Origin of the sequence: Paenibacillus sp. GCM10027627 (genome assembly GCF_042675505.1) — a bacterium.
GTDB lineage: Bacteria > Bacillota > Bacilli > Paenibacillales > Paenibacillaceae > Pristimantibacillus.
This window is the reverse complement of the sequence record NZ_JBHTHB010000003.1, coordinates 287843-518528: the sequence shown is the minus strand read 5'-3', so window position 1 is coordinate 518528 and position 230686 is coordinate 287843. Positions and strand designations below refer to the sequence as shown.

Below are 230686 nucleotides of genomic sequence, written 5' to 3'. Positions count from 1 at the left end.
GTTACACCTGGATTTTGGCGGAGATTGTAGGGAACGCAGTTTTTTCTCACCACTCCTATTTGCATGATTTTTTAAGCCCAGAGCTGGAATCGGGGTATTTAAACCGGGCGCTGAAAGAAAAGGGCAAGGGTATTGAGGAGTATCACTCCGCAGTCGAGCGGTTCTTCCAGTATGTCATGGACAAAGATGAATTTGACCGATATGTGCAAAAAGCGGTCGAGGAGCTAGAGGCTTTCCTCTTAAAGCCTTTTGAAGGCTCCGATGAGAGCAAATGCCAATTTCTAAGCAAGTATGTATTCAGCGCTTTAATTGATGCGGATCGTACAAATACCCGGTTGTTTGAGGAAAATAAATCGGTTGAACCGGAGCTTGATCATGGGGCTCTTTTTCAAGACTATTACGACAAACTGATGCTCAAGCTTGACTCTCTCCAGTCCCAATCGAACAACGGCTCAGCTATTCCGGCTTTGCGCAAGGAGATGTCCGAGAGATGCGAGCAGTTTGCGGAGCTTTATCCTTCCGGCATTTACGCTTTGTCGATTCCGACCGGGGGCGGGAAGACGCTTGCCAGCTTTAGATATGCCCTGAAACACGCTATAAAGGATGGAAAAAAGCGCATTATTTACGTCATTCCGTTCACAACCATCATTGAGCAAAATGCTCAGGAAATTAGAAACATCGTTAAGGACGACGAGCATGTTTTGGAGCATCATTCTAATGTTGTGTGGAAAGAAGAGGATGACGACGAGGACGAAGACGGACTCATGACCATTGGGCAAAAGCTGAAACTTGCGAAGGATAATTGGGATTCGCCGGTTATTTTTACAACGATGGTGCAGTTTCTGAATGTGTTCTACGCCAAAGGGAGTCGGAATACTAGAAGGCTCCACAATTTGAGCGAGTCCGTTATTGTGTTCGATGAGGTTCAGAAGGTGCCTGTTTCTTGTGTATCCTTATTCAATCAAGCTCTTAACTTTCTTAAGGCTTATGGCCATTCCAGCCTGCTGCTGTGTACGGCGACGCAGCCCGAGCTCAGTTTTGTGGAATACAAATTGGACATAGCACCTCAGGCGGAAATAATCGAGAAGCTGGATCAAGTTATCGATGCTTTTAAACGGGTGGAACTGGTAGACAGGGCAACGGGGGAAACATTTGATACGGAGAAGCTGGCTCAATTCGTAGAGGATAAGCTGGAAGAGTCGGGCAGCGTTCTTGTGGTCTTGAATACGAAGGCGGTGGTCAAACGGCTCTATCGCCAGTTGTCCTCGTTGTCTATTCCGGTCTACCACTTAAGTACTTCCATGTGCGCCGCTCATCGGCAAACGATGTTGGACTTGATCCGGACACATTTGGACAAAGACGAAAAGGTCGTTTGTATTAGCACACAACTCATTGAGGCTGGTGTTGACGTCAGTTTCGGATGCGTGGTTCGGTCATTGGCGGGTTTAGATTCGGTAGCTCAAGCAGCCGGCAGATGCAATCGTCATGGGCGATGGGATATTCGGCAGGTCTATATGATTGATCACGAGGAGGAGAATCTGACTCATCTTAAGGAGATCCAGGTCGGCAAGAAGTTAACGGCCATGATGCTCCTCGATTTAAAAAGAGATGGATCTTGCCATGGCGGTCATCTTTTGTCCGTGGAGGCGATTCAGAACTATTTTAGAAAATATTATTCAGCGCTGAAGCTTAACTTGAATTATCATGTGCGGCAATACGGAACGGAGATGACCAAATGGCTGATGGGCAGCCGCGCCGACAACACGTATCTGGAGGCATATAAACAGGATAGTGGAAAAGAAGTGCCGCTCTTTTTAGTTCAGAGCTACCGGACTGCGGCGGAGCAGTTTCAAGTCATCGACAGTTTGGCCAAGCCCGTCATTGTGCCGTATGGCGACAAGGGAGCAGATATTATTGCCCGTCTCAGCGGGGAAAGCGGCATGAAAGAAATGTCGCAAGCCTTGCGTGAAGCGCAACAATACACGATCAATTTGTTTCCGCATGAATTGAATCAATTGGCGGGCAATAACGGTTTAGTTTCTTTGTTGGAGGGTCGGGTACTAGCGCTTACGGAGGGTGCGTACAACGACGAGTTTGGGCTGGATGTCGAGAATGAAAGTGAATTTGGTTTGAAATTGTACTAGAGTCGGTCCCATTTGAGAGGAGGTGAAGCTATGAGAAGGAATTCAATCGAATTTACGGTCGAGGGCGACTACGCCCTTTTCACCGATCCGTTGACGAAGCTAGGCGGTGAGAAGCTGTCCTACCAAGTGCCAACGTATCAAGCTTTGAAAGGGATAGCGGAATCGATCTACTGGAAGCCAACGCTCATTATTTATATCGATGCTGTCAGAGTGATGAAGCCGATTCGAATGGAATCCAAGGGAGTTCGACCGATCGATTACGGCGGCGGCAATACTCTAGCCAACTATACGTATTTGCGGGACGTGTCTTATCAAGTTAGAGCGTATTTCGAATTTAACGAAAATCGCCCGGACATGGCCTTTGATCGCAACGAGCACAAACACCACAATATTATGAAGCGCTCGCTGCTCGCAGGCGGACGAAGAGATATTTTTTTAGGAACGCGGGAATGTCAGGCATATGTGGAACCGTGCGTATTTGGCGAAGGTGAGGGGTTCTACGACAATTATGGCGATATCCATCTCGGAAATATGGTTCATGGCATAAATTATCCTGATGAGACAGGCAGAGACCAAATGGAAGTTCGTTTGTGCAACTATGTCATGAGTGATGGTTACATCACATTCCACAGGCCGGAAGATTGCTCTCAAGTTCGCGTCATTTCGGAAATGAAGCCTAAGCCGTTTGATCAATCCAACGTAGAGTCGGCAGAGCGGTTGGACGAGTACTTGGGAAGGGGGGACCATGGATGAGCTGGCTGTTTAATTTATATGAAACCTATCAGGCCAACTTAGGACAAGTTGGTGTCAACGAAAGAAAGTATAACGACCAAGAGTTTACGCTGCTTCCAGTGGCGCACACGACACAGAATGCGCATATCGAAGTAGATATAACCTTAGACGGCGAGTTTCATTATGCCGAAGTTATCGTCAACAAAGCCGATTCCAGCACGCTCATTCCTTGTACCGAAGATTCCTCCAGCCGAGCCGGTTCCAAAATCGCTCCGTATCCACTGCATGACAAATTAAGTTATGTTGCGGGAGATTTTGTCGCATATGGCGGAGAAATTAAAAAGGAAGAGCCTTTTTCTTACTATATTAAGCAGCTTGAAAGCTGGGCAAATTCGCCTTATGCCAACGATAAGGTAAGGAGCATTTACCGTTATTTAAGCAAAGGGAAACTTATTCAGGATTTGGTAGAGTTCAAAATTCTTTATGTCGATCAGGACAACCAGTTGATTCAAAAATGGGACAAGTCTCACGAAGAAAAATATGGAGTGAAGCCAGCTATTTATTCTGCCATAACGGGTGATCTGGACAGCGCTTTTATCCGGTTTAATGTCTATTCTCCCAGCCTTGTTTTGGAAAAAGTATGGAAAGACCCGAACATGTACGACTCATTTATTCGTTACTATAGCCAGCAGTTAGGGGAAGAGGACTATTGTTATGTAACGGGAGAGCTGCGTCCAAGTACGGACAAACATGCGAATAAAATTAGAAATGCGGCAGACAAGGCAAAGCTCATTTCCGCAAACGATACGAGCGGTTTTACGTTTAGGGGGCGTTTCACGGAAAGCGGCGATGCAGCAAGCATTAGCTATGAGGTTTCCCAAAAGGCTCATAATGCTTTGAAGTGGCTCATTAACCGCCAAGCGAAGATTATGGATCAACGGGTGTTTCTCGTGTGGGGCAACCGCGAGCCGGAAGTTCCGGAGCCGACGGAAGACCTTTTTTCGATCACGCCGAATGCGAAAGTGGACAAAAAGAGGGAAGCTTTCACCAACCGTGAGATCATGGAAGAGGTCAAAAAAGCTTTTAGCGGATATGCCAACAAGTTATCGGCGGAATCCAAATCGAACGTCAACATTATGGTGCTGGATTCCGCAACGACGGGCCGCATGGCGGTATTGTATTACCGCAATTTGGACAAGCATTTTTATTTTGACCGTTTGATCAAATGGCATTCTACATGCGCTTGGCTTCATCGTTATCGAAAAGATAGCGATGGTGAATTTGTGCAATTTTACGGGGCGCCTGCCACTAAAGACATTGCCTTTGCCGCCTATGGGCCAAAAGCTGGCGACAAAATCGTCAAAGGGCTGATGGAACGCATGCTGCCATGCATTATCGACAAACGACCAGTGCCGCTCGATATTGAAAGAAGCGTCATGCAGCGTGCCTCAAATCCGGTGTCTATGGACAGATGGGAATGGGAGAAGACGCTTAGTATAGCTTGTGCAGTCATTAACAAAAAGGAGGAGAAGGGTGTGGCTTTAGATACTGGAACGGATGATCGCAATTATCTCTTTGGACGTTTGCTGGCGGTGGCCGACGTGCTTGAGCGGCGTGCTCTTGGACCGGAAGAAAACCGGGCGACTAACGCGATTCGCTATATGAACGAGTTTTCCAAACATCCGGAAAGAACCTGGAACACCATTCAAAAGAGCTTGCAGCCTTATCAAGCCCGACTCGGCAGAAAAGCGCTTGATTTGAATAAAATCATCGATGAAATCGGTTCGCGTATGCCTATTGATAAATTCAATAATCAGTCTTTGACCGGCTTGTATTTGCTAGGTTTTTACAGCCAAAGACATGAGCTTTATCAAAAGAAAGAGAAGAACGAAGACGCAGTTGATTCCAATAACGAATAAGGAGCGATATCGATGACGACTTTAGATCATAAAATAGATTTTGCTGTAGTTATATCTGTTTCCAAGGCTAATCCGAACGGCGATCCTCTCAATGGCAATCGGCCTCGGCAAAATTTCGACGGCTACGGAGAGATTTCAGATGTGGCCATTAAGCGCAAAATTCGCAACCGGCTTCAGGATATGGGGGAGTCGATTTTCGTCCAGTCCAATGATCGCAAATCGGATTCGTATGGAAGCCTGAGAGAGCGGGCAGATGCAAACGCAGAGCTTGAGAAAATTTTAAAGTCAAAAACGGGTTCGAGCGATGAATTTGCTCGCATTGCTTGTCAAGAATGGCTGGATGTCAGAAGCTTCGGCCAAGTATTTGCTTTCAAAGCGGATAAAGGGGCAGGCGTATCTGTTGGAGTAAGAGGGCCCGTGTCGATTCATGCGGCTACAAGCCTTGATCCTATTGATATTACCAGCTTGCAAATAACGAAAAGCGTAAACTCCGAGCCCGGCAAAGATAGAGGCTCCGACACTATGGGGATGAAGCATCGCGTCGATTCCGGAGTCTATGTGTTCTATGGAAGTATTAATACGCAGCTTGCGGAAAAAACAGGATTTACGAACGATGATGCACAGAAGTTTAAGCAGGCTCTTGTCAGCTTGTTTGAAAATGACGCTTCTTCCGCAAGACCGGAAGGCAGCATGGAAGTTCATAAAGTATTTTGGTGGGAGCATAGCTCCAAATTGGGTCAATATTCTTCGGCTAAAGTTCACCGCTCGTTGCTGGTTGAGAGACTTGATGCCGAGCCTAAAGCGTTTGAGCATTACGAATTCAATGCTCTTCCTTTGGAAGGCTTGAAAGCTGAAGAGTTGGATGGACTATAAGGAAGAAGACTTTTTGATGCTGTCGGGCATTCAGCATTTTCAATTTTGCAAGCGGCAGTGGGCTATTATTCATATCGAACAGCAATGGGCGGAAAATGTAAAAACCATTGAAGGGGATTATTTGCATAAGAAAGCGGATAATCCCTTTGTAAGGGAGAAACGGGGCGATAAGCTTATTGCACGAGGAATGTCCATTTACTCCCGTACGCTCGGCATTTCGGGGAAATGCGATGTGGTCGAGTTTATTCGCAGCGATTTTGGCGTTTCTCTTCATGGGGCTGAAGGCAAGTATTTGGCTTACCCAGTAGAGTACAAGCGAGGCAAACCAAAGCAAGGCGACGAGGATTTGCTGCAATTAGCCGCACAGGCGATGTGTCTAGAAGAGATGCTGGCATGCGAAATTGAGGTCGGATATTTCTACTATAATGAAATTAAGCATAGAGTCGAGGTTCCGATTACTACAGCCTTAAGGGAGAAGGTAAAATCGACTTTTGCCGAAATGCGGGATTATTATAAGCGGGGACATACTCCTAAAGTAAAGACAGGGAAGTTCTGCGACAATTGCTCTCTTCAGTCCATATGTTTGCCCGAACTTATGAATAAGCGGACTGTCAAAAGTTATGTTGAAGGGAAAATAAAAGAATGAAGAAGCTGCTGAATACTCTGTACATTACTCAGCCGGATGTCTATTTGTCGCTTGATGGAGATAATATCGTTCTCTTGAAGGAGCAAGAAAAGTTTGCGAGAATGCCGCTGCATAATTTAGAGTCGATTGTCGCTTTTGGCTATAGAGGTGCCAGTCCAAAGTTAATGGGATATTGTGCGGAGCGCAATATCTCTTTGGTGTTCCTCACGATGAACGGCCGATTTAGTGCGCGGGTGATTGGCGAAAGCAATGGAAATGTTCTTTTGCGAAAAAGGCAATATCGCCTGTCAGACGACGAAGGACAATCGGCCAAAATGGCGCGGAATTTTATTGTAGGGAAAATATACAACCACAAATGGATGCTGGAGAGGATGACAAGAGATTATCCGCTTCGAATTGATGTAGAGCGGTTTAAGGAAGCTTCTGGACAATTGTCGGCCATTATGATCGAAGTGAGAGATTGCGAGGATTTGGAACGGCTGAGAGGTTTGGAAGGACAAGCTTCTGTTGTGTATAACAAAAAGTTTGATTCGATGATTTTGCAGCAGAAGGAAGACTTTTACTTCCGTGGGCGCTCCAGAAGACCGCCGCTTGATCCCGTCAATGCGCTGTTGTCTCTAGCGTATTCTCTATTAGCCAAAGACGTGGCGGCCGCGCTGGAGGGTGTGGGGCTAGATTCTTATGTCGGCTTTTTGCATAGGGATCGGCCCGGAAGGATTTCGCTTGCACTGGATGTGATGGAAGAGCTTCGTGGCGTTTTTGCGGATAGATTTGTTTTGTCCCTCATTAATAAAAAGGTGCTGGATCGGGATGATTTTTATAAGCAGGAGAACGGTGCTGTGCTTTTGAAGGAAGAAGGGCGAAAGAAGTTTCTGCATGCTTGGCAAACGAAGAAACAAGAACATATCACACATCCGTTTCTCGGGGAGAAAATAACCTGGGGGCTAGTTCCTCATGCACAGGCTTTGCTATTGGCACGATATTTGCGCGATGATCTGGATGAGTACCCTCCTTTTTTATGGAAGTAGGTGTAGTTAATGCTCGTATTAATTACTTATGATGTGAGTACAAAAAGCGATGGAGGGCAAAAGAGGCTTAGGCTGGTCTCTAAGGCTTGTCAAAACTATGGTCAGCGCGTCCAAAACTCGGTCTTTGAGTGCATTGTGGATGCGGCTCAGTTTGCTTCTTTGAAGCTGGAGCTAAAAGAGATTATCGATGTGAAGCAGGATAGCTTACGCTTTTATCAGTTAGGCAACAACTACAAAAGCAAGGTCGAACACATCGGCGTAAAAGAATCTCTTGATTTAGAGGGCCCTCTTATTTTATAGTGCGAATAGTTGGTGCGAATGTGAAGTGAACATGATTTCCCTAGGGGATTCGCACCAGATTTTTAAGGTGGATTTGTGTTTTGACGGAGCAAGGGGCCGTTTTTTTACAGTTTGGTCGTTGTTTGAGGCTATTTTTGGATAAATGGGCGCATATTTTGGCCCGATTTGGCCAAAATTGGCTGTCGCATCCCGTGAGGGATGTGTGGATTGAAATGCCAAAATCACACAGTCTATCAGTTTGAAAGTCGTCGCATCCCGTGAGGGATGTGTGGATTGAAATCGGAATTGATGTAATCAACGGGGCGCAAGCCCCTGTCGCATCCCGTGAGGGATGTGTGGATTGAAATTCAGCTCACCACTCACAAGCCATTATTTTATCTGTCGCATCCCGTGAGGGATGTGTGGATTGAAATACTTACTACTAGTCCGTAAGCGTCTACCCTTATTGTCGCATCCCGTGAGGGATGTGTGGATTGAAATCAAATGTACTTACCTTGCATGTCGAGTTTGTATGTCGCATCCCGTGAGGGATGTGTGGATTGAAATATTTTCGACGATATGCATATTTTAAAACTACAAGTCGCATCCCGTGAGGGATGTGTGGATTGAAATCGGGGCTCCGTATGTGGTTGGTCAAGTACGGCATGTCGCATCCCGTGAGGGATGTGTGGATTGAAATCAAAAGAAACAGCCTCGGCAGCTCGCCGCCATAGGTCGCATCCCGTGAGGGATGTGTGGATTGAAATTAAATTACAAACTCCAATTGTTGAACGAGAAGCGTCGCATCCCGTGAGGGATGTGTGGATTGAAATTTAGTCTTTGGGGGGCGCTCGCCATGCGCGTCCGTCGCATCCCGTGAGGGATGTGTGGATTGAAATTTGTCCATCTTGGAGGACAAATGCTACGGGAAGAGTCGCATCCCGTGAGGGATGTGTGGATTGAAATATTACTAAGTGGGTTACATGACTTTCTATAGCGGTCGCATCCCGTGAGGGATGTGTGGATTGAAATCCGCTATTTGTACTGAGGCCGGGGCAGCAGGCAAGTCGCATCCCGTGAGGGATGTGTGGATTGAAATACGGACATTGCCGGACACTGGGCGAAGGATGCCAGTCGCATCCCGTGAGGGATGTGTGGATTGAAATCTGTTGTAACAGGGGAAGAGTCGGCAGCTTTAAGTCGCATCCCGTGAGGGATGTGTGGATTGAAATTTACACAATATCACAGTTTCGAAGGCTCAAATGTGTCGCATCCCGTGAGGGATGTGTGGATTGAAATTGAGGGGTTGGATTTGATAGAGCAAGCGGCTCCGTCGCATCCCGTGAGGGATGTGTGGATTGAAATCCAAAATCCCATAGTCGCGCTACCTCCTAAACAAGGTCGCATCCCGTGAGGGATGTGTGGATTGAAATTAATCTCCGACACCGATAGGACGGTGTCGCCCTCGTCGCATCCCGTGAGGGATGTGTGGATTGAAATCTGATAATAGGCCAATAAAAGTTGTAAGCAAAAGTCGCATCCCGTGAGGGATGTGTGGATTGAAATAAGGTTTGGCGGAAGTATCGAAGGCGCTCGGACTGTCGCATCCCGTGAGGGATGTGTGGATTGAAATGATGAGCTCGACATCTCCGCTCTCGGATAAACTCGTCGCATCCCGTGAGGGATGTGTGGATTGAAATGTGCAGGTGACAAGATGTATTTTGGGGATGCCAGTCGCATCCCGTGAGGGATGTGTGGATTGAAATCATCATTACCGGGATTTCGATCCTCTGAGAAGTAGTCGCATCCCGTGAGGGATGTGTGGATTGAAATCATTTCAGCACGTGCCAGCTCAAGAGATTCACGTGTCGCATCCCGTGAGGGATGTGTGGATTGAAATTTCAACTGCCAAACGCAAAAAGTCAAATGGCGTGTCGCATCCCGTGAGGGATGTGTGGATTGAAATTCGATCCCGCCGAATCACACTCCCGATAGAACAACGTCGCATCCCGTGAGGGATGTGTGGATTGAAATTTTTGGTCTAAAAATCGTGAGTGAAGTAGGTTTGTCGCATCCCGTGAGGGATGTGTGGATTGAAATCGGCGCTGTGGCCCGTATCTTGCGTGGTCTGACTGTCGCATCCCGCGAGGGATGTGTGGATTGAAATAACCGTCGGAGGGGCATCGTATCTTGGTGACAGCGTCGCACTCCTTACGGTTTGTGTGGATTGAAATATCACCAACATTGGTGGATTAATTGAGGATATAGTTGCACTTCTACGGGATGTGTGGATTAAAATGCTATTGACTTTGCCGAACAGGAAAAATGCCGGATTGCACCCCAAGAGGGATGCATTGGCTGGTTGAAACAAACAGAATTGCCCCATTGGCAAGAAAGCCCTATTCGCATCGCATACGATGAGGGCATACATTGATATGTAAAATTGATCAGATCAAGAGAACCAGACAAACCTCACATCTGAAACAAAAACCTTCCCTCCCACTAGAGCCTCTACCTTCTTCCCACCTCCTTCAAAAAATACCTCATTGACAGTATTTTCAATCCTGTGCTACTATGTTCGTTAAACCAAGTAAACTCATGGGATAACAAAGAATATATTTTCTTCACCTCATCAAGTTAAATTGACCGGTCTACCGGAGATGTAGCTTCTACCCCTTGCACGGGATTAGAACTCTGCATCTCCTTTTTTATTCCCAAAAAACATGACCGAATAGGGGAGAGGCTGAATCAGCTATGACAAGCAGAGTACCTCTGAACGAAATCCTCGTCGAAAAGGATGTTCCCGTACCGATGCGCGACGGCATCCGATTACGCGCAGATATTTACCGCCCGGCGGGCTCGGGGCGCTGGCCTGTGCTGCTTATGCGCACACCCTACAACAAAGAGGATGCGCAAACGATGAACTATGGGCATCCAACTTGGTACGCCCAGCATGGTTATGTGGTCGTCGTTCAAGACACACGGGGACGATGGAAGTCCGAAGGCGAGTTTATTCCGCACCAATCTGAGAGAGATGACGGATACGATACGGTGGAATGGGCTGCCTCCCTTCCGTATGCTTTGCCCAAGGTAGGCATGTACGGCTTCTCTTATGTAGGAGCAGCTCAGTGGCAAGCGGCACTAAGCAAACCGCCGCATCTGGTTTGTATCGCACCTGCTATGACAGGCTCAGACACGTACCAAGGCGGGGTTTACCGGAATGGAGCATTCGCACTTGCATGTATGCAGTCTTGGGTTTTGTTTGTGGCTCAAGATGCGGCGCTTCGCAAAAGCCGGCCCGACCAAGCATCCGAACTGGCGGCCCATATGACGAATATTCATCGCGTATATCGCTCTTTGCCGCTAAAGGATAGCCCGGCCATTCCCGAGGAGCTTGCTCCTTATTACCGGGAATGGCTAGAGCATCCCGCAAGAGATTCGTATTGGACATCTACCTCTCTTAAAGATAGATACAACGCCATTGAAGTACCCGCTCTCCATATTGGCGGCTGGTACGACCTGTTTTTGGACGGGACGATTGAAAATTTCGTTTCGATCCGTGAGAGGGGAGCAACCAGCCAGGCGAGAGAGCACCAGTATCTCTATATCGAGCCTTGGCATCATATGCCGTGGTCTCGTTACGTCGGTGAACTGGACTTTGGCCCGCATGCGGCAAACCGAATAGACGAATTGCAGCTACAATGGTTCGGCAAATGGCTGAAGGGAGAGGTGGAGAAGTGGGAGGGGACGCCTCCTGTGCAATATTTTCTGATGGGAAGCGGGACTTGGAAAGAAGCAAATGAGTGGCCTCCGCCTGAGGCTGTGCCGACCCCCTTTTATTTGCACAGTGAAAGAAAAGCCAATTCCATTAATGGAGACGGGACAATAAGCGAGGAGAGGCCGGGCGATGAACATCCCGACTTGTTCGTCTATCATCCTTCGATCCCTGTTCCTGCCATTGGAGGACGATCCGGCGCCGTACCTGAGCTCACTCCCATGGGTCCCAAAAACCAGCTGCCCATTGAGGTCAGAAACGATGTGCTCGTCTACACTTCAGATCAACTTCAAGAGGAGATCGAGGTGGCGGGGGACATTCAAGCAATCCTGTATGCGTCTACTACAGCCGAAGATACCGACTTTGTCGTCAAGCTCGTCGATGTGCATCCGAACGGGAATGCCTACAATGTGGCGGAAGGGATCGTCAGAGCCAGCTACCGCCATTCGCTAGAGCATCCTAAGCCAATTTCTCCGGGTGAAGTGCTGGAGTACGTCATTTCTCTTGGCTCTACCGCTATCATTTTTCAAAAAGGGCACTCCATTCGCATAGATGTAACAAGCTCGCTGTTCCCTACCTACGACCGCCACCCCAATGTGTTCAAAAAGCCCGGCGAGGTGACGGAATCCGACTTTGTGACCGCGACCCAAACGATCTACCATGACGGACGATATCCTTCGGCGATTTGGCTGCCCATTGTACAAAAAGGTGACCGCTCATGAACAAATCCTACATCTGGTTTGATCTGGGGTACACGCTTGTTTATCAGCCAAGGGAAGAGGTCTACAGGCAGTTTCTTCAGGAAAATGGCGTATCCATGACGTTGGAACGGGTAGAGAGAGCTTATCATGCAATGGACAAAAAGTTCATGAGGGACTACCCCGGAGCGCTTGGCAAAGGGGTATCGGCTTTTATGCCATGGTACCTTGGCATGCTGAATTACGAGCTGGGTTTGCATTTTGATTTACAACGGCAATGGGCGCGTATGGGGGAGATTCAGCTTTCTCATAGGCAGAGATGGCTGCCATTTCCGTTCACTGGGGCGGTTCTGGAGCAGTTGAAGCGCAGGGCGATCGGTGTTGGCCTTATTAGCAATTGGGATGCGTCGGCGAGAAGCGTGCTTGCGGAGGGCGAGCTGCTGCACTATTTTGACCACATTGTCATTTCCTCCGAGATTGGGGCCGAGAAGCCGACCAAAGAAATTTTCCAGCGGGCGCTTCAGCTTGCGGGACGATCGGCCAAGGAGTGCCTGTATGTCGGAGACAATTACTACGACGATGTGCTCGGCAGCGCCGGGGTCGGAATGGAAGCCGTGCTGATCAACCGCTTCGGAACATACGGCATCGAGGAGCTGAGCTACAAACATGTCGTACCTTCTATAGAAGCAATACCGCACTTACTACAGGATGGACGAGGAGAATGAAGATGAAACAAAAACTTAATCGCAGCCGCTGGTTCAAAATGACCCTAATCGCCCTAATGGCACTAATCGTTGCGATAATATCCGCTTGCAGCAGCACGAACGAGCCGGCTAAGCCGGACGGTACTGAAGAAGGAGCGAATACCACCCCCCCCGCGCCGGGAAACCCGATTGAAGGAGGCAATATTGTCGTTATTGTTCCGCAGGACATTGATTTTCTAGACCCTCATTTGGCGGTGGCGGCGGGCACTTCTGAAATGCTGTTCAACGTATTTGAAGGGCTGCTTAAGCCAAATGACAAAGGAGAAGTGTATCCGGCAATTGCGGAATCCTACGTGGTTTCGGAAGACGGACTGACCTACACGTTTAAACTTCGCCAAGGCGTCAAGTTTCATAATGGTGCGAACCTCACGGCTGAGGATGTGAAATATTCCTATGACCGTCTCGCTGGCAAAGACAGCGGCAAGCCGCTTTCGCCCGCATTCGCAAGTGTGGATGCAGTTGAAACTCCTGATGCGGCGACGGTCGTCATTAAGCTGAAAGAGAACAATACGTCGTTCTTGACCTCGCTCACTTCCGCCATTATTCCAAAAGGCTACGAGGACAGCAACAAAACGCCAATCGGCACGGGGCCGTTCAAGTTTGTGGAATATGTGCCTGGCCAGAAGCTGGTCATTGCCAAGTTTGCGGACTACTACGTCCAAGATGTGCCTAAGCTCGATCAAGTCGAGTTCCGGATTATTACCGATGCGGAAGCGGCTTTGCTCGCCCTGAAGTCGGGGGAGGCGCATATTTATCCGAGAATTGGAACGGAAAGGCTGGAGCAGCTTGGTCCGGAGTTCCAAAGCATTAGCGCGCCGCAAAATCTCGTTCAGCTGCTGACCTTCAATATTGCGAGGGAGCCTTTCAACGATATTAAAGTTCGTCAGGCGATCAATTACGCGGTGAACAAGGACGAAATTATCGAAGCGGTCGCTTTTGGAAAAGGAACGAAACTGGGCTCGAACTTAAGCCCGATTTTCAAGCAATACTTCCAGGAAGGGCTGGAGAATACCTATGCCTACGACGTGGAGAAGGCGAAGAGCCTGCTTGCCGAAGCGGGGCTGAAGGACGGATTTTCCACTACGTTGTCCGTCCCTTCCAACTATCAGTTCCATGTCGATACGGCTCAAGTCATTGCCGCACAGCTTTCCAAAGTCGGCATTGAGGTGAAAATTGAGCCTGTGGAATGGGCGGTCTGGCTGGAGCGGATATACAAAGGCCGGGACTACGACACGACAATTATCGGTCTGGACGGTAAGCTGAATCCGCATGATATTTTAAGCAAATATATTTCCGATGCGTCGAACAACTTTTTTAATTACAACAATCCGCAGTTCGATGCCACTTTAAAAGAAGCGTTAACCGAGCTTGATCTAGCCAAACGGGTCGATCTGTACAAAAAGGCTCAAACCATTCTGACGCAGGATGCCGCGGCTCTCTATATTATGGACCCGAACCTGAACGTCGCACTGGACAAAAAGCTGGCCGGATACAAGCAATATCCGATCTACGTTCAAGATTTGTCGACGGTGTATTTTACGGAGTAGCGGGATGGATAGGCGGCCCCTCCTCGATTTGGCACCGTATCCAATAAGGAAGTGATCACATGTATGTCATACAGCGTTTGGGCACGCTTCTTCTGACGATGGTGTTTGTTGTCCTGCTTACCTTTTTCGCGTTTCGCGTCATTCCGGGCAATCCGGCGCTTGCCATATTAGGAACGGAAGCATCGGAGGAGCAAATCGCGACGCTGCTTGCCAAGCTGGGAGCGGATAAGCCGCTGCTGGAGCAGTTTTGGCATTGGCTTGGCGACCTGACGCGTTTTGAGCTGGGAGAATCGCTCCGTTATTCGCAGCCTGTACTCGGCTTGATCGTGGACCGCGTTCCCGTGACGGTGTCGCTTGCTTTCCTATCCTTCGCCATTACGATAGCGGTCGCCATACCGCTTGGCATCGCAGCCGCGAGAGGGAGAGGGAAGTTAGTCGATCTTATTGTTTCGATTGGCACACAGCTTGGGCTGGCGATTCCTTCTTTTTGGACCGGAATCATGTTCATACTTGTGTTCGGCCTTGCGCTGAAATGGGTTGCGGTGAGCCGGTTTGTGCCTTGGTCGGAGGACCCGTGGCAAGCTCTGGGCTCGCTCATATTGCCAGCAGTCGCTATTGCGATCCCGCAAATCGCGATTTTGGTTCGTTATTTGCGCACGACCCTTTTGGAGCAGTTGAATATGGACTATGTGCGTACCGCATACAGCAAAGGGCTTCCCGAATTCCACGTCTACACGAACCATGTGCTGAAAAATGCGCTCATCCCCGTCATTACGGTGGCTGGAATGAATTTTGGGGAGGTGCTGGCGGGAAGTCTCGTTATTGAGCAGGTGTTTACGCTGCCCGGACTTGGCAGTCTGCTCATTACAGCGATCGGCAATCGGGACTATCCGCTTGTGCAGGGGCTGGTGTTTTTTATCGCGTTAACGGTTATTACGGTTAACTTTCTGGTGGATTTGTCTTATCGATGGCTGGATCCGAAAATCAGACTAAAGTAAGGATGATCAAAAAGTGAGGAAAACAAGAGGGATTACCTTTTGGCTCGGCGGCGGTTTGGTTTCCTTTCTTTTGGCCATATGGCTGACCAGCTTGGTGTTTATACCCTACGATGTCAACGAGATGAATATTGCCAATCGGCTGAAAGGGCCGTCGCTGTTCAATTGGTTGGGGACGGACAATTTTGGGCGGGATATTTTGAGCCGGATTATGGAGGGGACGAAGACCGCTTTTGCGGTGGGAGCGGTGTCGGTCGCCATCGGCCTAGTTGGTGGAGTTGCAATTGGAGCGGTGGCGGGCTACTTGGGGAAATGGGCGGATGAGCTGCTGATGAGGGGAATCGATGCGCTGATGGCTTTTCCGGGTATATTGCTCGCTCTATTGCTGGTTACTCTGTTCCATCCCAGTTTGTTTCAAACGATGATCGCGATCGGCGTGCTGTCGATTCCGGCCTTTGCCCGCGTCAGCAGGAGCAGCTTTCTACAGCTAAAAGAGTCCGAGTTCGTCAAAGCGGCAAAAGGGCTTGGGGCAGGGCATTTGACAATCATCGCCCGACATATCGCTCCCAATGCGCTCTCTCCGATTATCGTGACGGCAACGCTCACGTTCTCCACTTCGATTTTGGTGGAAGCGGCGTTAAGCTATTTGGGGCTGGGCGTCCAGCCTCCCGATCCGAGCTGGGGAAGAATGCTGAACGAGTCGCAAAGCTATATGAGCAAAGCTCCCTGGTTTACGCTCGCTCCCGGCGTCATGATCACGATTACCGTGCTCGCTTTTAATTTGCTGGGCGATGGCATTCGCGACTGGAGAGAAAGCCGATGAAGCCGCTTCTAGAAATAAAGGATTTGCATGTTGGCGTAAAGTCGTCTCGCGGCCCGCTTCCTGTGCTGGAAGCAGTGTCGCTCTCGGTGTATCCTGGCGACGTTCTTGGCATAGTGGGGGAATCTGGCTGCGGGAAAAGCGTATTGTCCTTAGCGATTGCCGGCTTATTGCCTCCCGCTTTGCGAATAAGGGAAGGAGAAATCGTCTACAGGGAGAAGGCGCTGGGGCAAGCTTCCGGGGAGGAGTTACGCCGGCTTAGAGGGAAGGAGCTTGCCATGGTATTTCAAGATCCGATGACATCCCTTAACCCTTCTTTAACCATTGGGCGGCAACTGGTGGAAATGCTTAGGCTTCATATGCCATTGTCCCGGAAAGAGGCGACAGAGCGGGCGGCAGGGTTGCTGGAGAAAGTGGGCTTGCCTGATCCGGCCGCTTGTCTCAAGGCGTATCCGCATCAGCTGTCGGGCGGAATGCGGCAGCGCGTCATGATCGCGATGGCGGTATCCTGCTCGCCAGGACTGCTCATTGCCGACGAAGCGACGACGGCGCTTGATGCTACGATTCAACTGCAAATTTTAGATTTGTTGCAGCAGATCCAGAAGGAAACAGGAATGACGATCATCCTGATCTCGCATGATTTAGGCGTCGTTTCTGAGGTGTGCAACCGAGTTGCGGTGATGTATGCCGGACGAGTGGTCGAGGAAGGGCCCGCGGCGAGCATTTTTCGCCATCCGCGTCATCCCTATACCATCGCCCTGCTGGAATCAATTCCGACCCCAGCCAAAAAGAACAAGCGATTGTTTTCCATTCCGGGAACGGTGCCTGCGCTGGATGAGAGGGGTTCGGGCTGTTCTTACAGCTCCCGGTGCGCTCATGCCGTAGAACGCTGCTTCGCCGAAATCCCATTGCAGGTCAAAGTCAGTTCGAATCATACGGCGAGCTGTTTGGCCGTAGCAGAAGAAGGAGCCATCGCCCATGTCAGCCGTTGAAGCTATAGTTGTGATCGATCAACTTCGAAAGTTATATGCCCGCCAAGGAGAATGGCGAAGGAAAGAGACGATTCGCGCCGTCGACGGGGTTTCTCTTACTATTCGCAGAGGCGAGACGCTTGGGCTGGTAGGCGAGAGCGGCAGCGGGAAATCGACCACGGGGCAAATGGCGGCGGGACTCCTTCCCGCTACTTCGGGCACAATCAGATTCGGGGGAGAGGAGATAGGCGGACTACGGGGGAACAAAGCGAAGGAGATGCGCAAGCATATCCAGTATGTTTTTCAAGACCCGTATACGTCGCTTAATCCTCAGCATCGCGTTGCGGAGCTTATCGAAGAACCGCTGCGCATTCACCGTTTGGGCCGGGGAGCGGAAAGGCGCGAGCGGGTGGAAGCGATGATGAGCCGCGTCGGTCTTGGCCCTTCGTTCGCGAGAAGGTTTCCCCGCGAGCTGAGTGGAGGCCAGAGGCAGCGAATTGGCATCGCCCGCGCGTTAATGCTGAGCCCGCAATTTGTCGTGCTAGACGAACCTGTATCCGCACTCGACGTGTCCGTGCAATCACAAATTTTGAATTTGCTGAAGGAGCTTCAAGAGCATGACTCGCTCACCTATTTGTTTATTTCTCATGATTTGAATGTCGTTCACTATATGAGCGATAGAGTAGCGGTGATGTACAGCGGGAAAATTGTAGAGCTGGCCGAAGTCTCAAAGCTGTATGAACAGCCGCTTCATCCGTATACGCAGGCTCTAGTGTCGGCGGCCCCCGGCAATCTGCGAGGCGAGGGGCGGGAGCGAATCGTTTTACAAGGAGAAGCTTCTGTCAGTTCGCACGGTCTTATGGAGGGCTGCTCTTTTTATAGCCGATGCAGATCTGCTAAGCCGCGCTGCCGAGTGGAAAGCCCGGAATTGCGGCAGGTGGATAGCGAGCATGCGGTGAGCTGCCATTTTGCATAACAATTCGCGAAGTGCGGGTAGATGGAAAGAAGATGCGGGAGGGATCGAGATGCCGGCAGGAAGAGCATTTGTGGCAAGCAGTATAGAGGAGCTGATTGGAAATACGCCCGTGATTCGGATCAATCGGCTGACAGCGGCGGACGATGCTGAACTGTTTGTAAAGCTGGAGGCTTATAATCCCAGCGGAAGCGTAAAAGACCGGGCTGCGCGCAATATGATTGCCGAAGCGGAGCGCCGGGGCGACTTGCAGCCGGGCCATACCATTATTGAAGTGACGAGCGGAAATACGGGAATCGGCCTCGCGATGAATGCCGCTGTGAAGGGCTATCGCTCTATTCTCATTATGCCGGATTCCATGTCCCGGGAGCGGATCAGCTTGCTCAAAGCGTATGGCGCGGAAGTCATTTTGTTTCCGGCTGATGAAGGTGTTGAAGGCGGCGTTCGGATCGCTAATGAGTTAAAAGAGAAGATTCCAAACAGCTATATTCCCAATCAATTCGAAAATATAGCGAATCCGGGTATTCATCGGACAACAACGGCGATTGAAATATGGGAACAGATGGAGGGAGAGCTCGACGCGTTTGTGGCTACGGCAGGAACGGGCGGCACGATTACCGGTACGGGAGAGAAGCTGAAGGAGCTTCTGCCTGGGGTGCAGGTTTATGCCGTGGAGTCGAAAAACTCCCCTGTCCTCTTCTCCGGAGGAGAGCCGGGTCCGCATAAAATTCCGGGCACTAGTCCCGGATTTGTTCCTCCTATTTTGAATCAAGGGGTCATCGACGAAGTTTTGCAAATCGACGACGAAGCCGCATGGCAGACGGCCCGCGATTTGGCTCAGCTGGAAGGCATCTTGGCCGGTCCTTCCTCCGGCGCAGCCGTATGGGCGGGCATTCAAGTTGCTCGCAGGCTGGGAGCGGGAAAGCGTGTGCTTTGTATCGCCCCGGATACAGGGGAGAGATATTTAAGTTTAGGCTTGTTCGATGATCCGGAGGAAAGGAAGCTGGAGGAATTAGATCGCGCGGCAGCGCCGGCTGAAAGCCTGTAGGGAGCTTTTGAGCGTAGACTTAAAGGGAGTAGAATAGAAAGTAACCTAAAGCTTTGAGACGGTAGAGCTTCTCAAGCATGCCTTATGCGTTTTTGCACGCATGGGGCTTTTTATTTCATTAGAGGTAAAAGTGCAGCGCATCTATGGAAATGGGACTGGGTGAAAAGGGTAAACAGGCAGCGTTGTCGAATTACCGTTCTAACAAACTATCCAGGTGCGATAGAATCAGCGTTCTTTAAAATAGGAAGGAGACTCATTCATATGACGGATAAAGTAGTTCGCCTCTTTAATATTATGAATGCTATTCAAGCCAATCCGGGCATTTCGGCGGCTGAGCTTGCGCTTAAATATGATGCAAATGTCCGCGCTATATACCGGGATATTGATACGCTCGCACTTTTTGCGCCTATAACGAGCGATGGGAAAGGGACGGGGTATCGTTTTAACAGCAAGTTTTTTATGCATCCCCTTAATTTTACCGAACAAGAGTCGCTCGTCGTTTCCCTTCTCCCGTCTGTCATCGATAGGGACAAGCTGCCGCCCGGCTTCGATACCGCATACGATAAAATATTGGCGACGCACCGCCGCGAAAAATCCAAAAAACATAACCTAATAGCCGATATTACCGGAATTATTCAAGTGGGAACTCCCGCCTACCGGAAAGAGAGCCCCAATCTTTTGCATAAAGTAGTGAAAGCCATTCTTGAACAGAAATCCATTAATGCCGTTTACCATGCCCAGTCCAGTGAAGAAACGACAGAGCGCCGGATCGATCCGTACTATCTTGTTCCTGGGGAGCAGCGGTTCTCCTTAATTGGTTATTGCCACAGCACAGAAAAAGTTAGAACGTTTCGAATTAGCCGCTTTAACGAAGTGGAGCTGACGGACGACCTATTTGACAAAAGCGGCTTCAGCCTTAAAAAACATCTTAAACATACCTGGTCCGGCGAGCAAAGCGACAGCCATGTGACGTTTAAGGTTCGATTTAGCCCTGAAGTGGCTCGTTCCATAAAAGAGGAGGAGCTGTTTGTTCGTCCAAAAATGAAGGACAAAAAGGACGGCAGCTTAATATTCGAAGTGACCGTCAATAACGAAAACGAATTTCTACGCTGGCTGCGCCAGTACGGTCCTGCGGCGGAAATCGTGGAGCCTCAGTCTGCTCGCGAGTCATTTGTAATTGAGCTTCAGGAATGGGTAAAGCTTTATTCTTAAGGAAACTAAGTAAATATAGCTCGTGCTTTTTACACTTTAATTAACCTCTAAGAAAGAGCTGCTCTAGCGATTCTGAATCGCTAAGTTCAGCTTTTTTCTGTTTTCGGAGCGGCCCCAAAGGGGTGTAAAAATTTGAAAATTAGGTGAACAAACAGTTTATGCGCGAAATAAATGGTCAATTCTGTGAAAACGTTAATGCTGAAAGCGCTTAGAGCTGTGGTATAATCTCCGAAGAGCATGAATGACAGTGGAATCAATTGATTTACGAGATGACTGGGAGGTAATCATGATCAGAACAACCAAGCGAAGAGGGCAGAGGTTGCTGTTCGCGTTATGCGCGATGCTTTTGCTCTGCGCCATGCCGCTATCGGTTGCTGCAGCCAAGGAAGAGACGGCGGCAGTGGCTAAGGGCGTCATAATAGAGCTTGACGGGAAAGCTGTGAAGATGAACGAACCGGTGCGGAAGCTGGATGAGAAAGTTATAGTTACCGTTTCGAGCATGTCCAAGTTGTTTGGAGCCAAGTTGAAATGGGACAAAAAGACGGAAGAAGCTACCCTACATACAAAGCTTGGAGATACGATTGTGCTGAGCAACGAGGTGCCGGTCGTCTATTTTAACGAAGAGCGCTATGTGACGGATCAGACGCCCCTAGTAGTTGGCGGGCATTTGTATGTTAATCTGCGCGAGATGGCTGAAATGCTGCATGCGACCGTGAAGTGGAACGATAAAGAAGATACGGTTGAGTTAAAGACAGTAGCGCCTGCGGTTGTTACCGAGGAGTATGGCCTAGCTGAAATTAGCAAGGAGACGGGCAAAAGCAAAGCGAAGCTGCTCGATCGCAATGAGCGGGACGCGAAAGACGTTATTAAACCGGGCACTAAGCTAAGAGTTGTGATGCCGTCCATTTTTGACCACAAAGCGAAGCCGTTTACGAATGAAGATTTGACGCTGCTGGCTAAAATTACTCAAATCGAATCCGGCAACGAGTCATACGAGGGCCAATTGGGCGTAGCGAATGTCATTTTGAACCGCGTGAAAGACCCACGGTTCCCGGACACGATTAAAGGCGTTATCTACTCCGGTAGGCAGTTCCCTCCTGCGCATAACGGAATGCTGGACAAGAGCAAACCGAACGCCAGCGTCATGCGGGCTGCCAAAGATGCACTCAATGGCAAAAACAACGTGAAAAACGCCGTTTATTTCTTTAACCCGAAGGTGTCCAAAGGCGAGTTTTGGGATAACCTTGATGTCATTGTCACGATTGGACATCATAGTTTTGCTAAGTAAGGCTGAAGGATTGGTTTTAGAATAGATTTGTGAATAGAATTTTGAATAGATTTATGAATAGCTTGAATAGGCTTAGAAATAGATTTGGATGAAAAGGCTTTGCGAATGGGTTTGTTCGCAAAGTCTTTTTTTTGATGAATCAGCCGCTAGCAGAAGCTCAAAAAAACATTTCCTCTATAGGAAAATTGTGCTAGATTTGAAGAACATGGTTTAAAACTTACATCTAAAGACCTACCTACAACTGAACCGTGATCGAGGTTTCTGGGAGGTTTACACATGGCTAACATCTATGTGGATATTAGCCGCGTTCGGCAAGGGCAAGCGGGCTTGGATAGAAGTGTCCTCAAATCTTCATCGATTACAAGCGGGATAAGGTCCACTTATGTCGATTCTGCAATTGCTTCTCGTCGGAATATAGGATCGCGGTTATATCAAGCGACGAATAAAATGCATGAGCTGCATAGCAAGCTGCGGGAAGTGCAGTCTTTTGTGAAATATGGCATTGAGCAATACGAGCTTACAGAGGCAGCTATTGAAAGGCGGGCTCATTTTAGCAGCGGTAATCCTTTAGCTCCACCTAGTGACCGATGGAAAGCAACCCCAAGGCCCGGAGCTAAGCTAACCCCTCAACAGATAGCTGGATTTGGCGTGATGGGAAAAGTGACGTTTACCTCTTTGCAGTGGTATGCTGAACGAATAGGGCAGGTACAAGCGGTTCAAGCCGTTTCTGCTCAGCCGGGTAAAGGGGATAAAAGTAACGAAAAGCCTGGTTGGAAATATTTTAATGATATATTTTGGACAGAAGGCTGGAAAGCGATAAAAAATGAAGGGAAAGCAGCAGTAGATGGATTTGTAGAAACGATAGATAGCTTTAAGGGCATATTTGTGGATATGTTTGATGCTCATAGAGAGCGTGCAATCAAATCCGATGATTCGTTTGGGGATTTTCTGAATCATATGACACTAGGGATTCCGTACGGATTTTATCAAGGAATGGTAGAGCGGAATAACAAGAAAAATGAGTCGGTTTACCATTTTGCAAACTATTTATCCTCGGGTTTACTGGGTGTCATTGATGGAGCGCTCTTCCCGAAAGACCCTGGCTCCAAGGAGCATGTGGGCAATGTGATGGGATTTGCAGGGCTGTTTATTCCTGCTTTAAAGGTTCCGAAGGTAAATGCTCCTGATGTTCCTCCTCACAAGAAAGTTGGAGAAGTCACAATTACATCTCGAAAGTTAGAGGAAGTATCGGATGCGGCATTAATAAATAAAGTAAAGGAAATGAAAAAAAATCTGCCCAGTAAACTAAGAGGTAAATACAATTTTGGATATGCTGAGGTTAATATAGAAGGTTTAAATAAGAAAGATTATTATGCTCATAGCGGTATAAGTAAAATGGAAGATATTGAGGATTCAACTGCCAGGGGAAAAATACAAGATATTTCTATTGAGCCATTAATAAATGATAAGGTATTTACTACATTAAAGGTTAACAAAGAAAATATTGTTGACGGTGACGGGGCATGGGATAGAAGTAAGGACACCGAATTTAAAATTCTCAACGAGATAGCCACGTCCTTGGGCAATAAAAGAGATGCGGTTGGAAAAATAACATTGTATACTGATTTAGATTGTTGCCCAAGTTGTAATGAAGTTATTAGACAATTTAAAGAAACATATCAGAATATAGAAATAGAAGTTATCTACAAAACCAAAGGGGGAGGAAATTAAATGAGCATAAATTTTTTTGAACTACAATATTTAATAACGGATAGTTTTTATTTTGAGGTTACAGTGCACGAACATACTTATGAGCAGTCTGCTGGTATCTGTCATCAATCTTTCTATGAATATATAATTGCTGATAATACTAATAGTATTCTTTCCGTTTCATTAATAACCCAATTAATGATGAGACATAGTGTTCCATTTACTGAATTAGATATTAAAAATATAAAAAGAATTTTAGAACTATCAGACAAAATTAACTATCAAGATAGTTTAAATGAACATGAAGTTGAGTATTTAGAAGAATATATTGAACTGGTTAGAAATAAGTATAAGGAATTATCTCTTGAATCCGAATGATACTTTTAAGCCGTTTATTTTGTGATTGTTTTGCAGGAATCGGATAAATGATTGTTCTGAAAACGTCAAAAATTAAAAGTCCAGTTATATTGTAGCCGTGGCCTAGTTACAATTGGATATTATCGATGTTCTACTAGATAAGTTGAGTAATAGGTTTGAATACAGTGACTTTGCGAATGGTTTATTCGGAAAGTCTTTTTTTTTAATCATTAAACGGGTAGCCGAAGAGTGAAAAACAATCCTATTTTAAATAGTTCTATATGAGAACATAATCCTCGCGGAAAAGAATGGACAGACGTATGTTGTTCATCGTGTATAGACTGAAAGGGAACCTTGTATCCTTGGTGGACATAATTGTAAAGAACTACTTGCCTCACCATTTCCTGATGCTGAAGTAACCTACAGCGTTGAGTATGGGGACCCGAATTCAAGAAATCGAGGAAATGCTGAATTAGCTAAAGAGCTTGAAAAGTTAAAGGAGGAGTGAGAGTATGAAACTTGAATTTGATATTTACGAAATTCGAGAGTATTATGATTCTGAATTACGAGACTATGATTATAACGAATTGGTGAGACTTGGTATAAGTCATGACGATGCTGACTTTATGGTATCCATTGGAGTACCAGAGAATTATGATAATTTTGTATTCTATGGAAGGGATGCTTTTAAAAAAACATTAATTGAAGGTGAAGAATTTATTCATATTGGTCATTATTCATGTTACGGTATACTTGACCTGAACGGACTTTACTTAAAAAGGGGTAGTGATGGACTTTTTATTAATTCATCCCATCATAATCCACCAATTTATATGCTAAATAAAAACTTAAGAACATTTTTTTTGTTTGAATTAATAAGGCATGAATTAGCAATGGAAATGAAACAAAAAAGTGAATACAACGAAAAAGAATATGCGCGAGAGTTACGTAAGTTGTATGAGCAAATTGATCCCGTAGCAATAAAGGATCTTGATGGATACTGGTCACATCTAATAGAAGACTATGAAACTGGATTATAAAACTGGGTGGGGCAATTTCTTTGTCACAAACAACGTACATAACTATAGAAAAACAACACCATACATATTAAAGCTACTACTTCGTTAAAGTACTAGACTTAATAAAACGAGTAATGATATTTGAAAGAAGTGAGGATATTTTGAAGAAAAATAATGTTTATGCTGAAATATTATATATAGGGTTTGTAGCAGAAAAAGGTCGAGCATACAGTGAAATATGGAAATTTAATTATAGAAAAACATTAAAGATACATGTTGCTATGTGGCAAAGAATACTCATGAGAATGAGTGACACTGCATACACCAAGGATGATGAGCAATTACTAAGAGACTTCAGTGAATTATGCAAAAAAAGAAAGAATATAGGGAAATGGTATGACACTCGATTTGATTCATTTCTTGAAATTGAACAGCAAATTAATACTTATATTAAAAACGTCCATAATACCAAAGAGGGCATAGTGATTATAAGCTTGATGAATGATTTGGTTTTGGAATTAACACAGTTATTGAAGCCAAAATTATTAGTGGATAGAAACAAAATACATCTAACAATAAGAGCTCTACATAATCTTCCGAGATTTTTTTTGCAAAATCCACAAACATACGTTTATGAATTGAAAAGTGTCGCTTTAAATTTCCATGATGTCATTGAATACTCATTTGGAAATATGAATCATGAGATGAAAGATCGTTATGTTAAATACAAAAACACTTAAGTATTATTTGTAGAATTAATTGATTATGAAGCGGAGGCATGGAATAGATCCTATGCTAAATGTGTGAATGTCGGATGCACATATTTTTCAATACGTATTGATTTAGAGGATGAAGAAGACTATACAGAACGTGATCGGGAAGCGATTCTCGAGTCTTATGGTATAGATACGAATGTTTTTATTAGTATTCATTTTATAACGCGTACATTTGATTTAGAATGGTTAAAGTTACTGGAAGTAATTGAAAAAATACTGAATATGAACGACTTTGATTTGATTTTAGAGGATGATTCTTCTTATCCATTATTTAAAAGAATTAAAGGGTCTCTACTTATCAGCAATGATTTGGATGAATATCGATCATGGTACATGACAAAAGAAAATTTAGCATTATTGAACTATCCCTATGAGGAAGGGAATTTATAACTGTTTACTAAAGACTTATTCCAACTTGAATTGATGAAAAGGAACGAGCCTTTTTTTGCATGCCAAAAATTCATTTTTTATTATCCTATACCTAAACGTCAAGAACGGATCTATTGATATAAATCAACAGTTTATTAAAATGACGATTATCAATTAATAACTAGCCTTAGGGAGTGACTTTCAAGTCATCGGCAGCCCGCACCCCAGGAGGTATACAGACCCCCATATACTTTATCAGAGTTATCAGTTTGTGTTCCATATACGTAACTACTGGTAGGGGCAAAAATTATAGTTCGAGCATCAAGCCATTTAGGTGCATCTAAGCTTAGTTGAAGATTCATAGAGTATACCTCCCTTCGCATCTTTTAAGTTTAGAACTCCGGTTGCATGATATCAATAAAGTATTGCATTATTGCTCTATCACTATATTATCATCCCAATTGTTTGAAATTTTTTCGCAAACCATTTTAATAATTCTTAAGTTATCAGAAATCGTCTTTTCTAAATGCCTATTAATTTGTTCATAAGTCTTTAAGTCTAATTCAGATATATTATAGAGCCCCATGTTTCTGTCACTGAATTCATAAAATGCATAGATTCTTTTCCATTCAGCTACTTCCATCTGAACGATTCTAGCGACTTCTTTGGCCGCATTATTAGCTAACTGATAATTAATTTGTTGTTTACCAGTCAACATAGCAAAAACCTTTGAGGCAACCAATAGATTCCACGCTTCAGACTGGAGATGTGTGGAGCCTACTAATATGGGATCAAAAGCATTTTCAATTGCAGGATTTCTGGTTTGATACGATTTCATACTTTGCAAAAGTTTTTTATTATTTCTTATCTCATCATTTAATATGTGAAGATATGCTTTCTTGGTTTCTTGATCAGCTTTTAACTGCTCGGCTTCTTTTTGTTTATTAGCCATTTTTGTACCAAACCAAGCACCAAAATAAATACCTCCAATACTAACAATAATCGCCGCGGAATCTAATATCGCTCCCAAATGATTGTCTCCCCATTCTTTTGTTAAGAAAAAACAAAAAGTCCAAGTCGGTAATAGAAAACTATTGCTATTTTAAAACAGAATTACATTCTTAACAATAATATTTGATTACGCAAAAATAAGAGATGGATTCTATTTCTGGAAAACGATTATATAATTTTCTTATAAACCGGTTACTGATGAAATTATAATTTAGCTTGATTATCTAGACATCGTTACGCAGATCATACCGAAGGAGCCAATTACGATCGCTTACGATCATAGATGGCTCATTTTTATTTTCCAAGTGACTAATTGACCTTTAAACACAACATGAAAGATGTCAGTGTATATCTACCAATCGGCCTATGCACTTTTTTGGAAATCTAGTAAAAAAGTCTCTTAATATGTCGAAACGTGGTTTAATATAAAGTAAAAATGTGGTAATCTTTAAATTGGAAGCTTTATTCCATTTTGTAAATAGTTTCAATACATATATTGAGAGCCAAATCAAATAGATAAGAGGAGAGAATGAGATGATGGTCAAGAAAACAATAGTATCTCTTTTAGCAGTTGCAATGATGGCTGGCGGATCAATAGCTGGGGTGGCATCAGCCGTACCGGGGAAGGATTTGCGTATCATTCCAGTAGTCGTAAACGGTCAAAAAGTTAAGTTTCCAGATACGGAACCGTATATTAACACCGACGGCCGCACGATGGTTCCGGTACGCTTCGTTAGCGAAAAGCTTGGAGCCACAGTTAAATGGGATGAGAAAACAAACACAGCTATTCTTACCTTTGGCTCCAAACAAATTCGTATGTCCATCGGATCCAAAACCGTAACGGTAGACGGAGTGAAGCAAGAACTGGATACAGCTGCTGAAAAGTATGAAGGGCGTACGATGGTGCCTCTTCGTTTTGTGAGCGAAGTGCTAGGTTCTAAAGTGGAATGGGATGATCCTGCTCATTCAGTTAAGGTAACGGATGTTAAATATCAAGCAAAGATCGCTGCCGGAGGAGTTAAGCTTGATCCATGGGGACGTGAGTACAGCAAAACTTGGGATGCCAACTGGATGCGTTTGACGGACCTGGAGAAGACGAAGTTCTATTCTTTCTACGGTAAAAAAAGAAGCAGGTCTTTTGTTGAACCTAAGGATCTTGAAGTTTTTAAAGAGTATGCAGATGCTATTGGAGGAAAAGTCCGCAATTGGTACGAGGCTCAACTTAATGTTGATTACAGAACGGTTTCTAAAGAGGCTTTAACTAATGTATTTATGAAGAATGCTTCCGGGACGATCACTAAAAATTCTTATCGAAGAGATGGGCATAGAGCAGCGATTGATAGATATGTAGATTGGGTCAAGAAAAATAAAGTTATTGTTAAAGGTTACGCTGATCCTGAACTGACTACATTTTTTGAATCAGGAGACTTGTTGTGGGTTCCTACCCGGTTTAAGTTTAAGATCATTTCTGCGGAAGATACCTCGCAAACATTGTTAGACAACTGGGATGCAACCGGATCATCCGACTCCTATAAGATGCAGAAAAACGTTTGGTACGAAGGCTATGCTCTTGTATCTCTGGAGTCGGTAGTTGCTAGTGATACATTCAGTCCTGACTACGGTTTACGACAATTCGAGAATATGTTTTATCTAGATAGTTATTTTTATGAGATTTCAAAGTAAGCGATGTCCGGCCGGCAACTAATTAGTCTTCATATAGCTTATTTACGCACTAATGAAACTTGTTCAAGGAGGCGTGTATGTGAAGCAACTGAGGATGCTGTTATTAGTATTTTTAATTTTAATGACTAGCTTTCCATTTGGCCCTAAATTAGATGTAGAAGCTGCAACTGGAGATGAGGATGTTAATAAATCTAAAGACGGTAAACCCTACAGAACGGGCGCTTGGTTTGATGATGGTGAGCTTGTGTTTGTTACGCCTAATAAGAAAGCAAGCAGTAAAATAAGATATGGTACTAAAGCTTTTGTTTTTAGAGCGGATGAAACTTGCAACAAAGTGACCAATAATCCTAATCGAATAATATCAGACGGTTTGCAAAAAAAAGCTTCGAATCATCCGGACTATGCTCAATGCGCTCCTTTAATGGGGGAATCAGAAGATTATCTTAGAATTGATGTGTATGACAATAATGGAGATTTAAATAAATTGTGGAATGTGACAGATACCGTAGAATGTTCTTACCATTGGTGGAAGGGTTGTTCTAATGAGGTTTTGGTATCGAAGTTTACAATTTCTAAAGCTGAATTCGAAACGAAACTTTCAGGGCATAAGCAATTTATGAACTGGAAAGACGGACAAACCGTTTATATGAATACAATATTCCGTGTTATAAACGGAGACTACAGAGAATTCATAGATGAATTTACACAGCTGGTTAACAACGGAACTTCACGTGGTGATACTCCATATAATCAAAGAGGAATATACCGGGCACAGGATTGGGCTGATAAAAGTTATTTTCGTAACTATTATGATGTGACTGTAGATTTTTACGGATCTTACCCACTAAAGGTTAAATCAGTTTTTGAGGATGATCAAAGCAAAAATATCGTTTCGGAGAGAACTATAGTTGGGAAATACGGTCCCCCATATGATACTAGGTATGAGGCAGGGATGTGGCCTGCTTGGAGATATTCGGAGGATAAAACCAAGGATGGAAAAGGCATTAAACTAGATAAAACCATAGTTCAGAACGGCAAAACATACGTATTAAAGTGTTCTTATGTCGATAGAATCAGAGATCCAGTTGAAAGAAACTGTTCCAAAGAAACCGGAGCTCCTGGTTGGGTGAGAAATAGTGGCCCGGCTTTAACCGATCGTGACCCGCCAGTTTATGTAGGCGGTACTCAAATCGTTGCCGTCTATGGGTTTGCTACATGTAAATGCGATACAACAGCTACCATACCTAATAAAACCGATCTTGAAGGAGAAGTGCCGCCGGATAACGAGGTAATAGGGAAAAAGATAGGCATGCAAATCGACTTTCAACAAGGTGAAGAGGATCTAAAAGAGTGGGAAGAGTGGGTCAAGGGCAAAAGTAACTTTCAAATCCATGTTGAGCTGTGGAGACCAGATAATGAAGATTTGAAGGATATAGCCAATAACGGAACGGCTGCTAATTGGACTTCTAAAGATAGTAAATTTGTGTTAGACAAGACGAAAAACGAAGCTACAACGGCCATTATGGAAGGTGCTCAGTTAATCAAGTATATGAAGGGCGGGGCGGCGAGCAAACTCATCTTTGAAGATGATTTAACCAATTATCCTATCCCAGAGGGTAAAACCGTCAGTTTTAAATACAATGCTCGTGTACGAGTGCTAGCTACGGATGAGGCCAATCTACCCGTAGAAATCGTGTGTGTTTTCGATAAAAATTCTACTGTTCTAACATGGTTCAGACCGATGAAACCAAAAGTCGATGAAGGAATGTTCTTTAGTGTACCTAAATATTATTCGGAAATAAAAGAAGGTTCTCCTCAAACGGCCGGTACGAGTTCTAATGAAGCTTTTGACGCTATGTCAGGTACACCTACCACTCGCAGCTTATATTTTGCGGCGGGCGGTTCTGAATTTATCGTCGACGTACAGGTTGAATATGTGCCCAAATTTTCTCAAAAGCGTACTTATAAATCGGTATTTAATGCAGTGACAAATGGGCATGCATTGGACAGATTGGAAGGCGGCTGGCAAAATGATTCGCCTCCTCCTGCACCAGCGCCAAGAACCGTTGTTGATATGTGCGATGTACCATTTACCGAGTCTGTTACTCCGGAAACCGGTAGCTATACAAAAGGCTACGACAGCAGAGGCAACCCTATTCCTGGTGTAAAGTACAGATGGATACAAAACGGTCATTCCAAACATTCCGTAGGCCCTTACGAAGAGAATTGGGAGCAAACAGTCACATTTGACTATATGAAAATCGATAAGGCTATAGTGTGGAAGATTGAAAGATCCAAGGTGACCGGGATGGCCACTTTAGTAAATACGAGCGAAGTTACAGCTGGCATCAGGCAAGGTAATCCTAACTGGTTTTATAACCGTGCTGAAAACAACACAAGCGCTGACGGTCGACTCCGATATTCTGAACAGCCTACTCAGCATGATGCAGTCATCTATAAGGAGGGCGATGTAGATAATTGCATTTCTAATAGTATTACAAGCGGTGATGTGATTGAGCAGGATATATTTAATGAGAGAAAAAATGCACCGGTCAACGTAACGGCTATATCCGACTTTCTGATTCTCCAAACTTCTTCCGGAGATCAATCCGTCATGTACTTCCAGAAAACGTCCAATACAGCTAAGACAACGGAAAATTTAGAAGTAGAGAAAACCGATTTTGATACGATGTGGACTAACAATCCGTTGTCAGCGGCTAAATGGAATCAGCAGGATACGATTAAAGTCGGTTCTTACAATGGTTTATACGGCGTACCACAGTACAAATATTCCCCGACTGGCGGAAGTACTGTAACTACAATATTTGATACGGTCCCTGCCGGACGAAATAGGCCTGCTCGTCCGGCTGAATCGCTCAGAATAATGGAACCGGGACTTGATATTCCTAATACATTGCCAAACGGAGAGTATACGACAGGTTTCTCGAGTGTGTTCTATAGAAATGTGATAAACGACAATCCTGAAACTCTTCCTACAGCATATCCCGTACAGATGGACGGTATTTTCAATGAATACGGCTTATCCTACAATGCACCGTATTCTCCTATTCATTCAAAGGTAAACGATGTAGTCATTCATAATCCTGTGTCGGTGCAAAATGCTTTAGTAAAATCTTTGCCGGATCGATTGGATCAGCGTGTACCAGAGTCAAAAGCTATTGGAGGCAATAAGCGAGAAGGAGTAGCTGAGTATGAGCGAATCCTGAATCCTAATTACCGACAAAATATTATTCCAAATCCGGATGCCGAAATCGTTAATGTTAACGGGACGGTAGCCGGGTGGAACACATGGGCTAACCAAAGTACTGGAGTTAACTTTACGCACAGGGGGGAAGACGAGTGGCTTATTAACGGAAAGAAGTCATTCGAAATTAATACAACAAATAATCCTGGCGGTAGAGGCACCAATTATGTAGGTGTTTATTACAAAGATATTCAAGTGCGTCCTAATGCGGAATATGCTTTTGAAGGAAAAATAAGCTGTCATCGATGTAATGGTTACTTCTATATAGACTTATATGATAGCAATGGTAATGGAGTACAGAGTGGAATTAGTGGAGGCTCTGTCACTAGCACATCCTCCGCTCAAACTTTAAAAATGGACTTCAATACAACTGCTAATGTAACCAGAGCTAGAATTCATATTGTTAAGGGGAACTCTGCGAGCGATTCAGGAACTTGGAATGATCATATGTTCGCTGACGATTTAAAGTTAAGCAGGACGGATGTGCAAGAATTTGTTGCAGTAGATCCCGTTGCTGTAACGCAAGAAGTTGCGAACCCGGATTATCAGCCGGCAGCGCCTGTAACCGATAAAACCTTTGAATATACAAATGGGCCACAAACCTTTACCGCTCCCGGAACGGGAACTTACACATTCGAAGTATGGGGAGCTCAAGGCAGTACTCATGGGGCTGGCGGCAAAGGCGGTTATTCTAAAGGTACGGTTGCTCTTAATGCCGGAGAAATACTGCATATCTACGTCGGCGGAGCTACTGGATATAATGGCGGAGGCTCCGGTCATGGCAGAGAGAGCGAGTCTGGCGGCGGAGCATCAGATGTACGGCGCGGAGGAGATACTTTAAACCATAGGATCATTGTAGCCGGCGGAGGTGGAGGTCCTAGCAATGGCAGATTAGGTGGAGCTGGCGGTGGAGAAACGGGAGGTACTGGAGAAGACAGCTATGGAACTCCCGGCACTGGCGGCACACAGAGTGGTGGAGGAATGGGCGGATCCAACTACGGAGGTTCTGGCACATTTGGTCAAGGCGGAAGCAACCATGAAGGATCTAACTCTGGCGGCGGCGGCGGTGGCGGAGGTTGGTATGGCGGTGGAGCAGGAGGCAGCGACTACCCGTCCCATAACGATCCTGACGACTCCGGCGGCGGAGGTGGATCGGGCTACATTGGCGGCGTGCAAAATGGTTCTATGCAAAGCGGTGTGCAGTCGGGGAATGGTAAGATTTTAATTACAGCTCCCGCACTGGATCAGGTTGGTCAACCCACAAAGATCATTACGACGGTAGTTGGCGGTTCGGATACTTCTCCGCCTTCGGATGCTTACATCCTAAAGGCAATCACCGTTAACCCAAATGCTCCGGCAGGAGGATTTAGCCCTGGTAAATTTATATTGCTTGATTATGAATTCCAACTCTATTTCCCTAATACAGGCGACTTTTACGGTAACGGTCAATGGGGATGGTCTCAAACAACGGAGATCAGGGGCAAGGGATTTAAAAACGATATGGATACAACAGAATGGACGAAATCCAAACATGTGAAATTTGGGTTCAATGTCATTTACAATAACAAGTTGTATAAAGCAGATGAATGGATTCCGCTCGAGGTATCACAAATTAATTTTGACTTTTATGCGCCTCTAGCAAACCGAGAACAGATAAGCGCTACGGTTGAATGGAAGAGTGAGGCTATCAATTCTTTATTTGAAGATAACGATACGCCAACGAATAAAGTCAGGTACGATATTCCCAAAAAGTACGCGGCAAAACACAGCACGCTTAAAAAGTATGATATTGACGTTGTAGGCCGAATCGGGAATATGGCGATAGAGGATACGGGCGATTTCAGATTTTCGAATTTGTTCAAAAAGCCTTTGGAGCCTACGCAATGGCTCGTTCCTAATGTTGTAAAGCGCGTCAACCCTAATATTCAACTCAATATTGTTGGAGATACGGTAAATATACGGGGGGAGGGAGTATCCTCGGCAACCGACTATCTCAATACTTGGGGATTGATGGGGCACATGGATCGAAGTCCAATACCATTTCCGTTAACCCCTGATAAGAACAATATTAATGCGTTGAAGAGACAGCCGCTTCGTTTGGGCTATGGCGTCTTCTCAGATATTCAGACAATGGGCAACTACTATAGCAACCTACAGATCACGCCTTATTACTATCATTTAAATCTGCAAAATGGCGCTATCACCCCTGTAGACATTCATATGAAGGTCAACGGGACGTATAAGCCGATTAACAAGCATGGAGCTGTTCAGCCAGGATGGAATTCGTCATCTGTACACTCAAATCCGGTGACTTTGAATTGGGAAGAACAGCAAAAACGACGGAATGTAACCATTGCAGAAGCGGATTTAACGAACCGGATAGCAGCGCTCTTTGCAGAAAGCGGAGGAGATGGGGCGACGGGCAAAGCAGCTGAACCATATGGAAACTATATGTACGGCAGCTCTCAATTTATGAAGTTGACAGGTCGCAATAGAACCTATATTGGACAAGATGCGACTTATAGCGAGAGTAAAAACCCAGGGAATGTGTTGTCCAGTCTGGAGTATGCTATGCAGGCTCAGAGGTGGCACTATACTCTGTCTCTGCCGTCTTCCGCAGTAGCTGTCAAACATGGGCAGCCGGCTAGCCAAGCGAACATTGATGCTTTTAGAAAAAATACCGGAGTGCTTATTATGGCAGCGGATATTTTATCTGTTGGCGATACTTACACGCTGCAATATAAGGCACCGAATGGCAATGGGACTTTGAATTTGGCCGGAACCTCTTGGCCGCTTACGAGTATTCCATATCCGGTGATAGGGGTGTATTCCTCTAATAAGTCGTCATCGGATGACTTGGATATTTCAGGAACGCACTAAACATTGAGAAGTAGGGAGGAGCTGTTTAGCTCCTTTCTGCTTTTCTGCATGTGCACACTTTTAAGTAGGATAAATGACTAGAAGGGAATTGGAGTGCATGAAACGAACAAGATTTCTGGTTCTTATTTTATCTGCTGTTCTTTTGTTTTTTATGACAAGCAAATATGAATTGACTAGAGTTAATGGGGCTAATTTTTCTGACCAGCCTTCAACCTGGGCTGCTAGTGATGTAGCCTTTATGATCGAAGCGGGGTTAGTGCCAGAGGGTTTGCAAGGTAACTACAAAACGAAGATTACTAGATCAGAATATGCCTCTTTAGTTTACAGCGTATTAGTTGAGTTGGCTGGAGGTACGGGGCAGATTGATAAAGCGATGAATGAGCACCTCTTTAAGGATACAACTGAAGTGGATGTATACCATGTGTATAAGTTCGGTATAGTTAACGGCATAAGCGAGTTGGAGTTTAAACCTGATAGAAACATAGGTAGAAAAGAAGCGGTCGTCATGATGGGGAACCTAATGAGGTCTCTAAAGCTCGATGGGATATCCTATGAGAAAGCTCCATATATCGATTATTCGGTCATACCTAGTTGGGCCAAAGTATCCGCTGATATTACGTATAATGCCAAAATCTTTCAAGGCAATGCGGCTGGCATGGAGCCTGACAAGCCCTATACGAGAGAGCAGTCCATAGTGACAATGAAGCGCTTGTTGGATTTTGCTGCTGAAGCTAAAGGCATCTCTTACAGAGGGAAAATTTTTGTTAGCTTAGACTCCATTTATGATGTGCGTGTCGGCTCCAACTATGTAAAGATCGGTTCGAAAAAAAGTTCTAAGTCCGTTATGGAGCTATGGCAGTCCGTTTCCTCCAACTTCCCTGACGTAACTATTTATGGATCAGCCTCTGAAAACATCAAAAGTGGGGAGTTTGTTATTGAAACTTTAGGGGATGATTTTTTGATTAAAATAAGCTGGTAGAGTTAAAGCTGGGTAGAAAATAAAGATGTTTCGGGAAATTGTATATTGGAGTACCTAGACAATGAAGATGAAGTAGGTCTTTTAATAAAAATGGGCGGGGAGGAAGGGATAGGTTGTCACAATTTGAGATCAATCTGGCCATGTTGACCAAGATACTTGAAGGATTAAGCACGATCCGAAAGAGAATCGGCAACCATCTAGAAGCGCTAGGCCGCATGCAATCTTATGTGGATGAAGCTATTTTGGCGCGGCGAGGGCTAAGGCAGAGGCTAAGTCGTGCAGCCGGACGGCTTTATGATCTGGATCAGCGATTATTTCGGATAGAGCAGCTTTTGCGCATGGCTATTCAAAAGTATAGCGAAGCAGAGTCAACCGCAGTCGATCGTGCTGAGGACATAAAAGATGGCAAGGGAAAGAGTTTCTTCGATTATGTGGAAGATGGATTTAGTGCGCTAACTCTTTGGCTAAAAGAACAGAATATGCTAGATCCGCTGAATGAGCGAATTGAAAAAATAAAGGCAGAAAACGATGTTATTCGTGATTTGTTAGTTGAATATGGCGGAGGGTTTATTACCGATGAGGAAGCTCGGAAGCTGATTGAAAAGCTGCGAGGGGGCAATGGGGAAATTTCGGAAACGGATGTAGAAGAGATATTAGGGAAGGGCAAGATGCCCGATTTCAATCATTATTTAGATGGAATGGCCATAGACGATTGGATAGGGAGTATATACCGTGGTATCGTTAATCAAGAGCAATTAGAAGGTTTGACCATACGTGAGATGGAGTTTGTGGATCAGATTTTGCGGGAATGGCCCAGGGACATCGACATTAAGGACATTATAAAAATATTGGATATTCTACATGAGAACAATGGTGATATATCCAGAAAAGAACTGGAAGGCATTATAGGAAAAACGGATAAACATGATGCAGATTTGTTTGGTTTGTTATATCGATTATCGATGGAAGGACTCGATATCGTAGAGGCAGAATTTATATTTCAAGGTGAAAAAGGATCCCTGCCGATAAAAGGATTCAGGCAAGGAGGCGTTAAAGCTCCTGGTGCACCGAGAGCGAACGACAAGTCCCAAACCAATGCGATTCCTCCTAAACATGATCTGATGAACGAAGTCCAGGGGACGACGGAGAATAAACGGAAGAATCGGGATGGGGAGGAATTAGGGAAAACTCCAAGTCAAGCAGAAGGTGGTGGCCAATGGGGAAATCCTGGGGAGGTAACAAATCCAGAAAACGCTCCTAATCCAAGTGCCCAGCCGAGAGGTTACAAAACTACAATAAGAGAAAATATGGACAATGAAACTAAACGTTCATTATCTCGAGAGAACGAAGCAGCCGAGATTTTATCAAAAAACGGATACGATGTTGAACAGAATCCAAAAATATCGGACACTCATAAAGATCCTGATTATTTAATCAAGGGTACAATATTTGATTGTTATTCACCTAAAGGTGAGACAAGTCCACGTGCTATCGCTTCACAAATTGAGAAGAAAAAAATAAGAGAAGGCCAAACTAGAAGAGTTGTTCTCAATCTTGGAGACTGGGATGGAGATATAAATGAACTAAAAAAGCAATTTAATGATTGGCCTGTAAAGAATTTAGATGAAGTTATCGTGATAACTAAAGATAAAACGATAATTCACTTACTTCCATAACAATGAGGTGGTTATAAGTATGGCACTTGAGTATTCATTTATGTTAGAGGAAATCCAGCTATCTAATAATGATATTATTATTGAGATGGGGAAATTAGGTGTAACGCTGGATGTAAGCAAAGTAGAAAAGATATCAACAGGGATTCAAGTAACAGAAACATACGACAGGATTGGGTTTTCATTAGCATTAATGGATAATACTGATTCGCTTTATGGTTACGAGTCGGAGTACTTTAGGGATGAATTTAATGATAGACAAGGTTTAAACTTTAGACTTAATAAGTCCTTTGATTGGGAGAATGCCATGGTTAATATGTTAACTATCGTTTTTGAAATCATGGATAAGATTGATACTAACTGCGTTTTTGAATTTAATGGTGATACAGTCTATTTAATTAGATTAAACGATACTATCTATGTGAATAATAATACAGGTTTTTGGGACAATGAGGATTTTAAAAAGTTCATTAAGAATAGAGAAGCGGTGTTTTTAAAACCAAATGAGAAGCTTTAATAAAGGTCATGAAATTTTTTGTAATAGACCTGTAAGGGTTATAATTCCGCAAGCCAACAAGACTACAATGCAAATCAGTTGCCTGTATTGTGGTCTATTCAATAGAAGGCAGAGGTTTAATATTGAGGAGTAAGCGTCCTTGGGCGCAAACTTATCTACAGAGTAGTAACCTGGAATGTAGTGCCCTTAGAATTTCGGCTTATTGAAAGCCTGCCCGCAGCACCATTCAATACTTGAAGTCTGAATCGTTTTGGTTATAAACAAGAATACTTGATACAATTTTTAAAAGGAATAAAACAGCAGTTTAATTATGGTGAGTTACAGCCATAGTTAAGCTGTTTTTTATTTTTTCAATTTTTCCACTTTCGAGTCTACACACAATGGCGGACTATCAATACTCAATCTGAGATTTTTAATAAGTTATTAATCTAAAAATAACGCCCTCCCTATATGTAAAAAGAAGAACTTAGAACAATTTACTATCATTATCACAAAATATAGTTCTTTAGAATTGGAAAAAGCTTTGAAAAAATAGGTCTAATATGCTAGTGTTATTTAGGTATTATTTACAAATATTCTTTAAATGACAATCTATGACTCTACTAAACAGTGCTGGAGAGGTGTATGAAGTGAAGAAGCTTTTGGTTGTGCTACTAGTATTAAGCGCTTTTTTGACAGCATGTAAAAGTGGCAACGAAGCAGCCGTCACCAACGACGGTCAAAAGAAAGAGAAAACCGAATCGGTTGTTCTAGCATCCGATACAACGGTTTTGGAACTCAAAAAGAAGTACGGCAGTGAAAAAGAAAAATCGATTATGCCTCTTTACAATGTGGCTCAGGACCATGAATTTATTTTTGAGTTTAACTCCGATGTGAGAGGCGCTGCGGAATCCGTTAAAGATATTGTATCCGTGCACACCGACAGCAAAGCATTGCCAGAGAGCCGTATAATTGACAATACCTGGCCGGAACAACGTGATGGTAAAACCATATTGCCTATACAGCCGGGATTCGGTGTCATGCATACCAAAACAATGAGCGAAAGAAGTGGAGATGTGTGGGGCGGCGCGCCGATTTATTATATTCGCATTAACTATGATTTGGATGCGACGGTTCCAACTAAACTGGATAAGCCGTTAATTATTCCGTTTACGGTTAAATCAGATGTACCTGTTCCGAATCTGAACTATGAAATCAGTCCATCAGGGATGTTTAAACTGACCTGGGATAAAGTAGAGGGAGCGGAAAGCTACCGCGTTTATGAGCGCCGCATACCGAGCCTAGATGAGATCAACCATCCTTTGAGCGGCGCAGAGGAAGGATATGTCGGGCTTGATCCTACGCTAATAGCTGAGATAAAAGAAACGGAATTTAATGATTTTATGGATGATGGTGAAGGTGGACTAGGCATTTCCAGATTTGACGACGGTGTGGAACTAGTCAGTTACATGAACGGAAGTGTAGAAGGAGAGTACTACGTTACCGCAGTGGCCGGAGATAAGGAATCCGGGTTCAGTAAAGCGGTAGAGACGCTTCCAATTTCCAATAGAATTCCGACGGAAATGGCGGAAGACCTCCTCTACGAAAATCACCCGACCGTTCATGACCTGCCGAAAACAACTCCCATTAAATATCTCGACGGTTCTGTTGTGGACAGGAAAATCATCTACCATACGGAAGGCGTTACCCCTGCTGAAAATTATGAGACTTCGATTAAACTGACGATAGAGGGTACTGCGTTTATCAGCTATTTTGATGTAGGCAAAATTACAACAGAGGAACTCGCGTCGTTAGGAAAAAGCAGCGTGGAAGAAACCAATGGTTATGTACCACCGCAAAATACGACCGATTATGTTCCGGCTCCAACCGTTCCGACTATTATTGAAGCAGATGCGGTGCCGTCCGACTCAGGTGCAATTGTAGCGGATCAAAAAAATAATACACAGAAAAAAGTGGATGAAGGGAATGCGGCTGGAGTCCCCGTTCCTAAAGTCGTATCCGACGTTCCCGTTAATGCAGATTCCGCTTTGGAAGAATATTTGGCTTTGAATCTCATAGCCGGTGAGGAAGCCATTTCATTGAAGGCTTTTCCAGACGCGCAAAACTTCGAAACATTAACGGATGTGTTCAGAAAAGTTTTATATCAGAACGCATTAATTTTAGGAGTTAAAGAGTTTGGCTACGATTACGGCACGCTTACATTGTACGTTGGTTATGAATATGAACAGGATAAAATAGTAGACATGCAGCAGGAGATTGTGGAGGAAGCAGGCAGTCTGGTTACAACGATCTTCAAGTCAGATATGACGGATGAGGATAAGCATTTAGCTCTTTATCAATATTTAAACGACAATACGAAGTATGACGATGCGGCATTGGAAAGCGCGGAGAAAAACAACTTTGAGTCCGTTGGTCCCGAGTTCAACGATTCGTTTAACGTTTATGGCATTATGGTCAAAAAGGTAGGGGTATGCGCATCGTACGCAGCTACTTACAAAATGTTGAGCGACCTCGCCGGCTTGGAATCGATCGTCGTAACCGGAAATATGAGCGGTGTGCCTCATGCCTGGAACAAGGTCAAGCTGAGCAACGGCTGGGTTCATGTAGATGCCACAAACAATGAAACGAATTCCGGCATTCCGTTTTTACTCTATGGCTCTAGCGATGAGACGGCAGAATCCCTCAATTTCTATCTCGACAAGGATTATTGGGTAGATAGCGGGCTAGCGGAGTTTGAAGCTGCGGACGGCACTAAAGACTATTACACGGTCAACGATTTGGAAGTGGACTCTTCCGTAGAAATGACCGCGAAAGTAGCCAATCTTCTAAAAGCAGCGCCGGAAGAGCCAGTGGTTGTCAGAATGACAACGGAACTTAGCGATACCGAGCTTGGCGATTCTTTAGCGGCTGCCTTCAGTGAGGCGTCCATTACAGACCTGTCCAATGTTGAAGTTGGCAGCCTAGGCACTTATCTCTTTATTAGTCCTTAATCTTTCAAAAGAAAGGGTGGAAGCAGCAGCTTCCGCCCTTTTTTAGTGTAATCAACTAAACTTTGATTTAATAAATTCGAATTATTTATTCATTTTATTCAATTTTACAAAACAAACACGGGATTTTACAATAAGGTCAAGTGGTATCGTGGTGTAAGGATGCCACAGAGGGGAGATTTAGAATGACAAACTTAGTCATTACTCGCGGCAATCCAGAGGTTGCTCACTGTGCCTTTACGTTTGATGACGGTCCGATGAGAATTCCAATAGACGCATGGCTCGATGCCTTAGAGCAGGGCGGTGCGCGAGGGACGTTTTTTTTAACAGGCGAGTGGTTCGATCGGTACCCGCAGAAGGCAAGAGAAATGATAGCAAGAGGCCACGAGCTTACAACGCATACCTACCATCACCGCAGAATGGCAGATGTGACCAAAGATGTATTTTTTGAAGAGCTGAAGCTGGCTGAGCTGGCTTATCAAGAAGCAACGGGAAGATCGGTTCCTACCATGCTGCGTTTTCCTTACGCCTCTTATCGGGAGGATAATTTGGAATGGCTGCGGGAGTGGAACTATTTGCTCATTGAAGGGGTGGATACCGTCGATTGGTCGGGACCGCCAAGCGCGCAGCTTGTGGAGCGGGTGATCCCTGAGCTGGTCAATGGGGCGATTTTAATATTTCATGCCAATGAAATCGCCAAAGAGACGCCGCAGGCCGTTAAGTCGCTTGTACATCACACACATGCCAAAGGTCTTGCAGTAGTTACCGTATCTGAACTGCTTCATGCTGCAGGCATCAGAGCAGGGGAACGCACCTGGCAAGTCCGGTTCAAGCCTGTCCTCCAAGACTCTTCCCATAGCGAGCAGTGGAAGCCAGTAACTGGGGATGAGGAATGGCGGAAGTTGGCCGCCGATTCCCTGGAATGGGGGAACCCGAAAACTCCGACAGGGCCCGGCGCTTATAGCAAATGGCTGCAAGCTCTATCCACGCAGGATCAGTCGGATGACGGGACACGTTTTGTCGCCCGCAGCTTTGCCGACCAGCACTGGGCATACGTGCGTGCTTCAGTTCGCGGCGGGAATCTGGTGCTAGAGGATTTTGCCACGAAGGAACCCCATGCGGATGCCCTGGTCTATATTCTGCAATGGGCCGCTAACGAGGCATCATCCCTAGGTTGCGAGTGGATTACCAGCACACAAGACATGCGCCGTATTCACAAGCTTTGTGAACAGCTAGGCTATGAAGCGGAGATTGTTTTGCAAGAAGGATAAAGGCTGAGTAGAAAATAAACAAAAAATTAGCCCCTTAAAGTCCGCGAAAATCGCGGATTTTTTGGTTTCAGGGGATAACGTTAGTCAGTTCACATTTTAATAAGGCCGATGGCTAGAGCCCCTAATCATCCCACTGGCAGCATAAAATTCGGCACACGAAAGGCCGCCTCTAATGGCTTCCATTAACAATAAGGCTGCCCTGCCAAGAAGGTTTTTGTCTCTGTAAACAATGCCTATCTGGATGACGGGATTCAGGTCGGCTATAGGCTTTATGACCACGGAGCCTTCCTCCTCCAGGCCGCTGTACATCGGGACAATCCCGACACCGAACTCTGCCTTAACCATTTGTTGAATAACAAAAAAGCTTCCAACCTCCATAGAAGAGGATAGGTTTTGCCCAGCTTCATCTATCGTTGTTTCCCAAAGCTTTCGATACATGCAAGTCGGTTCTTTTACTAAAACGGTTAACCCCGCGAGATCGCTCGCTGTGATGTTATCTTGATCGGCTAAGGGGTGGTTCTTGTGTAGCAGAACCCCTAGTCTTTCCTCGATCAGCGGCTCAAATTCCAGCATGAGCTTAGAAGGGGGAGGAGAGCAAACGCCAAATTCCAGTTCGCCGGCCCGAACTCTCTCTGCGATTGACCTGCTGCCGCCTACTTCCATAGTTAACTCCACTTTCGGTCGAGTTTTGCAAAAGTCAGCGACAACGGTCGCTAGCCGTTGGCTTGCGGCGGGCTCAATAGCGGCGAAGCGGACCGAGCCGTTATCTCCGGCAGCAATATCCGAGACGGTCTGCCTCATGGCTCCAACCGATTTCAGTAAAGTCGAGGCCTCATGATGGAGCCATCGGCCGGCTTCGGTCACGATGACGCGTTTTCCATCGCGCACGAATAACGCAACGCCCAAATCCGCTTCGAGACGCTGAATCTGAAGCGTTACGGTAGAGGGAGCATATTGAAGCTCTTCAGCGGCTTTCAGAAAATGTCCAAGACGTACGCAAGCCTCAAAAGTTTTTAAAGCTCGAAGATCCATTTTCCCATCACCTTCATTCATTTTATTCGAATTATTTATTCATATTATTCAATTTTACAAAACAATACTGTGATTTTACAATAGGGTCAGCTTATTATTTTGGGGGTAGATGGGGATATGTTTACAAAACCCGCGTGGAATTGGATTACTTTATGGGCATCGTTATTGTTTGTCGTCATACTCGGATTTTCCCGGCTCTCTTACGGCATGTTTCTGCCTGGAATACAGAGGGCGATCGGGGGGAGCTATGGAGAGCTTGGTATACTCGGCACAGTCAACTTTATCGGTTATTTGGTGGGGACCTTGTGCCTGTCTCCTTTAATCTCGCGGTTTCCAGACCGCAAACCTTTCATTAACCGGATGACGTGCATGTTGCTCGGATTGACCTTAATCGGCTCGGCATTTAGTCATCATTTCATTCCACTTGGACTATGGCGGTTCGTTATCGGGTTGTTGTCAGCCTTTGCTACCGTTTTAGTCCTCTCCATTGCGATGGATGCTGTTAAACCGGAGGAACGGGGAGCGGCATCGGGACTTATCTGGCTGGGTGGATCTGCCGGCATCCTCGTGACGGGTCTATTTGCCCCACTTACGATTGATTCTTCGCATTTGCAGGGGTGGCGATATGCCTGGATGGCCATGGGCGTATTCGGGGTCATTGCCGCGATTGGTTTCGAGTTCGTTACTAGAAAAAGAGGCAGTGGGAAACGGCCTTCGGGGGCCGTGGGGACCGAATCGAAGAAGCCGCATGACAAAAAAAGCGAAACGGTATACCGTCTATTGCTGCATCCAAAGAGGATGTTGTTTCTAATCGCTTCTTATTTCTTCTTCGGCTCAGGGTACATCATCTATTTCACGTATTTGATTCCTTATCTGGTGAGCAAAGGAATTCCGTCCCTCTATGCCGGGTTGATCTGGTCCGGAATCGGATTTGCGGGTTTGTTTAACGGATGGATTGGAGGAAAAGCGATTGACCGCTGGCCGAGCGGGTATACGCTTGCGTCGGGCTTAACCTTGGGGACGATCGGTGTACTCGGAGTAACTACCAACCACATGCTATTTACGGTACTTGGAGCCGCCATCATTGGGCTGGTCTCCTTTATTACCCCGCCGCTGATGACAACCGCACTTCTTCGTCGTCATGTCCCGCACCACTTGTATGCGGCATGTTTGAGCCTGGCTACAGCCTTTTTTGCCGCGGGACAAATCATTGGTCCTATCGTTGGAGGTGTGGCCGTTGAACGGTACGGCTTGCAATTTGGAGTGGCATCCAGCACTATTTTTATGGCGATTGCCGCTGCGTTCGCTGGTTTGTATGGACGCCAGCAACGAAAGTTTGAGAGGAGCCATTTGACTAACAGTGGTTGAATGGAAGTAGCGTATATTGCCGTATCAGTGGTTGGGAAGTGGTGTATTGCCGTATTTGCGGCTTGAATCGAAGCGGCGTATGCCGTCTCTTATGATAGAGGTTGGCATACGCCACTCTTTTGAAAGGCGGTTCATTTTCGATAGACTCCAATTACTTCTACTTAAACCAGCCCTTTTTAATAAAATACATCAGCAAAATACTTCCGACCGTCACCATCACGCCGAGAACGCCGAAGTAGCCGTATTTCCACGACAGCTCCGGAATATTTTCAAAGTTCATGCCGTATATGCTCGCAATAAAGGTAAGCGGGATAAAAATAGCGGTCATCACCGTCAATGTTTTCATAATGGTATTCATCCGGTTTGAATTGACGGACAAATAGTTGTCGCGAAGATCAGAGGTCATCTCCCGGCTCGACTCGACCATCTCCGACAGTTTGAGCAGATGATCGTGGATATCCGTAAAATAAACCCGAAGCGAGTCCATCTCTTCCATACGCTCTGAATTCATAACGCGGTAAAGCAAGTCCCGCATCGGCATAATGGTGCGCCGCAATTTCAGCAGCTTGGAGCGAATGTCGAAAATATCGTCCATCATCTTTTGAATCGTATCCGAACTGACGTTGTTTTCAATATCGTTCAGCTCTTCCTCCATTTGATAGACGCATGGGAAATATTGATCCACGAGCTTGTCCATCACCAAATAAGCGGCGTAAAGGGGGCCCTTCTCCGCACATTTTTTCTGCTTCAGCACTTTGCTCCAGGCATCCTCAATTTCTCTGGAATAGTTGAAATGAAACGTGACGACCGAGTTGGCGCCTAGAAACAAGTCTACTTCTTCGGCTGCCAGCGTCATTGGATTAATGGCATGCAGCACGAAAAAATGCTCGTTCTCATAGTGATCCAGCTTCGGCCTTTGCAGCAAATGATAACAATCCTCTACAGCAAGCGGGTGAAAATGAAAATGAGTTTCCAACAGCTTAGCTTCCTCTTCAGTGGGCACGTTGAAGTCGACCCAATACCATCTAATATGGCTAGAGGTTAGCTCGTTTAGCGGAACATCCGCCAGCACTTCCATATCATGTGTAACAGCAAGCGTACGAATCAAAGAACGAACCTCCTTATGCGAGAGAACACATCTACAATATCGTCATGAATCACGGCGTCGAACAAGCCGTCCATATCAGTGGGCTCACGATTGATGATCGCTTTGCCGAGGCCGCCCTTTGCATAGCGGGGCAGTTCTTTAACAGGGTAAACATTTAACGAGGTGCCCAACGCCAAAAATAAATCCGCATGAGCGGCCGCGGCGAAAGCCTCCTCCAAATGTTTAACGCTGCCCTCGAACAACACGACATCCGGCTTCAAAATAAAGTCGTCCTGCTCGCAGCGAGGAATTTCCTCTTTTATTAAATGCTCGAATTCGTAGGTGCGGCGGCATTTTGGACAATGTGCCGTTTGCAGCGTACCGTGAACTTCCAGCACATGCCCGCTGCCCGCCCTCCGGTGCAAGCCGTCGACATTTTGCGTCACAATCGTTACCTGCTTCCCGGCCTGCTCTAGCTCCCGCAAAAAGATATGCCCGTCATTAGGCTTATAGTTTCCGATATTTTGAAAATGAAAAATCGATTTAAAATGCGTCCAGAACAGCTTGGGCTTTTGGTAGAAAAAAGATTCCGCCACAATTCGTTCGACCGGAAGCTCCAGATCATAGAGACCGCCCCGCGACCGGAAATCCGGAATGCCGCTTGCCGTACTGATTCCTGCTCCCGTAAAAACAGTTATAGACTGAGCTTCTTGCAGTTTGCGCGCTAACTCCACTTCGTTTGGCCTCAGTTCACTCATCCGAAAATCACCTCTTATGGATCATTATACCTGACGGGGAGGGGCAGGCAACACTAGCGGTTTGAGATGAAAAAGACCGTTAAAATTCCTTTCGTTGTTCGTTCTGGAATGAATGGGAGTCGCTCTTTTTTCTTTCGCGAAAGCGGCGAACTTTCATCAAATTGCCGCATAGCTTATCGTCGCAAAACTTTTTGGAACGGTTGCGCGTATCGTCGAGAAAAACCCAGTTGCAGTTGCTGTTGCCGCATATGCGTATGCGGCTTACTAAACCGTCTTGAAGTGTGACGGCAAAACTGGAAGCCACTTCAGACAATACATTTTCCCAAGAGACATTTACCGGTATAAGTTCCATTTGAACAGAGGCCTCATGAAGGATCATTTTCCGCACTACGGCGCTCCGCTGGAGTCGAGCGTTCATACACTCGATCATTGCTGCGGATACATCGCCTCCTTCGGCAAGCTCTTGAGCAAACCGTCGCAAATCGCTGCGAAAAAAAGTCATGTCTTCCAGTTCTTCTACTGTGGGGGGGATAGGCGGCGCGACAAGCTGTTGTCGTTGTAGGAAGGCAGCCCGCCACTCGCTCGATTGCAAGCGATCGTCCTGCTCTCCATCTCCCTTCCAGTCATGATGCAAGCTGTTTGCATAATCGATCCATAGCTCGGCCAATTTATATTCCTCCATATATGTAACTATCTAAACTAATTTAGGTGGTTGCTTTTTAAATTTGCTTATGCTACCTTTTGAATGTAATTGTAACTCTTAAAACCTTGATTAGCTAGTTACATATTAAAAGGAGCGATGATGATGGGAATGAGCCGGACGGAGATGCTTTTGCTGCAAAGAGAGTTTTGTTGGGATAAGGAAGAGTGGATTGTGCCGCTGTCCGCGACACTGGATGGTTTATCGGCGCAACAGGCCGCGTGGAAGCCTGCGGGAGGCGGGAACTCCATATGGGAGACGGTACGTCATATGAATTATTACAATAAGCGCGTTTTGCAGCGGTTGGCAGGAGAAGCGGTAGGCCAGGCGGACGAAAATGCCCAAACCTTTATTGCAGAGGAAGCTCAGGAGTCGGAGGATGAATGGAGGGCTGAATGCGAAGATGTTCATCGTCTGTCAGCAGAGCTGCATCAAGCTATAGCCGGGCTGTCCGAAAGCGATTTGGAGAAGCCATACGGTTCTTCAACGACCTGTTGGGAGCTAGCGGCTTGGGTGCTGCATGACGCGTATCATAGCGGACAAATTGTGCTTTTGCGGAAGCAGCAGGGGATTTGGCGAAATTAGAGCGAGGCTCCCTTATTTAGAGTTATTTTAGTGGATTTATTGTGGTTAATGAATGAACCGTTTTAAATGAACCGCTTTAAATGAAATGAATGCGATGAACCGCATTAGTGTGCTAGCAAGGGGGCTGTGGGGAGTAGTAAGCAACCTTTGATCTCCTTTTTCCGTCGATTGGGAGAGGAGTGTGGGAATAGATGCCAAAATGGACGGCGTTATTGATGATGGCTTTGTTTGTTTTAGGTTTGCTGCTGTCAACTGAGGCCGATGCCTTAAAATGTATGGAGCCTCCGCCGATTCAAAAAGCTTATGACGATTATGATGGGGTGGCTCTGGCGAGTGTCGACAAGATTAAAACCCGCCGCGATCACCGAATCGTCCAACTGACCATTTTAGAAAACTTTAAGGGATTGGAAAAGAAAACGATAAAGGTAAAAGAAAACGTGAGCTGGGGATTAAGTGTTGAGGGCAAGCGTTACGTTTATTTTTTAGAGAAAAATGAAGATGGAAGCTGGGAAAATCCGCTTTGTTCCTTAATGAAGGAAGAGGCGGCTGCAGGAGAGCAGCTTGAATTTTTGAGGGAACTTCATCAATCGGCAAAATCTCCGCCGATTTCTCTAAAGCAGGCGTCAGAAGCGGTTACGGATGAAGGAAGAGGCGGATTAGTGATTGAGAATGGAACATATGGAGCCGAGACCAACCTTCTGCCCCCTGAGAAAAAGGCTTCGTCGTTCCCGTGGGGATACATCGCCGTCCCAATTGGCGTAGTTGGATTTGCCGTGTTCGGTATAATCCATTTTCGCTCCTACAAGAGAAGGGACTGAACGGGTATTCTTTACCCGCTTTCTACTGTAGGCTAACGGAGGCCATCTGCGCAAAGAGCAGGCCCCGCAGATTAGTGGTTTGTGGCACAATTAAATGTGCCGGAAGGCGCTTTCCGCGCGGTCTAGTGGTTTCTGGCACAATTAAATGTGCCAAATGGTGCTTCCCGCGCGGTCTAGTGGTTTCTGGCACAGCTAAATGTGCCGAATGGTGCTTCCCGCGCGGTCTAGTGGTTTGTGGCACAATTAAATGTGCCGAAAGGCGCTTTCCGCGCGGTCTAGTGGTTTCTGGCACAACTAAATGTGCCAAATGGTGCTTCCCGTGCGGTCTAGTGGTTTCTGGCACAGCTAAATGTGCCGAAAGGCGCTCCCCGTGCGGTCTAGTGGTTTCTGGCACAGCTAAATGTGCCAAAGGGCGCTTCCCGCGCGGTCTAGTGGTTTCTGGCACAACTAAATGTGCCAAAGGGCGCTTCCCGTGCGGCCTAGTGGTTTGTGGCACAACTAAATGTGCCAAAGGGCGCTTCCCGCGCGGTCTAGTGGTTTTTGGCACAATTAAATGTGCCAAATGGTGCTTCCCGCGCGGTCTAGTGGTTTGTGGCACAGCTAAATGTGCCAAATGGTGCTTTCCGCGCGGCCTAGTGGTTTGTGGCACAACTAAATGTGCCAAAGGTGCCTCTTCCCACTCAATTTAGTGGTCTCTGGCGGTCTGCCCCTCATTTTGGGCACTATCGGCACTCGTAAACTCGCCCCTCACTTACAAAAGCTAGCCTATCCTAATCAAGTTGCTTCGATTGGAAAAGCAACGGACCAGCCTTACGCTTTTTTTTAGGAAAAAAGCCTGTTGCGAGAAACGCTGCATGCCAAGCAAGAGCGAGCAAAACAAGCGTATTTACGCCCATGTGCAAATTAATAATAGACCATACATAAGAGGCGTATACGAGCAGCAATCCGGTGATGATCAGACAGACGCTTCTTATGAGGAATTTGAAATATCCGGCCTCTTGATGACGGAACAAAAACTTTCTTGTACCGTTGCTGATCCGAATGCCTGCCACTAATACATATAGCCCTAGGCTTGCGCCGACGATCAAGTTTAGCGCGGAGTTCCACTTTCTTTTTTGGACAATATATTCGTAGTTTTCCGGCATTTGTCCCGTTTGATATTCTACCCATGCATGATAAACATCCTGCCTTAAATCAACTCCATAGTCGCTGTTGGTCAAAATGACAATACCGTCGCCCTCGCTCGGAATAAAGCCGTAATATGCATGCCATCCACGATTATCTCCCGAACGGTACATCAAAGTCCGCTGATCGGGCAGTTCAGTCGCAAACAGATCCTGCTCCACAACTAGAAATTGTTCTGTAAGCAAACCCCGCTCAGCACTATCCCGCAGTTCTCCCGTAAACAAGTCAGGTCTGTTGTCCGTCACCGACCCCATTGAGGCCAGCATAAAGGTCATCATATCGGAGGCCGTCGTTTGCAAACCGGCAGCGGCCGACTCCGTAAAGCGGTATCCCGGCAGCTCCTGCCCGAAAAAGCCATATGATTTGGATAATCTCGAATCAAGCGGCTCCTGCCAAAAGGTGCTGGATGACATGCCGAGAGGCTGCAGCACTTGCTCCGCCATGTATTGTTCAAATGGGACTCCCGTCACTTCCTCAATGACAAGCTGCAAAATCGTGTAGCCAGCCCCGGAATGAATCGCTTCAGTTCCCGGCTCGTCCGCAATTTCTACTTTTTGATTAAAGCTTCCTTCGCCAGACAAAGATTGTTCAATTGATTGCATAGGCCTGTGAAAAAGAGTACCGGGATAACCTCGGTGAGAGGGCAATCCGGCCATATGGCTAAGCAGCCTGCCAAGAGTGACTTCATTATGGTCAAACGGCGAACCGGGCAATTGCCAGCGAGACAAATAAGTCTCGACGGGATCGTCAAGCGACAGCAAACCTTGCTCCGCCAGCCGCAAAACTCCCCATGCGGTCAAGCTTTCAGATATGGAGCCGACTTGGAAAAGCGTGCCGTCCTCAATGGGCATTTTATTCTTTTTGTCCGAGTAGCCGTAATGCAGTGTTTCTGTGAACTGTCCATCCTGGATAAGGCCAATGGAAACGCCGGGAACTCCATAGAGCGCTTGCCATCTCGGCACGGATTCATCCAGCTTTTTCTTAAAAACAGATAGCTTTTTAATGGGCAATTGAGCTGAAGTTTGTTTGGCTTGTACAGTGCCTGCTGCTTGCCCGTCTTGTGTGCTGTCTGCTGTTGGCTCAGCTTGTCCACCGTCCGCTCCAGCAACTTGAACGCGGCCAAAAGGCGATTCAATCGCCATTGTGCAAATCAGAACGGTAAGCACCGCCGTTTTGTATAGCCATAACATGTTGGGACTGATGTTCAACGGTTCCGCACCTCTTTCAACCTGATAAAACCACTTTACCGGGGAACGGGGAGCAGCGCCATCGATCTGCCTTGCATTCACCTTACAGTATTGTCACTTGAAGGGATGGGAAATGAGTGGCCCAAATCGATATAATAAAAACAAGAGTTAGGCTATGGATGGAGGAGAGGGCAAATTGAATAAGCTCGTAGTGGTCGGCAGTTTAAATATGGATATGGTTAGCGGAGTTAAACGATTTCCTCTGCCGGGAGAGACGGTTGCGAGCAGCGGCACGGTTTTTGTGCCAGGCGGCAAAGGGGCGAATCAAGCGGTTGCCGCCGCGAGAGCGGGGGCGGAATGCGCAATGGTTGGGGCTGTAGGGCTGGACCCGTTTGGCGAGACGTTAGCGACTTCGCTTGCGGATTGCGGTGTCGACGTATCCTCTGTCATACGGAAAGAGGGATCGTCGGGAATCGCTTTTATTTCCGTCAACGAAGACGGGGAAAATACGATTGTGTTATCCGCGGGCGCCAATGGAGAGCTGACGGCAGCCGATGCGGCAACCGCCTTACAGGGAGAGGGCGTTTATGCCGTGCTTTTGCAAAATGAAATTCCATGGGACACCACGCTATCCGTGCTGCATCAAGCGAAGGCGGCTGGAGTCCGCAGCTTCTTGAATCCGGCTCCGGCGCGCGAGCTGCCGGATCATATTTTCCCGCTGCTGGATACGCTCATCGTGAACGAAACGGAAGCGTCCGTCGTGGCAGGCATGGAGGTGAACAGCGCGGACAGCGCCTCCAAAGCGGCAGATTGGATGCTTGGCAAAGGGGCAGACAACGTCATAGTAACACTGGGCGAGCAGGGATGCTTTTACGCTAGTTCTCAAGGGGATCGCATGTTTGTGCCCGCTTTTCCGATAAAACCGACCGATACGACGGCGGCAGGCGATACGTTTATTGGCGCTTATGCCGGAGTCCTCGCGGAAGGAACGGGGGCTAAGGATGCTCTCGTATTCGCCTCAGCGGCGGCAGCCATAGCGGTAACAAGAGCTGGAGCGCAATCTTCGATTCCAAGCAGGGCGGAAATAGATGCATTTTTAACGGAACGGGGGAAAGGCGAATGACGACGATTTTTGGTGCTATTGAAGGCGGGGTTTTGTCGCCTGAAATGATTATGTTTGGCGGAGGAGTGGATGAACGGGAACACCTCTTCCCGCCTGTAAGGGAAGAGGTGCGGAAGCTGCAGAACGGATATGTTCAACATGATGCTTTGACTGACGGTATCGAGCATTACATCGTAAAACCTGCGCTTAGTGAGTTCGCCGGATTAAAAGGAGCGCTTGCGCTCGCCGCGCGTGCTTCCCGTTCGGCTCCCTCAAAATAGGCGTTCTAGTCATTGCTGCTGGATGCTTCAGAAAGCAGTTCGAGGCTCCCGCGGCCGGACTACTTCCGAAGAAGCTCCCTCGTAATCTCGTTCGCCGCGGCTGCGGCCGACAGACCGTGCTTCTCCGCCTCTGCATAGACATGCTGCAAATTGCTGTAAATGCGCTCCACATCCCGTTTCGCTTTTGCAGCATCTGCACCCTCCAGCTCGGCGGCCGTCACAATGATTCCGCCCGCGTTGATGACGTAATCGGGCGCGTACCGAATGCCTCGTCTATGCAGCTTTTCCCCGATTCGCTCTTCCGCCAGCTGATTGTTAGCGGCGCCTGCGATGATCGAGCAGTCCAGCTTGGCAACCGCCGCATCGTCCAAAATGCCGCCCAGCGCGCAAGGAGCAAGCACGTCGCACGGGACATAGAGCAGATCGTCCGCCGCGCATATGGCGGCATTAAATTCTTTCTCCGCAAGTAAATTTCTCCCCGGATCGATATCCGCCACGATCAATTTTGCTCCATCCGCATGCAAATATCGGCATAGGCGATAACCTACTTTTCCTAAACCTTGGACGGCTACAACACGGTTTTGCAGCGATTCGGAGCCGGTCGTTTGTTTCAGCGACGCTTTGATGCCAAGGTAAACCCCATAAGCGGTCATTGTCGCCGTCAAATCGTTTACCGCCCCAAGCGAACCCGTCACATCCGTCACGTAAGACGTTTCTTCCTTCACAAAATTCATGTCTTGAACCGTCGATCCCAGATCGAGCCCCGTTATATACAGGCCGTTCAGCTTTTGCAGCTCTCGCCCTAATTCCCGGAACAACTGCTCTCTGGTTCCTTGCCCCGGCTGCTCCAAAATAACCGCCTTGCCCCCGCCGTAAGGAATGCCGGAGATAGCCGATTTGTACGTCATTCCTTGTGCCAGACGAATAGCATCGCAAACGGCATCGGCTTCGCTGGCGTACCGCTTCATGCGGCAGCCTCCAAGTGCAGGCCCAAGCTTCGTATTGTGTATGGCGATGATGGCTTTGAAGCCGATGGAACGATTTTGCAGAAAAATGAGCTCTTCATAGTCGTGCTTCCAGATGTCCAAGCGAGCTCCCCCCTTGCCCGAATCCAATTGCTGTTCTTACCAGCTTATTCGCATATACATGCCTCGGAAACCCCGGCCTAAGCGGAGCGGCAGAAGCCCGCAGCGAATGCCGGCCTGCGTTCTGTCATTACTTTTGTCATAAATGTCACGAAGGTTTGCTAGGCTCTATACGCTTTTGTGAGCGGGTGGTAAAATTTGATTGAATTTGTATATGAATTGCAGAAGAAATCCGCATTAGGCGGGAGTAAAGGATGGCGGCGGAATGATATCGATCATGATTGTGGACGACCAGAGGCTGCTGCGCGAGGGGCTGCAAACGATCCTCCAAACGGAGGAGGAGCTGGTCATCGCTTGCGTTTGCGACAATGGCATGGATGCATGGAAGCAGGCGAAGGAATACAAGCCGAATGTGGTGTTGATGGATATCAAAATGCCGGTGATGGACGGAATAGAATCAATGAAGCGGATTAAGCGCGATTTGCCGGATACCATTGTGCTCATGCTGACGACATTTGCGGATGAGCGATTTATTGTGGATGCGATGGCAGGCGGGGCGGACGGTTTTTTGCTTAAGGATATGCCAGCCAAACAAATCATTCAAACGATTCGGGAGGCGATAAACGGCGGCGTAATGCTTCCGGCGGCAATCGCTTCCAAGCTGGCGGCGAAGCTGTCGCTGCTTTCGACCGATAGGGCGGATCAGTTCGATGAAGCCAAGCTAAGGAAGCAAGGCTGCTCTTTTACCGAGCGCGAGCGGAAAATCATGCTTCTGATGATAGAAGGGTACTCCAACCGTCAAATCTCAAGCACTCTTTTTATGAGCGACGGGACCGTTCGCAACTATATCAGCGTCATTTACAACAAATTGGGCACGAGCGATAGAAGGGAAGCCGTTCTTCTCATGAAGGAATTTATGCTCGATGAGCCGCAATAGCGCGAAGGGGAGTGTGATGATGTCCCGTTCCATTAACCGCTTTTCTTTGCCTCTATGGCTGCTCACTTGTGCAATTGTGCTAGGCACCTTCCTGCCAGCGATGCTGGTGGAGCGTCCTAATTTTGTTGCTCCGGAGCGCAATCAGCTTACGGTATTCGTGAAATATTGGGAGGTCGCATTCGGATCGGAAGTTCCATCCCAAGGGGCTTGGACCCCTTTTGACAACGAGGTCAAAAGCAGCTTGGCTGGATACAAAGGCACGGTATGGCTGCGCCGGGATATGCCCGATATTAATTGGCACAGTCCCTATTTATTTTTTTCAGGAATGACTCAGTTCGAGGTACAGATTGGTGAAAAAATCGCATACAGCTTTAACAGCGAGTCTATGAAACGATTGAGCTTTAGAAATGTTTTGCACCCAGTAGCCATAAACCAGTCGGATGAAGGCAAGTCTATTCTTATTCGGTCGGAATGGGAAGGACAACCTTTTATCGGCAGCGATCTTATTATAGCGGGGGAACCCGATCAAGTTCTGTATGCCATTATGCAGGCGGAAATTGGCTATCTCCTGTTTGCCGCTCTTTATTTGGCGGCGGGCGTCGTCGCTCTGGCGATGTTTATCCGGCGCCGCATCAGGCTTTACGGCTGGTTTATGCTTATGGCGTTTATGGTGGGGCTGTCGCTCTTTTTTTCTTGCAGATTGCTGCAATGGTTTGTGGATGTAAGCGCAATTTATTATTGGAAGGAAATATTGATGCCTGTCGCGGCGTTTGCTTTTTTCGGCTTTTACGGCGAAGCGCTTGGCATGGCGGGGAAACCACTTATTCGAGCGGGCAGCTGGCTTTCCATCCTCCTTTTTGTTGCCGCTTTGATTGCCGGAGTGTGGGAGCCTTCCCTCTATTGGAAAATGATGACCGAATATATGGTAGTCGTAGCTGTTATAGGGGTTCTCATTATATCGTATGCCTTGTTTCGCTATCCCCGCCAGCCGGAACGAAGAGGGGAGCGGATATGGCTTCTTCGCGGCTTTTGGGTATTGGCGATTTGTTTTGTATCCGCCTTGTCGTTTGCGATGTTTCCGGTTGAGGTGAACAGCTGGCAAAGAATCAACAGATATTTGTTTAGAGTAGTGGAAGGCCTCATGGCTAACGGCCTGCTTCTATTTATGGTGAGTATGGCAATGGTTATCGTCAGCAGTGTAAGGAGGCTTCATGCGGAGTCGGACCTGAATGCGGCCCAGCTTGTGGAAAAAAACAAGGAGCTGGAGCAGTTTCATCGCAATTTGGAGCAGCTTGTGGAGACACGTACCTCGGAGCTTGCCCAGGCCAATCGGAGATTGTCGGTGACCATGCGCGAGAAAGCGGAATCGCTTGCGGAAATATCTGTGCTGGAGGAGCGCAGCCGGATCGCTTACGAGATGCATGATGTGGTGGGACATACGCTAACGGCCGCGATTGTTCAGCTTGAAGCGACCAAAACGGTGGCGGTAAGGGAAGGAGCCATTCCGGAGGAGAAGCTGGATTTGCTGAGCGGACTGGTGCGCAAAGGGCTGGACGACATTCGCCGCACCGTTCGGCTGCTTAAGGCGGAAGAACCTCCGACGCTGACGCTGGAGGAGTCCTTGAGAGAGCTGATCCAGTATGCGGAAGACACGATGGAGGTGCGCATTTATGCCGATCTTACGCTCTCGCCCGAGCTGCCTCTAGGCAAGCTGGCGGAGCATTCTATTTGCCATGCCTTGCAGGAAGGGCTGACCAATGGGATCAAGCACGGCCGATGCAGCCGGTTCTGGTTTTCGGTGCATTTGAGCGGGGAGACACTGCGGTTCCGGCTCATCAATGACGGGGAGCCGTTTGATACCGACAGCTCTCGCGGCTTCGGGTTAACCTCTATGGAAGAGCGGTTCGAACTGCTTGGCGGTTCCGTAACCATCAAGGCAGCGGAGGGGGAGAATGGCTCTCCAATGGGCTGCTTACTCACCATTGAGCTGCCGCTGTTGGCGCCTTCACAACCCTAACCCAACAGTTTCTTTTGCCCGGCGACCGCAGGTCCAGCCCTCAAAGTGACAGACATGACATTTAACCGGCAATTGCATGCAGGTCTAGCCCCAAAGTGACAGGCATGACAAAAACAATGACATCCGGTCACTACATGCCGCCTTTGTCCTCTATTACAATAAAAGGAAATGGATCCAAGGGGGCGTTACAATCATGAAGAAGCATTACGATGTCATCATAGTCGGGGCGAGAGTAGCTGGGTCGGCACTGGCGTATGAACTTTCCAAAGTGGGGTATGAGGTGCTGTTGCTTGACAAAAGCACGTTTCCGAGCGATACGCTGTCGACCCACAATTTCTTTAACAATTCACTAGCGATGCTAAGAGAAATGGGAGTGCTGGATCAGTTGCTGAAGACAGACACTCCGACGTACAAGCGGGCTTACATTCAATTCGAGGATGCCGTCATTGACGGCCATTTCCCGGAGTCGGCCGGGGAGACGGAATGTTTGTGCATTCGGCGGATTCATTTGGACGACATTTTGTTCAAACACGCTTCCGGGCAGCCGGGCGTGACTGCTTTGGAAGGATTCCGCGTAACGGATGTCGTCAAGGACGGGGAGAAGGTTATCGGAGTGACGGGCACGACCCGGGACGGAGAGAAAGAAACCTATTATGCTAGCCTTGTCGTCGGCGCTGACGGAAGAAATTCCAAAATTCGCAGTCTGGTGGGCAGCGCATGCAAAATGGCGGTACCGACCGACTTTGCATCCTACGTCGCCTATTTTTCAAATTACAAACAAAGCGGCGAAAGCCATGCGGAGCTTTACAAAATGGGCGACAAAATCAGCATTGTGTTCCCGACCAGCGACGGTCTCCATGTCATCGGAGTCATGTTTCCGCTCGCTGACGAGGAGTGGATGGCACGCTTCAAAGCTTCGCCAGAGGAGGCGATGCGGGCTGTCGTGGATGAGGGACTAGCCGATACGCCGCTGCCGGCAAGGCTCCAAGAAGCTAAGCTGGAAGGATCGGTGAGAGGGCTGCTCGGTTACGACAACGATTGGCATCAAGGAATGGGGCCGGGCTGGGCGCTTGTAGGCGACGCCGTTACGTTTAAAGATCCTGCGGTCGGGCAAGGGATGCAGGACGCTCTTTACGGCACTCGTATTTTGACCGGAGTATTAACTGGCACTCAGGATTGGAACGCGAGCTGGGGAGAAATGGCCGAGCGATACGATGGGCTGCTGGAGCATAAAATGACGTTTCATTTCCATATGGCCTGCGGCCTTACGAAAAACAATCCGTTTACTCCAGAGCAAAGATCAGGAAATCTGCTTATAGCTGCAAGCCCGGAGGCGACCTCAGCCTTTCTTGGCCTTTACAATCGGGCAAACGGCCCCGAAGAGCTGGAGCGAGCCGTTCTCCGCATCATGTCCTCGGGAAGGACTGCAAAAGGAGCTGCAGCCGAATAGTCGGTACAAGAGTCTCGTTTCTAAATCGAGGCTCTTTTATTTTTGAAAAGCGAAAACACCCCTTAAAAAATGGAGAAAACGGGCCGCTTTGGCGAATTCCTACTCTTTTTCGCTTATTTGTGTTATCCTTAGACGCTACGCGCTTTCAACTTAATGATTAACGTTATGAAATAGGAGAACTGTAATGACGACATTTCAAGACCTTCATCTTATACCTGAACTTTTAAAAGCTTTGGCAAAAGAAAATTACCAATCGCCAACGCCAATTCAAGAGCAAGCCATTCCTTCCGTGCTGAAGGGGCAGGACCTGCTGGGCTGCGCTCAGACGGGAACGGGCAAAACGGCTGCTTTTTCTTTGCCGATCATCCAGCTATTGAGCAAAAGAGGGGGCAGCTCCAGAGCGAAAGGCCCTATCCGCGCTTTGATTTTGTCCCCGACTCGCGAGCTGGCCCTGCAAATTTCGGACAACATTCAGGCGTACAGCCAGTTTACGTCGTTGAGCTGCCTCGCTATTGTGGGCGGTGTTTCGCAGCACGGGCAAGAGCGGGCGCTTGCGAAAGGCACCGATATTTTAATCGCCACGCCGGGCAGGCTGATGGACTTGATGAATCAGAAGCTCGTGGATTTGCGGGCGGTCGAGGTGCTCGTGCTCGATGAAGCCGACCGGATGCTGGATATGGGCTTTATTCACGATGTCAAACGGATTATTGCCAAACTGCCGGAGAAGAAGCAAACCTTGTTTTTCTCTGCGACGATGCCGCCTGAAATTGCGCAGCTCGCCAATTCGCTGCTCGTAAATCCGGTAAAAGTAGAAATTACGCCTGTTTCGTCGACCGTTGACCGGATCAGCCAGTCCGTTTATTTGGTAGATAAGGATAACAAGCCAGCTTTGCTGATCGATCTGCTGCAAGACCAAAAAATTACCTCCGCGCTGGTATTCACCCGAACCAAACATGGTGCGGACCGCGTCTCTCGCGTGCTGAACAAGCACAACATTGCCGCTCAGGCCATTCATGGAGACAAGTCGCAAAACTCCCGGCAAAATGCGCTGAATCAGTTCAAAAATGGAACGATTCGCGTCCTAGTCGCAACGGATATTGCGGCCAGAGGCATTGATGTGGAAGAGCTTTCGCATGTGTTCAACTTCAACCTTCCGAATATACCGGAGACGTATGTGCACCGAATCGGCCGGACGGGCCGGGCGGGCAACAGCGGAGAGGCTATATCCTTTTGCGAGAGCGATGAGCTGCCATATTTAAAAGATATTGAGAAGCTCATTAGGAAAAAGGTTCCCGTCGTTCAGGAGCATCCGTATCCCATGAAGGGCGTGAGCGCTGCAGAAGCTTCAAAGCCATCGTCGGAGGGAGCAAAATCATCGAGGCCGGCATCCGGCAACCGGAGGAGAAATCAACCGGCGGCAGGGAAACCGGTAAGCGGAGGAAAGCCGTCAAGCGGTGTCAAACCTCAAGCTGGGAATAAGTCGCGCCCATCGTCAAACTCTTACAAGCCAAACGGTGGAAGCAAGCCGGAAATGGGCGGCTCGGGCTCTCCTCGTCAAAATCGAAAGCCGCATCCAGATAGACAAAATGGCAGCAGCTCCAGCTCGCAAAATCAGGCTGCAAGAAACTCTATTTCTGTACTGCCTTCGCCTTGGGCGAATTCCACTTCAAAAAAATAAGGTAGACAACGCGTTTAAAAACGCGTACCAAGAAGCGTTTGGCATCCTGCCAAGCGCTTCTTTTACGATTATTTTATACAGAAGCCGCTATTTTCCGCCGTGAATTCGACATTTAATGATTGTCCATGCAACCTTTCCTATTGGGAGAGTCGTCTAGCGTGAAAAGGGGTGTTCAAATGAAAAAAGTGGTTTTGTTCATGGCGTTAACGATGCTTCTTTCCGTTCTTCTACAGCAGGGTAAAGCGGCGGCATTGAGCTGCGTGGAGCCGGGTACGATCGAAGAAAGCTACGCAAAGTACGAGGGAGTCGTACTGGCGAAGGTAACAAAGGCGACTATAAGCAATCAGAACAACATAATGGAAGTAAAGGTCATATCGAGCTATAAAGGGGTAACAGAGGAACGGCTGACCGTTACCGAAAATGCATCCTGGGGTAATTTAAACGGCCCTGGCGAGGCAGGCTCCGAATATTTGTTTTTTCTGAAATCTATGGGAGAAGTATGGGAAAACCCCTTATGTTCGCCTTCGGTTGAAAAGAATAATGCCACCGCTGAGCTCGCTTTTTTGAAAGGAAAAGAAATTGCCGTTTATCCAGTCGCTGACGATCAAAATCATACCAATCAGGGCTTGAGTCCCGTCGTCGTCCTCTCCATAACCTTAATTGTGATAGCGGCGCTTGGGTTTGCGATTTACTCTAGAGCCAGAAAGAAAAAGTAAGCGCATACTCTTCTTTCATCATGTCAGGAGGGGATGATTAGCGGTTTAATCGTGCTTGGATTGATATTGTCCGGCTATAGGGCGTCGGGTATAATGGGCATACGCTTCATGAGAGAAATGGAATAACAGTTTGATCCAGGGCTCAACAGGATTGGGCTGCAAGATGAATTTACTCCGTTTAAAGGAACCTTCCACCATAAAGGTTCTTTTTATATCCCAAAAAAGAGAATAGGAGTGGGGAAAGATGGATCACTATTTGTTCACGCATCTTGAATTTGTTCGAAAGCAAACGCTGGAGGCGGCGAGCGGTTTGACGGAAGGGGAGGCCGATCTCATTCCTGACGGATTCCGCAACTCGATCCGCTGGAATTTGGGCCATATTTATGTGGTGCTGGAGAGGTTCGCGTTTCAATACATCGGACTCCCGCAGCAGCTTCCCGACGGTTTTAAAGAAAGATTCGAATTTGGCACCTCCCCGCTCACAGCTGGAGAGTTGTCTTCCCCTACACCGACTTTGCCGGAATTGGAAGGGTTGCTCGCCGGACAAATCGGTAGAATAAAGGACGCCTTGTCCCTCCGGCTTCAGGAAAAGACTCCGCCGTATACGACGTCAAAGGGCGTCACGCTGGATAGCCCCGAGCAGTTTTTGAGCTTTGGCCTATATCACGAGGGAATGCACTTTAGTGTAATTAAACTTTATAAAAGGTTGTTAACCGAGTAAAAATTTAAGTAGAGAAACGTTTCATTTTTTGTGCACGGTTTACCCGACACACGGGTAACTTCATACTACCGTCATCGGGTTCCTGCATGCTAGTTTACAGCGAGAGAAAGAAGGGGTTCGATGATCAGTCGTTTTTTTGGTGATGTCCGGCAATTCCATCCCATTGTAAATGTGCTGCTGGCCGGCACTGTTTTTGCCCGTATTGCAAGTTCCATGAGCTTGCCGTTTCTCGCCATCTATTTGCTAGTCGCTACTGATATGAGCGCTACGATGATAGGCGTTACGGTTGGAATCGGGTCGCTGGCCGGCATGCTGGGGGGTTTTTTCGGAGGGCATTTGTCGGATCGATTCGGACGCCGGGTCGTTATGCTGACCGCCATCTATATGTGGGGATTTGTGTTTCTTGGCTTTGCTTTTACCGGCATTCCGATTTTGTTCGCTTTGCTTAATGCGGTGAACGGCTTATGCCGCTCCTTCTACGAGCCGGTATCTCAGGCGCTTATGGCGGATTTGACGGAGAAGGAGAAGCGGTATTCCGTTTATTCGCTCAGGTATATGGCGATCAATGTCGGTGTTTCCGTCGGTCCGTTGCTCGGCACTTTGTTTGCCAACATGAACGGACGCCTGCCGTGGATCATTACCGGCTGCATCTACTTATGTTATGGCGTAATCCTTCATCTGCTTCTGAAAAAATTCGGCATACACAAAATCGAAGGAGAGAAAAAAGAGCCGGTGACGATGCGGCAATCATGGAACGTCATCCGCAAGGACAGCGCATTTCGTTACTTTATTATTGGCGGGATCGTTAGCGCAATCGGTTATTCGCAGATGACATCTACCCTTTCTCAGTACATTGGCAGCGAGTTTGGCAATGGAGTCACCCTATTCGCTTGGATGATGAGCGCCAATGCGATTGTTGTTATCGTATTCCAAATTCCGTTTTCCAAATGGGCGGAGAGCCGCTCGCCAATGACTGCGATTATACTCGGAAGTGTGTTTTACGCGATAGGGAACGTTGGCTTTGCCTTTAGCGGAAACTGGTGGATGCTGCTGGTGTCCATGCTTGTTTTTACTTGGGGAGAAATTTTGACCTTCCCGGCCGGCTCGCTCATCGTCGATCGTTTGGCTCCGGATAAGATGAGAGGGACCTATTTTGGAGCGCAGACGTTTACGAATATGGGCCATTTTCTTGGTCCGTGGCTTGGCGGCATGCTGCTCCAACATTATGGCGGACAAGCCTTATTCGTTATCGTGGCAGCCATTACGCTGGGCTCGATCTGGTTTTACAGGTTGGGAGAGCGGCGTACCGCTCCGGTTCACTCGGCAGTGGGTGCAAAAGTTTAGTTTTATCGCTTTTTGATAGGGTGAACTATATTTCGAGATGATAGACATCTTAGCGGATATCGTTAAGATGTCTTTTTATTTGCGCTAAAGTCTCTCATTTATGAGAGGTGCCTGAATTCTTCAAGGGAGGATGGAACGTTCACCTTAAACCATTTTGTACCTGCATGGCGCCTATTACCCGCGTTATGATTAGAGAAAAGGAAGCAGGGGGATGCGGGATGGGCCACATCAAGGAGTGGGTAGCCGAAGTGGTGGTGAAAGCGGAAAGTTTGGGTATGGGGAAAGTGTCTCCGGTCGTACTTAGTCAAGGCGGCCATTTAATCGTCCATTTATTTCCTCATCCGGTTGTGGCACGTCTAGCAATTGGAGGGTCGGAGGAGAATGACGCGGAGATGTACCGGCTCGCTTCCCGCGAGCTGGAAGCAGCGAACTATTTACATGCAAAGGGAGTGCCGGTGCTGCTGCCTGCCAATCGGGAGTATGCAGTGCCCCATGAGGTGGGTGGCAGCTGGATGACGTTATGGACGTTTGTTCCTGTAGCGCCACTCTCCCCGCTTACTCCACAGGAAGCTGTGAATCTCGTCGATGCTTTGTCCACGGCGTTAAAGGGATTTCCCGGACAATTGCCGGAGCTGGGCATATGGGAGAAAACCGAAAGGTCGGCGAGCAGGTTGAGAGAGCAGAGCGATTTCCGTATTCGTCATTTACTGGATCGATTCGACAGAGTGAATGACAGGATGAGAGGGGGCGGGACGGAGCTTACTCCTTGTCATGGGGACGCTCATGCCCGCAATTTGCTGGCTGGTCCCGAAGGCTGGCTGTGGCTGGATTTTGAAGATGTTTGCAAAATGCCGGCCTATTGGGATCGAGCCTCTTTTGTCGCTAATTTAGCCTTGTTCGAGGGCCCCGGGCAGCCTGTTTTTCGTTATGCAAAAAATAAGGCACAGGCGGAAGGGAGAGCCGAAGCCTTTTCTTTTGCGATAGCCGCCCGTCTGCTGATGTCTACGCTCGGCAACCTGGATTACGCTTTAAGAGGTTACGGCGATTTGGATTATGCTGACAAGCAGCTCCGGCTCGCCAGTGATTTTATAGACCGTCTTCCCGTTTAGAAGACGAAACAAGACCCTCCGCTAAGGAAGCGGGGGGTCTCATTGTTTATGAGGTGGTCGCGGCCGATTGATGTCCTTCGATGTTGTTAATGCCGATAATGATCGCCACTAATTCAAAGCTGCCGAGTACATTGGAATGGTTTTGAAGGCGGAAGGCGCCGGCTTGGAGCCAGCCGTTCACCTTTTGGAAAGTGGCGGCTTCTCTTTCGCCGATGTCCTCGATCTTATAACTTTGCGAGAAGGCTGGCGATTCAATGGTGAACAATCCTCGGGTGCCCGCATCGTATTCAAACCGTTTGCTGAATAAGGAAAAGCGGGCACGCAGCAAGCCCAGCTCCTCTCCTTCCGGACCGAGCACCTCCCATTTGCCGCTAAGAAAGCGGAATTTTCCCGAGCATTGAAGAGTCGAATTGTTGCAATACACGGAAATAGAGGATGTCATTCTGCTGTCCAAATCTAGAATGCCTACTGTTTCTCCGCTTTCATTTAATATGTCCGTCTGCCCCTGATAGAAGATTCGATCTTTAAAATAGAGTTCCAAATCAATTCACCCCAAATGATCTATCTTTTATGACTACTACGCTTCCAGAAGAACCGATGTTGCAGGGGAAAACAAAATTTCACATTTGGGCGGGCACTGGAGAATGATGTCGAAAAGGATTATTGGGCAAATCCCATCAACGTTTTTACGTGATGCGCATTTTCGGGTGTGGTGAGCTTCTCAAGCAAAGTGAAAGCTACGTCAAAGCCGGTCGACGGGTTGTACGAGGTAATGATGTTGCGGTCGACGACAATCGGCTTATCGGGAATAACATGCGCTCCCATTTCGGCAAGTGTCTGCTGCCTTACTCGGCCGTTCAGGTTGTAGGTTGTCGCGTATCTTCCTGCAAGCACGCCGCTTTTGCCAATCGGCAGCGCCCCAACGCACACGGAAGCGATCCATTTCCCTTGTCTATCGAATTCTTTTATAAATGCTAAAACATCCTCATGATAAGCATCCTCGTAAAACCCGGCCGATTCAAAACCTCCCGGCAATGCCAATGCGTCGAATTCGTTGACGGTCACTTCGGACAGCTGCTTCTCCGGCAAAACCGTAAAATTCCATGTGCATTTCACTTGGCTGCGAATGCCTACTGTAATCAGCTCCGTCGTCCCGTCGCCCTCCTCTTGATTCCAACCCATTACATCGGTAAAAACGCTCGCTTCCACCGCTTCAAATCCATGAGGCAGCAGCAGGCAAATTTTTTTCATCGCGTCTCTCTCCTTTTTTTGTTTTGCATTATTGAACATGATAGGATAGAAACATCGATTAGTAAAATTGAAACATCTGAAATATAGATTCAGTATTTCTGATATCAAAGAGGGGAAAAACGATGGACATTCGCCATTTTCAAACGTTCAAAATGACGGCCGACTTGGGCAGCTTTACGAAAGCGGCTCAAGCGCTGCAATATTCACAGGCGACGATTACTTCCCATATTCAGCAATTGGAAGAAGGGATCGGCTATCCGCTGTTTGACCGCTTGGGCAAACGAATTGTGTTAACGGCTGGAGGGATAGAGCTGTATCCTTATGCGGCAGAGCTACTGAATACCTATGCGAAAATCAAGCAAATTTCCGAGGATGGAGGTGCGATTCGCGGGGAGCTTCGTGTCGGCGCTTCGGAGACCATGACCGTGTACAAGCTGGGGCCTATTTTATCACAGTACAAAAAAAGATACCCCGACGTCACGCTGTCGCTTCTTAACGACAACTGTATTCCGCTCAGGGAGAGGCTGCATAGCGGGGATTTGGATATTTCGATTACGATGGAGCCGCTTGTGAGCGATGCCCGGCTTTCGGTGCATGTGCTTTTCGAGGAACCCGTCTTTTTTGTCGGGGGAACTCATCTGGAAGGCAAACGGGTGGATGAACTGCGGGGGGAATGCCTGATTTTCAGCGAAAAAAACTGCTCGCTTCGCCGTTCCTTCCAAAGCTATTTGAACGAGATAGGGATGAACGATAGCAACTATATGGAATTTACAAGCATGGAAGCGATGAAACAATGCGTCGTTAGCGGACTGGGTATCAGCTTGATGCCGAGATTGAGCGTAGCGGGTCTGCTTCGAGAGGGGAAGATGACCGTTCTGGATGCTCCCGGAACGCCGCTTTCGTTTTATGCGCAAATCTGCTCTCACAGGAACAAATGGCAATCGAAAGCCCACAAAGCTTTTTTTGATCTGCTGCTGGAAGAGAGTGGGGACTCCCTCGTTTAACTGCTGCTATCGCCGTTATCGAATTTGGTCGGTGACGATGCCGTCCTTTACTCGGTACAACAGCAGCTGCTGACCGCGCCTCATTTGAAAAATGCCGTTGTCAAAATCGGTATTCGTTCGTTTGTAGAAGAGGCCCTCCAGTTGAATATCCGATTGTTTCTGAAAAGAGAGTACAAGCCGATTTTCCTTCTGAACCAGCCAAGCGGGCACACCCGTTTCAAATTCCGGCGACTGATCAAACGGTTCTTTTCGAATGGGCACAACATGAATTTCAACTGAGCTTAGCTGATGCAAAATGGCTTGAAGGAACGACCCCTTCGTCAGTTCCTCCCAGCGGCTTCGGGCGGACTCGCCGACAACGATTTGTGTCGCCCGCTTCTCGATGGCGATCCCAATGACCGCATGAGCGGCACGGGAGGCGGGGCCTCTTGCGATGAGAAATTCGGCGCCGTTGTCTTCGGCCAGCGATCGCCATAGAACATGGTCGAGCTGGCGGTAATCGTCGATTTGCCCGGCTCCTTCCGGCTCGACGGTGACAACCGTCAGCGGCGCGTTCCATACGGAGGCGAGCTTCGCCCCGCGCTGGATGAGCCGCGTTGCATTTGGTCCGTAGCTGACACAGACGAGTATGTGCTCCGTTGAATTAGGTTGCTCCACAGATAGACCCCCCTCGATGTTTAAGCAGCTCAAGTCATGACCTCATCTTACAAAGCCAAAAAGCGGTTTGTAAATAAACGGATTATCCTCAAAATTGCCTGTTACAACGGTTGAGAAGCGTTTAAACGCGATCTTGGCTGGGGAAGGCCATATTTTCTTCGAATTCCATATCGCAATGGTACCAATCAACGTGCAAATAGGAGCGTGGTGAAGCTTTTTCCAGAAAACCAATCATTGCTTCTGCAAAGTATGGTTTTACCGCTTCCGACGGCCGCTATTCGCCTTTAAATCAGGTTTACGGTTTATCTCCATAGCGTATATGATGTGGCAAATAATTATGACGCAAGCGCTTGGATAAAGCGCCGTGATCAGGAGGGGCCTAACCGTTGAATCAACCTAAACATGTCGTTCTGTCCGCTCCGGACGAGGCGGGAAGAACCTTTATGGAAGGTCTTTTGCAGGCGGGAATTCCCGTGCTTGGACTGGCTCATACGCTAGAGCAAATGGTTTATATGCAAGAGCAAGGAGTAGAGCAAATCGCGATGGTACGTCAACATGACGGCGAAGGCGATCTGGCGCCTGCCGTTCCGGTAGGACGTATATATTTGTTTGAAAAGTCGCTACCGATTTTATGCCAATACCTGCTCATTTGCCGCTCTTGGACCGCACAATCCGTGTTTGTCATTCAATCGGTTGAGCGCGACAAATCCGTGCCGGTACCGACGATATACCGCCAGCTTGGCGCCAATCATGTGATGTTTACATCGGGAGCGAGACATTCCTTTTTGCTAAGGGCAGAGTTGGAACAGCAGGAGAGGGAGGACGGCCTCGCATACAGTTCACTATAATTAAACTTTCCGTATCGGGCCTGTGAAGCGGTATGTTAAATTAATCCTATATGTAAACGTTTGGCTTAGGAGTTGGATATAGGAGTGAACGAGATGGTCGTTTCTTTAAAGGACTGGATATCGGAAGCGGATATAAGCAGCCTGCAATCGGCTATGGAAGACGGGTTATTTAGCTCGGAGCAGCTGGTGGAGGCTTATTTGGAGCGGATTGGGCTGATCAATCCGATCATTAACGCGGTATTGGAGATGAACCCGGACGCTCTGGCGGTTGCTCGGGAACTAGATGTGGAACGGAAGGAAACAGGAAGCCGTGGGCCTCTTCATGGCATCCCGATTCTTTTGAAAGACAATATCGATACGGGCGATTCTATGCATACAAGCGCCGGTTCGCTGGCGCTGGAACATTCTATTGCGGCACAAGATTCCTTTGTCGCGGCGAAGCTGCGGGAAGCGGGAGCTGTGCTGCTGGGGAAAACCAATATGACGGAATGGTCCAATTTTATGTCGAACCGGATGCCTTCCGGCTTCAGCTCGCGCGGGGGGCAGGTGCTTAATCCGTACGGGCCGGGGGAAGTGTTCGTGAGCGGTTCCAGCTCCGGTTCAGCTGCCGCTGCCGCCACCAGTTTGTGTGCGGCCGCAATTGGGACGGAAACGGCGGGGTCCATCGTTGGGCCTGCGAACCAGCATGCCCTTGTCGGCATTAAACCCACTGTCGGATTGGTGAGCCGCAGCGGTGTCATTCCCATTTCGTACAGTCAGGATACGCCGGGGCCGCTAGCGAGAACCGTAACGGATGCGGCTATTGTGCTCGGAGCATTGACGGGCGTCGATCCGGACGATGAAGTTACGGCTGCCAGTGAAAATAAAGCTTATCGCGATTATACGCCGTTTTTGGATGCCGACTATTTACAGCATGCCCGAATTGGCATTCCGCGCGATTTTTACGGTCATTTGGATGAAGAAAGGCTTGCCGTAATGGAGGGAGCGATCGCGGCTCTTCGTAACGAAGGCGTCACGATTGTGGATTCCATTCCAATGCCCTTGGACGAAAACAACTGGAATCAAGCCGCTATTTGCCACGAATTCAAACAGGGGTTGAACCGTTACTTATGTAAGCTGGGCCCGAGCGCATCCGTACACTCATTAGACGAGTTGATTGACTATAACGAAAAGCATAAGGAGCGGGCTTTGAAATATGGCCAAAACTTTTTTGTTCAATCCGAAGCTGACGGAATGACGGAAGAGGAATATACCTCTTTGCAGCACACGTATCGGGAAAAGGGGCGCAGGGAAGGAATCGACTTTCTGCTGGAGCATTACAGGCTGGATGCGCTTTTGCTGCCGGGAGATGTTCATGGCAATTATATGGCGGCACGAATGGGCTACCCGCTTGTCTGTGTTCCGGCTGGTTATGTGGAAATTGGAGTGCTGGATGCCGACGGAGATTCAACAAAAGGGCCAATGGGCGTTATTTTTTCAGGCGGCGCTTATAGCGAACCCATTCTTATTAAATTAGCCTACGGCTTTGAGCAGGCGACTCGTCATCGCATGCCGCCGGATTTGGACGTGATTAGAGGATGAGCTTAAGAGAACAGATTGAAACCATTGTGAACCGTTACGACGGTCAGTCCGGCTATCCCTTTACAGGAGCAGTGAGCGTACTGGATGGGACGGGAGAAGCCTTTGAAAAAGGGTATGGCTATGCCAATCGGAGCGACAAAATCGGAAATGGGCCGGACACGAGGTTTGGAATCGCCTCCGGCTGCAAAATCTTTACGGCGGTGGCCATTTGCCAGCTTGTGGAGCGAGGAGCTCTAACCTTCGATACGCTGCTGAAGGACTGTGTAGACGAGAAGTTTCCGCTGTTTGATCCATCGATTCGTATCCATCATCTGCTATGCCATACTTCGGGCGTTCCCGATTATTTTGACGAAGAAACGATGGATGATTTCAGCGCTTTATGGAAAGAGGTGCCGAATTATTCGATTCGTACCGTCCAAGATTTTCTCCCTTTATTTCAGCATAGGCCGATGACATTTGCCCCTGGAGAGAAGTTTAGTTATTGCAACTCCGGCTACATTTTGCTTGGTCTCGTTGTGGAGCAAGTATCGGGCATAAGCTTTCAGTCCTATGTGGAAAAGTATATTGTCGAGGTTTGCGGGATGAGGGATTCCGGCTATTTCCCGCTGGATCGGCTGCCGGAGAGAACAGCGCTTGGCTATATAGAGTCGGACGCTGGCTGGCGGGTCAATTGGTATGACCTTCCGATTGTAGGCGGCCCCGATGGAGGAGCTTATACAACTGTGCAGGATATGGATCTATTTTGGGAAGCTTTGTTGAATCATCGGCTGCTCTCCCGGGATATGACGGAAACGATGCTGGCCTCCAAGGCTCAAAGCGACGAATCGATACACTATGGTTATGGGGTATGGATCGTTGTGCGGGAGGGCGCCATTTTCAAATATTTTGTAATGGGCGGCGATCCCGGTGTCGCTATGCGCTCCTCCGTATATGTGAAGTCTAGGGCGAGAGCTCATGTCATAAGCAATAACGGCTCTGGCACTTGGGAAATCGCGATGGGGATTGAAAAGCAGTTAATAGGGTTAAACGATTAAACTCGCAACATAAGTAAAGTGCGGAAGCAGACAAGACACACAAGACAGACAAACAGACAGCTAAGCTGATTCAGCGAAAGAGGCAGCAGGAAGTCACCCTATACAATCAAAGAAAGCTGTCGCGGAGGAGCAATCCTTTTGCGGCAGCTTTTTTAAGTCTTTTAAGTTTCTAGTTGAACTTGATTAAGAAATAATCCCGCAAGCGATGCGGCTGCCCGAATTTCCGGAAGGATCGGTGACGTAATCGTCCGCCTTCTCGTGAATGACAATGGCAGCTCCGCCTTCTTTCAGCAGGGAGTTGGGCTTGCCGCGCTCCAGAGAGACGACGGCGCTTTCCAGCTTGGCTTGAACCGTTCCATCTTCCTTGACGACAATGTTAGGCAAGTCTCCGCTGTGAAAGCCCTTTGGATTTTTAAAACCATGCTGTTTGACAGTGGGGTTAAAATGATCACCCGCCGTTTTGAAATCGGGTGGATCGCATTTGCCGACATTGTGGAAGTGGATACCGTGTGTGCCCGGCGGTAATCCTTTTGCCTCCACGTCAAGCAGCACCTTTTTGCCTTGCTGAGTAAGGCGGGCGCTGCCGATTTCTTCCCCTTTGGCGTTGACAATCGGGACGAGAATGCCCCCAGGTTCTTTATTTTCTTCCCCCTTCGCAAAAGCAAGGATGAGAGACAGCGACAATAGAAGCAAGGCCGCAGTAATCATGTTCTTTTTCATAAAATCCTCCTGGATCGAGTTGCTCAAATATAGCCGTTTCAAACACGGCATTACCTTTAGCATGTTCATAAAATTGAAAATTATTCCAAAGGGATAGAGACAGTGCTTTGTCAGATTCGAGGAGGGAGCTTAGGCTTATGTTGAGAAGTTTTTTCTGAAGCTAGCTGTTTCATGCCTGAAGCTTCGGAGGAGATCATTGTTTTGGAAGCATTGGATAACCCGGCTGCTCAATAAATCAAATTGTTGCAAGTAGAGCAAAAAACCTCCTTCTCTGCCGTAAGCGGAGAGGGAGGTTTTTCCATGTTTTATTCCCAATAAGTAGCTTACTTAATCTCTTTCGGAGTAACAGCTACTTCAGGGAATCCATAAGTATACCCAGCAACTAAAGAGGCATAACCTGCCATCTTTTTAAATTTAAATTCAATAAGACTATCCTTATTATAAGTAGACATGACCATATAGCCATAATCTATTTTTACAGATTTACCTGCAAAAGTTTTCTCTAAAAGTGGTTTAGTGCTTCTACTTTCAGTAACTTGTTGAAATCCGTAAATAATTGCACCTTTGGGCGGACTAAACTCTTGATCTTTCGTTTCTTTGTAAGTTCTCCACTCGTCTCTAAAGTCCGAAACAATACTATTATTTGCACTGGATGACTCATCAAATTTAACCTTTACAGAATTTTTCGTTACAATAAAGGATAATTCATCAGAAGCAAAAAGACTAAGAATATTCCCGCGGAAAGCCACCTGACTAATAGACTGTCTATTATAAATCCTCTTTAAAGTAGTTATTGACTGTTCTCTTGTATATTTGCCACTATAGTCAAACTTTCCACCAGTACCTTCCATAATTTCAGCACTATGTACTAACATAACAGCAGGTTTAGCCCAAGAAGCTATTTTATCAAAGTCAGAATATCCGTACTCTTTAGTATTCTTTCTATAGGAGAAGCCTGTTTGCATGTGGATAGTATTAGCCAGCATTGTTGCAGCTTCTTGCCTAGTGATTAAATCATTTGGTTTAAATTTAGTTTCAGAAACTCCATTAATCGCTCCTAGAGCAAACGCTACTTTTACATAATCTTTATCCGTGTCTGTAAATCCCGTAACTACTTCTACCTTTTTGTTAAAGTCTTCTAAAGTCCAATATTTATAATGACTATTAATATTTTTGAAATTAGCAAACATGGATTGAACTAGAAGTTGTGCAAACTCGCCACGAGTAATAGGCTTCTGATAATCGGATTGAAGATTACTCGGTACTAATCCTGCCTTAATAGAGGCACTGACTTCAGCTTTTGCCCAGTCGGATGGTTGATTCTTAGCCGATGCCAAGACAGGAGAGGAGGCAAGTAACATAGAGATAACTGTAATACCTACGATAAACTTTTTCATCATTCAAATATATCTCCTTTAGGTTGATCTGTGGTTAATTTTACAAAATATTGACTTAGTTTATTGATTATGTTTAGTAAAATAGATCGAGGGTAGTCTAACTACCCTCAATCCGAAGGCTTAGTGCGTTCCAGAAATTTCAAGGTCATCAGCAGAAGATTTATTAGCAGAATAAACATTTATCACTGGGAATGGAATAGATGTGATAGGCCATTCTGTACCTGCTATTTTGATGGGAGTGTTTTGACTAAGTGATCCATATTGTAACGCATAGGTATCTCCAATAGACTTAATATCAGCAGCCATCAATATAACAGTGTTATTATTCCTAAAAGCATCTATATTGCCTTGAGATGGAGCTTTTCCTTTTTCAACTACAATTGCAGAAGAGGGCAAACTATACGTAATATGCCATCTCTGAGCTTGCATTTGATAGGTCTCTTCTTGTAACTTATTTCCTGGATTTTTGTCTTCTCCATATGTCCTGGTAGATCCCATAAAAGTTCTATTTCTTCCAGTCAGATATAAGATTTGAGCAGTACCAAAAGCATATTGATTACCATAAGGTTGGAGCATTGATTTAGGTTCCCCAGGGGCAGATGTGTTAGCGAAATTCATGACTTTATCCGTAATGCTTGCTTCCTGTGTGTGATAGTTTCTTCTACCGCTCTCATTATTCCAATCCAAGCTATAAACAAATTGATGAATAGTAGTAGGATCCCATCCGGGAACTGCATGTCCGTGTTTATTGATAGGCTTGTATTTACCATTAACGTCCATATAAACATCTACTTCTTTAATACTTCCATTCTTCAAGTTTAAAGCATAATAATAAGGAATAATTTGAACGCTGTTATAATAGTTTCCTATCGTTTGAAAATCAGAGAACACTTTATAACCCAGTCTCATTGGTTGTTTTCTCAAAGCGGCGATATTGTTCTTCTCTGGAGAAAGGGGTAGAGCCATAGGATTTTTATCTAGATGAGGTACAGTACCGTAAGTATTAAGATAGTTATGATCTGCTTTTACTGGTAATCCTCTAATATCTATTTTATCTCCTACGATTATATTTTGTTCTTTTGGATTTACTTTCTTTACAATGTTTGGAACAATCCACTGTGTAGGCACTAAAGGTTTCTTGAATAAATTAGAGAATCTAAAATCCCCAGTATCCTCGATTACAAAGTTACCAATTCTACCCACAACGTCAATATTGTACCCCTTTAAAGCACTATGCAAAGCACGCAAAGCGGAGTCTCTTATTTTGTTAGTCGGTTGGGCTGTAGGTTCTAAATAGCTACCATTTATCGCTATAGCTTTAAACTCGACTTTAGCACTTATTGCTTCTCTATTCCCTAAAGGTACATAAAAATCATAAGTACAGTTAAAAGCATTACAGCTTACCGGTAAATCTATCCATTCTCCCGCCGCATGCATTTGATTCTGGTAAATAACATTGAAATCAAATTTAACAGCTTTAGATTGAGTCCACTCCGTAGTATCCATATTATCTATAAAACCCTTACCTCTCGTAGCCGTTACCTGAGGAATACCCCAAGCACCATTACCATAGAAGTCTCCGTTATTAGGGAAATAGATTTGGAATCCGTAATCTAGATTGATAAAATTACCAGGGCTGTAAGAGCCTAACCCGGGAACGTTAACGGGATCTGAAGGATTATTTACTATAGGGTTAAGGATATAAGCACTCTCTGGTGGAGAAGATAATCCAGAATCGAGAACCGTTTCCTCTTCAATATACTGAGGACCAGTAGCTCCTGCCGGAGAAAATATTCTAACATAGCCATTTCCTGACTGACCAGTTTGATTTCCTCCTAGTGGGTTTGGCATTGATTGATCTCCATCTAATGTAGAGCCGTTTGCTACTCCACCGATGTAACCAGATCCACCACCGCCACCGCCGTCATCAACGTATGAATGGTCAGTACTAGCACCGCCACCACCGTAGTAACCGCCACCGCCGCCACCGCCAGAGTAACCGTCTGTTCCAGTTACACCGTTGCCTCCTTGACCTAGGGAGCCTTGACTTCCTCCAGTACCGCCAGCTGTTTGAGTTCCCCCAAATCCTTCAGTACCACAACACTGCTTTAATCCTTTTAATCCGGTTAAACCGCCGCCGGCACCACCTTTACCTGCTTGACCGCCGCCGCCGCCGCCAGCGACTATAATTCTCTTTTCAGATTGATTTGTCTTTAATAATCTTAAATATTCTATATCAACCGTACTAATGTTTGTACCGTTAGCCAAGTCAAATCTCAATTGACTTATAGTGCCAGTCCACGTGCTAATTTCCCCAATGGGTATTCTATATACCTTGTAATCTGAATCTTGAGTTGTCATGGCAAAATGCTTACTTAGTGCTTCTTGCCAACCAGTAGTAGTCGTAGAGAAAAATACTTGACCACTAGTATTTGTCGAATTATTTTTTACTTTTATTTCTATTACATCAGAAGGAGAGGCAGTATGATTGAATGAATCAGTGTAAAGCATATTATCGTAATTAGTGTTTACTGAAGTCGTATTCTTCCATTCAAAAACGATTGATTCTGTTTTATTTCCAGATAGCTTTCGAACGTCAGAAGCACCGCCACCGCCTTTAGCCTGACTTCCAGCAGATCCTCCGCCATTCCACCCGCCAGTACCGGTAGTTGTAGTTCCTCCTACGTAAACTTCTAATACCTCACCGGCTGTTAGGTTTATTGTACCGGTAGAGAATCCACCTTTACCTCCATTGTCACCGTTAGCGCTACCGCCTTGTGCCCCCCAAGCCTGTATTGTGTATGTTCCCGTTTTAGGTGCCGTAAAGGTTTGCATACTTCCAGTGTAGGCAAAGTTATTTTCCTTAGGTGCAGTACTATAGTCGGGATTAAGTACCATAGCCATGCCATAAATCGGGTCCATCGGAATAAATTCTTGTAAAGACATGTTCTGCAATGATAAATCATCAGCAAATACATGCTCGTTATTGGTTGTATCAGTACCTACTGTTTTACCTTTAACGATGTGCACTCTTAACTTAGATACGTTAGCAGGAGTGGTAATAGTTATAACTTTATTCGTTTTAGTTCCAGTATTAGATACTATAGTGCTAGCAGGAGAAGAAACTATTTTTCCCGCAGAGTCATAGATGTCTAAATAGAAATAACCCTCACAGCGATGGCAACTAATATCACCAGAAAATTTATAATTTGTATTTGGTTTCACGACTACATCTTTATAATAGACTCCGATGTGGTCTTTCTGAGGTTTTGTAGATATTTCGAAAGATTTATCCCCAGACATTACCCATTGAGTACCGGATTCATGAGTGAATGATACATCTTCTGCTGGAGACGAAGTCCACGTTTTCCACCCGGCTACAGATCCATTATTATTGATAAATTCTGCAGAACCATTAGAGAGTATATTTTGTCTATAGTTAGGATTTAATATTTTTTCATACTCAGTAGTAGGCTGTTGTAGATTGCCGCCAACCGCTTTTGATGCATTGGTTCTTTGATCTCTTGATGAATTTAAAGGTATTACGATAGATTTTTCTGTAGAGACCGGATTATGAAGGACGATATCATTTACTTTAGCATGAGAATCTGAATAAGTACTCATAAACGATTCCCCAGCTGCTCCATATTCCGAATCTACTGCAGTAGAGTATGCACTAACGCCAGTACCTTTGTTTATAACGTTCTTATAGAAGACTGTAGAAGTGCCTGTTACGTATAAACCGTTAGGATTAGTTACAATAGGATTAACATCAGTAGTATTTACTAATCGTAAAGACTTATTAGGACGGGCAGGCTTATCTATACCTGCCGGCAGAGTATCAAAAATAGTAACTAAATTGCTACTTTTGTAACCAGAATATTTGATGTTTGGATTGAGGTATTTACCATTATAAGATCCAATATTTATATGGTTTGCTGCCCATTCAGCAGCTGAGTTCTTGTTGTTTGTCCATTGAGTTTCAAATGGAGTCTTAGGTATATCTACTTTTAGTTGCGGCTTTTGCCCCTTAACAGTCTTTTCAAAATACATGACTGACTGATCTCCAGAAGATGTCTGTAGAACTATAAAATCAGAAATAGCTGTTACTTCTAATGGGAGCTTTCGTTTTGTTTCGAACATCGTATGTTCTACAGAATTTTTATCTTTGGCAGTAGAATTATTCATGTGATAGTCTGGAACATCGGAATAACTTCCATTCGTATATTGATTTCCCGTAGCCCATGAAGAACCTTGACCAAAATGACCTATTAAACCATTATGACCATTTCCATCATCTTTATTGGTTCTAGGTCCCATATTCCACAATACAGTATCATGTTGATCAGGCTCCACCGAATATCTCAGTCTGCCTTCCTCACTTGCATGATTTTCTAATCGATTAGGATCAGCTATATTATAAAAAACGGTGGGATCGCCTTGTACTATTTTAGCCGTAATTTTATCTGTTCCTACAAGTCGAGTCATTCCATCGACTTTAGATTGTTCTATTTTCCACACTTTAGCTTTTGTAATTTTTGTGTAGTCATAGGTGATCGTTTGCTTCCAAGTATCCTCTATTGGAGGAAGATCATAAGTGGAAGAAGGACCGTCTATAATTTTGGCCGGTAATTTACCCGTAACCGTTATAGTATAAGTCCCATCAGATCCGTTTGTGCCGCTCGCAGGTATATAGGCTTGACCTGAACTTGTTTTAGTAGGAGCTATATAAGGCTGTCCTGGATTTGCTGTACCACCAGGCTCGTTTTTTATATCATCTTCTATTTTTGCACCCCAACTGTTAAATCTCCTAGTAACTTTATCGCTGGCAGCTGTGTGAGTTATTGTAAATCCATTTACAGCGGCGGCCCATGCATTTGCTTGAGATTTAGCTGCATTATAAGCATTATAGCTCCATCTATTGTCTATTTTAACGGTATGATCGGACCACGTTACAGAGCCTATATACGGTAGAGGTCCGGTCCAAGTAGCGGTAACTTCTCCGCCACTATGTCCGTTAACAACTAAACGGGATGAAGATGCACCATTTGGAGAAGGAACGGTATAATTTTTAGCTTGATCCCCGATTTTAAACTCACTAGGTACTCCACCTTCATAAAGTACTCTATACTTCCTAGTGGATTTAACCTCTGGAACATATTCTACCGCCACATCTACAATAAATTCCGAACCGCCAGAAGCAAAGTATAAACTTCTATTTGTAGGAGTTCCTGACATAGCTTCAAACGATTCATTAGATCCTGTCCCAGTCATAGAAGGTGTACCTTGTTTAATCTCTGACCAAAATTCTGGAGACGAAGTATACTCACCTGTTTCTGGTTCTGGCTTGTCTCTTAAAAAAGTTATTTCAGGTGATTGCTTTAATAAACTTGCACAAGTAATTTGATCTCTTACTCCATTTTCTGTCCAGCTCACAATTATGCTGGCATTGTACGCAAAGGTTACCTTATCCGGTTCTTTCATTGGATAATTCATTAAATCATCCGTATAGATGGACTTAGTTCCTTTTAAATAATCTATAAGTACTTTAGTATCCTTTATATCGATTTCTTTACTATGTGCTGGTGCTGGAGATACAACTGACCATTTAGCAGGATCCCCATTCCCACCCTCCCTATAATTTCTATAAAGCACTACTTTTAACTTGAAATCTGATCTTCCAGTTGCAGAGTTTACGAATTTTTCCCAGTTTTTTATTACTTCATCTGTTTGATCAATTTCTATAGCCATATTTATTTTCTTATTTATTTTAGGAGTATCTACTTTATGGGTTTTAGGGGCAGCTAAATTATCCATTGTAAGAGATACTTTTTGGGAACACTCGCATTTTCCCTTATCTATAATAGTATCTATTTTATTTTGTGGGCCTCCTGTAATCATAAATCCATAGAATTTCCCAGCATCGTCAAACTTTAAGGCTTCCATAATACCGGAATCAACACTGCCTCTACCAGACCAAACACCTTTATTAGAAGCGGTACTGAAAGTATATCCTGTTACACCATTGTAACCATACGAATAAGCATTATTTTCATCATATCTCTTGGTAGTTCTGGACCTGCTCGGCAACTCGGCTATAGATCTATCCGCAGAGAGTTTGATAAGATCCTTTGTATTACTCTTAATAGATCCCGAATCAAAGGTAGGTTCCCTTAAATCGTTTTTTGGAGTTGCTCCATGTGCCCATAGAACAAAGTCTATGCTAGGGATAAACAAAAAATTAAATTTTTCCTTCGGTGTGTAAAATCTAGATACTGTATCTATAGCTAATAGTAGAGGATTAGTATCGAGATTAATATCACTTATATACCTGTCTATCTCGCCCGCTATATAGTCAGCTTCTTCTTTAGGTGCTAACACGTATAAAGAAATTAATAAATCCAAATAGCTCAAACGTGCTTCATACTTTTGTCGAGGATTACCGCTAGCTTGAGAGTCTTTCGTATATTCTCGTATTCTTTCTTCTATAAGATAATGATCTTTTAGAATGTAATTCCAAGTAGAGGATGCGAATTTAGCACATGAGTTCGTACAACTAGGAGACCAGTTGATAATATTTTTCCATACTTTATTTCCTAACTTTTTAAGATTACTTGCCTGACCATCATAAGGAGCTATTTTAATAAGCTCATTATAAAAATTAGGTTCTCTTCTAATATGATCGCTATCAATTTTCCTTATTTTTCCTGCCATGTAGTTGGCATCTTTTTCAGCGTAGTTCATTTCTCCAGAACTAGCTGAATACCAAGCTAATCCAGCATCAGATCTATAATTGGCTGCTGGAGCAAATATGACGGAATTGCTCATTTTAGGGAAGTGATTACTGTAATGCTCACGCAACTTAGCTTCGACAGCACGATTATCCATGCCTACTTCAAATTTATCTTTTTCAGATAGTGTTTCAGAAACTAATCCTACTCGGTAAGCAGCAGTTAGGTTAACACCCCCGCCTTTACCTGTCGTACCTCCAGATGGTATAGAACCTGAGCCGCCTACTACAGCAGCTTCTACCACATTAGTAATAGGTCGTTGAGGAAATAGTGAGAGAAGTATAACTATTACTAAGAATACAGATAAATACTTCTGAACTTTTTTCTTCTTGAGCATCTCCGTATCGTCTCCTTCGCTATCTATTAAATAGGGATGAACCTGTTGAGGGGGGCAACATCCCACTATGACCAAAATCGACAAATTATGCCATATAAATATAATTCCATAGAATCGATATAAAATCAATTATTTTTGCTATTTTTGGAACCCATACAACGCGGGCGATTTTCATTTTTGATCGTCAGGAAGGAATACCTAAATTTTAAGTAATGGAGGTAGTGAGGATTATATATTTACATAAAATGATAGGTTATTCGATCTATTAATTAATATTAAAATGAAATTCAATCGGGCCGAGTAGCTGTTGCCAGTGACTAATGGCTTGCCTTTAAGAAGGGGCAGGGGGGTTAATTTTAAGGAGAGGTTTAAACTAATAATTAATTATTACTTTTAATATTTAATATACTTTACATTATTATTTAAATAAAATTATTATTATAGATTACTCTTGAATCGCATTGCTCAAAGAGAGCAAGGCACTGTCACATTCTGAGCAATTTCTCATTTATCGGTCTGTTTCATGAAGGTAAGAGGGGGTTAAGAAGGGATAGGAGACGATCCTGCCAAGCCTTTTAAAAACCAAAATGTTCAGGAGGAACAATCGATGATGAAGCTAATGAAGAATAGACAAAAAACGACTAAGGTATTGTTGACGGCCACCTTATGTGCGGCTATGATATTCAGCGCGGCAGCTTGCAACAATGGAACGAACGGTGCCACCAATGGCAACAATTCGCCTGCCGTAACGTCGGAGCCTTCAGCACCGGCTGAGGATGCGATGGTGCCTGAGACAACCGAGGAGAGCCTCGTTCCAGAAACGTCGGATGACGCGGTTGCACAATAAAAAGGTGGTTGCACATAGATAAAAAAACCTCCCTCTCCGCGGCAAGCGGGGAGGGAGGTTTTGACGTTGTTAATTTCATTTCGCAACGATGGCTTGCTCTCTCGTGTAGTGATCGTAGAGTCTAAATCCCTTATACCTTCCTTTGAAACAATACTAAGTTGTTAATGATATGAACAGCGTCCCTCGCTCAGCACACACTAGCCTGCACCAATCCACATCAACCTGCACTAACCACCAACCCGCACAAAAAAAGAAGCTTCCCCGGCACTGCCGGAAAAAGCTCCTCCTGTTGCCGTCCCCTTTTTAGAAAATAGGGAACACATATCGTACTAGGAAATATAAAGCACCGAAAAAGATGACGAGATATGCGGTGTATTTGATTAGAGTAGATAGCACTTGGCTGGAGTCCGATTTTTTCTGCACATGGCGTTCTTCAATTTCAATATTGCGGTTAGGGGAATTGCTGTTCATTGTATTCCTCTCCTTCCAATTGTAGGTATCCTCTATTACCCTTGCGGTTCCGCTTTGAATCTCTTTAATCTGTACCTTATTTGCTGCAATAGACGCTCTTATAGAAGCTCTTAATAAAAGAAAGCTCTTTATGAAGAAGGCATCTTCTTTTGTCCTGCCTGTTTCATCCAGAAGCAAGACGGTTAAGTAGTAGCAAGACGGCGAGGCCGTTGGACAGGAGAAAGGTGGTGAGTCCTATGCTAGGATGGGCGTTTATGTTCTTCCTGCTCGCTATCGTGGCGGGAGTATTCGGATTCATGGGCATTGCTTCTGCTATGGCGGGAATAGCCAAAGTGTTGTTCGTTATTTTTATCATCTTGTTTTTGGCTTCTCTCATATTGGGAAGGAAAAAAGTGTGATCCGAGTCATTTAGGCAGATGAATGTTGGTTTGAGGATCTAACGAACCAAAATAACGGGAGGGAATATTTATGACAAACATCAATACGGAAGTGACCAAAGTGCATACGGTAAGAACGGCAGAGGAAGTGCAGCGCCAGTTCAGGCAGTTTAGAGACGAAGGGTATTTAGAGGATCGAATTTTCGTATTAACCCATGATAAAACAAGGACGAAGCGGCTCGCCGAGCGAACCGATGCGGAAGAAATCGGCGTGTTTGAGCAAGGGCTCGGCACCACGATTGCGAACTTGTTCCGTTCAACCGGCGACGAGCTGAGGGCGAAGATGAGGTCGCTAGGCATTTCAAAAACCGAGGCGGAGCGCCTTGAGGAAGAGATGGATCGCGACGCCATCGTTGTTATTGCTTGGGGAGGACGCGAATACGGGGACGAGGATTTTGATAGAGATATCTACTATCACCCATACATGTATTATCATACGAATAATCAGCCTCCGTACAAATAAGGTTGAAATAGCCTGCCCGCAAGGGTAGGCTATTGCTATAGACTCTAGCAACAAGTCATAGGAGGGCCATTCGGTGAGTATTATAATCGTAGACGATAATGTGACGAACCAGATGATTATAAAGACGATACTGAGCAAGGAAGGATATGCCGACTTGCGGATCGCCTCATCGGCCCGCGAGCTTTACGATATATTGCATCTCGACTCCGAATGCCGCGGGGAAGAGCCGGTTGATTTAATTTTGTTGGATATGATGATGCCGGGCATCGACGGTTTGGAAGCGTGCAGGCGCATTTTGGCGGAAAACAGATACCGCGATGTTCCTATTATTTTTGTAACGGCGGTAGGGGATTCTATGAAGCTTGCGGAAGCGCTCGATGCCGGCGCCACCGATTATGTCATGAAGCCCATTAACAAGCTGGAATTGCTGGCTCGTATTCGATCCGCTCTCAGGCTCAAATATGAGAAGGACTGGCACAAAGAGAGAGACAAGCGGATTCGGTACGAGCTGGAGTTGGCCAAGCAAGTTCAGCGAAGCGTGCTTAGCCAGCCGATCGAAAACGAACGTATTTCCATTGAGGCGGAATACCGTCCGTCCTTCGAGCTGGCAGGCGACTATTATGCATGGTTTCGCATCGACCGCAACCGTTATGGCGTTATTTTGCTCGATATGATGGGCCATGGCATTTCTTCTTCGCTTGTCTGCATGTTCATCTCTTCTGTTCTAAAAGACATGATTATGCGAATTACCGATCCGGAGGAAGTCATTCGGGAGCTAAACCGGTATATGGGCCAGCTGTACCGTCCGAATGAGCTTATTAATTATTATTTTACGGCTATTTTTGTGTTGATTGATACGGAGAGCCGGACGATTGAGTATGTCAATGCAGGCCATCCGCCGGGCATTGTCATCTCCAAGCAGCATACGGCGGAGCTGGTGCGCAGCGGACCGGCCATCGGCCTGTTTAACCAGATTAAAGTGAGCAAAGGCATTCTCCCATATGAACCCGGCACATCGATTGCCCTATATACCGACGGATTGCTTGATTCCATGGCAAACGGAGATGACGAGGAGAAGCATGGGCGGATTGCGGATGCCGTCAGAGGAACGCAAGGCACATCGTCCGCTACGGACATTGTGAACCGATTGCTGGCGCCGGAAGAACAATTTCAGCAGCGAGACGATATCTGTCTCGTTCGGATTGCCTTGAAGTAAAAAAAGAACATTTTCTAAGCAAAAGAAATGTTTCAAAAGATACAGAATGGTTTATACATGATCATAGGAACCTTGATAGCTTACACTAGGCAGGAGGGTGTTCGTATGAAGCTTATTCTCATCATCGCAATGCTGCTGAGCGGCGCGCTTAATCTCCATATGGCAGACGGGAGGCAGACGCCCGGGTTAACCGAGCTGCCGAATGCGGACAAGCAGAGGGCGGTCGTCGAAAGAGCCGTGCTACAGCAGGAGGAAGCCATCGTGCAGCCGGGATGGGAGCGGGAGGCCGCTGTTCTGGAGCCGGAAGTCGTCATAGTTGAGCATGAAACCGCAGCAGTTCCCGATGAAGCCGGGCTTCAACAAGTAGAGGCTCCAGGCGAGCCGGAGCATAAGGCGGAGACTGCTGGAGCTAGCGAGGTTGCGCCGTTAACGCTGGATAGTGTCGAAGGCATCACCTTGTACGATACGCCTGAGAGCGTCATAGAGCGTTTCGGCAAGCCGGATTCCATTGAACAAGACCCCATTTGGACGGAGATGAGCATCTATCGCTACTCTTCTTTCCAAATCAGCTTTTTGGAAGAGCAACTGCAATATGTCGATATTCCGCTAGCCAAAAGGCTGATTATTGACGGCGTGTCCCTGCCGATGACGGAAAAGGCGCTGAAAGAGCGGCTTGGGGAGCCAGACTTTATAGCAGACGACGGCATTGTGTTTCAGCGAGGAGAAGCGGTGCTCAAGCTGTTTTTGGATGAGGCGGGCAACCCTGTTTATGTTAGTTATTTTCATATGGCAACGGCTTAATAGAGGAAGTAGAAATCTTGTTTTATTCAAAATCTATTGATAGGATGGATAGAAATGATGGGGAGCGGAGTGACTGTGATGAGGAAGATTGAACCTTTTGGCATAGAACATTTGGAAAAGGACGACGAGCATACGTTGAAGCTGAGCGGCGAGCTCGATCTTTCGGTCGTGCCGCAGCTGCAAAGCGCGCTGGAGCCTGTACTCAGACGCGCCGATCTTGCGCTAGTGCTTGATCTGGCCGGTCTTTCTTACATTGACAGCACGGGGATCGGCATTATTGTATCGATTATCAAAACGAGAGACAGCTTAAACGCCCCCTTCTATGTGCGTCATATTCCGGCGTCCGTTCGTCGGTTGTTCGACCTGACAGGCCTGTCCGGCTATTTGAATGAAGGTGCCGGGTCCGAGGCATGAAGACGATCCATTTACAAATTCCCGCAGATGCGGATTATATCGATGTAGTAAGAATCTGTTTGCTTGGCGTGGCGACCAAGCTTGGCTTTTCGTTTGAGGAAATCGAAGATTTGAAAGTAGCGGCTTCGGAAGCTTGCAGCAACGCCGTTCTTCATAGAATGGAGAGCGGGGCGGACGTGATCGATATTGCTTTCGAGCCGTCCGAATCGGCGCTGACCGTTAGCGTCGTTAATTATGGGGCGTCTTTCGACCATGAAGCGGCCAGAGACTCCGCGGCTGCTATCGAGGGCGGGGATCGGTCGGAGCTGCGCGTCGGCGGCCTCGGCCTCTATTTAATGGAGGCGCTAATGGACAAAGTGGAAATGAGTTCCGGCGAAGGGAAGACAGAAGTACGCCTGACTAAATACCGCAGCTAGCGGCATTTCCTCAAAATAAAAAGACAGCGAATGCGATTCGCTGTCTTTTTTGCATGTTAGGCAAAAGGGTCAAAGTCGGGGCCTTGCGCCATTTTGCGAAAAATCCGCTCTTCCGCACAATAATCCTCTAGTCTCGCTTTATGGTCTGACAGCAGCGATTCCTTGCTTCCGAGTGCAAGGATTCCCCCTTGCGGAAGACTGTCCAGCAAGATGCCGTGAACCCGGCTTTGCAGCTCCGCACTGAAGTAGATCAGCACGTTGCGGCACAGAATGACGTGAAACTCGTTGAAAGAACCGTCCGTCGCCAAATTGTGCTGCGCAAACATCATACGGAGCTTCATATCGGGATGAAAATAGGCATGCGTATGATCTGTAGAATAATAAGCCGAAAACTCGCGCGTGCCGCCCGCTTGCAAATAATTGCGCGTATAAGCTTGCATCCGTTTAAGCGGGAATCGGCCCTCTTTGGCTTGCTCAATCGCTTCTTGGCTCATATCGGTGGCATACAGGATGGATCGGTCCAGCAAATCAACCTCCTGCAGCAAAATGGCCATAGAATAAACCTCTTCTCCCGTAGCGCAGCCCGCATGCCAAATCCGAATTTCAGAATGCTTTCGCAGCTCGGGAACCACTTTTTCACGGAAGGCAAGGAAAAAATCGGGGTCCCTAAACATTTCCGTCACTTTTATCGAAAAATCTTCAAGCAGCCTATCCATATAGCCTTCCTCATGCAAAACTTTTTCCAACAGCGCCGTTATCGTGGGCAGCTTATCCTGCACAATCCGGTTGCGGATGCGCCGGCGCAGGGAAGAGCGCAGGTAGTTTCGGAAATCGTATCCTCTTACCCGGAAGATCGCCTCCAACAGCAAATCGATTTCAAGCTCTTCCGTTTCCCCAAGCCTTTCGGTTCCGTCAATGGGATCCGTCAAAGGGCTCCCGTCGTTCGTTATCCAATCTTCGCTCATGAATGATCCACCTGCTTAGTGAGCCACACCCTCATCAGGGAGAAAAGCTGTTCCATTTGAATCGGCTTGCTGATGTAATCCGATGCTCCGGCCGCGAGGCAGCTCTCTTGATCGCTTTTCATCGCTTTGGCCGTGAGGGCGATAATCGGCTTGTCCTTCATCATCGGGTGCTGTCTGAGCGCGCGAGTCGTTTCGAAGCCGTCCATAATCGGCATCATAATGTCCATCAGCACGAGGTCAAAGTCGGTTTCCGTATGAACGATCTCCAAACATTGCTGGCCGTTATGCGCTACCGTCACATGAAGGCCTTTGGACTCCAAAGCATTGACCACAGCGAACACGTTGCGCGCGTCGTCTTCAACAAGCAGCACCTTTTTGCCGCGCAGCATGGTTTCTTCGCTTATAGCTGCCGCAACCTCTAGTGCAGCGAAAGACGTTGGAGCGGGAGGCACTTCTTCGCTAATTGACTCGTTGCTGTAAGCGGCTTTGTCCATCTGCGCCGCAACGGCAGCTTCCAGGGTAGCCTGACTTATCTCGCGCTGCGCTTCTTGAAGCTCCAGCGGCACATACAGCGTAAAGGTGCTGCCCTTGTGCAGCTCGCTGTCGACGACGATGCATCCGCCAAGAAGCTGAGCGAACTCGCTGCAAATCGAAAGGCCGAGTCCCGTTCCGCCGTAGACGCGGTTTGTTTTGCCGTCCACCTGCTGGAACGCCTCAAAAATGAGCTCCTGCTTGTCCTTCGGAATGCCGATGCCTGTATCAATGACGGAGAAGGCCAGCATACCCGCCGGATCAGCATTCGGCAGCCGCTTCGCAATGACCGCAGGGTCCGCTTTATGCAGCTTGAGCGTGACGGTTCCGCTGTCCGTAAATTTGAAAGCATTGGAAAGCAGATTTTTTAAAATTTGCTGGAGCCGCTGTCCATCGGTTTTTAAAATCGGGCGCAGTTCCGGCTGAATTTCCACCAGAAACGGAACGCCTTTTTTGTCCGCCACAGGGTTAAAGACGAGCGCCAAAATTTCCGGAATTTCCGAAACGCTAAGCTCGTCGATGACGATTTCGATTTTGCCCGCTTCGATTTTAGACAGGTCCAAAATATCGTCTATAAGCGTCAGCAAATCTTTGCCGGAGGAATGAATGACGCGTGCGTAGCTTTCTTCATCCTCGGAGAGCGATTTGTTTTCGTTTTCGTAGAGCATTTGCGACAGGATCAAAATGCTGTTCAGCGGCGTTCGAAGCTCATGCGACATATTGGCAAGAAAGTTCGTTTTGTACTCCGCGCTTTCCTTCAGCTTCTCGGCATAGTCTTCCAGCTCCGCTTTGGCTTGCTCAAGCTCTTTTGTTTTCTGCTCGGCGAACAGATTTTGTTCTTCCAGATGCTCTGTCGTCATGCGCATCTCTTCCTGCTGCATTTGAAGCTCCTCGGACTGAGCCTGCAATTCCTCCGTTTGGGCTTGCAGCTCTTCTGTAAGCGCCTGAGATTCGCCAAGCAGCCGCTCCACTTCCATGCGGCCTGCCGTATTGTCGAGCGTGACGCCGAAATATTCTTCGATAGCTTCGAGCAGCTTAAGATGCTGCGTTGTAAAAGGCTCCATTGACGCAAATTCCATAACCGCGACGACCTTCCCCTCAAACTCAACGGGCACGATCAGCACGCTGAGGGGCTTCATCTCGGCAAAGCCGGATGTAATATTTCCTTTATAGTCTTCCGGCTGATTGAGCAAAAAAGGACGCTTGTCCATTGCACATTGGCCGACAAGTCCTTCCCCGAAGCGGAAGCTGTCCTTTGCATTCACGCCTTCCATAGCTGCATAGGCGGCCAGCTTATTTAGCCGCAGCTTGTCTCCCGTACCCGCCCGGTAATAGAAAGCTCCGTAGGATGCGCCAATCATAGGGGCAACTCTGCTCAGAAACATAGAGGACAGCTTCGCCAGGCTGTTGATGCCTTGATTCATCGTGGCGACTTCCGCTACATTTTTTTGCACCCAGGATTGCGACTCCAAGCTTTCCAGAAGAACGTTGGTCGCATCCGCCAGCTCTTTAATTTCGTCGCGGGACTGCACCTGAATCCGTTTGGTCAAATCCCCTTTGGAATCGGCAATTTCGCTGATCGTTTCGGAAACTTGACGGATCGTCCTGACGATGGCATTGGAAACAAAAGCGACAATGAAAAAAGAAAAGATGGCGACAGCCACAAGCAATCCGATCAGTCCTACCAGCAGCCATTGGTTGCGTTTGTCGAGCTCTTCAATATAAGCGGTGCTGGCATTCAAATGTTTAACTCTTAGCGACTCTAACGTCGCCCTGAGCTGGTCGATATCCGCTTTCCCTGAATCCCGACCGAAAAAGTCGATTAATTCATCCGTTTTATTCAGCTTTTTCATTTCAATAGTCGGCTCGCCGGCCGTTTCAATCCAATGCTCGATCGTTTCCTTAATCGTTGCTAAATCTTGGTGCATGGAAGCATCGGCGGCTAGTATTCCAAACAAGTTGTCATAGTTGCTCCTCCATTCCGACTTTCCTAAGGCGTATGGTTCCAAGTAGGACTCGTTCCCTGTTATGACATAACCTCGCTGGCTTGATTCCATGCTCATGACGTTATAGCGGATGGAGGTGATGTAGGTCATAATTTTCAAATCTTTGGAGGTAATATTTTCAATTTCATTTTGCAGCGTTCCGATTCGCTCGGACACGATGACGACGGCCGCCCCAAGACTGCAAAGAATAAGAAGATAGCCAAGTGCGATCTTGAACCGGATGCTGAAGTTGCGCAGTGCAGGCATGGTTCCTTCCTTCCTTTCTATGAAACTATTTATGTGTCTGTCTATGATCCCTTCCTCTAGTATAACATGAGCCTGTTCATATCGCTCGGAGATAGGGGAAGGTATGCGGCGGGCGGGCTCCCTGTTTCAAAGCTTAAGGCCTGGGGTAATACCGATTTAAGAGATTCGCGAAGGAGGGAGCAGCGCAATGGAATGGTTGATTGGCATATGCATCGTTGCCGTGACGTTGGCGATTATTGTTCTATTTTATAAACTGTTCAAAATGCTTAAGCTGATGGGTACCGCAATCGAGGACGCGAAACGGACGATGTCCGAGCTAAGGTCGGAGATGAGGGAGATGACCTCGGAGGCGCGGAGGGTCGTGCAAAATACGAATGATATCGCTTTGGACGCACAGAAAAAAATGAAAGAACTCGATACTCTGTTCCATACGGTCAAAGAAATCGGGAGCGCCGCCCACACGCTTACACAATCGGTTAGGCAGGCTGCGGCAGGAGCTGCGGCCCGTATCAAAAGCGGCAGCTTGCAAGCTGCCCGCAAGGAAGAGGCGGGAGTCCCCGGAGCGGGGGTAGCTGGCGCCATTGCCGATGGCATTGCCTCTTCAATTCGGATATGGAACCGATTGAAGCAAAATTAAGCTATAATTTTAAGTGAAGGGAAGGAACGTGGAAGATGAGCCATACACCCGTCGTTTTAACGATTCCGGCAAGATCGGACCATCTGGACATTGTAAGGGCCGCTTTGTACGCCGTTGCGAGCAAGGCCGGTTTTTCTTTTGAGGAAATTGAGGATATGAAAGTAGCGGTTACCGAAGCCTGTACAAACGCTATTTTGCACGCGTATAGAGGATTTGCGGAAGGAGTGGTTCAATTGTCCTTTTTGTGGGATCAAAGGGAACTGCATATTTCCGTCAAAGATTTTGGAAGCAGCTTTGAGCATAAGGAAGAGGCTCGGGGGCCATTGCCGGTTATGGGGGAGACGCCATTGTCTGAGCTTGCCGTCGGAGGGCTTGGCATTTTTATGATGCAGGCTTTAATGGATGACGTCCTCGTGCGGACCGAAAACGGCACGGAGGTCGTACTCATCAAGCGCATGAGCAGAAACGAGGAAATGGTATGAGTGCGAATCCCTCGCAATTAAATCCGCAGCAGACGGCGGAGCTTATGGAGAAGTACAGAATGGAGCAATGCAACGACAGCGCAACGGCGCTTCTTCTGCATTATGAGCCTATCGTTCGAATGGCCGCCGCAAAGATGTCGAGAAGCAGGCCCGACCTCTATGAGGATCTGTTCCAGACCGGTCAGATGTCGATGCTTAGGCTGTTCAAGCAATTCGATGCCGATAAAGGAATCCCGTTCGAAGGATATGCGATGAAAAGCGTGGTCGGCCATCTCAAAAACTTTTTGCGGGACAAGTCCTGGTACATTCAAGTGCCAAGGCGGATCAAGGAGAAAGGGCTCCTTGTTCAAAAGACAATAGACGAGTTGACCGTGCGGCTTGGCCGATCTCCCAAAGTGGAGGACATTGCGGAGCGTCTGGAGCTTTCCGTAGAAGAGACGATAGAAGTGCTGACTTCGAGAGAGATGTATCAATACGTATCCCTCGACACGCCGCTGTCGGCGGAAGGAGAGAGCGCCGCGACCGTTGGCGATATGATTGCCGCCGAAGAGAGCGAGCTGCATTCGCTTGAGGGGCGTATGGATTTGCGGGACGCGTTCGGCCAACTGAAGGAGCAGGAGCGGACGGTGCTCGATTTGGTTTATACGATTGGGCTCCCGCAGAGGGATGTGGCGGAGCGGCTGGGCATTTCGCAGATGAGCGTCTCCCGCATCCAGCGCCGAGCCATCGAAAAGCTGAAAGCGCTGCTAGCCGAAGGAGAGCGGGACGGGTAGCGGCTTGAAGTTTGCCGTAGGCGACGGTTGCAGTGGGCGCGATTGCCGTAGGCTCGGGCTGCCGTAAGCCCCGGCTGCGGCTTTTCGGCTGTATTGGCCGGAGCGGCCGAATTTAGTGGTTCGTGGCACAACTTAATGCCCCGAATGGGGCGTTCCGCTGGATTAGTGGTTTGTGGCACAACTAAAAGCTCCGAAAGGGGCGTTTGCGCTGAATTAGTGGTTTGTGAAACAACTAAAAGTGCCGAAAGGGGAGCTTCCGCCAGATTAGTGGTTTGTAGCACAACTAAATGCCCCGAATGGGGCGTTTCCGCTGAATTAGTGGTTTGTGGCACAACTAAAAGCTCCGAAAGGGACGTTTCCCCCGGGTTAGTGGTTTGTGGAACAACTAAAAGCTCCTAAGGGGGCGTTTCCGCCATATTTGTGGTTTGTGAAACAACTAAATGCCCGAAAGCGGCGTTTCCACTGATTTAGTGGTTTGTGTAAAAACTCGAAGAGACGTCCCCCGTCTCTTTTTCTACTTCCAGAGAGCGGGTGGCGTGGATAGTAGTGGTATGGTTCGCAATTCCGATGCAATTTGCATAGAAGAGGGATTTAAGCGCAAGTCCTTCCTTAGCCGACGCAAAAGAAGGGCCGCTCCAATGGCCTGACGGCTATGGAAGAAGCCCTTCAATATTGCTTTTATTGAGCTGGATCAGGAACCTGGCCTTTTCCTTTGACCTCCGGAGCGGTAGGCATGGCCTCCATTTCTTTGCCCAGCTTGACCATGTCTTGTTCCGTTGGTGCCATAGAATTGACATCGGCCTTAATCCCTTCGACGGCTGCTTGCGTGCTGTCCTTTGTATGTTCGGACACGCTTTCCGCCCATTCTTTTGTATGCGTGCCAACGCTGCCGACCACTTGTTTGGTTTGGGAGCATACGTTTGTTGCAAAAGTTTTGGCATTGTCGCCGAGGACATGAAGCTGCCTTCCAATATCGGCTCTAAGCTGCTGTCCCGACTTGGGCGCAAGAAGCAGGGCTGCAATTGCCCCGACGGCTCCTCCCACTAAAGCTCCGACGACAACTCCTGTAGCTGAATGTTCTTTTGGCATAGCTATCTCTCCTTTGGCTATTGAAATCATAAAGGCTGTGCGCCTCTTAGAAAGCTATTAAACGTTTTGCGTTTCTTTTAAACCGATTAGAGCAAATTTGTTGGACAACCATGATTACTTTCGGCTTCTTCGGCGTATATATAGATATGAAAGAGAGAGGAGAGGGGCCGGCATGACATCGAATTGGAAAATAGCAGAAGGCGCCATTGAGCGCATTAAGGTAGAGGGCAACGAGGAAAATGAAGAGGTCAGCTTGTTCGGCTATGCGGAAGGCTTGCATTGTGTGGGGCTGGGAACGGACGCGGCTGTTTTCGTATACGATCCGGCACCTGAGTATGCTTATAAAATATATACGGAGCGAGCGCTTCATAAAATTGAAAGAGAGAGGGAAGTATACCGCAGACTTGAGGGTATTCCCTATTTTCCGGTCTGCTATGGCGAAGGCAGAAACTATTTGGTCATTAGCTATGAGCCGGGTCCTACGCTTCTGGATTGTCTGCTTCAAGGAATTCCGGTGCCGCGGCAGGTCATTGTCGATGTGGAGGAAGCACGGAGGATGGCTAGAGATAGAGGGCTTAACCCGCGCGACATTCATTTAAAAAATGTCATTGTCCAAAACGGACGAGGTAAAGTTCTGGACGTCTCCGAATATGCGCTGGAAGGGGACGACCGCAGGTGGGAGCATCTCATGTGGGCGTACGATATGTTTTATCCTAGTCTCGAGGGCAAAAGAATCCCTTCCTGGCTGCTTGACTTCATTAAAAGCGGGTATCGGAAGCTAGATCAGGCCAATCTTAACGTAGAGGAGTACGCTCAGCGAATTAGCGGCTTGTTTTCGAAGTTTATGAAGTAAAGAGATGGTCTGCATATGAGAAGTAACCATTCCGCTGTGAAATGCACCCCTTAGAATAGACATTGGAACCTTATGGGTTAAACCGATGAAATTTTGGGGGTGCATTTTTCATGAAACAATGCCAACACGAAGAGTTTCTTTTCTCACTTAAAGATAGAAACACTCTCCCCTTATAATATCCGTTCGATTAAAGAGGTCATAGATACGAATATATTCGATTCTACAATGAAGATCGAGTCTAGTTAGCTCTAAATAAGCTGATGCCGCAAGAGTTCCGACATCAGCTTACAGTCTTACACTTTTGTAACGGCCACACAGAAGGGAGTTTTCTTATGGGAGCATATGGTATAATATTACTATTGAACAGTGTAAATTGAACTATCCACTATCAATATTTAAGGGGATTTATATATGTCTATATTCAATAAGCTATTCGGTCAAAAGCGAACTATTCAAAGCCCAGTTTTTATAAAGGACTTTTCTAAAGTTAATAATCAACTGTCTTCCCTCAATGAACTTCTTGAGAGGATCGTTGACAGTGAAAAGAAGGATAACATTGAAAGAGATATAAAGTTTCTCAAGTATGGGATAGATGGAGAGAATAATGTTTATTTCGAACTAAAGAATTCGTTCCTACCGATAATATGTTTACATGACGTAAGGCTGGAATATGAAGGTTATGTCGCGCAATTGGATTTTGTTGTGATTTCCAATAAATTCACTTGCATTCTGGAAACGAAGAAATTGAGCGGGAATATTTCAATCGATCAAGACGGAAATTTTGTACGAATTATGAAAAATAGATACGGAAAAGAGTTTAAGGAAGGCATCTACAGTCCAATTACACAGAATAACCGACATGTCGATGTGCTTAAGCACGTACTTTCAAAAGAGTTGAATATTAATAATATGCCTATCATTTCTCTTGTTGTAATGGCAAATGCCAAGACAATAATCAAAAAATACAAATGTCCGGCGGCAATTGAGAGAATGCTCATTAAGTTTGACCAGATCAAGGCTACTCTTGAGAAGTACCAGAATGATAAGGCTAATTTGTATGATCTTGCTGAGAAAGAAATGTTTGAAATTGCGGAGTTGCTTGTCAAATTAGATAGTCCTTTAGAAATAGATATGGAAGCCAAGTATCAGCTTTCAAACGAAGAATACCAGCGGAAAGGTGAACAGCAGCTGCGTGAGGAACTGACGGCTTACAGACTTCAAACTTCAAGAGCGGAAAACATTAAGGCGTATTTCATTTTCAACAACGCGGAGATGGAAGAAATGATAACTAAGTATCCACGCACAGAAGGAGAACTGTTAAATGTAAAGGGCTTTGGTCCGGGCAAGTTTGAGAAGTATGGGAATGAAATTCTACATATCTTTAATGGATAATAGGGAAGTGGAGAATGATTCATATTGGAGAGCACTTGATTCCGAATGATGAATTTTTTTTAGCTGACATAGGTGGAATAAGAGAGTATTCATTAGAGAAAGGTTACGTTTGGTTTGGGGAAGATGATTTTTTAACCGAAGAAGGTATTAAAGAGGCTCAGAGGGCATTTCCAGAAAGTTCGGTAGGAATATCAATAACGATTACATTTTGTAAGCAGCACGGCGAATATGTATACCTTGAACGTCCGTATGTGGCTCCGACAGCTTTAGTAAAAAGGAATAGTCAAGTAGAGATTGCAGGATTTTATTTTTATGCAACATTAAATGATGATGGTGAAGTTACGGGGATAATTAGAAATTGTGTTTTTTTCACATTTTGGGATTCGAATTTAGAGTTTGCATGCCAATCTTCATCAGAAACAATAACGGATGGGTTTTTAGATATTTATAAACGGGGTATTTTCGGATCAGAAATTGAAAAGTTTAGTGTGAATCGTTGGAATTCTAACCACTCACATAAAGGAGCGTATATTTTTGTTGAGACAGAAGGGAGTTTATTGGCAAAGTTTATAAAACAGGGCAGGAAGTACGATGTGGAGTTAAGTGTTGTTGAAACGTGATGATGTTAAACACCCTGTAACATTGATTAAAGACCACTCCTTAAATGTAGTCGATACATTTAAGGAGTGGTCTTTTCTAGGTAAAACGTGTCTGTTGGTAAAACTATCGGAGTAACACGATTCGAACGTGCGACCTCACCCACCCCAAGGGTGCGCGCTACCAGGCTGCGCCATACCCCGACGCTAAAAAGCTTCAACTTACCGTTATTATAATGAGGGAAACAGGGGTTGTAAAGAGTTTCCATGCGGCTAACATTCATATAAAATATGCCCCGTAGACGAGAGATCGTACCCCGACAAAGCTCCTAGCTCCCGCGCAAACTGGTCCGACTTTAAAACATCCAGCATGGCTTCGATCCATGCGGCATTTTCCGGCTTTTTCAACACGACCAGATCATAATGCTCCTCTACAAGAGGGATATAATCGATCCGCTCAACGATAGCCGCCGCTCGGGCTGTGCCTACCCCAATATCGGCTTCTCCCGAAGCGACTTTGGCCGCCACGGACAAATGATTGCTATGTTCTGCGTCATAGCCGATCAAGCTTTCCCGGCGAATGCCGTGAAGGCGGAGCTGCTCGTCCAGCAGCACTCTTGCTCCGGCTCCACGTTCCCGATTGGCGAGGCGAAGCCCCTGCTTGTTCAAATCCGCCCATCCCGCGAGCCCCAAAGGATTGCCCTTCTGCACGTAAAGTCCCGCCGAACGAGTCAGCAAACGAACGACCAGATACGAAGAGCCGATCAGCAGCTTGCGGATATAAGGAAGATTGTATTCACCCGTGTCTCCGTCGAGCAGATGGGTGCTGACGATATCGGATTCGCCTCTATACATGCCAACCAAGCTGTCGAGACTGCCGTCATAGGAACGAAGGAAACGGACACCGGGCAGCCTGCTCTCCAAATGTCTGGCCAAAATATCGAGACTCATATCCTGCCCCGTGATGACAATGCTTCCGTTTCTTCTTAAATTCTGCCCCTGTGGCGCCGTAGATGCAGCATGCCCAACAGACGCCGCTGCAACCGAAGCGGAAGCGGGCATAACCTGCCCTCCGGGCGTCAAAGAAGCTGGAGCGGACACCGCCGCCTCCGCAGAAACAGTCGGAGCCTGACGCTCGGCTGCTGCCGCTGCTTTGTGCCGCTGCTTGTAAGCCTCCAAATCGGAAGCGTCCACCCTCATCTGCTTGCCTACCCGGTAGGATGGCAGCTCTCCCTTTTTTATTAAATCGTAAACCGTTAGCTTTGAAATTTTGAGCAGCTTTGCGATTTCTTCCGCTGTATAGGAAATATCCATTGAGATGACATACCCTCCAAAAAGCAATAATCCAAAATAAAACTAATGCTATTGTAGCATATCGAAGTAAGGCAAAGTCGGGCTTTGTTTCTATTTACAGATTCGCTTATCATTCGTATAATACAATTCTACTTATGTCTAGTTATATCTAAATATAATGAAAGAAGGAGACTTGAAATGAAGTTTGTTAAAAATGGTATGATTTCAATTCTGCTTGTGTGCATGCTGATGGTCATGAGCGCTTGCGGATCAAATGAAGCGGGCAAAGATGCGGCGAACGCAAATGACGTTGTCGCAGTAGAACTGACTGTATCGGCTGCCGCAAGTTTGACGGAGGCTCTGAACGAGCTGAAGGAGAAATACGAAGCGCAGAACGAAGGAGTGACGCTGCTGTTCAACTACGGCGCATCCGGCGCTTTGCAGCAGCAGATCGAGCAGGGAGCTCCTGCCGACTTGTTTATTTCTGCCGCTTTAAAAAATATGGATGCTTTAGTGGAAAAGGGGCTCGTGGAGAAAGACAACCGGGTCAACCTGCTGTCGAATGAACTGGTTGTTGTTTCTCCTAAGGATAGCGCGCTAAAAATCGCTTCCAATGAAGATTTGCTGCAAGATACGGTAGCCAAAATTGCGATCGGCATTCCGGAAAGCGTTCCTGCGGGCAAATATGCGGAGGAAGCGCTCAAGAAGGCAGGGCTGTGGGACAAGCTGCAGCCGAAATCTGTGCAGGCGAAAGACGTGAAGCAGGTGCTTCAATATGTAGAAACAGGCAACGTAGATGCCGGTTTTGTTTATAAAACGGACGCTTTGTCTTCCGATGCCGTACAAATTGCTTTTCAGGTAGATGCGGCGAGCTATTCTCCTATTCTTTACCCGATTGGCATTGTAAAAGCATCGAAGCATCAGACGGAAGCGAAGGCGCTATACGACTATCTTCAAGGCGAAGAAGCGCAGGGCGTATTTGCAAAATACGGCTTCGGAGCGCCGAAATAAGCGATGGATCTAGATTGGCAATCGTTCTGGCCTCCCGTCCTGCTGTCGCTTCAAATCGCCTTGCTGGCCAGCCTAATTGCCACAGTGCTTGGAGTTGCGGCGGCGCTTTGGATGTCCCGGCACACATTCCGGGGACAGGCGCTTGTGGAGACGCTGTTTATGCTTCCGCTTGTGCTGCCTCCTACTGTAGTCGGATTTCTTTTGCTGGTGGCATTGGGCAGAAGAAGCCCTTTGGGGAAGGCGGCGGAATGGCTGTTTTCCTCCCCCGTATTGTTTTCCCCGGCGGCGGCGGGCATCGCCGCCATCGTCGTGGCGTTTCCACTTGTGTATCAGACGATGAAAGTCGGCTTCGATTCCGTTGACAAAGAGCTGGAGGAGTCTGCCCGTTCGGCGGGTGCCGGAGCCTGGGCCGTCTTCCGGCTCATTACTCTTCCGCTTGCTTACCGCTCTCTGCTCACGGCGTTTATTTTGGGATTTGCCCGCGCTTTGGGCGAATTCGGCGCCACGCTTATGATTGCGGGCAATATCCCCGGCAAGACGCAGACGATTCCGACCGCCATTTACGTTGCCGTTGACGCTGGACACACTACAATGGCATGGGCTTGGACGATTGGAATGATTGTCATTTCATTCATGCTGCTGCTGTTTACAGGCCGGCTTAGAAGGGGATAGCGGCAAGAAAGAAAATGCTCCGGATGTGCAGAAGCATCAGCATCTAACAACGAATAAAGTAATGAAAGGACGATCCCTCCCAACAATGAGGGGCGTCCTTTTTTTTGATTACTTTTGAAATAAAGCTTGCGGGGATTTGAGCTTTTGATATGCTTATAACATAAAAGGATAAATTTAGAAAATGTAGTAAGGAGGATGACAACAGATGAAGCTGCAACGATTGCCGTGGGCTGGGATACGTTTGGAAAATGAACAGGGCGCTGTGCTGATTGATCCTGTATCCCGCATTTTGGAGCAATTCGGCGGCTCGAAGGAGCCTATGTACCCGCTAGATCATTTCGGAGGGGCGGATGCTGTGCTGATCACTCATTTGCATGAGGACCACTTTGACCCTGAAGCGATTGCGAGAGCATTCGGCGCGGATATCCCGGTTTATGTCCCGGAGGAAGCGGCTGAGACCGCCCGCAAGAGCGGCTTGTCGACCGTTACGGGAGTAAAGCTGGGAGCTTCTTTGGAGCTCGCTAACGGGATTACGGCGATTGCGGCACCTGCCGTGGACGGACTGGGTCACCCGCAAGTATCCTGGGTTGTGAAGAGCGGCGGGAAAACGGTATTCCATGGCGGGGATACGCTTTGGCATGGCCACTGGTGGAAGATTGCCTCCAAATATGGCCCGATTGACGCCGCTTGTCTGCCGGTTAACGGCGCCATTATGGAATATCCGGGTTTGACGCCTAGCGGAGAGCCCATTTGTCTGACGCCGGAGCAGGCGGTTTCGGCTGCCGTTGTGCTCGGAGCAGGAGTGCTGGTCCCGATTCACTACAAGGCTATCCACCATCCACCTTTATATAGCGAGACGCCGGATATCGATTCCCGTCTGGAGAAAGCGAGTATTGGCAAAATAAAGCTTAATGCAATTAAAGCAACGGAATCCATTATCCTGTAGCAACAGATCCCCTCTTAAAAACTAGCTAATGCCAGGCTGCTCGGGAAGCAGCCTTTTTTGTTTCCTCTGAGCCTCCAATACCCGCATCATCGATTTTTGAACCTTCATCGTCTCCGGCGAAGCATGAGCGCTATGTGCCAAATTGAAGACTTCCAAAGGATCTTCCGACAAATTGTACAATTCATATTCATCCGGTATCCCTTCTCCACCGTCATTTGAATCTCCGGCGAAGTATCGCGAATATTTCCAAAGCTGAGTTTTCCCATTGCGGGGAATTGGGGCTATGACGGTTTCAATTCGGTTCGGCTGCACGACAGAGGCGTATGGCACGCCGAACGGACTGACCTGATGCTGGCCCCTCGTCACATCATCGTCCGTCATAAAATAAATAGGCTCGTTCGGAATCGGCTGAGCACTCCTATCCAGCAGCCAAGGCGAAAGATCGCGGCCTACAAGCTTGCGGGCTTCGCTGAACGTCCCCTTTAGCCGTTCTCGAATAGACTCCGCGTCGATCCCCGCCAGCCCGAGCAGCGTAGGCACAAGATCGATGTGGCTCGTCAGCGAATCGACGAATGAGTGTCCAGGGAAAAGCCGCTTGTTGTGAAAAAGGATAGGCACATGCAAAAACTCCTCGTATGCGCAATAAAACTTTTGGAACAGATGACCATGCGCTCCTAGCAAATCTCCATGATCGGATGCAAATACAACAATCGTATCGTCGTAGAAAGAAGTGCGGGCGAGCGCGTCAATGACTTTCGCCATTTGCTGGTCTGCATTTTTTTGCAATTGATAATACAGCCGCCGGTAAAACGGCTGATTCCAAATCGGCTGCAGCGCCTTAGGATAGGTATCCCTGTAACTGGCCTGGCAGCGCGGTTTTGTTTGCAGCGATTCATATAGAGTGGGAGGAGGGGCAACGTCTGGAACATCCGGATCCACTTGGAAGCGGAACGCAGCCATCCGCTCCGTCAGCGAGCCATACAGCACAATATCATGCGGATTGACTAAAGAACAGACGACTAGCCATGGCTTAGCTGCTTGGTCCTGTTTCTTTTGCAAATCGAGCGCCGTTAAAAGCTCCACCGTCTCCGCCGCAAAAAACGGGTCTCTTCCGCTCACACCGAATCCGGCAGAAGAGGCCGAGTTCCGCGGATTTTTCCCATGCGGCTCGGGGCCGATCCAGCCGGAGAAGCCATAGCCGTCAAGGCGGTTTGCACTTTGGTAAAGCCGTTCCAACTTAGGATTGGGTACGCCTGAGAAGGTGTCGTAGCTTGGGATCGAGTCATGCGTGCCCGGATTGATAATGTCTGGATAGGAAATATGCCATTTTCCTCTGTAATGCGTTTGATAGCCGCCCTCGCGGAAGTAGTCTCCCATCGTCGGCACCGTGTTCCGATCAAGCCAAAACATGTCGGAGTCGAAAGGCTCCTTGGCGATGCCCGTCGTTTGGCTGACGCCATGCAGCGATGGATAATGTCCGGTAAATAGAGTAGCACGGCTGGGAGAGCAGGCGGAGCTTCCAATATAATGTCTGCGAAATTCGACCGCATGCTGTCTAAGACCGTTTTGTGCGGTCAAGTTGCGTCGGCGCCATTCTTTTATTTCTTCGTTTTCATACACGGGTGGATACCTTTCTTCATCTACAAGAAGCACAAGAATGTTCGGCCTGTCCGGTTCCCTACGGCTTGTTTCCACCATTTTCCCACTTCCCCGACTACAAAGTCTTTACCCCCAGCGTATGAAGAAAAGACGCCGATTAGTCGCAGCCGCTGGCATTGAGCCTGCATAGAGTGCACATACAACCCACATAGAGCACGTAAAGAGCACACACAGAACAAACAAAGAGTCCGCGTATGAAAGCGTCGGCCCATTCTTTGCGCAAAATGGGAAAAAACGAGATCGGCTGAGAAAAGAAGAGTATTTCTTAGAGAACGGCCATTGTAAACGCTAATTCCGATGACAGCATATGTAAAACGGTTCAAAGATGCTTTTTCGCCGCCTTTACACTTTCCAGCAGCAGGAGTAAGATTCGATTATGATTTATGAATGATTTACGTAAATGCAACTTTTGAATCGCTGAGTTTTCCAGAAAGGAAAAACGGGGGACCCAACAGCAAGCTTCTTTCCGGTGTGAGAGCCGCGATGGAGGCATGCAGGGGTGAATCGCTTGCGGCCGCTGCCATGGAAGGGCCTAAGCAAGCGTAGGGCGACTCTCACCGCCCGAATCCGACAGCTAACCTCGTAAGCGTTGTTTTGAGAGAGGGTGCGACTTGTGATCGTGAGCAGTTGACGGCCGCAGGGGCATTAGCCTCTGTGGTTTTTTGTTGTCTAAAATAGGAATATGCACGTAAAACGCTGAGTTTCTGCGTATGCAGAAAGCGGGGGAACCAATCGATTTCGAACTAGAAATCATGGGGTGAATCCGGATCTTTAGAAGATCCGGTAGGGCGACTCTCACGCCCGAATCCGACAGCTAACCTCGTAAGCGGAATCGAGAGAGGCCAATTGCAGCTCTTCGGCATGAACGAAGCTTTTTCGTTATGCCGCTAGAAGAAGCCGCGAAGGACCCTCCTTCGCAGGCTTCTTTTTTTATGCCCATTTGGCCTATATCACCCAAAAGGAGAATGAGATGAACGGCCCCCTGTTAACGCTTGTTTATGCGCCGAACGAACCGGCGCGCCAATTTGTGAAGCTGCTGCTCTCGCGAGGATTGCCCGTCGCGGCCGTTGTCAACAGCGCCAGGCAGAAGAGAATCCACGAAGGATTCGGCATTAACCGGTTCGTGAGGCTCGATACAAAAGCGGCCGACTGTCCATTGAAAATGGGATCGATCGGAAATGTATATTTATTTGACGACTCTGTCCCCCTCATTTGCAGATATTTAAAGCTGATTCGCCCTTTTGTATTGGGCCGGATTATCGTGGTGACGCAAAGCGCGAGCATACCGGGCTTGTACCGGCATCTCGGAGCGGATCAATTGCTGCACGAAACGTTAAAAGCGGAGGAACTGCTGGAGGAAGACGAGGAAAACCGGAAGGAGGAAGCGGAATGTTAGATTTAGCTATGGCTGCATTGCTGGTGGCGCTTGTGGCCGCCATGTGGGGTCTTGCCACTTGGTCCGCCAAAGAAACGGATAGCGGGAGGGACAAAAAATGATCGTGTTGTACTCCTTGCTTGCAGCGGTTTTTCTTTATTTGTTGTACGTGCTTCAAAATCCGGAGCAATTTTAACGAAACGAGGGAACGGAATTGACTATGCTGGGAATGGTTTCGATAGCCGTGCTGCTGCTCATCGTCGTGCTTTTGGCGAAGCCGGTCGGCTTATATATAGCGAGGGCGTTTGATTATGCGCCTTCCGGAGTAGACAAGGCCTTTGGTTGGCTGGAGAAGCCGATTATGGCCCTTAGCGGCATTAAAAATATCAATCAAAGCTGGAAGCAATACGTGTTCGCGCTGCTTTGCACTAATGTGTTTATGCTTATCATCGTTTATGCGCTTTTCAGATTTCAGCATTTGCTTCCGCTTAATCCGAGCGATATCGGACCGATGGAGCCGACGCTCGCTTTTAATACGGCCATAAGCTTTATTACAAATACGAACTTGCAGCATTACAGCGGCGAAAGCGGCTTATCCTATTTGGCTCAGATGATCGCTATCGTCTTCCTGATGTTTACGGCTCCGGCGACTACACTCGCTGCTGTCATCGCCTTTATTCGCGGTCTTGCGGGCAAGCCGCTCGGCAACTTTTTTGTCGATTTGGTTCGTGCGCTTACCCGGGTGCTGCTGCCAATCGCTTTTGTAACGGCGCTCATTTTCGTAACGCAAGGCGTGCCGCAAACGATGGAATCTTCGGCGACCGCAACGACGCTGGAAGGCGCGGAGCAAACGATCGCAAGGGGCCCGGTCGCCTCATTCCTCGCAATTAAGGAGCTTGGCAATAACGGCGGCGGATTTTTTGGCGTCAATTCGGCGCATCCGTTCGAAAACCCGACGAACATTTCTAACATGCTCCAAATGCTTCTGATGCTGCTCGTCACAACCGCCCTTCCTTTTACTTATGGAAAGATGGTTGGCAATAAGAAACAGGGCAGCGTATTGTTCTGGGCGATGGGCATCATGTTTGTGATCATGACGGCCCTATCGCTTATGGCGGAAAATGCGGGCAATCCAGCGCTCAACGCGCTTGGAGTAGATGTCTCGCAAGGCAGCATGGAGGGTAAGGAAGCCCGCTTTGGGGTGACAGGTTCCTCCATTTACAGCGTCGTCACTACGGCAGCCGAGACGGGCGCCGTCAATACGATGCACGACACGTTAACGCCGCTTGGCGGACTAGTACCACTGGCCAATATGATGCTCAATACCATTTACGGCGGCATCGGCGCCGGATTTATGAATGTGTTGATGTACGCCATTATCGCCGTATTTTTGGCAGGACTTATGGTAGGACGGACGCCGGAATTTTTGGGCAAAAAAATCGAAGGAAAAGAAATGAAGCTGATTGCGGCCACGCTGCTCGTTCAGCCGATTCTTATCCTTATCCCGACGGCGATTGCGCTCATGCTCTACCCGGATACGATTTCCAATCCCGGCTTCCACGGCTTGACGCAGGCGCTTTACGAATTTACTTCCTCGGCCGCGAATAACGGCTCCGGCTTTGAGGGGCTCGGCGACAATACGCCGTTCTGGAATATTTCAACGGGCATTGTGATGTTCGTCGGACGCTATTTTGCTCTTGTTACGCTGCTCGCGGTTGCGGGATCTCTGCTAGCCAAAAAGGCGGTGCCGGAATCGACCGGTACTTTCCGTACCGATAATGCGCTTTTTGCTACGTTGTTTGTTGGTACGGTTCTTATTGTCGGAGCGCTTACCTTCTTCCCGGCCATCGTGCTTGGCCCAATCGCGGAGTATCTGACGTTGAAGCCGTAACGCCATCGTTTAAAGAAAAGAGAGGAAGACTCGTTGATGAATAAAAAACAATCTATGCTGACAGGGCCTATCGCCAGAAAAGCGATTATAGAATCATTTGTGAAGCTCGATCCACGAGTTATGATCAAAAACCCTATCATGTTTGTGGTGGAAATCGGCTTTGTCATTACGCTGATCCTGTCGTTTGCTCCGAATGCGTTCGGACCGTCCACAGTCGAAGCCTGGTTTAACATCGTCGTGTCGATCATTTTGCTGCTGACGATACTGTTCGCCAACTTTGCGGAAGCACTGGCGGAAGGAAGAGGCAAAGCGCAGGCCGACTCGCTCAAAAGCGCCAAAAAGGAAATGCAGGCCCGCAAGCTGGTCGGCTCTCATATTGAAAAGGTTCCATCCCATACGCTCCGTAAAGGTGACATCGTTGCAGTCGATCAGGGTGAGCTGATTCCGGCGGACGGCGAAGTGATCGAAGGGCTCGCTTCGGTAGACGAATCGGCGATTACTGGGGAATCTGCTCCTGTTATTAAAGAAGCGGGCGGCGATTTCAGCTCCGTGACGGGCGGCACTAGAGTCGTCAGCGACCACATTAAAATTCGCGTCACTAGCGATCCCGGCGATTCCTTTTTGGATCGGATGATTTCGCTGGTCGAGGGCGCCAAGCGCCAAAAGACGCCTAACGAAATTGCGCTGACGACCGTACTGGTCAGCTTGACGATTATTTTTCTAATTGTAGTTGTGACACTGCCTTACTTAGCGAAATATTTGGGCATTACGATTGAAATACCCGTTCTAATCGCGCTGTTGGTCTGCTTGATTCCGACTACGATCGGCGGCCTGCTGTCCGCCATCGGTATTGCCGGTATGGACCGCGTCACTCAATTCAACGTGCTGGCGATGTCGGGCAAAGCTGTTGAAGCGGCGGGGGACATTAACACCATTATTTTGGACAAAACGGGTACAATTACGTTCGGCAACCGGATGGCGGCGGAGTTTATTCCCGTCGAAGGCGTGACCCCGAAGGAATTGGCAAGCTGGGCAGGCGTATGCTCGTTGAAAGACGAGACGCCGGAAGGCCGTTCCGTGCTGGAGCTGAACAAGAAGCTTGCCGTACAGGCCGACGAATCGCTTGCGGATGGTGCGGGTATCGTCGAATTTAAAGCGGAGACGCGGATGAGCGGTCTCGATCTTGCGGATGGACGCAAGGTGCGTAAAGGCGCCGTTGAAGCGGTGCGCGCTTGGGTCGAAGCTGCCGGTGGAAGCGTTCCGGCCAGTCTGAAGCAAAATGCGGATGCCGTTGCGACGCAAGGCGGTACGCCGCTGGCGGTTGCGGTCGACAACCGCGTTTATGGCATCATTTATTTGAAGGATACGGTAAAGCCCGGCATGCGGGAAAGATTCCAGCAAATGCGCGAGATGGGCATCAAGACGGTCATGTGTACAGGCGACAATCCGCTGACGGCGGCGACCATTGCGAAAGAAGCGGGCGTCGATGAGTTTATTGCGGAGAGCAAGCCGGAGGATAAAATCGCCGTTATCCGCAAGGAGCAGGCGGAAGGCAAGCTGGTTGCCATGACGGGGGACGGTACGAACGACGCTCCGGCGCTGGCGCAAGCCGACGTAGGCATCGCGATGAACAGCGGCACGGTTGCGGCGAAGGAAGCGGCCAACATGGTCGATTTGGATTCGGACCCGTCGAAAATTATCGAGGTGGTGTCGATCGGCAAGCAGCTGTTGATGACAAGGGGAGCGCTGACGACATTCAGTATCGCCAACGATATCGCGAAATATTTTGCGATTATTCCCGCCATGTTTATGATTGCCATTCCGGAAATGAACGCCATTAACATAATGAAGCTCGGTTCGCCGGAGTCCGCTATTTTGTCGGCGCTTATCTTTAACGCCGTTGTCATTCCGCTGCTCATTCCGCTTGCAATGAGAGGAGTCGCCTATAAGCCGATGTCTTCCTCCAAGCTGCTGAGCCGCAACTTGCTCATATACGGAGCGGGTGGAGTGGTTGTTCCTTTTGCCGGCATTAAAGCGATTGATTTGATCGTCCATTTGTGGGTGTAATTTGTGGGTGTAGCGTGAAGGTTGGCTGATTTGAACGCAGCCGCTAGAGACGGAAGCGGGAGTTAAGAAAGGGAGTTTTAATATATGATATCGATCACTATACGTCTAAGTCTTGTGCTGATGCTGGTTTGCGGGGTTTTGTACAACCTTGCGGTGACTGGCATTGCGCAAGTGGCGATGCCGCATAAAGCGGATGGCAGCTTAATTTATAACGAAAACGGCGACGTTATCGGCTCTGAGCTGATTGGTCAGTCGTTTGCGGGTCCAGGCTTGTTCCATGGACGGGTCTCCAGCATTGATTACGCGGCGAACGGTTCCGGCACGCCCAACTATGCACCATCCAATCCCGATATGCTGGCCCGCACGCAGGCGTCAATTGAAGCATGGAAACAAAATAATCCGGATGTGCCAATCGACCAGCTGCCAATCGACCTTATTACGAACTCCGGGTCTGGCCTCGACCCGCATATTAGCGTAAAGGCCGCCGAGGCGCAAATTTCGCGGATCAGTAAAGAAACAGGCGTATCCAAGGAAGAGCTGGAAAGTTTGGTCCGGGAACATACGAGGGGCAGAGAGCTGGGCTTGTTCGGCGAACCTGTTGTCAACGTGCTTTTGCTAAATAAAGACCTTCTGGCCCAAACAAACGCTTCATAAAAAAGGAAAGCAGCCCTGCCGGTCCGCTTAAACAGTGGAATCGTCAGGGCATCGCTGCTCTGAGAGGAGAGAAGGGTAATGAACGAATACCGTCGCCGAACGCCGGAGGAGCTGCTGCGCTCCATCCGCGATTTGCACCGTGGCAAACTTAGCGTTTATATCGGTGCGTTCAGCGGCTCCGGGAAAACGTACCATATGCTTCGCGAAGGCCATGCGCTCATGCGCCGGGGCGTGGATGTCGTTTATTGCGCGGTATCGACGTCGCGCAGGCCGGAAACGGTACAGCAGCTTCAAGGGTTGGAAAGAATCGCTAGCCTCAAGTGGAATAGCGGAAGCATCGAAAAAAAAGATTTGGATCTCGACGCGATCATCGCCCGCAACCCGGAAGTGGTGCTGACCGACGGTCTTGCCCATCGCAACCGGCCGGGAGCTGCTTGGGCCACCAGGCTTGAGGATATCGGCTATTTGCAGTCGCATGGAATAAGCGTGATCGTCACCGTCAATGTCTACGATTTGGAAGGCGCACGCCAACTGGTTAAGCAGAGGTTCGACCTTGACGCAGCGGAAACGGTGCCGGACGATGTGCTGGAGAAAGCGGATGAAGTGCGCCTCATCGACGTTTCGCCGGAAACGATGCTGAAGCGTCTCTCGGACGGCAGCATGGGGCAGAACTTTCACTCCTCGTTGTACCGGAGAGGGAATTTGGCGGTTCTTCGTGAAATAGCGCTGCGGCTTATGGCCGAAGGGGTTAACGAATCGCTGGAGCGGCATCGGGAGGAAGAGGGGCTGGAAGGTCCGTCCGGCGTCGCGGAACGTATATTGGTATCTGCTCAATTTCACTGGAACGGCTCGATTTATGTGCGCCGCGGTCAGCAAATTGCCAAGAGGCTGAACGGAGATTTGGTTGTGGCGGCTTTTGTGAAAAAAGGGGTCAAATTGTCCAAAGATGCAGAAGCGTTCCGCCAAGCGATGAAAAAGCTATGTCACAAGCTGGACGCTTCGTTCCAAGAGCTGCCGCTGATTTCACGTCGAAAGCTGCCGGAGCAGCTGCTTCGCCATGCGATGTCGCAGCAGGTAACCCGCATCGTGCTAGGCCATTCCAAACAAACCGTTTGGCAGGAGTTTTGGAAGGGATCGGTTATTCACGGGCTGCTGCGAAAGCTGAAAGGAATCGATCTGTTCGTGGTAGCGGATCGGGCGGAGCTGGAAGGAGAGAGGATTTTGCCCGCCAAATTTACTTCGGCCGAGGATAGAGGGAAGCCGTACCGGCGGCTAAGTCCAGTGGAAATTGAAAAGAAAACCGAAGCGATTCGCCGGGGAAGATTTAAAGTATATATCGGCGCCGCTCCGGGAGTCGGCAAAACGTATGCGATGCTTCGCGAAGGGAACAGCTTGCTTGCGCAAGGGGTCGATGTCGTCATCGGATTGCTGGAGACGCACGGGCGCAAAGAGACGGAGGAGCAGCTCGGCGGGCTGACCAAAATTCCTTTAAAGGAAACGGAATATCGGGGAACGATACTGCGCGAGATGGATCTGGATGCGATTATCCGCCAGCGGCCAGAGGTGGCGCTTGTAGACGAGCTGGCACATACAAATGTACCGGGCTCAAGCAACAAAAAGAGGTATGAGGATGTGCAGGAGCTGCTTGCCGCAGGCATTTCCGTCATCTCTACCATGAACGTTCAGCATTTGGAAAGTTTAAACGATGCGGTGGAAGGCGTGACGGGCGTGCGGGTACGGGAAACGGTGCCCGATAGCGTTTTGATCGGTGCGGATGAGGTGGAGCTGATCGACGTATCGCCGGGAGCGCTGCGCCAGCGGCTTCGGGACGGGAAGGTTTATGCCCTTAATAAAGTAGAACAGTCGTTGCAGCATTTTTTCCGTGAGGGGAATTTGATTGCACTGCGGGAGCTGGCGCTGCGGGAAATTGCAGACGACGTGGACGAAAGACTGGAGTCGTGGGAGCGGAAGGGCTCGTTGCGCGGACCTTGGCGCCGCAAGGAGACGATTGGCGTTTTCGTTTCGCTTAACGATCAAGCGGAACGGCTTATCCGGCGGGGCTTCCGCATTGCGCATCGGCTCAAGGCGTCCTGGTATGCGGTTTATATCGAGCCAGCCTCCGGAGGGCGCGACGAGCGGTCGGCTGCCCGAATCCAGGCGGTGAAATCGCTCGCGGAACGGCTCGGCGGCACTTTTATGGTGGAGGAATCTTCTGGTCCGCGGGATATTGGCCATGAAATTGTCGCTTCTGCGATGCGGCTGGGCTGCTCGCAGCTCGTGCTTGGCCAGCCGAAGCGCCAGAGTCTTCGCCCATGGGGAAGCGGTCCCGTGATGGGAGCTGTCATGGCGGGAGCAAGATCGATGGATGTGTTAGTCGTTGCGCGCAAAAGGTAAAGCCGGTGCCGGAGTTTGAAGGCGCCGGCTTTATTCATTTGGAAAATCCTTCTCCAAATATGGTACGATAACGGCATATGAAGAGGGCGGAGGTACATGCGTTGAACGAATCGATATTAATAGTAGAAGATGAAGCTAAAATTGCAAGACTGCTAGAAATCGAGCTGGAATGCGAAGGCTACAAGACAGCCGCTGCTGGAAACGGTATCGATGCGCTGGAGAAGTTTCGTGGAGGTTCTTGGGATCTTATTTTGCTTGATGTGATGCTGCCGGGAATGAGCGGATTTGAGCTGCTTCGCCGCATTCGGCAAACCGATACGGGAGTTCCGGTCATTTTGCTGACGGCAAAAGGATCGGTGGAAGATAAAGTGGCGGGGCTTGATCAAGGAGCGAACGATTATGTGACGAAGCCGTTTCAAATCGAGGAGCTGCTTGCGCGGGTTCGGGCTGCGCTTCGTCTGCGTCCTGCGGCAAGCTCCGTTCCGGCGGCAGTGGAGGAGGCGGAATGGCTGACGGCATCGGATCTTAAGTTGAACGAAAGCACGCGTGAAGTGTTGCGCGGGGATGCTTCCATTGAATTGACGCCAAGGGAATTCGATCTGCTTGTTTATTTGCTCAAAAATAAACGGCAGGTGCTAAACCGCGAACAAATTGTGCAGGCGGTGTGGGGGTACGATTATTTTGGAGATACGAATGTGGTGGATGTCTATATCCGTTATGTGCGCAAAAAAATCGACTGCGGTTCCGGGCCCGAATTGATTCATACGGTACGCGGAATCGGCTACGTGCTGAAAGAAACCGTATGAAGCTGACGAGCAAAATCCATCTTTATTCGTCCGTATTATTTGCTGTTTTGCTTATTGTTATGAACGCTTCGATTTATTATTTGTTCAGCACTTTATCGATTCGAAGCCAGCTTGAGGCTACAGAGGCGAAAGCGGAGGCAACGGCCAAAGGAATGCGGGATGCGGCGGGGAAAATCGCGACCGCTGATTTGCTGCGCGCTTATGTTCCGCTGGATGGGCTGATTCGGATTGTAGCCGCAAATGCAGGAGGGAAAGCCGAGGGAGGGGAGAAAGAGGACAGACGCATCATTTCAACCGTTACATCTCCGTCTTTCCAAGGTCAAAGCGGAATCAAAGCGGTCTATTCTCCTGAATTGCGAGTCGCGAAGCTTACGGTAGACAACATTAGCTTTGCGCATGTGTCCGTTCCTGTCATTTGGAACGACGGAGAAGTGTTGAACATTCAACTAACGGAAAGCTTGATGCCAACGATGGAGCATTTAAAAGTGCTGCGGAACGTGCTTATTTTGGTAACGGCTGCCGCTCTTGTCCCAGTCGTATTGTCCAGCAGATTGCTGGCCAATATCATTATGAAGCCGATTACGGCTATGACCGCCACAATGAGAGATATTCAGCGCAGCGGCCATTTCAAGAGGCTGGAGCATGAGCGGGAGTCGAAGGATGAACTGTATGAAATGGGCGAGACGTTCAACGGGATGATCGGACTGCTCGAAAGCAATTTTGATAAGCAAAAAAGATTTGTTTCCGATGCATCGCATGAGCTGAGAACGCCGCTTACCGTTATTGAAAGCTACGCCAAGCTTCTAATGAGACGGGGCAAGGAGAAGCCGGAAATTGTCGACGAATCGCTTCATGCGATCCATTCGGAAGCGGTACGGATGAAAGAGATGACGGAGCAATTGCTGCTTCTTGCCAAGCAGGGGGAGCAGTGGAACGTCGTGCTGAACGAGGTTGATCTCGGAGCGCTCGCCGCTGATTCAGCTAAAGCCATTACACGCGCTTATGGGCGAGAGGTTAGCGTTGCGGCGCAAGCGAAGCGGGTACTCGCGATTACGGATGAAAACAAGCTGAAGCAGCTGCTGTTTATCTTTTTGGACAATGCGCGCAAATATAGCGGGGAAGCGATAGCTGTAACGGTATCGTTGAAGGAAGAACAAGCTTTGCTTACGATCCAGGACAAGGGGATCGGTATGGCAAAGGAAGAGCTGGAGAAAGTGTTCGACCGCTTTTACCGGGTGGATGAAGCTCGAGGACGGCAGGAAGGTCCTGGCGGCGCCGGACTCGGACTTTCACTGGCGAAGGAAATTGCGGATGCCATCGGCGTTCAGATCAAGCTGGACAGTGAAGTCGGCGTAGGCACGACGGTCACGCTCGTTCTGCCTGCAGGAAAGGGGCAATGACGGAGCAATGAAGGTTACAGGGAGAGATTCTCACCCGATTCTAATCTTAGCCGGTTATACTAGCGACAACGAAATGAGGAAGTCGAGGTGGCCGGAATGACAATAGGAAAAAGAATTGCTCTTACCTTGTCCGTTATGGCAGCCAGCGCGCTGGTGGCGGCGGTCATCGTTTGGGAGCCATGGGATGCGGACACCGTTATGGCGGAGGAAAAGGTCGTGGACTCCGTGCTGGAGCAATATCCCGGAGATGTGCTCGGTGTCGTTTTGAAAGGGGAAAACTATTATATTGAATTAAAAACGTCATCCGGTTTGTATGCGATCGTAGCGGATGGCGAGGATGGAACGATTAAGTCGGTGAACCGGCTTGAGGCTTGGCCTTCCGGCAGTCCGGGGACACCGGGAGCAACGCCTTCGCCGGACTCCACCGCCACTGGGGAGCCGACTGCTACGCCAAAGCCGTCAGCCACGCCCAAGCCTTCAAGTGGAGCAAAACCAACGCCCGAAGGCAGCAAGAAACCGGGGGCTACGCCAAAAGGTTCGGAGAAGCCGTCGCTCTTAACCGCTCAGGAAGCCGGAAAACGAGCATCCCAGCATGTCAAAGGAGCGGTCGTCAAAGTCGAGCGGGGACAAGGCGACGATTATTTGGTCGAGATAGAGACGGCGGAAGGCAAAGAAGCCGTTGTGCAAGTCAATGCGATTTCCGGGGCGATCATGTCCGTTACATGGGATGAGGATCAAGACGACGACGCGGATAACGAAACGGATGATGCGGACGACGATTGATTTTTGAATGAATGTGATGGAACTCCAATCTTTCCAATCTTTTTATCATCAAATTCTAATCTTTCTCTCAAGCTGCTCTCATTTGAGACAGTTATATTTAGAACAAGCAAGACAATACATGGAGGAGGCAAAAGAAAATGAAGATGAAACGTATGGTTGGGGTTGGAGTTCTTTCGATAGCGGTGTTGGCTGGCGGGGTGCTGGGGGCGAGCGCAGTCAAAACCGTGTCCGCACAAAGCGGGGCAAAACAAACGGCATACATCGGAACGGAAAAAGCGAAAGCAGCAGCGCTTAAAGTAGTGGCAGGCAAAGTTGAGGATGTGGATTTGGAGAAGGCAACCGGCCGTGTATATTACGAGGTCGAAATTGAAACAAAAGACCGTGTGGACTATGACGTCTGGATCGACGCCGTTACGGGTGCGGTACTAGGTTCGCGGATCGATGACCGTGATGATCAAAGCGATGATGACGATGACCGCCCGGCTCTAACGGAATCGTCTTCCGCAGCGGTGGCGGCACAGCCTGGCAAAGCAGCAGAGGGCTCCGCTAATGGGACGACTAGCGGCCAAAGCAGCAGCAAAGCAAGCAATCAGGCAAGCGCTTCAAACAGTGGAGTAAGCAATAAAGCAAGTGGGCAAGCAACAATTACTGCTGATCTAGCCGGTAAAATTGCCGCCGCTCATGTCAACGGCACTGTTGTAAAAGTGAAGAGCGACCGTGATGACGGACGTCTGGTTTATGAAGTGAAGCTGACGATTGCCGGCGGCACGGCCGAGGTGGACGTGGACGCGTTGACAGGGAAAATCGTCGATACGGATAAAGACTTGGACGATCAAGACGATGACGACCAATATGACGACAACGATGACGATCAAGACGATGACGACGATCAAGATGACCAAGATGACGACGACGACAACGACAACGACAATGACGACTAATAGCATGTAGGTAAGAAGCAATAGCAGCTATAGTCAATAAGTTGCAAATTAAGTATGGTTAGGTGAGTAAGAAACTAGGATTGCTAGGTTTGGCAGGCTTGTGTATTTTAAAAAAGAAAGAACCTTAATCTTGCATAATTTGCGAGATAGGGTTCTTTTTTTGGCCTAAGTAGCATTAATAAAAGAAAGCGCTTTCTTGTTTCGTTAGAAATATATTATAATTATGAGAAAAATAAGAAACTATATTAATTATTTATGCGTTTAACTATATGGAAACACTATTACATAGCCGAAGGGATTGGTTAGAATGACAAAGGAAAGACGTAGTGCAAAAGTATGGATGAGTTTGATGTTGGCAATCGTTTTGATGATGGTACCGCAACTGGCAACGGCAGCAAATACGACGATTCCAAAAACTTCTCCTCCGCCTCTTGTCTTTAAACCGAAAGCAGTTTACACCGGGTATACTTATTTATATACTTCTGCCATTTCGACAGTTGACAACAAAGACCAAACCGTTACCATTACGGCAACAACAACGACAAAAGTGGTCGTATCTACGATTGGGGCAAGCGTACAGCTTCAAAAGTGGACGGGAAGCGCTTGGATCAATGTGGGTACAGTGAAGGATCTATTCGATTGGAACACCAGCGCTCTTGTAAAAACCTCAACCAAATATACGGAGAGCGGCTATTATTTCCGCGCAAAGGTGACTCATTACGCGACGCATAACGGCACGACGGAGTCGGTTATCGAATATTCGTCATCGTTCCTGGCTCAATAAGAAATATTCTAATAGTAGAAAAATGGCGGGGCTCCTATGAGTCTCCGCCATTTCTTTTATTTAAGCCCGCTGGCTGTTTCTACGATGTCTTTTCCGGAGAGAGTTCCGGTGATGGATACGTACAAGTTGTCTTTAATAAGCTCTAGACTGCTGTGTCCGTCTGCGGTCGTAAACATGTACGCTTCAATTCCGTTAACTAGCACGGTCTTAAATTGGGTTTTGCCGATATTGCCGCCGGACGTCAAAACTTCATTTCGATGAAGCAGCCGCATTATGACGTTATAAAACTTGTTATCCTCGCCTTTGTAGTGCAGAATGGCCGTGTTTGCTTTTTTGCTGTTTGCCGAATACAGGACCCGGACTTTATCCAGTTGGAAACCACTCGGCACATTTTGAAATTTTAATTTCGGATAACCAAGCTCTGCTGCCGCTTCCTCCCAAGTGCTGAATTTCGCTTCTACTAAGGGCGCGGAAGAAGCAGGGGCCACATCCGATCCAGGTGAATTGCCTGTAAGAGCAGCATCCGGCGGAGGCGAAGTTTTCGCTTTTGTTGCAGTACCCTCGTTTCCTACGCTGCTGCCGAATACAATCCGTACGACGCCATCTTTAATGGAAGTAACGGCCTTGAAAATAGGATTGAAAGCATCCGTTGCGGTAGGTGTTCCGAACAGCACAGCGCCCAGTACAAAAGACGCTGCTACATAAGGCAATACCTTCAACCGCTTTCTTCTTCTGGCCCTGTGCTGGAGAAGCTTCTGGACTTTGATCCATGAAGGACCGGAATCTGGGATGAAGCGATGATTTTTGACGCTTTCTTCGAAGGCTTGGTCAAACACTCGCTCAAAATCTTCCTTATCGATTGGAATCACCCCATCTCTTGGTAAAAATTTTTTTCATAGCTTCTCTCGCCCTATACAGCTTATATTTCACCCGATCTTCTGTCGTTTCCAGCTCTGTCGCGATCTCTCTGTAGCTAAGCTCCTTTTTCCATCGGAGCTCGATTAAAGCGCGGTATTCCGGTCTCAATTCGTCTAGACATTCACTGATGGTTTCCGTCATCAGCTTAATCTCGACTTCTTGCTCGAGAGAGGCGGATTCAGTGGAGAATTCCACGCTTTCATTTATATAGACACTGTCAGAGTCGACATCGTTGCGGCTTTTTTTCGTTTTTCTAAAATAATTATAGACCATATTTCGAACAACGACTTTAATCCATGCTTTTAATTGGGCTTCTGTACTTGCGCGAGGGTTGCTACGGATGATTTTCAAAAAGGAAATTTGAATGATGTCTTCGGTTGTGGCATGATCCTTCACCATAAAAATAATGGGAGAATAAACAAGCTGGTAAAACTCCTCGTAAATTTCTTTCTGCAGCTCGGGCGATAGTGTGTAAAAGTCAGCGCCGGACAGGAGGATAATCTTGCCTTGCATCGTTCTTGCAGCCCCCTTGATAGGACATGTGTCAGAATAGATTTGGTAGATCATGTATGGATATCCTATTGCCATTATAACCTATCTGGATCGCTTTGTATTACAGAATTGTTTAAGAGAGGAAGTGCTACCTTTTTGCAGGTAGGAGTGTTAATAGATTGAGAGACGACAGCCGTGCAACCGTATGCGCGAGATGGACAATCAAAGGCTGGAGGTGGGATATGAAAAGAGGGAAGGCCATAGCTCTGATCCTATTCGTTTGTGCATCGATTCTGCTATGGCAGGATAAAGACATGATGATCGTCGAAATGGCTGCGAAGGAGAAAGGGTACTTTAGCATTTATATTTTTTGGGACGAAAAAGAGGCGGGAGACCCGTCTTTTCCATACCAATTGCTAAAGTCGCTGGATTCTGCGGAAGCCCGGAGGGCCATGAACATTAATCAGTTTCATTTGGTGAGCCTGATGGAAAACAATCATAAATATGATTATGCGAAAATACTTAATATAACCGAAACGCCTGCGATCGTCGTGCTCGATCATCAAAAAATTATTTTGGAGACGACAAAGCCAGAAGAGGTCCAGCGTTATTTGATGGGCGGCGCGGATTCGGATGTGGTTTGGCTTAGCGCGGAGCAAGCGGCAATGGAAAAAAGCATTGCGGATGACGATACAAACAAGTAAAGAGGAAGAATAAAAAAGCCGATCATTCGGGAACAAACGCTCATTCCCGGCTGTCGGCTTTTTTGCTGTGCTGTTGATTAGACTTGGACTTCCGCCAAGTAGTTTTCCAGAACGCTCATCATGCCGGCGTAGCCTTGTTGCACGTTCGATTTGAAAGATTCGAAGAAAGCATTCTCTTCCTCCGTAGCGGAGTACGGAATTCCGGTCATCGTTAGTTCCGTTCCTCCATCCACCGTTTTAAAGCTGACCGTATTATAAATTTCTAGCGGCCATAAAGCGCTGAACGGAGCGCGTACGATATTGCCTTCCTCGTCAGAAAACGCGGAAATATAAACAATCTTCTCCTTCGGAACAATTTCTTTGTATTCGAATTTGCCCCACATCAGCCCACCGTCTGGTCCGCTCATGTTATAGAGGTATGTGCCGCCGGGCTCGAACTCATGCTTCACGATATGGAGGTCAGCTCCCTTAGGACCAAACCAGTTTTGCAAGTGCTCGCTTTTTGAAAAAATCTCGAATACGAGCGCAAGAGGGGCATTGAATACACGAGTAATAGCCAGACCTTGCCCTTCAGCGGAATTGACAGTCGACATCGTTCAAAAATCCTCCTTTAAAAGGATAGAGCCTACGTTTGGTTGTTGTTGTCTTGCAGTTTCTTTAAATATTCGTCGATACGATCGAAACGGTCCTCCCACATTTGACGGAAGGAGTCCAGCCAGTTGTCCATTTCTTGGAACGGTTCGGTGCGCAGCTTGTAAAACCTTTTGTTGGCAACTGGCTGCACCTCGACAAGCCCTGCTTCGCTAAGGTATTTTAAATGTTTGGACGCTTGCGGCTGGTTGAGTGCCAAACGTTCGGCAATGTCGCCTACAGTCAGGGGGCCGTTTCGAAGCAGCTCCACAATTTTGAGACGATTTGGCTCGGCTAAAGCGTTTAACGTTGTGTTCATGAATTTAATATACCCCACTAAGAATATTCCCGTCAAGGAATACTATAAAATATGTTATACTTCTATCATAGCAGTTACAGGACGGAAAGGATAAGAAAAAAGATGAGCAGCCAGTTGGACAGCTTTTTGAATCGCAAACGAACGGAGCTTGGCATCGAGCTGAACGAGGTGCAGGCGAGGGCGGCAGGCCATACAAAAGGGCCGCTGTTATTGCTGGCCTCTCCGGGGTCGGGGAAAACGACAACGATGATTATGCGGATCGGGTTTTTAATTGAAGAAATGGGAGTCGATCCTGCCCGGATCAAGGCAGTTACGTTCAGCAGAGCCTCTGCTAAAGATATGAAGGAGCGGTTCGGCCGTTTGTTCCCGCAGCTGCCGCCGGTTGATTTTTCCACCATTCACAGTTTAGCGTTTGAGGTGTCGAGGATTCATTTTCATAAGACGGGTACGCCGTACGAAATTATCGAGGGTCAGGTGGAAGCGGAGGAGCAGGAAGGGGAAGATGAACCGGGCGGAAAGGCGCTCCCTTTGCATAAACGGATCATTTTAAGAAATTTGGTTAAAGAGATTACCCGCGAAAATGCAACGGATGACGGTATGGACGAGCTGACTACTTATATTAGCTATATTAAAAATAAAATGATTCCGCCGGAGAGATGGTCCGAAGTGAAAACGGATGTTCCTCAGGCTGCGCAGATTTTGAGCGAATACGAGCGGTTCAAGCGGACAGGCACGGCGAAGCTGCTGATCGATTTTGACGATATGCTCACCGTGGCTAATGAGGTGCTGGAGAAGGATGAGGCAATGCTGCGAAGGTATCAGCGGCGCTACGATTATGTGCTGACCGACGAGAGCCAAGATACTTCCCTTGTGCAGCATGCGATCATTGAAAAGCTAGCGAAGGGCCACCGCAACTTGTGCGTCGTGGCGGATGACGATCAGTCTATCTACAGCTGGCGCGGGGCGGAGCCTTCATATTTGCTCAGCTTTAAAGAAACATATCCCGATGCCGTAACGTTGTTTATGGAGCAAAATTATCGATCTTCTCCGGAAATTGTGAAGACGGCAAACCTTTTTATTAAACGAAACTTGAACCGGTATCCGAAGAATATGTTTACGCGCAACAAGGCCGGAAAGCCGATCGCCTTCAAAACGCTCGCGGATTACCGGGAGCAGGCCAAATATACGGCGCGTCAAATCGCCAAATTGGAGGAATTGACCGAAGTTGCCGTTTTGTATAGGAACAATGCGTCATCAATTGCTCTGATGAACGAATTCGACCGGGCGGGCATTCCCTTTTATATGAAGGATGCGGACAACCGCTTTTTCTCTCACTGGGTGATTGAGGATATCTTAAATTTTATGCGCATGTCCTATACGGACAAAAGAGCGGATATTTTGGAAAACATTCATTTGAAGTTCAACGGCTATATTAGCAAGCATCAGATGGCTGCGCTGAAGAGCATCGACAACGGGGAGTCCGTTTTTGACAATTTGCTTCAGTTTGTTCAGTTGCAGGAGTATCAGAAAAAGCTATTGGCGGAGGCGAAAGAAACGTTCCGTGAAATGAACGGCATGCCGCCGCGCCATGCGATACGGGTAATACGCTCCCGGTTGGGGTATGAGAAATCGCTTGAAAAAATGTGCGAGCGGCTCGGCTTTCGCAGGGATTATTTGATCGGCATATTGAACACGCTGGAGGATATTGCGGAGGGGCTGGAAACGATGGCAGACTTTGCCGCTCGCCTCAAATATTTGGAGAAAGTGCTGAAAGGGGCCAAATCGCGCAAAGGGCAAAACGCCGTTACGTTTTCCACTTTTCACAGTGCGAAAGGGCTTGAGTTTGACCATGTATATATGGTGGACCTGATCGACGGCATCATACCGGCTTCGGAAGATGGCAAGCGCGGAGCGGATGGGGCGGCTCCGCTTATGGAGGAAGCGGTCCGGCTGTTTTACGTGGGGATGACGCGGGCGCGGAAAACGCTGGAGATGGTCACTTATCAGCAAAGAGACGGCGAGTCTACGACGGAGTCAGCCTTTATGACGGCGGTGCGCGATATTGTGGACCCGGAGGGGAAGGATCGGCGTCGGACGGGTGCGGGAGCTGCGGGCAACGGCGGCGCTAGCTCGGCGAGCATGAGCGGAAAAGGCTCGCGGGCAGCAGGTTCTGGAGCTAAAAGCTCGGGAGTAATCAGTGTAGATGGGCGAGGGAAATCGCGATTTCAATCGGCTTCAGGCTCGGATACGGCGAACGGGATAAAGGCTTCGCGCGAGGCGAAAGCGTGGATTAATCCGAATGCCGTGAAGAGCCGGGCTGAGCTGGCTGTTGGCGCGGCGGTTCAGCACAAGGTGTTTGGCGCGGGCGTTATTGAAACTTTGGACGCCGAGCGAATTGCGATTCGGTTCGGAACGAACAATGTGAAAACGTTAGCGGTGGCGATGTGTTTGGAGCTGGGGCTTTTGGAGCTGGGTTAGTTGGAGAAAAGAAGGAGTAGGAACATGTATGAAGTCGAGCCAACGAGTGTCATTGACTCGACTTTTTTATTTAAAGGGGCACCTTTTTATAATTACAAGCAAGATGATGTGTTTGAAACTGAAAAAAATGGTAAATTACTTACTGTTTCTATGTGGGGTAAAGATAAAAGCATGTTTGTGAATGGAACTGAAGTTCAAGTTAATGACATTTTTTACGAAATACCAAAGCAATTTCTACCTAAGGAAGCAGCCCGAGAATTTGAGGCATACATAAAGGATTAAAAATTTCGAGCAGTCTGAGCTGCCGTCAAAATCTTGATGGTAGCGAGTAAGGATGAGGTTAGAAAAGATGCTATTGAAAATGATTGGATGTATGTGATAAGGAGAAGTTTTAATTAATGTTCGATGAAATTGATTTTTCACCTGGGATTGTCACTTATGATGGAACGCAATTTTTGGATCAAGAAGATATTTTTCAAGTCGCATATTCTGATGACATGTATATTATTGACGTTGGCTGGTATTGGAAAGAATTTGCGGTGTTTGTCATTAAAAATTTAGACTGGGAAAATCCGTTGATAGAAAAACGGTGTGTAGAGTTAGATGAACTGCATGAGGCGGTTCGGGAATGTTCTGAATACGTAATCAGATTATTAAGTTAAGGTAGTTTTGGTAATAACACCGGGGGTCACGGAAGTTAGACGTAAAAGGCCGTTTCTCGGCAAGAGCGGAGAAACGGCCTTTATGACGTACTTGCGATACAAAAAATGATTTTATTGAACTAGAATTTAATACCCTTAAATGATCTTATAATTTAATCCAGCTTCTGAGCGTCGAGAAGACGGATCAGAATGACCGCCGCTTGGGCTTTGGTCACGTTGGCTTTAGGATCAAACTTGGAACCGGACTTGCCGTTCATGATGCCTTGATCTACAACAAGGGCAACCGCAGATTTAGCATAGGATGCGATCTTGTTGGAATCGGCGAACGCTTCTAGAGCAGCCGAGTCGGCATCTGTTTCTTCGCCTAGATGCGCAAGAACGTTGGTGAGAACGATAGCGATGTCTTGGCGGCTGATTGTGCCGTTAGGGTCAAAGGATGTGGCTGATTTGCCTTTGATTAGACCCAAAGCCTTGGCTGCGGCAATGTCGCCCGCGAAATCGGAGCCTGCTGCTACATCAGCGAATGGAGCCGAGCCGGCAAGCGGCAAGATGCCAAGACCTTTTACAATCGCTGATACGAACTCGGCGCGGCTAATGTCGTTGCTTGCGCCAAACGTTCCGTCAGCTTCGTCGGACAGCAGCAGCTTCGCCGTTGCTCTGGCAATCGCTTCTTTTGCCCATTCTGCTTTCACATCGATGTAGGTGACGTTAGATTGAACGATTGAATAGATGCTGTTGCCATTACGTTTCAATTCTGCCGTAACGGTACCGTCAGCGTTTTTCGTGAAGAGGGTCGGTACTGGGCGGAATTCTTTTGATCCCGGCAAATAGACGACACCTGTTGCTTTGGATGGATCGACGTTCTTACCGTCCAGCGTAAAGATACGAGTAAGCGTGTTATCGTCAAAGTCTACGACTTCTTCCCACTTGTTGTCCGCTGTACGCTGTGAAATTTTGAAGTCAAGCGGCTTGATCAGAGTCGTCAAACCGTTGTCCTTCGCCAGCTTCTCAAGCGCTTCCGCATCGGCGGAGCTAGGCGGCGCAAGCGTGATTTGAATATCGCCGTTTTTCGGAAGAGCGTGAACCGGTACGATATAGGTAACATTGTTCCAAATGATAGCGAGCTCCGCATTTTCGCCTTTGGAAGCAAGGGCTGCAATGACCTCTTTTGGAATAGTCACCTCAGTTTGTAGAGCTTCTTTAGCTACGGTTACTTTAAAGGTATCTTCTTTGGAAGCCGCAATCGTTTTGAGCGCAGCATCCTTCAAGATCGAAATCGCCCATTTGCCGCCAGCATTCGTGTAAGTGGAATCCAGCTCGTTTTGGCCTTGACCCGGATTAGCATATACAGGCGGTACATAGAGTAAGGCAGTTGTCGCATCAAGCAAAGCAGGGCTGGACGTGGAAACAACTGTAGCTCCATTTTTCTGCAAGGCGACCACTTTAATCGTATATCGAGTACCCTCCGATAGTCCGGTCCAGGAATAGGAAAGGTTTTCCGTATAACCGGCTAGCGTGTTATTGAGATAAACCTCGTATCCAGTGGCGCCAGGCGTAGCATTCCATTTCACCGAAAGTTGATCAATGCCGATATTCGACACTTTAAGGTCTCCTGGCGACGCCAATGCCGCAGTCCGTACGGTAACCGGATTGCTTGCCGGGGAAACCTCCGTTATCACGTCCCCGTCCTTTCTCACGGAAAGTACAGTAATGACACGGTCTGTTGCTGCGTAAAGTCCGCCAATGCTGTACTTCGTTTCGGTAGTCGTGCCCAGGTAGATATAGTCTGCAAACACTTCGTATTCCGAAGCGCCTTCCACTGCATTCCATGTAATCAAGACGGAGTCATGGTCCTCGGCAACTCCATTTGCGACTGGCGCCTTAAGAGCATTTTCATTATAGTCGCCATGGATTGGCAAATCTTTGATGAGCTGCGTCGTCAACGTTTTGTTGCGGTCGGCGCTAATTTCCCAGCTCATGACGCCGGCGAGATTTAGCGTTTTGGCTAGCGAGCTGGTGTACATCATTGTAGTTTCGTCGTTGTACGTGTAGAAGAAACCAGTTTCCTGATTGTAGAGATAAGATATTTTTGAATATGGATTCCAGTAACGAACGTGGCCGTCTTTGTTGATCTTGTTCTCTTGCAGATCAGTGAAGTCAAATAGGCCTTGATCTCCCTCCCATGTTCCTGGAGGAGTTACTGGATCACATGCTTGATACTGTCCGTTTGCATCGCAACCAACCCATCCTTTTCCGTAGTACGGAATGCCTAAGTTCAGCTTGTAAGGAGGGACTCCGCCATTCAGATGGCCAAGCAGGCCTCCTCTAACATTGGCGCGTTTCGCATTGCGTCTTGTATTGTTTGGATCTTGATAGAGCGGTGAGTTATGGTAGCCAAAAAACTCCCAGTGACCGCTAAGGTCATAGCTCATAATGTTGATCATGTCCAAATAATGCACGGAGTTTTTGAGGTCGGCATTGACAACAAAGTTGTCGCCTTGCCCAGAAGCGATGGTAAGCAAATAATATTTGCCGTCGGCAGAGCCTGCCGCATCCAACGTTTCACGCACCGTTTTCATTAGTTTTGTAAAGTTAACGGTATCGTCAGGAGAATGGTTCGTATCGTCTTCTCCGCCTTCAATCGGATACTCCCAGTCGATATCCAAACCGTCCAGTTTAAATTCGCGCAAATATTTGACGACGGAATTAGCAAACGCACGGCGGGTAACCTCCGACGCAGCCATATTAGAGAAGAAATTGGAATAAGTCCAGCCGCCTACAGAAGCCATTACTTTGAGATGCGGATTGTTTTCTTTAATGGTTTTAAACATAGCCAAGTTGTTTAAATCGACTTCTTGGTCTCCAAGAATCATTTCACCATCGTATACGTAGTCGGACATAATTGGAATTTCGGGATTTTGACAAGCGGCTCCTTTGGAACCGGCTTTACGCCAGCACAGATCGAAGAAGGCGTAGTTGATATGCGTGATTTGCGAGAAGTCAACATCCGTTGGGAGATATTCACGGCTGTAAACCATCCATGAGCCGTAATAAGTAAAGTTAGTGAAATCGGCGCCAGGAGTGGAGGTAGCAGCTGCGCTTTGCGGCGATTGCCACAAAACATTTTTCGCGGAGACGGTATAGCTGTACGTTTGTCCCTCAGTGAGTCCTTCTACCACAAAGCGATTGGAATCGCTTGTACCGATGAGCGTATCGTCCCTGTAAATATCATAGCTTGTTGCGCCCGGAGTTGGTGCCCAGCCGAGTGTAGCTGTCGTCCTGCTGGACGTAATGATTTGAAGGTCTTTAGGAGCGGCAAGCTGTCCCCATTTAATGGTTAGCGGCGCAGAGTTAACCGGATTTTTGCCGACCGCCTGCGAGCCTACCATAAACGAAAACGAGGTGCCTGCAGCTGGCGCAACTCCACCCGGGAAATTGTAGGTAAAGGTGTCTCTGCCCGAGCCGTCGTAAATACCGCCGCCATAACCGCCGTTAACATAGAAGTCATAACCGCCAGAGTCGGGGCTTCCCGTAAATTTTACCGTAACGCCGGTATTGGAAATCTCGGTAATTCGAATATTGAGAGGCGGAGTGAGAGGAGCCTCTTTATATTCGCTTGTATCCTCGGTAGTCGTAAATGTGAAAGTTTCACTTTTTTGTTCTGGGGTCAGGGCAGCATATTGTACTTGGTTCGGACCCAGAATGAAAGTATAAGTAGTGTTCTCTTTTAACCCTTCAATCGTATTCCCGCCATCCTGTGTGTAAAACACATAAGGATCTTTGCCCAAAGGGACATTAGAAGGATTCCACACCCAATAATTATCGAGTTTATGAGCAGGGTCAAAAGTAATCGTTGCTGTATTATGCGTGGCTGAAACGACTTGAATATTCGACGCTTTAGTATTGCCGATTGGCTGACCGGTAGCTGTACCGTCTAAAGTTGTAAACTCCGCATAATCGCTTTTGAAATCGCGGCTGCTTGTATACGGTCTTACATACCAAGTCGAATAGAGCTTATAGGTAGTGTTAGGCGCCAAATTTTCCAGCGTTACACTGCCGTTTGATCCGATTGCCAAATGATTTCCGGATTCGCCATCATACCAGATGTCAATTTTGGATTGATCGGGATGGGTAGCCCAATTAAGAGTTGCGCTTGTAGCTGTAATCGAAGATGGATCCACGGCGAAATTTTGTGGGGCAGCAGGGAGAACTGCACTCGCCGTATTGTCGGTTAGCTCAGTAGTTGCTGGGGGAGTTTCTGTTGAAGGCTCTTCTGTGTTTTCCGGAGCAGCAGAAGTTGCTTCTGTTTGAGCCGCAGCGTCGCCTTCATTGGCATAAATTTCGGTAGCGCTTACAAAAGGGCTTAGCAATAAAGTCAAAGTTAAAAAAAGTATAAACATCGTTTTAAGTTCTTTTTTACGAACAGAGAAATACACCTTATCACCTCAATTGTCAAAGTTGAAAGTAGCGACATGACGGGCATGCGCTTAGTGGTACAAGTAGTTCACTATAACGAACAGAACGTCAAAAGGAGATCGTTAAGCGATCATTTGGAACCTAAAGGCTGGAATAAAAGTTGAACCGAATAAGAAGCGTAAACAGTAAGGGGTCATTCAGGGAACGGCTTGGCTGCAAGGCTTGACACATGCCATCGATTGCATATGCCTCCGCGCGTTCCTATTGGACAGAAGATGAACGAATTGTCCGTTGTGTTGAGGAGAAAACAGAAATGACAGCGGTTACGAAAATACAATGACAAACTTGAAGCGTTTTAAAATAACAGGGTACCGGTCCCCTTCCGGTTTCGTATCATTTGCCCTCCTTTTCCGTCTAATAGTTGGTTTGGTGCAGCTACTTCGGTGTAGCTATTTCCATCATGAGTCGAACCTAGGGCGAGCGGAAGGGGGAGATTTATGTGATAATAGGGGTAATTTTTAACAATAATGTAAAAATGTCGATATCAGCTGTCGTTTATAGTTGATAATTGTCGATAATGATCGAATATAAATACATTGTGCGAATGCATGCAACGAGCCGACATGATAACATAAGGGGGATTATACGATTTTGAAACAAAAGGAGTGCATCACAATGTCTACAGCCTTGAAACCGAAGTTGAATCGCGAGTATATGGTGAGCCAATTGAAAGAGCTCCTTGGCATCCCAAGTCCAAGCGGCTATTGCATGGATATTATGAAACACCTGAATAAAGAGGTGGAAGCGTTAGGATTTACGATGGAGCAAACGCCAAAAGGGACAGGAATCATTACCATTCCCGGCGAGCGTGCCGATAAGGTCATAGGCATTTCCGCCCATGTGGACACTTTAGGGGCTATGGTACGTTCGATTAAACCAAACGGAATGATCCGGTTTACGTCCATTGGCGGATACGCCATGTTTACAGTAGAAGGCGAATATTGCGTCATTCATACGCGTGACGGAAAGAAATATGACGGAACGGTATTGACCACTAAGCCGTCGGTTCACGTGTATCGCAATATACAAGAGATGAAGTTGGAAGAGGCCGATATGCAAATTCGGATTGACGAGTCGGTGGAAAGCAAAGAAGAGACGGAAGCGCTGGGCATCTCAGTTGGCGACTTCATTTCATGGGATCCACGGACGCGCATTTTCTCAAACGGCTGGATTAAGTCCAGACATTTGGACGACAAAGCAAGCGTAGCATCGCTGATGGGCATACTGGAATGGTTTGCTCGCGAAGGGAAAAAACCGGCTTATACGATCAAGCTGCTTATTTCTACATATGAGGAAGTAGGCCATGGCTGCGCCTATGTTCCAAGCGACATCACCGAACTAGTGGCGGTCGATATGGGCGCGCTTGGGGACGACTTGTCCGGCTCGGAAAAGAAGGTGTCCATCTGTGCGAAGGATTCCTCGGGACCATACGATTACGGCATGACTTCCAAAATGATCGATTTGGCGAAGCGCGAGGAGTTGCCGCATGCGGTTGACATCTATCCGCAGTATGGCTCCGATGCATCGGCCGCTTTGCGCGGCGGCAACAATATTCGTGCGGCGTTGATTGGTCCGGGTGTAGATGCTTCTCATGGCATGGAGCGTACTCATGCGGATGCAGTAGAGAATACAGCTGCACTTCTGCTGGCTTATGTAATGGAAGCTTAGTTTAATAGCGAAAAAAGGCGTGGCGCCGAACGATGCTGCTTGTTTGCATGGTTCGGCGCCACGCCTTTTTTTATTGATGCTTTTGAATATATTCGTTAAGCAGGTCGAATGTTTCGGTGAAGCCTTTTTTCAAATGGTCGCTCATCGCTTCGAAAATGCGCACTTCGGCTTTTTTGGCGTCATGCGCCGTCCCGTGCAGTGTTAGTTTTGTTTTGCCCTCGTACTCATCAAACGTTACGGTATTCAATATTTCGAGAGGCCAATCCTTGCTGAAATAAGCACGTATAGGGCGTCCCGTTTCATCTGCAAAGGAGCTGGTATAGACGAGCTTGCCGGGGCTTTCAATTTCTTTATATGAAAATTTCCCATACGTGAGGAGACCGTCCGGCGATAGCTGCTTGTAATGAATAAAGCCTCCGGGCTCAAGCGTTTGGGAGAGGATGGTCATTTCGTAGCCTCTTGGGCCCCACCAGTGTTTCATATGTTCTCCTTGGGTGAACCATTGAAAGAGCTGTTCGGGTGAAACGTCGTATATACGTGTCATATAAAGTCCGCGTTTTCCAGTTGCTGGCGCGGTTTTTTTCTTTTTTAAAAACATGCCGTAGTCCTCCTGGTTTGCTGGTTGTTTATGAGGAAAATATGATTCCAAAAAGTTGCTTCTTCTATTATAGCAAAGCTTGCTCCCCTAGACGATTGGCTGGGGGAAGATGCCGCTGGGTAAAAAGCGCCCCGCTATGGTATAGTGGAGCTAATATGCGTGGAAACGGAGAGGGAATGACATGATGAAAAAGACAGAACGGACTGAGCGGAATGAGCAAAACCGGAGCGGTGAGCGGGTGAGTCAGCCGGAAGGGCGACGCGATGGGAAGGGACGCTCTTCTTTTGGCGGGGAGAAGAAGGGGCAAATGGAGAAGAAGCAGCCTTTTGCGAAGGCAAAAGCTGGCGGAGGTAGTCCGTCGAGCGAGCGTTCTTTTGCTGGGCAAAAGGGTGGAAAAGGGCGTTCCGCAGGCGAGAAGAATGCCGGGACGGGTCGTGTTGTTGCAGAGCGAAATGCAGGGAAGGGGCGCTCCGCTACAGGACAAAATGCGGAGGCGAGCCGTCCGGTTACCGAGCATAATGCAGGAAAAAGCCGCCCCGTTGCTGGACAAAATGCAGGGACAGGCCGTCCCGCTACGGAGCGGAATAAGCGCCAAGATGGAAGAGCCGGTGCTTGGAGCAAGGGCCCGGCGAAAGGGACTGCCGAGGATGTAAAGCAAGGCGACCGGATTATCGTGACGATTAAACGAATCGGCATTAATGGAGAGGGCGTTGGCTACTACAAGCGGAAGGCGGTCTTTGTAGAAGGGGCTTTGCCGGGAGAGGTAGTCAAAGCCAATGTGACAAAAGCAGAATCGGGCTATTTGAATGCATCTCTTGTAGAGATTGAGAAGAAATCGCCCGATCGGGCTGAACCTCCATGTCCGGTATATGAAGAGTGCGGCGGTTGTCAGCTTCAGCATATGAATTATGAAGCGCAGCTCGCCGCGAAGGAAGAGATCGTACGAGAGGCGTTCCAGCGCTATGCTGGAATTGAGGAGCTTCCCATGCGCCCTATTCTCGGAATGGAGAACCCTTGGGGCTACCGCAACAAGGCGCAGCTTCAAGCTGGGAAACAAGGCGACGACATCATTACGGGACTTTATTCGGCGGGGACACATAAGCTTGTTGATATAAGCGGATGCGAGGTGCAGCATCCTGTCGTGAATGAAGTGATGGAAGGCACAAAAGAGGTGCTTGCGGAACTGGACATTGCGATATACAACGAACGTACCCGTCAGGGGGCGGTTCGAACTGTAGTTGCTCGGGTTGCTCAAGCGACAGGCCATGTTCAGCTTACGCTTATTTTAGATATGGACAAGCTGCCGGATGCGAGACGGTTTGTTCAGCGAATCCGGGAGAAGCTGCCAATGGTGAAGACCATTGCGCAGAACGTGAATAAAGGCAAATCGCCGCTTATTTTCGGAGAGCGCACGACAGTGTTATGGGGAGACGAGCGGTTGAACGAGACGTTAGGCGATGTTCGATTTTCTTTGTCGCCAAGGGCGTTTTTTCAGCTTAATCCCGAGCAAACAGTGAAGTTGTACGATGCAGCGAAAGAAGCTGCGTCTTTGACGGGTAAAGAGCTTGTAGTCGATGCTTATTGCGGCACGGGTACAATTGGGATGTGGCTGGCACCGGAAGCTCGTGAGGTACGGGGCATTGAGCTGATTCCTGAAGCGGTGCGGGATGCTCGAAGCAATGCGGATACGAGCGGCATTACGAATACGCGCTTTTTCGAAGGACGAGCAGAGGAACTGCTTCCCCAGTGGGTTGAGCAAGGCGTACGCCCGGACGTCGTAGTCGTTGACCCGCCGCGTACGGGATGCGAGCTGCCGCTCTTGCAAGCGATCGCTCAAGCTAAGCCGAAGCGGCTCGTGTACGTTTCGTGCAATCCTTCGACACTTGCGAAGGACTGCAAAGTGCTTCTTGGAAACGGGTATCAACTGGAATGGGTTCAACCGGTGGATATGTTTCCTCAGACGAGTCATGTGGAGTCGGTCGTATTGATGGTTAGAAAATGAGGTGTGGTAGGCTCGCTTTAGATGGATTATGTATAGAGCTTGTAAAGTAATGTATGGCTGGCTAGGGAGTAGAGGAGATAAGTTTAGCTTTATTGAGGGGGGCTCAGGTGTAGATCACGCCTGGGCTCTTTATTTAATAATAAATTAAGTGCAAATGCATTTATTTTTACTTCTGCACTTTCTAAGGTTTACTATATTAGTTGGGTGAACTTGGTGTTATCGTATACACCACCAATGTCTAGTTGCAGCTTCAATGTCTGTTATTGTTTTTCTCTGTACCCCCGACAATTTACCCTTAAATTAACAAAATCGTTAGGTTCCACGTAGTTGCCTGGTCCCCATAGAATATTTCATGTTGCATTATTCTTACTTTGTACAGCTTTATGATCAGTATTAAGCCTATAAGGATATCATTTTTACGGAATAGGAACGAGGTGATCGTCTGTATGGAAAACACAATAGGGTTACTTGACAATAGCGGTGAAAAAAATGTTGAGTCACTCTCTATGTCCAATACAGCCACTAGCAGTGCTTCTGGAGATACTGGCACTAAGTGGGTCAGACTTAGCAGTAACAGATAGAGAGAAAGAGTTTATCGTTTGGTTGAATCAAACATACATCCAAGAGGCGTTCGAGCAATTGGCCCGCGACAAAACGGTCGTCATTATCGCGCATCGACTGCATACCGTGAGACGTGCCGACCACATCGTCGTCATTGACGACGGTAAGGCGGTGCAGAGCGGCACGCATATGGAGCTGCTCGCAAGCGGCGGCATTTACCGCCGTTCTGGGAGGAGCGCCGCCGGGCGCAAGGTTGGAAGCTGCGCAGAACGCCTGAAGAGGTTAAAATTTAATTTTGCCTAATCATTATAAGTATAAATTCGTAACGGGAGCGGCCTATCAAGGCCGCTCTTTTTTTGCTGACCATTGCTCTTTAAATAGTTAGAGTGCTCTCCGTCCCAGGACCGACACGAAAATACATCGCCTGCACGGTGTAACTCCATTTATTTTCTTTAGTATTTAATTTAACAATATGGAGGAAGTTACCAGTCAAACTAGAGGAGATGGAACGGTGATCAAGCTGATCGAATTCAAAAATGTCTCAAAACAATACAAGGTAGGAGAGGTACCGATTATGGCGCTTAATGGCGCCAGCTTTTCGATAGCGGAAGGCGAGTTTGTTGTCATTTTGGGGGCGAGCGGCGCCGGGAAAAGTACGATTCTACATCTGCTTGGCGGGATGGATACGGCCTCAGGCGGCGAGGTTTTCGTCGGCGATCAAGAAATTACCAAATGGAACGAAAAAGAGCTAACCCGCTATCGCGGCGAAAAGATTGGGTTTGTTTTTCAATTTTACAATCTCATCCCGAATTTAAACGCACTCGAAAATGTGGAATTTGCCGCCGAGGTATGCAAGGACCATTTAGATGCAAAAAACATTTTGCAGCAAGTCGGTCTGGCCGAACGAATTTATAACTTCCCGTCCCAGCTCTCAGGAGGAGAGCAGCAGCGAGTCGCTATCGCGAGAGCGGTGGCGAAAAATCCGCTTCTGTTGCTCTGCGATGAGCCGACTGGCGCTCTGGATTACGTGACAGGCAAGTCTGTCCTCAAGCTGCTCCAGGATTTGAATAGGGAGACAAAAAAATGCGTAGTGCTGGTCACCCACAATTCCGCCATCGCCCCTATGGCCGACAAAATTATTAAAGTCAAAAGCGGAAAAATCGAAAGCGTCACAATCAATAAACATAAACAAAGCGTTGAAGGGATCGAGTGGTGAAGATGAAGCTGCTTATTAAACTGCTGAGGGATATCAAACAGTCCGCCGGACAATTTTTAGCTTTTGTGCTCGTTATCGCAGTAGGCGCCTTTTTCTACACGGGACTTGTCACTTTGAGTGATAATTTGAGCGCTTACACAAAGGCCTATTTTAAAGAGCATAATTTGAGCGACCTACATGTTTACTACAGTCAAATTTCCAAACAGGAAGTGGCCGATTTAAGCGCAGCGGAAGGCATAACGGAAGGAGTACACAGAATAGAAGGACGCTACACCTTTGATGCCGCGCACTCTTTTGACAATGATAAAGCGACCCTCAAGGTTCATTCGATTCCTGAACAAAATGAAATTAATACAACCGCCATCCTGGAAGGCCGCCTTCCTTCGAACAAAGAAGAAATGCTGCTAGATTCCCGTTATGCCAATGAGCATGAGCTTACAATCGGCGATCAAATCCGCATAGGCGCGAACCAAAAGGAGTTAACCTTCACGATAAGCGGCCTCGGCGAAAACGTTGAACACGCTAAGAAGAACGATACGCAAGACCATCTAACCTACGGAATAGCCTACATAGCGGAAGGGGCCATCCCGGATATCGCCGGCGACTTCACTTACAATGAAATTATAGTTGATGCAAAAGAAGGCTACGATATCGGCCGACTAGGCGAAGCTATCGAGAAAAATTCAGAGCGGCTTGCATACTTAAGCCAAATAAGCAAAGAACGCACGTTCAGCTATTCGCAGCTAACCGCCACGATTCAAAACAACAAAGGGATGAGCTTCGTCATCCCGCTGCTGCTGTTTTTTATCGAAGCCATCATTTTATTCCTTACTCTGTCGCGGATGATAGACTCTCAAAGGAATCAAATCGGCATTATGAAGGCGTTGGGAGTAAACAATAGAAGCATCATGCTTCATTACATGGGATACCCTGTACTCGTTGGTATCATCGGCTCGATAGTAGGCTTTGCGATTGCCGCTTTTGTGTTTATTCCGTTGATCGTGGAGTCTAACGCTAATGCGTACTCGCTGCCGGGTATTCATTTTTCACTTTCGGCTTATTCTATCCTTCCCCCAATCATCATCTCTAGCGTCTTTGGAATGTTGTCCTGCTACCTAAGCGGCAGAGCGATTTTGAAGGAACGTGCGGCTCAAGCGCTCAGGCCCAAACCGCCTAAAGCGATGAAGAAAATACGGGTCGAAACCGTGCCGGGAGTATGGAACCGCCTACCCTACAGCTACAAGATTATTATGAGAAATATTTTTTTAAACAAACAAAAGGCTTTTGCAAGCTCGGTTGGGGTTGTCGTCAGCACGGTTTTGTTAATAACGGCGTTTGGCACCCAGACGGCTTTGCAAAAGGTAGCGAATCAAACAAAAGAGGTCTATACCTACGATTTGAGGGTGGATTATAAAATGGGTACGGGGCAGATTCCATCGCAGCTGCCGGCCGGTGTGCAAAACAGCTACTCGCTATCCTCTTACCCTATTGAATTTATAAAAGGTGACGAATCCGAAAAAGCGACCTTAATCGTGACGGAAAGAGAGAACAACCTGCTTCATTTTTTTGACACGCGGAAAGATAAAATCCCCTTAGAAAACAATGGGGCACTGGTTCCGAAGTCTTATGCCGATTCTTTTCACATTTCAGAAGGGGATATGATTGACGTCCGGTTTTCGGCGCCGGAGCTAAATCAAAAGACCGTCCAAATGAAGGTTCTCAAAATAACGACTCAATATTCCAAACCGTCCTTTTATATCACAACCGATTATTTAAAAAGCTTTGGTTTGGATTACAACCCAACCTCACTTTTGATGAAAGGGGACGACTCTATGGAACTGGCAAGCCTTCGCAGCTCTTTTGAACGGAATGCTTCAGTGGAGTCTATCTCGGATAAGAGCGATTTGGAGGAGTCGGCTCAGTATATTTTAAAGCAAAACAGCTTTATCTTTATCATGTTTATGATTAGCGCCGTTATCCTTTCCTTTGGGGCGATTTATACCATCTCTTCGATCAACATTTATGAAAGAAATCGCGAGCTTGCGACTCTTAAAGTGCTGGGCTTCCCGAAAAGTAAAATAAATAGGCTGATCTTTTTGGAAAATATTCTTTTAACCGTAGTTGCCGTTATCGTTGCTTTTCCTATCGGCAGTTTTATGTACGGGAATGTTGTGGAGGCGTTGTCCAGCACGCATCAGCAAATTCCGGACCAATTGACCGCATCCTCCATTCTGTTATCTATTGCCATGGCGCTGCTGCTCACTCTCTTGTCCAATCTGCCCCTTAGAAGAAAGGTGAGCCGGATCCATATGATTGAATCGTTAAAAAGCATCGAGTAGGCAAAAGGGAGCCGTGCTTTTTTTAAGCGCTTGGACTCCGATACAATTGGGGCCATTGCCGGAGGCCTTGCTGGAATCTATTATGGCTATTCTTCTATTCCTGCGGCCTATTCCGATGCCATTTTAATTAAGGAGCGTTTGGATGAAGTCACGCTTCGATTGTATGAGTTGAGGGTGGGAGAAGGAACGGCGGTTTAGCGAATCATTAACGATTGATCGTAACGTTTGGGTTAAAGCAAACAATCCCGTTCGCAGACCTTCGGGCGAGGTTATAATGAGGAAAATCATTACTCGGCAGAAGCTGCAAAGGAAGAGAAAATCGTGAAAAATAGATTAGATCATGACAGAGAAAAAAGCTTAAGCAAATTGATGACGAAGCTGCTTCGTCACACCCCCGAAGCCTTTGGCGTTGTTCTGGACTCTGCGGACGGATCGTGCCAGCTCAGTACGATGCTGAAAGCGATCCAGGCCCAGCCTAGATGGTCGTGGGTGCAACAGGAGCATATCGAACTGGTCGTCAGCAATTCGGATAAGCAGCGCTTTGAAATCGAGGGAGACCGAATAAGAGCGAAGTATGGTCATAGTCACGACAAAGTCCAGTATGCTCCCGCTCAGCCTCCGGCGACCCTCTATCACGGCACGAACAAAGACGCGCTGCCAGCGATATTAAAGGATGGACTGCGACCTATGAGCCGGAAGTATGTTCACTTGTCGGAGGGCACCCATTTCGCCACGCTTGCGGGCAGCCGCAGAGGGGAATTGGTTATGCTGGAGGTAGACACCGCAAATGCTGTGCAGCAGGGGGTTGTTTTTTATTATGCGGGCAATGAGGTGTGGTTAGCAGACCGTGTGCCGCCCACAAGCTGTTCGGTCGCGGGCTCGAAAGAAAGAGAATAAGGAGTATATGAACATGAAAGATTCAATTGTGGATATCGGCGTTAATTTGATGCATCGCTCCTTTCATTATGATCGTGAGCAGGTCGTGGAAAGAGCGTTGGCGAACGGCGTTTCGCCGCTTATTTTGACAGGAACAAGCCTCAGGAGCAGCACAGAAGCTGCCCATTATGCCGGACGTTACCCCGGAAAACTATATTCTACAGCGGGTATTCATCCTCATGATGCAAAAAATGGAAATGAGGACACGATTGCGAAGCTGGAGCAGCTCGCGGCTTTGCCGCAGGTGGCAGCCATCGGGGAGTGCGGTTTGGACTATAACCGTGATTTTTCCCCGCGGGACGTACAGCGCAAATGGTTTATCGAGCAAATTCAATTGGCGAATAAGCTGAATTTGCCGCTGTTTCTTCATGAGCGCGAAGCCTTTTCGGATTTTGTTGCCATTGTTAAGGAGCATGCGGTGCAAAAAGCGGTTGTCCATTGTTTTACGGGGACGTTGCATGAGCTTAAGACCTATCTCGAAATGGGCTTTTATATCGGCATTACCGGATGGATCTGCGATGAACGCAGGGGCAAACATTTGAGGGAGCTTGTTCGAATGATCCCCTCCGATAGGCTGATGATCGAGACCGATGCGCCGTTTTTAACTCCGCGAGACTTAAAGAACAAGCCGGCGGATGGACGGAACGAGCCTGCATTTCTGCGTCATATTGTTGAGACTGTTGCTCGTTGTACCGGCAAATCCGAAGTGGAGGTCGCTAAGGAAACGACGGCGACGGCAGTGGATTTTTTTGGCATCGGTTGACTAATCTCAGAACGGATATTGCAAGAGGTAAGTAAAGGGGCTCCGGATGATGTTTTGGAGCTTTTTTTATAGGAGAGCGAAGGGTGAAAGCATGCAACAAAGCGGAGATAGAAAGTGGAGGATAGAGCAGCTTTTGCACAAAATGAAGTCCAAACAAAAGCCCGCTTATTCCAGCTTACTTGAGGAGTGCGTGGAGGCTTTAGGAGAGGGCACTATCGTTTTGTCCGATCAAACAAGCGATAAGATGAGCGAAGAGTTGTCAGATGCCTACTGTTTCACAGCTTGGGGGAAATTCAATTGGTCTAAAATTCCGAACCAGTACCATGTAAACAATGCTGCTGAAGTAGTGACTGCTTTGAATGTTTTAAAAATGGATGTGGAGCTTCCTGTTTTTATCATTTGGGACGGTGATCATCCTGTTCTAGAAACAAAATGGTTAAACGTAATGGATGCCATCGATGATGTATTGGCAGTGGATTTTAACACTTATATTTATTGTCCTAATCATTACGTTGTTGAGTTTTACCGTGGCAGTGAAATTACGATTGGCTGGGTATGATGACATGATAATTGATCAGATTAATAATTAGCGTCCAACAGGGAAATCTGGAGTGGGACAACCGGAGAGAAGTGTGACATGCTGTTGTCATACTTCTTTTTTTATAATAAATGTAGTGACTATATGGTTTTGGGAAGGAGATTGCGTAACGCAATGGAAGTTGAAAATCTCATTGAAGCAAAAACGAGGGAAGAGCTGAGAGCTTGGCTGCGGGACAACAGCAAGACGGAAAAGTGTTGCTGGGTCGTCGTAAGCGTGAAGCCAAAACCGAATACGTTGCTTTATTTGGATGTGGTGGAAGAAGCTTTGTGCTTTGGATGGATCGACGGCGTGAAAAAGAAAATATCCGAAACAGAGCAAGGGCAAAGACTGTCTCCTAGAAGCAAAAAAAGCAACTGGACCGAATTGAACAAAGAACGTGTCCGCCGGCTCGAAAGAGTGGGGCTCATGACGGATGAAGGAAGAAAGCGGCTTCCCGATATGGACCCGGACGCTTTTCAAATCGATAAAGATATACTGCAAAGGCTGATGGAAGATATTGAAGTTTATGAAAACTTTGTAGCTTTCCCTGCCCTTTACAAAAGAATTCGGATCGACAATATCCAAAGCTTTAGGAACCAGCCGGAGCTCTATAACAGCCGATTAGATAAACTTATTGCTCATACTAAAGAAAATAAAATGTATGGGCAGTGGCATGATAACGGACGGCTGCTGGAAGGTTAGGATGAGCTTGTGATACAGTGGATGTCTTTTAGAAAAGGACTGTTTTGTCGTATCGGAATTCACTATAATGGAAATATTGGTACAAGCATGTTTTAGAAACGATTATATAAAAGGGAGTGCATTACGATGATTAACAAGGTTGGTCAGATTATGGTTTATGTCAATAATCAAGACGAAGCTGTGAAGTTTTGGACGGAGATTATGGGATTTGCGGTTGTTGCGGAAGAGGATAACGGCCAAGGCTTCAGATGGATTGAGGTTGCTCCTTCCAAAGACGCAGCTACCAGCATCATTTTGCACAGCAAGGAGTTTGTAGCGAAAATGAATCCGGGCATGAACCTAGGTACGCCTTCCCTCATGTTCTTCTCGGATAAGTTTGATGAGCTGCACAGCCATTTGACGGAGAAAAAGACGACAGTCGGCGACATCGTAGAACTGCCTGGCGGCCGAGTGTTCAATTTTGCGGACTTCGAAGAAAACTATTTTGCCGTAATGGAAAAAAAGTAATCGCATAAATTAACAAAGAGGGGGAGCATGCGCTTCCCCTCTTTGTTAATGCAGAAGTTTAGTTCTTGTTATTGTGACTTTCATTGCTGCCGCTGCCACTCCGAGCGAATGACTGCTAAATGCCAGACATCCTCAAACGTTCCCCATTTCAGCACTTCATGTTTTGCGAGCCCTTCTACGAGCAGTCCCGCTTTCTCCATTACTTTTTTGGAGCCGATGTTTCTGGCAAAGCACCTGCCCTTAATTCTTTCAAGGCCTAAAATGTTAAATCCAAATTCGACTATCGCTTGGCAAGCTTCGGTTGCGTAACCGGCATTCCAATAGTCGGAATGGATAAAATAGCCGAGCTCTCCGTTCCGGTGCTCCGCCGACACGCTGACAAACCCGCAGTTGCCGACATAGACGTTCGGCGATTCCTTTTTGAACAATCCCCATTCATAGGCTTTGCCTTGCTCAAAGTTCTCGTTCGCGAATGAAACCCACCAGTCGGCGGTTTCTCTCGGGTAAGGATGAGGGATCGAGACGGTCGTTTCGGCAATTTCGCGTCGTCCGGCAGCCTCGAATACCGCCTCCGCATCTTCCTTTTTGTAGCGCCTCAACAACAACCTATCGGTTTCTAAAGTATTTGGAATAACCTTCACGAGGATCAACCCTTTCGACGTAGAAACTGTTTTTATAGTTTACAGTTGTCGAAACATTCTGTCTAATGTTGATTCCGATAAACGGAATAGATGGAATGCAACCTGTCGAAAATAAAAGCTTGTTTCTCAAAAGTGAGACCGATCCTCTCGGCTACACGAATGGAAGCGGAATGCTCAGGGTCAATGATGCTGATCAATTTGGCCAGCCCCAATGTATAAAACCCATAATCGCGGCATGCCTTGGCCGCTTCCGTTGCCAACCCTTGCGACCAATATTTTTTATGGAGATGGTAGCCGATTTCCGTTTCTTCTTTGTCGTCTACTTGCTGTTTAATCAATCCGCAATCTCCAATGACTTCGCCCGTTTCTTTCAGGCACATCGCCCATAATCCGTAACCGTCATGGATATACCGGTTTTGATTTTTTTCAATCCAGTGCTCTGTCTTCTCCCAATCAAACGGGGCCGGGTAAAACGCCATCGTCTCGGCATCGGAGAAAATCGGATGCAAGGAAGCGGCATCCTCCTGCCTGAACTTTCTAAGCAGCAGCCTTGGCGTCTCTACGATTGTCACGAAATTTCCCCCTCTTATTGAAATGGTTCAACTTGCAGCAGCTATGATTATAAAGCTTATACACAATGATTTTCAAATATTGGTAACAAGGAAGGGTTTCAGGCATTAAAATTCGAACTAAATAAAGATGAAACGGAGGGATATTTACTTGAGCGGAGAGATAACAACCATTATACGTCCTTTCAGGCTGGGGGAAGAGCGATATGTAATAGAGTCTCATTATGACTTTTATCGGCGGGAGCATCAATATGATCTCTCTTTTAAAAGGTTTGTAGAAGAGGGGGTCCGGCAATTTGTTCTTTCATTCGAGCCAGGTAACGATCAGCTATGGGTTATTGAAAAAGGCGAACGCCTAAAAGGCTCTATCGCCATTCAGCGTATCGCGGCGGCGGAGGCTCGGTTGAGATGGTTTTTGATCGATCCGGAGTTGGCGGGACAAGGATATGGAAAAAGATTGTTGGAGCTTGCGACCCTCTTTTGCCGAGATAGCGGTTGCGAGACCATTGTGTTGGAAACCGGCAGCAAGCTAGTACGGGCGAGGGAACTCTACTCCAAAAGCGGCTTTGTTCTCTTAGAGTCCAAAGAGCAAATTTTGTCCAATCAGCTTTTAGTAACAGAGCACTGGCGCAAAGATTTAAAGCTCGGTTAGAAGGGTGACTTGTCATTCTATCGGCGATTGGAGTTCGAGCTGATCGTTTGTTATACTAGAAAAGACGCCGCTTTTACTAGTGCAGCGTGGAATTTTTACGGAAGGGAGGGAACAGAATTGAAAAAGAAGTCATTGAAGTCGTTATCCAAAGGCATTGGGCATGCGCAGGCTATTTTTTTCGCCTCCGCAAAAAGCGGGAGAGGTGTGCCCAAAATTGGATATTGGCGACGATGATTTCGTGAGCGGATTTTCCGTTCATGGATGTTGGTGACGGTTACTATCACCACGGGTCGCATGCCTGTGGTGGCATATATAATGATGTACACACCACAGGCGGCTTGGCTTGCGGTGTTTTTTGTGTTTTCAAAAATAAGGAGGAGATTCAAGATGAGAATGGACGGAGAGAGAATTGCAGTTAGAGCGGTACAACTAAAGGATGCTTCATCGCTTCTGGAGCTGGAGGCCGCAAACCGCGATTTTTTTCAATCGTTTACCGGGCTTAGGGACGATTCCTTTTATACTGTACAAGGGCAAGAGGAACGGATCAGGGAGTTGCATAAGTTGGCAGAAGATGACCGGGGCTATTTCTATCTCGTTTGTTTGAAACAAACGGATGCCGTCATCGGCGAGGTTATTCTATCAGAGGTTGTACGGGACAATCTTCAAGGATGCTGGATCGGCTACTTTTTGGATCGGGAGCATAATGGCAAAGGTTATATGACGGAAGCCGTAAAGCTGGTCGTCCGGCATGCGTTCGAGCAGCTTGGCCTGCACAGAATCGAGGCGGGAGTAATGCCGCATAACGGAGCATCCACTCAGGTGCTGCTGAAGGCCGGGTTTGCGAAGGAGGGCATATCCAGGAAAAACGTAAAGATTAACGGAAACTGGGAGGATCATCAGCTGCTGGCTATTATTGAGGATGATTTGAGAGAAAAATAGGCTTGTCCGTGAAAAAAACGAAGCTTTCCCAAAACCCGCAAAAGCGCGACGCTATGCGGGTTTTGCTCCTTCTCCGGCATAGTCTTTTATTTTTCTTTTATTGGAGGGGGCTAGAATGAAGGAGGAACAAACCGTTCGGGAGGCAGATAACGTGAAAATGAAAAACAGATTAGTCCACATCGGACTAGCCATTCTATTAATAGTAGGGGGTATGCCGGCAAGCTTACTCGGGTTCGGCGGCCATACGGCAGCGAATGGCGCAACCTTTTCGGGAAGCGGAACATCCGCTGACCCTTATTTAATTGAAACGGCTGAACAGTTTAACGCTATTCGCGGCTCGTATTTGGGACAAAATCTTTATTTTAAGCTCAATAGCTCTATCGATCTAAGCAGCTATGCAGAGGGTGCGGGCTGGGAGCCGATTGGAACTAATACAAATTTCTTTGAAGGCCATCTGGATGGCAACGGATTTGAAATTTCGGGCCTCAAAGTGGACCGGGGAAATCACACTGGATTGTTCGCCAGCATCGGAATGAGGGCGACAGTCCAAAACGTGAGGTTAACAGGGGTTCATGTAAAAGGCGACTATTACGTCGGAGCATTGACCGCTGTCAATTACGGGAACGTAATAAACAGCTCCGTTTCAGGAATAGTGTCCGGCAATTTTTCTGTGGGCGGCTTAATTGGGGCTCAGTATGGAGAAGTTCGCAACAGCTATTCTTTTGTAAAAGTGAGGGGAATTGAGTATATTGGCGTATTAGCTGGCAACAACTCCGGAAAAGTTTATAGCAGCTATGCATCCGGAGAGGCAGAGGGTAAAAATGCGGGTGGTCTCGTAGGCTACAATAGTTATGGAGACATTCACGATAGCCATTCTGCCAGCAAGGTGAGCGGAAGCACTCAAGTAGGAGGTCTCGTAGGTACCAACAATAATGGCATCATAAATGGCAGCTACTCATCCGGGGAAGTCAGAGCAAGCACCTACGTGGGCGGTCTGGCCGGCTTAAATAGCTATGCAACGATTCAAAACAGTTATTCCAGCGCCAAAGTGTTTGGAAACCATATAGTCGGCGGTTTGGTCGGTTTGCTTACCGACTCAAGCATAATTGAGAACAGCTATGCTTCGGGAAGCCTGCGAATGAAAGATTATGTCAGCATTTGGGGGGGCCTCATCGGAGACAACTATTCGCCTGGATCGGCAGTGGTGACAAATAGTTTTTACGATACGGAGGCAACGGAACAATCCGTCTCGGACGGGGGCACAGGCAAAACGACGGAGGAAATGCAAAACTTGGCAACCTATGATGACGGGGGCTTGGGAGCGTGGGACTTCACCACGATTTGGGGAATCGATCCGGCTTACAACGGCGGATATCCTTACTTGAGAGGCGCTCAGGCTTTCATCAGCTACGATGGCAATGGACATGCCGGGGGGAGCGTGCCGGGATTGCAATCTTTTGTACCGGGGACGGCAGCCGCTATTCATTCGGGAACGCATGGGTTTGTAAAAGCGGCCGCTCTGTTTGACGGATGGAATACGGCGGCGGACGGAAGCGGGAGCAGCTATAGACCGGGCGATTTTGCCGCCTTTCCGGCGCATGCCACTTTGTATGTGAAGTGGCTGCCGGCCAGCGCTGCGGCAACGATCGCTTCTTCGATTGGCGTAGTCAGCGCGGGAGGAACGGCAAACGAAAGCTTGACGAAAGTGACCATCGGTACGTCGGTGGCCGAGCTTAAAGCCGCGATTACCCCTGCTGCGGGTGCAACGTTCGACATTTATGAGGCAGACGGCGTAACAGCGGCTACTGAGGTTGAGAATGGGAAACTTGTGGTGGTAACCGCTCAAGATTTGATAGCCAAAACGACTTACACAGTGTCCGTGGCAAGCGGTGCAAAAGAGTTGATCGACTACAGCATTCCAGAACAGGTTCAGGCGGCGGTTATCGATAGGGCTGCGCGAACGGTAACGGTTACTGTTCCTTACGGCACTGAGCTGGGGCAACTAGTGGCGAGCTTTACCGTATCTCCGGATGCTGCGGCGAAGGTGGGGACTACCGCGCAAATTAGCGGTACAACGGCCAACGATTTTACAAATCCGATAGTCTGGACGGTGGAGGCCGCGGATGGCAGCGTGCAGAGCTGGACGGTTACGGTCACTGTGGCCCCTAACCAAGAGGCTACATTGCGTTCTTCGATTGGAACGGTCAGCACGGGCGGCACGGCGAACGAAACGATTGTTAGCATTCCAAGCGGAACAACGCTTGCTGCGTTGAAAGCGGCAATTACTCCAGCGGAAGAAGCGACGTTTGAAGTATACGATGCCGACGGAACTACAGTGGCAACCACTCTTGCGACAGGGAAAAAGGTTATTGTGACCGCGCAGGACGGCACGACAAAAGTGACCTACACGGTTACAGTGAACGCAGCTCCACCTGTTGTCATCCCGCCTCCCGGCGTTGTTAGATCGACGAATGGAAAATTATCCATTCCTGCCGGGTCTTCCGGGGAAGTGAGTCTTGACGACAGAATCTTCGTTTCTATTCCGGTTCAAACGGCAAAAGCGCCATTTCAACTGACGATTGAAAGGGTAACGGCTCCTGAGCGGCTTTTAGCCGAAGACGATGCGCTCTTAAGCGGAGTGTATGAGCTGTTAAAAAGCTTCCAAGCTAACTTCCAACCGGCGGTTTCGATTACGTTAACTTTTGATCCCGCTAAGCTGGAGAATACGGAAACAGCTGCCGTATTCTATTACGATGAAGCGGAGAAACGCTGGATCGAAGTAAAGGGCGGAATCATAAGCGGCAATCGGATTGCAATCAAAGTGGATCACTTCACGAAGTTTGCCGTATTTGCGGCAAGCAAGGATGAAACGGGCCAGCAGCCGGAATGGAGCGATATTGCCGGACATTGGGCGGAAGCGTCTATTCATCAAGCTGTAAAAGATGGCATTGCGAGCGGATATCCGGACGGCACGTTCAGGCCTGATCGCGATGTGACTCGCTCTGAATTTACCGTACTGCTGATGAATGCGCTGAACAAACATAATGGCGCTGCAGAGGCAGCGAATACTGAGCTTCCTTTTGCCGATTCCGCGAAAATAGGGGCATGGGCGAAGGGGGCAGTAGCGCAAGCTTTGCAGGCCGGCTATATTAGCGGGTACGGCGACGGCACCTTCCGTCCGAACGATGTCATCACACGGACCGAAATGGCGGTTATGGTGGCTAAAGCTTTTGGCCCCTCGCCGATTGCTTCGGCTTCCACCGGATTTTCCGATGATGGAGATATCCCGTCATGGGCGCGAGACGAGGTGGCGGCGATCCGCGAAGCGGGCATTTTGCAAGGCAAAGAAGGGAACCGGTTCCATCCTCATGCCTCTGCGACGAGAGCGGAAGCGGTTAGCATTTTGTTGAGAGCGGCAGTCGAAAAGTAAGACGATAGAAAGACGGGAAAGAGGGGCATCCACCTCTCTTTTTTTGCTGTCGGTTGCATTTACTTCGAAATCGTAATATTATGAGAGCAAGAAATCATTTCAAGTTTTGGAGGAAACAGCTCGTGATGGAACAAATGCTGGAGCTGTTTGTCAAAAACGGCTTGCGGCCCTTTCATGTATTCCCCGAGGCGAGAGAGCTGGAGAAGTCGATGAACAGCTCGGAAGTTTCGGCGCTTGTGCTGCTTCATTTTTACGGGGATTTGACGATGTCGGAATGGGCTGAGCTGCTTGGCGCTCCACTCAGTACGGTTACGAGTCTCTCGAAGCGGCTCGTGCGCAAAGGAATGATCGACCGGAGGCAGTCGGAGCAGGATCAGCGAATCATTAGGGTGCGTCTGACAGCGGAAGGGAAGGAGCTTGCGGCACAAGTAAAAGCCGTTATGGAATCCACCATCGCCAGAGTGCAGAAGGCGCTGACCGATGAGGAACTGGCCCAGTTTGTGACGCTCGCGGTCAAAGTGGGCAAAGCCATTCAACAAGACGGCAAAACGGAAAAGGGCAAGCCGAGTAAAGCGCTGCGAACGATTCAAATTGAGGATTAGAGCGATCGTACGCAGCCTGAGCTCTTTTTTTAACTAAATACTACGAAATCGTAGTATGTCCAAAATCGATTGTAAACCGGGGAGGAACAGGGAATGAGAATTGTGGTGTACACGGGAAAAGGCGGAGTGGGGAAAACAAGTGTGGCGGCAGCAACTGCCGTTCAGCTCGCTTCAGAGGGACTGCGTACGCTGGTGCTCAGTACGGATGCGGCGCATAGCTTGTCGGATTCTTTCGACTTTGCGCTTGGAAGCGAGCCTGTTCAAATTGCCGACCGGCTATGGGGGCTCGAAGTGGACAGCATGCGCGAGACCGAGAAGCATTGGGGAGCGGTTCAAAGCTGGCTGACGAGCATGATGAGCTGGGCTAAGCTGAACGATGTGTCGACGGAGGAAATGCTTGTATTTCCCGGAATGGAAGAGATGTTCAGCTTGTTGCAAATTAAGCGGTATGCTCATAGCGGCGAGTTTGACGCCATCGTCGTAGATTGCGCGCCGACGGGCGAGACGCTCCGGCTCCTTAGTTATCCCAATGTGCTGAGCTGGTGGGTGGAGAAAATTTTCCCATATGAGCGAAGGCTCGTTAAACTCGTTCGTCCCGTAGCAAAGTTCGTTACTGGCGGCATGGAATTGCCGGACGAAGGTGTGATGGACACGATAGAATCGTTTGTGAAGGAGCTTGAGGACCTGCAATTGCTTCTGCTGGATAAGGATATTACGTCGATCCGTTTAGTGACCATCCCTGAAAAAATGGTTGTGGCGGAGGCTCGCCGGGCGTTCACTTATTTGAACCTGTTTGGCTTCAATACCGACACTATTATCGTCAACCGTGTTTTGCCGCCGGAAGCGGGAAAGGGCTACTGGAGAGAATGGCGCGAGATTCAGGCCAAATATGAGCAGGAAATTCAGGAAAGCTTCAGCCCTTTGCCTATTATCCGAATCCCGATGCAGCCTTCGGAAGTGCTGGGACTGCCGATGTTGGCAAAAATGGGAGAAGCCGCTTTCGCCGAGCTCCCGGCGTCTGGCGTCCATTATGTAGGCCATGTGCAGGAAGTTCGCAAGGAGAGCGGCATCTATTTTCTTGACCTTGCACTGCCTTTTGTCCAGAAGGAAGAGCTTCAGCTCAGTCAGAAAGGCGATGAGCTTACGGTACAGGCAGGACGTTACAAGCGCAAGGTGCTGTTGCCGCGCGTTTTGTTCGGACGCCCGATCGAGGGGGCGCGGTTTAACGAGGCGAAGCTGTCGATCCGGTTTGGGGAACGCGAGTCCTTAAGCGCGGTGGAGGAAAAAAGATGAGGCGTGAGACGGTCGCCTCGCTGCTGGAGGTTTTGCTCGAATGGCATAGCGGAGAGCCGGAGCGGCGGACTCCGTCCAAAGCGAAGGCTCACTTTCGGGCGATGCGCCGAGAAGCTCTTTATGGCTTGCGCGCCGTCATCGATGCGGCGCTAGCCGAAGAAGGTGAGGAGGCCGGAGCGAAGCCGAATCGCTCAGCCGTTCGAAGGGCGAGAGCGAGCCATCGGGCGAAATCGTCCCCTCCAGCTAGCGGGAAAATCGATATTACTGATTGAGAAAGAGCGGTTATTTTTGCTTATGTATTACGATATCGTAGTAATTGGAGCTGAAGGAGAGATTTTATGCTGATGATCGATCGGTATATGCCGGAGTACCAGTTCGGCGAATATCACGAAATTGTCATTCGTGCGCCTCGCGAAGAAGTATTTCGCGCCGTATGCGAGCTGCGGGGCGAAGACATCCCGTTTATGCGGATTTTGTTTGCGATTCGATTGCTGCCTTCTTTTGTACTCGGCAAAAGAAAGTGGGAGGGCAGGAGACTTGCTCCTGCCGAATCGCCCGCTTTTTTGAAAAGCATGGTTCATTACGGGTTTTTGGTATTAGAGGAGCGGCCTGCGGAGGAGCTTGTCCTTGGCGTAGCCGGCGAGTTCTGGAAACTTGCGGGCAATGCACCGTTCAAGCTGGATTCCCCCGAACGTTTCCTGAACTTCCATAATCCGAAAGCGGTGAAGTCGGTGATGCAATTCCTTCTTCGCGATCAGCCAAGCGGAACTACGCTGCTTTGTACGGAAACGAGAGTAAGCGCCGTCGACTCCGCGGCCCGGCTGAAGTTCGGTTTGTATTGGGCATGCATATATCCGTTTAGTGCGCTCATCCGGCGCATGATGCTGAAATCCATTAAAAAGATCGCGGAGAGGAGAGTTCGGCATGATTAGGAAGCTGAACAGCGGAGCTATGCTGGCTTGGACGGCGGCGCTTCATACAGTAATTGGGGCGATTCTATTTTGGCAGCCGCTTGTGGATATTTGGAGGGACGGCTTGTTCGGGGCGGTCGGCGCTCATTTGGACCGGGGAAACGCCTTTTGGTTTTTAATGTTTGGGTTCGCCATATATATGTATGCCTGCCTGATCCGCTTTGTAGAGAGGACGAAAGGACGGCCCATTCCGCGATTTGTCGCTATTCACCTGCTGATGTTCAGCATCATCGGACTTGTTTTCGTCCCGCTCTCCGGCTTCTGGCTCGTCATTCCGCAAGCTCTCCTTCTTTTTCGCAAAAGCAGATTGTCACAACAATAGGGGCTATCTCGTTATAGGGGCAAACGAGATAGGGAGTGAAGGACATGAAGCAATGGACATGTGTCGTCATTGGCGGAGGTTATGCCGGAATTAACGCAGTTAAGGCCATTAAAAAAGCGTATAAGGATCAAGGGGGCAGCCGTCCGCTTCGGCTGGTGCTCATAGACAAAAATCCGTACCATTTCCGCAAAGTGCTGCTGTTTAAGCCCGCTGTCACAAACGATGAGATTCGGGTACCGCTGGCTAAGCTTTTCCCGGCGGGGGTTGAAATGGTAACGGGCGGCGTCACTTCGATAGAGTCGCAGGAAAAAAGGTTGTTTTATGAGGACGCGCAAGGGGGACGGCATTCCCTCAAGTATGACGCCGCCGTCGTGGCGGCGGGCAGCATCGTCCGTAAGCCCGAAGCTTCCGCCGGCGGTATCGCGCTGGCCAGTCTGGAGGCGGCTAAACAAATAAAGGAGACTTGGAAGGCCAACTTGCTAGAAGCCGTCCAACAGTCCGACCCGCAGGAGCGGCAGCGTTTGCTGACCATTGCGATAGGGGGAGCGGGCATTAGCGGTATTGAAACGGCGGCGGAGCTGGCTTATTATGTGCGGAAAGACGCGGAGGGAATGGGACTGGACCCGAATGCCGTCCGCATTCAATTGTATAATGCAGGCGAGCGGCTGTTTCCGGAAGGTCCCGCCAAGGTTGGGGTGAAGCTGGAGCGCGCTTTGGCTGCAAAAGGCATTGCCGTTGTTCACCGGACTAAAATTGTGCATGAAAAGAACGGGAGCTTGGCTTTGTCGAATGGCAACACAGCGCGAACCGGCTTATGCGTCTGGACGTTAGGTTTGCTGCCAAACCCGAAGCTTAAGGAAATGGGCCTGCCTCTAACGCCTGACGATCATATCCTTGTCGATGCCTGCTATCGAGTCCGGCATGCGGATGCCCTATACAGCATTGGGGACTGCGCGCGCATTATCGATCCGGTTAGCGGATTGGCCGATGGAAAAACATGCAAAGAAGCGACCGGACAGGCGGCAAGGCTCGCCAAGGTTATGATGGCCGATCTGACCGGCCAGCCGGCACCGGAGCATAAGCGGTTTATGGATTTTTTCTGCATAGGCCTGGGGCCAGGTCAAGGAATGGCGTGGACACGGCAATGGGGAGTCGATATGATTATGACAGGGCGATTAGGCGCGCGGCTGCGGACGTTTACATGGAACTCGGCCAGCTTGCAATAAGCTATCAAACAGGCTTTCAAGAATGGAAGTGGCGGCATGCGGGATTGGTATGAACAGTACAAAGGGCTTCTTTTTTCACTGGCTTATCAAATGACAGGTTCGGCTTCCGATGCGGAAGATGCCGTACAGGACGTATTGTGAAGGTGTTTGATGTAAATCCGGAGCGGCTGACGGAGCCCAAAGCGTATTTGTGCAAAATGACGGCCAACCGCTGCCGGGATATGCTGAAGTCCGCCCGGAACAAGAGAGAGCGCTATGTCGGGGAATGGCTTCCCGAGCCGATTTATACGGGGCAGGAGGATGCCTATGAGGCGGTCGAGCGCGGAGAGCTGCTGTCCTACGCCATGCTGGTGCTGCTGGAGAAGCTGTCCCCGGCCGAAAGAGCCGTGCTTGTGCTGCGCGAGGCGCTAAGCTTCGACTACACCGATATCGCGGAAATTGTGGGCAAAAGCGAAGCCAATTGCCGCAAGCTGCTCAGCCGCGCCAAAGGGAAAATGGGTTTCGCCGTGGAAGAGAAGATTCAGCCCGAAGCAGGCAATGCACAGTGGGTCGGCCGATTTTTGACGGCGCTGGAGCATAACCATGTGGATGAGGTCGTGTCTATGCTTGCCGAAGACGTGATGCTCGTCTCCGATGGCGGAGGGAAGGTTGTTGCCGCGATTCATCCTATTGTATCGAGAGACGCCATTTTGAAGTTTATTTTTGGACTTCTGCGCAAAGCGTCGCAGCAGGATGGGCAAATGCGATTCGAGCTTAAAAACGTGAACGGCCAGCCGGGAGTCGTGTTCTATACGGGCGCGGAAATCGAAACGGTAGTGCTTCTGCATGTGGAGGAAGGCTTGCTCCGCCGGATTTATTTTGTTCGCAACCCGGATAAGCTGAATCATTTATAATAGGGAAGCCGGTTCTCAAGTGAGAGCCGGCTTTTTTAGTTGAGCAAGATTCGAGAAGAGACGTGCCTCCCGGTCATTTACAATAAAAGAGCAAATAATGCCGGTTTCAACGTTGCATGTGTCCGGCGAGAGGATGGGGACCAGATGGACTTTTCTCTTAATGATTGGGATTGGAAAGCGAAGGGCAGCGGGTTTGATCGGGTCATCCGGCAGGAGCGGGAGCTGTCGGTCCATTCCATGAATCAAGGCTACGAAGCGGAAGTGGCGAAGGTGACAGGACCTGAAGAAAGTTATGTGATTAAAATATGGAATCGGCACTATAGGACGGATACCGGGTTTCAGTTTGCACTGTTGCAAGCCTTGCACGAGAGAGGATTGCCGGTTTCCGAGCCGCTGGCTTGGGGCGTGCGCGCAGACGGGACCGAAAGCTTGCTCGCTTCCTTTGACGGTCAGCCGGTTCTGCAACTGGACCCGGATAAAATGAATTTGCTCGCAAAGATATTATCCGATATTCATAGAACGGATGCAGAATCGTTGAGAGGCTGCGGTATTAATGTGCCTTCCTATGATTTTATGGCCTACTATTTTGAAGGAATTGAAAATCATCCCGATCTTCAAAAGCTGCTTGATCCGCTGATCGAAAAACATCCGTTCCTGCACAAATGTTTAATTCACGGCGATTTCCATCCACTTAATTTGGTAGAAAAAGAAGGCCGCGTAACTGTTATCGATTGGACAACCGTTCAATGGGGCGATTCCAGATACGACTTCGCGTGGTCGCTGTTTTTGAAAAAGGTCTATTTGCCGGAGCCCTTTGCCGAACTATTTTGCACCGCTTATCTGGAACAGAATCGTATCCCGCAGGAAGAGCTGAACGCTTTTGAAGCGATGGCCTTTTCAAGATGGATGCTGCTCTATCGAAAACAAGAGGTGCCGGAGGAGCCGGATACGATCTCGAATGTGCAGGCCGTTATGAGCCATAATCCTCATTTGAGGGCCCTTCAATTTCAAGAGTTTACTGAGGATGCCGATCTCAAAACGAAATAAACCAACCAAGTTCTTGAGAGAGGTATGGAGCATAATGAATCGCGTAATGACCTCATCGGCGTTGACAAATGGATACTGTTTTTATTAGTATTTAATTTAATATATACCTAATTAAATGAATATCTAATTAATTGGCGAGGTGTACCAAATGACGACGATTGGCATTTTGGGAGTGACGCACGATAATGAAAGAAGGAAACGAATTGGATTGACTCTGGAGTTTATAGAGGAACTCATATTGGAATTTAAACCGGATGTTTTGTGCGGCGAGATGCTGCCCGAAAGCTGGGAGCGGTACCAACAGGAGGGTTTGTTTAAAGGGTGCGTGGGCGAGCCTGCCAGCGAATACGGCGAATTAATTATTCCTTTATGCGAGAAACAAGGTATTGAATTTGTGCCGATTGATTGGTTGGAACTAGATGTTTGGATGGATTTTGATCCTTTCCTTGCAATTGAAGGGGAGCTAAGAAACAAGCTGGAGTTGGAGAGGACGGAGTGGGAGCAAAAGCAGCTATCCACATGCGGGATAGGTCCTATACCGCTCAATTCAGCGGAGTATGACAGCATAACTAAAGCGATGTATGAATGGATGGAGCGGATAAATCCTGAGGCGCATATCTTTCGGTGGGAATGCAGACATCTCATTATGATTCAAAGGATTAAAAACGCAGTCAAGCGTCATCCTGGCAAACGCATTCTATGTATCGTCGGAGCTGATCACAACTATAAGTTATACGAGAGTCTAGCCGCCGAGGAAGGAATTGAGCTGGTCTATCCGCTCAGAACATAAGAAATAGCCGTCCGGCTGCCGGGCGGCTATTTGCTTAATGGACCAATGATGCAACTGCGACGAGGGATGAAAGGCGGGCAATTGTGTTATGATGGATGAAAAAATGAAGAATGAACGGGAGTGCGTCATAATGAATGAGCAAATAAATGAAATTGCGGCTTGGATGTTCCAAGAGATGCGGCAAGCGGGCATATTGTACCAAGAGGCGGCTGTGGAGCATATTCGAGCTCATTACGGCGACGCGTTTCTTTATGTAAATGAAAAAGGGAACGTGTCCATTGACAAAGAGGTTAAAAAAGCGTTTAAAAAGCTGCATGGCGGCAAAGCGGCATGGGATCGGGACGCGTTCTTTTGGGGTTGGACCTCTGCTATACCGGCTCAGCCGTAAATGAGAGCCACGACTTAGCTTACAGTTCTGCGACCTTTTGCGGACTTAACACGGGGTGATCCGGCAGTACGGATGAGGCTTTGCTTTTGTCTCCCTTGTTTCTCATCAAGCGGGAGATGAGCCGGGGAACGCTGATCGTATGCGCTTTCTTTAAGTTCATGAGAATACCGAAAGCGCTTGTATACAGGGTCAGGCTAAGCAGGTTCATATTGCCCGACAATATAAAGTTGATGTGCATAAACATGGTGATCAGCACTAGCGGCAAAATCCATACGCCTAATATTAGTAAAATGCCGACGGTCATTTGGACGATAGGGATGATGTAATTAAAGGACATGACCCAGTCCAGACAGAAGTGCTCAATAAATATTTTGTAGAAATGCGGCACTTGAGGTTTCATTAAGGAAGCGCTTAAATATTGGGTCAAAAACTCTCCGGGATGTTGGAACCATGAGGTTTCTCCCGCTTTTCCCGTAATTTTGGTCAGACCGGCCATAAACCAGCCAAAGCCGAACAGGATCCGCATCAGCGTCACCAGCGTTTGGTACGCAATTGAGTAAATTCGAACCATGCGTACATTTCTGTTTTTCATCAATCTCCATTCACTCCTCGGTTTTTTCGACGGCAGTTGCGCTTTTGGCGCGTGCATCTTATATTTTTGTACATAGTTTGGTGAAGTTCGTCGTTTCTGCCAATGTCTTTCTACATTTTACAAAAATAACTATTTGTTGTCTTTAAGTGATTTTGTATGGTTTTGTCGATAATTAGAGGAAAATCTATTATTTTTTCATTTTCAAAGGAGAGTGAACGTATGGTGGTCAAATTCGGTAACCGCTCGGCGCAGTTGAACCAATCTGATAACAGATTGTGCCGGGCATAAACGACTTGTTATCAGTCGGCTGCGCCTAAACGCATAAGAGAAACAAGAGAAAATCTACTTCTACTTTGCGGGAGGGTTTATGTTGAAATATGCAAAATTAAAAGAGCGCTGGCTGGAGAGCGAGCGGAAGTCGTTTAAAGGTTGGGACTTTTCCCTTATTTCGTCCCGGATGAAAGAGGCCTCTGTTCCTTGGGACTATCGCGAATCCGTTTTAAACTATATGAGCGGCGAATCGACCGTCATGCTGGATATGGGCACGGGAGGCGGCGAATTTTTGCTATCGCTGAATCCTCCGAGGGGCAGAACCTATGCAACGGAATCCTATGTGCCGAACGCAGAGCTATGCCGCAACCTTTTGCCCAGTCATGGCATCGAATTTCGCCAAGTTTTTGGGGATGAGCAATTGCCTTTCGAAAATGATTTCTTTGACCTTGTGATCAATCGGCATGAATCCTTTTGTGCAGAAGAGGTCGCGCGCATTTTGAAGCCGGGAGGCCTTTTTGTTACTCAACAAGTGGGCGGGGCCAATAACAGAGAGCTGTCTAAGTTTGTACTTGATGGCGGCGGCACGCTGACAGATTCGGATTTTCATTTGCAACGCACGGCGGGGCAGCTCGTTCAAGCGGGCATGACTATCGTGGAGGGCAAGGAGGCCTACCCTCTGCTGACCTTCAGCGATGTGGAGGCATTTGTTTATTTTGCCAAAGTGATTGAATGGGAATTTCCCGGATTTTCGGTTGAAACATGTTATAGCCGCTTATGTCTCCTGCAGGAACAAATAGAGCGGCAGGGATGCTTCCACAGCGTGGAGCATCGTTTCTTCATCATCGCCCAAAAAGGAGACCTTACATGACTTACGAGCTTATTTTATTTGATGCGGACGATACGCTGTACGATTATGCCAAAGCGGAGGCGTTTGCCCTCCAAAGCGCTTTTGAAGAGGCCGGTTTAACCGTTTCTCCTCATTTGACGGAAGGTTACCGTACCATTAACGGGCAGCTTTGGCTCGATTACGAAAAGGGGCTCATCGGCCTCGCCAAGCTCCGCACCGAAAGATTTGCAAGGCTTATAGCCGAGCATAGACTAGAGCTCCACTGGACGGCGGATGAGTTCAGCTCCTCCTATTTGCGCTATTTGGGGGAAGGGTCGTTTATGATCGAGGGCGCGCATTCATTATGCAACGAGCTAAGGGCCAAAGGGCTTAAACTCGCTATTATTACAAACGGCATCAGGGAAGTGCAGCATAGCCGAATCGGCCGCTCGCCTCTAGCGAATGCGTTTGAACATATCGTCGTTTCCGAAGATGCTGGGGCGCAAAAGCCTAACCCGCTTATTTTCGATTATGCGCTGCAAAAGCTCGGCCATTCCGATCGCAGCCGGATGCTGATGGTCGGCGATTCCTTAACCTCCGACATTCAGGGCGGGCTCAATGCCGGAATAGACACTTGCTGGTTCAATCCGCATGGGAAAGTCAACTCCACGGGCATTGTGCCGCGTTATGAAATTAGCCGCCTCGAGCAACTGCTGGATTTGATTCGTTAGCGACGATCTCGCTTAAACGGGGAAACGGTGGCTTCGGGCAAGGCGGTTCCCGTCTTTTTTGCAAGAGCACTCATTTTCCTGTAAGGTGAAAAGAAAAGGAGGAGGGAGCAGGATGCAGCTTATTAGTCCGGAAGAGGTACAGCGGCGTTTGGACAGCTTGCAGGACCGGGATTTGTATATTCATTTGGAAATGACGACGGGAGCTTATGCGGCTCATTTGGACAGCTCCAAGCATCCCGCCGCCACTTTTATAACCAATGCGCTCATTCGTTATTCCCGCGGGATTATTTCTGGAGACGGGCCTTATCGAATTGGACTTAAGATGGAGACGGGCTGGGTTTATTCGGAAGGGCTGACCCATGGGGAAGATCACGGGGAGGACTCACTTATTTTGGCGGGTCACAACAGCGAAGGCAAGCTGATCGTATCCTTGCAGCTAAGCCTTAAGCCCTTTTAAGGAAAGGAGAAGGATAGATGGCGGAACGTCGTATTCTCGTAGTGTTGCCGCATCCTGACGACGAGGCTTTCGGCATGTCGGGAACGCTGGCCAAAGAAATTCGGGAGGGTGCCGTAGTTACTTTCGCCTGTTTGACTTTAGGGGAGATGGGGCGGAATATGGGCATTCCTCCATTCGCAAGCCGGGTCACCTTGCCGGTCATTCGGAAGAAAGAGCTGGAGGCTTCCTGTGCGGCGATCGGCATTCAAGATTTGCGGATGCTTGGCTTCCATGACAAAACCATTGAGTTTGAGGACCCAGAGCTGCTGGATCGGGTTATTGGGGGTCTATTGGAAGAGCTGCGTCCTTCTACTGTGCTGACGTTTTACCCGGGCTACAGCGTTCATCCCGATCATGATGCTTGCGGCGCAGCAGTTGTTCGAGCGGTTAGCCAAGTGCCGGAGGCTGAGAGGCCGCCGATTCACTGTATCGCCTTTTCCAAAAATGTGAAGAAGGAGCTTGGCGAGCCGGATATCGTAGTCGATATCCGCGATGTGCTGGATCAGAAAATGGCATCTATTAAGTCACATCAATCTCAGTTCCAAGCGGCTGAACTGCTTGGCAAGGAGCAGCTTACGGATGAGCAGTTGAAGGAGCGCTATGGCAAGGAACGGTTTTGGACCTACCAGTTTAAATCATAATAGGGAATAACCGATAGCAGAGAAGAACCTCCAACCGTTCGTGAGAACGATAGGAGGTTCTTTTTTTTTGGCTAACCGTAAATGGAAAGCTGAGGTGTATAGTCGGTAAATCGATACAGCTGCGCGGGCCTTTGGGAATAGCGGTTGGACTGGAGCGGCTTGCCCTCCTCATCGATCGCTTCTTCCAAAATGCCTTTGCGGCTTTGGGTCGACGTCACTTTGCGAATGAAATTGCTTTCTTCGAAAGCGGGCACGACGGTGCGAATGACTTGGTACAGCTCGCTAATCGTGAACTGCTCAGGCAGAAACGCCCTCGCGATCGTCGTTGTCAGCATTTGATAGCGGACTCGCTCCAGCGCCTCTTGCAAAATAAGGCTATGGTCAAAGGCCAAATCGGCCTTAAGAGCTTCGCTCACAGGCATCAGAATTACTTCCGCCGCTTCCTCGGATGCCTTCCGCGAGGCAAGCTCCTCTTCATTGACCAAAGCGAAGAAGGCGTGGGCAATCATCCATCCTCTAGGGTCGCGTCCCGGCGAGCTGTATACGCCAAGCAGCTCCAAGTGAACGCCGTCCACTCCGGTTTCCTCAAACAGCTCCCGCTTGGCGCATTGCTGCACCGTTTCCGTTTCCTTTGTAAATCCGCCGGGCAGCGCCCATTTCCCTTCGAAAGGCCATTTTTTCCGCCGGATCAGCATCACTTTGAGCTCTCTGTCGGGCAACGCCTTTTTGGGTCCGGTCTTTTCCGTAGACGTTATAGTAAACATGACGATATCGGAGGGTGCGCCGTCAGGTGTACGGTATCGGCTGGTGGAATAATGAGGTTCAGGTTCATTTTGATAGGTCATAGCTTCCTCCGGATTTGAGTGTTCGTTATAGTTTGCCGAGCAGGGCCGTACGTATTTCACTCAGGCTTTGCTCCCGGACGATACCACCGTCGACAAAAATGTCTTCCAGCAAATCGGTATCCGCAAACTCGCCGTATTGCGCAAGGCTTAGGTTGTCGATGTATTGCAGCGTGCCGTTTTGGTCGATGACTTTAACCAAGCCGGTTTGCGATTTTTTCATTTTGTTGCTGTCCGTTTTTGGATCTTTAAAAATTTTCCGCTCTTCGCCGTTCACGACGGTAAAGGTCGATTTCAGCGCAAAGCCGAATGTGTCCCGCGTATTGTATTGGTAAGTGAACGAGCCGATGCCGTAAACCATATTGGTCGAGGCGAACCCTTTCGCAGCGAGCTTCTCGCAAATTTCGCGGCAACGATCGATAGTGATCGCATCCCCATAGATGGCGCCGATATGGCTGTCGAGCTGCTTGTAGCCTTTATCTGTAAGCGTGCCGCCAAAAATATCCCACAGCACTTCGATAACGCCCTTGCGCTCAAACTCATGATCCGAATCGGGATCGCCGCACAGAATGGTGACGGGGTCTCCGCTGTCGGGGCGAATGACGACCTTCCCATCCCGGCTCAAAATATCTTCCTTCAGCCCGCGAATGACGACATCGAGCACGCTCCACAAATCCCAAGTGTCCGATACGATCGACACGAAGCCGTTTGGATATACCTCTTTGATCAAATAGCGGTACGAAGCCATCTCATCCCGGCCGTGGGCGCACATGACGCTGTGCTCTGTAGCGGGAATCGACGTGCCGACCAGCTCGTTTTCGACGTTTGCGTTGTAGTAATCCTCTAAATAAAGGATAGCCGGAATCGTATCCGTTCCTGTAAACGAGAGCAAATGTCCGGCGCCGCTTCCTTTGGCGGCTTCCAGCGAGCTCATGCCGCGCATCGAAAAGTCGTGGCCTTGGAAAGGGACAATCGACGCGTCGCCGTTCGTCTCAAGGGCAAAGCGTTCCAGCAGCTTGCGGTATTCGAAGGCGATGGTGGCGCTTGTCGCAGGCATCCATAGCTGGCACGACATGAGCGTCTCCAAATAGTTGGTTAGCCAAAAAAACTCAGGTTTCGTATTTTCAATCGTCAGCATCGGCACTTTAATCGGAACGAGCGTGCCTTCTTTGACGGCTTTAATTTTAATAGGCAAATAGCCCAGGTCATGAAGCTGTTCGATATGGCTGGCGTCGGGATCCGTTTCTCCCAGCGTGTAGCGGAGCACCCTTTTGTATTCCGCGATAACGTCCTCTTTTGCCCTGTTGAAAAAATGCTCGTTGAAATAACGGATCAAATATTCCTTTGCAAAAGCTTGGAAGCCAAAGGCGACTACATGCTCTACATCGGCAAGGCGGCTCGTGCGGGCCGTCCAAGTCGAATAGACAAGCTCGGTTCCTTTTGGATACTGGTTTTTGTGGCTGACCTTATAGAAATCGCAAAGCAAAGTGGCAGGATAGACAAATGGCGTGGTTGTCATAGCTGAATTCCTCCTATTTTGTAAATCGTTAAGTTGGTTAAATTTGTTTCTTCCAAAATGGTGTCCGTCGTAAAAATGCGATCCAGCAAATTCGTCTGCGGAATTTTTCCTTCGTGCACCGATTTTTCGCAGTGACCTACCAAGAGGTACACCTCCGAGGCGCCGATTTCTTTCAGCTTCTCTGCGCTCAGCAGGAAGGTGCCGCCGTAGGAACATAAGTCGTCCACAATAATCGCTTTGAAGCCGCGTCGTTCCACATCGCCTACAATATCGAGCTTTTGAATTTGACCGGTCGCAAAATCACGTACTTTGAAACCGACGAGCTGCTTGAAGCCCTTTACTTTGCTATACCGTTTCTGCGCTCCCGCATCAGGGAAAAACAAGTAGTCTTCCTCGGGGTTAAAGCCGGTTTCACGCACGACTTCGCCGATTAAATGAATGGAAGGATAGAGGGCGTCGCTTCTATCGAGCAAAGCCGTTGCGACATCGGAATGCGGCTCGATAACCGTCACCTTGTGGAAGCCAAGCCCGTTTATAAATTGGGCTGTATATTTTAGCGTAAAGACGGAGGAGCCTTCCACCCGGTCCATTCGGCTATAGGGCATATAATAGATGAGCAGGGAGGCGGAGTAGCTGTGATCGTCCAAAAATCGTTTGACGAACATCAGCTTAATCAAATCGCCGTCCGACTCGTATTTAAAGCTGATCGTATTGCTCTCGTTGGCGAGGCTCAGCAATTGCTCTCCGTTCACCAGCGTTTCCCCGTTCGGGAACACATTAAACTGAATTTCCGTTCCGTTTAAATAAATCAGAATGTCCACTCTCCTCGCTGTTTTAATTCATGATGGGTTGTGATTCGATGGATGGAGTTTCAATATTGTCTAATTGATATTATCATAATGATATTTGTTAAAATTGTCAACCTTTTAAGAGTGACAGAGGCTGCACGAATTAAAAGTTATCGTTTCATGATGCGATCCCTCTTTTAAAATTTGGAAATGGAATTGGAAATTTGAACTCTGAAGTCCCGCCTTTTACTGTAAATAGTTCTATTGAGTTTTACATTATTTCGGCAAAAAATGACTTGCATCTACATATCATAACAAGAATCGGGAAAAAAGGAATCTATTTTAATGATACAAATAATAGATTTATTTCACTAAGCAATGGAAATTAAAGCTGATGATAGACGCGCTGGAGGGAAAGACGTAGAATAGGTCGAAAAAGCGCGTTGGGGTGAATGGAGTGGCGATTGGCAGGGTGGTCGGATCTGTACAAGCTATAGGATTTGCAACGTACAAAGAATGGCTCGTTTACCGCTCCCACATGGCGGTTTCTTTGTTTGTAGGCCCGGTTTATTTTTTGACGCAATATTTCATATGGCAATCGGTTTACGGGGACGGCGGGCAAATTAACGGCTTTACGCTTGATCAAATGTTGGCTTACTTTGGCATAGCCACGGTCATCAATTACATCATTTACGACTCGGCCGACTGGAATTTGCAAATGCTTGTTCGCACAGGGAAATTCGTTACGTTTGCCCTTAGACCTATGTCTCATTGGGTATATGCGCTCGCGCAAAAGCTGGGTCACCGATCGCTCGGCTTCGCTATAGAATCGGCCCCGGTCTTTTTCCTGTTCATCTTTGTATTCGGCATTAAGTTGGCTCCGGCGCAGCCGCTATGGGCGATTGTCTCGATCGCCTTAAGTTTTATAATGAACTTTATCATCAACTACTGTGTCGGCTTAACCGCGTTTTGGCTCGTTCGCGCGGATGGAGTGCGGCAAGTGTTTTTGCTATTTAAAGATATTAGCGCAGGAGTGTTTATTCCGCTAACCTTTTTCCCGGAGTGGACGCAAAAGCTGCTCTTTTACCTGCCGTTTCAGTTCATCACATACGTCCCTACAAGAGTGTATATCGGCGAATATGAGCTTGCCGGCATGTCGATGTCCGTACCCGCAATTGTTGGTGTTCAAGCGGCAGCGACCGCGTTGGCATTTGGGTTGATGCTGTTGCTCTACCGCCTCGCGATGAGACGATTTTCGGGGGTGGGGGTATGAGGGGGTATTTGCTATGCATCGGTGCGGTGATGCGTACCAAGTTGGCCGAGCAGACCGCTTACCGCAGCCACTTTTTTCTCAGTCTAATTTTAATGATTGCGGGCGACTTGCTTGTTCCTTTGCTGACACTGCTCGTTTATCGCTCGGGCGTATCCTTTCCGGGATGGACGCTTTATGAGGTGCTGCTTATTCAAGGCATTTTTGGCCTGGCCAAAGGGGTTGCGTTCCCGCTGTTTTTTGGCATGGTAGGGACGACGCTTCGTCTTGTTCGGGAAGGAACGTTCGATTTGCTGCTGCTGAAGCCGCGTTCGACTTTGTTTATGACGATGATGAGCGGTTTTGATCCTGAAGATTTTGGACGGCTGCTTAGCGGGGCGGCGCTGTTCGGAATGGCGATGAGCGGCATACCGGCTCCTGAGCTGGGCGAATGGCTGCAATTTTCCGTGTTGTTTCTTGCTTCGCTCTCGGTGCTGTGCGGCTTTTCTTTGTTTATGTCCGGCTTGCTGTTCCGCTGGGTTGGCAGCAGCAGGGTGTATGATATTTTCGATTCCGCAACCCATTTCGGCCTGTATCCCGGCACGATTTACGCCAAGAGCTTTCAGCAATTATTGACCTACGTTATTCCTGTCGGAGTCATCGCATTTTACCCGGCATCCGCTTTGCTCGGAAGAGCGAGTCTGGAATCGTGGGGGGCGGCGGGTGCTGCGACAGTGTTTTTGCTGGCTGGCATCTGGTACTGGCATCACATGCTGAGGGGTTATACGAGTGCAGGGGGATAAGAGGGGGATTCGAGAGATGATAGAAATTAAACATTTAACCAAAACGTACATGACGCATGAGCGCGGCCACACAGTAAAAGAAACGTTGATTAACTTGTTCAAACGTCCGATGAAAGAGGTTCAGGCGGTAAAGGACATTTCTTTGACTATAAGGCAAGGGGAAATGGTCGCTTTTCTAGGGCCCAACGGGGCCGGGAAGTCGACTACGCTCAAAATGTTGTCCGGTGTGCTGCATCCGACCTCGGGCGAAGTAAAGGCGCTCGGTTTGACGCCATGGAAGCAGAGAAACGAATACGTGAGACGCATTGGCGCCGTTTTTGGGCAGAAGTCGCAGTTGCTTTGGGATATTCCTCCGGCGGACTCTTTTTATATGAACAAAGCGATTTATGGAGTGCCCGACGGGGTGTATGCCGAAAGGCTGGAGAGGCTCACCGCTTTGCTTGATGTTAGCAGCATTATGCGCAAACCGACCCGGCAATTGTCGTTAGGGGAACGAATGAAATGCGAGTTTATGATGGCGATGCTGCATGGACCGGAGCTAGTCTTTTTGGATGAGCCGACGATTGGGCTTGACGTTATCGCAAAAGAGACGATCCGCGAATTTATTAAGGATATGAATAAACAAGGGGTTACCTTTATTTTGACGACTCATGATCTGGATGATGTGGAAACGCTGGCAGAAAGAGTAGTTGTCATCAATCACGGAGAAATTGTGTTCGACAATACGTTAAACGAGCTTAGAGGACGACTGGGGGATAAAAAGACGGTCAAGCTGACGACGGATTTGCCGTTTCCGGAGAAGATGATGCCCGGTGTCACGCTGCTGAACAGAATCGGCGAATGCGAGGTTGAAATGGAAATCGATGTTGGCATCCTGCCGCTGAAGCAATTTATTAGCCTCTTTAACGAAACCTACGGCATTTTGGATATGTCCATTGAACCGCTCCCGATCGATTCCGTCATGAAAGAGCTTTATATCGGCACGACGAAGGAATCGGCTGTCGCCGTCCCTTCTTAACGGCTGGAGAATGGGCCCGGCGAATTGCCAGCTCGGATCTTGAACCGTCCCTCACCAAGGGACGGATTTTTTAGTTTAAATGAAATGGTTGGTTGGGAATCTGAGAGGAATTAAGTAAGATAGTATTTAAAAGATAGAGAGCCGGGGGAGAACAATGGATAGATTAACGGGCAAGCTTGTTGTGGAACATACAATGGAAGTGCTGCAAGAGGGGGCTTAGCGGAACAGACGAAATGAGAGGGTAGACATTTCTATCCTACAGAGCGAGGCGGTTGCGGCATCCAGGCTGTACCGTCCAGAGCAGTCCGACGCGATGCTGCAAACGGATTTCGTTAAGCATGGGGAGCAAACGGTCATCGAGCTCACGGGTGAAACGACGCTGGAAGCGGCCAGCCGTTTGGCGGCGTCGGGAGAAGGAGCGGTATGCGGCCTTAATTTTGCATCGGCAAAAAATCCCGGCGGAGGTTTTTTGAATGGCACTAGAGCGCAGGAAGAAAGTTTGGCTCGCTCCTCGGGGCTATATCCGGCCATTGCGCAAATGGAATCATAACGCCGGAGTCGTAAGGGCTCGCGAGCCGCATAATGCAGGCCGCATTGGAGAGGTGATGAGACGGAGAATTGAAAAGATATTTTCTGTCGCGCTTGCTCATCGTCACGAAACGATCGTGCTCGGAGCATGCGGCTGCGGCGTTTTTAAAAATGAACCCAGTGAAATAGCCGCTTTGTTCCGCGAAGTGCTGGAGAGCCCGAAATATGCCGGAGCATTCAAAAAAGCGGTGTTTGCCGTATACGACACCACGCCCAAACAGACCGTATATCAAGCGTTTCAGCGAGTTTTGAGCTAAGCGCTATAAAAGGAGAACTCAAAAATGGAGATGCACATCGTAGAAGATTTTACCGAAGAGGCGAAATTGGCGGTCAGAAATGGCTTAATTGCGTTTAATAGACGCCATTTTCCGGCGGAGCTTAATGATCGTTACCGCGAAGTTCAATTCATCTTGAAAGATGATACGGGGAAAGTAGCGGGCGGATTGCTTGGCGAGGTATGCCGGAACTGGATGGAAGTCCATATTTTATATTTGGAAGAGGAGACGCGCGGCTCGGGCTACGGCAGTGAGCTGATGGAGAAGGCCGAACAGATTGCGCGAGAATGGAACTGCGATTTTATCAAAGTAGACACTTTAAGCTTTCAGGCGCTGGACTTTTATCAAAAGCTAGGTTTTTCCGTTTACGGCTCTATTGAAAATGTTGGAGGCTTTACCCACTACTATTTAAAAAAGGATCTGGTGTAGCCAGCGGGGCTCCATCCGGAAAACTCAAAAGAAGGGCTATCCCTCCGCAGCAAACTCCATGCTGATGTGAGAGACAGCCCTTAAAAAACGGAAATATACTTACACTTTAAATTTCTCGATTTGCGTCTGAAGCTCTTCAGCTAAATGCGACAACGATTTAGCCGACGCGGCTATCTCCTCCATAGAGGCGAGCTGCTCCTCCGTCGATGCGGATACCGTTTGAGCGCCTGTAACGGTTGATTGCGACGCGCCGGTAACGGCTTTCATGCCATGAACCATTCCCTCCGCTCCCGATGCCATCCCTGTGGAGGAGGCGGAAACGTCCTGAATCTGTTCGTTGACGGCGCCCGCGAACGTTTGAATTTGGACAAAAGCCGTACCGGCGGAATGGACGGCTTCGATGCCGGATGCGACCTCGCGGGTTGCGGTTCCCATCGTGCGAACGGCAAGCTCGGTTTCTTCGCGAATTGCGGCAACCAGCTCTCCAATTTGTCCGGCCGAGGAGGAGGACTGCTCCGCCAGCTTCCGGATTTCACTTGCCACAACCAGAAATCCGCGGCCGTGGTCTCCCGCCCGCGCGGCTTCTATTCCGGCGTTGAGCGATAAAATATTCGTTTGTTTGGCGATATCCGATATGGCGCTCACAATGGTTTTAATTTGAGCGGATCTTTCGCCAAGACCGTTGATTTGAGCCGATAATCCATCTACCGTATCGTGAATGGAGCTCATTTGATCGATGGCTGTTTGGATGGCTTGTCCGCCCTCCACCGCTTTTTCATAAGCGTCGGTGGCTGTGTTTGAAACCTGCTGCGCACGATCTGCCATAAGCGAAGCGCCGCTGGATATGTCTTGGACGGTATGGGACGCTTGCGTGATGTGCTGGAAACCGTTATCGGCATCCATGGCAACCTGCTGCATCGTTTCGGCAATTTGCTCTGACGCGTACGCTGCTTGCTCGCTCGTAGCCGTTAATTGTTGGGCGGAAGCGGCAACCTGCTCCGCGCTTGAGCCGACATGCCGGATCAGCTCGCGCAATTGCATGGACATTTGGTTGAACGATTCGGCAAGATCGCCGACTTCGTCCCGATTGCGGACGGATAGCGAATTTCCAGATAAATCGCCCGCCGCGATGTTTCCTGCGGCCTCTGCAATTTTCACGATTGGACGTGAGATGATCCTTCCGACAAACCAGGACACAAACATGCTGATGACGACGGCGGCGGCTCCCATAAACAAAACAAATCTTTTGGTAGCTTCCGCTTCTTCATGCGACATTTTTTTGCCTTCTTCAAGCTTGTTTTGCTGAAGCAGCACCATCTCGTCGGCCTTTTGGTCGAATTGTTCGATGATGGCCGATCCTTTCGTAACGAGCATCTCCAGCGATTCCTTCCGCTTGTTTTGAATGGTGAGCGAAATGGCATTATTGGCGACATGATAATATTCGTTTTCAAGCTTGATCAGCGCTTGCAGCATCGCTAAAGCTTCGGGCTGGACGATGACTTCTTCCAACGCTCTGCTTAGTCTTTTGTATTCGTTATGAGCGTCTGTGAAATCCTGGAGCTGAGCTTCGCTGCCTTGCAGCAAATAGCCGCTGAGTCCGGCTTGTTCTTTTTTGACCTGCACATTAAGCTGCTGTACGAGAATCAGCTGATACCCGGTATCGTCAAGCAACCTTGTATACTCCTTATCCACTTTGGAGATTTGGGAGTAGCTAACGGAAAGGGTTGAAGCAAGGATGAGCAGGACAGCGATAAATCCGGCAAGCAGCTTCCGGCTGATTGTAATTCGGAAAAGCGGTTTTGCAAATCGGTTTGTTTTTTCTAGCGGTTTCTTTTTCATGGCAAGACCTCGATTGGTTGGTATGAAGATCCTTATAAATATAGTACAAGCTCTCTCGTTTTATCAACATAAATCAATAAGGATATAGGTAAAACCTATAAATATGCTCTGATATTCCCATCTCATAGAGATCCCGGAAGCTTGGCGTCTCGTCATTGGCCTTCTCCATACGAATTTCCCCCTTCTATTTAATATACGAATCTAGCATAAATGTAATATAATTCTAGATAAGGAAGTCGGAATAGGACGGCAGTTGCCGGATCTGGAATTCAGGTTGGCCAATCCAGACGGGGAAGGAAGAAAATTATGAACGAACAGCCGCTTATCAGCATCATAATGCCCGCATACAACAGAGGAGGGGTTATCTCAGAGGCGATCCGATCGGTCATTGAGCAAACCTACGACAATTGGGAGCTTATTGTGATAGACGACCGAAGTACGGATCGAACGAAAGAGATTGTTGAGGCTTTCTCTGTTTCGGACTCGCGGATTCGTTATGTGCTGAACGACCGTGCCAAAGGCCCAGGCGGCGCACGCAATTGCGGAATGCTCGCGGCCAAAGGGGAGAAGCTGGCGTTTCTCGACTCGGACGACATATGGTTTCCGTTTCATTTGCGGGATAGCTTGCATACATTAGCCACCTCCGGCGCCGAAATCAGCTTTGCCTTGTGGGTAGAGCGTCACGGAGAGAACGTGATCCATAATTTTGACAACAAAGTCGAGCAGAAATGGCTTGCCAAAATGAGGACTATCAATTCGGTATCCGGCGAAGCTATCGTGTATAATGATCGTTTGTTTGAGCAGTTTTTATCGCATACGCGCAATTTTTTTCAGCTCAATACGATGATCTTTCCCCGGAAGCTGCTGGATGAGGTTGGGCTCATTAACGAGGAGTTTTATTTGGGAGAGGATACAACTTTCCTGATCCGATTTTTCGATAGGTACAAAATTGCGCTTATTACGAAGCCCCATTCCGTTTATACGTTATCTCCAGATAGCGTCTACTTTTTTTGCGACAGGTGGAAGCTCGATCCCGATTCTCTCTACCAGAACAAAGAATTAATGGACAAGTTCGAAGCGCTGGGCTTAAAATCGGTCAAGGTGCGGACGCATTTGCGGACGCTTGTCGAGCAGTCGGAGCGGTTTGCGGGCAAGGAAAGATGCATTCGCAATATTAATATGGGCATTTCATGCAAATATTTTACGCTGAGCTACTTGCACCGGCTGGATCGAGAAAAGGCGATTCATTATTGTCGGTTATCCTTGCAAAACAAAGTGACCCTTTTTAATTTGCTGCTGATGATGAGGCTCATGTTGTCGATTAAAGGAGGCAACGGTCTTTTGAGAAAAGGAATCGATCTTTGGTAGTATGCATACAAAATAAACAGCGGGTGAGACAACTATGATTACGTTATTGAACCATAAGGATTTGGATATAGCGAAGCGAATGTGGGAAGTGCAAATACCTGCATACCGAGTAGAGGCGGAAATGATCGGTTTTGCCGATATTCCGCCGCTTAGGGATACGCCGGAGACCATTAGCGCAAGCGGAGAAACCTTTATTGGATTTATGGAAAGTGGAGCGCTAGCCGGATTCATTTCATACGAGCTTGAAGAGGGTACAGTCGATATTTGCCGGATGGTTGTCCATCCGAATTATTTTCGAAGAGGAATTGCGAAGCGGCTGCTCGCTTATGTGCTGGATTATGCGGCGGGGGATAGGGCGGTTAGCGTCAGTACGGGGGCTCGAAATGAGCCGGCAAAAGCGCTGTATAGAGGCTTCGGCTTTGTAGAAAAGGAGCAAATTGAAGTGGCTCCCGGCGTCAGCATTACCGTGTTTAGACGTTAATTCGGCTATTTTTCTTATTGGGCCAGCCGTCCTTCGTCTATATTAATTTTTGAATAATTTTTGCAAAAGGGTATTTCCATGGGGAGAAAGATATGCTATTTTATTAGCACATCATGATTTCCCCTCATTTTTTTTACCCCTAAAGTTAAAGCGCTTAAATTTTAAGAGAAGGAGGATCGTTTCGTCGTTCTTACCTAATCCAAAGGAGGCGTTATTGTGCATTCATTTCCATTTCATTCCGGTCGAACATGGTTGAAACCAAGTCTTATGACATTGCTTTGTCTAGTTCTTTTGTCCACGGTCATCGCCGTGCCGTCCCAACAAAAGGGGACCGTCCATGCCGCAGGCGAGCAAATGCCTTTCCCGCAAGCTGTAAGCTATCCCGGCATTATTAAGCCAAACAATGCAACTCAAGCGGCCATGAACACCGCCGTTGCTTCCTACTATGATTACTGGAAAGGGAAGTATTTGAAAAACGATCTTACTTCTCTGCCTGGCGGCTACTATGTCAAAGGTGAAATTACAGGCGAACCGGAAGGCTTTATCCCGCTTGGTACATCTGAGGGTCAAGGCTACGGCATGATCATTACGGCTTTAATGGCGGGCCACGATGCTAACGCACAAACGATTTACAACGGCCTGTTCAAAACAGCACGCGCTTTCAAAAGCTCCGGCAACTCGAACTTGATGGGCTGGGTCGTTGCGGATGCGGCAGCCGCTCAAGGTCATTTCGGCTCCGCCACTGACGGCGACCTCGATATCGCTTATTCCTTGCTGCTAGCGCACAAGCAATGGGGTTCGAACGGAACGGTCAACTACTTGGCCGAAGCTCAAAAAATGATTACACAAGGAATTAAAGCCAGCTATGTGACAACGAACAACCGTTTGAATTTGGGCGACTGGGATTCCAAAAGCTCATTAGCTACCCGTCCGTCGGACTGGATGCTCTCCCACTTGCGCGCATTCTATGAATTTACAGGCGACCAAACTTGGATTAACGTCATTAACAATTTGTACAGCGTTTACACGACAGTCAGCAACAACTATTCCTCGACTACGGGCCTCATTTCCGACTTTGTCGTCAATAACCCGCCTGAGCCGGCTCCGGAATGGTATTTGAACGAGTTTCAGCAAACGAACGCTTACTACTACAACGCAAGCCGGGTGCCTTTGCGCATCGTTATGGACTACGCGATGTACGGCGATACGCGCGGCAAAACGATTTCCGACAAAATTGCAACTTGGATCAAAGGAAAAGCGACTAATACTCCCGCTAATATTAGAGACGGTTACCAATTGAACGGAACGACGATCGGCGGTTATGCAACGGCTGTATTCGTATCCCCGTTCATCGCGGCGGGCACGGCCAGCAGCGGCAACCAAGCTTGGGTCAACTCCGGCTGGGATTGGATGAAAAACAAAAAAGAAAACTATTTCAGCGACTCCTACAACTTGATGACGATGCTGTTCATCACGGGCAACTGGTGGAAGCCAACTGCTGCGGCGGCTGATACTCAGGCTCCTACTGCTCCATCCGGTCTTACGGCAACGGCTATTTCCAGCAGCGGCATCAACTTGTCGTGGAACGCTTCCACCGACAATGTGGGAGTGACGGGCTACCACATTTTCAGAGGCGGCACTCAAGTTGGAACGGCAACTGGCCTGTCCTACAGCGACTCGGGCCTAAATGCAAGCACAGCTTACAGCTACACAGTTAGAGCGGCTGACGCTGCAGGCAATGTGTCCGGCAACAGCAACACGGCGAGCGCTACAACGCAGGCATCAAATCCGGGCAGCGGTACTAATTTGGCGCTGAACAAAGCCGGTACGGCCAGTTCGACTGAGGGCACAGGTTTTGAGGCTTCCAAAGCGTTCGACGGAAACAGCGCAACGAGATGGGCAAGTGTGGAAGGGGTAGACCCTCAATGGATTTACGTCAATCTCGGTTCATCGCAATCCGTCAATAAAGTTAAACTGAACTGGGAAGCGGCTTATGCCTCTTCTTACACGATCCAGCTTTCCAATGACAGCGGAACGCCAACGAATTGGACGACGGTATTCACGACAACTTCAGGCAACGGAGGCGTTGACGACATTACGTTTGCAGCGCAAAACGCCAAGTATGTACGCGTTCATGGAACGGCGAGAGGAACGGCTTACGGTTACTCCTTGTTTGATTTCGAAGTGTACGGCGGAGGCGCGACTGCAACACCGACGCCTACTCAAACACCAACACCGACGCCGACACCAACTGCGACACCAACACCAACACCGACACCAACGCCAAATCCGGTGAATTTGGCTCTGAACAAAACGACGGTAGTTAGCTCCGTGGAAACAACGGGATTTGAAGGCAGCAAGGCGGTCGATGGCAGCGGCACGACTAGATGGGCCAGCCTAGAGGGGATTGATCCGCAGTGGATTTACGTTAACTTGGGCTCCAGCCAAAGTGTGAGTCGAGTGAAGCTGACTTGGGAAGCGGCATATGCCAAGTCTTATACGATCCAAGTGTCCAACGACAGCGGCACACCGACAAATTGGACGACCGTTTATACGACTACTAGCGGCAATGGCGCAACGGACGATGTGACATTCAGCGCAACCAACGCCAAATATGTCCGCGTACATGGAACTGAACGCGGAACGGCTTACGGCTATTCTTTGTTTGAGTTTGAAGTATATTAATTGAATAGAGTAAGAGGAATGGCAGCAGATTCGTAGCGGATCAGCCATTGTTACTCTTCAGTAGAGCGTAAAAAAGGAGGGGGATGCCCCTCCTTTTTTACGTTGAGACGCTAGTTGTCTCTGACACAACTAAATGCCTCCAAAGCGCCACGCCCGCCGGTCTAGTGGTTTCTGACACAACTAAATGCCGCCAAAGTGCCACGCCCACCGGTCTAGTGGTTTCTGACACAACTAAATGCCTTCAAAGTACCACGCCCGCCGGTCTAGTGGTTTCTGACACAACTAAATGCCGCCAAAGTACCACGCCCGCCGGTCTAGTGGTTTCTGACACAACTAAATGCCTTCAAAGTACCACGCCCGCCGGTCTAGTGGTTTCTGACACAACTAAATGCCTCCAAAGCGCCACGCCCGCCGGTCTAGTGGTTTCTGACACAACTAAATGCCTCCAAAGCGCCACGCCCGCCGGTCTAGTGGTTTCTGACACAACTAAATGCCGCCAAAGCGCCACGCCCGCCGGTCTAGTGGTTTCTGGTACAACTAAATGCCGCCAAAGTGCCACGCCCGCCGGTCTAGTGGTTTCTAGCATCACTACCTAGTTGGGCAGAAAGTCACTCTAGCAGAATAGTGGATCAAGTGATTCCCATCACGTTGAAGTAGAAAGTTTTCTCCTTAAACAAGCTCAAGGAACTGCTCATGCTTGTTCCGTATAGAAGAGCTAATAATCTCTATCGTATAAGGCAAAGCATCTAGCAATTTGCCGTATAAGCCTTTCATAACAGCGTCCAGCTCGGCATCTTGTTCAAGATCGCCATACGCCACATCGAACCGATCCAAACTGCGGGGATGGTTTCTCGCCTTCAACTCCGTCTCCATTTTCTCCAGTACTGCAAGCGTAGCGGTATCTCCGAAAAACCGCAGGCCGCCAAAGACGCCCCTCCATCGCAATGGCCGAGCCATAAAATAAGCGCTCCACCAATAAAACTCTGTTTCGGACTTCCGAATGTGCACGTAAAGTGCCCAAATGGGAAACAACTGCTGCTGCCCCTGACTAAGTCCGTTAAAAACGGTTTCCACAAAATCGTCCCCGTTTGTTTCCGCTTCCTTATAGGCCCGAATAATCGGCGCAAAACAAGCGGTCCCAAGTTCTTCAGCACTTAAGCTTTCATAATACTTCTCATCCATAGTTGCTAAAATCAATATATCCCCTCCACCCATTATTCTAACTAAAATTTTCCAACTAACGCAACGGATTCTTTCTTGACAGTTTGAAGAGAATCGAATAAATTAAATTCAATGATCATCTAATTAGTTAATTGTCTAATCTATTAAAGGAGGTTGCCCAACGCCAATGCAATTGGATAAGGTAGTTCGATACCACAAGGCATTGTCCGATGCGACACGAGTTAAAATGCTGATTTTGCTAGCGGCAGGAGAACGGAGCGGCATCGAGCTTGCGGAGAAGCTGTCCGTTGCGCCCGCAACGATTACGCATCATGCGGCAAAGCTGAGAGAAGCCAGTCTTATTAATGAAAGAAGGGATAAAAACACGATTTTTTTCAGCCTGAACGATTATTTTATTAAAAATAGCGCTAAAGCGACGGAAGAACTCATCTATCGCAGCGCAGGAATTGGAGGAGAAAACATGGAGGAGAAGCATGAGGCGCTGCGCGCATCCGTTATCCGCAACTTTATTACGGCTGAAGGCAAGCTTAAGCATATCCCTAGCCAATTGAAGAAAAAGCTGATTGTGCTGGAGCATATGGCAGCAGGGCTGGAAAAAGGGAAAGCGTATAGCGAAAAGGAGCTTAACGAGTTTATTAAACTTTATCATGAAGATTTTGCGACTTTGCGACGGGAGTTTATTATGCACCAGTTTATGTTCCGCGAACAGGAAATTTACGAGCTTAACCCGCGTGAGATGTGGACGAGATGGGAGACGTTGTCATGACGGTTCAACAATATCGGTTAACGACGGGACAACGCGACGGAATGATTGAAGTCACATCTACAGTGAAGCAGGCTGTGGAGGAAAGCGGAGTTCAAGAAGGGTATGCTATTGTGTATTGCCCTCATACTACAGCGGGAATCGCCATTAACGAAAATGCCGATCCCGATGTCGTCCGGGACGTTCTTCGCAGGCTGGATGAGATTTATCCATGGGATCATCCGAAGGACAGACATGCAGAGGGCAATACAGCGGCCCACCTAAAAACCATTACGACGGGAACCAGCCAAACAGTGCTTATTCATAAAGGGAAATTGGTGCTTGGCACATGGCAGGGCATCTATTTTTGCGAATTTGACGGCCCTCGTACCCGGAAATTTCATGTAAAAGTATTCGGCGACTAAGGATAATTCTTGGATTAAGGATAACTGTATATCTTAGGATAATTGTGTCTAGAGATAACTGTGTCTAAAGATAACTGTATAGCTAAGGATAACTGTCTGCAATTAAAGATCACCGTGTGTTTAAGGATAACTCAGTGATTACGGACAACTCCGCAATTGCCGAATCGCCCATCATTTACGTAGCCATGATCCAGCTCAATACATCTTCCGTGAGTTGAACTTCCATATGGGTTGAGGCAAAAAGATCGGGGGAAGCGGCCAAGTCCGCCGCGGAGACGGGTTCCAGCTTGCCGTTCCATCCGGCCATATAAGCAATCGCGCCAACGATCCGCTCCGGGCGGACTCCGGCTTCTTTAAGAGAAGATAGCGTAAGCGACTTGTCCCGTTTGGACAAGCGCTTTCCAGCCGCATCGGTCACAACCGGCACATGAGTGAAGCTCGGGGCCTGAAGGCCAAGCGCTTCATAGAGTGCTAGCTGGCGCGGCGTAGAGTCGAGCAGATCCGATCCGCGCAGCACATGCGTAATGCCCATCGCCGCATCGTCGACGGTAACCGCAAGCTGGTAGCTGAACTGGCCGTCCGCCCGCTTAATGACAAAATCGCCAAGGGCGTCGCCGTCATAGCGCATCGGGCCGAACAGGCCGTCGATAAACGAAATGGGCTGAGGCGGCATGATGAACCGGAGCGCGGGCGATTTTTGCATTTCTTTTGCCGACCGCTCCGCTAGAGTTAAATGACGGCAAAAGCCCGGATACGCCGGGCCTTCGGAAGAAAGCCCATGCGGCGCGCTTGCTATAGAGGAGAGTTCGCTTCGGCTGCAATAGCAAGGGTAGAGGCTGTTCCGGTTGCGAAGCTCAGCGAGTGCCGCCTCATAAAGCTCTTCTCGTTCGCTTTGAATATAGGGAGAATATGGCCCACCCATACGCGGGCCTTCATCCCAGTCGATGCCCAGCCAAGCTAAATCGTCCTGCTGCTGCTCGGCAAAAGCAGGGCGGGAGCGGGTCTTGTCAATATCTTCGATGCGCAGCACAAACTGACCGCCGGACTTGCGGATTTGAAGCCAAGCCGCAAGAGCGCTGAAGGCATTGCCGATATGTAGCAGCCCGGAAGGGGTTGGAGCGAATCGGCCGCGCAGAACCATATCGTCACACTCCTTGTACATATGCAAAAAAAGAGCAGCATCGCTGCTCTCTTTAGCTGTTTCTATAAAAATTGCCTCTCCGGCAATTAAATTCAAATGGCGGAGCTGACGGGATTCGAACCCGCGGTCTCCTGCGTGACAGGCAGGCATGTTAGGCCTCTACACCACAGCTCCACTACACTTAGATGTGTCTTAGACACAAGAAGTATCTTAGCATAATTCGAGCGGTTTTGACAAGCTTCTTTTTAAAAGTTTTTCGTCGCCCTTAGTCGCCCGCAGCTTCGGAACGATGACTTCCAACTCCCGCTAAGAACGCGGATAAAGCATAACGAATACTCCGACTATGCAGATAGCCGCGCCGATCCAATCCTGAACATCCGGCGTTTTTTTGTCGACGAGCCATCCCCACAACACAGCCATGACGATAAATACGCCCCCATAAGCCGCGTACACTCTGCCGAAAGTCGGGAATGTTTGCAGCGCCGCCACAACTCCGTACAGAACAAGAGCTACTCCGCCCAGCGCGCCCAAATAGATCGACTTTCCTTCTCTCAGCCAGAGCCAAACCAAATAGCCGCCGCCGATTTCGGCGACGCCCGCCAATATAAACAGCAAAATTCCAATTCCCATACGACCGCCCCCGCTTGCTAAAAATGAACTCCTCCTATGGTACCTAAAACGGATCGAAGTGTAAACGAGAAGGGATGTTGCAATCGAAACATTTTTTTCCAATCATGCGTTAAAGGATGAGGGGGTGGCCGCAATGAAAAAATGGGTCTGGACAGGAGCGGCTCTTTTGGGAGCCGTAATTATTGTTTATGTCTTTTGGATTCGTACAGCAGGCAACGAGGCTGCGGTTGCGAGCGAAGATTTTGTTTACCGGATTTATACGGAGAAGGAAAGTTATAAGGAAGGCGATACCGTAAAGCTCATTGCCGAGCTGGAATATGTGGGCGAACGCAAATCGGTAACCATTTTTCACACGGAGTCTCCGTTTTATTTTCCTATTCTTGAAATGTCGGACACGTATGGGTTTCCGTCTTATAGAAATCAGCCTGGGAGATCCACAATTCTATACAGGAACAAACCTTTAAAAGAGGAATTTGTCAGCGACGGAGCTTATGAGATAGACAAAACTAAATTGCTTAGCATCGGGAAAAAAGCTCATGTCGCTTTTCCTGCGGCCCACTATGAAGTAAACGGGTATGCCGAGTTTGAGCCTATCGAAACTTCTGGGGAAAAAGGCCCTATGATTAAAATCGGAAGCAAGCTGGCTTTAGAAGTGGAGGCAGTTGAAGAAGGACAAGCGTTGTCGAATACGAGCCGTGCCTTGACGGCAACCCAACAATATGATGCCTCGACATTTCTGCTAGCGACAGTTCCGGGAAAAAGTATCTATTTATATGGAGCAAACGACGGCGGCGTTGTTTTGAAAACAAGCTCCGGCGAACAAAGGATGGACAAGGATTGGTCAGTTGGCGAACATACCGATCTGCGGGTGAGCGATTACGACGGCGACGGGAAAGAGGAGCTTGCGGCGGCGGTATATTTAGGCGGGGGAACGGGGGTTTCGGGAACGGCGCTGTATGTTGTGGAGATGGAAGGACAGTCCCCTTTCCGTCATTTTACTTTTCTAAGCGAACAATATGAGGCGCAGCTGCTTCAGCAAGTCAAGTTTGAATTAACGAATGTTCAATTTAAACGTAACGACGAATAAAGGCCTGTCTAAGCTCGTAGAAAGAGATTTCTTACGCCGCATAGGGACATTTGAATAGGGCATCGTATGAAGGGATATATATCCTATTCCAATCAAAAAAGGGGCATCTCTTATGCGGTATTCCAAATGGCTGATGGTCGTGGCGACAATGGTGCTGGCCGTTTCTCTATCCGCTTGCGGCGGAGGGAATAAGGCGGAGAAAAAGGAAACGGGAATGAATAAAGGGACAACAAATGAAAGCGGCAATGGCAGCGCAAATGCGGGCGGCGGAACGGTGGATGCAGCAGCCGCGGAAGCAATCTACAAAAAAAGCTGCGTTGGCTGCCATGCCGTGGATCTCGCAGGCGGAGTTGGGCCAAATTTGCAGAAGGTAGGGGGCAAATTGTCCGCCGAACAAATTAAATCGAAAATTTCGGGCGGAGGCGGCGGCATGCCGCCTTACAAGGATCAGCTCACCGCGGCGGAAATCGATACGTTGTCAAATTGGCTGGCGTCAATGAAATAAACAACTTTAAAGCTTCTATGTCATGGAGGGGGGATTTAAACCTTTCCAACGACATAGAAGCTTTTTTTACAAAAGGAGCGCGAATTAGCGAAAAAATCCATATCGGAAGGCAATTTCGTCTATGTCGCCAATAATGAGTTCCCGCTATAATATTGATACTGAGAATCATTATTAATTAGTGGGAGGCAATAAAATGGCTGACGCCAAAACCTTAGCGGAACAAGCGGCCGTCACAAGCTTCCTCAATTGTTATTTGCGTGAGACTGGCAAAGGAATATGGCATCCTGGCTATGAGCTGGGCGATTCTAAAGCTTTGTTGGAAATACCGCTGGCATCGCAAGGAATATCTATTTTTGCTTCGGCAATTTACAAATCCTCTACGGGAAGGCATCAATTCGAACTCCCTATTTGCTGCCGTACCGGACAATCGCCCCCCGCGCCTATCTTTGGCGCAACTTTGTTTGCTTTATTGGCGCAAGAGCTGCATGCCCTATATGGCGGGAACGGCTCCTCTGAGCTGTTAGTTCGCGCTCTCCAAAGCCAAACGGTTCTGGAAGCTTGCCTCAGCGCAAGATTCGGCGACGGCGAGGAGCTGTACAGCCCGGATTTGACCTTCCTTCACTCGGAGCAGTCGCTGTTGTTCGGCCATGGCTTCCATCCGACTCCCAAAAGCAGGCAAGGATTTCCCGAATGGAGACACGGGATGTATTCCCCCGAAACCAAAGGGAGCTTCGCTCTGCATTATTTTGCCGTCCATATCGAGCTTGCTCAACATAAGTCGGAATGGCCAAAGCGGGCATCCGATCTTATTGAGAAGGAGCTGCTGAGGAGCTGCTATGCGGCAGGTGAAAGCGTGGAGAGGCTCTTGCCTTATTTGAACTCTCCAGAGTATGAGCTTATTCCCGTTCATCCCGTTCAGGCGGACGATCTGCTGCACCAGGATCGCGTGAAGCAATGGATGCAAAGCGGCAAGCTGGTGCATCTTGGCCCTTGCGGAGGGCTATTTTACCCAACCTCCTCTATTCGCACCCTTTACGATCCAGAATCTGAATACATGTACAAATTGTCGCTGCGGGTCAAAATTACAAATTCTCTGCGTCTCAATAAGCGGGAGGAACTGGATTCGGCACTTGAGGCAACCCGGCTTGTAAGCGCCATTGAACCGAAGATGAAGGAACGGTTCCCTCAATTCCGCTTTATAAAGGATTCGGCTTATATGACGGTCGGCGAATCGCCGGAGGAGCAGTCTGGCTTCGAGCTGCTTATTCGGGAAAATCCGTTTATCGGCGAAGAGGCGGAAAGAGTGCATGTGATGGCTTCTTTCACTCAGCTTCCTATCCCGGGCTCGCAGACGCTGCTGGCTAATATCGCCGAGCGGATCGCTACCGCCGAAGGACAAACGATGACGGAAGCGGCAGTGGAATGGTTCCGCCGTTATTTAGCTATTTCGATTCGGCCGCTTGTTTGGCTGTATGCGGAGTACGGAATTGCGCTGGAGGCTCATTTGCAAAATTGTGTGGTTAAGCTGGACGAAAGCGGTTATCCAGCCGTCCTGTATTACCGGGACAGTCAAGGCTATTACTATGCGCGCTCGCGTGTTGGCAGGCTGGAACAACTCGTGCCCGGTATTCTCGATAGCGTCAATGTATATGACGACGCCTTGGCGGAGGAGAGATTCGGCTATTATTTGATCGTCAATCATATGCTGGGGCTGATTCAATCGTTTGGCCTCTCGGGCCTTGCCGATGAACGAGTTTTGCTGCTGGAGCTATATTCGGAACTGGAGCAGCTCGCATCGCCGCAAACGCAGCATTTCAACTGGATTACAGGCTGGCTTTCGCGGAAAACATTCCGTTGCAAAGCAAACTTGCTTACAAGGCTCCACGATGTAGACGAACTGGAAGCCGAGCTGGAGCAAGCCGTTTATGTCGATATGGACAATCCGCTTTATACGGCACTGCCCAATATGGAAGTTGTCCGCAAAGCACGGCTCGTTACCGTCAAATGGAGAAAAGAGAGGGCGACGCAGCATCTCGCCGTCAAAGCATAAAGATGATCGAGAGGTGAATTTAGGTTGATAGCCGTACAAGGGACAATCGATGCCGGGATTGTCGCCCGCAGAACCGTTTTTCGCAAAACGATTGAAGCGCTCGTATTCGAGGGCGTGCTGAAGCCGGTGCCTGCGTCCCAATTTAATGAGCATGTGGAACGAAGCGGCTGTACAGAGGCTGGAAGCGGCATCTGGACGTTGGAGGGCAGAAGTGTATCCGGGGAAAAGGTATTTTACGAATGCAAAGCGGAAATTCGTTTCTCCTTCGCAATGTTCCGCCTGTCGGGCGATGAGCCGGTTATAAGACGGTCTTCCGCCTACCGGGAGGAAGCGTCCAGCCTAGCGCTTTTTATCGAAGAGACGATTGCCGCCATGAATACGGGGCATCCGGCTTCGGTTAAAGCGACCTTTATTCAAGAGCTGGAGGAAACGGTCAAAAAGGACGCGCAATCGGTCGTCGCGGTAAGAGAGCGCAGAGAGCCGTTGTTCGGGAGGAGCCTTGCGGAGCTGGAAAGCTTGTCGCCGGACGGACATCCGTACCATCCCTGTTACAAGTCGCGTATTGGATTCAATTTACAGGACAACAAAGTCTACGGTCCGGAATTTCAGCCGCAGCTCCGCGCCTTTTGGATAGCCGCGCTATATGCGGATACAAACTGGGGAGCAAGAGATGCCGACAATTGGGACGGCTTTTTGGAGAGGCAATTGGACGAAGCTGATTTGGCCCGTTTCCGCGCGATACTAGAGGAACAAGGCCTTGATCTGGCATTGTATGCGATGATGCCCGTTCACCCGTGGCAATGGGACAATAAAATATCGACGGAGCGGCTGGATGACTTAAAAACCAAACGGCTTGTTCCGCTTGGTTTTGGCTCTGATGCTTTTATTCCGCAGCAGTCGATCCGGACGCTAACTGGCAGCAGGCAGAATCGCAATGACTTAAAGCTGTCGCTCGGTATCGTCAACACATCGTCGATCCGGCACTTGACGGATCACTCCGTTACGACGGCATCAGCTGTCTCCGGCTGGCTGCAAAAAGTAGTGGACCAAGACCGTTACTTGCAGGAAGCCGGACTTGTTATTCTTCATGAATATGCGGGCATCTCTTATACGCCGGCCCAAGGAGCGCTAGGCTCGATGTGGCGGGAAAATACGGGTAAATATCTTAAAGCGGGCGAAGAAGCGGTACCTTTCTACATGCTGGCTTGCAAAGAAGCGGACGGAAGCCCATTCATGGCGCCATGGGAGCGGGCTTACGGCTTTGACCGCTGGTTCCGCAGATTTATACAAGTTTGTATCATCCCGGTTGTGCATCTGCTCGCCGCCCAAGGTCTTGTACTGGAGTCGCACAGCCAAAACATGATTCTAATTCATCGAAACGGCTGGCCTGAGCGGGTTGCGCTGCGCGATTTCCATGAGGGCGTGGAATATGTCGGTTCTTTTTTGACTTCGCCTGAGCTGCTGCCGGAGTTTGGCGACCTTCATCCGGCTTATAAGGATGCTCGGCCAAACGACTTTTTTGAGATGGCGAGCCTTAAGGATTTGTCGGAAATGCTGATGGATGCCCTTTGGTTTATGAATATGGGTTACTTGATTATGGACGCGGCCGACCGCAGTGAATGCAGCGAGCAGGAGTTGTGGCAAATCGTGGCGGAGGAGCTCATCGCCTACGAGCAACGGGCGGATGAGGGATTAAAGGAACGTATACGCCAGCTTCAATGGTTCCAGCCGGAATGCGTCATTGAACCGCTGGCGCAAAAAAGGCTGTTTGGCGGAGTTGCCGTACAACCTCGTTCAGTGCCGAATCCGCTTTATGAGGTGCTTCGCCGCAATTCGATAGAAACAAGGAGAGATTTGGATGTTTGCAGTGGATCATGAATCGCTGTCCAAAGCGGAATTCGAGCTGCGGCTGGGCCGCTTCGGGCAAGCCGAGCCGTTTGGCGAAGCGGGAGCGGAGCATGCCTGCTACGCGATCTGCTCGCCGGACGCCGCTTTTGTTGTGGCGATGGCTTATTATATCCGTCAGGGAGGCGGATCGGTGTTGCTGCTCTTTGGGGAAACGCCGCAGGAAACCGCTCTTGCTCTTGCGACTCGCGCGCAATGCCGCGGATTGTTTTATGGGGCGGACAATCGCTATATCGCTTTGAATGCGGGGAACGAACCTGTTGGGAAACAGCCTTCCCTCTATCAATACAGCTCCGGAACGACGGGAGAGCCTAAGCTGATCGGCAGAACTTGGGACGAGATCGGGATTGAGATTGCGGGCTACAACGAGATGATTGTTGCAAGCGGTCAGGCGGAGGCGACGCCGGTTATTTTAGCTTCCGTCACCCATTCCTTCGGACTGATCACAGGCGTATTCGCAGCCATTGAACGCGGAGTGCAGCCGGTTGTGTGCGTCAACAAAAATCCGAAGGCCATTTTACAATTGCTAAGAGTTCATCCCAATCATCTGATTTATAGTGTGCCTTCGCTTTTGCAAAGCCTGATTCCGCTATTAGAACATGCGGGCGTTTCATTAAACGCCATCATCAGCTCGGGTGCGCCGATGTCTCCGGCATTATACAGCTGGCTGAATGGGAAAACGAAGCTGCTGATGCAGCAATACGGCTGTACGGAGGCGGGCTGCGCCAGCCTTGCGCCAGGCATGGAAAGCTATGACGATATCGGCTTGCCGCTGCCGCATATGGCCATTCCCGCCGAAGCGGAGCCTGCTGAGCTGAAGTTTTTCATCGACGGACTTGGAGAGATCGCAACGGGCGATTTGGGATGCAGGTCGGAGAGCGGAAGGCTGCGCTTTTTGGGCAGAATCGACGATTTGATCAATGTTTCGGGGCTGAAAGTGATGCCGGTTGAGGTTGAAGGAGTCATCGGGCAGCTGGATGGAGTGCAGGAAGTTGTTGTTTTCCGGGGGCAGCATCCATCTACGGGTGAAATGGTTAAAGCGAGAGTAGTGGCCGACGAAACGGTGACGGCAGAACGAGTTCGCGCATGGTGCCTTAGCCAATTGCCGCCGTATAAAGCTCCTACGGATGTGAAGATCGTGAATCATATTCCGAAAATGCCGTCAGGCAAAATTAGCCGCAAACTGCTGGAGAGGGAAGGGATTTAACGTGAAGAGGAGCCGCGAGGCGCTGAGAATAGAGCTGTTGGGACTTGTCCAAGGGAAGTTTAAACTGGATTGTCCCGCTTTGGACGACCATCTTCGGTTGAACGAGGATTTATGTTTGGATTCCATTATGATTGTGCAATTAATCGTATTTATAGAAATCGAATTGCAATTGCAAGTGCCGGACGATCAAATCGACCCGCGGACGTTCGCTACGGTTGGTTCATTGCTCGATTTTATGGAGAGCCTTGAGCCTGTGCCGTCAGCTGCGGGAAATGAAGCCGTCCGAGTCGGGGAAAGCGGGTGAGCCAGTTGGCGATAGCAGAAGAAGTCAGCATCAAGGTCCATTGTATCGTCAGCTGCTTGTGCGAAGTGATAAGAGAAAAAAGCCGGATAGATTATCGTCCGTTTTATATAGGTTTGTGGGATGCCCCTTTTGATGTAACGGATCGTGGAGAAGTGACTTATTACCAGCATGATCTCGATCACAGCCACTACTACGAATGGTACGAAAAGCTGTTCGGCCCTCCCGTTCAAGTGTGGTACGATTTCGAAAAATCGCCTGAAGCCAATTGGGAAACGCTTGTGGAGCTTGTTGAGGAAGGGAAGGACGGCCGGTTTGTTATCGCGCAAATCGACATGTCGCTCATGCCAGAGAGGGAAAATAAGTTTCACCAGAAGCCGTTCCCCCATTTTCTCATTTTGGAGAAGACGGAGCGGGCCGACGAGTGGCATATGATTGACGCCGATTTTAGATGGCGCGGCATGGTGGACAAAGAGAAGGTCCGGCATGCGTTTGTGAACAACACGTTTGGCGGCGGCTTTGTAGTGGATGCCGGGCAGCTTAAGGAGGCTGCTCCGGAAGCGGTTAAAGATTATTTTGCACATGTGTTCAAATGGGAAAATGAACTGACAGAGCGGCTTGGCTTGCTTCTAGGAGAGATGGCTAGAGGAGAAAACGGCATGGATATTTCCATGATGGCGAGTGCCGTTAAGCAGCTTCCCGTGCTGGCCATTCGAAAGTACAGCTATGAGCATGCGCTCATGTATTTTATAGAACAGTCGGGAGAGAGCGATGAGTCGTTCGAATCGTATTGCGATCTGGTGGAGGAAGTCGTTAAGGGGTTCCACAACGTTCAATATATGGGGATGAAAATGGCGATGACGGGCGATGCCAAGCTGCTTCCGTCTCTGCTTAGCAAGCTCGGCGAAATGAACGAAACCGAAACCAAAATCAAACGTGAGCTTTACCATTTGTATACGGCATGGGAGGCGGCTCGATGAAATATTCGTTATGCACCATTTCGTTCCGGCATCAATTGATTTCTTTTTCGGGACTGGTACGTTTTATGAAGCAAAAGTCGTTCGACGGCATCGAGATGTGGGGCGTTCATGCGGAAGGGTTGTATCAAAATGAACGTTCAAGCACGGAGCGGCAGCTAAGCGAGATGAAAGAGGACGGCATGGCCGTTGCGATGCTCAGCGACTATTTGGCCATCGACTCGGATGCGGCCTTCCGCGAATCGGTACATAAATGCGACAGGCTGATTCGGCTTGCGGACTGGCTCGGCACTCGGCGGATTCGTACATTTGCGGGAAATTTGGGCAGCCTTGACGTGAGCGAATCGCAGCGTGCGGCGTATACGGAGAGACTACGAAAGCTATGCGATCAATGCGCAGCCCATGGCATGCAGCTGGTCGTGGAGACGCATCCTGCTACGCTTGCGGACAACTTGGAGTCGACTCTTACACTGTTGTCGGACATCGGGCAAGACCGGCTGCGGCTGAACTTTGACGTTCTGCACGCATGGGAATTTGGCGGCGATCTGCTTCATACGTATCATGTGCTGGAGCCATGGGTGGAGCATTTCCATTTTAAAAATATCGATTCCGCAAGCCGCGTTCATTTGTTCCAACCCGCCAATATTTATTCCGCATCGGGCAATCGCGAAGGGATGGTTCCGCTCCACGCTGGATTCCTTGATTATGGAATGCTGCTGGAGCATATGAACGGCATGGATTGTTATGCGTCTCTGGAATGGTTCGGCCCGAATCCGATGCAAGTGCTAAGCGGCGATATCGAATGGCTGCATCAGCAGCGCTACAGCATGGCGGAAGGGTAAGGCGGCTCGTTTATCGGGCAAAGGAGATTCGCCTCTGCTTTGCGGGAAACGATTGCGGTTGAATAGAGCATTCTTTATAAGCAGTTGTGGAAAATGAAAGGGAAAGTCTTCCGCTCTCTTGGCATAAGAGGGTGGAGGACTTTTTTTATTGAAATTCGACAGCTTTTCCCATGAAATCAGGTACTTTTAACGGATAATTGGTAAGGTTTAGGACCATTCTCATTGAGAATCAATTTCTATAAGTAAAGCTCATTATTTGATTCAAAACTTCTTATAGACTGAAAACATTGTAATTTATTGACCGTTTAAGGCGGACTGTGGTAGCTTTAGAGCAGATAAAACCATAGTGGTACGCTTGGAATTAAAATGAGCTAGATTCGATGCGAGGTGGATGTTGTTGCAACTTAAGGTGACGAACAGTCCGTTTACAGAGGAACAGGCGGAGCTGATTAACAAACTGCTGCCTACTTTGACGGAAACACAAGTTCAATGGCTCGGCGGATATTTGACTTTTTACCGGACGGGACCGGCTTCTTACGAAACGGCCGCTAGCGCGCAGCTGGCAGCTCCCGTTCTGGAGCATGCGGCTCAGCCTGCGGTAATCGTGCCAGCGGCTCCGCGTGAAGCGACGATTCTTTTTGGCTCCCAGACGGGCAATTCCCAGCGGCTTGCGGGAAGACTGGCCGACAAGCTGAAGGAGCAGGGCTTCGACATTACGTTGTCCGCTATGAACGCTTACAAAACAAACGGGCTTAAGAAAACGGCGCATTTGTTTATTGTAGCGAGTACGCATGGCGAAGGCGATCCGCCGGACAACGCGTTGACGTTCCATGAATTTCTGTACAGCAAACGCGCGCCGAAGCTGGACGGCCTCAAATTTTCCGTGCTTGCGCTTGGCGACACTTCGTACGAATTTTTCTGCAAAACGGGCAGAGATTTCGACGAGCGTCTGGCCGAGCTTGGAGCGGAGCGTCTTGCCGAGCGCGTAGATTGCGATCTCGACTTTGAAGCTCCTGCAACGGGCTGGTTCGCAAGCGTCATCGGCGCATTGAACGCCGGAGCAACAACATCCGCAGCTGCCGCAGGCGGCTCAGCGAACATTTCCGCCGCGACGACGGCTGCCGCTTCGGCATCTGCGGAGTCGGAATATTCGCGTTCCAATCCGTTCCAGGCGGAAGTATTGACGACCATTAATTTGAACGGAAGAGGTTCTGACCGCGAAACCCGCCATTTGGAGCTGTCCTTGGAAGGTTCCGGCCTCTCCTATGAGCCGGGCGATTGCGTAGGCATTTATCCGTCGAATGATCCTGCTTTGGTCGACGGTATTATTTCAGCTATGAATTGGTCGCCAGAGGAGAAGGTTGTGACAGGAAGCGGCGAAGAAACTCTTCGTATCGCCTTGCTGCGTCAAGTTGAAATTACGGTGCTGACCAAGCCGCTGCTGGAGAAGGCATTGCCTTTCAGCGGCAACGCCAAGCTGGCGGAGCTTGTAAAGCCTGAAAATAAAGATGAGCTTAGAGCTTATGCGAGTGGAAGAGATTTGCTTGATTTGCTGCAGGACTTTGGACCATGGAAGCTAAACGCTTCGGAACTGGTTTCGATTTTGCGCAAGCTGCCTCCGCGTTTGTATTCCATCGCGAGCAGCTTCCAGGCCCATCAGGATGAAGTGCATCTGACCATCCGCAAGGTGGAGTATGAAACGCATGGCCGGAAGCGCGGCGGCGTTTGTTCGGTGCAAGTGTCCGAGCGTCTGGAAGAAGGAGATACGCTGCCGATCTTTATTCAGCAAAATCCGAACTTCAAGCTGCCGGCCAACCCGGAAACGCCGGTCATTATGATCGGACCGGGCACAGGCGTCGCTCCGTTCCGCGCATTTTTGGAAGAGCGCGAGGAGCTTGGCTCCGAAGGGAAAACATGGCTGTTCTACGGAGACCGCCATTATGTGACGGACTTCCTTTATCAGACCGATTGGCAACGCATGCATAAGGACGGCGTCCTTACCAAGCTGAATGTAGCGTTCTCCCGCGATTCGAAAGAAAAGGATTACGTTCAGCATCATTTGCTGAAGCACGCGGTTGAAGTTTACGCTTGGCTGCAAGAAGGCGCTCATGTTTACGTGTGCGGCGACGAAAAGCATATGGCGCATGACGTGCATAACGCTCTTCTGACCATTATCGAGAAGCAAGGCGGATTGGATGCGGAAGCGGCGAAAGCTTATTTGGCCGATCTGCAATCGCAGCAGCGCTATCAGCGGGATGTATATTAATTGTCTATAGATTGCGTTTGCGCGGACAGCGCATAGAAGGGAGCCTGCAGCAATGGCGAAAGGGCATCATAAAGTAGAGCCGATCGGCGGACCGCCGAGCGACGTTGAACATTTAAAGGTAGAGAGCAATTATTTGCGCGGTTCTCTTGTAGAATCGATTGAAAACCGAATTACGGGCGGCCTGACGGAATTGGATAACCGATTGTTGAAATTCCACGGCAGCTATATGCAAGACGATCGCGACGTGCGGAACGAGCGCCAGAAGCAAAAGCTTGAGCCATACTATCAATTCATGCTGCGCATTGTTTCTCCGGGCGGAGTGGTGACTCCGGAGCAATGGCTAGTCATTGACGATCTTGCTCAAAAGTATGGCAGCGGCACCCTCAGAATTACGACGAGACAGGCTTTCCAACTGCACGGCGTGTTGAAATGGAACTTGAAAGAAACGATTAAGGAAATTAACGATACGCTGCTCACTACGCTTGCCGCCTGCGGCGACGTAAACCGCAACGTCATGTGCAACCCGAATCCGGAGCAGTCTGAGGTTCATACGGAGGCGTTCGAGCTGTCGCAGCAGATTACGAAGCATCTTGCTCCCCGTACCCCTGCTTATCATGAGATTTGGCTTGACGGAGAAAAGGTCGTCGACAGCACGGAAGTGGCGAAGGTGGAAGGCGTCGATCCGGTTGAACCGATTTACGGACATGTGTATTTGCCGCGGAAGTTCAAAATCGGCATCGCGGTTCCTCCATCCAATGATGTGGACGTTTATTCGCAAGACCTTGGCTACATTGCCATCGTGGAAAAGGGCAAGCTTGTTGGCTACAACGTAACCGTCGGCGGCGGCATGGGCATGACGCACGGCGATACGAATACGTATCCGCAGCTTGGCCGGGTCATCGGCTTTGTAAAACCGGAGCAAGCGGTTGATCTTGCGGAAAAAACGATTACGATCCAGCGCGATTACGGCAATCGTTCCGTACGAAAATACGCTCGTTTCAAATATACAATCGACCGTCATGGTCTCGACTGGTTTGTGGCTGAGCTTCAGGAGCGTCTGGGCTGGGATCTCGAGCCGGCTCGCCCGTTCCATTTCGAAAGCAGCGGCGACCGCTACGGCTGGGTGAAAGACAAAAAAGGCCGCTGGAACTTGACCTTCTACATTAATAGCGGACGGATCGTCGACCAAGAAGGCTGCCAATTAATGACTGGCCTTCGCGAAATCGCAAAAATTCATACGGGCGACTATCGCCTCACCGCGAACCAAAATCTGGTCATTGCGGGCGTTACAACAGCCAAAAAGGCAAAAGTGATTGAACTGCTGGACAAATACGGCATTACGGAAGGCGATCAGTTGGCCGCCGTACGCCGCAGCTCGTTGTCCTGCGTCTCGCTTCCTACATGCGGTCTTGCAATGGCGGAGGCAGAGCGTTACTTGCCGTCGCTGATCGACAAGCTGGAGCCGGTGTTGATCGAAGCTGGGCTTCGCGATGATGAAATCAACATTCGGATGACAGGCTGCCCGAACGGCTGCGCTCGTCCTGCGCTTGGCGAAATTTCGTTTATCGGCAAATCGTTAGGCAAATACAACATGTACATGGGCGCTGGCTTCTCCGGCGATCGTCTCAGCAAGTTGTATAAGGAAAACGTAGGCGAAGAAGAAATTTTGGACACACTGACTCCAATTCTTCATCACTATGCCAAAGATCGTAAGAAAAAAGAGCATTTCGGCGATTTCGTTATCCGCACGGGTTACGTAAAAGCCGTAGTCTCCGGCCTCGATTTTCACAGCTAATTGTATACAAAAAGAGCGCAAGACCGGAGCTTTCCGGCTCTTGCGCTTTACCTTCCGAAACGACTTTGCTCTACCAATAGCATTCGCTTTATTTCTCCGAAATGATAGGACATTTCAGCCTCATTCACTTCTTTTTTCAGTTCCCTTCAGTCTCTTTCAAACACCTTAACCGAATACGCATCATCGGCGGCTCCATTCTCCTATTTTAAATACTCTTTTTTAGATCCATCCACCTCATTCTTTCGTTTTCAAAATTGTGCGAAATACCGAATCAAATGCTATAGAGGAAGTAGACTCGATATGATATGGTTGAAATAGTATGCGTTATCAAAACTAAAAATAAGGTGGTTCGAACTCATGTCATCCAAAAAAAGCGCCAAGTCTGGCGGCTCTCGTTATTTTGTGCTGTATACAGCAATCATTATTGTCATTGGAGTAGCGTTATTTCTCATTAATCAACAATCCAACAAGAAAGCGGAAGAAAACGTTGAACTGGAGAGCGCACCTGAAACGGTAGCTCAGCCTCTTATGGGCGATGCTAATGCCAAAGTAAAAATCGTAGAATTCGGCGACTACAAATGCCCGTCTTGCAAAGCTTGGGGAGAGACGGTATGGCCTAAGCTGAAAGCGGATTACATCGACACCGGCAAAGCGAACTTTTCATACATCAACGTATTGTTCCATGGAGAAGAATCAAAGCTAGCTGCTCTGGCGAGCGAATCCATGTTGAAGCTTCATCCGGATCAATTTTGGGATTTCCACAAAAAGCTTTATGATGCCCAGCCGCAAGTGGATCACGACGGCCTTTGGGTAACGGAAGAAAAGATTATGGAAGTAGCGAAATCGGCTGTTCCGGACTTGGATGAAAAGCAGCTTAAAGAAACGATGGCTACTGAAGAAGCGGGCAAGCTCGTCAATTTGGATGAGATTCTTGTTAAGCAATTCGGCATTCAGCAAACTCCGACTCTTATGATCGGCGATATCGTCATTGCTGACCCGTTCAACTACGATACCATTAAATCGGCTATCGAGCTTAAGCTCAAGTAGGAGGGGAAAGCGATGGAGTTTATGAGGCGCAACGTGTTGTACTTTGCTTGGCTCGTCGCGGTTGTTGCGACGCTGGGCAGCCTTTATTTCAGCGAAGTGGCCGGGTTTATTCCGTGCGAGCTTTGCTGGTATCAGCGCATTCTGATGTATCCGCTCAGCGTCATACTTGGCATTGCGGCTTTTTATGACGATCATCGCATTCGTAAATATGTGCTGCCGCTTTCGATATTCGGCATGTTAGTTTCTACGTACCACTATATGGTTCAGAAGGTTCCGGGTTTCGCAGAGATCAGGCCGTGTACGCAAGGGGTGCCTTGCAATTCGTCCTATATTAATTGGTTTGGCTTTGTGACGATTCCATTTCTGGCCTTGATCGGTTTTACGCTAATTACGTTGTTGCTGCTCGTATTTAAGAAGAGATAGGAAGGGAGAAGGGGCGATGTCTGGCCATTTGCTGCTAATTGAAGACGATGCTTCCATAAGTGAAATGGTGGAAGGTTATTTGTCCAAAGAGGGTTATCGGATGACGACGGTGCAAGATGGCGGGGAGGCGCTAGACGTATTTGCGGAAGGCGAATACGATTTGGTTCTGCTCGATCTGATGCTGCCGCACGTAAACGGCCTGGACCTGCTGCAGCGAATTCGGGAACGGAGCCGGGTGCCCATCCTCATTATATCGGCAAAGGATGGCGAGGTAGACAAAGCACTAGGGCTTAGATTCGGTGCGGACGACTACATCGCCAAACCTTTTTCGCTATTGGAGCTGTCGGCGCGCGTAAGCGCGTCGATTCGCCGGGCGACGCAATATGCGTCCGAATCTGCTCCCGCTGCCCCCGAGTCTTCAGTTGCTTCACCCTCTAACGTTTTGCTCACAAAAGGGGAGCTTGCTCTCGATCCCGACAATTTTACCGTCACCAAACGAGGCGAAGAGATTAAACTGACGGCTAAGGAATTTCATATCTTGAAGCTGTTTCTCCAAAATCCAACGAGGGTATACACCAAAGCTATGCTCTATCAATTGGTGTGGAACGAAGAGTATTACGGTGACGAAAATGTAATAAATGTACATATGAGAAGGCTAAGAGAAAAAATTGAAGACGATCCGTCGGCCCCCCGCTACATACGAACGTTGTGGGGAATCGGCTACAGACTGGGGGAAGGCTAACGTGCTATGGCTGGCGTTTGGCCTTATTTTGTTGTTTGCGGCTATTTATATTCGCGAAAGGCTTGCCCATCGGGAAACGTTAAAGCATATGCATTATATTCGCGCAAAGCTGGATGAGCTTGCCGCTTTGTCTGCCCCTAGCGGAGAACGGGTGAAAGTGGTGACGGGGCAAAGCGAAGTGAGGGAGCTTGCACGTGCGGCGAACGAGTGGGTTGATTTGGCGGGCAAGTCCGCTGCCGATTACGAGGCGACAAAACAAGCTATGCGCAAAATGCTTTCCAACGTATCCCATGATTTAAAAACGCCGTTGACCGTTATTCTCGGCTATGCGGAAATTTTAGAAAACAGTTCAGACATGACAGAGGAAGAACGTTTGCGGCTGCTGGGCCAAATTCATAAAAAAGCGTTGGAAGTACTCGACCTAATGAACGCCTTTTTTGATTTGTCCAAGCTGGAGGCGGATGATGCGGAAATGCCGCTTGCGATGCTGGATGCGGGAGAGCTGGCGCGCCGGCGTATTTTGGAATATTACGATTTGCTCGCGGCAGGAGGCTGCGAGGTCGATATCGACATCCCCGATCTGCCGTTCCCCATCTATGCAAACGAGGAAGCGTTGTCCCGCATTCTCGACAATTTATTGTCCAACGCCATTCGTTACGGTACTTCCGGCCGTTACTTAGGATTAACGGTGAGGAAGCAGGAGTCTTCCATTCTCTTCGAGGTAGTAGATCGCGGGCCCGGTATTCCGTATTCCGAGCAGTCTTTTGTTTTTGAAAGGTTGTATACGCTCGAAGATTCGAGAAACCGCAAGGTGCAGGGCAGCGGACTCGGCTTAACGATTGCAAAGAGGTTAGCGGAGAAGCTCGGCGGGACGCTGGAGCTGCATAGCGTTCCTCATGTCCGAACATGCTTTACTTTATCGCTGCGTGAAGCAAACACGGCCTACACGGCTGGCAAAGTAAGAATTAAGTAAGATTTAAGAAAGAAAGAAGAGAGAGTCCCGCGCTAATATAACGGTATACACAAATTCAAGCGGGAGAGTGAAATCATGACGGACATAATCCGAACACGGCTGCTGAGCAAAAGTTATAGCCAAGCGGACGTTGTATCGAACGTCGATATGAGAGTACGAAAAGGTGAGATTTACGGTTTTCTTGGACCAAATGGGGCGGGTAAATCGACCCTTATGAAAATGCTGTTGAATCTGGTCAAGCCGACAGGCGGGGAAATTGAGCTGTTCGGCGAGCGGCTGCTGCCGGAATCGATCGAGCCGCTTAAACGGATCGGGCATATGATTGAGACGCCGGTCTTTTACGATAAACTGACAGCGGTGCAAAATTTGGAGCTGCACGGCGAATATATGGGCCATTATAAGGCGAGTTCCATACGCGAAGCGCTGGACGCCGTTCAGCTTAGAGGAATTGAAAAAAAGCCGGTCAAACAGTTTTCGCTAGGGATGAAGCAAAGGCTTGGCATCGCAAGGGCGATTATGACGAGACCGGAGCTGCTTTTGCTCGATGAGCCGATTAATGGTCTGGACCCTGAAGGCATTCAGGAAATGCGGATTCTGTTCCGCAGAATGCGCGACGAATACGGCATGACCCTGCTCATCTCCAGCCATTTGCTGGCGGAGGTGGAGCAAGTGGCGGATACGATTGGCGTTATCGATCAAGGCCGAATGCTGCAGGAAGTGACAATGGAAAATATACGCCGCTCCAATACGGATTATATCGAAATCGTATCGTCTAACACCAAGCTAGCGGCATTCGTGCTCGAAGACCGTCTCCATCTGCGTAATTTCAAGCTGCTTGACGGCAATATGATTCGCGTCTACGAAAGTTCTGTTACAGTGGAGGAGTTGTCCAAAGGATTGATTTTAAACGATGTGCCGTTAGAGTCCATTAGCCGTCGTCATCATTCTTTGGAACAATATTTCCTGGAACTTACTCGCGGAGGTGGTAAAAATGCTGCATCTTATTAAACTGGAGCTTAAAAAAGGGAAATTGTCCAAATTCATTTGGGGCGGATTTTTGGCCTACGGTATTATCGCTTTATTATTGTTGCCCATTTATTTGGTAGAGGGCCCAATCGAAGAGGCCCCTGTTTTTGTAAGCTATAGCGAAATGTTTGGATTAATCGATACGCTAATTCGTGCGACATTTATTATTTACGCTTCTGCGATGGTTGCGAGTTTGATCATTAGCGAATTCCGCGACAAAACGATGTCGGTGCTGTTTGCTTATCCTATAAGCCGGAAAAAGCTGATTTGGTCCAAACTGAGCATTGTGTTCGTATGGGCGGTCGTTAATATCATTTTAGCCAATGTGCTGATCAGCGGTATCATAATCGCGTTCAACTCTCATTTTCAGTATATCGACGATGTCATTACTACGGAGCTGCTGCTTAAGCAAGGGGCGTTTATTCTAACAAATGCTTTTGCCAGTGCGGGCATGAGCCTTCTCCCGCTAGCGATTGGCATGATCAAAAAGTCGGGTACCGCAACTATTCTCAGCTCTATTTTTATCGTTATGGTCGTATGTTCCAACAATATGGGCTTTACATTAAGCTCGATCATCGCGATTCCTATTTCGCTTGGACTTCTCGGACTGCTGCTCACTTATTTGAGCTTCCGTAAGATCGATAGAGTGGATGTGGCTTAGTAGCAGGTAGGAGTCAATCGACGTCTAAATTAACCCATTTCGTCTTGACGGACGGAATGGGTTTTATTTTGCAGGAAGGGAAGCGTGGGTAGCTTGTAGCTCGACTTGGCCGTGCTCCGGAATGAAAAAGCAAGATTCGAAAAGAGGAGAGAACGGGCAATTATGTTATAACTAAAGAATGAAGTGATGGGCTGTAGTAGAGGGGAGCCATGATAATGAATGTACCATATATAGAAATCAAAACGCCGGACTCGTTCAGCTTTGAGCAAAATGTGAGTTATTTGCTGCGTTCCGCAAATGAATGCATGTATCGTGTAGAAGGGGAATTTGTAGAAGGAGAGCGGACGAAAGGGGATAAAATAAAGGGAAGTTCGGTCTATAAAGCGTTGTTGGTGGGCGGGCAAAGGGCTGTTATGAAAGTAAGCGGGAAGGAGAGGGGCAGCCTGCTCTTGGAGTTGAAGGGCGGGGAGGTTGGCGGTAGTATATCTGAGGAGTTAAAAGCTGAGGCCGTGGCTTATGTGAAAGAATGGTTTGATTTGGAGCGGGACTTGTCCCCTTTTTACGAAATGGCAGCCGAGGACCCGCTTTTGAAGGAACCTGCCGTTCAGTTCAGGGGCCTTAGGCTGATGGGCATCCCGGATTTATTTGAGTCTCTATGCTGGGGAATTATCGGGCAGCAGATCAACTTGGCGTACGCTTATACGCTCAAAAGAAGATTTGTGGAAAGCTACGGGAAGGCGGTTGAATCGGACGGGGGAATCCATTGGCTTTTTCCTGAGCCGGAGAGGATTGCCGCTTTGACACCAGTCGAAATGGAGCCGCTCCGCATGACGGTTAAAAAATGCGAATATTTAATCGGGGCAGCTCAGGCCGTTGCATCGGGAGCGCTGACTAAGCCTCGTTTGCGTGAAGCTGGCGGCTTAAAAGAAGCAGAGAAGCTGCTGACCGGTATGCGGGGCATCGGTCCATGGACGGCGAACTATGCCATTATGCGCTGCCTTCTATTGCCGGATGCTTTTCCTATCGATGACGTTGGCTTGCATAATGCCATCAAGTTTCAGCTCGGCATGGATCGCAAACCGTCGAAGGCGGAGCTGCTGAAGCTGTCCGAAGGTTGGGTCGGCTGGCAAGCATACGCCACTTTTTATTTGTGGAGACTACTGTACTAGCGATTTGAGCTGTCTTTGATATGGATTGGTTAGCCGCAGCGTATATGTGGGAGCATAGACGAAGGGTAATGGACAGACATAAACCACTAAACCAGCGGAAACGCCCCCTGTGGGGTATTTAGTTGTGCCAAAAACCACTAAACCAGCGGAAACGCCCCTTGTGGGGCATTTAGTTGTGCCAAAAACCACTAAACCAGCGGAAACGCCCCTTGTGGGGCATTTAGTTGTGCCAGAAACCACTAAACCAGCGGAAACGCCCCTTGTGGGGCATTTAGTTGTGCCAAAAACCACTAAACCAGAGGAAACGCCCCCTGCGGGGCATTTAGTTGTGCCACAAACCACTAAAACTCCGCCGCTTTTAACAGGCTAAATTCCCAAGTCGCGCACCTTTTTGTAGTAAAGCACGGGCGACAGCCCGGTAAACTGCTTAAACACCTTGCTGAAATAATAAGGGTCGCCGAGTCCGACTAAATATCCGATTTCGCCAAAGTTCATGTGCGTCGCCTGAATCAGCTCCTGAGCGTGCTGAATGCGGACTTTATTGACATATCGCGTAATCGTATATCCCGTCGTCTTTTTGAAAATCCGGTTTAAATAATCGTAGTTGGACTCAAACTCCCGCTCAAGGAGGGAACTGTCAATTTTCTCCGTGTAGTGCCGATGAATGTAATCGAGCAGCGAGTGGACTTTGGCGGCCGCTTTGGAGCCTGTTCCGCCTTTCGCTTTAAGCGTGTGCATAAAATAGTCGCGCGAAAGCTCAATCAGCATCTCGGCAAAACGAAGCGCAGTCAGCCCCCGATTGTAATGCTTGCGGCGGTACAGCAGCAATAGCTCGTTCATGGCGTGCATCGTTTGGTGCAGGCTGTTTTTGTCGCTTAGCGTATGATGCTTTGGGAAAAAATATCCCTTCTCCGTCTGATGCTCCGTATCTTCCTCCAGCAGCATTCTTTTAGCGATTTCAATGGGGTTTTGCTCCGAATCGCCTTCCATGCCGGGATGCTTGAAATGGAAATAATAATAGTCGCAGCTAGCCTTTTTTGTGCCGACATGGTCGAGACCGGGCTCTAGCAGCAGCATGTCTCCTCGTCTCAGCACGTATTCGTTTCCGTTTTCCTTCAAATGAAGCTCGCCGCTCTTAATAATGTACAAAATATGCTCATCCGTATTGCGGTGAAAATGAATCCATGGGGCCTTGTAGGATACGAATCCCATCAGCGTCATTTTGGGCACAATCTCGATGTTCATTTTTAGCATGGGCGTTCAAATCCTTTTATGAAAAAGTCGGTATTGTACAAAAAGGGTCTTCATTTCTCATTTTCGATTATTGTAGCACATTCTATACTGATGGTGAGTCCATTAATGGAGGTTATGATAATGACAATTCGAGTAACAGTATGGAATGAGTATCGGCACGAGAAGCAAAACGAGCTGGTAGCAAGCATATATCCGCGAGGAATTCATAACGCAATCGGTGATTTTTTGGCGGAAGGGGAAGACGTGGAAGTAAGAACGGCGACACTAGATGAGCCGGAGCATGGATTAACCGACGAAGTATTGGCCAACACCGATGTTCTCCTATGGTGGGGACATCTTGCACATGGAGAAGTGAGCGACGACATCGTTGAAAAGGTTCGGGAGCGCGTTCTCGACGGAATGGGTTTTATCGTCCTACACTCCGGTCATGCTTCGAAGCCGTTCGAGCGTCTGCTGGGCACGAAAACCGGCACGCTGAAATGGCGCGATGACGGCGAGCGCGAGCGCATTTGGGTCATTGAAAGCGGGCATCCGATTGCGGAAGGACTCGGCGACTATTTCGAAATTCCGGTTGAGGAAATGTACGGCGAGCGCTTTGAAATTCCGGCTCCAGACGAGCTGGTGTTTATTTCTTGGTTTGAAGGCGGAGAAGTGTTCCGCAGCGGCTGCTGCTACCGCCGAGGCAAAGGCAAGTTGTTCTATTTCCGTCCGGGCCACGAAACGTTCCCGGTATACCATCAACCGGAAGTGCAAAAGGTGATCAGCAACGCCGTTCGTTGGGCCGCTCCTACGGCTGGCGCTGCGAGCGTCTCCGGACGCTGTGAGCCGCTTGAGCCAATCGGAAAATCGAAATAAAATAGCACATCCAGTTTATGAAGCTCTGCTTCTTGTCTTTAGACAAGGGGCAGAGCTTTTTTGTGCGGGTCTCATAATAGGCGATGCGGCGGAATAGACTTTACATAATCAAGGCTTGTCTGAAATGAGGTTTTTTAAGAAGTGGACAAGAATATGGAGAGGATGATCATATTGGGGACGAAGGAATCCGTTATTGCGATACTGGGGCTAGGGACGGCCGTGCCGCCATACCGAATGAATCAGGAAGATACTTCGCGCAGGCTGGTGGAGGCGCTCGCGGAAGGAGGCCATACGGATTCCAGCCGCTGGGCGAAGCGGATTTTCAAGCAGTGCGGAGTTGAAAGCCGCTATACCTGCGAGCCGAACTTGCTGGAGCCCGCATCGTCTTGCCGCTACTTTCCAACTTCCGCAAGTAGCGAAATAGATGCTCATTCTGGCAATGGGACAGTGGCGACGAAGAGCGTACCTACAACTAGCGAGCGAATGGCTGTCTACAAGAGGGAATCCGTTCCGCTTGCATCCGAGGCTGCTCGCTCAGCGCTGCGAGATAGCGGAACGGCAGCGTCCGAAATCACTCATCTCATTACGGTAAGCTGCACGGGACAATTCCTCCCCGGACTCGACACCGCTCTTATTGGAGAACTGGATTTAAACCCCGCCGTTACTCGTATTCCGCTTACTTTTCTTGGCTGCGCCGCAGGGCTGAAAGCGGTCTGTTTGTCCAAGCAGCTTATTGCGGGGCGTCCGGATGCAAAAGTGCTTGTCGTTTGCGTCGAGCTCTGTACACTGCATATTCAATCTTCCGCAGACAGGGAGGCGTTGTACGGGGCGTCCTTTTTTGGCGACGGGGCTTCGTCATGCGTAGTTGGCACTGTTCGGGACGGAGACCGGGACGTCTTTTTGCTGGGGGAAGAGCGATCGGTTCTGTTGCCGGACAGCGCGGGGGAAATGATTTGGGAAGTCGGCAATTACGGCTTTGATCTTTATTTGTCGACGGCTATTCCGCGGTTGATTGGAGCTTATGTGCCAGAAGAGGTGGAGCGGCTGCTCGACGGAGGGGCAAAGCCGGAAATATGGGCCATTCATCCTGGGGGCAGAGGAATAGTCGATATTTTGCAAGAAACGTTTGCTCTAAGCGATGGGCAGACGGATGCAAGCCGGACAATACTGCGCAACTATGGAAATATGTCTTCCGCGACTATTTTGTTTGTCATGAACGAGATGAAAAAATCGCTTAGGGAGCAGGGCGAGCCATGCCGCGAAGGGGTCGCTTTGGCGTTTGGTCCGGGCGTGACAGCAGAAATGATCGGAATCGCTTATGTGCCGGAAGTGGATTCAAAACGGACTTCCGCCCGCCGGGATGCGGTGCTGCCGGAGACGGATGCCTATGCCTAAAACACTTCAAAACCGAAGCAAGAGGCTTGAGCTGATGGATGATACGTCGCAAGGGGGACCGAAGCTTAGGGAGGCACTCGCTCACTTACGCAGATTGAACTGGCTGTTCGGTGCCGCTTCTCCGACACTTTATGGCGTTAAGCAGATTTGGAGGTGGTTGGGCTGCCCGAAATCGCTTTCGGTGCTGGACGTTGGAGCGGGATCGGGAGACATTAATGGGAAGCTGCTGAAATGGGCGGATCGTGAGGGAGTTCGGCTGCATATTACGTTAGTCGATTTGACGAAGGAAGCGGTGAAGGAGGCTGGCCTCTACTACTGGAACGAGTCCCGCGTTCGCGTGTGCCAAGGGGATTTGTTCGAGCTGGAGGGGGAAAGCGTCGATGTGGTGACGGGCACGCAGTTTTTGCATCATTTTTCGGGCGAGGAATTGGAGGCTGCGATTCGCCGCATGTTGGACGTCTCCCGCTTCGGAGTGGTCATCAACGATATTCATAGGCACTGGCTCGCTTGGATAGCGGTATGGCTGGCGACCAGGCTGCTTTCCCGCAATCCTTATATACGGCATGACGGGCCGTTGTCCGTAGCGAAAGGTTTTCGGTCGGAAGAGTGGAGGGCGCTTGCCAAAAACATGGGTCTGACTGGTTTTAATTATTCATGGCGCCCTCTGTTCCGGTATGCGGTAACGATTCGGAAGGAAAAGAATTCGGATAAAGGCATCACGGAGGGATAAGCAATGGCGAGGATGCATGATGTTATTGTTTTGGGAGCGGGAGTTGCGGGAAGTGCGACGGCGAAATTGCTGGCGGAAAAAGGCTGGGATACGCTGCTCGTGGATCGTCATCGCTTCCCTAAACATAAGGTGTGCGGTGAATTTCTTTCCCCAGAATCACAAGATACGCTGAGCCGGATTGGGCTGCTGGAGGAAATCAAGCCTCTTTCTCCAAGCTTGATCGCAAACGCCGCTATTTATATGCGGGGCGGGAACGCGATCCGATTTACGCTTCCGGCCCCCGGGTTTGGTTTAAGTCGGTACCGCCTCGACTCGTCTCTCCATCATGCAGCGTTGAGTGCGGGCGCTCAGTTGCGGCAGGGAGAAACGGCCGTTGCTTTGGAAAGGGACGAGCAAGGATACATCGTTTATTTGCGAAATGGACAGCAAGTGGAGCAGCTTAGAGCCCGCCTTGTTATTTCGGCCTGCGGAGGGACAGGCGGGCCATCGCTTGGGACATCTGGAAGCTTGATGACGGATGGGGGACTGCAACGGGAGGGGCAAGCAAGCTTCCGTCCTCCGTTTCTTTCTCAAAGCCGTTATAGCGGAAACAAAACACAAAGAAGAGATTCGGTTGCCCAAGGTCTCGTTGGCGTCAAAATGCATTTTGAATACGCGGGCAAACGAGAGTCGGACTTCGATACAAAGGGGGACGATGTCGATCCTGAATCGACGCTAGCCCGTTACAAACGAAACGGGGCGGAGAGCGCTGCGATTGAGGGCATCGTAGAGCTGTACTTTTTTCGCGGCGGCTACGCGGGTTTGAACGCGATTGAGGACGGACGGGTCAATGTGGCCGCGCTGCTCGACAAAAGGGAGCTTCCGAAAGGGGGGCAAAGCGTTATTGCAATGCTGGAAGAAGCGGCTAATCGGCATCCCCGCTTGAAGGAGCGGCTGGATAGCATGAAGCCTTTGCATGAGACGGCTGCGGCTGTTTCTCCAGTTCGGATAAGCCCGAATCCTGTTCCATGGAAAAGCGGGCCGCTGGTCGGAGACGCGATTTGCCGAATTCCGCCCCTTTGCGGCGACGGCATGTCCATGGCGTTACGGTCCTCCGAGCTTTGCGCGATGTATGCCGATCGCTTATTGAAAGGGGACTGTACGATCGCCGACTTGGAGAGGGGGTACAGCGCCGCCATTTCCGCAGAGTTCGCTGGGCCTTTGAAGTGGGGTGTTTTCGCCCAAAGCCTGCTCAGCTCCCCGCTGCTTGCGAGCGTTTTGCCAGGACTAGCTCGTCTGGCCCCGGGGGCGGTTGTTGGGATGTTTCAAGCGACCCGTCTTCGCGCAATCAAATAAAGTGATTTACACAGGGCGCACTAATCTGGTAGAGTAATGCAAATGCAATGATGAGAAGAGTAAATGGATACGGTCTTTTCCAGAGAGCTCCGGTTGGTGAAAAGGAGCAAAGGGCGTCCCGTTGAACCAAGCCTCTGAGCAGCGTATCGGAATCGGCCGCAAGGCTTTAGGATAGTACGACGGGAGCTCCCGTTACTGAGATAGAGTATAACCCTATTCGCAATGGCGACAGCGGCGTACTTGAAGAGGCTGGTTCGGCGACGAAACGGCGAATATGGGGTGGCACCGCGATGAATAATCTCGCCCCCAAGACTTGGGTCTTGGGGGTGGGATTTTTTTGTTTCTGTAACTATTCATCGAGAGAGGTGCTGGCAGCATGGTTTTTAGAAAACGGTCGAACAAAGGCAAAGGTATAGCGAGTAATAATGAGCTGGATAAGAAGAGGCTGAAGTCGTGGATGCAAGCGTGGAGAAACCCTTCCATCTTGCTCGCGGGTATTGGACTGTCCTCGGTAGGAGGATGGATTTATTTTATCGCCTTAAATTTGATGGTGCTGGACATGACGAAATCTGCGCTGGCTGTATCCGTGCTGTATATGATCAAGCCTATATCGGCTTTTTTCACTAATGTGTGGTCGGGAAGCTTTATCGATCGAGTAGATAAGCGCAAGCTAATGGTTATTTTAGATGTAGTGAGAGCGATTTTGATCGCTATGCTGCCTCTATACGATTCCTTGTGGTACATCTATTTGCTTGTTTTTTTTATCCATATGGGAGGCAATGTGTTTGGCCCTGCATCGGTCGCTTATACGGCGGAACTCATTTCTCCCGCTCAAAGGGTGAGGTTTAATTCTATCCATGCTCTAATTGGTTCGGGAGCGTTTTTGATTGGTCCGGCTATCGCGGGTTTGCTCGTGCTTGCGGGGTCAGCTGAAATCGCTATTTATATTAATGCCGCAGCGATGCTGGTTTCGGGCTTGATTACGCTGGCTTTGCCAAGCTTTAAGCCTGGTGTAGCTGCCGATGGGACGGAGGAGCGAATTTCGGAAGAGCGAATTACAGCGGAAACGGTGAAGAGAGATTGGCGGGACGTATTTGCCTTTTACCGGATGCATCCGTATATATGGGCGGTTTGTTTCCTCTTCGGCAGTGTGATGATGGTCATGGCGTCGGCAGTGGATTCGCTGGAAGCGGCGTTTGCAAAGGTGGTTCTTGGGCTGACAGAGGGGGAATACGGCGTTTTGGTTAGCGTGGCGGGCGTCGGAATTATTGCAGGAGCTGGCGTCAATGCGCTGCTTGCGAAGAAGGTTTCCGTGTCGCGAATGATGGCGCTTGGAGTGCTGGGCGTGTGCGGCGGTTACGCCGTTTATGCGTTCTCCTCTTCTTTTGGAGCGGCCGCTGGCGGATTTTTTGTCCTCGCCTTTTTCCAAGCTTTTGCTAATGCGGGCTTCGCTACGTATTACCAAAATCATATTCCGGTAGAGTTAATGGGCCGAATCGGCAGTGTCAACGGGTTTGTGGAAGCTGTCCTTATTTTGCTCACGACGCTCGCTTTTGGAGTAGCTGCTGAATGGGGCACTATTCAAGGGGCTGTTATGGCTGGGGTTTTGCTTATGGGAGTGATTGGCGTTGTGTTTGCCTTTTGCGCTTGGCGGACGGCGTTGTCGGAGCGGCTAACGTCAAGCGAGGCACGTTCTTAGAATACGAACGCAAACAAAAAGACGAATCTATCAAAACAAAAAGACGAATCAACCGCAAATTCCGCCCCCACGCTGACAAAATGGCGACAGAACGGCGACTGATGCGAGTCTGCCGGGAGCCCTTTTTCCTCTAAACTAAGGGTAGAGAGTCAGGTTCAGGCATAGCGAATCAGAGCCAAGCCGTGGGCCAGGCAAAAAAGGGGGATGCGGAATGCTAACATTCGATATCAACATAGTTCCTTATAGCCGGTATGGTTCCTTTCTTGTCATTTCGCCGCTTAGCGGTCAAGGAAAACTGGAAAAAGGCTTATATATTCGTTCAGTCCATGGCGGGGACGACCGTCTGGGTGCCGTTTTTCTGCTGGAGCTTATTCAAAACGGAGAAACGATAGATTTCGAAACAACAACATCTCCAGAGGCGGTCCGCTTGACGGTGACAGCACCCGGTGCTCCAGCCTTTGCGGAATGCTGTATTGCCGGAGAAGGCACCATGCAGCTATATTCCAAAGGAGTCGATATTCGACTAAAACTCGTTTGCGGAAACTACGACTACGCTTCGCCGATGGCGGACGGGCGCTGGGAAATTAACCATTTTACGACGGAATCAAGATTTATGGCGGAGTGCCGTCAAGGCGCGATCCGGGTTGACTATCCGTGGAACGGGACCAAATGCGAGTATGTAACAGCCGTTCTTCACCGGGACTTAGAAACTGGGGTTGCGGAAGCGACTTTGGAGCAGTTTTGGACCACACGTCCTGCCCCGACCCAAACGGGTTCAATTGAGGAAACGAAAGCTGGAATCCGGGCAGAGTTCGAAAGCTGGCTGGACCGCACGCTGCCGAGCGCACGAGAAGAATGGAATCCATCCCGCGAGCTTGCGGCTTACATTACATGGTCTTGTGTCGTTCCCAAACGAGGCAAGCTGACTAGAGAAGCGATGTATATGTCGAAAAACTGGATGACGAACATTTGGAGCTGGGATCACTGCTTCAATGCGATGGCGCTTGTCCGGTCCAATCCTAAGCTAGCTTGGGATCAGTTTATGATCTTTTTTGATGCGCAGGATGAAAGCGGAGCGCTGCCCGATTTTATAAACGACAAGTTTGAGCTTTGGAACTGCTGCAAACCTCCGATTCACGGGTGGACGCTGAGATGGATGATGGATCGTTCCGATTGGATTGGAAACGAGCAATTGGCGGAAGTATACGAGCCGCTTGGCAAATGGACGAAGTGGTGGTTCGTGCAGCGGGACGACAACGGCAACGGCATTCCCGAATATCAGCACGGCAACGATAGCGGCTGGGACAACAGCACCGTGTTCCGCTATGGCGGCCCGATTGAAACGCCGGATCTTTGCGCCTTTCTTGTTCTTCAGTGCGAGACGCTCGCGATAATCGCTAAGAAGCTGGGCAAGGATGACGATGCGGAACATTGGCAAAGCTCGGCGAAACAGCTGCTGGAACTGTCGGTCCAAAGGTTTTGGAACGGCAATTCGCTTGACGCTTGGGTTCGCGGCGAGCGATTGGAAGAAGGAGGAGACAGCCTGCTTCTTTATATGCCCATTGTGCTTGGCAAACGGTTGCCGGAGGACCTGTACCGCTACCTGTTGCAAGGCTTGCAGGAAGAAGGCCGTTTTCTGACGGAAAACGGTTTTGCTACGGAAAGCGTAGGAAGCTCCTTCTATCATAAAGACGGTTACTGGCGCGGCCCGATCTGGGCGCCCGTTATGATGCTGCTCGCAGACGGACTCGCCAGCGCCGGGGAAAAGGAACTTGCCAAAACAGCGGCAGAACGCTTCTGCGCTATGGCCCACCGCAGCGGAATGGCGGAAAACTACAACGCCCTTACCGGAGAAGGCTTAAGAGACCGCGCTTTTACTTGGACGTCCAGCGTATTTCTTATTTTAGCCAACGAGTATGTATAGCATTCGGTGAAAATTCCCTGCCTCAGCAATGAGGCGGGGCTATCTCATTTTTGAGGAAGAGTTTCCTTTCACCATTTTTTTACTTTGAACGGAAAACTTGACCGTGATACACTTCTGGTACATAAGCGTATTTGCCCCGGAGGGAGACGATAGCTTGGAGAGGCCGAACCTGAACTGGATTCGGAATGGACTTCAATCGCCGAGAAAAAGCATTCGTTTCAAGCTATTAAGCTTCTTTTTGGTTGTGGCGATCATTCCGCTGCTGGCGCTTGGCTTTATGTCCTATCGCACGTCATCCGATTTGCTGAACGGCCAGTTCGGCAACTATGGGCAAAATGCGGTGACACAGCTGCAGCACCAGATCGATGTGCAATTGAAGCAAATGCGCCTGACGGCCGAATACATTCATTCCTATTTGCTTGACCCGACCAAAAGCGTCATTACGGAAGAAGTGCCTAAAACTTATTCCGAAATACAAGAAGAAAATAATTTGGAAGACTTTTTGAAAGCGCTTCAAACAGAAGCTCATGCCGGAGTTTTTATTGTTACCAAGTCCGGCTACTATTACGGGGAAGGTTCTCTTCAGTCGGATCGGCTGCAAAAGGAAAACTGGTGGAAGGCGATTAGCCCAACCTTCAAAGGGCAATATTGGGCGGGTCTTTATGAACCGCGCCATTACTCCACTTCTTACCCGGACAAGGCGCCCAAAGTGATGGGACTCGTCGTTCCGATCCGCAACCAGCAGGGACCGCTGAAGGACAGCCGTATTTTGATCGAGATGAATGCGGTCGATATTTTCGAACAATTGCAAATTTTTGAGCGGGATATGAACGCTTATTTGGTCATACGGGACGGGGAGGGCAACATCGTCTATGAATCTCAGGGTGAGCATGAACCTCTTCCTGACGATATCGTGTGGACGGAGCCGCTCGAAGAAAATAACTGGGTAATCGAAGCTCGACTGCCTTACAAAACGTTTTTCCAATCGACCGATGTTATTCGTTCCTATACAGTAGTCGGCATCGCTTTTTCCGTGCTTCTCGCTCTCATCTTAGGTTTTGTGCTTGCTTCATGGTTCACTTCGCGCATTAAGCGGTTGAAAGATTCCATGCACAAGGCTGGAGCGGGCAAGCTGCAAACGCGGATGGATATAGATTCGGACGATGAGCTGGGCGTGCTGGGAAGAAGCTTCAACAGCATGCTTGGGCAAATTCAAACGTTGGTGGACGAGGTGACCAGAACCGAGCAGCAGAAAAAAGAAGCGGAGCTGAGGGCGATTCATTATCAAATCAATCCGCATCTGCTGTTCAACACGCTGAACTCCATTCAGTGGAAGGCGAGGCTGCAAGGCAACGAGGAAATCCGCAAAATGCTGTACCATTTGACGATGGTGCTGGAGGGCAATCTCGATATTACGCAGGAACTGGTGACGGTGGAGAGAGAGCTTGCGATGATCTCCCATTTCCTTGAAATCCAGCGCATCCGTTACGGCGATATGTTCGTTTATGAGGTAGAGGCGGATGAAGAGGCGATGGGATGCCTCATTCCGAGAATGAGCCTTCAGCCTTTATTTGAAAATATATTTTTCCATGGTTTTGAGGATGGAGAAGGAACTATCCGGCTTGTGCTTCGTGAGGAAACGGAGCTGCTTGTTCTTGCCTTAACGGACAACGGAAGGGGCATACCGGAAGAGCGAAGAAAAACGCTGCTTAGCCCGGAAGGCAAGCGGCAATCGAGGGGCGGCCTGGGCGTCGCAAATGTCGATCAGAAATTTAAGCTTCATTTTGGCCCGCAATATGGCTTGTCGATTGACCCGGCTTTGGACGGAGGAACCGAAATTACGATTCGATGGCCCAAGAAGGAGGCGTCTCACCATGAATGAATGTATCAAAGTATTGATTGCCGACGACGAAAGCATTGTTCGCAAAGGTCTTAGAGCCACGGTTAATTGGTCGGAGTTCAAAATGGAAGTGGTAGCGGATGCACCGAACGGCCGCAAAGCTTGGGAGTGCTTCCTGGAGCATCGTCCGGAGGTCGTCATTACGGATATCGTCATGCCGGAGATGAATGGCATTGAGCTGTCGAGCAAAATTAAAGAAATCGCACCCGAAACCAAAATTTTGCTGCTCAGCTGCCACCGGGACTTTGAATACGCGCAGCAAGGAATACAGCTTGGCGTGTCCGGATATTTGCTGAAAACGGCCTTTGAGGATGAGGAGATGAGCCGTCTGCTGGGAAGCTTCCGCGAGGAGCTTTCTTCGCGCATAGCGGCTAAGCCGGAAACGGAGGAAGAGAGGGGCGGACGCTGGGAAGACTCTTTCTGCGCATGGGTTTACGGCGCACGCAACGAAGAGGAATTTGCGGGGCAGCTTGACCGCCGATTAAACGGGGAGTGGAGCTGGCTCAGCGGCGATCATTATTTGTATTTGCTGCTGAACGACCATGGACTCGATGAATGGCTTCGCGGGCTGCCCAAACACGAAAGGTTTGTTACGCTTCCCTGCGGCGGAGGGCGATGCTTCTTAATGTTTACCCGCGAATGGAAAGCGGAGCTCGACGCTATGCTGATGGAGAGACTGAGCGAAGACGCAGGGCTGCGCTGGTACAAGGAAGGGCCGCAAAGCGGCAAGGAGTCTTGGCTGCGTACAGTCAAGTCGCTGCACGCCAAGGCGGAGCGGGACCGCAATTACGGCATTCATGCGGAATCTTGGCCGGAATCGTTGAAAAAAGCGGTAGGCATCGTCTCGCGCGATTTGAAATATCCGTGGTCCGTCAGCGATGTGGCGGATCGGGTCGGCCTTAGCCGCAGCCATTTCAGCACTCTGTTCAAAAAGGTGACGGGAGAAAACTTCGTCGATTTTATATATCGGATGCGGCTTAAAGCAGCCAAAGACATGCTTGCCCATACGGAGCTGACGCAGCAGGATATCGCGGAGCATATCGGCCTCATTGACGGCAAATATTTTAGCAAATGGTTCAAGCGTTCCAGCGGAGTTACGCCTAGTCAGTATCGGGGACAACAAAAAGGAGAACGCTAACCTACAAAAATACGAAATTTTCTAAAAATAACGTCAAATCAAACAAACAAACTTCAAACGGCGAACGCCAAACCGTTTTTGAACCGCTTTCATGGAATGTACAATGAAAGCGGTTCAATTATTTTGGACTCACATACGATCCTACACCAGAGCAGGGGGAATTCGAAATGAAAAAATCCGCAATACTCCTTATGGCCATTGTGATGCTTGTCGCTCTAACGTTGTCGGCATGCAGCAGCAATGGAGGCAAATCGGAAGGAAGCAAGGATCAGAATGGTACGGGAAGCACTGACCAAGGCAGCGGCTCTTCCGGCAGCGGCGAGAAAGTGACCGTTCGCTTCGCGACATGGGATACGGGCGACGCGCTGAAAATTCAGCAAGACATTGCGAAAAAGTTTGAAGAAAAAAATCCAGGCATCAAAGTGCAAGTCGAGCCTTACGGCGACGGCTTCGACCAGAAGCTTGCAGCAGGCTTTGGCGCAAGCAACCCGCCTGACGTGATGTATATGTGGGATTTCCCGACATACCACAATTCCTTGGAGCCGCTTGACAGCTTCGTGGAAGGCGATGCGACACTTCAAATCGACGATTTCTACCCAGGCTTGTTCGCCTACAACAAAGTGGGAGGAGCGCTGTACGGCCTTCCTGCAGGTTTTACGACACGGGTATTTTACTACAACAAAAAAATGTTTGACGAAGCTGGAGTTCCGCATCCGCAAGACGGATGGACTTGGGACGATATGAAGGCAGCCGCGCAGAAGCTGACCGACAAGAGCAAGAAGCAATACGGCATCGGCATTCGCTCCGAAAACGACACCTACGATCTTCAAGGATTTGTATGGAGCAACGGCAGCAGCTTCATTAGCGACGACGGCAAACAAATCGAAGGTTTTATGAACAGCAAAGAAACAGCGGAAGCCATTGGCGTCCTCGGCAATGCGGTGAAAGAAGGCTACGGCGTTCTCGTCGGCGGCAAAAACCAGCAGAGCGGAGAAGACATTTTCAAAGCAGGCAAAATTGCAATGTGGGAAAGCGGGATTTGGCCGCTTGAAGGGTTTAAGGAAGCTGGCATCGACGTAGGAACGGTAGAGCCTCCTACTTTTGCAGGCAAGCCGGTCAAAGGGGTTCTGGCCCAATCTGCCGTATCCATCGCCAAAGATTCGAAGCATAAGCAAGAAGCTTGGGAGTTTGTGAAGTTCTACGTATCGGAAGAGGCGATCAAAATGAGAACGGCTGACTTGCCTGTCCGCATTAGCATCGTAGAGGAAAAAGGATTGAAAAACGACGCTTTGTACAAACCGTTCTACACGATGCTTGAGCGCTCGTCGAACGGACCGGCTTTCCTGCTTCATCCGAACTGGAGCCAAATCAACCGTAATCTTTCCGTAGCGGTAGAAGCGATCATGCTGGGCAACGACCCGCAAGCGATGCTGAACAAAGCGGTGAAAGATTCGGAGAAATTTATAAAGTAGGATAGCGCAAGGAAAGGGGAATGGACATGAACGCAAATGAAACAGCTATCGTCCCCAAACCCATCGCGAAGCCTCGGAGAAAAATAAAGTGGGGTAGGGCAACCCCCTACCTCTTTATTTTCCCATGGATCATCGGGTTGTTCGCGTTTACGCTGGGGCCGCTTATTTTCTCGCTTGTGATCAGCTTTTTTGATTGGCCGATAGTAGGCGAAGTTAGATTTATAGGTTTTCAAAATTATATCGAAATGTTCACAGTAGATCCCATGTTCTGGACTTCGCTCATGGTGACTCTCAAGTTTGCGGCCTTTTTTGTACCGCTTAATTTGCTCATCGCTCTGGCGCTTGCCATGCTTCTTAACCAGAAGATGAGAGGCAAATCATTTTTCCGTACCGTATTCTATTTGCCTTCCGTTATTTCGGGCGTCGCGCTTTCAATGATTTGGGCTTGGGTGTTCAGCGGCGAATACGGAATTTTAAACTATTTCTTGTCTTTGATCGGCATAGAAGGACCGGATTGGCTGCAAAGCACCACATGGGGCCCAATTGCAATCGTAATTGCAAGCCTATGGGGTCAAGGAACGATGATGCTTATTTTCTTGGCCGGACTGAAGACGATACCGAAGGAACTGTACGAAGCCTCCTCGATTGACGGAGCAGGCAAAGTGCGGCAGTTTTTCAAAATTACGCTGCCGATGATCAGCCCGACCTTATTGTTTAATCTCATAACGACGATTATTGCGGCGTTCCAGCAACTGACGTTGGCTCTAGTGCTTACGGGCGGCGGGCCGATGAATTCGACTTATTTTTACGCGATGTATATGTATGAGAACGCCTTTAAATATGCCAAGATGGGCTACGCTTCGGCGAACGCCTGGTTTATGTTCATTATTGTACTCGCCTTGACGATGGTTGTATTCAAATCCTCCAGCATGTGGGTGTACTACGAGGGCGAAGTCAAAAATAACGGCAAAAAGAAACGGGCGAAATGAGGGGGATGCACATGAAAAAAGCGATATCTTACACCGTGCTGGCGCTCCTGTCCGTATTGTTTCTGGCACCGTTTTTCTGGATGCTCACCACCTCGGTGAAGTCGCCGACGGAGCTGTATTTGTTCCCGCCAAAATGGATTCCGTCCGTCTGGAATTTCGACAACTTCGGGAAAGCCTGGCAGTCGCAGCCGTTTAATCTGTTCCTGAAAAATTCTCTTATCGTCACGATCGTCTCGTTAATCGGACAGCTCCTGTCCTCCGCGCTTGTCGCATATGGATTTGCGAGATTCAAGTTTAAGGGCAGAGATACGCTATTTATTATTTTGCTTGCAACGATGATGATTCCGTGGGAAGTAACGATGATCCCGCAGTATATGGAGTTCAACTATTTGGGCTGGATCAATACGCTTAAGCCGCTCATCGTGCCGGCTTGGTTCGGCGCACCGTTCTTTATCTTTTTGCTGCGGCAGTTTTTGATGACGATTCCGGTAGAGCTAGAAGATGCGGCCAAAATAGACGGCGCAAATCCGATGCAAATCTTCTTCCGGATTATTACGCCGCTTATGACGCCGGCTCTTATTCTAGTAGGCGTATTCCATTTCCTCAATAGCTGGAACGACTATTTGGGGCCGCTCATTTTCTTGAACGACCAAAGCAATTATACGCTTACACTAGGACTCGCCCAATTCCGGGGCATGTACGGGGTCGATATGGAAGGCATTATGGCTGTGACTACGCTGATTTGTATTCCGCCGCTCATTATTTTCTTTGTGGCACAGCGGTATATTGTCGAGGGCGTTACGGGTTCGGGAATTAAAGGGTAACGGTACCGTCCGTACGAGGCAATCGGCAGCGAATGCCGGGAAACCGGCTATGGCCGAGGTGTCGGCAGCCGGAGTTTTGAGCTAAAGAAGGTCTGTCATCATGGGTGTTTACTTAAAAGATGTGCTGGATATAAGCCCCGGCGCTCGCAGGTTTCTGCTTAGCGAAGCGCTGTACGGCATCGGCATCGGCCTATATACGCTTGTTTTAAATTATCATCTGCTTGCTATGGGGATTGGCGAAGCGAAAATAGGAGCGATTGCTTCTACAGGCATTTTAGTTCTTGGCGCTTTGGCGATCCCGCTCAGCATGCTGGCGAATCGGATCGGACGCAAGCCGATTTTAGTAAGCGGAGTGCTGCTGATCGGGAGCGGAGTGTACCTCTTTTCAGCCGGGGATGAACTTATCCATTTTTATTGCGCGCAGATCATGGTATCCATCGGATTTGCCTGCATCGAGACGACCGAAGTTCCGCTGCTCTTCTCCTATAGCCGGTCCAGGCGGGAGGAAACGCAGGTATTCAGTCTGATGTTCGCTGTTTTTACGATGTTTGTTGGCGGCGGGACGCTGCTTGCCGGGTTAATTCCGGAGTGGATCTCCTCCGGTGGGGAGGGTTCCCCTTATAAGCCGGTATTATGGTGCGCATCGGCCGTCTTTATCGGGCTTGGCTTGATTCGGGCGTTGTGGCTTCCAAAAGAGACACGCGGAGCAGCGCGGAACGGACGAAATAAGCTCGCTCCTTCCGAGGAAGGTGTGCAGGCTGCTGAAGCAGTGGCTTCTCCTCATACCGGGAAGCCTGCAAAAGCAGTGCGGGGACGGCCAAGCAAAGCGGTGTGGACGCTGGCGTTTTATATGCTGCTTAGCGGCATAAGCTTTGCGCTAATTGGCGGCTTTAACAATGTCATTGCCAAGCAGCGTTTGGGCTGGGACGACTCTTCCATCTCGCTGTTGCTTACCGTTAACGGACTTGTATTATTTTTCGCTTCGCTGCTTACGCCATGGGTGCTGGAGAAATTCGGCATCGCAAAGCCGTTTAAATGGATGTATTTTGGCGGGGCGCTTCTTGCATTTATACTCAGCCTTCAGCTTCCCGTTGCCGCGTTTGCGGTTTTGCTTCTTGTTCGAGGCGGCGGCTTCACGATGCTCAGCAACATGATCGACAGCCAGTCGATGTCCGCTCTGCCCGAGAAGGACCGCAATTTGTTCGCGGGAATGCGCTCCGTGTTCCGAAGCGTCGGTTCGGCGGGGGCTACCTATACTACAGGTTTTTTGCTGGCCGGGGGTCATGCAGCGCTTCCGTTTGCTTTAACGGGCGTCATGCTGCTCATCGGTTACGTTTATTACTATCGGTTCGTGCGACCGCTATTACAGGATAAAGAGACAGGAGGCCATACAACATGAGTAATGACAAAGCTGTATCGTTGCCGGATTGGCAGCGTTTGGACGTATTGGAGAAGGGCCGCGAGGCGGGACGTTCCTATTTCGTTCCTTATCCGGACGCTTCGTCCGCGATGACTTACGACCGGGGCGAATCGCCATGGTTCAGATTGTTGAATGGTACGTGGAAATTTCATTACGCAACTTCGCCGGACAAAGCTCCGGCAGGTTTCGAAGCCGACGGCTACGATGCCGGGAACTGGGACGCGATTCAAGTGCCGGGCCATTGGCAGCTGCAAGGATATGGTAAACCGCATTACACCGATCTCTATTATCCATTCCCAATCGATCCTCCGCGTGTGCCGAGCGACAATCCGACCGGCTGCTACCGGAAGGAGTTTGCTCTTCCCGCTTCTTGGCTCAGCAAACGGGTGACGCTCCGCTTTGAAGGCGTCGATAGCGCTTATCACGTTTGGGTGAACGGGGAGTTTGTCGGATACAGCCAAGGAAGCAGGCTTCCTTCCGAATTCGATATTACCGAGCATTTGCGCGAAGGTCGCAATTCGCTGTCCGTCAAAGTTTATCAATGGTCGGACGGAAGCTACATCGAAGACCAGGATATGTGGTGGCTAAGCGGCATCTTCCGCGATGTGTCCATAATGGCACGTTCCGAGGCGCATATTCGGGATTTTACAGTCCGTACTGATTTTGCTGAAGACTTTGTCAATGCCGAACTATCCGTTGCTTCGGAAGTGATTGCGAAGCTTAAAGGAGACCGTCCAGCGGGCATCTACAGAATCGAATACCGTCTTTCTGAAATGTGGAGCGGACGGGAGACGGCTGCTTGGCAAAGCGAAGCTTTTTCAATGGATGGAGACAGCGCAGTACGTTTAAACGAGAAAATAACGATCTCTTCCCCGCGCAAATGGTCGGCGGAGGAGCCGCATTTATATATGCTTCTTATGACATTGCGGACGGAAGGCGGAGAGGTGCTGGAAGTTATTCCGTGCCGGGTCGGCTTCCGCAAGGTTGAAGTGAGCGGAGGGCTGATGCTTGTTAACGGCAAGGCCATCAGGCTGAAAGGCGTTAACCGTCACGATCATCATCCGGAGCTTGGCCGATACGTTCCTTATGAAATGATGAAACAAGACGTACTCATGATGAAGCAGCACAACATCAATGCGGTTCGGACCGCGCATTACCCGAACGATCCGCGTTTCTACGATTTGTGCGACGAATACGGCCTATACGTGATGGATGAAACCGATTTGGAGTGTCACGGCGTTGAGCTGATTGACAAGCCGCATATGCTGAGCGACGATCCGGCATGGGAAGCGGCTTATGTTGACCGGATGGAGCGAATGGTGCTGCGGGACAAAAACCACGCATCCATCATTATGTGGTCGCTTGGCAACGAGTCAGGCTACGGCTGCAACCAGCGCGCGATGAGCGCATGGGCCAAAAACGCCGATCCTACCCGTCTTATTCACTACGAAGGAGATAAAGAAGCGGAAGCGTGCGACGTATACAGCACGATGTACTCTTCTGTGGAGAAGATGATCGGCTTCGGGAGCAATCGGGAGCTGACTAAGCCGCATATCCTTTGCGAATACGCGCATGCCATGGGCAACGGCCCGGGCGGCTTTCAGGAGTACGAAGAGGCGTTCCGGGGCAGTGAGAGGCTGCAAGGCGCGTTTGTATGGGAGTGGATCGATCACGGTCTTCTGCAATACCGCGAGGACGGAACGGCTTATTATGCGTACGGCGGAGACTTCGGCGATGAGCCGAACAACAGCAATTTTTGTCTAGATGGACTTATATTGCCGGACCGGACGCCGTCCCCGGGACTGCTGGAATTTAAAAAGACGATTGAGCCCGTCACTATGACTTTGCTTAAAAATGAAGGCGGTGCTGCGGAAGTCGAACTTCGCAACCGCTACGATTTCCTTTCGCTGGAGCATGTTTCGCTGGCTTGGTCGATTAAGCAAAATGGCGCGTCAGGGAAGGACGGCGTTTTGAAGCAAAGCGGAAGCGTGCTTGTACCGTCTATAGAGCCTGGCTCGGCCGGCACAATCGTCATTCCTTTTGACGCTAGCTCACTCGCCGCTGCGGACGGAGAGGCTTGGCTGTCGGTAAGCATTACGCTAGCGGCGGATCAGCCATGGGCGGGTAGAGGCCATGAGCTTTCCGCCGAACAATGGAAGTTGGCTCTGGAAGATAAATCTGAGACTAGCCGCTCGCTGCTTTCGGGAACGGAAAATGGAAGCCTGGATAACTTTGCGCCGCTTTCTTATTCCGAGTCCGGGAACCTACTTCAAATAGAAGGAGACCGCTTCTCGCTTGCCTTTGATCTACCTTCAGCTCTGCTCGCCGAGTGGACTTATGAAGGGACTTCATTATTGCATCGCGGTCCAAAGCTGCAATTTTGGAGAGCGGCTATCGACAACGACATGTACGTGGTGAAGGAATGGAGAAAATCCCATCTGGATCGACTGCAAACCCGCGTAGATAGCTGGGAAGTGTCGGAGGAGAACGGGGAACTGGCCGTTGCTTTTGAGCTGAGAATCGCGCCGCCTGTATACGATTGGGGCTTCCGCTGCAAAACGGTTTACCGAATTCGCAAGGATGGGCTTGTGACGATTGAAACAAGCGGGACGCCTGAAGGCAAACTGCCGGACATGCTGCCGCGTATCGGTTGGCAACTGGAAGTGCCGCTCGAGCTGCGTCAAGCGGCTTGGTATGGACGTGGTCCGGGCGAAAGCTATGCGGACAGCAAACGGGCAAGCTCGGTCGGCGTTTATCGCAGTACGGTGAAAGAGCTTGAGTTCCCGTACATCTTCCCTCAGGAAAACGGCAACCGGACCGATGTACGCTGGGTTACACTGCACGACGACCGCGGAACGGGGCTTATGGCTGCCGGAGTGTCGACGGAAATCAATTTCAGCGCCCATCCGTATACGACTGAAGATTTAGACGCAGCCAAACATAGATACGAGTTGAAAGAAAGAGACTTTATATCTTGGAATTTGGATTGGAAGCATCTTGGCCTTGGCAGCAACAGCTGCGGTCCCGGCCAATTGCCGCCGTATCAAGTGAAGCCGGAGCCGTTCAAGTTCGGCTTGCAGTTGAAGCCATATCATGCAGAAGAAATTTCACCGGCCGTGTTGGGCCGCAAATTGAGTGCGAAAGGGGAATAACCGGCATGACGACAGTATCTTCTTTTGGAATCGATGAGGTATTCAATATAAAAGGAAAAGTAGCCGTCGTAACGGGAGGCGCCTCCGGCATCGGATTGGCCGCCGCACAGACGTTTGCCCGCTTTGGCGCGAAAGTGGCGATCCTCGATATTAACGAGGAGCAAGGCCAAGCTGCGGCTGCGGCCATTGTCGCTTCCGGTGGGGAAGCGACAAGCTTCCGCTGCAATGTGACATCCCCATCTGATTGTGAAACGACAGTTGCCGCTATACGCGAGACGTTTGGACGCGTCGACATCTTGTTCAACAACGCCGGCGTCATTCGGAGAAAGACGGTTGTGGACACGGACGAGAGAGATTGGGATCTCGTGATGGATGTCACGCTGAAAGGAGCGTTTCTGCTCTCCAAGCACATTATTCCGATAATGGCCGAGGGCGGCGGCGGAAGTATTGTGAACACGGGCTCCGGCTGGGGGCTTAAGGGCGGAGACAAAGCAGCCGCTTATTGCGCAGCCAAAGCCGGAATGGTCAATTTGACGAAAGCGATGGCGATCGACCACGGCGGGGACAACATCCGCGTCAACTGCGTTTGCCCGGGAGATACGGATACGCCGCTGCTGCGCGACGAAGCCAGACAGCTGCAGCTGGAAGAAAAATCGTTCCTCGTTTCTTCCGCCGACCGTCCGCTTGCAAGACTAGGCACGCCTCAAGATATCGCCAACGCCGTCCTCTTCTTGGCTAGCGATATGTCGCAGTGGGTGACCGGCTCCGTGCTAGTCGTAGACGGCGGAGGTTTGGCTTAAGCGCCTAGACCCAAAAATTAACGAATGAGATACAGGAGGCGATTGGCATGACTCGTAGACCCAAAGCTGCTCATCCTTATATTCCGAATACCGTTCCAGAAGTGCGTGACGAAATGCTCCGCATCATTGGAGTTCAAGATATCGAGCAATTGTACAGCGGGGTTCCCGATCATTTGCGGCTCCCGCAAGCGATGGATTTGCCGCCGGCACTGACAGAGTATGAGCTGCAACGGCATATTGAAAAAACAGTCTCCCGCAATACGAGTGCCAAGGAAGCGGTCAGCTTCCTCGGCGCCGGCTGCTGGCAGCATTTTATCCCGGCCGTTTGCGATGAAATTAGCCAGCGTTCGGAGTTTGTGACAGCCTATGCGGGAGAGCCGTATGAGGATCACGGAAGATTCCAAGCGTTGTTCGAATATCAGAGCTTAATGGCGGAACTCGTGGACATGGACGTTGTGAACGTTCCTACGTTCGACTGGGCTCAAGCGGCTTCAACCGCTCTGCGTATGGCATCTCGGATGACGGGGCGCAATAAGGTGCTGGTTGCCGAGTCGATCTCGCCGGATAAGCTGCTCATCATTAAAAACTATTGCTCCCCCGAAGTCGAAGTGGCGACAGTCGGATTCGACCCGGAGAGCGGGGCGATGGACCTCGTCGATTTGCAAGGAAAGCTATCGGATGACATAGCTGCCGTTTATTTTGAAAATCCGGGGTATCTTGGCCTTATTGAGGCTAACGGTCAGCTTATCGCTGATCTGGCTCATTCGCGCGGCGCCGAGTGCGTCGTTGGCGTTGATCCCAGCTCTCTCGGCGTACTCGCTCCGCCAAGCGCATATGGCGCGGATATCGTCTGCGGCGACTTGCAGCCGCTTGGCATTCGCATGAACTATGGCGGCGGTCAAGCCGGATTTATCGCTACTAGAGACGAAGAAAGATATGTGATGGAATATCCGTCCCGTCTGTTCGGTATCGCCCCAACGGCAGTTGAAGGCGAATACGGCTTTGGCGACGTTGCTTATGAGCGGACTTCGTTTGCCAAACGGGAAAAAGGCAAAGAGTCCGTCGGAACGCAAACCGCGCTTTGGGGAATCGTCGCCGGCGTATACCTCGCTTTAATGGGGCCTCGCGGGATGGAAGAGCTCGGCACCACCATTTTGCAAAAATCTCAATACGCCGCTAAGAAGCTTGCGGAAATTCCCGGCGTATCGATTCGATTCGAAGGTTCTTTCTTTAAAGAGTTTGTTGTCGACTTTGGCGGTACCGGCAAGACGGTGCGCGAGTTGAACGAAGGTTTGCTGCAAGAGGGCATCTTTGGAGGCAAAGATTTGTCCGGCGACTTTCCGCAGCTTGGCGAATGTGCGTTGTACTGCGTCACCGAAGTCATTTTCCAAGAGGACATCGACCGTCTGGCGGCCGCGCTTGCGCGGCTTGTAGCCAAGGCCTAGAGAGGGAGGAGAGTTTGCGATGAAATTGATACGCAGAGAGCATAAAGTGAGAGCTTTCCATCAAGCGAAATGGGATGAGCCAGTCATCTTTGAACTTCATCAGCCTGGCGAGCGCGGCGTAGAGGTGCCGGAAGCAGAACCGGAAATCGCGGCTGCGGTTGGCGACGGCGTATCGGCTATTCCGGCTTCCATGCGCAGAGCAACTGCCGCGAAGCTGCCGGAAATCGGTCAAGCGAAAGTGCTTCGCCATTACTTGCGAATCTCTCAGGAGACGCTCGGCTCCGACTTTAACGTCGAAATTGGCCAAGGTACCTGTACGATGAAATATATTCCGCGTATCAACGAGTTTTTGATACGTACCGATAAAGTGGCGGATATTCATCCGCTTCAAGACGAAAGCACCGTACAAGGCATGCTCGAAATTTACCATCGCATGGATCTCGCCATGCGCGAAATTTCGGGTATGGATGCATTCAGCTTCCAGCCGAGCAGCGGGACGCAAGCGCTGTTTGCGATGGCTTCCATCGTAAGAGCGTACCATGATGCGAACGGAGAAGGCGACCAGCGCGACGAAATCATCACGACGATTTTCTCCCATCCATCTCAAGCCGCTACGGCAGCTGTCAAAGGATACAAAATCATTACGCTTTACCCAGACGAAAACGGCTTCCCGGATATCGAAAAGCTGAAAGCGGCCGTTTCGGAGCGCACCGCAGGTTTCGTTGTGGCGAACCCGGAGGACACCGGCATCTTTAACCCGCGTATCCGCGAGTTTACCGATATCGTCCATGAGGCGGGCGGCATTTGCTTCTACGATCAGGCGAATGCGAACGGCTTGCTCGGCATTGCTCGCGCCAAAGAAGCGGGATTCGATATGAGCTTCTTCAATCTTCACAAAACGTTTGCGGCGCCGCATATGTGCGGAGGTCCTGCTACGGGAGCGCTCGGCGTTGTTGAAAAGCTGAAGCCGTTCCTTCCTGGTCCATTTGTCGAGGAAGAAAACGGACGTTACACGTTCCGCTGGGATCAAGAGCGCAGCATCGGCAAAGTCCGTTCCTTCCATGGCGTAGCTCAAACGGTGCTTCGTTCCTACGCATGGATTCGCGCTCTAGGCGCTGACGGACTGGTGGACGTCGCCAAAACAGCGGTTCTCAACAACAACTACTTGTACCATAACATTACTAAAATTCGTGGAGCGAGCGCTCCTTACGTACAAGGAATGCGTCTGGAGCAGGTACGCTACAGCTGGGAGCAGATGGCGAAGGAGACGGGCGTGACAACGGAAGACGTGACGCGGCGGATGTGCGATTTCGGCCTTCATTATTGGACCAGCCATCATCCTTACATCGTCAAACAGCCGTTTACGCTTGAGCCGACAGAATCCTATTCCAAAACCGATCTGGATGAATATATCGCCGCTTTGGAGCATATTTCCCATGAAGCGTATACCAATCCGGAAATCGTGAAAACAGCTCCACACGCAAGCACCGTACACCGAATCGACGAGTCGTCCTTCGATGACCCGAATGAATGGTGCACAAGCTGGCGCGTCTATTTGCGGAAGGCGGAGCGCGATTAACATTTCAATGCAACAGTATTAATATGCTTCGGTCATTCAAGCCAGTCGTCGTAAAAATTCGGCGATTGGCTTTTTTGTTTTGCTTGTAAAGTTGGTTGCTTTGTACTTGGGATTATCACTGAGGTTTTTCGAAGATTATTGCCGCTGTTCAATATAATAACCATCCTGTTGAATTGATCTTCAAATTCCTTTATAAAATTTTTTACAAAAATACTCAAAAAGGGCTAGACAAATATAGGGTAGGGGGGTATAGTATAGACATGAAGAGCACACAGGAAGCCGGGATACGAAAGGAGCAAGAGCAAAAAATGCATAACAAGCATACTTGCTAGCTTCTCTCCAATACTAAAGAAAATGAACGTCCGGCCCACCCCCTTTTAAATAAAACAGCAAAACTAAATCGAATGAAACTTAGGAGCTGAAAATAATGAGCGAAGCGACTCACCTTTCAAAAGACAACGGTCAAATCACATTTGATATTTCGGGTATGACATGTGCGGCCTGCGCAAGCCGGATTGAAAAGGGTTTGAACAAAATGCCGGGCATTTCGCAGGCAAGCGTAAATTTTGCGATGGAGACGGCCAGCGTCACTTTTTCCCCATTAGAAGTGAGCGTCGAGGAAATGCAAAAGAAAGTGAAGCAGCTCGGCTATGAGGCGGCTTTGAAGCAAGAAGAGAAGCGCACGCAGGAGCACCGCTCCAAAGAAGTGAAGCGCCATAAGCTCACTCTTCTCTTCTCGGCACTGCTTTCGCTCCCGCTATTGTGGAGCATGGTCGGTCACTTCTCGTTTACTTCTTGGATGTACGTGCCGGATTTATTTATGAATCCTTGGTTCCAGCTTCTCCTAGCTACACCGGTTCAATTTTATGTAGGCGCGCCGTTTTACGCTGGAGCATACAAAGCGCTTCGCAACCGCAGCGCGAACATGGATGTGCTCGTGGCGCTTGGAACATCGGCGGCTTACTTCTACAGCCTGTATTTAACTATCGAATGGTCGCTAGCTGGAGCTTCCGCACACCACGGCCCATCCCTTTATTATGAAACAAGCGCCGTGCTGATCACTTTGGTTGTTATGGGCAAACTGTTCGAAACGTTGGCAAAAGGGCGCACTTCGGAAGCAATCAAATCGCTTATGAGCTTGCAAGCCAAAACTGCTCTAGTCATTCGCGACGGAGCAGAGGTAACCATTCCAGTTGAAGAAGTTGTGACCGGCGACGTTGTAGTCGTTAAACCAGGCGAAAAAATTCCTGTTGACGGTCAAGTGCTCGAAGGAAGCTCATCCGTAGACGAATCCATGCTGACGGGCGAAAGCATCCCGGTTACGAAAAACCCTGGCGACACCTTAATCGGCGCCACTATTAATAAAAACGGTCTTTTGCGCATGACAGCTACTAAAGTCGGTAAAGATACAGCTCTTTCCCAAATCATTAAGGTGGTTGAGGACGCTCAAGGTTCCAAAGCCCCTATTCAAAGAGTAGCGGACGTCATTTCCGGCATCTTTGTCCCTATCGTTGTAGGTATTGCGGTTATCGCTTTTGCTGTATGGTATTTCTTCATCACCCCTGGCGATTTTGCGGAGTCGCTTGAAAAAGCAATCGCCATTCTCGTTATTGCTTGCCCTTGCGCACTCGGTCTAGCTACACCGACATCGATTATGGCAGGTTCCGGCCGTGCGGCTGAGCTAGGGGTGCTGTTTAAAGGCGGCGAGCATTTGGAAGGCACTCACCGTATAAATACGATCATTTTGGACAAAACGGGTACAGTTACAAAAGGCAAGCCGGAATTGACCGACGTCATCACTTCGGATATCCAGGAAGAAACATTCCTAAGGCTGGTTGGATCGGCGGAAAAAGGTTCGGAGCATCCGCTGGCGGAAGCGATTGTAGCGGGCATTGAAGAAAGAGAAATCGCATTGCCGCAAGCTGAATCATTCGAAGCAATTCCAGGCTACGGTATCAAAGCGACAGTGGAAGGCCGTAAGCTTCTGGTCGGCACAAGAAAGCTGCTTGACCAAAACGGAGTAAACGCATCTGCTGCTTACGAAGAAATGTCCTCTCTGGAAAGCTCGGGCAAAACGGCTATGCTGGTTGCTATCGACGGGAAATACGCTGGTATGGTAGCGGTAGCCGACACGATTAAAGAATCGTCCCCTGCAGCCATCGCTCGTTTGAAGGCTATGGGAATCGAGGTAATCATGATTACTGGCGACAACGTTAGAACGGCTAAAGCAATCGCGGCCAAAGTCGGCATCGACCGTGTGCTGGCGGAAGTATTGCCGGAAGGCAAAGCGGAGGAAGTGAAGAAGCTTCAGGCGCTCGGCAAAAAAGTGGCGATGGTCGGCGACGGCATTAACGACGCTCCAGCTCTTGCTACGGCGGATGTGGGCATGGCGATTGGCACGGGTACCGACATCGCGATGGAAGCTGCCGATGTCACTCTTATGCGCGGCGATTTGTCCAGCATTCCCGATGCGATCGTCATGAGCCGCAAAACGATGTCCAACATCAAACAAAATCTGTTCTGGGCGCTTGGCTACAACACGCTGGGCATCCCGATTGCGGCAATCGGCTTGCTCGCCCCTTGGGTAGCCGGAGCGGCTATGGCACTCAGTTCCGTATCGGTTGTATTAAACGCGCTGCGTCTGCAGCGGGCAAAAGTAAACTGAGAGAAGAGGGATTATAGATGACGGACAAAGCGGCCATTACGATATACACAATACCTACTTGCAGCGATTGCGCCCATGCCAAGCAGTATTTTCAAGAACGGGGAATCTCCTTCGAGGAAAAGAAATGCGAGGAAAGCGAGGAGTACAGAAGGGAAGTATGGGATCTGACGGGCAAGCAAACGGTTCCTACGCTTGTTGTAAAAGGCGAAGTGTTTGTCGGCTTCGCACCCAACTTATCGGCAATTGCCGCATTGCTGGATTGAGCCGCTAGCGCAATGGTCCACGGTTTAAATACAAAGGGTTAACGAAGCCAATTCGTTAGCCCTTTGTTTGATGTCGGCCCGTCTCTATTTTCCCACTTGACTATAGATAATATTGAATATATACTTAATTACAAATAGTAAGTAACACTACAATAATGAGGTGGAACGACATGACATATAAACTGCATCCCGCTACCCGTTTAGGGGAAGTGAAATTAAAAATTAGCGATTTGAAGAGGTCGCTTGCTTTTTACGAGGAAGTGGTCGGTTTCAAGGTTAAAAGCCAGTCCGGCAATACGGCCGAATTAACGGCGGATGGCGGAACGGTGCTGCTCGTGCTGGAGGAAGTGCCCGACGCCTATATCGTGCCGCAAAGAACGTTTAGCGGCTTATATCACTTCGCTATTCTGGTTCCTACGCGCAAAGATTTGGGCTTGTCGCTCAGAAGGCTGATGGACAAAGGCATCTCTATCGGTCAGGCCGACCATTTGGTGAGCGAGGCGCTGTACATTTCCGACCCCGACGGGAACGGCATCGAAATATACCGCGACCGGCCAAGAGAGGAATGGGAGTACGATACTCAAGGTTTCGTAAAAATGTCGACCGACCCAATTGATTGGGACGGGCTGCTAACCGAAGCAGCGGGCAGCCAGTGGCAAGGGCTTGCTCCCGCAACCGTAATCGGGCATGTCCACCTTCATGTGAGCGACCTTCATAAATCGAAACATTTTTATTGCGATGCCCTTGGCTTTGATGTCGAGGCGGATTGGAAGAAGCAGATGGGCGCCTTATTTATTGGTGCGGGTCGATACCATCATCATATCGGCTTGAACATTTGGGCGGGCCCGGGCGCGCCGCCAATTCCGGCGAATGGAACGGGGCTGGATTACTTTACGATTGTGCTTGCAGGGGAAGAGGAGCTGGAGAAAACGGTGCAGGGCGCAGTCGGAGCAGGTGTGTCGGCGGAACGATCGGGCGGCGATTGGTGGCTGAAAGACCCTAACGGCGTTAAAGTGAAGCTGACGGTTTAATCGGTTAATGGAGCAAACGGGTTTTTCGTATGGCAGACGAGCAAATGGAACAAAATACATCAGTATGATTGAGATGGATCCACTCTATTTTCGAAGGGAAGAGGAAAGATGACAGGTACTAATATTCAAGCGGGGACAGGCGATTTTTACGGAGCGGTGCAAAACAGAAGGTCTGTATATGCGATAAGCAGCGAAGCTGTCGTTTCTGACGAACGAATCCAAGAGGTCATCGAACATGCGGTTAAGCATACGCCTTCGGCGTTTAATTCGCAAAGCGCACGCGTCGTTGTTTTGCTGGGAGATCAGCACAAAAAAGTGTGGGGATTGACGACGGAAACGTTGAAAGCGATCGTGCCGGAGGATCAATTTGCTTCAACTGAGCAAAAAATGGACGCTTTTGGCGCCGGATATGGCACTGTCCTCTTTTTCGAGGATCAAGCGGTAGTAGAAGGGTTGCAGAAGCAATTTGCGGCTTATGCCGACAACTTCCCGGTTTGGTCGAACCAGTCAAACGGCATGCTGCAATACGTCATTTGGACTTCGCTTGAGCAAGAAGGTTTTGGCGCAACGCTCCAGCATTATAATCCGCTTATTGACGATAAAGTAAAGGCGGAGTGGAACATCCCTTCGAGCTGGAGACTGCTGGCGCAAATGCCGTTCGGCAAGCCGGTCGCTCCTGCTGGGGAAAAGCAATTTTCTTCGATTGAGGATCGTGTGAAAATTATAAAATAATAGCCGATGTACAGACTCGCTCTGGCCGCCGCGTTCATACGTGGAGGAGAGCGAGTTTTTTATTTTTAATTCATACTTGACAGGTAAGAATAATTGGTTTAATCTTAGCGTCAACGATACGTGAACAGTCATTAAATGAACAACCATTAAATGAACGTTCACCATCTTAAATTTAAAATAGTGCCGATTGGATCTCCAAAGGCTCCTGCTCTCTGTACGCCAACGCGTATGGGGAATCCGGGAGCCTTTTTTGCATTCCTACAAAGGGGAGAACGGAAAGGAGCGGCATGGACAATAGTACAGGGAATTTGCTGGAGGAGGCCGATTGGCTGTTTCGGAAGCTGGTCAGGCGATTTGTGAAGGAGCGGGACAAAATTGCGATCCAGGGAGTTTCCCTCCCCGGGCTGCTCATTCTCAATTCCATTCATCAACAAGGCAATCAACGGCTGGGCGAGCTTGCGGAGCAGCTGGACTTTACGTCGGGAGCGGTTACCGCGTTGTGCGACAAGCTGGAGGACGGCGGTTACGCAGTGCGGGTAAGAAGTCCGGAAGACCGCAGAACGGTTGAGCTGGCCATTACGAATAAAGGACGGGAACTGCTGAATGAAACCCGTCATGTCGGAGCGTATATGACAGGCGCATTATTCGAAGGTTTTGAGGAAGAGGAGCTGCGCCAGCAAATTCGGTTTTATCAAAAAATGATTCGAAATGTAGAGAAGTTTTCGGATGCGGTTTTGGCTTATGCGGCGGAGGAGCATGAGCAAGAGCTGCCCTCCGTTGCTAAGGGGACAGCGGACTATTCTGCGGGCCGAACAAACCGGTTTGTATCTTATTAACGAGGCGAGAGGAGAAATCAACATGGGACATCCAACTATTTATCCAACGGGAACGACGGTTTATAACCCGCAAAAGGCATGGAGCGGCTATACGCTCTATCAGGCGGCGGACACGGGGGCGCTGCTCATCGACATGAACGGCCGGGAGGTTCATTTGTGGAAAGGGCTGCGCGGTTTTCCAAACAAGCTGCTGCCCGGCGGCTATGTGCTGGGAAGTACGGCGGAGCGCGATCCGAAGTACGGCTTTCAGGACGAACTGAACCTGGTGCAAGTCGATTGGGAGGGACGGGTTGTTTGGAAATTTGATCGGTACGAGTGGATCGAGGACCCCGGACACCCGGCACAATGGATGGCGAGGCAGCATCACGACTACCAGCGCGAAGGCAATCCGGTCGGTTATTACGTTCCGGGCCAAGAGCCCAAGACGGATTCAGGCCATACCCTTTTGCTAACTCACAAAAATGTGAGCCGTCCCGAAATTTCCGACAAGGAGCTGCTAGACGACGCGATCATCGAGGTCGACTGGGAAGGGAATGTCGTATGGGAATGGGTATGCAGCGATCACTTCGAGGAATTGGGCTTTGACGATGACGCCAAGGCGGCGCTGTACCGCGATCCGAATACTCGCTTTTTCGGCGCAAATGCAGGAGATTGGATGCATATTAATTCCGCCTCGGTGCTAGGGCCTAATAAATTTTATGATGCGGGAGATGAGCGGTTTCACCCCGACAACATCATTTGGGACGCTCGCGAAACGAACATTATAGCCATTATCGATAAAAAAACGGGCCGCATCGTATGGAAGCTAGGGCCGACCTATAAGGACGAGGCAACCAAACATATCGGCTGGATTATCGGTCAGCATCACGCTCACCTCATTCCTAAAGGATTGCCTGGCGAGGGCAACCTGCTCGTATTCGACAACGGCGGCTGGGCCGGGTATGGCCTGCCAAATCCGGAATCGCCCGACGGGCTCAAAAATGCGCGGCGAGATCATTCCCGAATTCTTGAAATCAATCCGGTTACGCTTGAGATTGAATGGCAGTACACGCCGACGGAAGCGGGGTTTGTCGCGCCGCTGGACTCCTACCGGTTCTACAGCCCTTATATTAGCTCGGCGCAGCGCTTGCTGAACGGCAATACGCTTATTACCGAAGGGGCGGACGGCCGAATATTCGAGGTGACGGCTGAGCATGAGCTTGTATGGGAGCATATCTCCCCCTATAAAAACAAGCGCAACTCCAATCTCGTATACCGGGCTTACCGCGTGCCGTACGAGTGGGTTCCGCAATTGGAGCGGCCGGAAGAGACAGAGATCGCGCCTATCGATGTTGCCGATTACCGATTGCCGGGGGCGGCGCCGCGCGGAGCGCTGACGGCGGTTGAAGTGGAAGGTACGGCCGTTTACGGCGAAGGCGCATTATGCGTGGCAAGAAGCGATGAGACGGGGCAACAGGAAGGGGATGGACGCGATGCGGAAGGTTAGCGTAAAACAGTTGGGGTTATGGCTGCTTGCTCTTGCAGCCACAAGCATATTGCTGGCGGGCTGCGCCAGCGGGGAGAAGCAAGGCGCAGAGTTGAAGCTGAGAATAGCGGACATTACAACGAACCCCGTTTTTCAGGTAGCGAAAAACAAGGGCATTTTTGAAAAATACGGAATCGATGCGGAGCTTGTCACCTTTGCGACTCCCGCCGAAGGAGTAAACGCCCTCTTTATTAAAGGGGTGGACGTAGCGTTCGGTGCCGACTTTCCGCTTTTGAACGCCGTAAGCAAAGGCGACTATTCCATTATTGCCTCCTCTGGTACCGCGACCGATCTAAGCGCTTCGGAATGGAAGCTGTACGTGCGCAAGGAGATTGACAGCGCCGCCGAGCTAAAGGGGAAAAAGCTGAGCTTCTCGCGCGGCACTTTTATTCCTTATCTTTGGGACGTTTATTTGGCGGAGAATGGAGTCGCTTTGAAGGATGTGGAGCTGATTGGGCAAGGCGGATTTGACGAAGCGTATGTGGCGCTCAAAAAAGGAGAAATCGATGGGGCATGGGTTTACGGAGCCGTTTTGAACGAAAAGTTCGGCGCTCTGGAGGAGGCTTACGCGCTTACCGATATGTCGCAAACCCCCGTTCGTCTCGGCCAAGGTTTTGTCACCACGAATGATCTGATTCAGAAGAACAGAGATGGTGTTATCGCTTTTCTGAAGGCGGTGGATGAGGCGTCCCGTTATGCGCAGGAACATCCGGACGAAACGGCGGACATTTTGTTTAAGGAAGTGAAGCAGCCGAGGGAAGCGACGCTGAAGGATTTGCCGAAAAACCCTTGGAAAATCGGCTTTACGCAAAAGGCGCTCGACGGACTTGCCGGACAGAAGCTTTATATGGTGGATAACGGCATTATCGAAAAAGATTTTGAATTAACCGACAAGCTAAATCTCGATCCCCTTCGGGAGGCGTTTCCGGATCGTGTAATCGAATTGAAGCAGGGGGAATGAGTCATGGGAGCGACGGCGAAGCGCAACGACATTCGGATTGAACGGCTGAACAAAAGTTACTCGCAGCAGTCTGCGGGCGGCGGTGATTTGCACTATATTATTCAGGACGTGGATTTGGCGGTCAAAAGCGGTGAGTTTTTTGTTCTGCTTGGGCCAAGCGGATGCGGCAAGTCGACGCTTCTAGGGCTCATAGCCGGCTTTGTTTCCAAAACGTCGGGACAGGTGCGAGTGGGGGACGATGAGGTGGAGCGTCCCGGAAAGGATCGCGCGGTCGTGTTTCAAGGGGCGGATTCCTCGTTGTTCCCTTGGCTTACCGTTAGAGAAAACGTGGAATTCGGACTCCGCATGAAGCGCGTTCCCTCCCCGGAGCGCCGCGTCATATCGGATCGCTACATTGCGCTTGTCGGTTTATCCGGCCATGAAGGCAAATTTCCGCGCGAGCTGTCCGGCGGGATGAAGCAGCGTGTGCAGCTTGCTCGCGTACTCGCCAACGACCCGGCTATTTTGCTTATGGATGAGCCGTTTGGAGCGCTTGATGCGATGACGAGGCGAACGATGCAGAAGGAGCTTGTAAACATTTGGCGCAGCACGGACAAAACCGTTATTTTCGTGACGCACGATATACAGGAGGCGCTGCTGCTTGGCGGCCGAATCGGGATTATGTCGCCTGGCCCTTCCTCCAACATTACGCATATTTATGAGGTGCCGATGGGTTATCCGCGTGAGCTGGCTTCGCCTGCATTTCAGGAGTTGTACAACCGGATTCAAGCTCATTTTGATCATTAGAGGGACGCTTGATCGTTAGAGGGAGGGGGAAACGCGATGAGCGAAAAATGGAAAAAAGCGGGCTTGCACGCGCTATTTATACTGGTAGGACTTATAGTATGGCATCTTCTATCGCTGTTGTACGGGCCGGAAATTTTGCCGGGTCCTCTCTACACGGCGCAAGGAGGATATGAGCTGCTTCAAGACGGGACGCTGCTGCATTATATCGGAATCAGCTCGTTTCGCGTACTTACGGGATGGACGCTTGGCAGCCTCATAGCGATTCCTGCAGGGCTCATTATCGGGAAGGTAGGACCGATTCGCGCGGTAGCGGAGCCGTTTCTGAATTTTATCCGTTTTATTCCGCCGATCGCTTTTATTACGCTGTTTCTCGTTTGGTTCGGCATCGGGGAAACGTCCAAAGTCGCCCTGATCTTGTACGCGACGTTTTTTATCGTGACGCTCAACACGCTGACAGGCGTTTTATCGGTGGAGGAGGATAAAATTCGTTCGGCTAGAAGCATGGGCGCTTCGGAGTGGCAAATTGTGCTTCATGTCATCGTTCCTTCGACAGTTCCTTATATGTTTACGGGCATTAGACTTGCAATGGGCACGTCGTTTATGGCGATTATCGGAGCCGAAATGATTGCGGCGAACGAAGGCGTCGGTTATTTAATTTGGAATTCGCGGCTGTTTTTCCGCACCGATTGGATTTTTGTCGGTCTAATCAGCCTTGGGCTGATGGGGTTTTTGACGGATCGGGGCGTGGCTTGGATCGGAAGAAAGCTGCTGTCTCGTTATGGCGTCGTCAGCACCAATGCTTTACGGAGATAGGCTATTTCAATAAAAGCATTTGTTTGGGCTGGTACTAAGAAGAGTTGGTACTATTCGGTCTATTCCGCCGTTGCTATAGTGGAAGCAAGACAAGACAACAAGTCGGTTTCCACTAAAGCGAAGAGGTGAAGGGCATGATGGCTGCTCATATGAACGTCAATGCTGATGCCAATCCACAACCCAATAAGGCTTACTTGTACGTATTGCTGTCCCACACGGGAACGATGGTTACGAGAATGTTTAAACTCTTTACAAAAGCGCCGTACAATCACGCCACGCTGGCGTTTGACGCGGAGCTTAATGAACTATACAGCTTTGGCCGCAGAACGGCGAGAAACCCGCTAAACGCGGGTTTCGTCCAAGAAGATGTTTATGAAGGCACTTACCGCCATTTTCGGAAAACGAGCTGCAAAGTGCTGCGTTTGGAAGTGACGGCGGAGCAAAAGGCGGCGGTTGCCGACGCGATTAAGGTCATTGAGCGCAACAAGGCGAGCTTTGCGTACAACTATATCGGTTTGCTCGGCGTTTTGCTCAATCGGGATTTAAAAATCGACAACGCGTATTTTTGCTCCCAGTTTGTAGCGGAAGCGCTTCTGCAAGGTGGAGTGAAGCTATGGGATTCCAAGCCGACTGCGCTCGTCACTCCGGATGATTTCCGGCAGCATTCTGATATGGAAGTCCTCTACACGGGAGGGCTGTACGATTACCCGGAACTGGATGCAGGCAAGCTGTATCAGGCAAACATATATACGACACGAACCGCCGCTTTAAAAGTCAACTGACCGGGCTCAACCGGCGAGCCAAAATCTCCCGCAGCCATCGCCGCTTTAAACCGGATGGGCGCACCGTCTTGCGAAATTTCCTGCACCTGGCACGGTACGGAAGACAAGGCGACGCCCATCGCATCGGCAATGCTTTTGGCCTTGGCCGCGGCGTTTCGAACGGCAGCTGAAAGTGCCTCTCCTTGGAGCAGCGCTTCATTGGATGCGGCAAAAGTAATGTCGGATACCGAATTGGCTCCGCTCGCTACTGCGGTATCTATGACAAGGCCGGCTTGATCCGTTCCACTGAGCGTAACGCCGAGCAGATGGGTCGACCGGTATCCCCGGAACGTTTGCTTGCCGTCTACATAATCGTATTGCGGATCGATGGAATACAGCTTGGTCTGGATTTGCTCGCGCGGAATGCCGAGCTTCAGCAAGGCTTCAATGATAGAGGCGGCTGTTTTCGCATTTTCCGCTTGTACGGGCTGAACTTCCGCTCCCTCCGTGACTACTCCTACTGTAATGGCGGTCCGATCAGGGATTGCCGCCACACTCCCCTCACCTATAACTTCTATCGTGAAATCGCATGGGGCTTGCTTTTGATGGTCTCCGCTAAAGGACATCTTCCCACTCCTCTCGTTTCGAATCCTATACAGGGGGCTACCTTCATTATGGAGGATAGCGGACCATCTTTCAAATCGCCTCAGCTTTCCTCTGCCCCTCATCTATTTTGCTGCCTTCTCCTCATGAAAGGCCAACTATTCTGTAAAAGCCAAGACTAAGGTCGGGTAGGCCGAGGTACTAAGGAAGGATGTTGAAATACGGCTCATGACTGTCATCAATTTCCATATTTAACTGTAGAGTAAAAGTAACAATTCTACAGGAAAAGGTGATAAAAATGGATCGTTCGTTATGGTTCAAAGGGGAAAAGTGGCTCGTATGGACAGGGATATTGGGGTTCGTATTAGCTGTTTTGTGCGGAGTAGGAGTTCTTGTGTACGGAGTGGAGGAGTTTCCGGGGAAAGGCCTGGTTAAAGCGGCCTCCTTTAACGCAGCGCTTGGTCTTTTCCTCATATCGACAGCAGCCATTATTCCGTTATCGGGACTTGGCAGGATAGGGAGAGCGGTGTTCCGCTGGTCGTATATCGCGCTCGGATTGTTCGCCTATTTTGCGGAGACGGTACAAAATTACAGGGGAGTCAATCCACGTTTTGTGGAAGATGGATCGGCATTTGATATTGCTATAGCTAACGCTTTCGGCACGGATGCCATGCTGCTCGTCGTTTTCTACGTGTTTCTCGGGGCGCAGTTTTTCCGCAAACGGACTTACCAATTGCAGCCGACTGTCATTACAGCTTTGAGGTATGCGATGATTGCTATCTTTGCCTCGTTTATGGTCGGATTTTGGATTGGCGCCAATCAGGGACGGTATATCGGCCTCGAAGGCAATCTAATTTGGCTTCATGGCATGGGCTTTCATGCTCTACAGGCGCTGCCGTTCATTGCATGGCTTGCTGTGCAGGGCTCGATGTCGGAAATGGGAAAACGGCTGGTTGTTCATGTATCGGGCGTCGCCTTTTTGTTCGGCTTGCTGGCTATGGGATGGCAAACGTATGAGGGGCGCACGCTTGCGGAGCTTTCGCTATTCCCGCTAGCCGCACTCGCTTGTTACCTGGTCGTCACTTTTGCCGGAGTGCGGGCTCTTCTGGAAGCTGTTCGGGGCAGAAACGGCAGTCGCCCTCTGCATAAGGGAGTAGGCTCTTAATCACTTATCGCTTGGGAGCGTTGGATAAAGGAAGCGACGTCGTTTCAAAACGCCCGGCAGGAGAAATCGCTGGGGAGGGGGTTTGTGCATGAATGAAGGCCGCATCGGAGGCGACCGGGGACTCCAAATCTTCGATGGGAGCGGGAGGGTTTGTAATGCCGCCATACAGAGTAGCGGCTGCAAGCAAGAGGAGACAAACATTTTTGATCGTCAGCTTTTTCATGGCCTAATTCCTCCTAACCGGGCTAGCCGGGGCGTGGATCGAACTAGCTTTAGTGTAGCTGGTGACTGTGAAGAGAGTGTTATCCCAATATAAAGGTTTTGAAAAAAGAAACGAACCGATGAAGCGGAGTCAATCTCCGTTTGCCGGTTCGTTTTTTTCGTATTATTGAGCCGCTTTCATTTCATTTGCCGCTTGGGGCGTAGAGACTTTGCTTTCGGTCATTTTACTGCTGCCGTTGAAGACGCCTCCGGCTTCAATAATAAGCGATTGCGCGGAAATATTCCCGTTCAGCACTCCGGTAGCGCAAATCGTCAGCTTGCCGCGTATTTCCGCATTGCCGTTCAATTGCCCTGCGAGTACGAGATCGCGAGCCGTTACGTTAGACTTGGCCGAGCCGCTTTCTCCAATAATGACGTCGCCGGAGGAAACGATATCGCCGATAATGGTACCCTCGACGCGAATGCCGGCCTCGGATTTGATTTTACCCTCGAAGACGGTGCCTTCGCCAATCAACGTATCTGTGGAGTCGGGATTGATTTTGGGCCCGCCTAATTTGCTTTTGAACATGGAATCACGGTTCCTTTCTGTCTTCTTTTATGTAGGGCATAGGATCGACGTGCACGCCGCCTACGATAACCTCGTAATGGAGATGGGGGCCTGTGCTTCGGCCGGTATTGCCAAGCTCCCCGATAAGCTGTCCTTTTTTCACTTTGTCGCCCACCTTGACGAGCCGCTCGTTCAGATGGAGATACCGGGTCTCAATGCCCCGTCCATGGTCGATGATGATGTTGTTGCCATGAGGATACGTGTTCTCCGACAACGTGATTACGCCGTCTGCCGCCGCATAAATGGCATCGCCGCGGTTGCCTCCAAGATCAAGGCCGGAATGCAGCGACGATCTTCCGGTAAAAGGATCGCTTCGTACGCCGAAGGTAGACGTAATTTTACGCGAATCGGCCGGCCAAATAGTCGGGGTAATACGAAGCAGCTGCCTATAGTTGTGAAGCGCCTTGATGGTGGAGTCTAGGCTTGGCGCCAAGGCATCCATTTGGGCGGACAGGTTTTGAAATTGCTGAATGGTCTCTTTCGCACCCGGTTCCAAGGTATCGTCTTCCAGATTAAATTCTTGCCCGCCTTGCCCTCCGCCGTCTTCGCTTCCGCTTGAAACGCGCACGGTCGTCTTTTCGATGCCGGCAATTTCTTTTAGTTCCAGCTCCAACTGTGAAATGGCCGCTAGCTTGTCTTCCACTCCCTTGGCTTCATTAGACAGGGTGGAGAGATCGGCTTCGAGTGCGGCAATCGTGTCTTCTTTTGTTTTTAATTCATCGATATGCCCGGCTTCCATTGCCGAAAGCTTGCTTTTTAAATCCCGGACGGTGCCAGCATTGTTCGAAAATAAGGATATGAATAGGGCGGAGCATATGGCGAGCAGCAAAATAACGGCCGGAACCAGCGCAAACCATAATCCGGATATCGGATAACGTTTAACGGACGCGTTTGCATCCGGGATGACCATAACCGTAAATCTTTTTGACAACCACTTCATAAAGCTCCGCTCCTCCTAAATCTTCCAATAAAGACTCGACCCCTCCTATTCGACAGCTAATCCGAAAAATCCTCTTTTTTTGGCAAAAAAAGTGTAAAAAATATGCAGATTTTTTTAAGGAGGGTATTCGAGCTTGTTCGAGGCAATTTACCAGCGGGCCTGAGGGATGGTACTCTATAGAAATAGAACTTGGATTACAGCGATAGAGGATAAAGGAGAGTGGATGGGAATGTTGAAATGGGACGGGCATACGCACACTCGTTTTTGTTACCACGGCAGCGATGCGGAGCAGGAACTGTACTTAGAGCGCGCCATAGAGCTGGGCTTCCAGCGTTATACGATAAGCGAGCATCCTCCCTTGCCGGAGGGGCTTATTCCTGACGAGAAGCTGTTCAAGGAGCTGGCTATGCCGATGGAAGAGCTGCCTCTTTATTTGGACTATGCGAAAGAGATGAGGCGGAAATACGAGGGACGGCTGGAAGTTGCCGTCGGTATTGAATTTGATTATTTGCCGGGGCAGCTTGATTTTACGGAGGCTATTTTGGACAAGGTGCAAGACGAGCTTGAAGATGTGGTGTATTCGGTGCATTATTTGCCCGGCGTTGGCGGGACGCGCTGCATCGATTATACGCCGGATGACTTCAACCGCCATCTGCTGGCTCATTACGGCTCGATGAATCGGGTCGCGGAAGAGTATTACAACCATGTAGAAGCGGCTATTGAATGGGCGGCGCGATTGCCTATGCGCAAACGAATCGGGCATATTAACCTCATTGAAAAGTTTAGCGGGGCTTTGCCTCCAATCGACGAATCGCTTATTCGCCGCAGATTGGAAAACATTTTGCCGCTGCTGCAAAAGAGCGGGGTCGGCATCGACGTTAACGCAGCCGGATTGCGGGTAGCCACCTGCGGAAAACCTTACGTGCCGGAATGGTTTTTGGCGGAGTGCAGAAAACGGGATATTGCTTGCGTATACGGATCGGACTCCCACAAGCCGGAGCAAGTCGGCCTTGGCTGGGATTGGTTCGAAGAGCAAATGAAGCGTCCGCTTGGTTAAAAGGGAAGGAGATGGATATGAGCAAGCTAGTCATTAAAGAAGTTCCTTCTGCTAGCGCCGATTTGGCCTATTTGATTGCCAAGCTGGACCGGTATTTGGAGGGCATATATCCTGCCGAGGAAATCTTTTCGGTCGATTTCTCCGATCCGAAGACGGAGGAGATGGTGTTTGCCGTCGCTTACTGGGACGGAGTTCCCGTTGGCTGCGGCGGCATTCGGAGGCTTGAAGCGAGCATGGTGGAGCTGAAGCGATTTTTCGTTGAGCCGGACATGAGAAGAAAAGGGATCGCCAAGTCGTTGTTCCACTGGCTGGAGCAGCGGGCCGGCCATCTTGGGTGCGCGGTTATGAGGCTTGAGACGGGAGCGCCGCAAGTGGAGTCGGTTGCCTTTTACAGCAGCCAAGGCTTCTATGAAATCGAACGTTTCGGCGAATATGTCGATTGCCACTCCAGCTTTTGCATGGAAAAGAAAATCGCCCCATGTTAATGGGGCGGGCTTAAAGGCTGCGAGTTAGACGGCGCTTCGTTCAAAGGCGACAATCCATTGCCTTTTTGTTGCGGCGTAGCCGGAATCGCCTTCGACGACGAGGCCGTACAGCCCTTTTACGTCTAAATATTCTCTTCGGGTACCATCGTCGAATTCAAGCGTAATGTAATAGTACGTGCGGGAGGACGAGTTCATTTGGCCCAGTCCGTTTTGGTTTTGATGCAGGTTCGCACCATTACGGACTTCCATTCGTTTGCCGACAATTTTGGCGTAGGAACTCTCCTCTTTTGCACGAGTATTACGGAGATGATTGGTGGTGGTGTAAAGGATTCCTCCCATAACAATAATAAACACGATGATGAACATGATTGGAAAGATCGTAGTAACAAAGCCGAAAAAGCCCCCGCCGCTCCCCTCGAAAGCAGGATCTGATCCGAAGTTGAACATGTGCTAAACCTCCTGTAGCAAGTAAGTAGAATGATAGGAAAATACGAAGATGTGCAGCAAATTGTTCCAAAAACATTAACGGAACCAAAGATCCCGAAACCGGACCCACCCAAGCGATTCCAGCGAAATGCCTTGTACGGAGGGATGGAAAGCCGTTTTTAAATGTTTGCGGTACAAAAAGAGAAGGGAATGGCGCGCCGTCAGCCGCTCTTCCATTTGAACGAACAGCCCCGCACGAGTATCGGGGTTCGGCTCTGCCAGCAAGCGGCGGATCGACTCCTCAAGCTGTTCCCGAACGGATGGCTCCATGCGATGGCGCATGTTTTTGAACAGGTCGATCAGCCGAAGCTCGCGATGCTCATCCAGCATAACGGCGAACAGCAGAAGATCGGCTTCCATGCGGACGCTCCCTTTTAACTGCTCGACCTCGACCAGCCGAATTTCGATGGTGAAGCCGGCTTTTTCAAGCAAGTTTTTGATCATGGCGGCATCGTTTCCATACTGAGGGATGGTCAGCAGCACCAAAGCTTCGCCGTTGTATCCCATCTCCTTCAAGGAGTCTTTGCTGACATGCCGTATTGTTCCTGGTTTGCTGCCGCCCCCGGAATTATTTGATTGCTCGCTCTTACGGCTTGGCCAAAAGCTGTCCGCGCTTTCGATGACGTCGCCTGACAAAAGACGAAGCAGCTCGGTACGGTTAATGGCCGCATTCAGCGCTTCGCGGAGCTTGTGGCTGACGAGCGGCCCACCTTTGAGTTCATTAACGGTAATAAATTTGCAAGTGGTGCCGGATTGCCGCACCTGCTGCCACTGTCTGCCGGCCATGCCCGTAAGACGGACGTTGTGCATTACTTGAAATTGGCGCCACTCTTCCTTTTCCTTCTCCATTTGCCCCGGCTCGGCGGGCATCGTCCACACCTCTACCCGATCCAGAAACGGCCTCTCCTTAAAGTAGTTCGGGAAAGCTTCCAGTATCCAAATGCCTTGTCCTCCCGAAAGAAGGCGGAACGGCCCGGTTCCGACCGTCATTCCTTGCGCCGAACCGAACGCCTCTCCTTCGGTTTCGCAAATATCTTTTGGCACAATGGAGGAACGGTTGGTTGACAAGAAGGAGAGGAACGCCTCGTTTCGCTCCTTCAACCGGATGCGCACTGTCGTTTCATCCGGCGTTTCCATCCCCTCAATGGCATTGTATACCCAGCTGTACAGCCCGCTAGGCACCCGTTTTTGCAATCTTTCGAGCGTATATTTGACATCGGAGGACGTCATTTCGCGGCCATGATGAAAGAAGACTCCTTTACGCAAATAAAAGGTCCATTCCGTTCGCTCCTCGTTCGTTTCCCAAGCATGGGCCAAATGGGGGAGAACGTCGCCGCCTTTTACATCCATGCGGACCAAACTGTCGTAGAGCTGGTTCACGAGATGAGATTCCCCGATATAATGAATGCCCACAGGGTCAAGGGTGCCGATGGTGCCGGGCAGTGGAAAACGAAGCATATCCTTCCGGCGGGTTCCCTCAAGCTCGCTTCGGAAACCAAACTGACCGGTTAGACGCTGTTGAAACTGGCCCATCGCCGCAGTTCCCGCCCCTTTTTGCTGCAACAGCTCCAAAGCGGCCTGCAAATTTCCTCTAAGCGCAAGCTCCTCCGCTTCCTCCAGCAGCAACGATTCCAGCGGTTCCTTGAACAGGAGCAAAGAACGATTGCCCCGTCCGCGCTTCGGC

Annotated in this window: 203 protein-coding genes, 2 tRNA genes, 3 pseudogenes, 1 CRISPR repeat array, 2 riboswitches and 1 other annotated feature (2 of these 212 cut by a window edge); of the genes and pseudogenes, 164 read left to right on the top strand and 44 right to left on the bottom strand. The window is 48.9% G+C overall.

Annotated elements, in window-relative coordinates:
* The 23 genes and pseudogenes from cas3 to ACFQZE_RS14060 form a co-directional block, all read left to right on the top strand.
* Window positions 1-2144, top strand: the 3' portion of a protein-coding gene (gene cas3 / locus ACFQZE_RS14170; RefSeq protein ID WP_379357997.1) for a CRISPR-associated helicase Cas3'. Its footprint begins 295 nt before the window's first position; 2144 of the gene's 2439 nt are visible here — the last part of the coding sequence; the start codon falls outside the window, past its left edge; it ends in the stop codon at window positions 2142-2144.
* A 30-nt stretch (window positions 2145-2174) separates the two neighbouring features.
* Window positions 2175-2897, top strand: a complete 723-nt coding sequence (cas5c, locus tag ACFQZE_RS14165; protein ID WP_379357995.1) for a type I-C CRISPR-associated protein Cas5c — start codon at window positions 2175-2177, stop codon at window positions 2895-2897.
* Window positions 2894-4795, top strand: a complete 1902-nt coding sequence (gene cas8c / locus ACFQZE_RS14160; protein WP_379357993.1) for a type I-C CRISPR-associated protein Cas8c/Csd1 — start codon at window positions 2894-2896, stop codon at window positions 4793-4795. The genes cas5c and cas8c overlap by 4 nt, the downstream gene beginning before the upstream one ends.
* Window positions 4796-4807: 12 nt before the next feature.
* Window positions 4808-5668 (top strand): type I-C CRISPR-associated protein Cas7/Csd2, encoded by an 861-nt coding sequence (cas7c, locus tag ACFQZE_RS14155; RefSeq protein ID WP_379357991.1) that lies wholly within the window; start codon window positions 4808-4810, stop codon window positions 5666-5668.
* On the top strand, window positions 5658-6314 hold the full coding sequence (gene cas4, locus ACFQZE_RS14150; RefSeq protein WP_379357989.1) for a CRISPR-associated protein Cas4: 657 nt from the start codon (window positions 5658-5660) through the stop codon (window positions 6312-6314). The genes cas7c and cas4 overlap by 11 nt, the downstream gene beginning before the upstream one ends.
* A complete protein-coding gene (gene cas1c, locus ACFQZE_RS14145; protein ID WP_379357987.1) occupies window positions 6311-7342 on the top strand; it encodes a type I-C CRISPR-associated endonuclease Cas1c in 1032 nt (343 codons plus the stop codon). The genes cas4 and cas1c overlap by 4 nt, the downstream gene beginning before the upstream one ends.
* 9 nt (window positions 7343-7351) lie before the next feature.
* Window positions 7352-7642: a CRISPR-associated endonuclease Cas2 gene (gene cas2 / locus ACFQZE_RS14140; protein ID WP_379357984.1), complete on the top strand. Its 291-nt coding sequence runs from the start codon at window positions 7352-7354 to the stop codon at window positions 7640-7642.
* Between the two features lie 181 nt (window positions 7643-7823).
* A CRISPR array of direct repeats spans window positions 7824-9788; the repeat unit is 33 nt; unit sequence GTCGCATCCCGTGAGGGATGTGTGGATTGAAAT.
* A gap of 587 nt (window positions 9789-10375) precedes the next feature.
* Window positions 10376-12118 (top strand): CocE/NonD family hydrolase, encoded by a 1743-nt coding sequence (locus tag ACFQZE_RS14135; RefSeq protein WP_379357982.1) that lies wholly within the window; start codon window positions 10376-10378, stop codon window positions 12116-12118.
* Window positions 12115-12819 (top strand): HAD family hydrolase, encoded by a 705-nt coding sequence (locus ACFQZE_RS14130; RefSeq protein WP_379357979.1) that lies wholly within the window; start codon window positions 12115-12117, stop codon window positions 12817-12819. The genes ACFQZE_RS14135 and ACFQZE_RS14130 overlap by 4 nt, the downstream gene beginning before the upstream one ends.
* Window positions 12820-12821: 2 nt before the next feature.
* Window positions 12822-14405: an ABC transporter substrate-binding protein gene (locus tag ACFQZE_RS14125; RefSeq protein WP_379357976.1), complete on the top strand. Its 1584-nt coding sequence runs from the start codon at window positions 12822-12824 to the stop codon at window positions 14403-14405.
* Window positions 14406-14464: 59 nt separating this feature from the next.
* Window positions 14465-15403, top strand: a complete 939-nt coding sequence (locus tag ACFQZE_RS14120; RefSeq protein ID WP_379357973.1) for an ABC transporter permease — start codon at window positions 14465-14467, stop codon at window positions 15401-15403.
* 13 nt (window positions 15404-15416) lie between these two features.
* Window positions 15417-16223 (top strand): ABC transporter permease, encoded by an 807-nt coding sequence (locus ACFQZE_RS14115; RefSeq protein WP_379357971.1) that lies wholly within the window; start codon window positions 15417-15419, stop codon window positions 16221-16223.
* Window positions 16220-17212, top strand: a complete 993-nt coding sequence (locus ACFQZE_RS14110; protein WP_379357969.1) for an ABC transporter ATP-binding protein — start codon at window positions 16220-16222, stop codon at window positions 17210-17212. Before ACFQZE_RS14115 ends, ACFQZE_RS14110 begins: the two co-directional genes overlap by 4 nt.
* Window positions 17199-18167 (top strand): ABC transporter ATP-binding protein, encoded by a 969-nt coding sequence (locus tag ACFQZE_RS14105; protein ID WP_379357966.1) that lies wholly within the window; start codon window positions 17199-17201, stop codon window positions 18165-18167. The genes ACFQZE_RS14110 and ACFQZE_RS14105 overlap by 14 nt, the downstream gene beginning before the upstream one ends.
* A 49-nt stretch (window positions 18168-18216) precedes the next feature.
* Window positions 18217-19212: a cysteine synthase A gene (cysK, locus tag ACFQZE_RS14100; RefSeq protein ID WP_379357964.1), complete on the top strand. Its 996-nt coding sequence runs from the start codon at window positions 18217-18219 to the stop codon at window positions 19210-19212.
* Between the two features lie 261 nt (window positions 19213-19473).
* Entirely contained in the window at window positions 19474-20424 is a 951-nt protein-coding gene (locus ACFQZE_RS14095; RefSeq protein ID WP_379357962.1) for a helix-turn-helix transcriptional regulator, read from the top strand.
* Window positions 20425-20710: 286 nt separating this feature from the next.
* Window positions 20711-21712, top strand: coding sequence for a cell wall hydrolase (locus tag ACFQZE_RS14090; protein ID WP_379357960.1), 1002 nt, complete (start codon window positions 20711-20713; stop codon window positions 21710-21712).
* 276 nt (window positions 21713-21988) lie between these two features.
* Window positions 21989-23443, top strand: a complete 1455-nt coding sequence (locus ACFQZE_RS14085; protein WP_379357958.1) for a deaminase domain-containing protein — start codon at window positions 21989-21991, stop codon at window positions 23441-23443.
* Complete coding sequence (locus ACFQZE_RS14080) at window positions 23444-23800, top strand: hypothetical protein (protein WP_379357956.1); 357 nt, start codon at window positions 23444-23446, stop codon at window positions 23798-23800.
* 331 nt (window positions 23801-24131) lie between these two features.
* A pseudogene (locus ACFQZE_RS14075) lies at window positions 24132-24287 on the top strand (nucleic acid/nucleotide deaminase domain-containing protein); the annotation flags it as partial.
* 4 nt (window positions 24288-24291) lie between these two features.
* Window positions 24292-24819 carry a hypothetical protein gene (locus ACFQZE_RS14070; RefSeq protein ID WP_379357954.1) on the top strand — a complete coding sequence of 176 codons (528 nt, stop codon included), beginning with the start codon at window positions 24292-24294 and terminating at the stop codon, window positions 24817-24819.
* A gap of 140 nt (window positions 24820-24959) precedes the next feature.
* Window positions 24960-25538, top strand: a complete 579-nt coding sequence (locus tag ACFQZE_RS14065) for a hypothetical protein (RefSeq protein ID WP_379357952.1) — start codon at window positions 24960-24962, stop codon at window positions 25536-25538.
* Between the two features lie 63 nt (window positions 25539-25601).
* Complete coding sequence (locus tag ACFQZE_RS14060; protein ID WP_379357950.1) at window positions 25602-25964, top strand: hypothetical protein; 363 nt, start codon at window positions 25602-25604, stop codon at window positions 25962-25964.
* A 409-nt stretch (window positions 25965-26373) separates the two neighbouring features.
* On the opposite strand, the gene ACFQZE_RS14055 is transcribed toward ACFQZE_RS14060, so the two are convergent.
* Complete coding sequence (locus tag ACFQZE_RS14055; protein WP_379357948.1) at window positions 26374-26973, bottom strand: hypothetical protein; 600 nt, start codon at window positions 26971-26973, stop codon at window positions 26374-26376.
* A 515-nt stretch (window positions 26974-27488) separates the two neighbouring features.
* Between ACFQZE_RS14055 and ACFQZE_RS14050 the strand changes: the two genes are divergently transcribed.
* The 7 genes from ACFQZE_RS14050 to ACFQZE_RS14020 all read left to right on the top strand — a co-directional run bounded on the left by ACFQZE_RS14050 (window position 27489) and on the right by ACFQZE_RS14020 (window position 42209).
* Complete coding sequence (locus tag ACFQZE_RS14050) at window positions 27489-28637, top strand: copper amine oxidase N-terminal domain-containing protein (RefSeq protein ID WP_379357946.1); 1149 nt, start codon at window positions 27489-27491, stop codon at window positions 28635-28637.
* A 79-nt stretch (window positions 28638-28716) separates the two neighbouring features.
* Complete coding sequence (locus ACFQZE_RS14045) at window positions 28717-34782, top strand: glycine rich domain-containing protein (protein WP_379357944.1); 6066 nt, start codon at window positions 28717-28719, stop codon at window positions 34780-34782.
* 97 nt (window positions 34783-34879) lie between these two features.
* Window positions 34880-35761, top strand: a complete 882-nt coding sequence (locus ACFQZE_RS14040) for a hypothetical protein (protein ID WP_379357942.1) — start codon at window positions 34880-34882, stop codon at window positions 35759-35761.
* Window positions 35762-35874: 113 nt separating this feature from the next.
* Window positions 35875-37437, top strand: a complete 1563-nt coding sequence (locus tag ACFQZE_RS14035; RefSeq protein ID WP_379357940.1) for a CdiA C-terminal domain-containing protein — start codon at window positions 35875-35877, stop codon at window positions 37435-37437.
* Between the two features lie 19 nt (window positions 37438-37456).
* Window positions 37457-37951: a SitI3 family protein gene (locus ACFQZE_RS14030; protein ID WP_379357937.1), complete on the top strand. Its 495-nt coding sequence runs from the start codon at window positions 37457-37459 to the stop codon at window positions 37949-37951.
* 629 nt (window positions 37952-38580) lie between these two features.
* The gene (locus tag ACFQZE_RS14025; protein ID WP_379357935.1) at window positions 38581-40941 is read left to right on the top strand and encodes a transglutaminase domain-containing protein; all 2361 of its coding nucleotides are present in this window, start codon (window positions 38581-38583) and stop codon (window positions 40939-40941) included.
* A gap of 182 nt (window positions 40942-41123) precedes the next feature.
* Window positions 41124-42209, top strand: a complete 1086-nt coding sequence (locus ACFQZE_RS14020; protein WP_379357933.1) for a polysaccharide deacetylase family protein — start codon at window positions 41124-41126, stop codon at window positions 42207-42209.
* Window positions 42210-42305: 96 nt separating this feature from the next.
* Here the strand turns inward: ACFQZE_RS14020 and ACFQZE_RS14015 are convergent, their stop codons facing one another.
* Window positions 42306-43241 carry a LysR family transcriptional regulator gene (locus ACFQZE_RS14015; RefSeq protein ID WP_379357930.1) on the bottom strand — a complete coding sequence of 312 codons (936 nt, stop codon included), beginning with the start codon at window positions 43239-43241 and terminating at the stop codon, window positions 42306-42308.
* A gap of 117 nt (window positions 43242-43358) precedes the next feature.
* On the opposite strand from ACFQZE_RS14015, the gene ACFQZE_RS14010 reads away from it, so the two are divergent.
* Complete coding sequence (locus ACFQZE_RS14010) at window positions 43359-44609, top strand: YbfB/YjiJ family MFS transporter (RefSeq protein ID WP_379357928.1); 1251 nt, start codon at window positions 43359-43361, stop codon at window positions 44607-44609.
* A gap of 157 nt (window positions 44610-44766) precedes the next feature.
* On the opposite strand, the gene corA is transcribed toward ACFQZE_RS14010, so the two are convergent.
* The 3 genes from corA to ACFQZE_RS13995 form a co-directional block, all read right to left on the bottom strand.
* The gene (corA, locus tag ACFQZE_RS14005) at window positions 44767-45717 is read right to left on the bottom strand and encodes a magnesium/cobalt transporter CorA (RefSeq protein WP_379357926.1); all 951 of its coding nucleotides are present in this window, start codon (window positions 45715-45717) and stop codon (window positions 44767-44769) included.
* A complete protein-coding gene (locus tag ACFQZE_RS14000) occupies window positions 45714-46454 on the bottom strand; it encodes an NAD-dependent protein deacylase (protein WP_379357924.1) in 741 nt (246 codons plus the stop codon). The genes corA and ACFQZE_RS14000 overlap by 4 nt, the downstream gene beginning before the upstream one ends.
* A 79-nt stretch (window positions 46455-46533) precedes the next feature.
* A complete protein-coding gene (locus ACFQZE_RS13995; protein WP_379357922.1) occupies window positions 46534-47121 on the bottom strand; it encodes a CGNR zinc finger domain-containing protein in 588 nt (195 codons plus the stop codon).
* Window positions 47122-47253: 132 nt separating this feature from the next.
* Here ACFQZE_RS13995 and ACFQZE_RS13990 point away from each other — a divergent pair, with 132 nt between their 5' ends.
* Both ACFQZE_RS13990 and ACFQZE_RS13985 read left to right on the top strand, forming a co-directional pair.
* Window positions 47254-47739, top strand: coding sequence for a DinB family protein (locus tag ACFQZE_RS13990; RefSeq protein WP_379357920.1), 486 nt, complete (start codon window positions 47254-47256; stop codon window positions 47737-47739).
* 191 nt (window positions 47740-47930) lie between these two features.
* Window positions 47931-48557 carry a hypothetical protein gene (locus ACFQZE_RS13985; protein WP_379357918.1) on the top strand — a complete coding sequence of 209 codons (627 nt, stop codon included), beginning with the start codon at window positions 47931-47933 and terminating at the stop codon, window positions 48555-48557.
* Window positions 48558-49327: 770 nt separating this feature from the next.
* Here the strand turns inward: ACFQZE_RS13985 and ACFQZE_RS13980 are convergent.
* Window positions 49328-50950, bottom strand: coding sequence for a serine hydrolase domain-containing protein (locus tag ACFQZE_RS13980; protein WP_379357916.1), 1623 nt, complete (start codon window positions 50948-50950; stop codon window positions 49328-49330).
* 175 nt (window positions 50951-51125) lie between these two features.
* Here ACFQZE_RS13980 and rbsK point away from each other — a divergent pair, with 175 nt between their 5' ends.
* Together rbsK and ACFQZE_RS13970 are read left to right on the top strand one after the other, a co-directional pair.
* Window positions 51126-52052, top strand: a complete 927-nt coding sequence (rbsK, locus tag ACFQZE_RS13975; RefSeq protein WP_379357914.1) for a ribokinase — start codon at window positions 51126-51128, stop codon at window positions 52050-52052.
* Complete coding sequence (locus ACFQZE_RS13970) at window positions 52049-52312, top strand: ROK family protein (protein ID WP_379357912.1); 264 nt, start codon at window positions 52049-52051, stop codon at window positions 52310-52312. Before rbsK ends, ACFQZE_RS13970 begins: the two co-directional genes overlap by 4 nt.
* A 59-nt stretch (window positions 52313-52371) precedes the next feature.
* Here ACFQZE_RS13970 and ACFQZE_RS13965 read toward each other — a convergent pair whose 3' ends face one another.
* A complete protein-coding gene (locus tag ACFQZE_RS13965; protein WP_379357910.1) occupies window positions 52372-53400 on the bottom strand; it encodes a Leu/Phe/Val dehydrogenase in 1029 nt (342 codons plus the stop codon).
* A 262-nt stretch (window positions 53401-53662) separates the two neighbouring features.
* On the opposite strand from ACFQZE_RS13965, the gene ACFQZE_RS13960 reads away from it, so the two are divergent.
* The 8 genes from ACFQZE_RS13960 (at window position 53663) to ACFQZE_RS13925 (ending at window position 63369) form a co-directional block, all read left to right on the top strand.
* Entirely contained in the window at window positions 53663-54334 is a 672-nt protein-coding gene (locus ACFQZE_RS13960; protein WP_379357908.1) for a response regulator, read from the top strand.
* Window positions 54321-56351, top strand: coding sequence for a sensor histidine kinase (locus ACFQZE_RS13955; protein WP_379357906.1), 2031 nt, complete (start codon window positions 54321-54323; stop codon window positions 56349-56351). The genes ACFQZE_RS13960 and ACFQZE_RS13955 overlap by 14 nt, the downstream gene beginning before the upstream one ends.
* 193 nt (window positions 56352-56544) lie before the next feature.
* The gene (locus tag ACFQZE_RS13950; protein ID WP_379357904.1) at window positions 56545-57801 is read left to right on the top strand and encodes an FAD-dependent monooxygenase; all 1257 of its coding nucleotides are present in this window, start codon (window positions 56545-56547) and stop codon (window positions 57799-57801) included.
* A gap of 184 nt (window positions 57802-57985) precedes the next feature.
* Window positions 57986-59479, top strand: a complete 1494-nt coding sequence (locus ACFQZE_RS13945) for a DEAD/DEAH box helicase (protein WP_379357901.1) — start codon at window positions 57986-57988, stop codon at window positions 59477-59479.
* A 176-nt stretch (window positions 59480-59655) separates the two neighbouring features.
* The gene (locus ACFQZE_RS13940) at window positions 59656-60195 is read left to right on the top strand and encodes a hypothetical protein (protein ID WP_379357899.1); all 540 of its coding nucleotides are present in this window, start codon (window positions 59656-59658) and stop codon (window positions 60193-60195) included.
* Window positions 60196-60439: 244 nt separating this feature from the next.
* Entirely contained in the window at window positions 60440-60916 is a 477-nt protein-coding gene (locus tag ACFQZE_RS13935) for a DinB family protein (protein WP_379357897.1), read from the top strand.
* Window positions 60917-61036: 120 nt separating this feature from the next.
* Window positions 61037-62260 (top strand): MDR family MFS transporter, encoded by a 1224-nt coding sequence (locus ACFQZE_RS13930; protein ID WP_379357895.1) that lies wholly within the window; start codon window positions 61037-61039, stop codon window positions 62258-62260.
* 218 nt (window positions 62261-62478) lie between these two features.
* Complete coding sequence (locus ACFQZE_RS13925; protein WP_379357893.1) at window positions 62479-63369, top strand: phosphotransferase; 891 nt, start codon at window positions 62479-62481, stop codon at window positions 63367-63369.
* 46 nt (window positions 63370-63415) lie between these two features.
* On the opposite strand, the gene ACFQZE_RS13920 is transcribed toward ACFQZE_RS13925, so the two are convergent.
* Window positions 63416-63910, bottom strand: a complete 495-nt coding sequence (locus ACFQZE_RS13920) for an LURP-one-related/scramblase family protein (protein ID WP_379357891.1) — start codon at window positions 63908-63910, stop codon at window positions 63416-63418.
* A gap of 119 nt (window positions 63911-64029) precedes the next feature.
* Complete coding sequence (locus tag ACFQZE_RS13915; protein ID WP_379357889.1) at window positions 64030-64620, bottom strand: DJ-1/PfpI family protein; 591 nt, start codon at window positions 64618-64620, stop codon at window positions 64030-64032.
* Between the two features lie 122 nt (window positions 64621-64742).
* Between ACFQZE_RS13915 and ACFQZE_RS13910 the strand changes: the two genes are divergently transcribed.
* Window positions 64743-65624: a LysR family transcriptional regulator gene (locus ACFQZE_RS13910; protein WP_379357886.1), complete on the top strand. Its 882-nt coding sequence runs from the start codon at window positions 64743-64745 to the stop codon at window positions 65622-65624.
* Between the two features lie 15 nt (window positions 65625-65639).
* On the opposite strand, the gene ACFQZE_RS13905 is transcribed toward ACFQZE_RS13910, so the two are convergent.
* Entirely contained in the window at window positions 65640-66281 is a 642-nt protein-coding gene (locus ACFQZE_RS13905; protein ID WP_379357884.1) for a universal stress protein, read from the bottom strand.
* A gap of 386 nt (window positions 66282-66667) precedes the next feature.
* Here ACFQZE_RS13905 and ACFQZE_RS13900 point away from each other — a divergent pair, with 386 nt between their 5' ends.
* The 3 genes from ACFQZE_RS13900 (at window position 66668) to ACFQZE_RS13890 (ending at window position 69744) form a co-directional block, all read left to right on the top strand.
* Window positions 66668-67129 carry a hypothetical protein gene (locus ACFQZE_RS13900; protein WP_379357882.1) on the top strand — a complete coding sequence of 154 codons (462 nt, stop codon included), beginning with the start codon at window positions 66668-66670 and terminating at the stop codon, window positions 67127-67129.
* A 93-nt stretch (window positions 67130-67222) separates the two neighbouring features.
* The gene (locus ACFQZE_RS13895) at window positions 67223-68710 is read left to right on the top strand and encodes an amidase family protein (RefSeq protein WP_379358233.1); all 1488 of its coding nucleotides are present in this window, start codon (window positions 67223-67225) and stop codon (window positions 68708-68710) included.
* Window positions 68707-69744, top strand: a complete 1038-nt coding sequence (locus tag ACFQZE_RS13890; RefSeq protein ID WP_379357880.1) for a serine hydrolase domain-containing protein — start codon at window positions 68707-68709, stop codon at window positions 69742-69744. The genes ACFQZE_RS13895 and ACFQZE_RS13890 overlap by 4 nt, the downstream gene beginning before the upstream one ends.
* Window positions 69745-69927: 183 nt before the next feature.
* On the opposite strand, the gene ACFQZE_RS13885 is transcribed toward ACFQZE_RS13890, so the two are convergent.
* From ACFQZE_RS13885 to ACFQZE_RS13875, 3 genes are all read right to left on the bottom strand, one after another.
* On the bottom strand, window positions 69928-70464 hold the full coding sequence (locus ACFQZE_RS13885; RefSeq protein ID WP_379357878.1) for a superoxide dismutase family protein: 537 nt from the start codon (window positions 70462-70464) through the stop codon (window positions 69928-69930).
* A gap of 323 nt (window positions 70465-70787) precedes the next feature.
* Window positions 70788-71864, bottom strand: coding sequence for an S-layer homology domain-containing protein (locus tag ACFQZE_RS13880; RefSeq protein WP_379357876.1), 1077 nt, complete (start codon window positions 71862-71864; stop codon window positions 70788-70790).
* A 117-nt stretch (window positions 71865-71981) separates the two neighbouring features.
* Window positions 71982-78989, bottom strand: a complete 7008-nt coding sequence (locus ACFQZE_RS13875) for a glycine-rich protein (RefSeq protein ID WP_379357874.1) — start codon at window positions 78987-78989, stop codon at window positions 71982-71984.
* A 607-nt stretch (window positions 78990-79596) separates the two neighbouring features.
* On the opposite strand from ACFQZE_RS13875, the gene ACFQZE_RS13870 reads away from it, so the two are divergent.
* The gene (locus ACFQZE_RS13870) at window positions 79597-79836 is read left to right on the top strand and encodes a hypothetical protein (protein ID WP_379357872.1); all 240 of its coding nucleotides are present in this window, start codon (window positions 79597-79599) and stop codon (window positions 79834-79836) included.
* Window positions 79837-80139: 303 nt separating this feature from the next.
* Here ACFQZE_RS13870 and ACFQZE_RS13865 read toward each other — a convergent pair whose 3' ends face one another.
* A complete protein-coding gene (locus ACFQZE_RS13865) occupies window positions 80140-80307 on the bottom strand; it encodes a hypothetical protein (protein ID WP_379357870.1) in 168 nt (55 codons plus the stop codon).
* Between the two features lie 236 nt (window positions 80308-80543).
* Here ACFQZE_RS13865 and ACFQZE_RS13860 point away from each other — a divergent pair, with 236 nt between their 5' ends.
* The 6 genes from ACFQZE_RS13860 (at window position 80544) to ACFQZE_RS13835 (ending at window position 84054) form a co-directional block, all read left to right on the top strand.
* Window positions 80544-80705, top strand: coding sequence for a DUF1328 domain-containing protein (locus ACFQZE_RS13860; RefSeq protein ID WP_379358231.1), 162 nt, complete (start codon window positions 80544-80546; stop codon window positions 80703-80705).
* A 70-nt stretch (window positions 80706-80775) separates the two neighbouring features.
* Entirely contained in the window at window positions 80776-81207 is a 432-nt protein-coding gene (locus tag ACFQZE_RS13855) for a YflT domain-containing protein (protein WP_379357868.1), read from the top strand.
* Between the two features lie 73 nt (window positions 81208-81280).
* Complete coding sequence (locus tag ACFQZE_RS13850; RefSeq protein ID WP_379357866.1) at window positions 81281-82423, top strand: PP2C family protein-serine/threonine phosphatase; 1143 nt, start codon at window positions 81281-81283, stop codon at window positions 82421-82423.
* Window positions 82424-82528: 105 nt separating this feature from the next.
* A complete protein-coding gene (locus ACFQZE_RS13845) occupies window positions 82529-83224 on the top strand; it encodes a hypothetical protein (RefSeq protein ID WP_379357864.1) in 696 nt (231 codons plus the stop codon).
* A 54-nt stretch (window positions 83225-83278) separates the two neighbouring features.
* Complete coding sequence (locus ACFQZE_RS13840) at window positions 83279-83638, top strand: STAS domain-containing protein (RefSeq protein WP_379357862.1); 360 nt, start codon at window positions 83279-83281, stop codon at window positions 83636-83638.
* The gene (locus ACFQZE_RS13835; protein ID WP_379357859.1) at window positions 83635-84054 is read left to right on the top strand and encodes an ATP-binding protein; all 420 of its coding nucleotides are present in this window, start codon (window positions 83635-83637) and stop codon (window positions 84052-84054) included. Before ACFQZE_RS13840 ends, ACFQZE_RS13835 begins: the two co-directional genes overlap by 4 nt.
* A gap of 56 nt (window positions 84055-84110) precedes the next feature.
* Here ACFQZE_RS13835 and ACFQZE_RS13830 read toward each other — a convergent pair whose 3' ends face one another.
* Together ACFQZE_RS13830 and ACFQZE_RS13825 are read right to left on the bottom strand one after the other, a co-directional pair.
* Window positions 84111-85019: a CheR family methyltransferase gene (locus tag ACFQZE_RS13830; protein WP_379357857.1), complete on the bottom strand. Its 909-nt coding sequence runs from the start codon at window positions 85017-85019 to the stop codon at window positions 84111-84113.
* Window positions 85016-87802, bottom strand: a complete 2787-nt coding sequence (locus ACFQZE_RS13825) for a response regulator (protein WP_379357855.1) — start codon at window positions 87800-87802, stop codon at window positions 85016-85018. Before ACFQZE_RS13825 ends, ACFQZE_RS13830 begins: the two co-directional genes overlap by 4 nt.
* Window positions 87803-87989: 187 nt before the next feature.
* Between ACFQZE_RS13825 and ACFQZE_RS13820 the strand changes: the two genes are divergently transcribed.
* From ACFQZE_RS13820 to ACFQZE_RS13810, 3 genes are read left to right on the top strand one after another with little or no spacing between them, the layout of a single operon-like run.
* The gene (locus tag ACFQZE_RS13820; RefSeq protein WP_379357852.1) at window positions 87990-88439 is read left to right on the top strand and encodes a DUF948 domain-containing protein; all 450 of its coding nucleotides are present in this window, start codon (window positions 87990-87992) and stop codon (window positions 88437-88439) included.
* Window positions 88440-88474: 35 nt separating this feature from the next.
* Window positions 88475-88921 (top strand): ATP-binding protein, encoded by a 447-nt coding sequence (locus ACFQZE_RS13815; protein ID WP_379357850.1) that lies wholly within the window; start codon window positions 88475-88477, stop codon window positions 88919-88921.
* Window positions 88918-89694 (top strand): sigma-70 family RNA polymerase sigma factor, encoded by a 777-nt coding sequence (locus ACFQZE_RS13810; protein ID WP_379357848.1) that lies wholly within the window; start codon window positions 88918-88920, stop codon window positions 89692-89694. Before ACFQZE_RS13815 ends, ACFQZE_RS13810 begins: the two co-directional genes overlap by 4 nt.
* A 678-nt stretch (window positions 89695-90372) precedes the next feature.
* On the opposite strand, the gene ACFQZE_RS13805 is transcribed toward ACFQZE_RS13810, so the two are convergent.
* The gene (locus ACFQZE_RS13805) at window positions 90373-90783 is read right to left on the bottom strand and encodes a YtxH domain-containing protein (protein ID WP_379357846.1); all 411 of its coding nucleotides are present in this window, start codon (window positions 90781-90783) and stop codon (window positions 90373-90375) included.
* A gap of 172 nt (window positions 90784-90955) precedes the next feature.
* On the opposite strand from ACFQZE_RS13805, the gene ACFQZE_RS13800 reads away from it, so the two are divergent.
* The 3 genes from ACFQZE_RS13800 (at window position 90956) to ACFQZE_RS13790 (ending at window position 93648) form a co-directional block, all read left to right on the top strand.
* Window positions 90956-91636, top strand: a complete 681-nt coding sequence (locus ACFQZE_RS13800) for a protein kinase family protein (protein ID WP_379357844.1) — start codon at window positions 90956-90958, stop codon at window positions 91634-91636.
* 411 nt (window positions 91637-92047) lie between these two features.
* On the top strand, window positions 92048-93028 hold the full coding sequence (locus ACFQZE_RS13795; protein WP_379357842.1) for an NERD domain-containing protein: 981 nt from the start codon (window positions 92048-92050) through the stop codon (window positions 93026-93028).
* Window positions 93029-93042: 14 nt separating this feature from the next.
* Window positions 93043-93648, top strand: a complete 606-nt coding sequence (locus ACFQZE_RS13790; protein ID WP_379357840.1) for a hypothetical protein — start codon at window positions 93043-93045, stop codon at window positions 93646-93648.
* A gap of 106 nt (window positions 93649-93754) precedes the next feature.
* On the opposite strand, the gene ACFQZE_RS13785 is transcribed toward ACFQZE_RS13790, so the two are convergent.
* Together ACFQZE_RS13785 and ACFQZE_RS13780 are read right to left on the bottom strand one after the other, a co-directional pair.
* Window positions 93755-93828: transfer RNA gene (locus ACFQZE_RS13785), tRNA-Pro, on the bottom strand.
* 69 nt (window positions 93829-93897) lie between these two features.
* Window positions 93898-94944, bottom strand: coding sequence for a substrate-binding domain-containing protein (locus tag ACFQZE_RS13780; RefSeq protein ID WP_379358229.1), 1047 nt, complete (start codon window positions 94942-94944; stop codon window positions 93898-93900).
* Between the two features lie 171 nt (window positions 94945-95115).
* Between ACFQZE_RS13780 and modA the strand changes: the two genes are divergently transcribed.
* The 3 genes from modA (at window position 95116) to ACFQZE_RS13765 (ending at window position 97546) form a co-directional block, all read left to right on the top strand.
* Window positions 95116-95928, top strand: a complete 813-nt coding sequence (gene modA, locus ACFQZE_RS13775) for a molybdate ABC transporter substrate-binding protein (RefSeq protein WP_379357838.1) — start codon at window positions 95116-95118, stop codon at window positions 95926-95928.
* A gap of 3 nt (window positions 95929-95931) precedes the next feature.
* Entirely contained in the window at window positions 95932-96600 is a 669-nt protein-coding gene (gene modB / locus ACFQZE_RS13770) for a molybdate ABC transporter permease subunit (protein WP_379357836.1), read from the top strand.
* Between the two features lie 205 nt (window positions 96601-96805).
* Window positions 96806-97546 carry an MBL fold metallo-hydrolase gene (locus ACFQZE_RS13765; RefSeq protein ID WP_379357834.1) on the top strand — a complete coding sequence of 247 codons (741 nt, stop codon included), beginning with the start codon at window positions 96806-96808 and terminating at the stop codon, window positions 97544-97546.
* A gap of 21 nt (window positions 97547-97567) precedes the next feature.
* On the opposite strand, the gene ACFQZE_RS13760 is transcribed toward ACFQZE_RS13765, so the two are convergent.
* A complete protein-coding gene (locus ACFQZE_RS13760; RefSeq protein ID WP_379357831.1) occupies window positions 97568-99244 on the bottom strand; it encodes a sulfatase family protein in 1677 nt (558 codons plus the stop codon).
* A gap of 366 nt (window positions 99245-99610) precedes the next feature.
* Window positions 99611-99809: riboswitch (cyclic di-AMP (ydaO/yuaA leader) on the top strand.
* A gap of 80 nt (window positions 99810-99889) precedes the next feature.
* Window positions 99890-100049: riboswitch (cyclic di-AMP (ydaO/yuaA leader) on the top strand.
* 126 nt (window positions 100050-100175) lie between these two features.
* Between ACFQZE_RS13760 and ACFQZE_RS13755 the strand changes: the two genes are divergently transcribed.
* The 10 genes from ACFQZE_RS13755 (at window position 100176) to ACFQZE_RS13710 (ending at window position 112300) form a co-directional block, all read left to right on the top strand.
* Window positions 100176-100601, top strand: coding sequence for a hypothetical protein (locus ACFQZE_RS13755; protein ID WP_379357829.1), 426 nt, complete (start codon window positions 100176-100178; stop codon window positions 100599-100601).
* Window positions 100602-100809: 208 nt separating this feature from the next.
* The gene (kdpA, locus tag ACFQZE_RS13750; RefSeq protein WP_379358227.1) at window positions 100810-102471 is read left to right on the top strand and encodes a potassium-transporting ATPase subunit KdpA; all 1662 of its coding nucleotides are present in this window, start codon (window positions 100810-100812) and stop codon (window positions 102469-102471) included.
* A gap of 36 nt (window positions 102472-102507) precedes the next feature.
* On the top strand, window positions 102508-104538 hold the full coding sequence (gene kdpB, locus ACFQZE_RS13745; protein ID WP_379357827.1) for a potassium-transporting ATPase subunit KdpB: 2031 nt from the start codon (window positions 102508-102510) through the stop codon (window positions 104536-104538).
* 84 nt (window positions 104539-104622) lie between these two features.
* A complete protein-coding gene (gene kdpC / locus ACFQZE_RS13740; protein WP_379357824.1) occupies window positions 104623-105192 on the top strand; it encodes a potassium-transporting ATPase subunit KdpC in 570 nt (189 codons plus the stop codon).
* A gap of 78 nt (window positions 105193-105270) precedes the next feature.
* Entirely contained in the window at window positions 105271-107586 is a 2316-nt protein-coding gene (locus tag ACFQZE_RS13735) for a histidine kinase (RefSeq protein ID WP_379357822.1), read from the top strand.
* Window positions 107587-107687: 101 nt separating this feature from the next.
* On the top strand, window positions 107688-108392 hold the full coding sequence (locus tag ACFQZE_RS13730) for a response regulator transcription factor (RefSeq protein ID WP_379357820.1): 705 nt from the start codon (window positions 107688-107690) through the stop codon (window positions 108390-108392).
* Window positions 108389-109792 (top strand): sensor histidine kinase, encoded by a 1404-nt coding sequence (locus ACFQZE_RS13725; protein WP_379357818.1) that lies wholly within the window; start codon window positions 108389-108391, stop codon window positions 109790-109792. The genes ACFQZE_RS13730 and ACFQZE_RS13725 overlap by 4 nt, the downstream gene beginning before the upstream one ends.
* Window positions 109793-109888: 96 nt before the next feature.
* Window positions 109889-110575, top strand: coding sequence for a hypothetical protein (locus tag ACFQZE_RS13720; RefSeq protein WP_379357816.1), 687 nt, complete (start codon window positions 109889-109891; stop codon window positions 110573-110575).
* Between the two features lie 137 nt (window positions 110576-110712).
* Window positions 110713-111516 (top strand): PepSY domain-containing protein, encoded by an 804-nt coding sequence (locus ACFQZE_RS13715; protein ID WP_379357814.1) that lies wholly within the window; start codon window positions 110713-110715, stop codon window positions 111514-111516.
* A gap of 349 nt (window positions 111517-111865) precedes the next feature.
* Window positions 111866-112300: a hypothetical protein gene (locus ACFQZE_RS13710; RefSeq protein WP_379357812.1), complete on the top strand. Its 435-nt coding sequence runs from the start codon at window positions 111866-111868 to the stop codon at window positions 112298-112300.
* A gap of 56 nt (window positions 112301-112356) precedes the next feature.
* Here the strand turns inward: ACFQZE_RS13710 and ACFQZE_RS13705 are convergent, their stop codons facing one another.
* On the bottom strand, window positions 112357-113169 hold the full coding sequence (locus ACFQZE_RS13705) for a DUF4367 domain-containing protein (RefSeq protein ID WP_379357810.1): 813 nt from the start codon (window positions 113167-113169) through the stop codon (window positions 112357-112359).
* Window positions 113153-113731 carry an RNA polymerase sigma factor gene (locus tag ACFQZE_RS13700; protein WP_379357808.1) on the bottom strand — a complete coding sequence of 193 codons (579 nt, stop codon included), beginning with the start codon at window positions 113729-113731 and terminating at the stop codon, window positions 113153-113155. The genes ACFQZE_RS13705 and ACFQZE_RS13700 overlap by 17 nt, the downstream gene beginning before the upstream one ends.
* A 221-nt stretch (window positions 113732-113952) precedes the next feature.
* Here ACFQZE_RS13700 and ACFQZE_RS13695 point away from each other — a divergent pair, with 221 nt between their 5' ends.
* On the top strand, window positions 113953-114414 hold the full coding sequence (locus ACFQZE_RS13695) for a hypothetical protein (protein WP_379357806.1): 462 nt from the start codon (window positions 113953-113955) through the stop codon (window positions 114412-114414).
* Window positions 114415-114491: 77 nt separating this feature from the next.
* On the opposite strand, the gene ACFQZE_RS13690 is transcribed toward ACFQZE_RS13695, so the two are convergent.
* Together ACFQZE_RS13690 and ACFQZE_RS13685 are read right to left on the bottom strand one after the other, a co-directional pair.
* A complete protein-coding gene (locus tag ACFQZE_RS13690) occupies window positions 114492-115007 on the bottom strand; it encodes an SRPBCC family protein (RefSeq protein ID WP_379357804.1) in 516 nt (171 codons plus the stop codon).
* A gap of 32 nt (window positions 115008-115039) precedes the next feature.
* Complete coding sequence (locus tag ACFQZE_RS13685; RefSeq protein ID WP_379357802.1) at window positions 115040-115363, bottom strand: ArsR/SmtB family transcription factor; 324 nt, start codon at window positions 115361-115363, stop codon at window positions 115040-115042.
* Window positions 115364-115465: 102 nt separating this feature from the next.
* On the opposite strand from ACFQZE_RS13685, the gene ACFQZE_RS13680 reads away from it, so the two are divergent.
* The 3 genes from ACFQZE_RS13680 (at window position 115466) to ACFQZE_RS13670 (ending at window position 118503) form a co-directional block, all read left to right on the top strand.
* Window positions 115466-117841: an ATP-dependent helicase gene (locus tag ACFQZE_RS13680; protein WP_379357799.1), complete on the top strand. Its 2376-nt coding sequence runs from the start codon at window positions 115466-115468 to the stop codon at window positions 117839-117841.
* 24 nt (window positions 117842-117865) lie between these two features.
* Window positions 117866-118123, top strand: a complete 258-nt coding sequence (locus tag ACFQZE_RS13675) for a hypothetical protein (RefSeq protein ID WP_379357797.1) — start codon at window positions 117866-117868, stop codon at window positions 118121-118123.
* 116 nt (window positions 118124-118239) lie between these two features.
* A complete protein-coding gene (locus ACFQZE_RS13670; protein WP_379357795.1) occupies window positions 118240-118503 on the top strand; it encodes a hypothetical protein in 264 nt (87 codons plus the stop codon).
* Window positions 118504-118655: 152 nt separating this feature from the next.
* On the opposite strand, the gene ACFQZE_RS13665 is transcribed toward ACFQZE_RS13670, so the two are convergent.
* Window positions 118656-122903, bottom strand: coding sequence for a glycosyl hydrolase family 18 protein (locus ACFQZE_RS13665; RefSeq protein ID WP_379357793.1), 4248 nt, complete (start codon window positions 122901-122903; stop codon window positions 118656-118658).
* A gap of 691 nt (window positions 122904-123594) precedes the next feature.
* On the opposite strand from ACFQZE_RS13665, the gene ACFQZE_RS13660 reads away from it, so the two are divergent.
* The gene (locus tag ACFQZE_RS13660; RefSeq protein ID WP_379357791.1) at window positions 123595-124647 is read left to right on the top strand and encodes a M42 family metallopeptidase; all 1053 of its coding nucleotides are present in this window, start codon (window positions 123595-123597) and stop codon (window positions 124645-124647) included.
* A gap of 70 nt (window positions 124648-124717) precedes the next feature.
* Here the strand turns inward: ACFQZE_RS13660 and ACFQZE_RS13655 are convergent, their stop codons facing one another.
* Window positions 124718-125245: an SRPBCC family protein gene (locus ACFQZE_RS13655; protein WP_379357789.1), complete on the bottom strand. Its 528-nt coding sequence runs from the start codon at window positions 125243-125245 to the stop codon at window positions 124718-124720.
* Window positions 125246-125426: 181 nt separating this feature from the next.
* Between ACFQZE_RS13655 and rlmD the strand changes: the two genes are divergently transcribed.
* From rlmD to ACFQZE_RS13605, 10 genes are all read left to right on the top strand, one after another.
* On the top strand, window positions 125427-127247 hold the full coding sequence (gene rlmD / locus ACFQZE_RS13650) for a 23S rRNA (uracil(1939)-C(5))-methyltransferase RlmD (RefSeq protein WP_379357787.1): 1821 nt from the start codon (window positions 125427-125429) through the stop codon (window positions 127245-127247).
* A 603-nt stretch (window positions 127248-127850) separates the two neighbouring features.
* Entirely contained in the window at window positions 127851-128111 is a 261-nt protein-coding gene (locus ACFQZE_RS13645) for a hypothetical protein (RefSeq protein ID WP_379357785.1), read from the top strand.
* 208 nt (window positions 128112-128319) lie between these two features.
* On the top strand, window positions 128320-129024 hold the full coding sequence (locus ACFQZE_RS13640) for an ABC transporter ATP-binding protein (protein WP_379357783.1): 705 nt from the start codon (window positions 128320-128322) through the stop codon (window positions 129022-129024).
* Window positions 129025-129026: 2 nt separating this feature from the next.
* Entirely contained in the window at window positions 129027-131363 is a 2337-nt protein-coding gene (locus ACFQZE_RS13635) for an ABC transporter permease (protein ID WP_379358225.1), read from the top strand.
* A gap of 30 nt (window positions 131364-131393) precedes the next feature.
* Complete coding sequence (locus ACFQZE_RS13630) at window positions 131394-131561, top strand: ADP-ribosylglycohydrolase family protein (protein ID WP_379357781.1); 168 nt, start codon at window positions 131394-131396, stop codon at window positions 131559-131561.
* Window positions 131562-131684: 123 nt separating this feature from the next.
* Complete coding sequence (locus ACFQZE_RS13625) at window positions 131685-132260, top strand: RNA 2'-phosphotransferase (protein ID WP_379357779.1); 576 nt, start codon at window positions 131685-131687, stop codon at window positions 132258-132260.
* A 13-nt stretch (window positions 132261-132273) separates the two neighbouring features.
* The gene (locus tag ACFQZE_RS13620; protein ID WP_379357777.1) at window positions 132274-133062 is read left to right on the top strand and encodes a TatD family hydrolase; all 789 of its coding nucleotides are present in this window, start codon (window positions 132274-132276) and stop codon (window positions 133060-133062) included.
* Between the two features lie 46 nt (window positions 133063-133108).
* Window positions 133109-133621 carry a CDI toxin immunity protein gene (locus ACFQZE_RS13615; protein WP_379357775.1) on the top strand — a complete coding sequence of 171 codons (513 nt, stop codon included), beginning with the start codon at window positions 133109-133111 and terminating at the stop codon, window positions 133619-133621.
* 153 nt (window positions 133622-133774) lie between these two features.
* A complete protein-coding gene (locus tag ACFQZE_RS13610) occupies window positions 133775-134344 on the top strand; it encodes a YdeI/OmpD-associated family protein (protein WP_379357773.1) in 570 nt (189 codons plus the stop codon).
* Window positions 134345-134470: 126 nt separating this feature from the next.
* Entirely contained in the window at window positions 134471-134851 is a 381-nt protein-coding gene (locus tag ACFQZE_RS13605) for a VOC family protein (protein ID WP_379357771.1), read from the top strand.
* 80 nt (window positions 134852-134931) lie between these two features.
* Here ACFQZE_RS13605 and ACFQZE_RS13600 read toward each other — a convergent pair whose 3' ends face one another.
* Window positions 134932-135492 (bottom strand): GNAT family N-acetyltransferase, encoded by a 561-nt coding sequence (locus ACFQZE_RS13600; RefSeq protein ID WP_379357769.1) that lies wholly within the window; start codon window positions 135490-135492, stop codon window positions 134932-134934.
* Between the two features lie 62 nt (window positions 135493-135554).
* The gene (locus ACFQZE_RS13595) at window positions 135555-136064 is read right to left on the bottom strand and encodes a GNAT family N-acetyltransferase (protein ID WP_379357767.1); all 510 of its coding nucleotides are present in this window, start codon (window positions 136062-136064) and stop codon (window positions 135555-135557) included.
* Window positions 136065-136212: 148 nt separating this feature from the next.
* Here ACFQZE_RS13595 and ACFQZE_RS13590 point away from each other — a divergent pair, with 148 nt between their 5' ends.
* From ACFQZE_RS13590 to ACFQZE_RS13525, 14 genes are all read left to right on the top strand, one after another.
* Entirely contained in the window at window positions 136213-136713 is a 501-nt protein-coding gene (locus ACFQZE_RS13590) for a GNAT family N-acetyltransferase (RefSeq protein WP_379357764.1), read from the top strand.
* Window positions 136714-137100: 387 nt separating this feature from the next.
* Window positions 137101-137652 (top strand): GNAT family N-acetyltransferase, encoded by a 552-nt coding sequence (locus ACFQZE_RS13585; RefSeq protein WP_379357762.1) that lies wholly within the window; start codon window positions 137101-137103, stop codon window positions 137650-137652.
* Between the two features lie 115 nt (window positions 137653-137767).
* The gene (locus ACFQZE_RS13580) at window positions 137768-141082 is read left to right on the top strand and encodes an S-layer homology domain-containing protein (protein ID WP_379357759.1); all 3315 of its coding nucleotides are present in this window, start codon (window positions 137768-137770) and stop codon (window positions 141080-141082) included.
* 125 nt (window positions 141083-141207) lie between these two features.
* Window positions 141208-141684: a MarR family winged helix-turn-helix transcriptional regulator gene (locus ACFQZE_RS13575; RefSeq protein WP_379358224.1), complete on the top strand. Its 477-nt coding sequence runs from the start codon at window positions 141208-141210 to the stop codon at window positions 141682-141684.
* Window positions 141685-141777: 93 nt separating this feature from the next.
* Window positions 141778-142977: an ArsA family ATPase gene (locus tag ACFQZE_RS13570; RefSeq protein ID WP_379357757.1), complete on the top strand. Its 1200-nt coding sequence runs from the start codon at window positions 141778-141780 to the stop codon at window positions 142975-142977.
* On the top strand, window positions 142974-143249 hold the full coding sequence (locus ACFQZE_RS13565) for a hypothetical protein (protein ID WP_379357755.1): 276 nt from the start codon (window positions 142974-142976) through the stop codon (window positions 143247-143249). Before ACFQZE_RS13570 ends, ACFQZE_RS13565 begins: the two co-directional genes overlap by 4 nt.
* A gap of 66 nt (window positions 143250-143315) precedes the next feature.
* Entirely contained in the window at window positions 143316-143909 is a 594-nt protein-coding gene (locus ACFQZE_RS13560) for a hypothetical protein (protein ID WP_379357753.1), read from the top strand.
* Window positions 143902-144270 carry a DUF6463 family protein gene (locus ACFQZE_RS13555; protein WP_379357751.1) on the top strand — a complete coding sequence of 123 codons (369 nt, stop codon included), beginning with the start codon at window positions 143902-143904 and terminating at the stop codon, window positions 144268-144270. The genes ACFQZE_RS13560 and ACFQZE_RS13555 overlap by 8 nt, the downstream gene beginning before the upstream one ends.
* 44 nt (window positions 144271-144314) lie before the next feature.
* Window positions 144315-145496, top strand: a complete 1182-nt coding sequence (locus ACFQZE_RS13550; RefSeq protein ID WP_379357749.1) for an NAD(P)/FAD-dependent oxidoreductase — start codon at window positions 144315-144317, stop codon at window positions 145494-145496.
* Between the two features lie 36 nt (window positions 145497-145532).
* Window positions 145533-145637, top strand: coding sequence for a sigma factor (locus ACFQZE_RS13545; protein WP_379357747.1), 105 nt, complete (start codon window positions 145533-145535; stop codon window positions 145635-145637).
* 2 nt (window positions 145638-145639) lie between these two features.
* Entirely contained in the window at window positions 145640-146389 is a 750-nt protein-coding gene (locus ACFQZE_RS13540) for a sigma factor-like helix-turn-helix DNA-binding protein (RefSeq protein WP_379357745.1), read from the top strand.
* Between the two features lie 144 nt (window positions 146390-146533).
* Window positions 146534-147436 carry an aminoglycoside phosphotransferase family protein gene (locus ACFQZE_RS13535; protein ID WP_379357743.1) on the top strand — a complete coding sequence of 301 codons (903 nt, stop codon included), beginning with the start codon at window positions 146534-146536 and terminating at the stop codon, window positions 147434-147436.
* 148 nt (window positions 147437-147584) lie between these two features.
* A complete protein-coding gene (locus ACFQZE_RS13530) occupies window positions 147585-148226 on the top strand; it encodes a hypothetical protein (RefSeq protein WP_379357741.1) in 642 nt (213 codons plus the stop codon).
* 130 nt (window positions 148227-148356) lie between these two features.
* Complete coding sequence (locus tag ACFQZE_RS13525; protein WP_379357739.1) at window positions 148357-148614, top strand: DUF6953 family protein; 258 nt, start codon at window positions 148357-148359, stop codon at window positions 148612-148614.
* A gap of 19 nt (window positions 148615-148633) precedes the next feature.
* Here ACFQZE_RS13525 and ACFQZE_RS13520 read toward each other — a convergent pair whose 3' ends face one another.
* Window positions 148634-149206 carry a hypothetical protein gene (locus ACFQZE_RS13520; RefSeq protein ID WP_379357737.1) on the bottom strand — a complete coding sequence of 191 codons (573 nt, stop codon included), beginning with the start codon at window positions 149204-149206 and terminating at the stop codon, window positions 148634-148636.
* A gap of 367 nt (window positions 149207-149573) precedes the next feature.
* Here ACFQZE_RS13520 and ACFQZE_RS13515 point away from each other — a divergent pair, with 367 nt between their 5' ends.
* From ACFQZE_RS13515 to bshB2, 4 genes are all read left to right on the top strand, one after another.
* Window positions 149574-150347, top strand: coding sequence for a class I SAM-dependent methyltransferase (locus ACFQZE_RS13515; protein ID WP_379357735.1), 774 nt, complete (start codon window positions 149574-149576; stop codon window positions 150345-150347).
* Window positions 150344-151036 carry a YjjG family noncanonical pyrimidine nucleotidase gene (locus ACFQZE_RS13510; protein WP_379357733.1) on the top strand — a complete coding sequence of 231 codons (693 nt, stop codon included), beginning with the start codon at window positions 150344-150346 and terminating at the stop codon, window positions 151034-151036. Before ACFQZE_RS13515 ends, ACFQZE_RS13510 begins: the two co-directional genes overlap by 4 nt.
* A 112-nt stretch (window positions 151037-151148) precedes the next feature.
* Window positions 151149-151493, top strand: a complete 345-nt coding sequence (locus ACFQZE_RS13505; protein WP_379357731.1) for a YojF family protein — start codon at window positions 151149-151151, stop codon at window positions 151491-151493.
* Between the two features lie 17 nt (window positions 151494-151510).
* Window positions 151511-152173: a bacillithiol biosynthesis deacetylase BshB2 gene (gene bshB2 / locus ACFQZE_RS13500; protein ID WP_379357729.1), complete on the top strand. Its 663-nt coding sequence runs from the start codon at window positions 151511-151513 to the stop codon at window positions 152171-152173.
* A 71-nt stretch (window positions 152174-152244) separates the two neighbouring features.
* On the opposite strand, the gene ACFQZE_RS13495 is transcribed toward bshB2, so the two are convergent.
* Genes ACFQZE_RS13495 through ACFQZE_RS13485 form a run of 3 tightly spaced genes read right to left on the bottom strand, consistent with a single transcriptional unit; the run spans window position 152245 to window position 155355 of the window.
* Window positions 152245-153018: an NUDIX domain-containing protein gene (locus ACFQZE_RS13495; RefSeq protein WP_379357727.1), complete on the bottom strand. Its 774-nt coding sequence runs from the start codon at window positions 153016-153018 to the stop codon at window positions 152245-152247.
* 25 nt (window positions 153019-153043) lie between these two features.
* Window positions 153044-154534 carry a nicotinate phosphoribosyltransferase gene (locus ACFQZE_RS13490; protein ID WP_379357725.1) on the bottom strand — a complete coding sequence of 497 codons (1491 nt, stop codon included), beginning with the start codon at window positions 154532-154534 and terminating at the stop codon, window positions 153044-153046.
* The gene (locus ACFQZE_RS13485) at window positions 154531-155355 is read right to left on the bottom strand and encodes a ribose-phosphate pyrophosphokinase (protein WP_379357723.1); all 825 of its coding nucleotides are present in this window, start codon (window positions 155353-155355) and stop codon (window positions 154531-154533) included. Before ACFQZE_RS13485 ends, ACFQZE_RS13490 begins: the two co-directional genes overlap by 4 nt.
* 424 nt (window positions 155356-155779) lie before the next feature.
* Between ACFQZE_RS13485 and ACFQZE_RS13480 the strand changes: the two genes are divergently transcribed.
* The 6 genes and pseudogenes from ACFQZE_RS13480 to ACFQZE_RS13455 all read left to right on the top strand — a co-directional run bounded on the left by ACFQZE_RS13480 (window position 155780) and on the right by ACFQZE_RS13455 (window position 159684).
* Entirely contained in the window at window positions 155780-156595 is an 816-nt protein-coding gene (locus ACFQZE_RS13480; protein WP_379357721.1) for an ABC transporter permease, read from the top strand.
* Entirely contained in the window at window positions 156592-157374 is a 783-nt protein-coding gene (locus tag ACFQZE_RS13475; protein ID WP_379357719.1) for an ABC transporter permease, read from the top strand. The genes ACFQZE_RS13480 and ACFQZE_RS13475 overlap by 4 nt, the downstream gene beginning before the upstream one ends.
* Before the next feature lie 139 nt (window positions 157375-157513).
* A pseudogene (locus ACFQZE_RS13470) lies at window positions 157514-158392 on the top strand (ABC transporter ATP-binding protein); the annotation flags it as partial.
* 247 nt (window positions 158393-158639) lie between these two features.
* Entirely contained in the window at window positions 158640-158942 is a 303-nt protein-coding gene (locus tag ACFQZE_RS13465) for a TIGR02452 family protein (protein WP_379358223.1), read from the top strand.
* The gene (locus ACFQZE_RS13460) at window positions 158923-159237 is read left to right on the top strand and encodes a TIGR02452 family protein (protein ID WP_379357715.1); all 315 of its coding nucleotides are present in this window, start codon (window positions 158923-158925) and stop codon (window positions 159235-159237) included. The genes ACFQZE_RS13465 and ACFQZE_RS13460 overlap by 20 nt, the downstream gene beginning before the upstream one ends.
* A gap of 24 nt (window positions 159238-159261) precedes the next feature.
* The gene (locus tag ACFQZE_RS13455) at window positions 159262-159684 is read left to right on the top strand and encodes a GNAT family N-acetyltransferase (protein ID WP_379357712.1); all 423 of its coding nucleotides are present in this window, start codon (window positions 159262-159264) and stop codon (window positions 159682-159684) included.
* A gap of 99 nt (window positions 159685-159783) precedes the next feature.
* On the opposite strand, the gene ACFQZE_RS13450 is transcribed toward ACFQZE_RS13455, so the two are convergent.
* The gene (locus tag ACFQZE_RS13450) at window positions 159784-161523 is read right to left on the bottom strand and encodes a methyl-accepting chemotaxis protein (RefSeq protein WP_379357710.1); all 1740 of its coding nucleotides are present in this window, start codon (window positions 161521-161523) and stop codon (window positions 159784-159786) included.
* A 306-nt stretch (window positions 161524-161829) separates the two neighbouring features.
* On the opposite strand from ACFQZE_RS13450, the gene ACFQZE_RS13445 reads away from it, so the two are divergent.
* The 4 genes and pseudogenes from ACFQZE_RS13445 (at window position 161830) to ACFQZE_RS13430 (ending at window position 166057) form a co-directional block, all read left to right on the top strand.
* On the top strand, window positions 161830-162891 hold the full coding sequence (locus tag ACFQZE_RS13445; protein ID WP_379357708.1) for a glycosyltransferase family 2 protein: 1062 nt from the start codon (window positions 161830-161832) through the stop codon (window positions 162889-162891).
* Between the two features lie 34 nt (window positions 162892-162925).
* Entirely contained in the window at window positions 162926-163372 is a 447-nt protein-coding gene (locus ACFQZE_RS13440) for a GNAT family N-acetyltransferase (protein WP_379357706.1), read from the top strand.
* 303 nt (window positions 163373-163675) lie between these two features.
* Window positions 163676-164866: pseudogene (locus ACFQZE_RS13435) on the top strand (family 8 glycosyl hydrolase); the annotation flags it as partial.
* On the top strand, window positions 164843-166057 hold the full coding sequence (locus ACFQZE_RS13430) for a galactose-binding domain-containing protein (RefSeq protein ID WP_379358221.1): 1215 nt from the start codon (window positions 164843-164845) through the stop codon (window positions 166055-166057). The pseudogene ACFQZE_RS13435 and the gene ACFQZE_RS13430, both read left to right, overlap by 24 nt.
* A 669-nt stretch (window positions 166058-166726) precedes the next feature.
* Here ACFQZE_RS13430 and ACFQZE_RS13425 read toward each other — a convergent pair.
* Window positions 166727-167254, bottom strand: a complete 528-nt coding sequence (locus tag ACFQZE_RS13425) for a hypothetical protein (RefSeq protein ID WP_379357704.1) — start codon at window positions 167252-167254, stop codon at window positions 166727-166729.
* 151 nt (window positions 167255-167405) lie between these two features.
* On the opposite strand from ACFQZE_RS13425, the gene ACFQZE_RS13420 reads away from it, so the two are divergent.
* Together ACFQZE_RS13420 and ACFQZE_RS13415 are read left to right on the top strand one after the other, a co-directional pair.
* Window positions 167406-168005: a DUF2087 domain-containing protein gene (locus ACFQZE_RS13420; protein WP_379357702.1), complete on the top strand. Its 600-nt coding sequence runs from the start codon at window positions 167406-167408 to the stop codon at window positions 168003-168005.
* Window positions 168002-168406, top strand: a complete 405-nt coding sequence (locus ACFQZE_RS13415) for a secondary thiamine-phosphate synthase enzyme YjbQ (RefSeq protein WP_379357700.1) — start codon at window positions 168002-168004, stop codon at window positions 168404-168406. The genes ACFQZE_RS13420 and ACFQZE_RS13415 overlap by 4 nt, the downstream gene beginning before the upstream one ends.
* Before the next feature lie 175 nt (window positions 168407-168581).
* Here ACFQZE_RS13415 and gluQRS read toward each other — a convergent pair whose 3' ends face one another.
* The 3 genes from gluQRS to ACFQZE_RS13400 all read right to left on the bottom strand — a co-directional run bounded on the left by gluQRS (window position 168582) and on the right by ACFQZE_RS13400 (window position 170177).
* Window positions 168582-169547 (bottom strand): tRNA glutamyl-Q(34) synthetase GluQRS, encoded by a 966-nt coding sequence (gene gluQRS / locus ACFQZE_RS13410; protein ID WP_379357698.1) that lies wholly within the window; start codon window positions 169545-169547, stop codon window positions 168582-168584.
* 97 nt (window positions 169548-169644) lie between these two features.
* A tRNA-Asp gene (locus tag ACFQZE_RS13405) sits at window positions 169645-169721 on the bottom strand.
* Between the two features lie 132 nt (window positions 169722-169853).
* Entirely contained in the window at window positions 169854-170177 is a 324-nt protein-coding gene (locus ACFQZE_RS13400) for a YnfA family protein (RefSeq protein WP_379357696.1), read from the bottom strand.
* Window positions 170178-170310: 133 nt separating this feature from the next.
* On the opposite strand from ACFQZE_RS13400, the gene ACFQZE_RS13395 reads away from it, so the two are divergent.
* The 17 genes from ACFQZE_RS13395 to ACFQZE_RS13315 all read left to right on the top strand — a co-directional run bounded on the left by ACFQZE_RS13395 (window position 170311) and on the right by ACFQZE_RS13315 (window position 189153).
* Complete coding sequence (locus ACFQZE_RS13395; RefSeq protein ID WP_379357694.1) at window positions 170311-171264, top strand: hypothetical protein; 954 nt, start codon at window positions 170311-170313, stop codon at window positions 171262-171264.
* A 112-nt stretch (window positions 171265-171376) separates the two neighbouring features.
* Complete coding sequence (locus tag ACFQZE_RS13390) at window positions 171377-171769, top strand: c-type cytochrome (protein ID WP_379357692.1); 393 nt, start codon at window positions 171377-171379, stop codon at window positions 171767-171769.
* Window positions 171770-171962: 193 nt separating this feature from the next.
* On the top strand, window positions 171963-173819 hold the full coding sequence (locus ACFQZE_RS13385; protein WP_379357690.1) for an IucA/IucC family protein: 1857 nt from the start codon (window positions 171963-171965) through the stop codon (window positions 173817-173819).
* Between the two features lie 24 nt (window positions 173820-173843).
* On the top strand, window positions 173844-175697 hold the full coding sequence (locus ACFQZE_RS13380) for an IucA/IucC family protein (protein WP_379357688.1): 1854 nt from the start codon (window positions 173844-173846) through the stop codon (window positions 175695-175697).
* Window positions 175678-176931, top strand: a complete 1254-nt coding sequence (locus tag ACFQZE_RS13375; RefSeq protein WP_379357686.1) for an AMP-binding protein — start codon at window positions 175678-175680, stop codon at window positions 176929-176931. The genes ACFQZE_RS13380 and ACFQZE_RS13375 overlap by 20 nt, the downstream gene beginning before the upstream one ends.
* 1 nt (window position 176932) lies before the next feature.
* Window positions 176933-177235 carry a phosphopantetheine-binding protein gene (locus ACFQZE_RS13370; protein WP_379357683.1) on the top strand — a complete coding sequence of 101 codons (303 nt, stop codon included), beginning with the start codon at window positions 176933-176935 and terminating at the stop codon, window positions 177233-177235.
* The gene (locus tag ACFQZE_RS13365; protein WP_379357681.1) at window positions 177232-178212 is read left to right on the top strand and encodes a DUF6005 family protein; all 981 of its coding nucleotides are present in this window, start codon (window positions 177232-177234) and stop codon (window positions 178210-178212) included. The genes ACFQZE_RS13370 and ACFQZE_RS13365 overlap by 4 nt, the downstream gene beginning before the upstream one ends.
* Window positions 178209-179051: a sugar phosphate isomerase/epimerase family protein gene (locus tag ACFQZE_RS13360; protein ID WP_379357679.1), complete on the top strand. Its 843-nt coding sequence runs from the start codon at window positions 178209-178211 to the stop codon at window positions 179049-179051. Before ACFQZE_RS13365 ends, ACFQZE_RS13360 begins: the two co-directional genes overlap by 4 nt.
* Window positions 179052-179448: 397 nt before the next feature.
* Window positions 179449-181317 carry an assimilatory sulfite reductase (NADPH) flavoprotein subunit gene (locus ACFQZE_RS13355; protein ID WP_379358219.1) on the top strand — a complete coding sequence of 623 codons (1869 nt, stop codon included), beginning with the start codon at window positions 179449-179451 and terminating at the stop codon, window positions 181315-181317.
* A gap of 52 nt (window positions 181318-181369) precedes the next feature.
* Window positions 181370-183112, top strand: a complete 1743-nt coding sequence (gene cysI / locus ACFQZE_RS13350; protein WP_379357676.1) for an assimilatory sulfite reductase (NADPH) hemoprotein subunit — start codon at window positions 181370-181372, stop codon at window positions 183110-183112.
* A 357-nt stretch (window positions 183113-183469) separates the two neighbouring features.
* Window positions 183470-184159, top strand: coding sequence for a thioredoxin domain-containing protein (locus ACFQZE_RS13345; RefSeq protein WP_379357674.1), 690 nt, complete (start codon window positions 183470-183472; stop codon window positions 184157-184159).
* Window positions 184160-184171: 12 nt separating this feature from the next.
* Window positions 184172-184582 (top strand): disulfide oxidoreductase, encoded by a 411-nt coding sequence (locus tag ACFQZE_RS13340; RefSeq protein WP_379357672.1) that lies wholly within the window; start codon window positions 184172-184174, stop codon window positions 184580-184582.
* A gap of 16 nt (window positions 184583-184598) precedes the next feature.
* Window positions 184599-185324, top strand: a complete 726-nt coding sequence (locus tag ACFQZE_RS13335) for a response regulator transcription factor (protein WP_379357670.1) — start codon at window positions 184599-184601, stop codon at window positions 185322-185324.
* A 1-nt stretch (window position 185325) separates the two neighbouring features.
* Window positions 185326-186297: a sensor histidine kinase gene (locus ACFQZE_RS13330; protein ID WP_379357668.1), complete on the top strand. Its 972-nt coding sequence runs from the start codon at window positions 185326-185328 to the stop codon at window positions 186295-186297.
* 75 nt (window positions 186298-186372) lie between these two features.
* Window positions 186373-187305: an ATP-binding cassette domain-containing protein gene (locus ACFQZE_RS13325; RefSeq protein WP_379357666.1), complete on the top strand. Its 933-nt coding sequence runs from the start codon at window positions 186373-186375 to the stop codon at window positions 187303-187305.
* The gene (locus tag ACFQZE_RS13320) at window positions 187289-187984 is read left to right on the top strand and encodes an ABC transporter permease (protein ID WP_379357664.1); all 696 of its coding nucleotides are present in this window, start codon (window positions 187289-187291) and stop codon (window positions 187982-187984) included. The genes ACFQZE_RS13325 and ACFQZE_RS13320 overlap by 17 nt, the downstream gene beginning before the upstream one ends.
* Window positions 187985-188199: 215 nt before the next feature.
* Complete coding sequence (locus tag ACFQZE_RS13315; RefSeq protein WP_379357662.1) at window positions 188200-189153, top strand: DNA-3-methyladenine glycosylase family protein; 954 nt, start codon at window positions 188200-188202, stop codon at window positions 189151-189153.
* Between the two features lie 366 nt (window positions 189154-189519).
* Here the strand turns inward: ACFQZE_RS13315 and ACFQZE_RS13310 are convergent, their stop codons facing one another.
* On the bottom strand, window positions 189520-190407 hold the full coding sequence (locus tag ACFQZE_RS13310) for a helix-turn-helix domain-containing protein (RefSeq protein WP_379357660.1): 888 nt from the start codon (window positions 190405-190407) through the stop codon (window positions 189520-189522).
* A gap of 117 nt (window positions 190408-190524) precedes the next feature.
* Here ACFQZE_RS13310 and ACFQZE_RS13305 point away from each other — a divergent pair, with 117 nt between their 5' ends.
* From ACFQZE_RS13305 to ACFQZE_RS13180, 26 genes are all read left to right on the top strand, one after another.
* Complete coding sequence (locus tag ACFQZE_RS13305; RefSeq protein ID WP_379358217.1) at window positions 190525-191262, top strand: ThuA domain-containing protein; 738 nt, start codon at window positions 190525-190527, stop codon at window positions 191260-191262.
* A 162-nt stretch (window positions 191263-191424) separates the two neighbouring features.
* Window positions 191425-192657, top strand: coding sequence for a type III polyketide synthase (locus tag ACFQZE_RS13300; RefSeq protein ID WP_379358215.1), 1233 nt, complete (start codon window positions 191425-191427; stop codon window positions 192655-192657).
* Window positions 192650-193387: a methyltransferase domain-containing protein gene (locus ACFQZE_RS13295; protein ID WP_379357658.1), complete on the top strand. Its 738-nt coding sequence runs from the start codon at window positions 192650-192652 to the stop codon at window positions 193385-193387. Before ACFQZE_RS13300 ends, ACFQZE_RS13295 begins: the two co-directional genes overlap by 8 nt.
* Before the next feature lie 3 nt (window positions 193388-193390).
* Window positions 193391-194722, top strand: a complete 1332-nt coding sequence (locus tag ACFQZE_RS13290; RefSeq protein ID WP_379357656.1) for an NAD(P)/FAD-dependent oxidoreductase — start codon at window positions 193391-193393, stop codon at window positions 194720-194722.
* 38 nt (window positions 194723-194760) lie between these two features.
* Window positions 194761-195033 (top strand) — a binding site (T-box leader).
* A 65-nt stretch (window positions 195034-195098) separates the two neighbouring features.
* Complete coding sequence (locus ACFQZE_RS13285; RefSeq protein WP_379357654.1) at window positions 195099-196421, top strand: MFS transporter; 1323 nt, start codon at window positions 195099-195101, stop codon at window positions 196419-196421.
* Between the two features lie 211 nt (window positions 196422-196632).
* The gene (locus ACFQZE_RS13280) at window positions 196633-198345 is read left to right on the top strand and encodes an amylo-alpha-1,6-glucosidase (RefSeq protein ID WP_379357652.1); all 1713 of its coding nucleotides are present in this window, start codon (window positions 196633-196635) and stop codon (window positions 198343-198345) included.
* 154 nt (window positions 198346-198499) lie between these two features.
* Complete coding sequence (locus ACFQZE_RS13275) at window positions 198500-200227, top strand: sensor histidine kinase (protein ID WP_379357650.1); 1728 nt, start codon at window positions 198500-198502, stop codon at window positions 200225-200227.
* Window positions 200220-201383, top strand: a complete 1164-nt coding sequence (locus tag ACFQZE_RS13270; RefSeq protein WP_379357648.1) for a response regulator transcription factor — start codon at window positions 200220-200222, stop codon at window positions 201381-201383. The genes ACFQZE_RS13275 and ACFQZE_RS13270 overlap by 8 nt, the downstream gene beginning before the upstream one ends.
* 167 nt (window positions 201384-201550) lie before the next feature.
* A complete protein-coding gene (locus ACFQZE_RS13265; protein ID WP_379357646.1) occupies window positions 201551-202855 on the top strand; it encodes an ABC transporter substrate-binding protein in 1305 nt (434 codons plus the stop codon).
* 26 nt (window positions 202856-202881) lie between these two features.
* The gene (locus ACFQZE_RS13260; RefSeq protein ID WP_379357643.1) at window positions 202882-203844 is read left to right on the top strand and encodes a carbohydrate ABC transporter permease; all 963 of its coding nucleotides are present in this window, start codon (window positions 202882-202884) and stop codon (window positions 203842-203844) included.
* Window positions 203845-203855: 11 nt separating this feature from the next.
* Complete coding sequence (locus tag ACFQZE_RS13255; protein ID WP_379357641.1) at window positions 203856-204668, top strand: carbohydrate ABC transporter permease; 813 nt, start codon at window positions 203856-203858, stop codon at window positions 204666-204668.
* Between the two features lie 100 nt (window positions 204669-204768).
* Complete coding sequence (locus ACFQZE_RS13250; RefSeq protein ID WP_379357639.1) at window positions 204769-206067, top strand: MFS transporter; 1299 nt, start codon at window positions 204769-204771, stop codon at window positions 206065-206067.
* Entirely contained in the window at window positions 206064-209240 is a 3177-nt protein-coding gene (locus ACFQZE_RS13245; protein ID WP_379357637.1) for a glycoside hydrolase family 2 TIM barrel-domain containing protein, read from the top strand. Before ACFQZE_RS13250 ends, ACFQZE_RS13245 begins: the two co-directional genes overlap by 4 nt.
* A 5-nt stretch (window positions 209241-209245) precedes the next feature.
* Window positions 209246-210040: an SDR family NAD(P)-dependent oxidoreductase gene (locus tag ACFQZE_RS13240; protein WP_379357635.1), complete on the top strand. Its 795-nt coding sequence runs from the start codon at window positions 209246-209248 to the stop codon at window positions 210038-210040.
* 47 nt (window positions 210041-210087) lie between these two features.
* Window positions 210088-211485 carry an aminomethyl-transferring glycine dehydrogenase subunit GcvPA gene (gene gcvPA, locus ACFQZE_RS13235; protein WP_379357633.1) on the top strand — a complete coding sequence of 466 codons (1398 nt, stop codon included), beginning with the start codon at window positions 210088-210090 and terminating at the stop codon, window positions 211483-211485.
* Between the two features lie 19 nt (window positions 211486-211504).
* Window positions 211505-213064 carry an aminomethyl-transferring glycine dehydrogenase subunit GcvPB gene (gcvPB, locus tag ACFQZE_RS13230; RefSeq protein ID WP_379357631.1) on the top strand — a complete coding sequence of 520 codons (1560 nt, stop codon included), beginning with the start codon at window positions 211505-211507 and terminating at the stop codon, window positions 213062-213064.
* Window positions 213065-213491: 427 nt separating this feature from the next.
* On the top strand, window positions 213492-215729 hold the full coding sequence (locus ACFQZE_RS13225; RefSeq protein ID WP_379357629.1) for a heavy metal translocating P-type ATPase: 2238 nt from the start codon (window positions 213492-213494) through the stop codon (window positions 215727-215729).
* A gap of 17 nt (window positions 215730-215746) precedes the next feature.
* Window positions 215747-215992, top strand: a complete 246-nt coding sequence (locus ACFQZE_RS13220) for a glutaredoxin family protein (RefSeq protein WP_379357627.1) — start codon at window positions 215747-215749, stop codon at window positions 215990-215992.
* 170 nt (window positions 215993-216162) lie between these two features.
* The gene (locus ACFQZE_RS13215; protein WP_379357625.1) at window positions 216163-217023 is read left to right on the top strand and encodes a VOC family protein; all 861 of its coding nucleotides are present in this window, start codon (window positions 216163-216165) and stop codon (window positions 217021-217023) included.
* A 108-nt stretch (window positions 217024-217131) separates the two neighbouring features.
* Window positions 217132-217755, top strand: coding sequence for a nitroreductase family protein (locus ACFQZE_RS13210; protein WP_379357623.1), 624 nt, complete (start codon window positions 217132-217134; stop codon window positions 217753-217755).
* 287 nt (window positions 217756-218042) lie between these two features.
* A complete protein-coding gene (locus tag ACFQZE_RS13205; protein ID WP_379357621.1) occupies window positions 218043-218591 on the top strand; it encodes a MarR family winged helix-turn-helix transcriptional regulator in 549 nt (182 codons plus the stop codon).
* A gap of 22 nt (window positions 218592-218613) precedes the next feature.
* Entirely contained in the window at window positions 218614-220077 is a 1464-nt protein-coding gene (locus ACFQZE_RS13200) for an aryl-sulfate sulfotransferase (protein WP_379357619.1), read from the top strand.
* Window positions 220064-221077, top strand: a complete 1014-nt coding sequence (locus ACFQZE_RS13195) for an ABC transporter substrate-binding protein (RefSeq protein ID WP_379357617.1) — start codon at window positions 220064-220066, stop codon at window positions 221075-221077. The genes ACFQZE_RS13200 and ACFQZE_RS13195 overlap by 14 nt, the downstream gene beginning before the upstream one ends.
* Window positions 221078-221080: 3 nt before the next feature.
* Complete coding sequence (locus ACFQZE_RS13190; RefSeq protein WP_379357615.1) at window positions 221081-221863, top strand: ABC transporter ATP-binding protein; 783 nt, start codon at window positions 221081-221083, stop codon at window positions 221861-221863.
* A gap of 36 nt (window positions 221864-221899) precedes the next feature.
* Window positions 221900-222676: an ABC transporter permease gene (locus tag ACFQZE_RS13185; protein WP_379357613.1), complete on the top strand. Its 777-nt coding sequence runs from the start codon at window positions 221900-221902 to the stop codon at window positions 222674-222676.
* Between the two features lie 134 nt (window positions 222677-222810).
* Window positions 222811-223458, top strand: a complete 648-nt coding sequence (locus ACFQZE_RS13180; RefSeq protein ID WP_379357611.1) for a hypothetical protein — start codon at window positions 222811-222813, stop codon at window positions 223456-223458.
* On the opposite strand, the gene ACFQZE_RS13175 is transcribed toward ACFQZE_RS13180, so the two are convergent.
* Entirely contained in the window at window positions 223410-224063 is a 654-nt protein-coding gene (locus ACFQZE_RS13175; protein WP_379357609.1) for an SIMPL domain-containing protein, read from the bottom strand. The two genes, ACFQZE_RS13180 and ACFQZE_RS13175, sit on opposite strands and share 49 nt — an antisense overlap.
* Before the next feature lie 275 nt (window positions 224064-224338).
* Between ACFQZE_RS13175 and ACFQZE_RS13170 the strand changes: the two genes are divergently transcribed.
* Window positions 224339-225205, top strand: coding sequence for a hypothetical protein (locus tag ACFQZE_RS13170; RefSeq protein ID WP_379357607.1), 867 nt, complete (start codon window positions 224339-224341; stop codon window positions 225203-225205).
* A gap of 4 nt (window positions 225206-225209) precedes the next feature.
* On the opposite strand, the gene ACFQZE_RS13165 is transcribed toward ACFQZE_RS13170, so the two are convergent.
* The 3 genes from ACFQZE_RS13165 to ACFQZE_RS13155 form a co-directional block, all read right to left on the bottom strand.
* The gene (locus ACFQZE_RS13165; protein ID WP_379357605.1) at window positions 225210-225428 is read right to left on the bottom strand and encodes a hypothetical protein; all 219 of its coding nucleotides are present in this window, start codon (window positions 225426-225428) and stop codon (window positions 225210-225212) included.
* A gap of 162 nt (window positions 225429-225590) precedes the next feature.
* Window positions 225591-225995 carry a bactofilin family protein gene (locus tag ACFQZE_RS13160; RefSeq protein ID WP_379357603.1) on the bottom strand — a complete coding sequence of 135 codons (405 nt, stop codon included), beginning with the start codon at window positions 225993-225995 and terminating at the stop codon, window positions 225591-225593.
* A 4-nt stretch (window positions 225996-225999) separates the two neighbouring features.
* Window positions 226000-226974, bottom strand: coding sequence for a M23 family metallopeptidase (locus tag ACFQZE_RS13155; protein ID WP_379357601.1), 975 nt, complete (start codon window positions 226972-226974; stop codon window positions 226000-226002).
* A 229-nt stretch (window positions 226975-227203) separates the two neighbouring features.
* Between ACFQZE_RS13155 and hisJ the strand changes: the two genes are divergently transcribed.
* Together hisJ and ACFQZE_RS13145 are read left to right on the top strand one after the other, a co-directional pair.
* Complete coding sequence (gene hisJ / locus ACFQZE_RS13150; protein WP_379357599.1) at window positions 227204-228031, top strand: histidinol-phosphatase HisJ; 828 nt, start codon at window positions 227204-227206, stop codon at window positions 228029-228031.
* Window positions 228032-228048: 17 nt separating this feature from the next.
* A complete protein-coding gene (locus ACFQZE_RS13145) occupies window positions 228049-228516 on the top strand; it encodes a GNAT family N-acetyltransferase (protein WP_379357597.1) in 468 nt (155 codons plus the stop codon).
* Window positions 228517-228540: 24 nt separating this feature from the next.
* On the opposite strand, the gene ACFQZE_RS13140 is transcribed toward ACFQZE_RS13145, so the two are convergent.
* Both ACFQZE_RS13140 and ACFQZE_RS13135 read right to left on the bottom strand, forming a co-directional pair.
* Window positions 228541-228963, bottom strand: coding sequence for a DUF2500 domain-containing protein (locus tag ACFQZE_RS13140; protein WP_379357595.1), 423 nt, complete (start codon window positions 228961-228963; stop codon window positions 228541-228543).
* Window positions 228964-229038: 75 nt separating this feature from the next.
* A protein-coding gene (locus ACFQZE_RS13135) for an ABC transporter substrate-binding protein (protein ID WP_379357593.1) crosses the window boundary here: on the bottom strand, window positions 229039-230686 show its 3' portion. The gene runs 170 nt beyond the window's last position; only the last 1648 of its 1818 coding nucleotides appear in the window; its start codon lies off the right edge, out of view; the stop codon is at window positions 229039-229041.

Coding starts and splice junctions, on each gene's coding strand:
- cas5c (WP_379357995.1), top strand. CDS start 2,175: ATGAGAAGGAATTCAATCGAATTTACGGTCGAGGGCGACTACGCCCTT.
- cas8c (WP_379357993.1), top strand. CDS start 2,894: ATGAGCTGGCTGTTTAATTTATATGAAACCTATCAGGCCAACTTAGGA.
- cas7c (WP_379357991.1), top strand. CDS start 4,808: ATGACGACTTTAGATCATAAAATAGATTTTGCTGTAGTTATATCTGTT.
- cas4 (WP_379357989.1), top strand. CDS start 5,658: ATGGACTATAAGGAAGAAGACTTTTTGATGCTGTCGGGCATTCAGCAT.
- cas1c (WP_379357987.1), top strand. CDS start 6,311: ATGAAGAAGCTGCTGAATACTCTGTACATTACTCAGCCGGATGTCTAT.
- cas2 (WP_379357984.1), top strand. CDS start 7,352: ATGCTCGTATTAATTACTTATGATGTGAGTACAAAAAGCGATGGAGGG.
- ACFQZE_RS14135 (WP_379357982.1), top strand. CDS start 10,376: ATGACAAGCAGAGTACCTCTGAACGAAATCCTCGTCGAAAAGGATGTT.
- ACFQZE_RS14130 (WP_379357979.1), top strand. CDS start 12,115: ATGAACAAATCCTACATCTGGTTTGATCTGGGGTACACGCTTGTTTAT.
- ACFQZE_RS14125 (WP_379357976.1), top strand. CDS start 12,822: ATGAAACAAAAACTTAATCGCAGCCGCTGGTTCAAAATGACCCTAATC.
- ACFQZE_RS14120 (WP_379357973.1), top strand. CDS start 14,465: ATGTATGTCATACAGCGTTTGGGCACGCTTCTTCTGACGATGGTGTTT.
- ACFQZE_RS14110 (WP_379357969.1), top strand. CDS start 16,220: ATGAAGCCGCTTCTAGAAATAAAGGATTTGCATGTTGGCGTAAAGTCG.
- ACFQZE_RS14105 (WP_379357966.1), top strand. CDS start 17,199: ATGTCAGCCGTTGAAGCTATAGTTGTGATCGATCAACTTCGAAAGTTA.
- cysK (WP_379357964.1), top strand. CDS start 18,217: ATGCCGGCAGGAAGAGCATTTGTGGCAAGCAGTATAGAGGAGCTGATT.
- ACFQZE_RS14095 (WP_379357962.1), top strand. CDS start 19,474: ATGACGGATAAAGTAGTTCGCCTCTTTAATATTATGAATGCTATTCAA.
- ACFQZE_RS14090 (WP_379357960.1), top strand. CDS start 20,711: ATGATCAGAACAACCAAGCGAAGAGGGCAGAGGTTGCTGTTCGCGTTA.
- ACFQZE_RS14085 (WP_379357958.1), top strand. CDS start 21,989: ATGGCTAACATCTATGTGGATATTAGCCGCGTTCGGCAAGGGCAAGCG.
- ACFQZE_RS14080 (WP_379357956.1), top strand. CDS start 23,444: ATGAGCATAAATTTTTTTGAACTACAATATTTAATAACGGATAGTTTT.
- ACFQZE_RS14070 (WP_379357954.1), top strand. CDS start 24,292: ATGAAACTTGAATTTGATATTTACGAAATTCGAGAGTATTATGATTCT.
- ACFQZE_RS14050 (WP_379357946.1), top strand. CDS start 27,489: ATGATGGTCAAGAAAACAATAGTATCTCTTTTAGCAGTTGCAATGATG.
- ACFQZE_RS14040 (WP_379357942.1), top strand. CDS start 34,880: ATGAAACGAACAAGATTTCTGGTTCTTATTTTATCTGCTGTTCTTTTG.
- ACFQZE_RS14030 (WP_379357937.1), top strand. CDS start 37,457: ATGGCACTTGAGTATTCATTTATGTTAGAGGAAATCCAGCTATCTAAT.
- ACFQZE_RS14020 (WP_379357933.1), top strand. CDS start 41,124: ATGACAAACTTAGTCATTACTCGCGGCAATCCAGAGGTTGCTCACTGT.
- ACFQZE_RS14015 (WP_379357930.1), bottom strand. CDS start 43,241: ATGGATCTTCGAGCTTTAAAAACTTTTGAGGCTTGCGTACGTCTTGGA.
- ACFQZE_RS14010 (WP_379357928.1), top strand. CDS start 43,359: ATGTTTACAAAACCCGCGTGGAATTGGATTACTTTATGGGCATCGTTA.
- ACFQZE_RS14000 (WP_379357924.1), bottom strand. CDS start 46,454: ATGAGTGAACTGAGGCCAAACGAAGTGGAGTTAGCGCGCAAACTGCAA.
- ACFQZE_RS13990 (WP_379357920.1), top strand. CDS start 47,254: ATGATGATGGGAATGAGCCGGACGGAGATGCTTTTGCTGCAAAGAGAG.
- ACFQZE_RS13985 (WP_379357918.1), top strand. CDS start 47,931: ATGCCAAAATGGACGGCGTTATTGATGATGGCTTTGTTTGTTTTAGGT.
- ACFQZE_RS13970 (WP_379357912.1), top strand. CDS start 52,049: ATGACGACGATTTTTGGTGCTATTGAAGGCGGGGTTTTGTCGCCTGAA.
- ACFQZE_RS13960 (WP_379357908.1), top strand. CDS start 53,663: ATGATATCGATCATGATTGTGGACGACCAGAGGCTGCTGCGCGAGGGG.
- ACFQZE_RS13955 (WP_379357906.1), top strand. CDS start 54,321: ATGAGCCGCAATAGCGCGAAGGGGAGTGTGATGATGTCCCGTTCCATT.
- ACFQZE_RS13950 (WP_379357904.1), top strand. CDS start 56,545: ATGAAGAAGCATTACGATGTCATCATAGTCGGGGCGAGAGTAGCTGGG.
- ACFQZE_RS13945 (WP_379357901.1), top strand. CDS start 57,986: ATGACGACATTTCAAGACCTTCATCTTATACCTGAACTTTTAAAAGCT.
- ACFQZE_RS13940 (WP_379357899.1), top strand. CDS start 59,656: ATGAAAAAAGTGGTTTTGTTCATGGCGTTAACGATGCTTCTTTCCGTT.
- ACFQZE_RS13935 (WP_379357897.1), top strand. CDS start 60,440: ATGGATCACTATTTGTTCACGCATCTTGAATTTGTTCGAAAGCAAACG.
- ACFQZE_RS13930 (WP_379357895.1), top strand. CDS start 61,037: ATGATCAGTCGTTTTTTTGGTGATGTCCGGCAATTCCATCCCATTGTA.
- ACFQZE_RS13925 (WP_379357893.1), top strand. CDS start 62,479: ATGGGCCACATCAAGGAGTGGGTAGCCGAAGTGGTGGTGAAAGCGGAA.
- ACFQZE_RS13915 (WP_379357889.1), bottom strand. CDS start 64,620: ATGAAAAAAATTTGCCTGCTGCTGCCTCATGGATTTGAAGCGGTGGAA.
- ACFQZE_RS13910 (WP_379357886.1), top strand. CDS start 64,743: ATGGACATTCGCCATTTTCAAACGTTCAAAATGACGGCCGACTTGGGC.
- ACFQZE_RS13895 (WP_379358233.1), top strand. CDS start 67,223: ATGGTCGTTTCTTTAAAGGACTGGATATCGGAAGCGGATATAAGCAGC.
- ACFQZE_RS13890 (WP_379357880.1), top strand. CDS start 68,707: ATGAGCTTAAGAGAACAGATTGAAACCATTGTGAACCGTTACGACGGT.
- ACFQZE_RS13885 (WP_379357878.1), bottom strand. CDS start 70,464: ATGAAAAAGAACATGATTACTGCGGCCTTGCTTCTATTGTCGCTGTCT.
- ACFQZE_RS13880 (WP_379357876.1), bottom strand. CDS start 71,864: ATGATGAAAAAGTTTATCGTAGGTATTACAGTTATCTCTATGTTACTT.
- ACFQZE_RS13875 (WP_379357874.1), bottom strand. CDS start 78,989: ATGCTCAAGAAGAAAAAAGTTCAGAAGTATTTATCTGTATTCTTAGTA.
- ACFQZE_RS13870 (WP_379357872.1), top strand. CDS start 79,597: ATGATGAAGCTAATGAAGAATAGACAAAAAACGACTAAGGTATTGTTG.
- ACFQZE_RS13865 (WP_379357870.1), bottom strand. CDS start 80,307: ATGAACAGCAATTCCCCTAACCGCAATATTGAAATTGAAGAACGCCAT.
- ACFQZE_RS13860 (WP_379358231.1), top strand. CDS start 80,544: ATGCTAGGATGGGCGTTTATGTTCTTCCTGCTCGCTATCGTGGCGGGA.
- ACFQZE_RS13855 (WP_379357868.1), top strand. CDS start 80,776: ATGACAAACATCAATACGGAAGTGACCAAAGTGCATACGGTAAGAACG.
- ACFQZE_RS13845 (WP_379357864.1), top strand. CDS start 82,529: ATGAAGCTTATTCTCATCATCGCAATGCTGCTGAGCGGCGCGCTTAAT.
- ACFQZE_RS13840 (WP_379357862.1), top strand. CDS start 83,279: ATGATGGGGAGCGGAGTGACTGTGATGAGGAAGATTGAACCTTTTGGC.
- ACFQZE_RS13835 (WP_379357859.1), top strand. CDS start 83,635: ATGAAGACGATCCATTTACAAATTCCCGCAGATGCGGATTATATCGAT.
- ACFQZE_RS13830 (WP_379357857.1), bottom strand. CDS start 85,019: ATGAGCGAAGATTGGATAACGAACGACGGGAGCCCTTTGACGGATCCC.
- ACFQZE_RS13825 (WP_379357855.1), bottom strand. CDS start 87,802: ATGCCTGCACTGCGCAACTTCAGCATCCGGTTCAAGATCGCACTTGGC.
- ACFQZE_RS13820 (WP_379357852.1), top strand. CDS start 87,990: ATGGAATGGTTGATTGGCATATGCATCGTTGCCGTGACGTTGGCGATT.
- ACFQZE_RS13815 (WP_379357850.1), top strand. CDS start 88,475: ATGAGCCATACACCCGTCGTTTTAACGATTCCGGCAAGATCGGACCAT.
- ACFQZE_RS13810 (WP_379357848.1), top strand. CDS start 88,918: ATGAGTGCGAATCCCTCGCAATTAAATCCGCAGCAGACGGCGGAGCTT.
- ACFQZE_RS13805 (WP_379357846.1), bottom strand. CDS start 90,783: ATGCCAAAAGAACATTCAGCTACAGGAGTTGTCGTCGGAGCTTTAGTG.
- ACFQZE_RS13800 (WP_379357844.1), top strand. CDS start 90,956: ATGACATCGAATTGGAAAATAGCAGAAGGCGCCATTGAGCGCATTAAG.
- ACFQZE_RS13795 (WP_379357842.1), top strand. CDS start 92,048: ATGTCTATATTCAATAAGCTATTCGGTCAAAAGCGAACTATTCAAAGC.
- ACFQZE_RS13790 (WP_379357840.1), top strand. CDS start 93,043: ATGATTCATATTGGAGAGCACTTGATTCCGAATGATGAATTTTTTTTA.
- modA (WP_379357838.1), top strand. CDS start 95,116: ATGAAGTTTGTTAAAAATGGTATGATTTCAATTCTGCTTGTGTGCATG.
- modB (WP_379357836.1), top strand. CDS start 95,932: ATGGATCTAGATTGGCAATCGTTCTGGCCTCCCGTCCTGCTGTCGCTT.
- ACFQZE_RS13765 (WP_379357834.1), top strand. CDS start 96,806: ATGAAGCTGCAACGATTGCCGTGGGCTGGGATACGTTTGGAAAATGAA.
- ACFQZE_RS13760 (WP_379357831.1), bottom strand. CDS start 99,244: ATGGTGGAAACAAGCCGTAGGGAACCGGACAGGCCGAACATTCTTGTG.
- ACFQZE_RS13755 (WP_379357829.1), top strand. CDS start 100,176: ATGAACGGCCCCCTGTTAACGCTTGTTTATGCGCCGAACGAACCGGCG.
- kdpA (WP_379358227.1), top strand. CDS start 100,810: ATGGTTTCGATAGCCGTGCTGCTGCTCATCGTCGTGCTTTTGGCGAAG.
- kdpB (WP_379357827.1), top strand. CDS start 102,508: ATGAATAAAAAACAATCTATGCTGACAGGGCCTATCGCCAGAAAAGCG.
- kdpC (WP_379357824.1), top strand. CDS start 104,623: ATGATATCGATCACTATACGTCTAAGTCTTGTGCTGATGCTGGTTTGC.
- ACFQZE_RS13735 (WP_379357822.1), top strand. CDS start 105,271: ATGAACGAATACCGTCGCCGAACGCCGGAGGAGCTGCTGCGCTCCATC.
- ACFQZE_RS13725 (WP_379357818.1), top strand. CDS start 108,389: ATGAAGCTGACGAGCAAAATCCATCTTTATTCGTCCGTATTATTTGCT.
- ACFQZE_RS13720 (WP_379357816.1), top strand. CDS start 109,889: ATGACAATAGGAAAAAGAATTGCTCTTACCTTGTCCGTTATGGCAGCC.
- ACFQZE_RS13715 (WP_379357814.1), top strand. CDS start 110,713: ATGAAGATGAAACGTATGGTTGGGGTTGGAGTTCTTTCGATAGCGGTG.
- ACFQZE_RS13710 (WP_379357812.1), top strand. CDS start 111,866: ATGTTGGCAATCGTTTTGATGATGGTACCGCAACTGGCAACGGCAGCA.
- ACFQZE_RS13700 (WP_379357808.1), bottom strand. CDS start 113,731: ATGCAAGGCAAGATTATCCTCCTGTCCGGCGCTGACTTTTACACACTA.
- ACFQZE_RS13695 (WP_379357806.1), top strand. CDS start 113,953: ATGAAAAGAGGGAAGGCCATAGCTCTGATCCTATTCGTTTGTGCATCG.
- ACFQZE_RS13690 (WP_379357804.1), bottom strand. CDS start 115,007: ATGTCGACTGTCAATTCCGCTGAAGGGCAAGGTCTGGCTATTACTCGT.
- ACFQZE_RS13685 (WP_379357802.1), bottom strand. CDS start 115,363: ATGAACACAACGTTAAACGCTTTAGCCGAGCCAAATCGTCTCAAAATT.
- ACFQZE_RS13680 (WP_379357799.1), top strand. CDS start 115,466: ATGAGCAGCCAGTTGGACAGCTTTTTGAATCGCAAACGAACGGAGCTT.
- ACFQZE_RS13675 (WP_379357797.1), top strand. CDS start 117,866: ATGTATGAAGTCGAGCCAACGAGTGTCATTGACTCGACTTTTTTATTT.
- ACFQZE_RS13670 (WP_379357795.1), top strand. CDS start 118,240: ATGTTCGATGAAATTGATTTTTCACCTGGGATTGTCACTTATGATGGA.
- ACFQZE_RS13665 (WP_379357793.1), bottom strand. CDS start 122,903: ATGTTTATACTTTTTTTAACTTTGACTTTATTGCTAAGCCCTTTTGTA.
- ACFQZE_RS13660 (WP_379357791.1), top strand. CDS start 123,595: ATGTCTACAGCCTTGAAACCGAAGTTGAATCGCGAGTATATGGTGAGC.
- ACFQZE_RS13655 (WP_379357789.1), bottom strand. CDS start 125,245: ATGTTTTTAAAAAAGAAAAAAACCGCGCCAGCAACTGGAAAACGCGGA.
- rlmD (WP_379357787.1), top strand. CDS start 125,427: ATGATGAAAAAGACAGAACGGACTGAGCGGAATGAGCAAAACCGGAGC.
- ACFQZE_RS13635 (WP_379358225.1), top strand. CDS start 129,027: ATGAAGCTGCTTATTAAACTGCTGAGGGATATCAAACAGTCCGCCGGA.
- ACFQZE_RS13620 (WP_379357777.1), top strand. CDS start 132,274: ATGAAAGATTCAATTGTGGATATCGGCGTTAATTTGATGCATCGCTCC.
- ACFQZE_RS13615 (WP_379357775.1), top strand. CDS start 133,109: ATGATGTTTTGGAGCTTTTTTTATAGGAGAGCGAAGGGTGAAAGCATG.
- ACFQZE_RS13610 (WP_379357773.1), top strand. CDS start 133,775: ATGGAAGTTGAAAATCTCATTGAAGCAAAAACGAGGGAAGAGCTGAGA.
- ACFQZE_RS13605 (WP_379357771.1), top strand. CDS start 134,471: ATGATTAACAAGGTTGGTCAGATTATGGTTTATGTCAATAATCAAGAC.
- ACFQZE_RS13585 (WP_379357762.1), top strand. CDS start 137,101: ATGAGAATGGACGGAGAGAGAATTGCAGTTAGAGCGGTACAACTAAAG.
- ACFQZE_RS13580 (WP_379357759.1), top strand. CDS start 137,768: ATGAAGGAGGAACAAACCGTTCGGGAGGCAGATAACGTGAAAATGAAA.
- ACFQZE_RS13575 (WP_379358224.1), top strand. CDS start 141,208: ATGGAACAAATGCTGGAGCTGTTTGTCAAAAACGGCTTGCGGCCCTTT.
- ACFQZE_RS13570 (WP_379357757.1), top strand. CDS start 141,778: ATGAGAATTGTGGTGTACACGGGAAAAGGCGGAGTGGGGAAAACAAGT.
- ACFQZE_RS13565 (WP_379357755.1), top strand. CDS start 142,974: ATGAGGCGTGAGACGGTCGCCTCGCTGCTGGAGGTTTTGCTCGAATGG.
- ACFQZE_RS13560 (WP_379357753.1), top strand. CDS start 143,316: ATGCTGATGATCGATCGGTATATGCCGGAGTACCAGTTCGGCGAATAT.
- ACFQZE_RS13555 (WP_379357751.1), top strand. CDS start 143,902: ATGATTAGGAAGCTGAACAGCGGAGCTATGCTGGCTTGGACGGCGGCG.
- ACFQZE_RS13550 (WP_379357749.1), top strand. CDS start 144,315: ATGAAGCAATGGACATGTGTCGTCATTGGCGGAGGTTATGCCGGAATT.
- ACFQZE_RS13545 (WP_379357747.1), top strand. CDS start 145,533: ATGCGGGATTGGTATGAACAGTACAAAGGGCTTCTTTTTTCACTGGCT.
- ACFQZE_RS13535 (WP_379357743.1), top strand. CDS start 146,534: ATGGACTTTTCTCTTAATGATTGGGATTGGAAAGCGAAGGGCAGCGGG.
- ACFQZE_RS13530 (WP_379357741.1), top strand. CDS start 147,585: ATGACGACGATTGGCATTTTGGGAGTGACGCACGATAATGAAAGAAGG.
- ACFQZE_RS13525 (WP_379357739.1), top strand. CDS start 148,357: ATGAATGAGCAAATAAATGAAATTGCGGCTTGGATGTTCCAAGAGATG.
- ACFQZE_RS13520 (WP_379357737.1), bottom strand. CDS start 149,206: ATGAAAAACAGAAATGTACGCATGGTTCGAATTTACTCAATTGCGTAC.
- ACFQZE_RS13515 (WP_379357735.1), top strand. CDS start 149,574: ATGTTGAAATATGCAAAATTAAAAGAGCGCTGGCTGGAGAGCGAGCGG.
- ACFQZE_RS13510 (WP_379357733.1), top strand. CDS start 150,344: ATGACTTACGAGCTTATTTTATTTGATGCGGACGATACGCTGTACGAT.
- ACFQZE_RS13505 (WP_379357731.1), top strand. CDS start 151,149: ATGCAGCTTATTAGTCCGGAAGAGGTACAGCGGCGTTTGGACAGCTTG.
- bshB2 (WP_379357729.1), top strand. CDS start 151,511: ATGGCGGAACGTCGTATTCTCGTAGTGTTGCCGCATCCTGACGACGAG.
- ACFQZE_RS13495 (WP_379357727.1), bottom strand. CDS start 153,018: ATGACCTATCAAAATGAACCTGAACCTCATTATTCCACCAGCCGATAC.
- ACFQZE_RS13490 (WP_379357725.1), bottom strand. CDS start 154,534: ATGACAACCACGCCATTTGTCTATCCTGCCACTTTGCTTTGCGATTTC.
- ACFQZE_RS13475 (WP_379357719.1), top strand. CDS start 156,592: ATGAGGGGGTATTTGCTATGCATCGGTGCGGTGATGCGTACCAAGTTG.
- ACFQZE_RS13455 (WP_379357712.1), top strand. CDS start 159,262: ATGGAGATGCACATCGTAGAAGATTTTACCGAAGAGGCGAAATTGGCG.
- ACFQZE_RS13450 (WP_379357710.1), bottom strand. CDS start 161,523: ATGAAAAAGAAACCGCTAGAAAAAACAAACCGATTTGCAAAACCGCTT.
- ACFQZE_RS13445 (WP_379357708.1), top strand. CDS start 161,830: ATGAACGAACAGCCGCTTATCAGCATCATAATGCCCGCATACAACAGA.
- ACFQZE_RS13440 (WP_379357706.1), top strand. CDS start 162,926: ATGATTACGTTATTGAACCATAAGGATTTGGATATAGCGAAGCGAATG.
- ACFQZE_RS13420 (WP_379357702.1), top strand. CDS start 167,406: ATGCAATTGGATAAGGTAGTTCGATACCACAAGGCATTGTCCGATGCG.
- ACFQZE_RS13415 (WP_379357700.1), top strand. CDS start 168,002: ATGACGGTTCAACAATATCGGTTAACGACGGGACAACGCGACGGAATG.
- gluQRS (WP_379357698.1), bottom strand. CDS start 169,547: ATGGTTCTGCGCGGCCGATTCGCTCCAACCCCTTCCGGGCTGCTACAT.
- ACFQZE_RS13400 (WP_379357696.1), bottom strand. CDS start 170,177: ATGGGAATTGGAATTTTGCTGTTTATATTGGCGGGCGTCGCCGAAATC.
- ACFQZE_RS13395 (WP_379357694.1), top strand. CDS start 170,311: ATGAAAAAATGGGTCTGGACAGGAGCGGCTCTTTTGGGAGCCGTAATT.
- ACFQZE_RS13390 (WP_379357692.1), top strand. CDS start 171,377: ATGCGGTATTCCAAATGGCTGATGGTCGTGGCGACAATGGTGCTGGCC.
- ACFQZE_RS13385 (WP_379357690.1), top strand. CDS start 171,963: ATGGCTGACGCCAAAACCTTAGCGGAACAAGCGGCCGTCACAAGCTTC.
- ACFQZE_RS13375 (WP_379357686.1), top strand. CDS start 175,678: ATGTTTGCAGTGGATCATGAATCGCTGTCCAAAGCGGAATTCGAGCTG.
- ACFQZE_RS13360 (WP_379357679.1), top strand. CDS start 178,209: ATGAAATATTCGTTATGCACCATTTCGTTCCGGCATCAATTGATTTCT.
- cysI (WP_379357676.1), top strand. CDS start 181,370: ATGGCGAAAGGGCATCATAAAGTAGAGCCGATCGGCGGACCGCCGAGC.
- ACFQZE_RS13345 (WP_379357674.1), top strand. CDS start 183,470: ATGTCATCCAAAAAAAGCGCCAAGTCTGGCGGCTCTCGTTATTTTGTG.
- ACFQZE_RS13340 (WP_379357672.1), top strand. CDS start 184,172: ATGGAGTTTATGAGGCGCAACGTGTTGTACTTTGCTTGGCTCGTCGCG.
- ACFQZE_RS13335 (WP_379357670.1), top strand. CDS start 184,599: ATGTCTGGCCATTTGCTGCTAATTGAAGACGATGCTTCCATAAGTGAA.
- ACFQZE_RS13325 (WP_379357666.1), top strand. CDS start 186,373: ATGACGGACATAATCCGAACACGGCTGCTGAGCAAAAGTTATAGCCAA.
- ACFQZE_RS13320 (WP_379357664.1), top strand. CDS start 187,289: ATGCTGCATCTTATTAAACTGGAGCTTAAAAAAGGGAAATTGTCCAAA.
- ACFQZE_RS13315 (WP_379357662.1), top strand. CDS start 188,200: ATGAATGTACCATATATAGAAATCAAAACGCCGGACTCGTTCAGCTTT.
- ACFQZE_RS13310 (WP_379357660.1), bottom strand. CDS start 190,407: ATGCTAAAAATGAACATCGAGATTGTGCCCAAAATGACGCTGATGGGA.
- ACFQZE_RS13300 (WP_379358215.1), top strand. CDS start 191,425: ATGATCATATTGGGGACGAAGGAATCCGTTATTGCGATACTGGGGCTA.
- ACFQZE_RS13295 (WP_379357658.1), top strand. CDS start 192,650: ATGCCTAAAACACTTCAAAACCGAAGCAAGAGGCTTGAGCTGATGGAT.
- ACFQZE_RS13290 (WP_379357656.1), top strand. CDS start 193,391: ATGGCGAGGATGCATGATGTTATTGTTTTGGGAGCGGGAGTTGCGGGA.
- ACFQZE_RS13285 (WP_379357654.1), top strand. CDS start 195,099: ATGGTTTTTAGAAAACGGTCGAACAAAGGCAAAGGTATAGCGAGTAAT.
- ACFQZE_RS13280 (WP_379357652.1), top strand. CDS start 196,633: ATGCTAACATTCGATATCAACATAGTTCCTTATAGCCGGTATGGTTCC.
- ACFQZE_RS13270 (WP_379357648.1), top strand. CDS start 200,220: ATGAATGAATGTATCAAAGTATTGATTGCCGACGACGAAAGCATTGTT.
- ACFQZE_RS13265 (WP_379357646.1), top strand. CDS start 201,551: ATGAAAAAATCCGCAATACTCCTTATGGCCATTGTGATGCTTGTCGCT.
- ACFQZE_RS13260 (WP_379357643.1), top strand. CDS start 202,882: ATGAACGCAAATGAAACAGCTATCGTCCCCAAACCCATCGCGAAGCCT.
- ACFQZE_RS13255 (WP_379357641.1), top strand. CDS start 203,856: ATGAAAAAAGCGATATCTTACACCGTGCTGGCGCTCCTGTCCGTATTG.
- ACFQZE_RS13250 (WP_379357639.1), top strand. CDS start 204,769: ATGGGTGTTTACTTAAAAGATGTGCTGGATATAAGCCCCGGCGCTCGC.
- ACFQZE_RS13245 (WP_379357637.1), top strand. CDS start 206,064: ATGAGTAATGACAAAGCTGTATCGTTGCCGGATTGGCAGCGTTTGGAC.
- ACFQZE_RS13240 (WP_379357635.1), top strand. CDS start 209,246: ATGACGACAGTATCTTCTTTTGGAATCGATGAGGTATTCAATATAAAA.
- gcvPA (WP_379357633.1), top strand. CDS start 210,088: ATGACTCGTAGACCCAAAGCTGCTCATCCTTATATTCCGAATACCGTT.
- gcvPB (WP_379357631.1), top strand. CDS start 211,505: ATGAAATTGATACGCAGAGAGCATAAAGTGAGAGCTTTCCATCAAGCG.
- ACFQZE_RS13225 (WP_379357629.1), top strand. CDS start 213,492: ATGAGCGAAGCGACTCACCTTTCAAAAGACAACGGTCAAATCACATTT.
- ACFQZE_RS13220 (WP_379357627.1), top strand. CDS start 215,747: ATGACGGACAAAGCGGCCATTACGATATACACAATACCTACTTGCAGC.
- ACFQZE_RS13215 (WP_379357625.1), top strand. CDS start 216,163: ATGACATATAAACTGCATCCCGCTACCCGTTTAGGGGAAGTGAAATTA.
- ACFQZE_RS13210 (WP_379357623.1), top strand. CDS start 217,132: ATGACAGGTACTAATATTCAAGCGGGGACAGGCGATTTTTACGGAGCG.
- ACFQZE_RS13205 (WP_379357621.1), top strand. CDS start 218,043: ATGGACAATAGTACAGGGAATTTGCTGGAGGAGGCCGATTGGCTGTTT.
- ACFQZE_RS13200 (WP_379357619.1), top strand. CDS start 218,614: ATGGGACATCCAACTATTTATCCAACGGGAACGACGGTTTATAACCCG.
- ACFQZE_RS13195 (WP_379357617.1), top strand. CDS start 220,064: ATGCGGAAGGTTAGCGTAAAACAGTTGGGGTTATGGCTGCTTGCTCTT.
- ACFQZE_RS13190 (WP_379357615.1), top strand. CDS start 221,081: ATGGGAGCGACGGCGAAGCGCAACGACATTCGGATTGAACGGCTGAAC.
- ACFQZE_RS13185 (WP_379357613.1), top strand. CDS start 221,900: ATGAGCGAAAAATGGAAAAAAGCGGGCTTGCACGCGCTATTTATACTG.
- ACFQZE_RS13180 (WP_379357611.1), top strand. CDS start 222,811: ATGATGGCTGCTCATATGAACGTCAATGCTGATGCCAATCCACAACCC.
- ACFQZE_RS13175 (WP_379357609.1), bottom strand. CDS start 224,063: ATGTCCTTTAGCGGAGACCATCAAAAGCAAGCCCCATGCGATTTCACG.
- ACFQZE_RS13170 (WP_379357607.1), top strand. CDS start 224,339: ATGGATCGTTCGTTATGGTTCAAAGGGGAAAAGTGGCTCGTATGGACA.
- ACFQZE_RS13165 (WP_379357605.1), bottom strand. CDS start 225,428: ATGAAAAAGCTGACGATCAAAAATGTTTGTCTCCTCTTGCTTGCAGCC.
- ACFQZE_RS13160 (WP_379357603.1), bottom strand. CDS start 225,995: ATGTTCAAAAGCAAATTAGGCGGGCCCAAAATCAATCCCGACTCCACA.
- ACFQZE_RS13155 (WP_379357601.1), bottom strand. CDS start 226,974: ATGAAGTGGTTGTCAAAAAGATTTACGGTTATGGTCATCCCGGATGCA.
- hisJ (WP_379357599.1), top strand. CDS start 227,204: ATGTTGAAATGGGACGGGCATACGCACACTCGTTTTTGTTACCACGGC.
- ACFQZE_RS13145 (WP_379357597.1), top strand. CDS start 228,049: ATGAGCAAGCTAGTCATTAAAGAAGTTCCTTCTGCTAGCGCCGATTTG.
- ACFQZE_RS13140 (WP_379357595.1), bottom strand. CDS start 228,963: ATGTTCAACTTCGGATCAGATCCTGCTTTCGAGGGGAGCGGCGGGGGC.